The organism is Chitinophaga alhagiae (assembly GCF_003568665.1).
GTDB classification, from domain to species: Bacteria; Bacteroidota; Bacteroidia; order Chitinophagales; family Chitinophagaceae; genus Chitinophaga; species Chitinophaga alhagiae.
The window spans coordinates 576,715-807,400 of sequence record NZ_QXMH01000002.1; the positions used below are offsets into that span (position 1 = coordinate 576,715).

General features: G+C 54.3%; 185 protein-coding genes, 2 tRNA genes and 1 riboswitch (2 of these 188 running past the window's edge). Of the genes, 109 read left to right on the forward strand and 78 right to left on the reverse strand.

The features are described from left to right. On the forward strand, positions 1-849 hold the 3' portion of the coding sequence (locus D3A97_RS13295; RefSeq protein WP_119078976.1) for a hypothetical protein. It extends 66 nt beyond the left edge of the window; 849 of the gene's 915 nt are visible here — the last part of the coding sequence; the start codon falls outside the window, past its left edge; its stop codon occupies positions 847-849. Between the two features lie 97 nt (positions 850-946). Here D3A97_RS13295 and D3A97_RS13300 read toward each other — a convergent pair whose 3' ends face one another. Together D3A97_RS13300 and D3A97_RS13305 are read right to left on the reverse strand one after the other, a co-directional pair. Then, on the reverse strand, positions 947-2,629 hold the full coding sequence (locus D3A97_RS13300; RefSeq protein WP_119078977.1) for a T9SS type B sorting domain-containing protein: 1,683 nt from the start codon (positions 2,627-2,629) through the stop codon (positions 947-949). Between the two features lie 225 nt (positions 2,630-2,854). Further along, entirely contained in the window at positions 2,855-3,919 is a 1,065-nt protein-coding gene (locus tag D3A97_RS13305; protein ID WP_119078978.1) for an RluA family pseudouridine synthase, read from the reverse strand. Positions 3,920-3,977: 58 nt separating this feature from the next. Between D3A97_RS13305 and lipB the strand changes: the two genes are divergently transcribed. Next, entirely contained in the window at positions 3,978-4,712 is a 735-nt protein-coding gene (gene lipB, locus D3A97_RS13310; protein WP_119079560.1) for a lipoyl(octanoyl) transferase LipB, read from the forward strand. On the opposite strand, the gene D3A97_RS13315 is transcribed toward lipB, so the two are convergent. The 4 genes from D3A97_RS13315 to D3A97_RS13330 all read right to left on the reverse strand — a co-directional run bounded on the left by D3A97_RS13315 (position 4,687) and on the right by D3A97_RS13330 (position 10,065). Next, a complete protein-coding gene (locus D3A97_RS13315) occupies positions 4,687-5,397 on the reverse strand; it encodes a hypothetical protein (protein ID WP_119078979.1) in 711 nt (236 codons plus the stop codon). The two genes, lipB and D3A97_RS13315, sit on opposite strands and share 26 nt — an antisense overlap. A 72-nt stretch (positions 5,398-5,469) precedes the next feature. After that, the gene (locus tag D3A97_RS13320; protein WP_157986528.1) at positions 5,470-6,399 is read right to left on the reverse strand and encodes a 1-aminocyclopropane-1-carboxylate deaminase/D-cysteine desulfhydrase; all 930 of its coding nucleotides are present in this window, start codon (positions 6,397-6,399) and stop codon (positions 5,470-5,472) included. Positions 6,400-6,454: 55 nt separating this feature from the next. Further along, on the reverse strand, positions 6,455-8,704 hold the full coding sequence (locus tag D3A97_RS13325) for a family 20 glycosylhydrolase (protein ID WP_119078981.1): 2,250 nt from the start codon (positions 8,702-8,704) through the stop codon (positions 6,455-6,457). Positions 8,705-8,727: 23 nt separating this feature from the next. Continuing rightward, entirely contained in the window at positions 8,728-10,065 is a 1,338-nt protein-coding gene (locus tag D3A97_RS13330; protein WP_119078982.1) for an alpha-L-fucosidase, read from the reverse strand. A gap of 240 nt (positions 10,066-10,305) precedes the next feature. Between D3A97_RS13330 and D3A97_RS13335 the strand changes: the two genes are divergently transcribed. The 8 genes from D3A97_RS13335 (at position 10,306) to ilvA (ending at position 20,376) form a co-directional block, all read left to right on the forward strand. Continuing rightward, the gene (locus tag D3A97_RS13335; protein WP_119078983.1) at positions 10,306-11,205 is read left to right on the forward strand and encodes a nucleotidyltransferase family protein; all 900 of its coding nucleotides are present in this window, start codon (positions 10,306-10,308) and stop codon (positions 11,203-11,205) included. Next, on the forward strand, positions 11,205-12,269 hold the full coding sequence (locus tag D3A97_RS13340; RefSeq protein WP_119078984.1) for a phosphotransferase enzyme family protein: 1,065 nt from the start codon (positions 11,205-11,207) through the stop codon (positions 12,267-12,269). Before D3A97_RS13335 ends, D3A97_RS13340 begins: the two co-directional genes overlap by 1 nt. Before the next feature lie 485 nt (positions 12,270-12,754). After that, positions 12,755-13,657 carry a branched-chain amino acid transaminase gene (locus tag D3A97_RS13345; protein WP_119078985.1) on the forward strand — a complete coding sequence of 301 codons (903 nt, stop codon included), beginning with the start codon at positions 12,755-12,757 and terminating at the stop codon, positions 13,655-13,657. A 245-nt stretch (positions 13,658-13,902) separates the two neighbouring features. Further along, the gene (ilvD, locus tag D3A97_RS13350; RefSeq protein WP_119078986.1) at positions 13,903-15,582 is read left to right on the forward strand and encodes a dihydroxy-acid dehydratase; all 1,680 of its coding nucleotides are present in this window, start codon (positions 13,903-13,905) and stop codon (positions 15,580-15,582) included. Then, complete coding sequence (gene ilvB / locus D3A97_RS13355; RefSeq protein WP_317126380.1) at positions 15,548-17,299, forward strand: biosynthetic-type acetolactate synthase large subunit; 1,752 nt, start codon at positions 15,548-15,550, stop codon at positions 17,297-17,299. Before ilvD ends, ilvB begins: the two co-directional genes overlap by 35 nt. Before the next feature lie 31 nt (positions 17,300-17,330). Continuing rightward, on the forward strand, positions 17,331-17,873 hold the full coding sequence (gene ilvN, locus D3A97_RS13360) for an acetolactate synthase small subunit (RefSeq protein ID WP_119078988.1): 543 nt from the start codon (positions 17,331-17,333) through the stop codon (positions 17,871-17,873). A gap of 59 nt (positions 17,874-17,932) precedes the next feature. Next, on the forward strand, positions 17,933-18,976 hold the full coding sequence (gene ilvC / locus D3A97_RS13365) for a ketol-acid reductoisomerase (protein ID WP_119078989.1): 1,044 nt from the start codon (positions 17,933-17,935) through the stop codon (positions 18,974-18,976). 143 nt (positions 18,977-19,119) lie between these two features. Continuing rightward, complete coding sequence (ilvA, locus tag D3A97_RS13370; RefSeq protein ID WP_119078990.1) at positions 19,120-20,376, forward strand: threonine ammonia-lyase IlvA; 1,257 nt, start codon at positions 19,120-19,122, stop codon at positions 20,374-20,376. 357 nt (positions 20,377-20,733) lie between these two features. Here ilvA and D3A97_RS13375 read toward each other — a convergent pair whose 3' ends face one another. Next, the gene (locus D3A97_RS13375; RefSeq protein ID WP_119078991.1) at positions 20,734-21,075 is read right to left on the reverse strand and encodes a HigA family addiction module antitoxin; all 342 of its coding nucleotides are present in this window, start codon (positions 21,073-21,075) and stop codon (positions 20,734-20,736) included. 16 nt (positions 21,076-21,091) lie between these two features. Further along, entirely contained in the window at positions 21,092-21,376 is a 285-nt protein-coding gene (locus D3A97_RS13380; protein ID WP_157986529.1) for a type II toxin-antitoxin system RelE/ParE family toxin, read from the reverse strand. A 133-nt stretch (positions 21,377-21,509) separates the two neighbouring features. Here D3A97_RS13380 and D3A97_RS13385 point away from each other — a divergent pair, with 133 nt between their 5' ends. From D3A97_RS13385 to D3A97_RS13425, 9 genes are all read left to right on the forward strand, one after another. Then, positions 21,510-22,628 carry an NAD(P)/FAD-dependent oxidoreductase gene (locus D3A97_RS13385; protein ID WP_119078993.1) on the forward strand — a complete coding sequence of 373 codons (1,119 nt, stop codon included), beginning with the start codon at positions 21,510-21,512 and terminating at the stop codon, positions 22,626-22,628. A gap of 91 nt (positions 22,629-22,719) precedes the next feature. Then, on the forward strand, positions 22,720-25,107 hold the full coding sequence (locus tag D3A97_RS13390; RefSeq protein WP_157986530.1) for a glycoside hydrolase family 95 protein: 2,388 nt from the start codon (positions 22,720-22,722) through the stop codon (positions 25,105-25,107). Between the two features lie 15 nt (positions 25,108-25,122). Then, positions 25,123-26,589 carry an alpha-L-fucosidase gene (locus tag D3A97_RS13395; protein WP_119078995.1) on the forward strand — a complete coding sequence of 489 codons (1,467 nt, stop codon included), beginning with the start codon at positions 25,123-25,125 and terminating at the stop codon, positions 26,587-26,589. Between the two features lie 136 nt (positions 26,590-26,725). Next, positions 26,726-28,339, forward strand: coding sequence for a sodium/sugar symporter (locus tag D3A97_RS13400; RefSeq protein ID WP_119078996.1), 1,614 nt, complete (start codon positions 26,726-26,728; stop codon positions 28,337-28,339). Positions 28,340-28,360: 21 nt separating this feature from the next. Continuing rightward, positions 28,361-29,854 carry a xylulokinase gene (locus D3A97_RS13405; protein WP_119078997.1) on the forward strand — a complete coding sequence of 498 codons (1,494 nt, stop codon included), beginning with the start codon at positions 28,361-28,363 and terminating at the stop codon, positions 29,852-29,854. Between the two features lie 12 nt (positions 29,855-29,866). Continuing rightward, on the forward strand, positions 29,867-31,195 hold the full coding sequence (xylA, locus tag D3A97_RS13410) for a xylose isomerase (protein WP_119078998.1): 1,329 nt from the start codon (positions 29,867-29,869) through the stop codon (positions 31,193-31,195). Positions 31,196-31,357: 162 nt separating this feature from the next. Further along, complete coding sequence (locus D3A97_RS13415) at positions 31,358-32,290, forward strand: aldose 1-epimerase (RefSeq protein ID WP_157986531.1); 933 nt, start codon at positions 31,358-31,360, stop codon at positions 32,288-32,290. Between the two features lie 70 nt (positions 32,291-32,360). Further along, a complete protein-coding gene (locus tag D3A97_RS13420; protein ID WP_119079000.1) occupies positions 32,361-32,546 on the forward strand; it encodes a CsbD family protein in 186 nt (61 codons plus the stop codon). Positions 32,547-32,716: 170 nt separating this feature from the next. After that, positions 32,717-33,487 (forward strand): carboxypeptidase-like regulatory domain-containing protein, encoded by a 771-nt coding sequence (locus D3A97_RS13425; RefSeq protein ID WP_119079001.1) that lies wholly within the window; start codon positions 32,717-32,719, stop codon positions 33,485-33,487. 78 nt (positions 33,488-33,565) lie between these two features. Here the strand turns inward: D3A97_RS13425 and D3A97_RS13430 are convergent, their stop codons facing one another. The 3 genes from D3A97_RS13430 to D3A97_RS24840 are packed head-to-tail and all read right to left on the reverse strand — an operon-like array spanning position 33,566 to position 35,577. After that, positions 33,566-34,642, reverse strand: coding sequence for a trypsin-like peptidase domain-containing protein (locus tag D3A97_RS13430; protein WP_119079002.1), 1,077 nt, complete (start codon positions 34,640-34,642; stop codon positions 33,566-33,568). Between the two features lie 21 nt (positions 34,643-34,663). Beyond that, positions 34,664-35,218: an RNA polymerase sigma factor gene (locus tag D3A97_RS13435; protein ID WP_232825961.1), complete on the reverse strand. Its 555-nt coding sequence runs from the start codon at positions 35,216-35,218 to the stop codon at positions 34,664-34,666. A 35-nt stretch (positions 35,219-35,253) separates the two neighbouring features. Continuing rightward, on the reverse strand, positions 35,254-35,577 hold the full coding sequence (locus tag D3A97_RS24840; RefSeq protein WP_157986532.1) for a hypothetical protein: 324 nt from the start codon (positions 35,575-35,577) through the stop codon (positions 35,254-35,256). Positions 35,578-36,276: 699 nt separating this feature from the next. Here D3A97_RS24840 and D3A97_RS13445 point away from each other — a divergent pair. Genes D3A97_RS13445 through D3A97_RS13475 form a run of 7 tightly spaced genes read left to right on the forward strand, consistent with a single transcriptional unit; the run spans position 36,277 to position 43,591 of the window. Next, positions 36,277-37,107, forward strand: coding sequence for a prephenate dehydratase (locus D3A97_RS13445; RefSeq protein ID WP_119079005.1), 831 nt, complete (start codon positions 36,277-36,279; stop codon positions 37,105-37,107). Between the two features lie 10 nt (positions 37,108-37,117). Beyond that, the gene (locus tag D3A97_RS13450; protein WP_119079006.1) at positions 37,118-38,302 is read left to right on the forward strand and encodes a pyridoxal phosphate-dependent aminotransferase; all 1,185 of its coding nucleotides are present in this window, start codon (positions 37,118-37,120) and stop codon (positions 38,300-38,302) included. Then, positions 38,299-39,141, forward strand: coding sequence for a prephenate dehydrogenase (locus tag D3A97_RS13455; RefSeq protein WP_119079007.1), 843 nt, complete (start codon positions 38,299-38,301; stop codon positions 39,139-39,141). Before D3A97_RS13450 ends, D3A97_RS13455 begins: the two co-directional genes overlap by 4 nt. A 39-nt stretch (positions 39,142-39,180) precedes the next feature. Continuing rightward, positions 39,181-40,266 carry a chorismate mutase gene (locus tag D3A97_RS13460; protein WP_119079008.1) on the forward strand — a complete coding sequence of 362 codons (1,086 nt, stop codon included), beginning with the start codon at positions 39,181-39,183 and terminating at the stop codon, positions 40,264-40,266. A gap of 23 nt (positions 40,267-40,289) precedes the next feature. Further along, positions 40,290-41,315, forward strand: a complete 1,026-nt coding sequence (aroB, locus tag D3A97_RS13465) for a 3-dehydroquinate synthase (RefSeq protein ID WP_119079009.1) — start codon at positions 40,290-40,292, stop codon at positions 41,313-41,315. A gap of 9 nt (positions 41,316-41,324) precedes the next feature. Next, positions 41,325-42,599, forward strand: a complete 1,275-nt coding sequence (gene aroA, locus D3A97_RS13470) for a 3-phosphoshikimate 1-carboxyvinyltransferase (protein ID WP_119079010.1) — start codon at positions 41,325-41,327, stop codon at positions 42,597-42,599. Continuing rightward, positions 42,596-43,591, forward strand: a complete 996-nt coding sequence (locus D3A97_RS13475; protein ID WP_119079011.1) for a chorismate synthase — start codon at positions 42,596-42,598, stop codon at positions 43,589-43,591. Before aroA ends, D3A97_RS13475 begins: the two co-directional genes overlap by 4 nt. A 166-nt stretch (positions 43,592-43,757) precedes the next feature. On the opposite strand, the gene bamJ is transcribed toward D3A97_RS13475, so the two are convergent. Genes bamJ through D3A97_RS13490 form a run of 3 tightly spaced genes read right to left on the reverse strand, consistent with a single transcriptional unit; the run spans position 43,758 to position 47,149 of the window. Then, positions 43,758-44,483 (reverse strand): BamJ family beta-barrel-assembly machinery protein, encoded by a 726-nt coding sequence (gene bamJ / locus D3A97_RS13480; protein WP_119079012.1) that lies wholly within the window; start codon positions 44,481-44,483, stop codon positions 43,758-43,760. A gap of 38 nt (positions 44,484-44,521) precedes the next feature. Further along, complete coding sequence (locus D3A97_RS13485) at positions 44,522-45,223, reverse strand: membrane or secreted protein (protein WP_119079013.1); 702 nt, start codon at positions 45,221-45,223, stop codon at positions 44,522-44,524. Positions 45,224-45,250: 27 nt separating this feature from the next. Beyond that, on the reverse strand, positions 45,251-47,149 hold the full coding sequence (locus tag D3A97_RS13490) for a CocE/NonD family hydrolase (RefSeq protein WP_119079014.1): 1,899 nt from the start codon (positions 47,147-47,149) through the stop codon (positions 45,251-45,253). A 70-nt stretch (positions 47,150-47,219) separates the two neighbouring features. Here D3A97_RS13490 and D3A97_RS13495 point away from each other — a divergent pair, with 70 nt between their 5' ends. From D3A97_RS13495 to D3A97_RS13505, 3 genes are all read left to right on the forward strand, one after another. Then, positions 47,220-47,729: a DinB family protein gene (locus D3A97_RS13495; protein WP_119079015.1), complete on the forward strand. Its 510-nt coding sequence runs from the start codon at positions 47,220-47,222 to the stop codon at positions 47,727-47,729. A 223-nt stretch (positions 47,730-47,952) separates the two neighbouring features. Further along, positions 47,953-50,292 carry a TonB-dependent siderophore receptor gene (locus D3A97_RS13500; RefSeq protein ID WP_119079016.1) on the forward strand — a complete coding sequence of 780 codons (2,340 nt, stop codon included), beginning with the start codon at positions 47,953-47,955 and terminating at the stop codon, positions 50,290-50,292. Between the two features lie 57 nt (positions 50,293-50,349). Continuing rightward, a complete protein-coding gene (locus D3A97_RS13505; RefSeq protein ID WP_119079017.1) occupies positions 50,350-51,501 on the forward strand; it encodes a PepSY-associated TM helix domain-containing protein in 1,152 nt (383 codons plus the stop codon). A gap of 137 nt (positions 51,502-51,638) precedes the next feature. Here the strand turns inward: D3A97_RS13505 and D3A97_RS13510 are convergent, their stop codons facing one another. Continuing rightward, positions 51,639-54,449 (reverse strand): outer membrane beta-barrel protein, encoded by a 2,811-nt coding sequence (locus D3A97_RS13510; RefSeq protein WP_198673983.1) that lies wholly within the window; start codon positions 54,447-54,449, stop codon positions 51,639-51,641. A gap of 328 nt (positions 54,450-54,777) precedes the next feature. Next, entirely contained in the window at positions 54,778-57,654 is a 2,877-nt protein-coding gene (gene gcvP, locus D3A97_RS13515; RefSeq protein ID WP_119079019.1) for an aminomethyl-transferring glycine dehydrogenase, read from the reverse strand. A gap of 279 nt (positions 57,655-57,933) precedes the next feature. On the opposite strand from gcvP, the gene D3A97_RS13520 reads away from it, so the two are divergent. Continuing rightward, a complete protein-coding gene (locus tag D3A97_RS13520) occupies positions 57,934-58,428 on the forward strand; it encodes a YkgJ family cysteine cluster protein (RefSeq protein WP_119079020.1) in 495 nt (164 codons plus the stop codon). A gap of 192 nt (positions 58,429-58,620) precedes the next feature. Here D3A97_RS13520 and D3A97_RS13525 read toward each other — a convergent pair whose 3' ends face one another. After that, positions 58,621-59,877 carry an MFS transporter gene (locus D3A97_RS13525; protein ID WP_119079021.1) on the reverse strand — a complete coding sequence of 419 codons (1,257 nt, stop codon included), beginning with the start codon at positions 59,875-59,877 and terminating at the stop codon, positions 58,621-58,623. Positions 59,878-59,964: 87 nt separating this feature from the next. Between D3A97_RS13525 and D3A97_RS13530 the strand changes: the two genes are divergently transcribed. Together D3A97_RS13530 and D3A97_RS13535 are read left to right on the forward strand one after the other, a co-directional pair. Then, on the forward strand, positions 59,965-61,152 hold the full coding sequence (locus D3A97_RS13530) for a PQQ-dependent sugar dehydrogenase (RefSeq protein WP_119079022.1): 1,188 nt from the start codon (positions 59,965-59,967) through the stop codon (positions 61,150-61,152). 208 nt (positions 61,153-61,360) lie between these two features. Further along, positions 61,361-63,484, forward strand: a complete 2,124-nt coding sequence (locus D3A97_RS13535) for a carboxy terminal-processing peptidase (RefSeq protein ID WP_119079023.1) — start codon at positions 61,361-61,363, stop codon at positions 63,482-63,484. A 60-nt stretch (positions 63,485-63,544) separates the two neighbouring features. Here D3A97_RS13535 and D3A97_RS13540 read toward each other — a convergent pair whose 3' ends face one another. The 3 genes from D3A97_RS13540 to D3A97_RS13550 all read right to left on the reverse strand — a co-directional run bounded on the left by D3A97_RS13540 (position 63,545) and on the right by D3A97_RS13550 (position 66,179). Next, positions 63,545-64,498, reverse strand: coding sequence for a hydrogen peroxide-inducible genes activator (locus D3A97_RS13540; protein ID WP_119079024.1), 954 nt, complete (start codon positions 64,496-64,498; stop codon positions 63,545-63,547). 149 nt (positions 64,499-64,647) lie between these two features. Further along, positions 64,648-65,439: an O-methyltransferase gene (locus D3A97_RS13545; protein WP_232825962.1), complete on the reverse strand. Its 792-nt coding sequence runs from the start codon at positions 65,437-65,439 to the stop codon at positions 64,648-64,650. A gap of 2 nt (positions 65,440-65,441) precedes the next feature. Then, a complete protein-coding gene (locus D3A97_RS13550) occupies positions 65,442-66,179 on the reverse strand; it encodes a glycosyltransferase family 2 protein (RefSeq protein ID WP_119079026.1) in 738 nt (245 codons plus the stop codon). Between the two features lie 171 nt (positions 66,180-66,350). Here D3A97_RS13550 and D3A97_RS13555 point away from each other — a divergent pair, with 171 nt between their 5' ends. After that, positions 66,351-67,607: a hypothetical protein gene (locus D3A97_RS13555; protein WP_157986533.1), complete on the forward strand. Its 1,257-nt coding sequence runs from the start codon at positions 66,351-66,353 to the stop codon at positions 67,605-67,607. A gap of 67 nt (positions 67,608-67,674) precedes the next feature. Here the strand turns inward: D3A97_RS13555 and mnhG are convergent, their stop codons facing one another. From mnhG to D3A97_RS13590, 7 genes are read right to left on the reverse strand one after another with little or no spacing between them, the layout of a single operon-like run. Continuing rightward, positions 67,675-68,052: a monovalent cation/H(+) antiporter subunit G gene (mnhG, locus tag D3A97_RS13560; RefSeq protein WP_119079028.1), complete on the reverse strand. Its 378-nt coding sequence runs from the start codon at positions 68,050-68,052 to the stop codon at positions 67,675-67,677. After that, the gene (locus tag D3A97_RS13565; protein WP_119079029.1) at positions 68,049-68,321 is read right to left on the reverse strand and encodes a cation:proton antiporter; all 273 of its coding nucleotides are present in this window, start codon (positions 68,319-68,321) and stop codon (positions 68,049-68,051) included. Before D3A97_RS13565 ends, mnhG begins: the two co-directional genes overlap by 4 nt. Continuing rightward, positions 68,318-68,794, reverse strand: coding sequence for a Na+/H+ antiporter subunit E (locus D3A97_RS13570; RefSeq protein ID WP_119079030.1), 477 nt, complete (start codon positions 68,792-68,794; stop codon positions 68,318-68,320). The genes D3A97_RS13565 and D3A97_RS13570 overlap by 4 nt, the downstream gene beginning before the upstream one ends. 11 nt (positions 68,795-68,805) lie before the next feature. Next, positions 68,806-70,329, reverse strand: a complete 1,524-nt coding sequence (locus D3A97_RS13575; RefSeq protein WP_119079031.1) for a proton-conducting transporter transmembrane domain-containing protein — start codon at positions 70,327-70,329, stop codon at positions 68,806-68,808. Then, positions 70,326-70,679, reverse strand: a complete 354-nt coding sequence (locus tag D3A97_RS13580) for a Na+/H+ antiporter subunit C (protein WP_119079032.1) — start codon at positions 70,677-70,679, stop codon at positions 70,326-70,328. Before D3A97_RS13580 ends, D3A97_RS13575 begins: the two co-directional genes overlap by 4 nt. A gap of 2 nt (positions 70,680-70,681) precedes the next feature. Continuing rightward, entirely contained in the window at positions 70,682-71,095 is a 414-nt protein-coding gene (locus D3A97_RS13585; protein ID WP_119079033.1) for a Na+/H+ antiporter subunit B, read from the reverse strand. 2 nt (positions 71,096-71,097) lie between these two features. Continuing rightward, entirely contained in the window at positions 71,098-73,401 is a 2,304-nt protein-coding gene (locus tag D3A97_RS13590) for a putative monovalent cation/H+ antiporter subunit A (protein ID WP_119079034.1), read from the reverse strand. A gap of 267 nt (positions 73,402-73,668) precedes the next feature. On the opposite strand from D3A97_RS13590, the gene D3A97_RS13595 reads away from it, so the two are divergent. The 4 genes from D3A97_RS13595 (at position 73,669) to D3A97_RS13610 (ending at position 80,535) form a co-directional block, all read left to right on the forward strand. Next, entirely contained in the window at positions 73,669-74,229 is a 561-nt protein-coding gene (locus tag D3A97_RS13595) for an RNA polymerase sigma factor (RefSeq protein ID WP_157986534.1), read from the forward strand. Between the two features lie 195 nt (positions 74,230-74,424). Beyond that, the gene (locus D3A97_RS13600; protein ID WP_119079036.1) at positions 74,425-75,492 is read left to right on the forward strand and encodes a FecR family protein; all 1,068 of its coding nucleotides are present in this window, start codon (positions 74,425-74,427) and stop codon (positions 75,490-75,492) included. Between the two features lie 190 nt (positions 75,493-75,682). Continuing rightward, the gene (locus tag D3A97_RS13605; RefSeq protein ID WP_198673984.1) at positions 75,683-78,841 is read left to right on the forward strand and encodes a SusC/RagA family TonB-linked outer membrane protein; all 3,159 of its coding nucleotides are present in this window, start codon (positions 75,683-75,685) and stop codon (positions 78,839-78,841) included. Between the two features lie 11 nt (positions 78,842-78,852). Beyond that, positions 78,853-80,535 (forward strand): RagB/SusD family nutrient uptake outer membrane protein, encoded by a 1,683-nt coding sequence (locus D3A97_RS13610; protein WP_119079037.1) that lies wholly within the window; start codon positions 78,853-78,855, stop codon positions 80,533-80,535. A 77-nt stretch (positions 80,536-80,612) separates the two neighbouring features. Here the strand turns inward: D3A97_RS13610 and D3A97_RS13615 are convergent, their stop codons facing one another. Together D3A97_RS13615 and D3A97_RS13620 are read right to left on the reverse strand one after the other, a co-directional pair. Further along, entirely contained in the window at positions 80,613-81,617 is a 1,005-nt protein-coding gene (locus tag D3A97_RS13615) for a family 43 glycosylhydrolase (protein WP_119079038.1), read from the reverse strand. Between the two features lie 138 nt (positions 81,618-81,755). Further along, positions 81,756-81,848, reverse strand: a riboswitch (TPP riboswitch). An 8-nt stretch (positions 81,849-81,856) separates the two neighbouring features. Further along, entirely contained in the window at positions 81,857-82,453 is a 597-nt protein-coding gene (locus tag D3A97_RS13620; RefSeq protein WP_119079039.1) for a DUF4142 domain-containing protein, read from the reverse strand. 154 nt (positions 82,454-82,607) lie between these two features. Here D3A97_RS13620 and D3A97_RS13625 point away from each other — a divergent pair, with 154 nt between their 5' ends. The 3 genes from D3A97_RS13625 to D3A97_RS13635 all read left to right on the forward strand — a co-directional run bounded on the left by D3A97_RS13625 (position 82,608) and on the right by D3A97_RS13635 (position 87,133). Beyond that, positions 82,608-83,405, forward strand: coding sequence for a hypothetical protein (locus tag D3A97_RS13625; RefSeq protein ID WP_119079040.1), 798 nt, complete (start codon positions 82,608-82,610; stop codon positions 83,403-83,405). A gap of 77 nt (positions 83,406-83,482) precedes the next feature. Beyond that, the gene (locus D3A97_RS13630) at positions 83,483-84,262 is read left to right on the forward strand and encodes a carboxylesterase family protein (RefSeq protein WP_119079562.1); all 780 of its coding nucleotides are present in this window, start codon (positions 83,483-83,485) and stop codon (positions 84,260-84,262) included. Between the two features lie 75 nt (positions 84,263-84,337). Further along, entirely contained in the window at positions 84,338-87,133 is a 2,796-nt protein-coding gene (locus D3A97_RS13635) for a S9 family peptidase (RefSeq protein ID WP_119079041.1), read from the forward strand. Between the two features lie 116 nt (positions 87,134-87,249). On the opposite strand, the gene D3A97_RS13640 is transcribed toward D3A97_RS13635, so the two are convergent. The 9 genes from D3A97_RS13640 to hemA all read right to left on the reverse strand — a co-directional run bounded on the left by D3A97_RS13640 (position 87,250) and on the right by hemA (position 99,788). Then, positions 87,250-88,938 (reverse strand): RagB/SusD family nutrient uptake outer membrane protein, encoded by a 1,689-nt coding sequence (locus D3A97_RS13640; RefSeq protein WP_198673986.1) that lies wholly within the window; start codon positions 88,936-88,938, stop codon positions 87,250-87,252. 24 nt (positions 88,939-88,962) lie between these two features. Then, positions 88,963-91,959, reverse strand: coding sequence for a SusC/RagA family TonB-linked outer membrane protein (locus D3A97_RS13645; protein WP_119079042.1), 2,997 nt, complete (start codon positions 91,957-91,959; stop codon positions 88,963-88,965). Between the two features lie 648 nt (positions 91,960-92,607). Beyond that, positions 92,608-93,894 (reverse strand): glutamate-1-semialdehyde 2,1-aminomutase, encoded by a 1,287-nt coding sequence (hemL, locus tag D3A97_RS13650; RefSeq protein ID WP_119079043.1) that lies wholly within the window; start codon positions 93,892-93,894, stop codon positions 92,608-92,610. Between the two features lie 14 nt (positions 93,895-93,908). Next, positions 93,909-94,880, reverse strand: a complete 972-nt coding sequence (gene hemB, locus D3A97_RS13655; RefSeq protein ID WP_119079044.1) for a porphobilinogen synthase — start codon at positions 94,878-94,880, stop codon at positions 93,909-93,911. 27 nt (positions 94,881-94,907) lie between these two features. After that, positions 94,908-95,828 carry an oxygen-dependent coproporphyrinogen oxidase gene (hemF, locus tag D3A97_RS13660; protein ID WP_119079045.1) on the reverse strand — a complete coding sequence of 307 codons (921 nt, stop codon included), beginning with the start codon at positions 95,826-95,828 and terminating at the stop codon, positions 94,908-94,910. A 12-nt stretch (positions 95,829-95,840) separates the two neighbouring features. After that, complete coding sequence (hemE, locus tag D3A97_RS13665) at positions 95,841-96,869, reverse strand: uroporphyrinogen decarboxylase (RefSeq protein WP_119079046.1); 1,029 nt, start codon at positions 96,867-96,869, stop codon at positions 95,841-95,843. Then, a complete protein-coding gene (locus D3A97_RS13670) occupies positions 96,866-97,618 on the reverse strand; it encodes a uroporphyrinogen-III synthase (RefSeq protein WP_119079047.1) in 753 nt (250 codons plus the stop codon). Before D3A97_RS13670 ends, hemE begins: the two co-directional genes overlap by 4 nt. After that, entirely contained in the window at positions 97,605-98,528 is a 924-nt protein-coding gene (hemC, locus tag D3A97_RS13675) for a hydroxymethylbilane synthase (RefSeq protein WP_119079048.1), read from the reverse strand. Before hemC ends, D3A97_RS13670 begins: the two co-directional genes overlap by 14 nt. 3 nt (positions 98,529-98,531) lie before the next feature. Continuing rightward, complete coding sequence (gene hemA / locus D3A97_RS13680; protein WP_232825963.1) at positions 98,532-99,788, reverse strand: glutamyl-tRNA reductase; 1,257 nt, start codon at positions 99,786-99,788, stop codon at positions 98,532-98,534. 319 nt (positions 99,789-100,107) lie between these two features. Here hemA and hemH point away from each other — a divergent pair, with 319 nt between their 5' ends. From hemH to D3A97_RS13710, 6 genes are all read left to right on the forward strand, one after another. Beyond that, positions 100,108-101,151: a ferrochelatase gene (hemH, locus tag D3A97_RS13685; RefSeq protein WP_119079049.1), complete on the forward strand. Its 1,044-nt coding sequence runs from the start codon at positions 100,108-100,110 to the stop codon at positions 101,149-101,151. 213 nt (positions 101,152-101,364) lie between these two features. After that, positions 101,365-102,498 carry a Re/Si-specific NAD(P)(+) transhydrogenase subunit alpha gene (locus D3A97_RS13690; RefSeq protein ID WP_119079050.1) on the forward strand — a complete coding sequence of 378 codons (1,134 nt, stop codon included), beginning with the start codon at positions 101,365-101,367 and terminating at the stop codon, positions 102,496-102,498. Positions 102,499-102,527: 29 nt separating this feature from the next. Then, positions 102,528-102,836 carry an NAD(P) transhydrogenase subunit alpha part 2 gene (locus D3A97_RS13695; protein ID WP_119079051.1) on the forward strand — a complete coding sequence of 103 codons (309 nt, stop codon included), beginning with the start codon at positions 102,528-102,530 and terminating at the stop codon, positions 102,834-102,836. Then, positions 102,836-104,374 (forward strand): NAD(P)(+) transhydrogenase (Re/Si-specific) subunit beta, encoded by a 1,539-nt coding sequence (locus D3A97_RS13700; protein WP_119079052.1) that lies wholly within the window; start codon positions 102,836-102,838, stop codon positions 104,372-104,374. The genes D3A97_RS13695 and D3A97_RS13700 overlap by 1 nt, the downstream gene beginning before the upstream one ends. Before the next feature lie 45 nt (positions 104,375-104,419). After that, positions 104,420-105,805 carry a methyltransferase RsmF C-terminal domain-like protein gene (locus tag D3A97_RS13705; RefSeq protein WP_119079053.1) on the forward strand — a complete coding sequence of 462 codons (1,386 nt, stop codon included), beginning with the start codon at positions 104,420-104,422 and terminating at the stop codon, positions 105,803-105,805. 107 nt (positions 105,806-105,912) lie between these two features. Further along, on the forward strand, positions 105,913-106,983 hold the full coding sequence (locus tag D3A97_RS13710; protein ID WP_119079054.1) for a LysM peptidoglycan-binding domain-containing protein: 1,071 nt from the start codon (positions 105,913-105,915) through the stop codon (positions 106,981-106,983). A 29-nt stretch (positions 106,984-107,012) separates the two neighbouring features. Here the strand turns inward: D3A97_RS13710 and fmt are convergent, their stop codons facing one another. Together fmt and D3A97_RS13720 are read right to left on the reverse strand one after the other, a co-directional pair. Beyond that, positions 107,013-107,936, reverse strand: coding sequence for a methionyl-tRNA formyltransferase (gene fmt / locus D3A97_RS13715; RefSeq protein WP_119079055.1), 924 nt, complete (start codon positions 107,934-107,936; stop codon positions 107,013-107,015). Between the two features lie 96 nt (positions 107,937-108,032). Further along, positions 108,033-109,190, reverse strand: coding sequence for an exo-beta-N-acetylmuramidase NamZ family protein (locus tag D3A97_RS13720; RefSeq protein WP_119079056.1), 1,158 nt, complete (start codon positions 109,188-109,190; stop codon positions 108,033-108,035). 100 nt (positions 109,191-109,290) lie between these two features. On the opposite strand from D3A97_RS13720, the gene D3A97_RS13725 reads away from it, so the two are divergent. The 4 genes from D3A97_RS13725 to D3A97_RS13740 all read left to right on the forward strand — a co-directional run bounded on the left by D3A97_RS13725 (position 109,291) and on the right by D3A97_RS13740 (position 112,277). Continuing rightward, positions 109,291-109,725: an FKBP-type peptidyl-prolyl cis-trans isomerase gene (locus tag D3A97_RS13725; RefSeq protein WP_119079057.1), complete on the forward strand. Its 435-nt coding sequence runs from the start codon at positions 109,291-109,293 to the stop codon at positions 109,723-109,725. A 78-nt stretch (positions 109,726-109,803) separates the two neighbouring features. Then, on the forward strand, positions 109,804-111,039 hold the full coding sequence (gene pepT, locus D3A97_RS13730) for a peptidase T (protein WP_119079058.1): 1,236 nt from the start codon (positions 109,804-109,806) through the stop codon (positions 111,037-111,039). Between the two features lie 77 nt (positions 111,040-111,116). Next, positions 111,117-111,830, forward strand: coding sequence for a MotA/TolQ/ExbB proton channel family protein (locus D3A97_RS13735; protein WP_119079059.1), 714 nt, complete (start codon positions 111,117-111,119; stop codon positions 111,828-111,830). A 27-nt stretch (positions 111,831-111,857) separates the two neighbouring features. Next, positions 111,858-112,277 (forward strand): ExbD/TolR family protein, encoded by a 420-nt coding sequence (locus D3A97_RS13740; RefSeq protein ID WP_119079060.1) that lies wholly within the window; start codon positions 111,858-111,860, stop codon positions 112,275-112,277. 52 nt (positions 112,278-112,329) lie between these two features. Here D3A97_RS13740 and prmC read toward each other — a convergent pair whose 3' ends face one another. After that, positions 112,330-113,184, reverse strand: coding sequence for a peptide chain release factor N(5)-glutamine methyltransferase (prmC, locus tag D3A97_RS13745; protein WP_157986535.1), 855 nt, complete (start codon positions 113,182-113,184; stop codon positions 112,330-112,332). 73 nt (positions 113,185-113,257) lie between these two features. Between prmC and ribD the strand changes: the two genes are divergently transcribed. Continuing rightward, on the forward strand, positions 113,258-114,304 hold the full coding sequence (gene ribD, locus D3A97_RS13750; protein ID WP_119079062.1) for a bifunctional diaminohydroxyphosphoribosylaminopyrimidine deaminase/5-amino-6-(5-phosphoribosylamino)uracil reductase RibD: 1,047 nt from the start codon (positions 113,258-113,260) through the stop codon (positions 114,302-114,304). 3 nt (positions 114,305-114,307) lie between these two features. Further along, complete coding sequence (locus tag D3A97_RS13755; protein WP_119079063.1) at positions 114,308-114,907, forward strand: IMPACT family protein; 600 nt, start codon at positions 114,308-114,310, stop codon at positions 114,905-114,907. Here the strand turns inward: D3A97_RS13755 and D3A97_RS13760 are convergent. Further along, a complete protein-coding gene (locus D3A97_RS13760; protein ID WP_119079064.1) occupies positions 114,891-116,153 on the reverse strand; it encodes a DUF6786 family protein in 1,263 nt (420 codons plus the stop codon). The genes D3A97_RS13755 and D3A97_RS13760 overlap by 17 nt on opposite strands. Positions 116,154-116,317: 164 nt before the next feature. Between D3A97_RS13760 and D3A97_RS13765 the strand changes: the two genes are divergently transcribed. Next, positions 116,318-116,390, forward strand: a tRNA-Gly gene (locus D3A97_RS13765). A gap of 600 nt (positions 116,391-116,990) precedes the next feature. Here D3A97_RS13765 and D3A97_RS13770 read toward each other — a convergent pair. Continuing rightward, a complete protein-coding gene (locus D3A97_RS13770) occupies positions 116,991-117,185 on the reverse strand; it encodes a hypothetical protein (RefSeq protein ID WP_119079065.1) in 195 nt (64 codons plus the stop codon). Between the two features lie 59 nt (positions 117,186-117,244). Then, positions 117,245-118,285: a glycosyltransferase family 2 protein gene (locus D3A97_RS13775; RefSeq protein ID WP_119079066.1), complete on the reverse strand. Its 1,041-nt coding sequence runs from the start codon at positions 118,283-118,285 to the stop codon at positions 117,245-117,247. A gap of 131 nt (positions 118,286-118,416) precedes the next feature. On the opposite strand from D3A97_RS13775, the gene D3A97_RS13780 reads away from it, so the two are divergent. From D3A97_RS13780 to D3A97_RS13795, 4 genes are all read left to right on the forward strand, one after another. Continuing rightward, positions 118,417-119,559: a sensor histidine kinase gene (locus tag D3A97_RS13780; protein ID WP_119079067.1), complete on the forward strand. Its 1,143-nt coding sequence runs from the start codon at positions 118,417-118,419 to the stop codon at positions 119,557-119,559. A gap of 52 nt (positions 119,560-119,611) precedes the next feature. Continuing rightward, positions 119,612-119,695: transfer RNA gene (locus tag D3A97_RS13785), tRNA-Leu, on the forward strand. 233 nt (positions 119,696-119,928) lie between these two features. Then, entirely contained in the window at positions 119,929-121,242 is a 1,314-nt protein-coding gene (locus D3A97_RS13790) for a S41 family peptidase (RefSeq protein ID WP_157986536.1), read from the forward strand. Between the two features lie 123 nt (positions 121,243-121,365). After that, complete coding sequence (locus D3A97_RS13795; RefSeq protein ID WP_119079565.1) at positions 121,366-121,815, forward strand: OsmC family protein; 450 nt, start codon at positions 121,366-121,368, stop codon at positions 121,813-121,815. Between the two features lie 29 nt (positions 121,816-121,844). On the opposite strand, the gene D3A97_RS13800 is transcribed toward D3A97_RS13795, so the two are convergent. From D3A97_RS13800 to D3A97_RS13830, 7 genes are all read right to left on the reverse strand, one after another. Then, positions 121,845-122,507 (reverse strand): Crp/Fnr family transcriptional regulator, encoded by a 663-nt coding sequence (locus D3A97_RS13800; protein WP_198673987.1) that lies wholly within the window; start codon positions 122,505-122,507, stop codon positions 121,845-121,847. 112 nt (positions 122,508-122,619) lie between these two features. Beyond that, the gene (locus D3A97_RS13805; protein ID WP_198673988.1) at positions 122,620-123,276 is read right to left on the reverse strand and encodes a response regulator; all 657 of its coding nucleotides are present in this window, start codon (positions 123,274-123,276) and stop codon (positions 122,620-122,622) included. Next, a complete protein-coding gene (locus D3A97_RS13810) occupies positions 123,251-125,194 on the reverse strand; it encodes a tetratricopeptide repeat-containing sensor histidine kinase (RefSeq protein WP_198673989.1) in 1,944 nt (647 codons plus the stop codon). Before D3A97_RS13810 ends, D3A97_RS13805 begins: the two co-directional genes overlap by 26 nt. 65 nt (positions 125,195-125,259) lie before the next feature. Next, positions 125,260-126,210 carry a TolB family protein gene (locus D3A97_RS13815; RefSeq protein WP_157986537.1) on the reverse strand — a complete coding sequence of 317 codons (951 nt, stop codon included), beginning with the start codon at positions 126,208-126,210 and terminating at the stop codon, positions 125,260-125,262. Between the two features lie 72 nt (positions 126,211-126,282). Beyond that, positions 126,283-127,236: a TolB-like translocation protein gene (locus tag D3A97_RS13820; protein WP_119079073.1), complete on the reverse strand. Its 954-nt coding sequence runs from the start codon at positions 127,234-127,236 to the stop codon at positions 126,283-126,285. A gap of 171 nt (positions 127,237-127,407) precedes the next feature. Continuing rightward, positions 127,408-127,716, reverse strand: a complete 309-nt coding sequence (locus tag D3A97_RS13825) for a helix-turn-helix domain-containing protein (RefSeq protein WP_119079074.1) — start codon at positions 127,714-127,716, stop codon at positions 127,408-127,410. An 11-nt stretch (positions 127,717-127,727) separates the two neighbouring features. Continuing rightward, positions 127,728-128,204 (reverse strand): hypothetical protein, encoded by a 477-nt coding sequence (locus D3A97_RS13830; RefSeq protein WP_119079075.1) that lies wholly within the window; start codon positions 128,202-128,204, stop codon positions 127,728-127,730. Positions 128,205-128,705: 501 nt separating this feature from the next. On the opposite strand from D3A97_RS13830, the gene D3A97_RS13835 reads away from it, so the two are divergent. The 4 genes from D3A97_RS13835 (at position 128,706) to D3A97_RS13850 (ending at position 132,400) form a co-directional block, all read left to right on the forward strand. Beyond that, a complete protein-coding gene (locus D3A97_RS13835) occupies positions 128,706-130,022 on the forward strand; it encodes a DUF2130 domain-containing protein (RefSeq protein WP_119079076.1) in 1,317 nt (438 codons plus the stop codon). 65 nt (positions 130,023-130,087) lie between these two features. Continuing rightward, the gene (locus D3A97_RS13840; RefSeq protein ID WP_232825964.1) at positions 130,088-130,729 is read left to right on the forward strand and encodes an HAD family hydrolase; all 642 of its coding nucleotides are present in this window, start codon (positions 130,088-130,090) and stop codon (positions 130,727-130,729) included. A 372-nt stretch (positions 130,730-131,101) separates the two neighbouring features. Then, positions 131,102-131,743, forward strand: a complete 642-nt coding sequence (locus tag D3A97_RS13845; RefSeq protein ID WP_119079077.1) for a DUF4136 domain-containing protein — start codon at positions 131,102-131,104, stop codon at positions 131,741-131,743. 33 nt (positions 131,744-131,776) lie between these two features. Continuing rightward, positions 131,777-132,400: an outer membrane beta-barrel protein gene (locus D3A97_RS13850; protein WP_119079078.1), complete on the forward strand. Its 624-nt coding sequence runs from the start codon at positions 131,777-131,779 to the stop codon at positions 132,398-132,400. A gap of 66 nt (positions 132,401-132,466) precedes the next feature. Here D3A97_RS13850 and D3A97_RS13855 read toward each other — a convergent pair whose 3' ends face one another. Further along, positions 132,467-133,471 carry an FAD:protein FMN transferase gene (locus D3A97_RS13855; protein WP_119079079.1) on the reverse strand — a complete coding sequence of 335 codons (1,005 nt, stop codon included), beginning with the start codon at positions 133,469-133,471 and terminating at the stop codon, positions 132,467-132,469. A 20-nt stretch (positions 133,472-133,491) separates the two neighbouring features. Continuing rightward, a complete protein-coding gene (locus D3A97_RS13860) occupies positions 133,492-134,670 on the reverse strand; it encodes an acyl-CoA dehydrogenase family protein (RefSeq protein ID WP_119079080.1) in 1,179 nt (392 codons plus the stop codon). Positions 134,671-134,750: 80 nt separating this feature from the next. Between D3A97_RS13860 and D3A97_RS13865 the strand changes: the two genes are divergently transcribed. Beyond that, on the forward strand, positions 134,751-135,182 hold the full coding sequence (locus D3A97_RS13865; RefSeq protein WP_119079081.1) for a YciI family protein: 432 nt from the start codon (positions 134,751-134,753) through the stop codon (positions 135,180-135,182). Between the two features lie 171 nt (positions 135,183-135,353). On the opposite strand, the gene pyrF is transcribed toward D3A97_RS13865, so the two are convergent. Then, entirely contained in the window at positions 135,354-136,157 is an 804-nt protein-coding gene (gene pyrF / locus D3A97_RS13870; protein ID WP_119079082.1) for an orotidine-5'-phosphate decarboxylase, read from the reverse strand. A 167-nt stretch (positions 136,158-136,324) separates the two neighbouring features. On the opposite strand from pyrF, the gene D3A97_RS13875 reads away from it, so the two are divergent. Together D3A97_RS13875 and D3A97_RS13880 are read left to right on the forward strand one after the other, a co-directional pair. Beyond that, complete coding sequence (locus tag D3A97_RS13875; RefSeq protein ID WP_198673990.1) at positions 136,325-137,137, forward strand: sugar phosphate isomerase/epimerase family protein; 813 nt, start codon at positions 136,325-136,327, stop codon at positions 137,135-137,137. A 33-nt stretch (positions 137,138-137,170) separates the two neighbouring features. Continuing rightward, positions 137,171-138,541 (forward strand): Gfo/Idh/MocA family protein, encoded by a 1,371-nt coding sequence (locus D3A97_RS13880; RefSeq protein ID WP_119079084.1) that lies wholly within the window; start codon positions 137,171-137,173, stop codon positions 138,539-138,541. A 59-nt stretch (positions 138,542-138,600) separates the two neighbouring features. On the opposite strand, the gene D3A97_RS13885 is transcribed toward D3A97_RS13880, so the two are convergent. Together D3A97_RS13885 and D3A97_RS13890 are read right to left on the reverse strand one after the other, a co-directional pair. Next, on the reverse strand, positions 138,601-139,230 hold the full coding sequence (locus D3A97_RS13885; protein ID WP_119079085.1) for an FMN-binding negative transcriptional regulator: 630 nt from the start codon (positions 139,228-139,230) through the stop codon (positions 138,601-138,603). A 58-nt stretch (positions 139,231-139,288) separates the two neighbouring features. Further along, complete coding sequence (locus D3A97_RS13890) at positions 139,289-140,386, reverse strand: Mrp/NBP35 family ATP-binding protein (RefSeq protein WP_119079086.1); 1,098 nt, start codon at positions 140,384-140,386, stop codon at positions 139,289-139,291. 109 nt (positions 140,387-140,495) lie between these two features. On the opposite strand from D3A97_RS13890, the gene D3A97_RS13895 reads away from it, so the two are divergent. After that, positions 140,496-141,134: a carboxypeptidase-like regulatory domain-containing protein gene (locus D3A97_RS13895; RefSeq protein WP_119079087.1), complete on the forward strand. Its 639-nt coding sequence runs from the start codon at positions 140,496-140,498 to the stop codon at positions 141,132-141,134. A 74-nt stretch (positions 141,135-141,208) separates the two neighbouring features. Beyond that, complete coding sequence (locus tag D3A97_RS13900) at positions 141,209-142,096, forward strand: 3-hydroxyacyl-CoA dehydrogenase family protein (RefSeq protein WP_119079088.1); 888 nt, start codon at positions 141,209-141,211, stop codon at positions 142,094-142,096. Here D3A97_RS13900 and D3A97_RS13905 read toward each other — a convergent pair. The 4 genes from D3A97_RS13905 to D3A97_RS13920 form a co-directional block, all read right to left on the reverse strand. Beyond that, positions 142,093-143,058 carry a GlxA family transcriptional regulator gene (locus D3A97_RS13905; protein WP_119079089.1) on the reverse strand — a complete coding sequence of 322 codons (966 nt, stop codon included), beginning with the start codon at positions 143,056-143,058 and terminating at the stop codon, positions 142,093-142,095. The two genes, D3A97_RS13900 and D3A97_RS13905, sit on opposite strands and share 4 nt — an antisense overlap. A gap of 219 nt (positions 143,059-143,277) precedes the next feature. Further along, on the reverse strand, positions 143,278-143,472 hold the full coding sequence (locus D3A97_RS13910) for a hypothetical protein (protein WP_119079090.1): 195 nt from the start codon (positions 143,470-143,472) through the stop codon (positions 143,278-143,280). A gap of 75 nt (positions 143,473-143,547) precedes the next feature. Then, a complete protein-coding gene (locus D3A97_RS13915; protein ID WP_119079091.1) occupies positions 143,548-144,366 on the reverse strand; it encodes an SDR family NAD(P)-dependent oxidoreductase in 819 nt (272 codons plus the stop codon). Positions 144,367-144,393: 27 nt separating this feature from the next. Then, the gene (locus D3A97_RS13920) at positions 144,394-145,254 is read right to left on the reverse strand and encodes a phytanoyl-CoA dioxygenase family protein (protein ID WP_119079092.1); all 861 of its coding nucleotides are present in this window, start codon (positions 145,252-145,254) and stop codon (positions 144,394-144,396) included. Between the two features lie 322 nt (positions 145,255-145,576). Here D3A97_RS13920 and D3A97_RS13925 point away from each other — a divergent pair, with 322 nt between their 5' ends. From D3A97_RS13925 to D3A97_RS13935, 3 genes are all read left to right on the forward strand, one after another. Next, positions 145,577-146,488, forward strand: a complete 912-nt coding sequence (locus D3A97_RS13925) for an aldo/keto reductase (protein WP_232825965.1) — start codon at positions 145,577-145,579, stop codon at positions 146,486-146,488. A gap of 343 nt (positions 146,489-146,831) precedes the next feature. Further along, positions 146,832-149,243, forward strand: a complete 2,412-nt coding sequence (locus D3A97_RS13930; RefSeq protein WP_119079093.1) for an ABC transporter permease — start codon at positions 146,832-146,834, stop codon at positions 149,241-149,243. 52 nt (positions 149,244-149,295) lie between these two features. After that, positions 149,296-150,036: a sulfite exporter TauE/SafE family protein gene (locus tag D3A97_RS13935; RefSeq protein ID WP_119079094.1), complete on the forward strand. Its 741-nt coding sequence runs from the start codon at positions 149,296-149,298 to the stop codon at positions 150,034-150,036. An 80-nt stretch (positions 150,037-150,116) separates the two neighbouring features. On the opposite strand, the gene moaA is transcribed toward D3A97_RS13935, so the two are convergent. Next, on the reverse strand, positions 150,117-151,085 hold the full coding sequence (gene moaA / locus D3A97_RS13940) for a GTP 3',8-cyclase MoaA (RefSeq protein ID WP_119079095.1): 969 nt from the start codon (positions 151,083-151,085) through the stop codon (positions 150,117-150,119). After that, a complete protein-coding gene (locus D3A97_RS13945) occupies positions 151,079-151,453 on the reverse strand; it encodes a DUF7009 family protein (RefSeq protein WP_119079096.1) in 375 nt (124 codons plus the stop codon). The genes moaA and D3A97_RS13945 overlap by 7 nt, the downstream gene beginning before the upstream one ends. 56 nt (positions 151,454-151,509) lie before the next feature. On the opposite strand from D3A97_RS13945, the gene D3A97_RS13950 reads away from it, so the two are divergent. Next, positions 151,510-151,743 (forward strand): MoaD/ThiS family protein, encoded by a 234-nt coding sequence (locus D3A97_RS13950; RefSeq protein WP_119079097.1) that lies wholly within the window; start codon positions 151,510-151,512, stop codon positions 151,741-151,743. Positions 151,744-151,752: 9 nt separating this feature from the next. Beyond that, positions 151,753-152,169: a molybdopterin synthase catalytic subunit gene (locus D3A97_RS13955; protein WP_119079098.1), complete on the forward strand. Its 417-nt coding sequence runs from the start codon at positions 151,753-151,755 to the stop codon at positions 152,167-152,169. Positions 152,170-152,289: 120 nt separating this feature from the next. Here D3A97_RS13955 and mobA read toward each other — a convergent pair whose 3' ends face one another. Both mobA and moaC read right to left on the reverse strand, forming a co-directional pair. After that, entirely contained in the window at positions 152,290-152,871 is a 582-nt protein-coding gene (gene mobA / locus D3A97_RS13960) for a molybdenum cofactor guanylyltransferase (protein WP_119079099.1), read from the reverse strand. Then, entirely contained in the window at positions 152,855-153,334 is a 480-nt protein-coding gene (gene moaC, locus D3A97_RS13965) for a cyclic pyranopterin monophosphate synthase MoaC (RefSeq protein WP_119079100.1), read from the reverse strand. Before moaC ends, mobA begins: the two co-directional genes overlap by 17 nt. A 36-nt stretch (positions 153,335-153,370) precedes the next feature. On the opposite strand from moaC, the gene D3A97_RS13970 reads away from it, so the two are divergent. Further along, on the forward strand, positions 153,371-154,579 hold the full coding sequence (locus tag D3A97_RS13970) for a molybdopterin molybdotransferase MoeA (RefSeq protein WP_119079101.1): 1,209 nt from the start codon (positions 153,371-153,373) through the stop codon (positions 154,577-154,579). On the opposite strand, the gene D3A97_RS13975 is transcribed toward D3A97_RS13970, so the two are convergent. The 6 genes from D3A97_RS13975 to nirB form a co-directional block, all read right to left on the reverse strand. Then, positions 154,572-156,023 carry a rubredoxin gene (locus D3A97_RS13975; protein WP_119079102.1) on the reverse strand — a complete coding sequence of 484 codons (1,452 nt, stop codon included), beginning with the start codon at positions 156,021-156,023 and terminating at the stop codon, positions 154,572-154,574. The genes D3A97_RS13970 and D3A97_RS13975 overlap by 8 nt on opposite strands. Next, the gene (locus D3A97_RS13980) at positions 155,992-159,531 is read right to left on the reverse strand and encodes a nitrate reductase (protein ID WP_119079103.1); all 3,540 of its coding nucleotides are present in this window, start codon (positions 159,529-159,531) and stop codon (positions 155,992-155,994) included. The genes D3A97_RS13975 and D3A97_RS13980 overlap by 32 nt, the downstream gene beginning before the upstream one ends. A gap of 94 nt (positions 159,532-159,625) precedes the next feature. Beyond that, complete coding sequence (locus D3A97_RS13985) at positions 159,626-160,933, reverse strand: NarK family nitrate/nitrite MFS transporter (protein ID WP_119079104.1); 1,308 nt, start codon at positions 160,931-160,933, stop codon at positions 159,626-159,628. Between the two features lie 12 nt (positions 160,934-160,945). Further along, positions 160,946-162,214, reverse strand: a complete 1,269-nt coding sequence (locus D3A97_RS13990; RefSeq protein ID WP_119079568.1) for an alginate export family protein — start codon at positions 162,212-162,214, stop codon at positions 160,946-160,948. An 80-nt stretch (positions 162,215-162,294) separates the two neighbouring features. Then, positions 162,295-162,657, reverse strand: a complete 363-nt coding sequence (nirD, locus tag D3A97_RS13995; RefSeq protein ID WP_119079105.1) for a nitrite reductase small subunit NirD — start codon at positions 162,655-162,657, stop codon at positions 162,295-162,297. A gap of 27 nt (positions 162,658-162,684) precedes the next feature. After that, entirely contained in the window at positions 162,685-165,180 is a 2,496-nt protein-coding gene (gene nirB, locus D3A97_RS14000; RefSeq protein WP_119079106.1) for a nitrite reductase large subunit NirB, read from the reverse strand. Between the two features lie 177 nt (positions 165,181-165,357). Between nirB and cobA the strand changes: the two genes are divergently transcribed. The 4 genes from cobA to D3A97_RS14020 all read left to right on the forward strand — a co-directional run bounded on the left by cobA (position 165,358) and on the right by D3A97_RS14020 (position 168,784). Continuing rightward, entirely contained in the window at positions 165,358-166,134 is a 777-nt protein-coding gene (cobA, locus tag D3A97_RS14005) for a uroporphyrinogen-III C-methyltransferase (protein WP_119079107.1), read from the forward strand. Beyond that, positions 166,109-166,801 carry a Crp/Fnr family transcriptional regulator gene (locus D3A97_RS14010; protein WP_119079108.1) on the forward strand — a complete coding sequence of 231 codons (693 nt, stop codon included), beginning with the start codon at positions 166,109-166,111 and terminating at the stop codon, positions 166,799-166,801. Before cobA ends, D3A97_RS14010 begins: the two co-directional genes overlap by 26 nt. A gap of 86 nt (positions 166,802-166,887) precedes the next feature. Beyond that, on the forward strand, positions 166,888-168,051 hold the full coding sequence (gene uxuA, locus D3A97_RS14015; RefSeq protein WP_198673991.1) for a mannonate dehydratase: 1,164 nt from the start codon (positions 166,888-166,890) through the stop codon (positions 168,049-168,051). 64 nt (positions 168,052-168,115) lie between these two features. Next, positions 168,116-168,784, forward strand: a complete 669-nt coding sequence (locus D3A97_RS14020; RefSeq protein WP_119079110.1) for an NAD-dependent epimerase/dehydratase family protein — start codon at positions 168,116-168,118, stop codon at positions 168,782-168,784. A 171-nt stretch (positions 168,785-168,955) separates the two neighbouring features. Here D3A97_RS14020 and D3A97_RS14025 read toward each other — a convergent pair whose 3' ends face one another. Then, positions 168,956-169,873 (reverse strand): NAD(P)/FAD-dependent oxidoreductase, encoded by a 918-nt coding sequence (locus tag D3A97_RS14025; protein ID WP_119079111.1) that lies wholly within the window; start codon positions 169,871-169,873, stop codon positions 168,956-168,958. A gap of 166 nt (positions 169,874-170,039) precedes the next feature. Here D3A97_RS14025 and D3A97_RS14030 point away from each other — a divergent pair, with 166 nt between their 5' ends. Then, the gene (locus tag D3A97_RS14030) at positions 170,040-170,975 is read left to right on the forward strand and encodes a YihY/virulence factor BrkB family protein (protein WP_119079112.1); all 936 of its coding nucleotides are present in this window, start codon (positions 170,040-170,042) and stop codon (positions 170,973-170,975) included. 128 nt (positions 170,976-171,103) lie between these two features. On the opposite strand, the gene D3A97_RS25300 is transcribed toward D3A97_RS14030, so the two are convergent. Beyond that, the gene (locus tag D3A97_RS25300; RefSeq protein WP_119079113.1) at positions 171,104-172,768 is read right to left on the reverse strand and encodes an FAD-dependent oxidoreductase; all 1,665 of its coding nucleotides are present in this window, start codon (positions 172,766-172,768) and stop codon (positions 171,104-171,106) included. A 13-nt stretch (positions 172,769-172,781) separates the two neighbouring features. After that, entirely contained in the window at positions 172,782-174,182 is a 1,401-nt protein-coding gene (locus D3A97_RS14040) for a sensor histidine kinase (RefSeq protein ID WP_119079114.1), read from the reverse strand. Positions 174,183-174,272: 90 nt separating this feature from the next. Between D3A97_RS14040 and D3A97_RS14045 the strand changes: the two genes are divergently transcribed. From D3A97_RS14045 to D3A97_RS14080, 7 genes are all read left to right on the forward strand, one after another. Beyond that, on the forward strand, positions 174,273-174,905 hold the full coding sequence (locus tag D3A97_RS14045; protein WP_119079115.1) for a GntR family transcriptional regulator: 633 nt from the start codon (positions 174,273-174,275) through the stop codon (positions 174,903-174,905). Positions 174,906-175,348: 443 nt separating this feature from the next. Then, positions 175,349-176,614 (forward strand): glycosyl hydrolase family 28-related protein, encoded by a 1,266-nt coding sequence (locus tag D3A97_RS14055; RefSeq protein ID WP_119079117.1) that lies wholly within the window; start codon positions 175,349-175,351, stop codon positions 176,612-176,614. Then, positions 176,611-177,933: an aspartate aminotransferase family protein gene (locus D3A97_RS14060; protein ID WP_119079118.1), complete on the forward strand. Its 1,323-nt coding sequence runs from the start codon at positions 176,611-176,613 to the stop codon at positions 177,931-177,933. The genes D3A97_RS14055 and D3A97_RS14060 overlap by 4 nt, the downstream gene beginning before the upstream one ends. Next, entirely contained in the window at positions 177,930-179,108 is a 1,179-nt protein-coding gene (dgoD, locus tag D3A97_RS14065; protein WP_119079119.1) for a galactonate dehydratase, read from the forward strand. Before D3A97_RS14060 ends, dgoD begins: the two co-directional genes overlap by 4 nt. 39 nt (positions 179,109-179,147) lie before the next feature. Then, positions 179,148-179,879: an SDR family NAD(P)-dependent oxidoreductase gene (locus tag D3A97_RS14070; RefSeq protein ID WP_119079120.1), complete on the forward strand. Its 732-nt coding sequence runs from the start codon at positions 179,148-179,150 to the stop codon at positions 179,877-179,879. A 9-nt stretch (positions 179,880-179,888) separates the two neighbouring features. Continuing rightward, positions 179,889-181,244: a hypothetical protein gene (locus D3A97_RS14075; protein WP_119079121.1), complete on the forward strand. Its 1,356-nt coding sequence runs from the start codon at positions 179,889-179,891 to the stop codon at positions 181,242-181,244. Further along, the gene (locus tag D3A97_RS14080; RefSeq protein WP_119079122.1) at positions 181,241-182,812 is read left to right on the forward strand and encodes an SLC5 family protein; all 1,572 of its coding nucleotides are present in this window, start codon (positions 181,241-181,243) and stop codon (positions 182,810-182,812) included. Before D3A97_RS14075 ends, D3A97_RS14080 begins: the two co-directional genes overlap by 4 nt. A gap of 109 nt (positions 182,813-182,921) precedes the next feature. Here D3A97_RS14080 and D3A97_RS14085 read toward each other — a convergent pair whose 3' ends face one another. Then, positions 182,922-184,436, reverse strand: a complete 1,515-nt coding sequence (locus D3A97_RS14085) for a PQQ-dependent sugar dehydrogenase (RefSeq protein WP_119079123.1) — start codon at positions 184,434-184,436, stop codon at positions 182,922-182,924. A gap of 155 nt (positions 184,437-184,591) precedes the next feature. On the opposite strand from D3A97_RS14085, the gene D3A97_RS14090 reads away from it, so the two are divergent. The 22 genes from D3A97_RS14090 to D3A97_RS14195 all read left to right on the forward strand — a co-directional run bounded on the left by D3A97_RS14090 (position 184,592) and on the right by D3A97_RS14195 (position 219,220). Next, positions 184,592-185,425: an SMP-30/gluconolactonase/LRE family protein gene (locus tag D3A97_RS14090; protein WP_119079124.1), complete on the forward strand. Its 834-nt coding sequence runs from the start codon at positions 184,592-184,594 to the stop codon at positions 185,423-185,425. Between the two features lie 57 nt (positions 185,426-185,482). Then, positions 185,483-186,844, forward strand: a complete 1,362-nt coding sequence (locus D3A97_RS14095) for an acyl-CoA dehydrogenase family protein (protein ID WP_119079125.1) — start codon at positions 185,483-185,485, stop codon at positions 186,842-186,844. Positions 186,845-186,992: 148 nt separating this feature from the next. Beyond that, the gene (locus tag D3A97_RS25040) at positions 186,993-189,323 is read left to right on the forward strand and encodes a beta-1,2-mannosidase (RefSeq protein WP_198673992.1); all 2,331 of its coding nucleotides are present in this window, start codon (positions 186,993-186,995) and stop codon (positions 189,321-189,323) included. Positions 189,324-189,654: 331 nt separating this feature from the next. Then, positions 189,655-192,069, forward strand: coding sequence for an outer membrane beta-barrel family protein (locus tag D3A97_RS14105; RefSeq protein WP_198673993.1), 2,415 nt, complete (start codon positions 189,655-189,657; stop codon positions 192,067-192,069). 37 nt (positions 192,070-192,106) lie between these two features. Continuing rightward, on the forward strand, positions 192,107-194,335 hold the full coding sequence (locus D3A97_RS14110; protein WP_119079127.1) for a S41 family peptidase: 2,229 nt from the start codon (positions 192,107-192,109) through the stop codon (positions 194,333-194,335). Between the two features lie 73 nt (positions 194,336-194,408). Then, complete coding sequence (locus tag D3A97_RS14115) at positions 194,409-195,491, forward strand: amidohydrolase family protein (RefSeq protein WP_119079128.1); 1,083 nt, start codon at positions 194,409-194,411, stop codon at positions 195,489-195,491. Positions 195,492-195,586: 95 nt separating this feature from the next. Continuing rightward, positions 195,587-196,177, forward strand: coding sequence for an RNA polymerase sigma factor (locus tag D3A97_RS14120; protein WP_157986538.1), 591 nt, complete (start codon positions 195,587-195,589; stop codon positions 196,175-196,177). A 73-nt stretch (positions 196,178-196,250) separates the two neighbouring features. Further along, on the forward strand, positions 196,251-197,420 hold the full coding sequence (locus D3A97_RS14125; RefSeq protein WP_119079130.1) for a FecR family protein: 1,170 nt from the start codon (positions 196,251-196,253) through the stop codon (positions 197,418-197,420). Between the two features lie 257 nt (positions 197,421-197,677). Then, complete coding sequence (locus D3A97_RS14130) at positions 197,678-201,007, forward strand: TonB-dependent receptor (protein ID WP_198673994.1); 3,330 nt, start codon at positions 197,678-197,680, stop codon at positions 201,005-201,007. Between the two features lie 12 nt (positions 201,008-201,019). Then, the gene (locus tag D3A97_RS14135) at positions 201,020-202,711 is read left to right on the forward strand and encodes a RagB/SusD family nutrient uptake outer membrane protein (protein ID WP_119079132.1); all 1,692 of its coding nucleotides are present in this window, start codon (positions 201,020-201,022) and stop codon (positions 202,709-202,711) included. A 2-nt stretch (positions 202,712-202,713) separates the two neighbouring features. Further along, positions 202,714-205,179, forward strand: a complete 2,466-nt coding sequence (locus D3A97_RS14140) for a hypothetical protein (RefSeq protein ID WP_119079133.1) — start codon at positions 202,714-202,716, stop codon at positions 205,177-205,179. Between the two features lie 11 nt (positions 205,180-205,190). Next, the gene (locus D3A97_RS14145; protein ID WP_119079134.1) at positions 205,191-206,282 is read left to right on the forward strand and encodes a hypothetical protein; all 1,092 of its coding nucleotides are present in this window, start codon (positions 205,191-205,193) and stop codon (positions 206,280-206,282) included. Between the two features lies 1 nt (position 206,283). Continuing rightward, positions 206,284-208,122, forward strand: a complete 1,839-nt coding sequence (locus tag D3A97_RS14150; protein ID WP_119079135.1) for an FAD-dependent oxidoreductase — start codon at positions 206,284-206,286, stop codon at positions 208,120-208,122. Between the two features lie 2 nt (positions 208,123-208,124). Beyond that, complete coding sequence (locus D3A97_RS14155) at positions 208,125-209,159, forward strand: FAD:protein FMN transferase (protein ID WP_119079136.1); 1,035 nt, start codon at positions 208,125-208,127, stop codon at positions 209,157-209,159. Positions 209,160-209,270: 111 nt separating this feature from the next. After that, positions 209,271-209,576: a GNAT family N-acetyltransferase gene (locus tag D3A97_RS14160; RefSeq protein ID WP_119079137.1), complete on the forward strand. Its 306-nt coding sequence runs from the start codon at positions 209,271-209,273 to the stop codon at positions 209,574-209,576. Between the two features lie 17 nt (positions 209,577-209,593). Then, the gene (locus D3A97_RS14165; RefSeq protein ID WP_119079138.1) at positions 209,594-210,268 is read left to right on the forward strand and encodes a (4Fe-4S)-binding protein; all 675 of its coding nucleotides are present in this window, start codon (positions 209,594-209,596) and stop codon (positions 210,266-210,268) included. A gap of 165 nt (positions 210,269-210,433) precedes the next feature. Then, entirely contained in the window at positions 210,434-210,943 is a 510-nt protein-coding gene (locus D3A97_RS14170; RefSeq protein ID WP_119079139.1) for a hypothetical protein, read from the forward strand. Positions 210,944-211,018: 75 nt separating this feature from the next. Beyond that, positions 211,019-211,522 (forward strand): sigma-70 family RNA polymerase sigma factor, encoded by a 504-nt coding sequence (locus D3A97_RS14175; RefSeq protein ID WP_157986539.1) that lies wholly within the window; start codon positions 211,019-211,021, stop codon positions 211,520-211,522. A 14-nt stretch (positions 211,523-211,536) separates the two neighbouring features. After that, positions 211,537-212,577: a FecR family protein gene (locus tag D3A97_RS14180; RefSeq protein ID WP_119079141.1), complete on the forward strand. Its 1,041-nt coding sequence runs from the start codon at positions 211,537-211,539 to the stop codon at positions 212,575-212,577. A gap of 74 nt (positions 212,578-212,651) precedes the next feature. Beyond that, positions 212,652-216,107, forward strand: a complete 3,456-nt coding sequence (locus D3A97_RS14185) for a SusC/RagA family TonB-linked outer membrane protein (RefSeq protein ID WP_198673995.1) — start codon at positions 212,652-212,654, stop codon at positions 216,105-216,107. 11 nt (positions 216,108-216,118) lie between these two features. Further along, positions 216,119-217,834 (forward strand): SusD/RagB family nutrient-binding outer membrane lipoprotein, encoded by a 1,716-nt coding sequence (locus D3A97_RS14190; protein ID WP_119079571.1) that lies wholly within the window; start codon positions 216,119-216,121, stop codon positions 217,832-217,834. Between the two features lie 30 nt (positions 217,835-217,864). Further along, positions 217,865-219,220, forward strand: a complete 1,356-nt coding sequence (locus tag D3A97_RS14195) for a PhoPQ-activated pathogenicity-related family protein (RefSeq protein WP_119079142.1) — start codon at positions 217,865-217,867, stop codon at positions 219,218-219,220. Between the two features lie 135 nt (positions 219,221-219,355). Here the strand turns inward: D3A97_RS14195 and D3A97_RS14200 are convergent, their stop codons facing one another. Both D3A97_RS14200 and D3A97_RS14205 read right to left on the reverse strand, forming a co-directional pair. Further along, the gene (locus D3A97_RS14200; RefSeq protein ID WP_119079143.1) at positions 219,356-220,240 is read right to left on the reverse strand and encodes a LysR substrate-binding domain-containing protein; all 885 of its coding nucleotides are present in this window, start codon (positions 220,238-220,240) and stop codon (positions 219,356-219,358) included. 82 nt (positions 220,241-220,322) lie between these two features. Then, positions 220,323-222,827 carry a phosphocholine-specific phospholipase C gene (locus tag D3A97_RS14205; RefSeq protein ID WP_119079144.1) on the reverse strand — a complete coding sequence of 835 codons (2,505 nt, stop codon included), beginning with the start codon at positions 222,825-222,827 and terminating at the stop codon, positions 220,323-220,325. Between the two features lie 440 nt (positions 222,828-223,267). Between D3A97_RS14205 and D3A97_RS14210 the strand changes: the two genes are divergently transcribed. Both D3A97_RS14210 and D3A97_RS14215 read left to right on the forward strand, forming a co-directional pair. Continuing rightward, a complete protein-coding gene (locus D3A97_RS14210; protein ID WP_119079145.1) occupies positions 223,268-224,086 on the forward strand; it encodes a hypothetical protein in 819 nt (272 codons plus the stop codon). An 886-nt stretch (positions 224,087-224,972) separates the two neighbouring features. Further along, complete coding sequence (locus D3A97_RS14215; RefSeq protein WP_119079572.1) at positions 224,973-225,365, forward strand: DUF1428 domain-containing protein; 393 nt, start codon at positions 224,973-224,975, stop codon at positions 225,363-225,365. 182 nt (positions 225,366-225,547) lie between these two features. Here D3A97_RS14215 and D3A97_RS14220 read toward each other — a convergent pair whose 3' ends face one another. Beyond that, on the reverse strand, positions 225,548-227,926 hold the full coding sequence (locus tag D3A97_RS14220) for a TonB-dependent receptor (RefSeq protein WP_232825966.1): 2,379 nt from the start codon (positions 227,924-227,926) through the stop codon (positions 225,548-225,550). Between the two features lie 106 nt (positions 227,927-228,032). Then, positions 228,033-229,070 (reverse strand): adenylate/guanylate cyclase domain-containing protein, encoded by a 1,038-nt coding sequence (locus D3A97_RS14225; protein WP_119079147.1) that lies wholly within the window; start codon positions 229,068-229,070, stop codon positions 228,033-228,035. 245 nt (positions 229,071-229,315) lie between these two features. Here D3A97_RS14225 and D3A97_RS14230 point away from each other — a divergent pair, with 245 nt between their 5' ends. After that, positions 229,316-230,686, forward strand: partial view of an IlvD/Edd family dehydratase gene (locus D3A97_RS14230; RefSeq protein ID WP_119079148.1) — the 5' portion only. Its footprint extends 342 nt past the window's final position; 1,371 of the gene's 1,713 nt are visible here — the first part of the coding sequence; its start codon is at positions 229,316-229,318; its stop codon lies beyond the right edge, outside the window.

Genomic DNA, 230,686 nt, shown 5'->3' on the forward strand with positions numbered 1-230,686 from the left:
ATTTATAAAGGCATGACCATTAACCTGGACGAAGTGGTGATCAATGCAAAACGTATAGGCTTTGACGTGAACGGCTTTATCAAGCGGGTGGAAGAGGACACCACTTTTTACCGGGCGTTCAAGAACCTCCGCATCGTTGGTTTTACGGCAGATAATGATATCCGCATTACAGACAGGGCCGGGGGGAAGACCATCGCCTCCCTTACATCCCATACCCGGCAGATCATGAACGGCAACTGCCGTACAATGGAGGTGCTGGATGAAAAGACCACCGGGGATTTCTATACCCGCAAAGGGGATTACAACTATTACACGGCTGAATTGTACGCCAACCTCTTTTTCACAAAGGGCACCGTGTGCAATGAAGAAAGCGGGCATGCACGCGGCAGCCTGGCGCGGCACAAGTCACAACTGAAGCAGCTCATCTTCAACCCGGGCAAGCCCATTACGGGCGTACCGGTGGTAGGCAGCAAGGTAGCCGTGTTTGATCCCAACCTGATGCGGTACTACGATTTTTCCATTACGGCCACCAACTACGCCGGTGCGGAATGTTACGTGTTCAGCGCCGTGATGCGCAAAAACCTTGGCGCTATGGACAGGGCGGAAATTGTGTATGACGAACTGATCACCTACTTCAATAAAGAGACCATGGAAATTGTAGGACGCAGGTATTCCCTGTCTTACAAAACCTTCGTTTTTGACTTTAATGTGAAAATGAACGTGCAGATGACGAAGATGGGAGACCTGTTGCTGCCCGCGCTCATTACTTACAACGGCACCTGGAACGTGCCTTTCAAAAAGCGGGAAACTGCTGTGTTTACGGCCAGGTTCTCGGACTTTACAAAATAGGGGGCGTTATGTTCAGCATTTAGGCCGTGCCGCATCGCGTATCGACGCTGCCTTGCAGCGTGCTGAACAAAGCGTGTGCCGCCCGGCGCAGCACTTCCTACCGGATCAGGGTAATGGTACCCGTTTTAGAATATTTTTTCAGGTTCAGCTCATCAATGTACTCCAGCGTCCATACGTAAGTGGCCATGGCGGCGGGGGAGCCGTTGTACAGCCCGTTCCAGCCTACCCGCGGGTCTGTGGTATGGAAAATGAACTCTCCCCAGCGGTTATAGATACTGAGTTTGTATTGCCCTATCTGGCACCGGTACACGGGCCTGAAATAATCATTGCGCCCGTCCCCGTTCGGTGAAAAGGCGGTGGGCAGAAACACGGTACAGTCACAGTTCTGGTAATAGATGTTCACCGAGTCTGTGGCGCGGTTGCATACATTCTGCGCAACAATGGCGTAAATGCCGGGCTGCGTAACGAGGAACGTGGCGGTAGCCGTACTGTCCTGCCACTTGAAATTATTGCCGGCACCCCGCGGCACCAGCTGCAGCGTTTCGCCGGTACACAGCACGGAGTCTTCTCCCAGGGACACGCGGAGGCTGTCCTGGAAATCTACCCGTATGGTATCAGACTCCACGCACCGGCCTATTTGTACCCGTACGTAATAATATCCTGAACTGTCTACATGGTAAGTGGCCTGGTCAGACCCGTCTTGCCAGAGGTAGTTGCCCGTGCCGTGGTCTGCGCTGAGCACCAGGAAGTCCCCGTAACAAAGCGTGGTATCGTTGCCGAGGCTGAACGGCCCCAGGCGGCTGTACCGCACCTCCATGGTATCCACCACGTCGCAGTCGCCGTTGATGGTCACAAATACGGAGTAAGTGCCGCCGCGGTTCACGGAGATCTGCGGGTTGCGGGAGCCCCCGTTCCACTGGTAGGCCGTGGCTTCCGGCCGGTAGGCGTCAATGATCACGGTTTCCCCGGGGCACAGCAGCGTGTCTGCCCCCAGGTTAAAGGGGTAGGGCGTACCGCGGAAAGTGATGGTCACATCGTCTGTATAGACGCCGCAGCCGGCCACATCTACCGATACGCTGTAGGTTTGCGTGACGCCGGAGGCCACAATGGTAGGAGAGGTCTCTCCCGTGCTCCAGAGGTAGGTGGCGTTCTGGGCCGTGGCGTCCAGGGTCAGCAGCTCGTCTGTACACAAAATACGGTCGGGGCCCAGGTCTATGTCAGGGATGGGAGAATGGAAAATATTGATGGAATCCAGCTCCTTGCAGCCGTTGTAGGCCACGTAATAAGTGCCCGGTTCGGTAACGGTGTGGGTGTTGGTGCCAGTTACCGTGTCTTCCGCAAAGTACCAGGTATAGGTAGCGGCAGCATCGTAGGGCACGGTAAGGGTGTGGGTGGCATTTTCGCAGATGGTCAGGTTCACCGGCCCCAGGTCTACGCCCCGGCGGTCTACAATGGTAACAGGAACGGTGGTGATGTCTTCCACCCCGTTCCTGTAAACTTTAAGTGTAACAGTATAGGTGCCGGGAGCGGCATAGCGGTGGGTGGCGCCCGTGATAAGGTCAGATGAGTCTTCCGCCAGGGCCGGCGGGCTCACAAAGTACCATTTTACGGAGTCAATATCGTTAAGGGGGTCTGTAATGGTAAATTCTACCTCCTCGCCGGTGCAGGTAGTATTATAGATGAAATTGGTCAGCATGGGGCGGGAACCTGCGCGGGCGGTAACGGTCACCGCCAGCAGCATGCCCAGCATAATAGTAAGGAGGTTTTTCTTCGGAACCATGGCGCCTCTAAATTAGGAGAAATATTGATATGTAGAATGTTTTTAATAAAATAATTAACCGGGATTTAAAGGCACAGTAGGGCCAGGCGGGGGTTCGCCGGGCATGGGGTGATGCCTTTCAATGTTCAGAAACGGCGAAGGGGCGGAATTTATTACAGCGGCCCGGCAAATTCCGGCGCAGGTGTATGCAGGTCATGTACGCGGTTATTCCAGTTATGCAGGTCCTCATTCATCATCCTTCCGCCGGTACTTTCTCCATTTTTCCAGTACGCCGCTGAAGTCTGCCGGCAGCTCGCTCTCGAACAAGATGGGCTTGCGGGTGCGGGGGTGAATGAAGCCCAGGGTTTGGGCATGCAGGGCGTGGCGGGGCATTATTTCGAAACAGTTCTCCACAAACTGTTTGTATTTGGCAAAAATGGTACCCTTCACAATGCGGTTGCCGCCGTAGGTATCGTCATTGAACAGGGAGTGGCCGATGTGCTGCATATGCACGCGTATCTGGTGGGTGCGACCGGTTTCCAGCCTGCAGGCAATGAGGCTCACATAATTGAAACGTTCCAGCACTTCGTAATGGGTGATGGCTTCCTTGCCGTACTCCCCGTCAGGGTAGGCGTCCATGATCTTGCGGAAGCGCTGGTGGCGGCCTACGTGGGCCACTACCGTGCCGCTGTTTTCCTCAAAGTCTCCCCATACCAGCGCCAGGTAGCGGCGCTGCACGGTATGGTCAAAAAACTGTTTGGCCAGGTCTGTCATGGCCTTATCCGACTTGGCCACCACCAGCAGGCCGCTGGTGTTCTTGTCTATCCGGTGTACCAGGCCAAAGCGGGGAATGGCCGGTTCCGTGGGGTTTACCTTGTCATCTCCGAGGTACCAGGCCAGGGCGTTCACCAAAGTGCCGGTATAGTTGCCGCAGCCTGGGTGTACCACCATGCCGGGCGGTTTATTGATGATGAGGATGTCATCGTCCTCAAACACGATGTTGAGCGGGATGTTTTCCGGCTTTACCTCCGTGCTTTCCGGGTTTTTGGTGGAATATACTATCAGCCGGTCAAGCGGGCGCACCTTGTAATTGGATTTTACCGGTTTGTCGTTCACCAGCACCATGCCGGCCGTTATGGCCTGCTGCACCTTGTTGCGGGTAGCGCCTTCAATGCGGTTCTGGATGAACTTGTCAATGCGCAGGGGCTCCTGGCCCTTGTCTACCACAAGGTTCACGCGTTCATATATTTCCTCGCTGCCTTCCCCGTTCTCCAGCTCGTCTTCCGGCAGTTCCTGCAATTGATCGCTCATCGGTAAAAATTTTTGCAAAGATAGCTTATAGTTATCTTTGCAGGGCGAAATGGAACAAATGCAACAGCAAGTAAGTGTGCAAGACCTGGGGCAAATGCCCTACCAGGCCGCCTGGGACTACCAGGAGCGGCTATTGCAGGAGAACGTGCAGGCCAAGGCGGCGCGGCGCAACGGCGTTGACCCTTCGGCGGTTACGCGGCATTATTTATTGTTTTGCGAGCACCCGCCCGTGTATACGCTCGGCAAAAGCGGCCATATGGAGCACCTGCTCATCAGCAACAGCCAGTTGCAGGAGCAGGGGATCAGCTTTGTGCAGACCAACCGCGGGGGAGATATCACCTTTCATGGCGAAGGCCAGGTGGTAGGCTACCCTATCATAGACCTGGAGCGGTTTTTTACGGACATCGGCAAATACCTCCGTTTTCTGGAAGAAGTGATCATCCGCACCCTTGCGGACTATGGCCTGCAGGCCGGCCGCTCCAAGGGCGAGACCGGTGTATGGCTGGATGCCGCAATACCCGGCCGCGCGCGGAAAATATGCGCCATGGGTGTACGTTGCAGCCGGTGGGTGACCATGCACGGTTTTGCCGTCAACGTCAATACCGATCTCAATTATTTCAATAATATCATAGCCTGCGGCATTGCAGACAAGCAGGTAACCTCCCTGGAACGGGAAATTGGCCGCAAAGTGCCGATGGAAGAGGTGAAAACAAAGATCACCCGTTACTTTTCAGAAGTATTTGATGCGGAAATGCTGACGGAGGGCCTCAGTTCCTATAGTTCAGCGGTATGAACAGGCTCCATTTTTCCAGGAGCTTCCCTTCTTCATAGATCTCGAAGTTGAACCAGCCCGCATGCATAAAGGTGGCCTTTTCCAGTATCAGGAAGGGTTCTGTTACCTGCTCCACTTCAAACAGGAAAGTGCCTTCAGGCTCAAAAAATTTAATGCTGTATTTTTTTTGCGGCGCCTGCGGAAGGCGGATGTTCACATTACCGTCTGCCGTGGTGTAGATATAGGTGGAGGGTTTCCAGGGAACGGTTGTTTGCGTGCCCGTGGCGCCCTGAGTGGCTGTGCTCACATCTCCCGCGCCCAGCAGGGCATTGGCGGCAATGGTGGAGTCAGGCACGGCCAGCACCGTTTTGCTGTACATGTAACGGTTATCGTTAAAAAGAATGAAGAGGCGGTAGTAGTTCTTGCCCGGCAGGGGCTTATTGTCCAGGTAAGCGTTGCGGCTTTCTTTGGGGTAGCTGGCGTAACCAATGGTGGTGAAGTTCAGCACGCTGTCAAGCGAGCGTTGTACACCGATCTGTACCGCATTGGGGAAACCGGATATCCAGTCCAGCTGGATCTTGCCGGGCTTGATCAAAGCCTGGAAATCCGGCAGAACGGGAACGGTGGGGACTTGTTGTGCTTTGGCAGTGGTGATGGTACCTATAAAAATCACTACGGCAATAATACGTCTAACAGTCTGCTTCATACAGTACATCCAATATGCTTAAGTTGGCAAAAATACGATTCTGTTGTTCAAATATACGGCGCAGCTTTTTATTTAATAACATAGAACGCCGGGCGGCAGGGATCCATTGCCCTGCAGGCCGCCGGAGTGTACCAGCAGCAGGTTGCAGCCGGCGGGGAAATAACCTTGCTGCAGCAGTTGCTGTACGGCCAGCGTCATTTTTCCCGTATATACCCGGTCTAGCGGGATGTTGGTTTGCCGGTAAAAGTCGTTCATGGAACTGATCAGCCGGTTGCTGAGTTTGCCGTAACCGCCTTCGTGAAACTGGTGGAGTATTTCCCAGGGAGTGGCTATGCCCGGCCGCAGCAGGCTTTGCGTGGCGGCCTGCAAGGAAAGCGCGCCTTTCAGTACGGAAATGCCGGTTACCTGTTGGGTGGCGGCGGCGTTGATGAGGCCGGCCAGCGTAGTGCCCGTACCCACCGCGCAGATGATGTGCGTGTAACCGGCAATGTCCGCCAAAGAAAGGATCTCTTCGCACCCTTTTGCCCCCAACGCGTTGTGGCCGCCTTCGGGGATGAGGTATGGCGGCAACTGCGCGCGGTGTTCGTTTGCCGGCGGTATGGCCCTGCCTTCCCGTGCTGCCGGTGGCTGCAACGGGGAGCTGTCATGCCCGGAGGGAGGTGTTGTATCTTCCGGCCTGCCGCCCAGCGCGCGCCAAACAGCTTCTTCATTACCCTCCTGCGTCATCTGCCGGTATTCCTCCCGGCTCACAAATACCAGCTCCATGCCCATCTCCGCTGCATGCTTCAGTGTATGGCCCGGCGCTGCCGGCCGCTCTCCCCTGATAATACCGGTGCAGGCAATGCCTTGCATACGGCAGGCTGCCGCGGTGGCCGCAATGTGATTGGAATACGCGCCGCCAAAAGTGACAATGGGGCGCCCGGCGGCCGCCTCCAGGTTGTATTTCAGCTTGAACCACTTGTTGCCTGATACCAGCGGGTGCAGCCGGTCCAAACGCAACATGGCTGCCCGGGTGTTTGCGGGCAGCCATGTGGTATGAAAAGGTTGCAATATCTGGTCAGTAGAAAAGTGCATTCCGCAAGTTAACGCTTTGTTTGCCTTTCAGCCCGAAGCTCATCTGCAAAAGCTGGTCTCCCCCGGCATCGAAGTATTGCAGGCGTATTTTATGGAAGCCTTTGCGCAGCGGTACCAGGCCGGCTTTCTCAACGGGGCCGTGCTCGCCGTCGTTATCGGTTACCAGTTCATCGTCTACATACAGTACGGAGCCATCGTCTGAATGGGTCCTGAATTCATAAATGCCGTCTTCTTCCACTTTCACATATCCTTCGTACACCACGCCAAAGGTCACCTTGGTAATAAAAGGCCTGATGTCCGGCACGGGCAGCACGCCGGTGGTATCCGCCCTGCCGTGTACCTGTTTGGCCTGTGTAAATGTTTTGTAGAAGGCGCTGAAACGGATGCCTTTTTGAGACGGGTTTACCGGCTGGGCGCTTTTATAATTTTTCTGGATGTACGTTCTGGTATACACGGCGCTGCTGCGGCCGCCCGGCAATACCACTATGTATTGGAGCGTAAGCGGCCGGGTAATGGCAATGGGCCTGCTGTAGAGCGTGCTGCCGGTAGACGGTGTTTTGCCGTCAAGCGTGTAATACACTTTTGCGCCGGTCACCAGCGGGCGGAGGTCTGCCAGGGCCGTGCCGCCGGTGGTGAGGAGCATGGCCTCATCTCCCGGGGATTCCGGTATGCGGAAGTTGACGCCGCGCCCGTTCAGGGCCGCAAGGCGTTGCGGAAGGGCCGCGGTGAAGCGGTCATAGTTCTTTTTGTGGGCAGGGCTCCAGGCAATTTCCGCCAGCGCCAGCGCGCGGGGATAAGCATAGTAGTCTGCCGTTTTGCCGTCAGGGATGTATTCTGTCCATACGTTGCCCTGTACGCCTTTGATATATTGTTTTTCCGCCGCCGTCAGGGAGGAAGGGTAAGGTTCGTAGCTGTACACTTTTTCAAGCGGCAGGTAACCGCCAATGCCGAGCGGTTCTGTGGCGGGCGTGCCCTGCAGGTAATCCAGGTACAGGTAGGTGTTGGGAGACATGATCACATCATGCTTTTGTTTGGCGGCCGCCATGCCGCCGGTTTCGCCGCGCCAGCTCATCACGGTGGCGTCAGGCGCAAGGCCGCCTTCCAGTATTTCGTCCCAGCCAATGATCCTGCGGCCTTTGCTGTTCAGGAACTTTTCCATGCGCTGTATAAAATAGCTTTGCAGCTCATGTTCGTCTTTCAGCCCCAGCGCCTTGATGCGGGCCTGGCATTTGGGGCAGGCCTTCCAGCGGTCTTTGGGGCACTCGTCCCCGCCAATATGCACATACTTGCCGGGGAAGAGCGGCAGCACTTCAGTGAGCACATCTTCCAGGAAGGTAAACACCTGGTCGTTGCCCGCGCAGTACACTTCTTTATGCACGCCCCATTTGGTAGATACTTCATAGGGGCCTCCCGTGCAGCCCAGCTCGGGGTAAGCGGCCAGCGCGGCCTGTGCGTGGCCGGGCATTTCAATTTCCGGCACTACGGTAATATGCCGGTCTGCGGCGTACTGCACAATGTCTTTTACTTCTTCCTGCGTGTAGTAGCCGCCGTGCGGCTTGCCGTCAAACTTGCCTTCCCGCAGGTGGCCCTTGCTGGTCTCTTTCCGCTGCGAGGCAATGGTTTGCAGTTTGGGATATTTTTTGATCTCAATGCGCCAGCCCTGGTCTTCCGTGAGGTGCCAGTGAAAGCGGTTCAGCTTGTAATGGGCCATTACGTCAATGAACTGTTTTATGTAAGGCACCGGCAGGTAATAACGGCCAACGTCCAGCATCATGCCCCGGTAATCAAAACGGGGCTTGTCTCTGATGAGGAGGGAAGGCACGGCTATGCGGCCCTTTACAGCGAGCGGCAATATTTGCTGCAATGTTTGCACGCCGTAGAAAAGGCCGGCGGCGCGCCCCTGCAATACGATCTTGTTACGGGCTACGGTCAGCTGGTAGCCCTCATCGCCCAGCACGCCATCTTGCGAAAAAATGAAGGTGCTGTTTTGCATGGTGCCTTTTACGAGCGAAAAGCCGTAGCTGGCTTTTAAATAGAGGTTGAAGAGGTCTGCGGCCTTTTCAGCGCCGGGGCTGTTGGTGAAGTATTTCATCTGCGGGGTGATGTACACATGGCCTTGCAGCATTTCCACAGATTGCGGTTCAGGTATCAGGGACAGTAAGGGTTGCTTTTGCTGCGCCGAAGCAGTAAAAAAGATCAGCGCGGCAAAAGCGGAAAGAAGTGTTTTTTTCATATCTGGTGTTGTGCTTGTTGTCTTTATCCGTTCAGGCCTCCCTTGCCCCGGTAGAGCTTCACCGGCTTGTCCAGCTTCAGCTCCAGCACGGTCATGTACTCATCCTGCACGCTGGCGGGCACGGGAATGTATACCAGGCCGGGCACGGGGCTCCAGGATATTTTGCCTACTATTTTGTGGCTGAGCCTGGCGCCGTTCCCTAGTACGGTAATATCCTGTATTTTATTGTCCAGCCCCTTGATCATAATATCCCCGCTTACTTTGCCCGGTAAAAAGAGGAAGAGCGAAGTAGAGTCTTTGGAAAGGGTGGTGGGCCCGTAGAAGTGGCCTTGCGGCAGGCCGCCTACGGTGCTGAAGATAGCCTTTTCATGTTTTTTGTTCCATTTTCCCAGCTCTTTCAGCACATGCACCTGCTGCTCCGGAATGGTGCCGTCTTCTTTAGGGCCTATGTCCAGCAGCATATTGCCGCCGTTGCTGATGGCGTCCGCAAAAATGGTGATCACCTCATAGGGTGTTTTCCAGTTGGTATCTTGCGGCTGGTAGCCCCAGTTGTTATTGATGGTCATGCAAAGCTCCCACCAGTGAAAATGCGGGCGTTCTACAGGAAAGTTCTGTTCCGGCGTGTCATAATCCCCGTAGCCGGTGAGGCGGCCGTTGATGATGGTATTAGGGTTATGGTCCGTGAGCATCTTGCGCACTTTTACGGCCTGCCATTCTTCCGCGCTGTGTTCCCAGTCTCCGTCAAACCACCACAGGTCAGGGTTGTAGCGGGTCATCACTTCCGCCATCTGGCCCTGGTAGAACTGCTGGAATTTGGCCCAGCGCTGCGGCTGCTCGCTGATCTTGTAACGGCTGCTGTCTTTGAGAAAAGCCGGGTAGTCCGGGTAGCTCCAGTCCAGCAGGGAGAAGTAGGCGCCCGCTTTGATATTTTCCTTGCGCAGGGCGTCAAAAAAAGGCGTGAGCACATCTCTTTTGGCCGGTGTGGCGCGGGCGGTACTGAGCTTGTTGAATTTGGTGTCCCACAGGGCTACGCCGTCGTGGTGTTTGGTGGTGATCACAGCGTAACGCGCGCCGGATTCCTTTATCAGCGCGGCCCAGGCCTGCGGGTTGTACCGGGAGGCGGTGAAGCCTTTCAGCTGGGCCATGTAATCCGGGTACGAAATTTTCTTGTTATAAAAGCTCCAGCTTTCATCAACCCCCTTCACCGCGTAAATGCCCCAATGGATAAAAATACCCAGCTTGGCGTCTGCAAACCATTGCATTTTGTTTTGGATGGTTTCAGGGTCTGTTTTTTGCTGCGCCTGCACAGGCAAGGCCAAATGCAGTGCCATGGCTCCCGCCACTACAATTCTCTTGATCATCGTTATTAAATTTGTTATAATAAGGCGGCAAAAAATAAAGTACTGAAAGAAGTATTTTTTATGCCGGTCAAAACCGGCAACTTTACCGCTTCAGGCACCTGGTTTTTGCCTTTGTTCACTGTCTGTTTGGAATGGTCAGCCGCAACAATAACGAAAAAATAAAAACGCCGGGAAAAATTTAATCACTAAATTTAGCCCCCGATATTAATTCGAGTGAAAATTATAAACTAATATCAAGAAATGCAACCAACATTACTGATCCTTGCGGCTGGAATGGCCAGCCGGTACGGAAGTCTGAAACAGATCCAGCAGTTTGGCCCCAGCGGAGAAACGATTATTGATTATTCTATCTATGACGCTATCCGTGCGGGTTTCGGGAAAATTGTGTTTATTATAAGAGACAATTTCGCGGAAGAGTTCAAAGAAATATTCGAGCCCAAGCTCAAAGGCAAGGTAGAGACCGCTTATGTGTTCCAGAATATGGACGCATTTGTGAACGGGCATGCCGTACCGGCAGACCGCACCAAACCCTGGGGTACCGCTCACGCTGTGCTCTGCGCAAAAGACGCTATCAACGAGCCTTTTGCCGTGATCAACGCGGACGACTTTTATGGCCGTGACGCATTTGAAAAAATGGCGGCGTTCCTGAAAGAAGAATGTAAAGACAACAAGTACAGCGTGGTAGGGTACGAGCTGGGAAAGACCATCAGCGAGCACGGTTCCGTTAGCCGCGGGGTATGCGAAGTGAATGGCGGCGGTAACCTGGCCGGCATCACTGAAAGAACAAAGATCTACCTGGACGGTGGCAAGATCGTGTACGAAGACGGGGACAAGCAGGTAGAACTGGGCCCTAAAACCCCGGTGTCTATGAACTTCTGGGGCTTTGCGCCATCTGTGTTCCCGATCAGTGAAAAAATGTTTGACCAATTCCTCACAGATAATATTTCCAATCCCAAATCGGAGTTTTTCATCCCGATTGTGGTAGACCAGTTCATTGCCGGCGGCATGGGCGAAGTGAAGGTGATACCCACCAGTTCGCAATGGTTCGGCGTAACCTACAAGGAAGACGCGCCGGGCGTACAGGCCAGCCTTTCCGCCCTGGTAAAGAACGGCGAATACCCTGATAATCTCTGGAAGTAATGGTGAACGAAAGCATTGTCCGCGCTTTTGGACTGGAGCCCGGCGCCTTTGAAGTAAAGAAGTTCGGCAGCGGCCACATTAACAATACGTTTCTGCTGAGCGGGGAACAGGGGCAATACATCCTGCAAAAGATCAATACCTATGTGTTTAGGGAACCGGAGGTAATAGCCCGCAACCAGCGGCTGGCGGCAGATTACCTGGCCGCGCGCCATCCGGATTACCTTTTCATCAATCCCATTCCCACGGCAAGCGGGGAGGAGTTGTATGTACATGAAGGCGAATACTGGCGGATGATCCCTTTCATACCGGGCTCTACTTCGGTAGACCAGGCTGATACGCCCAAGCAGGCCTACGAGGCGGCGCGGCAATTCGGCAAAATGGCGCGGCTGCTGCATGGCATTGACCTGCATGGGTTCAGGGCCACTATTCCCAACTTCCATAACCTTACCCTGCGTTATTCCGCCTTCCAGGAAGCCATCCGGCTGGCCAAAGAGGAGCGGAAGCAGTATGCGGACGAGCTGATAAACCGTTTCCTCCGCCATTCTGATATTGCCGTTACCTTCGAAACGCTGAAAACAGACCCTGCCTTCAGTGACCGCCTCATGCATCACGATACCAAGATCAATAACGTACTGCTGAACAAGCACACGTTTGAGGGTATCTGTGTGTGCGACCTGGATACGCTGATGCCCGGCAAGATCATTTCCGACCTGGGAGATATGGTGCGCACCTATGTAAGCCCAGTATCTGAGGAGGAGCGTGATTTCAGCCGCATTGCGGTGCGGGACGAGTATTTTGAAGCGCTGATGAAAGGTTATCTCTCCGAGGTAGGCAGCACCCTTTCCAATGCGGAACGGGCGCACCTGTTCTATGCCGGCAAGTTCATGATCTACATGCAGGGCATCCGGTTTTTGACGGACTACCTCAACGGGGACGTGTATTACCCCATCAAGTACCCGGAGCATAACTATAACCGCGCCATGAACCAGCTTACGCTGCTGGAGCGGCTGATAGAAAAGGAAGACAAGCTGCAGCAGGTGATAGACGCCTGTTTAAAGAATTGATCCCCAGGGAGCAAGATACATTTTTACCGAAAGGGCGTGCCGGGCAGGCATGCCCTTTTTTTTACCGGGGAACGCCACTGAGGGGCCTGTCTTGGGCCTCCGGCCTTTAGACAGTATTCCCGGTAATAACAGCTTTTGTGGATTTTATTCAAAGAATGTCATTCTTTTTTCGATATTTTCAAAAAAGATGCGTTGGTTTAATTTTTCTCAAAATATTATTGCCTGTATTGTTTTTTATTCTAATCACTAATACATTTGTAGAGATAAACAAATCAACTGTACCTCCATGTGGGTAAATAAAGACAATAACAAGATCAGTCACATCGTGCCGCAGCTCAACTGGGCTATTACGCTCGTCGTGATCGTCGTTGTCATTATTACCCGCCAGCCGATTGGAGGATAGAAAAGCGCGTGTATAGTAACAACTGAAAATAAAACGCCTTCCTCCACAGGGAAGGCTTTTTTTATGTGCAAATTCCAAATATATGTATAGCTATTACAACGAAAACACAATTCTTTACTTTGACGGGGCTTTCCAGAAAGCCGCTGAAGCCAAAATTGACCTCTACGGTCAGTCGCTCCACTATGGATACGCAGTATTTGAAGGGATCCGCGCCTATAAAACGGCCAGCGGTGAGGTGAAGATCTTCAAACCCAAAGAGCACTTTGACCGTTTCAAACGCTCTTGCGAATTAATACACATACCTTATAAATATAACAACGACGAGCTGATCGCCGCCTGCTACAAAGTGCTGGAAATGAATAACATGGAAGAGGCTTACATCCGTCCGCTGGTATTCTGCCCTCCCAACATGACCCTCAAGGCCGCCCAGGATACCCACATCCTGATCTGCGCCTGGGAATGGGGAGCTTACCTGGGAGACAAGCTGCTGCGCGTAATGCTGTCTTCTTATCAGCGCCCGAACCCGAAAGCCTTCCAGATCGAGTCCAAATCTGCCGGCCTGTACGTAAACTCCATCCTGGCCTCCCAGGAAGCCAAAATGAAGGGATATGACGAGGCCCTGCTGCTGGATATCAACGGTTTTGTGGCGGAAGGCCCCGGCTCCAACCTCTTCTACGAAAAAGAAGGCAAGATCTACACCCCGTCTCTCGGCAACATTCTGCCCGGCATTACCCGCGCTACGGTGATCGATATCTGCGGCGAGCTGGGTATTCCCCTGATCGAGAAACAAATTACCGTGGAAGAGCTGAAACAGGCGGAATGCGTGTTCTACTGCGGTACCGCGGCTGAAATAGTCGGATGGGAGTCGCTGGACGGTCAGGGCTTCTCGAAACCCTGGGCATCGTCTCTCGGCAAGGTCATTCAGCAGGCCTACAAAGCAAAAGTGCTGGAGAAAGAATTTAAACGCGAAGCCATTCCGGCCTAGTGTAAACAAATAGCTGGGTGGCGGGCCGGGCTATCAGCGGGGCCGCCACCCTTTTTTTTACCTTTGAATGGCGTAACCGCTTTCCCCCCTAATCCACACCCATAGCGGATTTCGGCTACAAAGCCTACCTTTTGAAGACCGGGAACCGGCAGATTATAGGTTTGAATATGAAAACACCCGGCAATAACTTGTACCATAATTAGAAATTAAGCTCATCAGCACCCGGAACTAACTGATTGAATTATATGGAGTTAAATAAATACAGCAAAACGATCACCCAAGATCCCACACAGCCCGCCGCCCAGGCCCAGCTGTACGGGATAGGGTTAACGGAAGAAGATCTGAAAAAGGCGCAGGTAGGCATTGTAAGCATGGGATATGACGGGAACACCTGCAACATGCACCTCAATGATCTTGCAAAAGAAGTTAAGACAGGCGTGTGGGCCAACGATCTGGTAGGCCTCATGTTCCATACCATTGGTGTGAGCGATGGTATCAGCAACGGTACGGAAGGCATGCGGTATTCCCTCGTCAGCCGTGACCTGATAGCTGATTCCATTGAGACCGTTTGCGGTGCGCAGTATTATGATGCGCTCATCACCGTTCCGGGTTGCGACAAGAACATGCCCGGCTCCCTGATGGCCATGGGCCGGTTGAACCGTCCCGCCATTATGGTGTACGGCGGCAGCATTGCCCCGGGTAAGTATAAAGGACAAGACCTCAATATTATTTCCGCTTTTGAAGCGCTGGGCCAGAAAATGGCCGGCAACCTCGATGAGGCTGACTTCAAGGGCATTGTGCAGAACTCCTGCCCCGGCGCCGGCGCCTGCGGCGGCATGTATACCGCCAATACCATGAGCTCCGGCATAGAGGCCCTGGGTATGAGCCTGCCTTACAGCTCCTCCAACCCTGCACTGAGCAAGGAAAAGAAGGAAGAATGCCTGGCCGCGGGCAAAGCCATCCGCCTGCTGCTGGAAAAAGACATCAAGCCGAAGGATATCATGACCTTCAAGGCGTTTGAGAACGCCATTACCGTGGTAATGGCCCTGGGCGGCAGCACCAACGCCGTGCTGCACTTCACCGCCATTGCCAAATCAGTGGGCGTACCGTTCACCATGGCAGACTTTCAGCGCCTGAGCGATAAAACCCCGCTGATAGCTGACCTGAAGCCCAGCGGCAAGTACCTGATGGAAGACCTCCACCACATTGGCGGTGTGCCCCTGGTCATGAAATACCTGCTGAAAAAGGGCATGCTGCACGGAGATTGCCTCACCGTAACCGGCAAAACCCTGGCAGAGAACCTGGCCGGTGTACCCGATATCGACTTTACCGCACAAAAGATCATATTCCCGCTGGAGCAACCGCTTAAAACCACCGGCCACATCCAGATCCTGTACGGCAACCTGGCTGAACAAGGTGCTGTGGCCAAGATCACGGGCAAGGAAGGAGAGAAGTTCACCGGCCCCGCCCGCGTATTTGACGGCGAGTTTGAGCTGATTGCCGGCATACAGTCCGGGCGCGTAAAATCCGGTGACGTGGTGGTGATCCGCTACGTAGGCCCCAAAGGCGGCCCCGGCATGCCGGAAATGCTGAAACCTACCTCCGCCATCATGGGCGTGGGGCTCGGCAAAAGCGTGGCGCTGATCACAGACGGCCGTTTCTCCGGTGGTACCCACGGCTTTGTGGTGGGGCACATTACCCCGGAAGCGTACGAAGGCGGTACTATTGCGGTGGTGAAGGATGATGATGAGATCGAGATAGATGCCGTGAACAACATCATCAGGGTGAATATAAGCGAGGATGAACTGAAAGCCCGCAAAGCTGCCTGGAAACAGCCGGCTTTGAAGGCTGAGAAAGGAATATTATTCAAATACGCAAAACAAGTAAAAAATGCAACAGAAGGATGTGTTACCGATGAGGACTGAGTCTGACAAGCGGGCCACAGCACCCGCCACGGAGATCATTACCGGCGCGGAAGCCGTGATCCGGTCACTGATTGCAGAAGGCGTGGATACCATTTTCGGTTATCCCGGCGGCGCCATTATGCCTATTTATGATGCCCTGTACGATTTCCAGGATAAAGTCCATCATATATTGGTCCGTCACGAGCAGGGTGCCACGCATGCTGCTCAGGGCTACGCACGTGCAAACGGGCGGGTAGGCGTAGTGTTTGCCACCTCGGGCCCCGGCGCCACCAACCTGGTGACCGGCCTCGCCGACGCGCATATGGACTCTACCCCCATGGTCTGCATCACAGGCCAGGTAGCAGCAGCCCTGCTGGGTACCGATGCGTTCCAGGAAACAGATGTGATAGGCATCACCATGCCCATCACCAAATGGAACATACAGGTAACCCGGCCGGAAGACATCCCCGGCGCCATTGCCAAAGCATTTTACATTGCCCGCAGCGGCCGCCCCGGCCCGGTGCTGGTAGACATCACCAAAAATGCACAGGTGGCCAAGCTGGATTTCCAGTACAAGGCCTGTGAACATATCCGCAGCTATCACCCGCACCCGGCATTGAACGCCGATGCCGTGAAAGCCGCCGCGGAGCTGATCAACAACGCCAAAAGACCGTACATTCTGTGCGGCCACGGCGTACTGTTGGCCGGTGCTGAAAAAGAACTGATAGCGCTGGCGGAAAAGGCAGACATTGCCGTTGCCTCCACGCTCCTCGGCCTCTCCGCCGTACCGGTAGACCATCCCAACTACGTAGGGTATACCGGTATGCACGGCAACTATGGCCCCAATATCAATACCAATGAATGTGACGTGCTTCTTGCCGTGGGGATGCGCTTTGACGACCGTATTACCGGCGATGTGACCGCCTTTGCCCGCCAGGCCAAAATAATCCACATCGAGATAGATAAAGCGGAGATCAACAAGATCATTCCGGCAGATGTGGCCGTACATGCGGACGCCAAAGAAGCACTGGCCGCTTTGCTGCCCCTGGTAAACAAAGCCAGCCATCCGGAATGGCTGCAAATGTTCAAGGATGCGGACAAAAAAGAAGACGAGAAAGTAAGGAACCGCGAGCTGTACCCAACGGAAGGACAGCTGAAAATGGCCGAAGTGGTGCGCGTGATCTCCGAACAGACAGACGGCAGGGCCATCCTGGTAACTGACGTAGGCCAGCACCAGATGATCGCTTCCCGCTATTACCGCTTTAAAGACCCGAACACCAATATTACCAGCGGTGGCATGGGTACCATGGGCTTCTCCCTGCCCGCCGCCATGGGCGCCAAAGTAGGGGCCCCTGACAAAGAAGTGGTAGCCATCATCGGAGACGGTTGTTTCCAGATGACGCTGCAGGAGCTGGGCACCATCTACCAGTCTGAAATAGGTGTAAAGATCGTGATCCTGAACAATAACTTCCTGGGCATGGTGCGGCAGTGGCAACAGCTGTTCTTTGACAAACGCTACTCCTCTACCGAAATGATCAACCCTGATTTTGTACAGATCGCAAAAGGTTTTTTTGTACCCGGCCGCAAGATCACGGAGCGCTCCGAACTGGAAGGCGCCGTGAAGGAAATGCTGGCAACAAAAGGCGCCTACCTGCTGGAATGCGTGGTAGAGCAGGAAGACAATGTGTTCCCCATGGTACCGGCCGGCGCGCCTATTTCAAGCATCCGCCTCGAGTAGCAGTTGTTCATCTTTAATCAGAATTAACGTCATGCAAAAAGAATATACCGTAACGGTGTACACGGAAGACAGGATCGGCATCACCAACCGTATTTCCGTGATCTTCACCCGCAGGGGCATCAATATCACCAGCTTAACCACAGCTGAAACTGAAATACCCGGCGTATACAAATTCATCATCACCGTACTCTCCGAAAGGGACAGGCTGGAAAAAGTAGTGGGCCAGATAGAAAAGCTCATCGAGATCCACCGCGCCTTTGTACACGATGAGGATGAAGTGGTATACCAGGAGCTGGCCCTTTACAAGATCTCTACCAAGAGCCTGCACACAGGAGATATTGAGAAGATCATCCGGGATAACAACGCCCGCATCCTCACCATTACGCCTGATTATTTCGTGATCGAAAAAACAGGCCACCAGCAGGAGCTGATTGCCATGCTCCAGAAGCTGGAACCGTATGGCCTCATAGAATATTCCAAAAGCGGTCGCGTAGCGATTGTGAAATGGAGCCGCCGCTTCCACGAACATCTGAAAGATCTTTCGCTCATTGAAGCGGATAACCTGAAAGACTGATACGGCGCGTACATTAAAACCTAGACTTTTAACAACTTTTAAACAAACACTATCAAAACATGGCAACCATCAATTTTGGCGGAGTACTCGAAGAAGTAGTAACCAGAGAAGAATTCCCCATGGAAAAAGCAAGAGAAGTTCTGAAGAACGAAACTATTGCTATCATTGGTTATGGCGTTCAAGGTCCCGGCCAGGCGCTGAATCTGAAGGACAATGGCTTTAACGTGATCATCGGTCAGCGGAAAAATTCCAAAACCTGGGATAAAGCCGTAGCAGACGGCTGGGTTCCCGGCGAAACCCTGTTCGAGATCGAAGAAGCAGCCCAGAAAGGCACCATCATCCAGTACCTGCTGTCAGACGCAGGCCAGATTGCCCTGTGGCCCACACTGAAGCCTTACCTCACCAAAGGTAAAGCCCTGTACTTCTCTCATGGTTTTGGTATCACTTATAAAGATCAGACCAATATTATACCGCCCGCGGATGTAGACGTGATCCTCGTAGCCCCCAAAGGCTCCGGCACTTCCCTGCGCAGGCTGTTCCTGGCCGGCCAGGGGCTGAACTCCAGCTACGCCATCTTCCAGGATGCTACCGGCCGTGCAAAAGAAAGAGTAGTGGCGCTGGGTATCGGCGTAGGCTCCGGTTACCTGTTCGAAACAGACTTCAAAAAAGAAGTGTTCTCTGACCTCACCGGCGAACGTGGTTCCCTGATGGGTGCTATCCAGGGCATTTTTGCCGCCCAGTACCAAACCCTGCGCAGCAATGGCCACTCACCCTCCGAAGCATTCAACGAAACCGTTGAAGAGCTGACCCAATCCCTGATGCCGCTGGTAGCAGAGAACGGTATGGACTGGATGTACGCCAACTGCTCTACCACGGCTCAACGTGGCGCGCTGGACTGGTGGAAGAAATTCAAAGACGCTACCCAGCCCGTGTTTGACGAGCTGTACGCCAGCGTAGCCGCCGGTAAGGAAGCTGCCCGCTCTATCAACCTGAACAGCCAGGCAGACTACCGCGAAAAGCTGAACGCCGAGCTGGAAGAGCTGCGTAACAGCGAAATGTGGCAGGCAGGCGCCGCAGTAAGAAAACTGCGCCCCGGTAAATAACCAGTTTTTAAAGTAATAAAAAGAGGGAAATGATGAACAGGAACAGATGGAACGGTGTTGGATGCGGAGGAGTGTGTTACATTCCATGAAGGCGCCTGGATAGTCATTTCCCTTTTTGTTTTACTTTTTAACCGGTTACAACAATGTCTGAAGTTTTGAATACAATAGATACCCGGCGTATACGCGAAGCGGCCGAAAGGCTGCAGCCCATAGTGGTACGTACCCCCCTGATGTATAACGCCAACCTCTCCCGCCGCTATAACTGCGATGTTTACCTGAAAAGAGAAGATATGCAGGTGGTGCGCTCCTACAAATTGCGCGGCGCCTATAACATGATGAGCAGCCTGGATGCCGGGGTACTGTCCAAAGGGCTTACCTGCGCCAGCGCGGGTAACCATGCCCAGGGCTTTGCTTACTCCTGCAAGAAACTCAGCGCAAAAGGTGTGGTGTTCATGCCCATCATCACCCCCAAACAAAAGGTGAACCAGGTAAAGATGTTCGGGGGAGATAACATAGAGATCAGGCTGGTGGGCGATACGTTTGATGATTGTGCCGCCGAGGCCCAGGCCTACACCCGGGAACACAATATGACCTTCATCCCGCCGTTTGACGATGCGCGCATCATAGAAGGGCAGGGCACGGTAGGGGTGGAAATACTGGAAGAACTGCAGGAAGTGGATTACCTGTTTATGCCCGTAGGCGGCGGCGGCCTGGCCTCAGGCGTGGGCGCCTACTTCCGCACGTATAGCCCCGGTACTACCATTGTAGGCGTTGAGCCGGAAGGCGCGCCTTCCATGCTGCAGGCGCTGGACAAGGGCGGCCCGGTCACCCTGCCGGAAATTGACCGGTTTGTAGATGGGGCGGCGGTGAAACGGGTAGGAGACCTGACCTATGCCATCTGCAAGGACGTACTGGATAAAATGAGCCTGGTGCCGGAAGGCAGGATCTGCTCCACCATCCTGAAATTGTACAACGAAGACGCTATTGTGGTGGAGCCGGCCGGCGCCTTGTCCATTGCGGCGTTGGACGACTATAAGGAACAGATCAAAGGCAAGCGCGTGGTATGCGTGGTAAGCGGCAGCAATAACGATATTGACCGCATGCAGGAGATCAAGGAGCGCTCGTTATTGTACGAAGGCCTGAAACATTATTTTATTGTGCGTTTTGCACAGCGGCCGGGCGCCCTCCGCGATTTTGTGAACCATGTACTGGGCCCCGGAGATGATATTACCCGTTTCGAGTTCATCCAAAAACACAACAAGGAAACAGGCCCGGCCCTGGTGGGCATTGAGCTGAAGAACAGGGAAGACTATGATGTGCTGATCGCTAACATGCGCAAATTCAACGTGCATTATACGGAGCTGAATAAGGATGACAACCTGTTCGGGTACCTGGTGTAGTATCGGGCCAACCTATAGGAATGTTCAAAGCCGCTGTCGTGAAGACGGGGGCTTTTTTGTTGCCGGCCTGTCTCCAGGCGGTTTGGCCCGGTTGGATGGATGCAGGTGTCTTTATGCCTGTTGTGTTATACTTCTACGGGCCGCTCTGGTTGGATGGATGCAGGTGTCTCTGTGCCTGTTGTGTTATACTTCTACGGGCCGCTCTGGTTGGATGGATGCAGGTGTCTCTGTGCCTGTTGTGTTATACTTCTACGGGCCGCTCCGGTTGGATGGATGCAGGTGTCTTTATGCCTGTTGCGTTATACTTCTACCGGCCGCTCTGGTTGGATGGATGCAGGTGTCTCTGTGCCTGTTCCGTTATATCTCTACCGGCCGCCGCTCCGCTTTGTTGGCCGGCGCCTTCTTCGGCTTCGGCGGCTGCCAGCGCTTCAGCTTCAGCTTGTCAATTTTAGGTTTGGCTTCCTGCAGGTCATAGGCGGTCTGCAGGCGCTGCCAGATCTCCGCCGTGCCGCCAAATACCGCCGCTATCCGCAGGCTCATTTCTACTGAAATGGCTGCCTTGCCGTTGAGAACATTGGACAGCGCAGGCCGGGTTACCTTGAGCAGTTTGGCGGCTTCGGTAACGGTGAGGCCATGCGCGAGGATCACTTCCTCCCGAAGAATAGCGCCGGGATGAAAACGCGGTAATTTCCTTTCCATATAACATTGATTGATGTTAGTGATAATCTGTATACCCGACCCGGTGAACATGCCCATCCTCAAAGAGGAATATGATCCTGTAATTGCCTGACACTGTCAGGCTCCAGTAACCCTGCAAGTTCCCCTTCAACAGGTGAGGCCTCCAATGCGGATAAGGCTGCAGATCGTCCGGGAGTGTTTTTAACTGGTCCAGCACATCCAGCATCATGATTATTTTTGTTACTTGCTGTGCAGGCAACCGGCAGGCATCTTCGTTGTCCCAGAGCAATTTCAACGCCCTGCTTTTAAAACTCTTTATCATCTTATCTATGTCTTTAACCAATAAGATGAAACGCAAAGAACCACCGGGTGAAGAACTGATAAATTACCAGTTCTGTATAGCGTAAAGTTACACATTACACCTGAACCTCCCAAATTTTTCCTAAATTGCCTTTATGCTCAGCTTCTGGGAAAAACAAAGCCTGCTCCATTATGACTGTATCCTGCTGGGAAGCGGGATAGTAGGCCTCTCTGCCGCCATCAGCATCAAAGAGCGGTTTCCCCGCAAACGCGTCCTGGTGCTGGAACGGGGCCTGCTGCCCTCCGGCGCTTCCACCCGCAATGCCGGTTTTGCCTGCATCGGCAGCCTCACCGAGATCCTGGACGATCTCCGCCACATGCCGTCGCAAGATGTGGTGAAACTGGTGCAGATGCGCAAAAAAGGCCTGCAGCTGCTGCGCTCCCGCATTGGGGACGACCGTATGCAGTACCGGGAAAACGGCAGCTACGAGCTGATCAGCGAAGCGGAGCTGCCCGCTCTGCAGCAAATGGACGCCATCAATACCCTGTTGTTCGACATACTGCCCGGCCCCGCTTTTTCCATGGCGGATGACAGGATAGCGGCGTTCGGCTTCCCGCCCTCCCACGTACGCCACCTCGTCAAAAATAATTTTGAGGGAGAGCTGAACACCGGCATGATGATGCGCACCCTCATAGACCTGGCCTTTGAGCGCGGCATAGAGATCAAGACCGGCTGTGAAGTGACCTCCTTTGAGGAAGACGCCGCGCAGGTACGCGTAACCGTCAACAATTCACTGGTCTTCAGCGCCGGGCAACTGGCCATATGCACCAATGCCTTCACCACAGACTTTCTGCCGGAGCTGGACATTATCCCCGGCCGCGGGCAGGTACTGGTAACCGCCCCCGTCAAAGGGCTGCCCTTCAAAGGCATTTTTCATTTCGACGAAGGATATTATTATTTCAGGGAACTGAACGGCCGCGTACTCTTTGGCGGCGGCCGCAACCTCGATCTCAGCGGAGAGGCCACTACAGACATGAGCACCAGTGACCGCATTCAGCAACATCTGGAAGAAAAGCTCCGCACCCTCATCCTGCCCCATCATCCGTTTGTTATTGAAGACCGCTGGGCGGGCATTATGGCCTTCGGCCATAACAAGCAGCCCATTGTGCAGGCTTATTCAAAACGCATCTACCTGGCCGTACGCATGGGCGGAATGGGCATTGCCGTCGGATCTGAAGCAGGGCGCCTGCTGGCTGCGCTGATGCACGAATAAGGATATAATCGCATTTGCTGATATGGAATTAACAGTTGCTTGTATCCCACGCAACGAGTGTTTACTTTTATTTCATCATCGTCTTACAGTTATGAAAAAGATCCTTATCCTGTTTCTGCTGCTTGGCAATGTAGTGTACGGCCAGCAGCCCCTTTGTCTGTGGTACAAACAGCCCGCCCTCAGATGGGAAGAGGCATTGCCCGTTGGAAATGGCCGCATGGGCGCTATGGTGTTTGGAAGAACAGATAAAGAAATATTACAGATCAACGAAGAAAGCGTATGGGCGGGCAATAAGTTCAACGACGCCAATCCCAATGCCTTCAAGGTGCTGGATACCATCCGCCAACTGCTTTTTGCCAACAAAAATGAGGAGGCGCTGGCTATTGCGCAACCCAATTTTGTTGCGGTAGATGGAGAGAACTCCACGCAGATAGCCCGCAACTTCCGCTCCCACCAGACCCTCATGAACGTAAATATCGATTACGGGCTGCAGGGGTATACAGACTACCGGCGGGAGCTGAATATAAAGAACGGCATTGCTGCTACCACGTTTACCGTAAACGGGGTGGTATATAAGCAGGAGGTGCTGGCCTCCGCGCCGCATAACGTTATTGTGGTAAGGATTGCCGCCTCAAAACCGGCGTCCATTAATGCCTTTATTACGCTGGACAGGCCGGACCCGAAAGATACGGCCTCCCGTTTTACAGACTGCAAGGTTGCCGCCAGCGGCAGCCGGCTGCTGGTGCTTAGCGGCCAGATCAATGACAAGGAAGGAAAGGAAAAACGCGGCCCCGCCGGCCTGCATATGCGTTTTGCGGGCATGCTGCAGGCAGCGCCCACCGGCGGCACTATCAGGGCTTACCAAAATGGCCTGCAGGTGAAAAATGCCAACGCGGTTACCCTCTACATCCAGGGCGCCACCAACTACAATGCGGTAAAGCAGGATGTTGACCCCGGCGCCACCATTGCCATCAATAAATGCCGCAAGCTGCTGCAGCAGGCAACCCTGCGCAGCTATGCACAGCTCCATGCCGCGCATCTGAAAGACTTTGAGCCGGTAATGAAAAAAGTGAGGTTGCAGATCAATGAAGCGGTAACAGATGAAATACCCACAGATGAAAGGCTGCAGCAGGTGAGGCAGGGAAAGGAAGATGTACACCTGGAGGCCTTGTACTTCCAATACGGGCGTTACCTGCTGCTTTCCAGCTCCCGCCGCCCCGGTGTGTTGCCGGCCAACCTGCAAGGCATCTGGAACCGCCATATGGACGCGCCCTGGAACGCTGATTTCCATACCAACATCAACCTGCAAATGAACTACTGGCCGGCAGAAGTATGCAACCTTTCGCAAACCACCGCGCCGTTATTCGATTTTATGGACCACATCCGCCCGCAGGGCCGCATCACCGCCAAAAAGATGTATAACGCCCGCGGCTGGGTAGTGCATCACTGTACAGACGCCTTTGGCAAAACCGGTGTGCAGGCCAACGCGGCCTGGGGCACTTTTCCCATGGCGGCTAGCTGGATGTGCCTGCATTTCTGGGAACATTACGCCTTTACGCTGGATTATGGTTTCCTGAAAAACAAGGCATACCCCATCATGAAAGAGCATGCCATGTTTGTGGAAGACTTCCTGGTGAAAAGCCCGGAAGGGTTCCTGGTGTCTGCCCCCGCCAGCTCTCCGGAGAACCGGTTCATCCACCCTGTTACCGGCAAGCCCACCGGCCTTACCTACGGGCCTACAATGGACAGCCAGATACTCCGCGAGTTCCTCTCCAAATGCATTGCGGCGGCCAACCTGCTGAGAACGGATTCTGTGGATGTTGCCCGCTGGCAGGGTATCATAGCCCAGTTGCCGCCCACCAGAACGGGTAAAGACGGCCGCATCCTGGAGTGGATACAGGAGTATCAGGAAGCCGAGCCGGGCCACCGCCATATTTCCCATTTGTTTGGCCTGCACCCCGGTACGCAGATCACGGAGCAGTCTCCCTCCCTGTTTGACGGGGCGCTCAGAACGCTTACGGGCCGCCTGAGCAAAGGCGGGGGCCATACCGGGTGGAGCCGCGCATGGATCATCAATTTTTACGCCCGCCTGAAACAGGCAGACAGTGTGCGCAGCCACCTGCACGCATTGCTGGCCAAATCCACCTTGCCCAACCTGTTTGACAACCATCCGCCGTTCCAGATAGACGGTAACTTCGGCGGCACGGCGGGCATAGCGGAAGCCCTGCTGCAAAGCCATGGGGACTATGTGGAGGTATTGCCCGCCCTGCCGGCAGGCTGGGCCAGCGGCTCCATTACGGGACTTTGCGCAAGGGGCGGCTTTGAGCTGGACATTTCATGGAAAGACGGCGTGCTCTCCGGGCTGGTGCTGCGCTCCACCACCGGCCGCAATATTGTACTGAAATACCGCCAGCACCTGCTGCCGCTTTCCATAGAAAGAGGAAAAGAAGTAGTGGTGCCGGTCAATCAACTTTTATAAAAAAAACACGTGAGCATGAAATTTTACAAGCATTTCCTTTGGCTGTTGCTGCCATTGACGTTACAGGCACAACAATACAAGCCTACATGGGAATCATTAGACAGCCGCCCCGTTCCTGCCTGGTTCGAAAACGCAAAGTTCGGCATCTTCATCCATTGGGGCGTTTACTCCGTGCCCGCCTGGGCGCCCAAAGGCGTGTACTCGGAATGGTACCAGTACTGGCTGCAAAGCAAGACCGTAGCAGGCAACAACAGGCCTACGCCCACCGCCGTGGCGGACCATCACAACAAGGTATACGGCAAAGATTTTTCCTATTACCAGTTTGCGGACTATTTCAAGGCGGAAGATTATGACCCCGAAGCATGGGCAAAGCTGATCGAAAAATCAGGCGCCAAATACGTGGTGCTCACTTCCAAACATCACGACGGGTTTGCCCTCTGGCCCAGCAAAGAGGCCACCCAAGCCTTTGGCCGCCCCTGGAACGCGGTAGACGCCGCGGCCAAACGGGACCTGCTGGGAGACCTGACCGCCGCCGTAAAGAAAACGCCCGTGAAAATGGGCTTCTATTACTCGCTCTATGAATGGTACAACCCGCTTTACAAGGAAAAGAAGTACTCGCAGTACGTAAATGAACACATGCTGCCCCAGCTGAAAGACCTGGTGAACCGGTATGAGCCGGATATCATCTGGCCGGATGGAGAATGGGAGCAGAGCGATACGGTATGGCAATCCCGCGAGTTCCTGACGTGGTTGTTCAACGAATCTCCCGTGAAAGACAAGGTAGCGGTGAACGACCGCTGGGGCAAACGCCTCCGGAAAAAACACGGCGGGTACTATACCACGGAATATGAAGTGGGCGCCGCCTTTAGCCGCCCATGGGAAGAATGCCGGGGCATGGGCTTCTCTTTCGGCTACAACCGCAACGAAGACATTGAAGACTATAACAGCACGCAGTCGCTCATTTACCTGCTGGTGGACATTGTGAGCAGCGGCGGCAACCTGCTGCTTGACATCGGGCCTGACGCGCACGGTAAAATACCGCCCATCATGCAGGAGCGCATGCTGGAAATAGGCCGCTGGCTGGATGTGAACGGCGAGGCCATTTACAACACCCGCAGCTGGAAAACCAAAGTGCAGTGGTCTGCCGGCCGCCGTGACTGGAAACCGCCGCGCGGCATGGTTAGCGGTGAGGCCCTGCTGAAACAGACGGTAGCGCCGGAGCCGGGGTATGCGGTGAAAGAGGTCTTCTTCACGGCTAACGGCAATACGGTATACGCCATTGCGCCCAATCTGCCGGAAGGCCGCTTCCTTATCAGGGACGTGAACCCTTCCGCCGGCACCACGGTACAGATGCTGGGGCTTTCTCGCAACCTGCCGTTCAAAAAGGTGAAGGAAGGCATAGAGGTCACCGTACCCAAACTTTCCGTGAAGGAAGCGCCCTGCGCGCATGCCTACACTTTCAAGATAACGAAGGTGATCTGATTGAAACTGAACTATTAGCAGGAGCCTGCGCCAGGGCTCCTGTTTTTATACCATTTTTTTTAACTGTTAATTTTACAATTAAAAATTGTTTGCTATCTTGACGTGTTATAAGATTCTCACGTTATACTGATCAAATATGAACAACACGAGTTTACTGCCACTCGACTACCTGGTTTTCGCATTTTACTTTGTTATTGTAGCCGGTTACGGTTATTATATCTATCAAAAGAAAAGGAAAGCCTCAACAGATACAAAAGACTTTTTCCTGGCGGAGGGCTCCCTTACCTGGTGGGCCATTGGCGCGTCCTTGATCGCGTCCAATATTTCCGCGGAACAGTTCATCGGCATGTCTGGTTCCGGGTTTAAAATGGGCCTCGCCATTTCCACGTATGAGTGGATGGCCGCGGCCACATTGCTGGTAGTAGCCATATTTTTCCTGCCCATTTACCTGAAGAACAAGATATACACCATGCCGCAGTTCCTGCTGCAGCGGTACGACGGGCGGGTGAGCACGGCCATGGCGGTGTTCTGGCTGCTGTTGTACGTATTCGTGAACCTTACGTCTATCCTGTACCTGGGGGCGCTGGCCATTCAGACCATTTCCGGCATACCGTTCTGGACCTGCGTAATGGCGCTGTCTGTCTTCGCCATCTTTATTACGCTGGGCGGTATGAAGGTGATCGGTTATACGGATGTGATACAGGTGTTTTTCCTCATACTGGGCGGCCTGGCCACTACTTACCTGGCCCTCAACCTGGTGTCTGACCACTTTGGCGGCGGCGGTATGTGGGACGGGCTGGGGCTGCTGCGGCAAAAAGCGCCGGAGCATTTCCACATGATATTTGAACCTTCCAGCGAACATTATAAAGAGCTGCCGGGCCTGGCGGTGCTGATAGGCGGTATGTGGATCGTGAACCTGAACTATTGGGGCTGCAACCAGTACATCACGCAGCGCGCGCTGGGGGCAGACCTGAAAACCGCCCGCAACGGCCTGCTGTTTGCCGGTTTCCTGAAATTGCTGATGCCGGTGATCGTAGTGCTGCCGGGTATTGCGGCGTATGTGCTCTACAAGAACGGCATGTTCCAGCAGGAGATGATGGACGCTGCCGGTACCGTTAAGCCTGACCATGCGTACCCCGTGCTGCTCAACCTGCTGCCCGCGGGCCTGAAAGGCTTGTCTTTTGCGGCGCTCACGGCGGCCATTGTAGCTTCGCTGGCCGGTAAGGCCAACAGTATTGCCACCATCTTTACGCTGGATATCTACAAACATTTCTTCAACAAAGATGCCAGCGAGCAGGACCAGGTAAAAGTGGGCCGCTACACCATCATAGTGGCCATTATCATTGGCGCGCTGGTGGCGCCTGCGCTCAAGAGCCTGGACCAGGGTTTCCAGTTCATCCAGGAATATACCGGCTTTATTTCTCCCGGGGTATTCGCCATTTTCATTATGGGCTTCTTCTGGAAGCGCACCACGGCCAACGCCGCGCTGACGGGCGCCATACTGGCCATTCCGCTGTCTGTGGCCCTGAAGTTCGGTATGCCCGAGCTGCCCTTCATTAACCGGATGGGCTGGGTATTCATCATTATTGTGGTGATCATGGGCATTATCAGCCTGTTGGACCCCAAGAGCAAAAACAACCCGAAAGGCCTGGAAGTGGATGCTTCCATGTTCAGGCTGAACCCCGCGTTTACCGTAGGCGCCATTATCATCTGCGGCGTACTCGCGGCGTTATATACAGTATTTTGGTAACAGTGAATAATTATTTTTCCCATGTCTGCATACCTGATCGGCTACGATATTGGTTCCTCGTCTATTAAAGCCACCTTGCTGGATGCCGCCACGGGCCGCTGCCTGGCCGCCGCCACCGGCTCCGCGGAGGAGCTGGCCATCCGGGTGCCGCGCGCAGGTTGGGCGGAGCAAGACCCCGAAATGTGGTGGCAGGAAGTGGTGAAAGCCACGCACGCCCTGCAACGCCAACACCCTTTTGACGCCGCCGCGGTGAACGCCATCGGCATTGCTTACCAGATGCACGGCCTGGTATGCGTGGATGAACAGCAGCAGGTATTGCGGCCGTCCATCATCTGGTGCGACAGCCGGGCCGTAAGCATCGGAGAAGCCGCCGCCGCGGCGCTGGGCAACCGGTATACGCTGCCCCACCTCCTCAACTCGCCCGGTAATTTTACCGCGTCAAAACTGCGCTGGGTACAGCAGCATGAACCGGATGTATACGCAAAGATCAGGCACATTATGCTGCCTGGGGATTTTATAGCGATGCGCCTCACCGGGGAAGCCTGCACCACTTTATCCGGCCTGTCTGAAGGCATCTTCTGGGATTTTGCGGAACAGCAGGTATCTGCCCCTTTGCTGGAGCAGTACAACATAGATCCCGCCCTGCTATCCCGCGTGGTGCCCACTTTCGGTGAGCAGGGCCGGTTAACGGCCAAAGCTGCGGAGCTGCTGAAGCTGCGCGCCGGCATACCCGTTACCTACCGGGCGGGAGACCAGCCCAACAACGCATTTTCCCTCAACGTGCTGGAGCCGGGAGAAGCCGCTACCACCGCCGGTACCTCCGGGGTAGTGTACGCGGTGCACAACCAGGTGGCCTACGATGAACAAAGCAGGGTCAACACCTTTATACACGTGAACCACCGGCCGGAAGCCATCCGCAACGGGGTGCTGATGTGCCTCAACGGCACCGGCATCCTCAATAGCTGGCTGCGCTCCATTGCCGGCGGAATGGATTATAACACCATGAACGAACTGGCCGCCACTGCGCCCATAGGCGCGGAAGGCCTGCAGGTATTCCCTTTCGGCAACGGCGCGGAAAGGATACTGGCCAACCGCCTGCCCGGCGCCAGTATAGAAGGGCTGGCCTTCGGCGTACACCAGCAGGCGCACCTGCTGAGGGCAGGGCAGGAGGGCATTGTGAATGCGCTTACCTACGGCGTTAATATTATGCGGGATATGGGCCTGCAGATCAACCGCGTGCGCGCGGGCAAAGCCAATATGTTCCTCAGCCCGCTCTTCCGCGAAGCATTTGCTAATACCGCGGGCGTTACTATTGAACTTTATAACACAGACGGCGCGCTGGGCGCCGCGCGCGCCGCAGGGGTGGGCAGCGGCCGTTACGCCGCCATGCAGGACGCGTTCATCGGCATGGAATGCCTGGCCACCATTGCCCCGGAAAAAGAAAAGCAGCAGGCGTACAGTGAAGCCTACAGCAAATGGGACGCACGCCTGCAGCAGATTTTATCTACACTTTAAAAATCCGTTATTATGAATATCATCACCGGTAACAAAACTTATTTCCCTTCTGTTGGAAAGGTCCAGTATGAAGGCCCAAAGTCAGACAACCCGTTTGCCTACAAGTGGTACGATGAAACCAAACAGATCAACGGCAAATCCCTCCGGGAGCTGTTCAAGTTTGCCGTCAGCTACTGGCATACCTTCTGCGGTACGGGTGGAGATCCCTTCGGTCCCGGTACCAAGGCCTTTCCCTGGCTCACCGCGGCAGACCCCGTGCAGCAGGCCAAAGACAAGATGGACGCCGCATTTGAGTTTATCACCAAACTGGGCGTACCGTACTATTGTTTTCACGATATAGACCTGGTAGACGAAGGCAGCAGCCTGGCGCAGTATGAAAGCCATATGCAGCAGATAGTGGCATATGCAAAGGAAAAACAGCAGGCCAGCGGCGTGAAGCTGCTCTGGGGCACGGCCAACGTGTTCAGCAACCCGCGGTACATGCACGGGGCCTCCACCAATCCCGACTTTGCGGTGGTGGCTTACGCCGGCACGCAGGTAAAAAATGCGCTGGACGCTACCATTGCCCTGGGCGGCGAGAACTACGTGTTCTGGGGCGGCCGCGAAGGCTACATGAGCCTGCTCAACACCAATATGAAAAGGGAGCTGGACCACCTGGGCCGCTTCCTCGGCATGGCGCGTGATTATGCGCGCAAGCAGGGCTTCAAAGGCACCTTCTTCATTGAGCCTAAACCCTGTGAGCCCACCAAACACCAATATGACTATGACAGCGCCACGGTGATAGGCTTTCTCCGTGAATACGGGCTTGACAAGGATTTCAAATTGAACATTGAAGTGAACCATGCCACCCTGGCCGGCCACACCTTCCAGCATGAACTGCAGGTAGCCGCAGACGCCGGCATGCTGGGCAGCATAGACGCCAACCGCGGAGATTACCAGAACGGATGGGATACAGACCAGTTCCCCATGAACCTGAACGAGCTGACGGAAACCATGCTGGTGATACTGGAAGCCGGCGGTTTTGCAGGCGGCGGCGTTAACTTCGATGCCAAAACCCGCCGCAACTCTACAGACCTGGAAGACATTTTCCACGCCCACATTGGCGGTATGGACGCCTTTGCCCGCGCGGCCTTCATTGCAGACCGCATACTGCGCGAGTCTCCCTACAAAAAGTTCCGCACGGAACGGTATGCTTCTTTTGACGGCGGCAAAGGAAAAGAATTTGAGTCAGGCAAACTGACGCTGGAAGACCTGCGCAGCTTTGCCATGGCCAACGGAGAGCCGAAGCAGATCAGCGGCCGGCAGGAGTGGCTGGAGAACCTGGTGAACCAGTACATTTAGCCCGAACATAACTATCAACTGATACAAAAAAAGGGCCGGCTGCATGCAGCCGGCCCTTTTCATTTTGCGAAACCATGCTGGCGCCGGTGTACACAAATGTTGCCACAGCATTCATTTTACTTTCCCTCCTCCGTGCCTTTTTGTATTTTGCGCGGAAAAAACATGGCATTCTCCATACAACACCTTTCCCAAAACGGTTTTGACATTATTGAGCTGGCTGATGACGATGGCGCGCGTGTGCAGGTAATACCCTCGCTGGGCGCGCTTTTGCACGGCTTCATCATTCCGCGTGCAAAGGGCCCGCTCAACGTGATAGACAGCTATGGCAGCATGGATGACTATAACGGCCGTATACAGGACAGCTTCAAGAGCGCCAAGCTCAGCCCGTTTGCCTGCCGCATTAAAGACGCCGTTTACCAGTGGAACGGCGTGGAAAGGAAAATACAGAAATCGCCCATACACGGCCTGCTGTATGACCAGGCCTTTACGCTCATACTGGAAGAGGCCGGCAGCCAGGATGCGGTGATAGACCTGGAATACCATTACAATGGCTGGGACCCCGGCTATCCTTTCCCTTACACCTGTAACGTGCGTTACCGGCTGCTGGCGGAAAATACGCTGGAGATCTCCACCTCCGTGCTCAACCACCATACGGAAACCATTCCCGTTATGGACGGCTGGCATCCGTATTTCACTACCGGCGGCAGTGTAGACGAACTGGAATTGCAGTTCTGGTCAAAAGAAATGGTGGAATTTGACGAAAAACTGATACCCACCGGCAAAGTGCTGCCCTACACCACCTTTACAAAGGCTAAAAAGCTGGAGGGGGTGCAGCTGGACAATTCTTTCCTGCTGGATTTTACCCAGCCTTCCCCGTTATGCACCCTGCACGACCCGAGGGAGCAGGTAACCATAGAATTTCACCCTTCCACCGCCTACCCGGTATTGCAGGTGTATACGCCTCCCCACCGCAGAAGCATTGCCATAGAGAACCTTACCGGTGCGCCCAATGCCTTCAATAACGGCCTGGGACTGGTAAAGCTGGCCCCCGGCGAAAGCCTGCAATTCAGTACCACACTGCGTGTGCGGGGATAACAGCCGTTTTGGCACAAACTTTGGATTTCATACCGCAGACCCCTTATTATTCACAATTAAATCTGATGGTATGGACATCCTGATGATCAAGGACCGGTGGAACGAGATCAAAGAAAAGCTGAAAAGCATGTTTGAGGATTTGTCGGATTCCGATCTACGCTACGAACGCGGGAAAGACGACAGGCTGATAGGCCAGATCCAGATAAAGCTCGGCAAAAGCAGGGATGAGGTGATATCACTCATCCGGTCTTTGTAAAAAGCAAAAAAAGAACAACGCTATGGCCGTTTCCGGCGATACCTTGCAGGGTGCGCCGGAAACGCTATTTTAGGATACATTTAACAGGCGGCATTCACACATAACACGCTGGCTTAACTATTTTGAGGCATATTTGTTAATAGTTATATGAAGCCATTAAATATGAACGGATGAAAGCCATCAGACTGTTTCCCTTTCTCGCATTGACCTGCCTGCTGGCAGGAGGCATCACCCACAAGGCCCAGGCACAATTTGAGTCTCCCGTGCTGGTGCGTGGCCAGATCACAGACACATCAAAAAAGCTGGTGTTATACCCCGCTACCATCCGCAATAAAACAACGGGCGCCCGTGTGTTTTCGGATGTTGGCGGGTACTACCGCATCAATGCCAACAGGGGAGATGAGATATTGATCTCCTTTGTGGGGTATGAGCCGGACAGTTTCAAGGTACGCAGTGAAACAGGTACGGAGGTGCATGACATACGGCTCAAACTGCGGGAGAACTTTCTGCAGGAAGTGGAAATATCCGGTAAATGGAACCCTTACCAGCTGGATTCCCTGGCGCGGTATGAAGAGTTCAAGCCCTGGCTGGAAACACACAACCGTTCGCTGGTAGATACTTCCAAGAGAAGCACCGGGGGCTTTGGCCTGGTGTTCAGCCCCTTCACCCGCGGCTCCCGCAAGGAAAAAGACCTGCGCAAGTTCAAGAAGCTGTTTGCCGAGCACGAAAAGCAGGCGTATGTGGATTACCGGTATTCCAAAACGTTCGTTAGCCGGGTAACGGGGCTTTCAGGAGATTCCCTGCTCCGTTTCACGCAAAAGTATACGCCTACGTATGAAATGCTGCGGAACATGAACAATGAGACCCTGATCTTCTGGATATCCGAAAGGGCCAAACAGTGGAAGAAAGACCCGAATGTAACGCTGAAGCCTGACCAGTGAGGATATTAAATGGAAAAGCCGGATCATCTCCGGCTATCTCCTTTATTTTTCATTCTTAATTTCGATGTAAGCGGCGGCTTAGTTGTACACTTTCACCATGTACACAAAATCTTCCAGTTTCTTCAACTGATCTACCCGGTTCAGGCCCATGAGCTGGCTTTTCTGTTTCAGGTCGCGTTTGGCGTACTTGTCTTTCGGCAGCTCGTCCAGCAGGCGTTTCAGGTGGCCTGATTTTACCGCAAAGGCAATGCCGTCTGAAGAGGACTGTTTGCCGGTGATGATGCCTATCACTTCCCCGTCTGCATCCAGGAGAGGTGCGCCGCTGTTGCCGGGGTTGACGGGAATAGACACCTGGTAGGCCAGGGTATCTCCGTTAAAACCGGTTTGGGCGCTGATATAACCTTTACCGTATACAATTTCGTCTCTCGGGAAGCCCATGCTGAACACTTCCTCACCCGGGCGGATGGGTTGCTGCTTCAGGGCGTAGGGCAGGGGAGCGGAGCGGAAGGTGGAGTCTGCTATGCGCAGCACCGCCAGGTCGCTCGATACGTCTTCAAATATGCTGACGGCCTTGAAGGCTTCGCCTTTGTTGTTCTGGATATAGATAGAGTCCGCCCCTGCAATTACATGATAATTGGTAACCATGTAACCGTTCCGGGAAATGGCAAAGCAGGTGCCGCCATAGGTGCCGGGGTTGAGGGGGGCCTTGTTATTGCTTTTGATATCGCGGATGAGGGCGTTCTGGGAGCGCTGCATGTTGTTCAGCACCCTTCTCACGTCTTCATACTGGGCGGTAGAGGAGTTTTTGACCGCTTTCTGCATCACAGCCATGGTAGCCAGGGAGGTAACCAGGGCAATACAGGCGGCCGCGGCCAGGTTCAGCCAGGTACGCCGGCTGCGTATATTGATAACCGGGGCGGAGGGTTTGGCTGTTACCGGCACTTCCGCCCGGGTATGAATGGCGTCCATGCGGCGGAGCAGGTCTTTCCGCGCGGCGTTGGCCCGCATTTGCTGCAGCAGCAACCGGTGCTCGGTTACCTGCCTGTCAATAGCGGGATCGTTACGGCGGAGGGCGTCAAAAGCCTCCCGTTCCGGAACGCTCATGTCGCCATCAAGGTAGCGCTCTATTTCCTGTATCAAGTGTATATCGTTCATTTCACAGTGTCCTTCCGGGACTTATTTATATTGAGCAAAGAATAATTTTTTCAACCGCATCAGGCATTTGTACTTCTGGTTTTTGGCATTTTCCGCGTTGGTATAGCCAAAACGTTCCGCAATCTCCTGCATGGAACTGCCATGTACATAATAATCCTCCAGGATGGTTTTGCAGGGCTCCCCCATTTTGCCCAGCGCTTCTTCCATGAGGGCGAACTGCTGGTCTTTTTCCACCTGGGCTTCCAGGGCCTCTTCCGCCGCGGCCGTTTCCTCCAGCTCCTCGTAAATGGGCCCCTGGAAGGCGGACTGCTGCAGCTTTTTCAGCCAGATGCGCCGGCAAACCGCGTAAAGGAAGGTTTTTAGCCGGCTGGAAAGAATAAAATTGCCCTCCTGCACCTTTTCATATAACACGATCATGCTTTCCTGGAAAACGTCTCTCGCATCATCTTCAGACCCGTTATGCTGTAAGATCATCCTGGCAATGGCCGGGAAATTCTCTAAATAAATGGCTTCCAACGATTTGTCGTCATTGGCGGCCAGCCCGAGCAACAATTCCCTGTCCCGTTCTATTTGCAAAAGATTATTCACTTATTAATACGGTTAAACGTCTTTTAGTAACCCAAAGTAACCAAAATTTTTTTTTTGAAACGGCGGGTTACCTTTTTGCCCTGCCCGGTATAAAGTATAAATCTCATTTCAAAAACCTTAAAAACGATTAAAATGAAAAAAGTAGGTTTCCTGGCTCTCGCCCTCGGTCTTTTCGTAGCAGCTTGTAACAGTGCTTCTACCAGCAACACTAGCGATTCCGCTTCTATTGACAGCGCAGTAAACACTGCTGCTCCTGTTGATTCTGCTGTAGTTGACTCCGCTGCCGCTGCAGTTGATTCTGCTGTTATAGCTCCTGCTGACTCTGCTAAATAATTATAGGCAAGCAATCAAGGATATTTAATCCGGTCCCGGCCCAGTGCCGGGACTTTTTTATTTGGGTTAATTGTAATATGGCAAGAGCAGCCATGGGCCGTGGTTCAACCAGGGCCTGTATATAGCTGCCCATGACCTTGGCTATGGATGCTCCATAGCTGGTCCATGGTTGCCCTATAGATGGTCAATTATTCGGTAAGCAGGCCGCCAGCCAGGTATATAAATATTTGCTATAGCATGCAATCGGCCCTCCGGGTATTCATATTCGCGCGGAAAGGGGATGGTTGTTGAATAAAATCTATTGAAAGCCTCGTTTTATTCAATAAAATGTATTTTTTCACACTCCTGTTTGAATAATTGAAACCCTGCCTTACTTTTGTACCATCAAACAATAAAGCAAACGCATCATGCAACAACGTACCGTTGGTTACTTTTACGGATTTTACTTTTTCTGGTTCCAGGAATAGGAGGTTCGTTGTTGTTAAAATAGCTGAAAATATAACGGGCCTCCTGAAAAAGGGGGCCTTTCTTATTACAATGAATTACAATAAACTGAATATATGTCGCAAAAGAGCTTTAGCCTGTATTTCTTTTACTTTTTCTTTTACCAGGAAGAAAGCGGGACTCTCTTGTAACAACAGTTTATCATAACTAACAATTGAAGGGTCCCGGCTCGCGGGGCCCTTTTTTTATACAAATACGAACCAGTTTTTATGCACATCGCAATTCAGGGATTTGAAGGAAGTTTTCACCAGATAGCCGTACAGAAGTACTTCGGCAAGCAGCATACCATTGAAGCCTGCGCTTCCTTTCCGGAGCTGGTGCGCAAGGTGAAGAACGGTGAGGCCGGCGTGGATGGCGGCATGATGGCCATCGAGAACTCCATTGCGGGCAGCATCCTTCCCAATTACAGCCTGCTGAAAAACTCGGGGCTGCACATCATGGGAGAGCTGTACCTGCAAATTAACCAGCAGCTGATGGTACTGCCGGGGCAGGCCATTGAAGACATCCGGGAAGTACATTCCCACCCGATGGCCCTGCTGCAGTGCATGGACTTCCTGGCCCAATACCCGCAGATCAAGCTGGTGGAAACGGAAGACACGGCCCTCAGCGCCAAACATGTGCGCCAGAAGAAGCTGAAAGCCACCGCGGCCATAGCGGGGCAGCTGGCGGCGGAGCTTTTTGAACTGGATATCATTGCTCCCAACATCCATACGGCCAAAAACAATTATACCCGCTTCCTGGCCATTTCAAGGAACGGGGTGGAAGCGCCCGCGGATGCCAACAAATCTTCCGTATATTTCCAAACTTCCAATGAAAGGGGAAGCCTGGCCAAAGTGCTCACCAAAATTGCCGCCGAAGGCATCAACCTGAGCAAGATCCAGAGTTTTCCGATACCGGCCAGGGAATGGCATTATTATTTTCATGCGGACATGGAATTTGACACCCTTGCGCATTTCCAGCAGGCACTGAAAAAAATTACGCCGCTCACCGAGCACCTGACGGTACTGGGCATTTACAAAAAAGGCAAAACGCACAATTAATCATACGCACATGCAACCAACTGTAGCCAAAAGATTGCAACACACCGAAGAGTATTACTTTTCACGCAAGCTGCGCGAAATAGATGATATGAACAAAGCGGGTGCAAATGTGATCAACCTGGGTATCGGGAGTCCGGACCTTCCGCCGCATCCCTCCGTGGTAGCGGCATTGAATGAGCATGCCGCCAAACCCGGCACCCATGCTTACCAGGGCTACAAGGGCATACCGGCCCTGCGGCAGGCCATGGCCGCCTGGTACGGCCGCTTTTACGGTGTTACGCTTGACGCCGAGCGGGAAGTGCTGCCCCTCATCGGCTCCAAGGAAGGCATCATGCACATCTGCATGACCTTTCTGCAGGAAGGGGATGAGGCGCTGATCCCTGACCCCGGCTACCCCACCTACCGCTCCGCCGTGCAGCTGAGCGGCGCCACGCCAGTAACGTACTCTCTGAGCGCGGCCAACGGCTGGCAGCCGGACCTGGCGGCGCTGGAGAGAACGGACCTGAGCCGCGTGAAGCTCATGTGGGTGAACTACCCCCATATGCCCACCGGCGCGCAGCCGCTGGCCGGCACTTTTACGCAGCTGGTGGCTTTCGCCAAAAAACATCAGATATTGCTTTGCCACGATAACCCGTACAGCTTCATCCTGAACGATCAGCCGGCCAGCCTGCTGGCTACGCCGGGCGCTATGGAAGTAGCGCTGGAACTGAACTCCCTCAGCAAAAGCGGCAACATGGCCGGCTGGCGCGTGGGTATGCTGGCGGGCCGCGCGGAATTGCTGAACGATGTATTGCGTTTCAAAAGCAATATGGACTCCGGCATGTTCCAGCCCGTGCAAATGGCGGCAGTGGCCGCCCTTGAGCTGGGGCCGGAATGGTATGCGGAGCTGAACGCCATTTACGCCGCCCGCCGCAAAAAAGTATTTGAGCTGCTCAACCTGCTGGGTTGCCGGTACGATACCGCGCAAACCGGTATGTTCGTATGGGCGGAGATCCCGGCCGGTTATAAAGACGGGTTTGCCGTAAGTGACGAGGTGCTGCAGAAAGCCCATGTATTCATTACGCCCGGCGGCATTTTTGGCGCCAACGGCAACGGCTACATCCGTGTGAGCCTCTGCCGCAGCGAGCAGGTGTTTGAAGAGGCCATAGCCCGGGTGCAACAATCCATCCCCGTATCCCAAACTGTGAAAATATGATAGCAACCGTAGTAGGAGTAGGATTAATAGGCGGTTCGCTGGCCATCAGCCTCAAGGAAAAAGGCGTGGCCAACTGGGTGATCGGCGTAGACTTTAACGAAGAGAACGTGAAAAGGGCGCAGGAGCTGAACATCATTGATGAAGGCGCTACCCTGGAAGATGCCATGAACCGCAGCCAGCTGATCATACTGGCCATACCGGTAGACGCCCTGCTCCAGACCCTTACCTCTATTTTGGACAAGGTGGGCCCGCAACATGTGATCATGGACGTAGGCTCTACCAAACAAAAATTATTGCAGCTCGTTGCCGGTCATTCCAAACGGGGGCGTTTTGTGGCCGCCCACCCCATGGCCGGCACCGAGTACTCCGGGCCGGATGCGGCCGTACGCAACCTGTTTGCGCAAAAAACAATGGTGCTTTGCGATGTGAAGAACAGCGATGAAGATGCGGTGGAGCTGATAGAGGCCATGGTAGACAAGCTGAACATGCGCACGGTGTACATGAACGCGGAAGAGCATGACCTGCATACCGCTTACGTGTCTCACATCTCCCACATCACCTCCTTTGCCCTGGCGCTTACGGTGCTGAAGAAAGAAAAGGAGCAGGGCCGCATTTTTGAACTGGCCAGCGGCGGTTTTGAATCTACCGTGCGCCTCGCCAAAAGCTCGCCTGATACGTGGGTGCCCATCTTCAAGCACAACCGCAACAATGTGCTGGACGTGCTGGAAGAACACATCCACCAGCTGGAGCAAATGAAAAAACTGCTGCAGGAAGAAGACTACGATACCTTCTATAAACTGATACAAAAGAGTAACAAGATCAAAAAGATCCTGAAATAAAAAACAACATCCGGTCAATTATTAACACGTCATATTACAATGGAACAGATCTTAGCAAAAACAAAATTCGCCGATCCGGCTTCAGACAAAAAGCCGCTGATCATTTCCGGGCCTTGCTCCGCAGAAACAGAAGAGCAGGTGCTGGCCACGGCGCTGGCGCTGTCTAAAACAGGTAAAGTGGATGTGCTGCGCGCAGGCATCTGGAAACCCCGCACCCGCCCCGGTTCTTTTGAAGGCATCGGTCCCAAGGGTTTGCCCTGGCTGCAGAAAGCCAAAGAGCTGACCGGTATGCCGGTGGCCGTGGAAGTGGCTACCGCCAAGCAGGTGGAAGATGCGCTGCACTTCGGCGTGGACATTCTCTGGATAGGCGCCCGCACCACGGTAAACCCGTTCTCCGTGCAGGACGTGGCGGATGCGCTGAAAGGCGTGAAAGTGCCCGTGCTCATCAAGAACCCCATCAACCCTGACCTGGAACTGTGGATCGGCGCGGTAGAGCGTATCCAGAAAGCCGGTATCGAAAAGCTGGGCCTCATTCACCGCGGCTTCTCCAGCTACGGCAATACAGAATACAGGAACGCTCCCATGTGGCACCTGGCCATTGAGCTGAAACGCCGCCACCCCGAGCTGCCCATGATCTGCGACCCCAGCCACATCAGCGGCCGCCGCGATATTCTGCAGGCAGTAGCGCAGGAAGCCATTGACCTGGATTACGATGGCCTGATGCTGGAAACGCACGTAGACCCTGACAATGCATGGAGCGATGCCAAACAGCAGATCACGCCTGAAAAATTCGGTGAGATGCTGGACAATATCACCTGGAGGCACGAGCGTACAGACCAGAAAGAATTTAACACCGCCCTGGAAAAACTGCGTAACCAGATCAACGGTATTGATGATGAAATTCTGCTGCTGCTGGGCAACCGGATGAAAATTGCGGAAAAGATCGGCCTGTACAAGAAGGAGAACAACATCACCATCCTGCAGACCAACCGCTGGAACGAGATACTGGACCGCGGCATCCGCGCCGGCGAAAAGCTGGGCCTCACCAAAGATTTCGTACTGAAATACTTTGATGCGGTACACCTGGAATCCATCAACCGCCAGAACAAAGTGATGAACGACTAAGCCCAATTTTTTCAGTATAACATATGACAACGCAATCGCACCGCTTTCAACATTCCACCACAAAGTATTACCTCGGCGAAAGCCTGGCCAACCTGGCGGAATATGTGGATAAAGACCGTACCATTCTGCTGCTGGACGAGAATGTAGACCATCACTACGCGGAGGTGCTGCCCGGCTGGAAAAAGCTGGTAGTGCCGGACGGGGAAGAGAACAAGACCATGAACGTGGTGGAACAGATCATCAACGGCCTGATAGAACTGGAGGCAGACCGCAAAACCATGCTGGTAGGCATTGGCGGCGGCATGCTGACAGACATTACCGGCTTTGCGGCCAGCATTTACATGCGGGGCATCCCCTTCGGGTTTGTACCTTCCACGCTGCTGGCCCAGGTAGATGCTTCCATTGGCGGCAAGAACGGGGTGAGCCACGGCATGCACAAGAACATGCTGGGCACCATCAACCAGCCCGCCTTCATCCTGTTCGACTACAGCCTGCCGGCTACCATGCCCGAAACGGAATGGTGCAACGGCTTTGCAGAGATCATCAAATATGCCTGCATATATGATGCGGAGTTGTTTACCTACCTGGAAAACAACAAAGACAAGGCCCTGGAGCAGGATGTAAGCGTACTGCAATACCTGGTGGAAAAATCGGTAGCGACCAAAACCAAATTTGTACTGGAAGATGAGTTCGAAAGCGGTGTACGCCGCTGGCTGAATTTTGGTCATACCCTCGGGCATGCGGTTGAAAAGCTGGAGAATATTGCACACGGCCAGGCGGTGGCCATCGGGATGGTAGCAGCTGCTAAGATCTCCGAAAAAATAACCAAGCTGCCATCCGAACAAACCAACCGGCTCATCCGTTTGATCAATGATTACCGCCTGCCGGTAACCATGCAGTCTGACAAGGATGAGGTGTTCAATATTTTCAGGCTGGACAAAAAGCGCGAGAAAGACCATATTCACTTTGTACTGCTGGAAGAGATCGGGAAGGCCACCACGCACCCGATCCCTCTTGACGAGCTGAAACAAATATTAAAAGAACTGTAACAGTCAATTATGAGAGTTTCCATTTCACCTTCAACCATCAAAGGCACCGTTACCGCCAACCCCTCCAAAAGCGCCATGCAGCGCGCGGTGGCAGCGGCTTTGCTGGCGAAAGGGAGGACCATCATACACAACCCGGGGCTGAGCAACGATTGCCTGGCCGCGCTGGAAGTAGCGGAACACCTGGGCGCCATGGTGAAACGGGTAGACGAGTCTATCCACATCACCGGCAAAGGCGTGCAGCCCTTCTATGACGAGATCAACTGCGGGGAGTCCGGCCTGGGCATCCGCATGTTTACGCCCATTGCCGCGCTGGCAGACATGGCCATCACCATTAACGGCCACGGCAGCCTGGTTACCCGGCCCATGCACTTTTTTGAGGAAGTGCTGCCGCAGCTGGGCGTACAGATCAAAAGCAGGGAAGGCAAGCTGCCGCTGGAAATCAAAGGGCCGCTGCAGGCCAACAACATTACCATAGACGGTTCCCTTTCTTCCCAGTTCCTCACCGGCCTGCTGATGGCCTTCGGAGCGGTGGCAGACAAGGCGGCCATTACGGTAAAAGACCTGAAAAGCAAACCTTACATTGCCCTTACACTGCAGATCATGGAGCATTTTGGGGTAAAGGTGCGGCAGGAGAATTTTGAAGTGTTCCACTTTGACAGCAAACAGGCCTACCAGCCGGTGGAGTATACCGTGGAAGGAGACTGGAGCGGCGCGGCATTTTTGCTGGTGGCCGCCGCGGTGGCCGGCAAGGCGGAAGTGCATCACCTCAACACGCAAAGCGCGCAATCAGACAAGGCCATTATGGAAGCGCTCGAAAAAGCAGGCGCGGAAATACTGCCCGGCGTGTTCACCATGATCATTGTCAAAAAAGAGCTGAAGCCGTTTGAAATGGACGCAACAGACTGCCCGGACCTGTTTCCCCCGCTGGTAGCGCTGGCGGCCAACTGCAACGGTATTACGCGCATCAAGGGCGTAAGCCGCCTGGCCCACAAGGAAAGCGACCGCGGCCTCACCCTGCAGCAGGAGTTCGGGAAAATGGGCATTCAAATAGACCTGGAAGGAGACATCATGCTGGTACACGGCGGCACCGGTATCAAAGGCGCTTCCGTACATTCGCATAACGACCACCGTATTGCCATGGCCTGCGCCGTAGCGGCCCTCACGGCCAGCGGCCCGGTAACAATAGACAATGCGGAGGCCATCGATAAATCCTACCCGGAATTTTATGACCATATTGCCGCGCTGGGCGCCGCAGTAACCAAAGAAGAAAAAGTACAATCATGAACAGTTTCGGAAGAATTTTCAGGGTAAATGTTTTTGGCGAGTCTCACGGAGAAAGTGTGGGCGTCAACATAGACGGGGTGCCGGCGGGTATTCCTTTAAAGCAGGAAGATTTTCTGCCGGACCTGGAGCGGCGCAAAGCCGGCGCCAAAGGTACCACGCCCCGCAAGGAGGAAGACCTGCCTTTCCTGAAATCCGGTGTGTTCAACGATCATACCACGGGCGCGCCCGTTACCATCCTGTTCGAGAACAACAACACCCGCAGCGCGGACTATGCCAAGCTGCGCGAGTTTCCCCGCCCCGGCCATGCGGATTTTGTGGCTACGCAGAAGTATGGCGGGTTTGAAGACTACCGCGGCGGCGGCCACTTCAGCGGGCGCCTCACCCTCAACCTGGTAGCGGCCGGCGTTATTGCCAAAAAGATACTGGGTAGCAACATCCAGGTAAAGGCCGTGCTGAAAGAAGTAGGCGGCTACCCGGATGCGGAGCAGGGCCTGGAAGCGGCCATTGCCGCCAAAGATTCTGTGGGCGGTATTGTGGAATGTACGGTAGACGGGCTGCCCATTGGCCTTGGAGAGCCTTTCTTCGATTCTGTGGAGTCCAGCCTGGCGCATGCCGTATTTGCCATTCCCGCCATCAAGGGCATTGAATTTGGCGCGGGCTTTGCCGCCGCTAAAATGAAAGGCCTGGAACATAACGACGCCATTATTGACAAGAGCGGTAAAACCGCTACCAACAATGCCGGCGGCGTGGTGGGCGGTATCACCAACGGCAACCCGCTGGTGTTCCGCATAGCGGTGAAGCCCACCTCCAGCACCCCCAAAGTGCAGGAAACGCTCAACGTTGTGAGCGGCCAGGTGGAAGAGTTTTCCGTAAAAGGCCGCCACGATCTGTGTATTGCCCTGCGTGTGCCGGTAGTGCTGGAAGCCGTAACGGCCATGGTGCTGGCGGATTTTATGCTGCTGGAAATGCGCGCGCCGAGGGTGTGGAAGTAGGGAATAACGAACTGATGAAACGCAATAGCAGGCGGGCAGGAAATTACTTCCTGCCCGCTTTTGTTGTAATAGATTTTTTTACCGCAACATGCATGAACGGAAAAAGGGCTGGCAAGAAAGTGTTCACATCTTTCTGCCAGCCCTTTTTGTTTTCTATGATCTTCTTTTATTCCTTCACAGGCGGCGCCGGCGGTGCTTCCGCGGGAATAGCCGCTTCAATGTTCAGCAGTTCTATATCAAACACCAGCGCACTGTTGGGTTTGATCTTGGGGCCGGCGGACCTTTCGCCGTAGGCCAGTTGGGCGGGGATGAAGAGCTTCCACTTGCTGCCTACGGGCATCAGCAGCAGCGCCTCCGTCCAGCCGGGGATAACGCCCGTTACCGGCAGCGTCAGCGGCTCGCCGCGGTCAATGGAGCTGTCAAACGTAGTGCCGTCTATCAGCATGCCGTGGTAGTGTACCTTCACCTTGTCGTTCGTAGTAGGCTTGGGGCCTGTGCCGGCCTTGAGCACCTGGTATTGCAAACCGCTGGGCAATGTTACCACGCCTGCTTTCTTTTTATTGGCAGCCAGGTATTTTTCACCTTCCGCCTTGTTTTTGTTCAGGATGTAGTCCCTTACCAGCATGGTGCCCTGTTCCGCGGAAAGCATGGGCGCTTTGCCTTTGTAATGGTCTTCAATGGCTTTGAACAACAGTTTCAGGTTCAGGCTGTCAAGCCCCTGGCCTTTGAGCATCTGCCCCAGGTCGTTACCGATGGTGTAACTCACGGAGTCTAGTGTGCTGGCAAGCAAGGGTTTGGTGGCCGCCGCAGGTTTGGCGGCCGGTTTCTTCTGGCTGTAGGCCGCTTGTGCCGCCAGCATGCTTAGCGCGATAAACAGGCATTTTCTGGTCATACCGGGTCTGTAAAATTTGAAACGCAATATAGGGCACATTATTCAATCCTGCTCCATATTTCGCTGATAGGGTCGCCTTTTGAGCTTTTGCCGCTATGGTGCCATTGTTTGCCGTCTACCTTGCCGTTAAAACCGAGGCTCATGCCTACGCGGCTGTTGTCGCGGCTGAAGAAGGTAATGGTTTCCGTGTATTGGCCGTTCTCAAAAGTATAGGTGCCGCCCCCTGTGCCAAAAAACTCTTTGGTCTCGGCGTTGATGGCCGCCCATTGAAAGCGGGTGCCGGAGAGTATCTTCAGGGTTTTGCGCGGGCCGGGGCGCATGGGGTCCATTTTGCCGTTGTTTTCCCGCGCGGTAATGCGCCAGGTGCCGGCAAGAGGAGCTTTGCCCTCATCTATGCGCTGCCATACGGTGCTTTTGCCGGCGCAGTTCACGGTCAGCTGGCCGCCTTCCAGTTTGTAGGTGCAGGTATTGGTAGTGCCTACGTTCTCCTTGTCTGCCGTATTGAACTCAATCACTTCCGTAAGGTTGCCGCCGGAAGCGGTGAGGCGGCCGCCCAGGGTGCTCACGAACTGTTTGCCGGCCTGGTCAAACAGGGTCTGCATAAAATACCCGTCTTCAATAATGCGTACGGTTTGCGGTTCGCTGCCGGTGGGCGTTAATTGCCAGGCGCCTGTCAGCTCGCCCTGGGCAAAGGAAAGATGGGTAAGCAGCAGCAGTGCCGCCGAAAATAAGTGTTTCATATTGCGTACTTTTTAACGTGGTTAAAATCAATGCAGCACAGGCAGAACAATGCTGGATGGCCTGCTTGCATCGTGAAATATCCTGATGTTCGATTTGATAAAGTCTTTGTCTGCCGCTTTGTAAATGTTGGTGAACTGCTGCGGGTTGCGGTCTACCAGCGGGAACCAGCTGCTTTGTACCTGCACCATCAGCCGGTGGCCTTTTTTGAAAGTGTGCGCAATATCTGGCAGGGTGAATTTAACCGCTGTGGGTTTACCGGGTACAAAGGGCTCGGGCTTTTCAAAGCTGTTGCGGAATTTGCCGCGCATGGGCTCCCCGCGCACCAGCATCTGGTAACCGCCCATGGGGTAGCCGCCGGGCGTGTACCGGTAGTGGGAGGCGGGAGCGGGCGGGTCTCCATAGCTGAAATCGTCCGGGAATACATCTATCAGCTTCACTACAAAGTCCGCGTCCGTTGTGCTGATGCTTACCCGCAGGTCTGCCACCAGCGGGCCGCCCAGCGTAAGGTCTTCCTCCAGCGGGGCGGTCTGGAACACCAGCACGTCAGGCCGCCGGGATGCAAACCGCTGGTCGTCCGTCATGTAACTGATGGTACGCACAAAATGCACATCTTCCGTATATGGCACTGGTTTGGCGGGGTCGCTCAGGTATTCCGTGTAGGCGTTGGCGATGGTGGGCCTGCTGAAAGCTAGCCCGCCTTCCGGTTGCAGGTAGATGGCTTTTTCCTGCATGCCCGGCGCAGGCCAGGAAGGGAACTGTTTCCACTGGTTCTCACCGGTAAAGAAGATGGCCGCTTCCTGCATGTTGGGGCCTTGGCCCTTGCCTTTCAGGTAAAGATCAAAAAAAGGTATTTCTATGTTCTGCTGGTACCATTCAGACGTGTTGCTCCCGAAGCGTACGTTGCCCATGAAGGTGCCGTCTGCGGCGGCCCACTGGCCGTGGTACCACGGGCCCATCACCAGGCGGTTATTGGTTGTTGGGCTTTGCTTTTCAATGGTCTTGTAGGTTTCCCAGGCGCCGAAGCAATCTTCCGCGTCAAACGTGCCGCCCACTACTAACGATGCCGGCTGCACGTTTTTGATGAAGTTGCGGATATTGCGGGCTTTCCACCAGTTATCGTACGTAGGGTGGGCGTAGAGGTCTTTCCAGAACTGGATGCTGTCACCTATCATGGCCGCCAGGTTGTTGAGGGGGCCGGCTTCGAGGTAAAATTTGTAGTTGTCATGCACCTTGAAATCGTAGCCGGTGGGCGGCACAGTGGTTGGTTGCGGCCGCGGTTTGCCGAAGGCATTGTAAAAGGCAAAGGCGTCGTTAAGGAAGAAGGCGCCGTTGTGGTGAAAATCGTCCCCAACGAACCAGTCTGTTACCGGGGCCTGCGGGCTTACCGCCTTCAGGGCCGGGTGTCCGCTAAGGGCGGCCATGGTGGAGTAGAAGCCGGGGTAGGAAATGCCGAATACGCCCACGTTGCCGTTGTTGTGCGCCAGGTTCTTCACCAGCCAGTCTATGGTATCATATGTATCGCTGGCTTCGTCTATGTCCGTTTTGCCTTGTTTGCTGGGGTTGAAGGGCCTTACGTTCACAAATTCCCCTTCGCTCATCCATCTTCCCCTCACATCCTGCAGCACAATGATGTACCCTTCCCTGAAATAGTGCATGTAATATGGGGACCTGCTCAGGAAGGGCCTGAACGCTTTTTCCCCGTACGGCGCGCAGGAGTAGGGCGTTCTGGAAAGCAGCACGGGGTGTTGCTCTGCGTTGTTCCTGGGCGCGTAAATGGACGTGAACAGCTGTACGCCGTCCCGCATGGGTATCAGCACTTCTTTTTTGGTGTAGTTTTCCAGGAACCAGAGGGAATCTGCCGCGGTTTGCGCGGAAAGGGTTACCCGGGCGCAGAGGAATAGCAGCAGAACAAGGCTTTTCTTCATATCTCGGCTTATTGGTCAGTGATGTTAAATATAACCGATCTGCCGTAACTTAGGGCCAAAATTTTGATATATGGCAAGACCCCTGGCTTCAGAATACGGTGAATATTATCACGGTTATATCAGCAAGGTAAAGGAAGATGATCTGCTGACGGCCTTCCGCAATCAAACGGCCGTTTCCTTGCAGTTCTGGCGGGAAATTCCGGAAAACAAACTTGACCATGCCTATGCCACCGGCAAATGGACCGTCAGGCAGGTGCTGCAGCACCTTACAGACGCGGAGCGCATTTTTGCGTACCGGGCGCTGCGGTTTGCAAGAAAGGACATGACGCCGCTGGCCTCCTTTGACGAGAACAGCTATGCGGAAGAGGCGCGGGTAGACCACCGCAGCTGGACGGACATGGTGGAGGAATTTCAGATGGTGCGCATTGCCTCCGAGCACCTGTTCCGCTCGCTTGACGGCGAAGAAATGGAACGCAGCGGCATAGCCAGCAACGCGCTCATGAGCGTGCGCAGCCTGGGGTATGTGATCATTGGCCACGCCATTCATCACCAGGGCATTGTGAAGGAAAGATATTTGTAGCGCCGGATATGATTGCCCCATAAGAATGCGGCTGATGTTGCGGCTGCGTAAACAATAATGCTTTAAGGCGCCGTTTGCCGCGGCGCCTTTTTATTTTCCCGTTAGAGTAAATCAAATTCCCGATAGCGTAAACCCCATCCCTCTCCGCCGGGCTATTTTTGTGGTCTCAATTTGAGCATCCTGTTTGGTACGGCCCTCCTTAATCCAATAATCAAATCGCCAGATGAAATCATTTTTACTTCGCTGCATGGCCGTGCTATGCCTGCTGCCGTTCACTTTGGAATTATCCGCGCAATCCGGGAAGGGGAGCATACGCGGAACTGTGTATACATCAGACGGGGAAACGGCGGCGGCAGTGGGACTGCGGCTGGCAGGCACCAAAAAACAGGTCATCAGCCGGGAAGACGGCACCTTTCAGTTCCGCGATGTGGCGGCAGGCACCTATGAAATTGAAGTGTTCCTGCTGGGCCATGAAACACTGCGCCAAAGCATCACCGTAGCGGCGGGGCAGCAGGCGGAGGCAGCCCTCCGGCTGAACGCCTCCCAAAAAACATTGCAGGAGGTGATCATTGCCGGCGGCGCCAACCGGTTTGCCCGCAAAGAAAGCGAGTCCGCCACCCGCATGCCGCTCAAAAACCTGGAGAACCCGCAGGTGTACACCGTGGTGGGCGCCGAGCTGATGAAGGAGCAGGTAATTATTGATTATAAAGATGCCATTAAGAACGTACCCGGCGTCAACTCTACGGAAACGGTCAGCAATGGCCGCACGTCAACCATTATCAGGGGTTTCAGAACAGGCAGCTTCATCAGGAACGGGCTCACCGCCAACCAGCTGATAACGGTAGACCCCGCCAACCTGGAAAGCGTGGAAGTGCTCAAAGGCCCTTCCGGCACATTGTTCGGCACAGGTTCCGTATCCTATGGAGGGGTGGTGAACAGGGTTACCAAAAGACCTTTTGACGTGTTCCGCAGCGAGCTGTCCCTCACGGCAGGCAGCTTTGGCCTTAACAGGATCACGGCAGATATCAATACCCCGCTGAACGAAGATAAAACGGCCCTGCTGCGTGTCAATATCGGGCGCCATGCCTCCGGCAGCTTCCAGGAAAGCGGCTACCGCAAAAATTATTTCCTGGCCGCCGCCTTCAGCTACAAAGCCAATGAAAAGCTGTCTTTTATGGTAGACCTGGAGCTGTTCCGCAATGAAGGCACGCCGGCGGTGGCTTATATCAACCCTACCGCCAATGTGAAGAACTGGAAGGAAATGGAGCAGTACTATTTCCGCACGTATTATTCCAATGACCTGAGATCTGTTTTCCCCGGCTATAACCTGTACGCGCAAATGAACTACAAGCTCTCCGGCAAATGGACATCTACCACCCTGTTCTCTACAGGCGGCGTAAATGCCCGCCAGCAAACGCAGTTCACCGGCACTATCCTGAACGATTCCATGCTGAGCCGCCGCGTGCAGAGATACAGCCATAACTACCAGAGCATACAGGTGCAGCAGAACGTGAACGGCGAGTTCCAGACAGGCGGCATCCGCCACCGCGTGCTTATTGGCGCGGATTACCTCGCGGATATCACGCAGCCCACCTACATCATGAACTATATTCATGACTCCGTGAGGTACAAGGAAGCCGCGCTGCCCATTCTCACTACAGAAATGATGGAAGAACGGCTGAGCCAGCTGCAGCCCGGCTCTCACTACAGCAGCCATGCGGACAGGTACGGCATCTACGCTGCGGACGCCATCAATTTTACGGACCGCCTGCTGTTGCTGCTGAGCCTGCGGTGGGACAAGGTAGACAACCGCGGCACGTTCTCTTACATCACCGGCAAAACCACCGGCAGTTATAACAAATCTTCCTTTTCACCCAAAGCGGGCGTAGTGTACCAGCTGGTGAAGAACAGGCTGTCTGTTTTTGCGAACTACATGAACGGCTTCTCCTACAACACCGGGCAGGATTTCAATGGTGGACCTTTTAAACCCGAGCAGGCCAACCAGTGGGAAGGCGGCCTGAAAGCCGAGCTGGGCGGCAAGCTCACCGCTACCCTCAGCGCGTATGATATTACGGTAACGGATAAACTCAGAACAGACCCGGACCATGCGGGTTTTTCCATACAAGACGGCGTGCAGAACAGCAAGGGCGCCGAGCTGGAGCTGATCAGCAACCCTGTAGCCGGTTTGAACGTGATGGGCGGTTACGGGTTTAACGAAAGCGTTTTCAAGAAATCGAATAAAAATGTAGAAGGCAAACGGCCCGGCCGTTCCGGCGGCAAACATATGGCCAACGTATGGGCCAGCTACCGGCTTACCGGTGGCAAGGCCCGCGGCCTGGGCGTAGGAGCGGGCGTATATTACACCAGCGAAATACCTTTTGATGACGCCAATACCCTGTTCTTCCCGGCATATGCGCTGGTGAACGGAACGGTGTTCTATGACAGGCCCGGCTACCGCATTGGCCTTAAACTGGACAATATTTCCAATGTCAGGTATTGGGGCCCCTGGGGCGAGCCGCAGCCACCGAGGAACTATGCCGTTAACCTTATAGTGAAGTTGTAATAGTTGTTTCCATAGCGGGTGCCCGGCGCAGGCCGGGTACTCTTTTTTTTGTTATCTATGCGAAGTACGCGGTTCAAAAAAATTACGGGGTGGCTGCACCTATGGCTGGGCCTGGTGTCAGGTATTGTGGTGCTGGTCATTTCATTGACCGGCGCCTTGCTTTCCTGGCAGCCTGAAATACAGGAGTGGACGCAGCCCTACCAGTTTGTGGAACAGGAGCAAAAAACTTTTGTGCCGGTGTCTGTCATGCGCCGCAACGCGGAAGCCGCCATGCAGGGCAAAAAGGCCTTCAGGGTGCTGCTGGAAGGTAAGAACAAAGCTGCCGTGGTACAGTTTTACCAGCAGCAGCCGTACTATTATTTTAACGTGTATGTCAACCCCTACACCGGTATGGTGCAGAAGGTGCTTGACCGGGACGATGAGTTTTTCCGTATTATACTGAACGGGCATTTGTACCTGTGGCTGCCGCAGCGTATCGGGCACCAGGTGGTCATTTACGGCACGCTGGTGTTCCTGCTCATGCTGGTTTCCGGCATAGTGCTCTGGTGGCCGCGCAATGCCGCGCGCAGAAAGGTGAGCTTCAACGTAAAATGGAACGCTTCTCCCAAAAGGCTGAATTACGACCTGCACAATGTATTGGGCTTCTATGCCTGCTGGATCATTATTTTTGCCGCATTAACGGGGCTGGTTTGGGGGTTTGACTGGATGGCGAAGGCCGAGTTCTGGATTTTCAGCGGCGGCGGCAAGCGCCCGGAAGGGTTGAAATTAATATCCGCTCCTCCGGTGAAAAAAGACGCGCTGGCCATTGACCTGGTGCAGCACAAAATAACCGCCATGTACCCCGATGCGGCCGTGTATACCCTGTCTTTCCCGGCCAATGACTCCGCAGTGATACAGGCCAGGGCGTATCCCAGCAGCGGGCAGTATTACAATGGCAACTATCATTATTTTGACCAGTACACGGGCGGGGAAAAACCGGCGCCTTTTATGGGCCGCTACAGCCAGGCTACGCTGGCGGAGAAAGCCTCCCGGATGAACTATGATATTCATGTGGGCAGCATTTGGGGATGGCCGGGCCGCCTGCTGATGTTCCTGGCGGCGCTGGTAGCGGCTTCGCTGCCGGTAACCGGTTTCCTGGTATGGAAGGGGAGAAGGGGGAAGAAGCAGACCGCAAGGAAAATACCGCGGCCGGCGCGTAAAGCCGCTTGAAAAAAAGGGGCCGTCTTAAAAGTAATTTGTCCTGATTTTAGTCAGGCACCGGATGGAGAGAATTTTCGTTGATGCAATTCTCAAGCCGGTCAAACTACTTTTGAGACAGCCCCTTTCATATATTGGGGCAGCTATGCTTACCAGATAATAAACCCGCCCCCCTGGCCGCGGCGGTTGCTGCCTTTGGCCTTGGCGCCGAACACGCTGATGTTGTAGCTGAAGGTGAGCATAAAATATTGCTCTACGATCATGGTCTGGGAATCGTCAATGGCGTACTCTGTTACACTACGCCGAACGGAATTGCTCTGGCGCAGCAGGTCATACGCATAGAGCTTCACCTGTGCCTTTTTGTTTTTCAGGAAGTCGTACGCCAGCCCCATGTGCCACATGGCAATGCCTTTCTGGAAACCGGGGGTAATGCGGCTGTTATAGGTGTACACAATATCGTTCTCCCAGGAGAAATTGCCCGGCCAGTACAGCGTGTTGCCGAAGGTAACGCGGTGCGTGATGTAGTTGCCCTGCGTGGTAATGCCGGCGGGGTATTTGGTGAGGTTGATCACCGGCCGGTAGTTGAGCGTTAGGTCAAACAGCTCTTTGTAGGAGTAGGAGCCGTATGCGCCTGTATACACCCACCAGTTGAAGGTCTCGTTGCGGCGAACGGTGGTATCTCCTTTCACGTTGTTGATATTGGAGAAGTTAACGTTCTTGCCGCCGTTGCCGCCCAGGTTCACCATCACGCGCCACTGGTAGTCTTTCGTTTTTTTGTTTTTGCTCAGGCTCATGTTACCGCCAATGTTGTAGGTGCCGTCTACGTTCACGAACTGGGTTTGCTGGCTGCCGTCCGGCCGTGTTTTAACCATGGTGGTGATCCGGTTCATCACCGGGCTGAAATTGACATTGGAAAAAATGCCGATGCCGGTGGGAGAAAAACGGTTGAACCCGAAGTTGACCCTGTGGGAGAACGAAGGCTTCAGGTTGGGGTTGCCGATGCGCTCGCTCAAGGTGTTGGTATTGTCCCTGATGGGCTGCAACTGGTCCAGCGTAGGCTGTTGCATGTGGCCGCTGTAGCCCAGGCTCCAGTTAGCGTTCTTTTTTGTTCTGTAATAAACGCGCGAGCTGGGGGCGAGGTTGGTCTGGTGCTGGCGGAAGGTGGTATTGGTGGTATACGAATAATTGTCCAGCACGTTGAAATAGGCCATGCCGCCGATAATGGTGGTCCATTGTTTGTGTTTGAAGGAAAATGACAGCTCCGGGTTCTGGGAAATGAAAACGGTTTTGAACTTGTTGGTATAATTGCTGTCCAGTTCCGTGTATCCTTTCTCTATTTCATCAAAGTTATAGGTCTGGCGGTTGGAGCGGCTCTGGCTATATTGGAAACCGTAGCTGAGGGTCATTTGCCATTTTTTGGACAACGGCTCTGTGTATTTCAGCGTGGCCGTGTAGTTCTCCACGGTGTTAGACATGGTGCTGCGCTGGTCTGTGAGCGCGCTGGAGTCTATCACATCGTTCAGGAAGAAGTTGCGTTCTGAATAATTGAAGGCATACCCGTTCTGGTTGCTGTTGTTGTTGGAGAAGCTGAACCCGATGCTGCGGCCTTTCTTTTTCAGCTGGCGCGTAAGGTCCAGCCGGCTGGAAAAGTTAACGCGGTCGGTGGAGTTGCGGTTGCGGGTGGTGTTGTTGTTCAGCAGCGCGCCGTCCGTCCAGGTGGTGTCCAGGCTGCCCGCATTGGTGCTGATCTCCGTATAGTCAAAAGAAGGCGCAAAGGTCAGCTGCGTCATGCTGTCAAGCTCCGCTTCCAGTACAAAGTTGAAGCGGTGGTTGGCATTGCGGCCGTTGCCGTTGCGGTGGCTGCGGATCAGGCGCCCGTCGTTATACTGCGTGTTCCTTTGGGTAACAAAACGGGAGTCTGTATTATTGTAGAAATAGTTGTTGTTGACGCCGAGTTTTTTCGTCCACTGGTCGTTATAATTATAGCCCGCCATGGTAGCCGTGCGGATGCCATCCCCGCCGCTGCCGAAAGAGATGCCGTTCATGCTGAAGGCCCCGTTGTCTGAAAACGAAACAGACATGCCGCCGCCTTTCTTTTCCGAGGCGGAAGACATTTCGCTCTGCGTAAAGCTGATCTTGTTGAGGTTGTTGGAAGATGCCAGCACGCTCAACTGGCGCGGCCCGTCAAAACCGCTCACAATACCCGTCAGCTCAAAGCGCTCGTCTGTACCGCCGCCCGCGGCCAGGCGGCCAAATACGCCTTTTTTCTTATCCGCTTTCAGGGTCACGTTGATGGTTTTGTCTTCCCCGTCTTTCTCCACGCCCATACGCGCTTCCTGCTTTGTTTTGGTATCTACCACCTGCACTTTGTCCACAATGGCGGAAGGGAGGTTTTTGGTGGCCAGCTTGGGGTCGTTGCCAAAGAACTCGCGGCCGTCTACCAGCACGCGGGTCACTTTTTTACCGTTCACGGTAATGTTGCCGTCATCGTCTACATCCACGCCAGGCAGTTTTTTCAGCAGGTCTTCTATTACCGCGTTGGTACGGGTCTTGAACGCGGCGGCGTTAAACTCGATGGTGTCTTTCCGGATGGCAATGGGCGGCCGGTCTCCCTCGATCACCACCGTATTCAGCTCATGGGGCGCGGGCGCCAGCATAATGCGGCCCAGGTCTGCCGCATGGCCCGGCTGCAGCACCCTGATGTAGGAACGGTAACCGGTGTACGAAATAAGCAGGCGGATGGCCTTGTTGGCGGGCAGGCCGGTGAGCTTGAAGGCGCCTGTTTTGTCTGTAAGGGTATAGGTGATAAGGCTGCTGTCTTTAGCATCTTGCGCTGCCACGGTGGCCATTTCCAGCTGGTCTTTGCTGCTGGAGTCCGCCACGCTGCCGGTAAGGCTTTTTTGCGCAGTTGCGGCAAAAGAAAGCATACATAAAAGGGACAAGGATACAATTCGGATCATGAAACCTGGGTTTTGAGGCATCAATATACGAACAGTTCGTAGAAAAACGAAGGAAATAGTTAAAACTGTTATGAAAGGTGTGAAATATGATGTGAATGGCGATGGGGGTGGGATGGGGAGGTGGTGACAAGATAAGGTACCGAGGTAGCCCTGCCGGTAAGGAGGGGGCGTCAGGTTTGCCGGGAACGAAGAAGTAGCGGCTTGCGGCAGCGGGTTTTCCTGAACGAAAAGAAGCTGCACCGGATTGAAATGCCCCTAAAAGTGTCTAACCTTTAGGGGCATTTCATAATAGAAGCAACTTCTTGTTATGATCTTTTTACCAGCAGGATCAGGCTTCAGCGTATGCGCTGGCGGGCTCGCAGGTGCAGATCAGGTTCCTGTCTCCGTAGGTGTTGTTGATACGGCTTACAGAAGGCCAGAACTTGTTCTGTTTCACATATTCCAGCGGGAAAGCGGCCTGCTGGCGGGTGTAGGGGAGTGTCCACTCATCCGCCGTTACTACGGCCTGTGTGTGCGGCGCATGTTTCAGCACGTTGCTGGTTTTGTCCGCACGGCCTTCTTCAATAGCGCGGATCTCTTCGCGGATGGCCAGCAGCGCATCGCAGAAGCGGTCCAGTTCGGCCTTGTCCTCACTTTCCGTAGGTTCTATCATGATGGTACCGGGTACGGGGAAGCTCATGGTAGGCGCGTGGAAACCGTAGTCCATCAAACGTTTGGCCACGTCTTCCGCTTCTACGCCGGCGGTGTTCTTGAACGGCCGCAGGTCTACAATGAACTCGTGGGCGCAGGTGCCGCTTACGCCGGTATACAGTATTTCGAACGCATTTTCCAGCCGCGCCTTCATGTAGTTGGCGTTGAGGATGGCATATTCCGTAGCCAGGCGTACGCCCTTGCGGCCCAGCAGGCGGATGTAGGCGTAGGAAATGAGCAGGATGCTGGCGCTGCCGTAAGGCGCGGCAGACACGGCGTGCGCCTGTTTGCTGCCATTGCCGGAGGTTTGCAGGAACACGTGCGAGGGCAGGAAGGGCGCCAGGTGTTTGGCCACGCAGATGGGGCCCATGCCGGGGCCGCCGCCGCCATGCGGAATGGCAAAGGTCTTGTGCAGGTTCAGGTGGCAAACGTCTGCCCCGATGAGGCCGGGAGCGGTAAGGCCCACCTGCGCGTTCATGTTGGCGCCGTCCATGTATACCTGTCCGCCGTTTTCATGAACAATGCCGCAGATCTCCTTCACGCCTTCTTCATACACGCCGTAGGTGGAAGGGTAGGTGATCATCACGCCGGCCAGGTTGTCTTTATGCTGTGCTGCTTTTGCTTTCAGGTCGGCAATATCTATGTAACCGTTTTCCAGCGCTTTTACGATCACTACTTTATAACCTACCATTACCGCGCTGGCAGGGTTGGTGCCGTGTGCGGAAATGGGAATGAGCATGATGTTGCGGTGCGCTTCCCCGCGGCTCTCATGGTAGCCGCGTATGGTGAGCAGGCCGGCGTACTCGCCCTGGGCGCCGGAGTTGGGCTGCAGGCTGCAGGCGTCGAAAGCGGTGATCTTGCAGAGGTATTCGCCCAGCTCCTTCACGATCTGTTCATAACCGCCCACCTGCGCCAGCGGCGCAAAGGGATGTATTTTGCTCCAGTGGTTCCAGCTCAGCGGTATCATTTCAGAGGCCGCGTTCAGCTTCATGGTGCAGGAGCCGAGTGATATCATGGAGGTGTTGAGGGAAAGGTCTTTGTTTTCCAGCATCTTCAGGTAGCGCATCATCTCCGTTTCGCTGTGGTGGCTGTTAAACACAGGGTGCAGCAGGTAAGGGGAGGTGCGTTGCAGGGCGGCGGGAATGCCGCTGGCCGCTTTTTCCACCTCCGCTTCCGTGAGGTGGCCCGCGCCGAACACGGCAAGGATGGCGTTCACCTCTTCCACGTTGGTGGTCTCGTCCAGCGAAATACCCAGCAGCTGCGCGCTGATGTGGCGGAAGTTGATGCCGGCCGCTGCTGCTTTGGCGTGGATGGCGCCGGCATCGGCGGTTTCCAGCGTAAGGGTGTCAAAGTAGCTGCCATTGCGCAGCTGAATACCGGCGGCCTTCAGTTTGGCGGCCAGCGCGGCCGTTAGCAGCGTGGTTTTGAGGGCAATGTTCTTAAGCCCCTGCGGGCCGTGGTACACGGCGTACATGGCGGCCATGTTGGCCAGCAGCGCCTGGGCGGTACAGATATTGGAAGTGGCTTTTTCGCGTTTGATGTGCTGCTCGCGCGTTTGCAGCGCCATGCGCAGCGCGCGCTGGTTTTGCGCGTCTATGCTGATGCCTATGATACGGCCGGGAATGGCGCGTTTGAACTCGTCTTTTGTGGCAAAAAATGCGGCGTGCGGCCCGCCGAAGCCCAGGGGTACCCCAAAACGCTGCGCGCTGCCTACGGCGGCGTCCGCGCCCAGCTCGCCAGGAGGGGTCAGCAGGGTGAGCGCCAGCAGGTCTGTGGCCATGGCCACATAGGCGCCGGCGGCATGCGTTTTTTCTATGAAGGCGCGGTAGTCTGCCACGTTGCCGTCCGCATCGGGGTATTGCACCAGCGCGCCAAAGTATTCGGCCGTGATGCCTGCCGTTGCAAAATCGCCGAACACCAGTTCTATCTGCAGCGGGGTGGCGCGGGTGAGCAGCACGTCTTTGGTCTGGGGAAATATACGCTCGTCTACAAAGAACTTGCCGCGGGTAATATGGTCATGGTCCTTGTTAAGGGCGTTGAAGAACATGGTCATGGCCTCTGCCGCCGCGGTAGCCTCGTCCAGCAGGGAGGCGTTGGCAATGGGCAGGTCTGTAAGATCGCTCACCATGGTCTGGAAATTGAGCAGGCTTTCCAGGCGGCCTTGTGAAATTTCGGCCTGGTAGGGCGTGTACTGGGTGTACCATCCCGGGTTCTCGAATACGTTCCGCAATATCACGCTGGGCGTAATGGTATCGTAATACCCTTGCCCGATGTAGTTTTTGAATACTTTGTTTTTCAGGGAAATGTCTTTCAGCTGGCCCAGGTAGGTGTATTCGCTCACCGCTTCGGGAATGTCCAGCTCATTTTTCATGCGGATGGCCGCAGGTACCGTTTTGTCGATCAATTCCCCGAGTGTACCGATACCGATCTTGCCGAGCATTGCACGGCTTTCCGCTTCATTGGGCCCGATGTGCCGGCCAATGAACTCATTCTTGAAAGTATTCAAAAGATTCATGATATAAAGCAGGTATTTAAGAAAAGAATGCGCAAAGCTATGATGTTTTTCAGCAATAGCCAAACTGCCGGTGCAGGGCGGATACGGGGCTGATATTCCGGCTGTTGGAGAGATGTGGTTTGTCACGGTATTTTCATGAATAACGGGCGGAGGGCGGCCGTTGACATGTGCATCAGGTGAGTGTTTGCACCGGGCAAGCGGCAACAGCGGCAGAAAGAATGGCATACATGGCTTGCATGCCGCCATCTTTCCCCTACTTTTGCAAAAAATCACCGCCGCATGTCAGACTTACTCTCCGACTGGGAGAAAAAGGCCCGGGAGCAACAGAAACCGAACAAGCAGTTCCTGCAGAAAATGCAGACCAAAAAGGGGAAAGGAGCGGAGCGCCACCTGCCGGAGCTGCATGAGGAGGCCTTTTCGAAAATAGACTGCCTGCAGTGCGCCGGTTGCTGCAAAACCATCAGCCCGCGCTTCAAAACCCCCGATATCAAAAAAGTATCCCGCTTCCTGGGCCTGCGGGAGTCCGTTTTTATTGACACCTACCTTCGGCTGGACGAAGACGGGGATTATGTGGTGAAACGCAGCCCCTGCCCCTTCCTGGGGGCAGACAATTACTGCGGCATTTACGATGTGCGGCCGGGAGACTGCCGCAACTACCCCTATACAGACAGCGGCGAGTTCTTCAAACGCCCCAATACCACCTTGCTGAACGCTACCATCTGCCCGGCGGTGTACTACGTACTGGAACGCCTGAAACCGCTCATTGGGGGGTAAATGTGCCATGCCGGGGGAGGCCCGTCAATACAGGGGTTTAGCTGAAAAAATACCGGGAAACACAAGGTAGGCACAAGGATCGCTAAAGGGTACGTGGACTTGATGCGGAAATGACCCGGAAGAGGTGTGGCAATGAGGTGGGGTTGAGATGGTTTTGTATATAATCAGAACAATATATGTGCGCGGGAAAAATCACGCTTTTAACTCCAGTTTCCGCATGGCGGGCGAAATGACGTACGTAGTGATCACCACCCCCAGGGTCATGCAGCCGCCGAACACCACGGAGGCCACCGGCCCCATGATCTTGGCCGCCACCCCGCTTTCAAAAGAGCCCAGCTCATTGGAGGAACCTACAAATATGGAGCTGACGGAAGAGACCCGCCCGCGCATGTCATCCGGGGTTTTCAGCTGCAGGATGGTCTGCCGGATGATCACGCTCACCCCGTCAAAGATGCCGCTGAAGAACAGGGCGGCCAGCGAAAGCACAAAGTTTTTCGAGATGCCGAAAATGATGATGCACAGCCCGAAGCTGAATACGGCCGCCAGCAGCTTGATGCCCGGTTTGGTCACAATGGGCTTGTAGGCCAGCAAGAACAGGGTAATGAAAGAGCCTACCGCCGGCGCCGCGCGCATCATGCCAAAGCCGGTAGGGCCAACATGCAGGATGTCATTAGCGTAAATGGTCATCATGGCCACGGAGCCGCCGAACAGTACGGCAAACATGTCCAGCGCCATGGCGTTGAGCAGTACTTTGGTATCCCAGACAAATTGCAGGCCTTTCAGCAGCCGCTGCCGCACCGTTTCGCCTATTTCCTTGTAATGAACGGGTTTGACGGAGATCTGCAGGATGCAGAACAGGGCCACGAGTACAAAAAACAGCACCAGCAGCATAGACCAGTGTACACCTATCCAGGCCATGCAAAGCCCGCCCAGCGCGGGCCCCGCAATAGCGCCGATCTGCCAGGCAGACGTGCTCCAGGTAGTGGCATTGGCGTATAGCTGCCGGGGTACCAGCAAACCCAGCAGGGAAAAGTTGGAGGGACTGGTAAACGCGCGGATGATGCCGCCGCAGAATACCAGCAGGTAGATCATCAGCAGTACGCCGCCTTGGGGAACATGTACCATCAGCGCGTCCCAGGTGAGGAGAAACAACCCCGTTCCGGTGAATAGGTAACCGGCAATGCATTTCATCACCATGCCCCTTTTTTCCTTTTTGTCCACAATGTTGCCGGCAAACAGCGCCAGGCCAATAGCCGGCACAAATTCCGCCAGGCCGATCAGGCCCAGGTTCAGCGGGTTCTTTGTCAGCATGTACACCTTCCATTCAACTATGGAGAACTGCATGGACAATGCAAAGATCAGGGCAAACCGTATTACCAGGAAATATTTGAACTCTCTGTACCGGAGCGATGCATATGGATCATTAACGGGTAGAACGGTTTCTTCCAAGCGGGTAGTTTTTTATGCCCGTCAAAAATAAAATATATTGTATTGTCCAGATCATTATTTTTAAGCCTTTAAAATTCCAACACACGTATGAAGCTAGCGTATCTTGCATTGGCCGGTTCCCTGTTCGTATACAGCGGAAGCACGGCGCAGGCCCCTATAGTAAAATTGCAGCTGGTCACGGACCAGGTACGGTCTCCCGTATGCATGGCCGTGCCGGGAGACGGTTCTAACCGGCTGTTCATTGTGCAGAAAGAAGGCCGGGTATGGGTAGTGCAGAACGGAAAACTGTTGCCGGAACCGTTTATTGACGTGAGCGGCGAAATGGTGAAAGTAAACCCCGCCTACGATGAGCGCGGCCTGCTGGGCATGGCCTTTCACCCGCAGTTCAGGACCAACGGCCGGTTTTACCTGTATTACAGCGCCCCGGTGGCCAAACCCGCCAAAGGCCTCAACCACCAAAGCGTGCTGGCGGAGTTCAGGGTGAACAAGGCGGCAGACAACAAGGCGGAGCCCGGCTCCCGGAAGGTGCTGCTGCAGTTTGACCAGCCGGAGTCCAACCACAATGGCGGCGATATTGTTTTCGGGCCTGACGGTTACCTCTACATTGCCTCCGGAGACGGCGGCGGAGGGGGAGACAAACATGGCGCCGCCGGCAACGGCCAGGACCTGGGCACGCTGCTGGGCAAAATTTTACGTATAGACGTGAACGCGAGCCCCTACCGCATCCCGAAAGACAATCCTTTTGCCCGCACGGCCGGCGCCCGCGGGGAAATATGGGCCTACGGCCTGCGCAACCCCTGGCGCATTTCCTTTGACAAACGCACCGGCAGGCTGTTTGCCGGAGATGTAGGGCAAAACAAGTATGAGGAGGTAGACATCATCACCAAAGGCGGCAACTACGGCTGGCGCATCATGGAAGGCTATCACGATTTCAACGTACCTTCCGGCGCGGATAAAAGCAAACTGATAGCCCCCATCCATGAGTATGACCATGATGACGGCATCAGCATTACCGGCGGTTACGTGTACAGGGGCAGGGCCATTCCCGGCCTGCAGGGCCAGTACGTGTTCGGTGACTACAACGGCAAAACCTGGGCGCTGCAGCAGAAAGGCGGCAAATGGCAGCGGAACGAGCTGGCTTTTGACAATAAGCCGCAAGGCAACGTACAGTTGTTGAGCTGGGGGCAGGATGAAGCGGGAGAAATTTACATGCTGGTGACCATTCCCCAGGGCGGCGGTGTTGTAAAAGGCCTGGTATACAAGCTGGTGAAATAAAAAAACCGGGGAAATACGGTGACGAATGGCGGATGCAAAGGGCCAACGGCAGATGGTATTTGCAGCACGGTATTTGCCAGTAATATTTTGTTAAAACGCCCGTTGGGCCTTAGTAGCTGCCTGAATAGGCTTATATTTGACGAACGTTAGCGCGCGCTGGATGATCGTTTCAAAAAGCAGCGCATTTGGTAATTCGTAATTGATTGTTATGCGGATGAAACTGAAAGTGATAATACCGGTCATGCTGATCAGCATCTCTGCCGGTATATTTGCATTTGCAAAGATAGGCGGTAAAGAAGACCCCCCCGGCAGGTATGAGGCCATTATCACCCTGGTAGGGCAGATACTCAAAGAAGGGCACTACCAGCCCAAGCCGATAGATGACAAATTCTCGAAGGAAGTATTTGCCAAATATCTGCGCAGCCTGGACGGCGAAAAGAAATTTTTCCTGAAAAGCGATATTGAGGCCCTGCGGACGTACGAAACACATGTGGACGACGAGCTGAACGGCGCCCCGCTTGACCTGTTCAACAAGACCAATGAAGTGATCCGCAAACGGGTAGTGGAAGTGGCCGCTGTTTACCCCGTCATCCTGGAGAAGCCGTTCGATTTCAACCAGAAGGAAACGGTGGTGATAGATCCCGAGTCTATGGACTGGCCGGCAGACAATGCCGGCCGTACAGAGGCCTGGCGCAAATCTCTCAAGTTCCGTACCCTGGAAAAATACGCGGAGCTGATAGAGCAGCGCGAGAAGGAGAAGAACGGCAAAACAGACGCGGCGCTGGAAGCGGAAGCCCGGCAAAAGGTGAAAAAGATCTATGACAAGTACTTTGACCGCCTGAAAAACCGCATGAAAGACGATGACCGTTTCTCCATGTACGTCAATGCCATCACCACCACGATGGACCCCCATACGGACTATATGCCGCCCATCGAGAAACGCTCTTTCCAGGAGCAGATGAGCGGGCGTTTTTACGGCATCGGCGCCCAGCTGCGGGAAGATGAAGGGCGTATCAAGATCGTGAGCATCGTGACCGGCAGCCCCAGCTGGAAAAACGGCAAGCTGAAGGCGGACGATGTGATCCTGAAGGTAGATACCACAGACATTGGCGGCTACGCGGTAGATGAGGCCGTTACCCTTATCCGCGGCCAGAAAGGCACGGAAGTGAAGCTGACGGTGAAAAGCATAGACGGTACCACCAAAACCGTATCCCTCATCCGTGACGAGATCAAGCTGGACGATACCTTTGCCAAATCTGCCATTATCAGCGGAGAGCACCGCATCGGCTATATTTACCTGCCCGAGTTCTATGCTGACTTTAACGACCGCCAGGGCGCGTTCTCTTATGACGACGTGGCGGAAGAAATAAAGAAACTGAAAGCGGAAAAAGTGGAAGGCATTATCCTGGACCTCCGCTTCAACGGCGGCGGCTCGCTGCCTGACGTGATCAAGATGGCCGGGCTGTTTGTGCCGGAAGGCACCATGGTGCAGGTACGCTCCCGCGGGGGAGATACCCAGCAGCAGAAAGACCGGGATAAAAGCGTGCAGTACGACGGGCCGCTGGCCATTATGGTGAACGAGTTCAGCGCCTCCGCTTCCGAAATTCTGGCGGCGGCCATGCAGGACTACAAGCGTGCCGTAGTGATCGGCAGCCCCTCCACCTTCGGGAAAGGCACCGTACAGCGCCTGCTTGACCTGGACAATTTTGTGAGGGGTGACCTGGGCGGCAGCCTCGGCGCCATCAAACTCACTGTACAGAAGTTTTACCGCGCCAGCGGCGGCTCCACGCAGCTGAAAGGTGTAGAATCCGATGTGGTGCTGCCTTCTCCGTATTATGAAGTAGGAGAGAAGAAAGACAAGGACGCCCTCAAATGGGACGTGATCCCGAAAGCGGACTTCACGCCCTGGTCAGACCCTGTAGACGTAACCACCCTGAAGCAGAAGAGCGCCTCCCGCGTGGCCAATAACGAAGCGTTCAAGATCATCAATGAAAATATAGCCACCCTCAAGAAGCTGGACGCGCAGAAGAACTACCCGCTAGACCTGGCCTCTTACAAGGCGGACCAGAAGAAGAACGCCGCCGCCCTCAAACGGTACGATGCGGTGAACGACAAGGTGAAAGACATCAATATTGCCAGCCTGAAGGCAGACCTGACCAAAATGGCGGGAGATACGGTGAAACTGGCCCGCAACAAGGATTGGCTGAAGGCCCGCGTGAAAGACGCTTACCTGAGTGAAGCGGTGAACGTGATGAACGATCTTATTATGCAGTCTTTCCCGAAGCTGAAGAATAATTATACCGAGGCCAACAGGCCCAAAGAACCGCGCTGATCAACTGATCGCTCATGATAGAAAAGAAGCGGGGAAACAATGTTGTTTCCCCGCTTCTTTTTATTTCTTTTCCAGCAGAATGTCTACCACTTTCCTGGTTTTCTTCACTTTCATTTTCTCCGGCACGCTGGCCAGTATTTCTTTCTTGAACGCCTCTATCACGCCTTGTTTGATGAAGTAGCGGTGGGTTACCAGGCTGATCTCCCGCACGGGCTCCGGCGCCTTGAAAAAGCGCACCATGTTCAGCTGTTTGGCGGAAAGGTCCTGCAGGGAAAGCTCCGGCAAAATGGTGTACCCTTCATTCAGCTCCACCATGCGTTTGAGCGTTTCCACGCTGCCGGTATTGTATTCCAGGTTCTTGAACTCGCCGCCGAGGCCAAACTTGTCCTGGCAGATGTTAAGCACCTGGTTGCGCATGCAATGCCCCTCATTCAGCAGCCAGATGTCTTTGCTGTCAAGGTCTTCCGGCAAAATCACCTTTTTCTCCGCCAGCTTGTGGCTCTTGGCCGCAAAGATCACGAAGGTCTCATAAAAGAGCGGGTGCTCTTCCAGGTGCGGATTATGCAGGGGCGTGGCCAGCAGCCCGCAGTCCAGCTGCTCCTGCCGCAGCAGTTGAATGATCTGCTCCGTGGAGTACTCCCATACTTCCAGCTTCACCTTGGGGTATTTTTTCATGAAGGCCGTGAGCACGCGGGGCAGCAGGTAGGGCGCCAGCGTGGGTATGATGCCTACTTTGAGGGTGCCCTGTATCTCCTTTTTCTGGTCTGCGATGATCTCCCGGATGCGCGCATTTTCCTTGAGAATGATGCGGGCCTGCGTAATAACGGCGGTGCCTATTTCAGTAGGCACTACCGGCAGTTTGCTGCGGTCGAATATTTTTACGCCCAGCTCGTCTTCCAGCTTCTGGATCTGCATGCTGAGCGTGGGCTGCGTTACGAAACACTTATCTGCGGCGGTCACGAAGCTGCGGTAGGTGTCTACCGCCACTACGTATTCGAGTTGTACGGTGGTCATTATTCCGGATTACGAATTAAAGGAAGTACGAAATTAGGGGAAATGAAGGGATAAATGGTAACAGGCGGATGACTGGTCGGGGGCTATTCGGGTTTTTCTATCCCCGGCGCCGCAAGATCGTATGCCGGGGCACTTTAGGAGCGCCGGCCTCAGAACTTCAGGGTAAAGTGCTGCTTCACCTTGAAATCGGGGCTGATGAACACCAGGCCTATGAAAAAGAGGTCTATGGTCAGGGTCACCGCCGGGTGTGCCTGAATGGTGGCCCAGGCGTTTTCCATGCCTTCCGTCCAGTGAATGTCATCAAAAATAAGCAGGGAGGAATGTTTCATTTTCGGCAGGCAATCCAGGAAATATTGCACCGTGGGGCCTTCGCGGTGGTTGCCGTCTATATACACCATGTCAGGCGCGGGGATGGCGGCCAGCACTTTTGCCAGCTCCGTATCAAAATTGCCGATGTACTGGTGAACGTTTTGCAGCCCCAGGCTGTCAAAATTGGCCCTGGCCCGGGCGGCAATGTTGGGGCAGCCTTCAATGGTATGTACCGTGGCGCCCGCGGTGGCCATATAGGCGGTAGAAAGGCCCATGGAGGTGCCCAGTTCCAGCACCGTGCCCGCGTTCAGGTGTTTGACCAGCCGGTAGAAGAGCTGCCCGTATTTGGCCGGTTTGGCGGCATGGCGCACTATATCGCGTATTTTGCGGGTATTGGTGGCGCCCATGAGGGAACCGGCGCCCAGGTCTGTTACTTCGATCACGTCAGCGCTGGCCAGCAGGCGGGTACGCAGGGCTTCCACGGCATCATACGCCGGCAGGTGGCCCCGGTGGTTCAGCACCTCCTCCAACAGGGTGTACACAAAGGGAGAATGCACATCGTGCCGGTTGCCGGCCCTGAAATAATACCGGATGTATTTTTTTGCCAATGCCGCCTGGTGCCGTAAACTCACTGCTAATAGATTTTTGCCTTGATCAATCCCCATTTATGCAGCCGGTGCTGCAAAGACACCCGCAGCACGCCCAGCCCGTAAATGCTGCTCCGTTTGAAGTTGATGCTGGAGGCCTCTTCAAAATATTTGGTAGGGCAGGTCACTTCGGCAATTTCAAAGCCTTTCATGAACACCTGGGATACCATTTCGTTGTCGAAAATAAAATCATCGCTATTGGCCATAAAATCAATGCTCCGGAGCACTTCCGCTGAAAATGCCCGGTAACCGGTATGGTATTCGCTCAGTTTCTGGCCAATGAGAATATTCTGGGTGAGGGTCAGGAAACGGTTGAAAATATATTTATACAACGGCATGCCGCCTTTCAGCGCGCCTTTGCCCAGGATGCGGGAGCCGAATACGGCGGGGTACACGTCGTTGGCAATGATACTGCTCATGGCCACGATCAGTTTGGGGGTATATTGGTAATCCGGGTGTACCATAATGACAATGTCCGCTCCCAGCTCCAGCGCCTTGTTGTAGCAGGATTTCTGGTTGCCGCCGTAGCCCTTGTTGGCATCGTGCCGTATAATGTGCTGAATGCCAAGCTGCCTGGCCACGCCAATGGTATCATCTTTACTGGCATCGTCTACCAGCACCACTTCATCCACCACGTCCATCGGTATTTCAAGGAAGGTTTTTTCAAGTGTTAAAGCGGCGTTGTAGGCAGGCAGTACCACCACCACCTTTTTGTTGTTCAGCATGAAACAAGGGCAATTTAGGCTGCAAAGGTATAAAAAAGTATAATGCGTGAGTACCCTTTTACGATTCTTATGATTATGCAGTAGAATTAATCATTATCTTTGTTCCTTGGGAATTTTTTGGCATTATATTTTCTTAAGGTTTTCTTAACATAAAAAAAAGGACATTCAAGCATGCTCAAGCTAATCAGATGGATGATGCCATTGTGGATGACAGGATTTGTGACACTGACTGCCTTTGCGCAGGACCCGGAGACTAAACCCCCGCAGCAGCCCCCGCTGCCGCAGGACATGAAGCCCGGACAGGTACGCACGGCAGACACCACTATCAAGAAGATCCTGGACGAACTGCAGAAAGTGGCTGACAGTGACCGGCAGAACGCAAAGAACATTGAAGAGCTTTCCCGCGGCCGGGACCTGGACAATAGCGCGAAGTACGACCTCATTAAGAACAACCTGATTTACGCGTCAGAAACCTACTATCTGCTGAACAAAAAGATCATTGACCTTAAATCCCGGACCACTACCAGCAACCTGGACGTGTTCATTACCTCGCTCAACAACCCGGAAAGCAAGGAACTGGGCTTTTCCCTGAGTGACAGGGTGGTGGAGCTGGTGGAAAAGATCATCCTCAAAGGAAAATCAGACAAGAACGAAAGGAACTCCAAGCTGGTGGAATCTACCAAATCCATCATCAACAGCCCTATTTTCAAGAGCTTTACCTCGCTTACGCCGCCCCTGGCCATTGCCAGCTCTGTGATGAACTTCCTGCACAGCGTAAGCCAGAGCAATAAAGCCATTAACCACAAGCTGCTGCAGGAGTTTGAAAAGGAACTGAACAAATACGTGATCTATTATACCGCCCTGAACGATGCCAACCAGAAGTTCGAGTTCGGGCTGAACTTTAACAAAGACCAGCTTTCCCTGCTGCAGGACAATATGTACGATCACCTGGCCTTTACCGCCAACGTGCTCAAAATGCCGCTGCCGGCCCGGGGTAACAAAACCATTGCAGAGTCGCTGAACGAATACTTTTTTGATTTCAGGAAAGAAAAGGTGATAGACTTCTTCAGCAAAATGGAGGAGAAATACACCGCGGGTAAAAAGATAGATTATGAGAAGCTGCTGCGCGAGAACCCGAACCTGAAAGAGGCCAACAACCAGCTGGAAGACCTTATTCTGCAAACCAAACGCTTTGAGAACCTGTATAATGAGTATTTCAGCCTGCTGGACTCCTATTATACCAAGGTGAACCACTCCCTGCGGCTGGCACAGGATAACGCCCTGGCAGACAAAGGCATTGTAGAGGCCAAACAGGCGGAGTTCCGCCAGCTGAAAGATGAAGCGGTGAAAGAGATACAGGCTTCCATCAATATGCGGGAGCTGACCATGAACGTGGAAAAAGTGAAATACCGGTACAGGATATTTTAGTCCGTTAAATAAACTGGAAACAACGGGTTACGGGAAGGCAAAGGCCTGAGCGTAGCCCGTTTTTCGTTCAGGTCGCTTCTTCCTCTTTTTTATCCTCGCTGCCCAGGCTGTGCGTCTCTTTGTTATACTGCCCCTCCAGTTCGTCCAGCACGGAGCCTTTCCATAATTTGGTGCCGGTGAAATAGGAGGCCCTGCCGATCATGTGCCCTGCCACCGGCGCGGTGAGGAACAGGAAGAAGATGATGGCCAGCACTTTGGTGCTGATGGAAATATCCGCAAAGAACACGGCCGCGGCGGCCAGCAGCAGCCCTATGCCCAGGGTGGCGGCCTTGATGGTAACAGAGAGGCGGAGGTAAAAATCAGGCATGCGCACAATGCCAATGGCGGCTATCAGTACGGTAATGCAGCCCAGGGTGCAGAGTATCATGATGAGTATATCGCTCATTTTTCTTCTTTTTTTTCCAGGTAATAAGAAAAGGCCACTGTGCCCAGGAAGGCGATCAGCGCCAGTATCATGGCATCGTCCAGGAAGGTGGATTGTTTGGTCATAATGCTGTAAATGGTGATAATACCAATACCGATGGTGATCATCAGATCCAGCGCTATCACCCTGTCTACAATGCTCGGGCCTTTGAAAAAGCGGTAGGCCACCAGTAGAACAGCCAGGCAGAGCATTGGTAAGATCACGTAAAACAGGTAGTTATTCAGGCTCATCGTAAAATATCTAGCAATCGTTTTTCCAATCCGCCCTTGATCTGCCGAACAAAGGCGTCTTTATCCGTGAGGTACATCACATGGATGTACACTACTTTTTTATCGTCGCTCACGTCCAGTATCAGCGTGCCGGGCGTAAGGGAAATAAGGTTGGCGAGAAAGGTGATCTCCAGGTCCGTTTTTGCATCCATCGGGTATTGCACAATGCCCGGTTTCATGAAGAACCGGGGAGTGATCACATCGTATGCCACCTGGAAGTTGGCGCGCAGCATTTCGTACAGAAAAAAGAAAACAAAGCTGATCACCGCCGGTACCCGGCTGAAATAGCGTTTCTGCTCATTGTCTGCCGTTACCAGCCAGAGGGTTATGTAACTGAGCAGGAAGCCGAACACGAAGTTGGGGAATACCAGCTCCCCGGTAAGCATCACCCAGATGAAGGTGAGCATGATGTTCAGTAATAGTTGTTTGATCATGATCTTCGCTGTTACGGTTTAATAATTTCACGGCCCAGCACTGCTTTGATGTAGGGGGCCGTGTCTTTCAGGTCTGCCGCAATTCTTTGAGACAGGGTAGCAATGTGTTCCGCGCAGAAGCCGATGTACAGGGACGCAATGGCCAGCATCACCACGGGTATTATCAGCACGGCGCGGTGGTAGCGCTTCATGGGCGCAAAGTCGTCTTCCGTGGCGGCTTCTTCCGCCGGCCGGTCTTTCCAGAACACGTCCGCCCACATTTTGGCGATCACGTACAGCGTTACAAAGCTGGCAATGATCATGGCTACCACCAGGTACCAGGCGTTTGGCGTGGCCAGGCCCTCCTGGAAGAGGTATATTTTGGGCCAGAAGCCGGAAAGGGGCGGAATGCCCACCAGTGAAAAGAACACAATGGCCATGAGGAAAGACAGCTTCGGGTAGTCCGCGTACAGGCCTCCCAGCTTGTCCATGTTCATGGTGCCGCGTATTTTGTAAATGATGCCGCTTACCAGGAAGAGATTCGTTTTGACAATGATATCGTGTATCAGGTAAAATATCACCCCGGCCAGCGCGGCCTGCGTATACATGCCCAGCCCGCCGATGAGGTACCCGATGTGGCAAACGATCAGGTAGGAGAACATCATCCGCATGTTGCGTTTGATAACGGCCCCGAAGGCGCCGGTGAGCAGGGTAAGGGTGGCTACCGCCATCAGCATGGTGCTGGTAAATTCATCCGGTATAAAAATGAGCGTGAACACCCGCAGCAGCGCATACACACCTACTTTGGTGAGCAGGCCGCCAAATATGGCGGCTATGGCGGAGGGCGGCGTATGATAAGAGGAGGGCAGCCAGAAGTAAAGCGGGAACACGGCGGATTTGATGCCGAAGCCCAGGAAGAACAGCAGCCCTGTTACGTTCACGAGGCCACGGTTATCGATCTCCGCCATTTTCAGGGAGAGGTCTGCCATGTTGAGGCTGCCCGTAAGCCCGTACAGGATGGCCACGGCGGTGAGGAACATCACGGAAGCCAGCAGGTTGAGCGTTACGTATTTGATGCCCCCTTCTATCTGCGGCTTTTTGCCGCCCAGCGTCATCAGCACAAAGGAAGAAATAATGATCACTTCGAACCATACATAGAGGTTGAAGATGTCTCCCGTCAGGAAAGCGCCATTGAGGCCCAGCAGCAGGAAGTGGAAGATGGGGAAGTAGCCGTATTGTATACGGTGGCGGCTGATGCCTACGGAAGAGAAAATGCAGACGGCCAGGCCCGCCATGCCGGCCAGCAGTACCATGGTGCTGCTGAACACGTCAGATACGAAGGTGATGCCGAAGGGCGCCTGCCAGTTGCCCGCCTGCATGGTGAGGTAACCGGTGCGCCATGTTTTGATGAACAACCCGATGCTGAGGCCCAGCACCAGTAAACTTCCCAATACGCTGATGTACCGCTGTATCTGCACTTTTCTCCAGAAAAAGATCAGCAGCACGGCAATGGCCAGATGGGCAATGATCGGTAAAATGATGTAGTTATCTGTCATATGTCGGTATCGGGTGTATTAAGATCGTTCAGGTCGTCCGTTTGGATCAGCACGTATACTCTTTTCAACAGCACAATGGCAAAAGACTGCAGGCCGAAGCTGATCACAATGGCCGTCAGTATCAGGGATTGCGGGATAGGGTCTGCATACAGGCCGCTGAGTATTTTTTCACCTTCGCCGATAATGGGCGGTTTGCCTTTGGTGATGCCCCCCAGCAGGAAAATGAGCATGTTGGCGCCGTTGCCCAGCAGGATGAGCCCTATCAGCAACTTCACCATACTGCGGCGCAGCATCATGTAAATGCCGGTAGCGTACAGTATGCCTATCAATATAATCAGCAATAACTCCATACTTAAAGAATGTTTTCGGAAATGTTGAAAAGAATGGTGAGCGTAATGCCGATCACCACAAAATAAACCCCGATGTCAAAGAACAGGGGGGTGCCTACCAGGCCAATAATGGGCACGGGCGCGGAGAACCAGAGGGCCGTCATGAACGGCTGGCCGGCAAATACCGGCGCCAGCCCGCTGAGCAGGGATACGGCCAGGCCTACCGGAATGAGCGCGCCGGGCGGGTAGCGCAGCAGCTTGCGGGTATTTTCCAGCTGGTTCGCAAATGCGTGCAGCATAAAAGCAATGGACGCGATCAGTCCCCCTACGAAACCTCCGCCGGGGTTGTAGTGCCCCCGCAGCAGGATGAAAACAGAAAATAATAACAGCAACGGCAGCAGGTAATTGGATGCCGTTCTCAGGATAACGCTTTTCATACCTATTCTTTTTCGGATGAACTGATTCTTAGTTTAAGCAGGCTGTACACGCCCAGCGCGGCAATTACCAGTACGGTAATTTCTACCATGGTGTCAAACCCGCGGAAGTCTACCAGCATTACGTTGACCACATTTTTGCCTTTGGCCAGCAGGTATGCGTTCTCTGCATAGAAACGGCTGGTTTCCTTGTTGGTAGGCTCGTTCATCACTTCCAGCGCTATGATGGCAATGAGCACGCCGAACAGGCCGGATATGATGGAATCCCTGACAATCACCTTCCGGTCATTGATCCGCAAAAAGCGGGGCAGCCGGAACAGTACCAGTACAAACAGCACTACGGTGAGCGTGTCTATGGTGAACTGCGTCATGGCCAGGTCCGGCGCGGAATAGATCACGAACAGGATACAGATGCAATACCCTACCACGCTCATGCTGGCCACCGCGGTGATGCGAGAGGAGGTAGACACCGTTTTCCATATGGCGAACAGGATGATGCCGAATACCGTCAGGTCATATACCGTAATGGGCGCCACGTTGGTGCGGATGTCGAAGTAGAGGTGTACCCCTGTGATGAGCTTGTAGGCCAGCAATACGGTGATGAAAATAATGATGATGTGAACGTAGGAGCGCAGGTTGCCGTTGTGTAGCCGGTTGGTATACCAGGTGGAAAAACGGGAGAAGCCCCTGGCGCTCCGCACTACCAGCGTTTCCGGGCTGAGGCTGGCAAAACGGTCTACCGCCAGCTGGTGCCTGGCGGAAGGCATGCGTATAAAATACAAGGCGAAGCCCGCGGCCAGCGTAACCCCGCTCAGCAGCAGCACCACGTTGAACCCGTGCCATATTTTGAGGGGAGCGGGGGAGACTGCGCCCAGCGCCTGCACAACCGGCTGTACCAGCGAGGCGTCCGCAAGCGCGGGTATCATGCCGTACAGCAGGCCCAGCGTGGCCAGGATGAGCGGCGGCACCCACAGCCGGAGGTCCGGCAGGTGTACGGAGCGGAAGCCTTCCGGCAGCCGCCCCGCAAAAGGGCGGATGCCCGCCTGGAAACCGGCGTACAATACGAGTATGTTGGTCAGCACAGCAATGCCGGTGAGTATATAGCCATAGGCCGGCGCATGCAGGGTGGCTTCGTATATCAGGTCTTTGCCAATAAAACCGAAGGTGAGCGGCAGGCCCGCGCTGGAAAGGGCGGCCAGCATGCCGGCTGCGGCCACGGGCAGCATTACTTTGCGGAGGCCGCGCAGGATGGTCACGTCGCGGGTGCCGGTCTCATGGTCCAGTATGCCGGCCACCAGGAAGAGGGCGGCCTTGTACAGCGCATGCACCAGTATGAATACGGCCGCGGCCGCCATGGCTTCCGCCGTGCCCACGCCCAGCAGAAATACCAGCGTGCCCAGCGCGGCAATGGTGGAATAGGCCAGTATGCCCTTCAGGTCTGTACGCTGAATGGCGTGCCAGGCGCTGTACAGCATGGTGATGGCGCCTGCAATGAGCAGCGTGGTGTTCCAGTACGGATGCCCGCCCAATACCGGTGTGAACCGGGCCAGCAGGTACACGCCCGCTTTCACCATGGTGGCGGAATGCAGGTAGGCGGATACCGGCGTGGGCGCTTTCATGGCGCCGGGCAGCCAGAAGTGGAAAGGGAACTGCGCTGATTTGGTAAAGGCGCCGCCGAACAGGAAAAAAAGCACCCATCCATACCAGGCATGGCCTTTCAGCATCTCTGCGCTGGACAGCATGGCGGAAATGGAGTACCCGCCGGCCAGCGTGCCCAGCAACACAAAACCCGTCATCAGCAGAAAGCCGCCCCCGCCGGTAATGGCCAGGGCCATCAGCGAGTTACGGCGGGAGGCCGGGTCATCGTTATTAAAACCGATCAGGAAAAAAGAAGTGATGCTGGTCAGCTCCCAGAACACAAAGAGCAGCATGACATTGTCTGACAATACCAGCCCCAGCATGGACGCCATAAAGAGGCTGAGGTAACAATAGAACCGGTCCAGGTAACGGTGCCCCTTCAGGTAATAGGACGCATACGCGAACACCAGTGTGCCAATGCCCGTTATGAGCAGGCTGAACAGCAGGGAAAGCCCGTCTAGCTTGAAATTAAGGTCAATGCCCATAGAGGGTATCCACCGGTAGCTGAAGAGTAACGGCTGCGTTTGTACGGCCGGCAGCATGCCTAGGAAATAGGCAAAAAGACTTAAAGGTAACAGGGTGGTGAGCACCGCAGGCTTTCCCTTCACATACTTGCCAAAAAGCAGCACAAGCATCGCAAACAAAAACCCGGAAAGCACAGCAGATATCATTAACAACGGTTTTGGTGATGGTGCTAAATATAGCAAAAGAGCGGCAGAACGCGGCAGGATCGCAGAAAAAATGTGTGATTTTTTTTAAGAACGGGCGTGAAAATCAGCAGCGTGTTATTAAAAGAGATGGATGTGTATTAATATTATGTATCCTTTTGCACAGGGCACAAAAATGACCGGTTAAAATGTGGCGGCATGTCCCTTGCACAAGGAAATTTTATCCCAAATCAATTTTATTTCTTACTTTTTCGCCACTACGAGTTCAGTATGAGTGCCACCTTTTCACAACACGTCGATAACTGGTATGCATTGTTCCATGTTCACCTGGTGCGCCTGGCCTTACGCTGGGGCTATGGTGATGAAGAAAGCAGGGACCTGGTGCAGCAGTTTTTTCTTGACCTGTTGCAGAAAAACCTGGAGCCTGCCGCCATTCAGCACCCTAAAGCCTTTCTGACCAGCGCCTTCAGCCGCCGCCTCATAGACCACTACCGCAGCGCCCGCCACCGCAAAAAGCAGGAAGAGATGGCGCCTGTTGCCGGTTATGAACCTTCCGTGCTGGAAAGCCTGGTGCAGGTGCAGGCCAATGAAGAGCTGATGGCCGCCATCAGGGGCGCTTACAGCCGCCTGCCGGCCCGCTGCCGGAAGGTGATACAGCTCAAGTATTACGAAGGCCTTACTACAGAACAAATTGCGGAGCGCACCGGCCTGCACGCCAGAACGGTGTACAACAACCTCTACGAGGCCATCAAAGCCCTCCGCCAGGAACTGCACAAAACGCACCCCCGCCTGAAATTTGCCGCGGTTTTCTCCCTGCTGCCGCTGTTGTAGGGGCTGCCTGTTGCGCATGGTTTTTCCCGCCCGGCCGTTGCAAAGGCTTCTTTTTTCTTGCCACCTGCCCCGCAGCTTCACCAAAGCAACAAGCACCGCACCTGGTACCCCTCTTTTTCTCCTTCAGCAAAAAAAGTTCAAGAAAAGTTGGTAAACCGGCGGCCCCCATCCGTCTTTATATTAAAACAGGTACGTATGCCGGATCGTTTTGAGCTTGAGCAACTGGTTATTGACGATTCTTTCATCAGCTATTGTTTCCGGAGAAACGAAGCAGACATTCTTTTCTGGGAGAACTACCTCCGCCAGCATCCGGAGGAGGCCGCCACCATGGCGGAAGCGCGGGAACTGGTAATGGGCATCACCCTCATGCTGCAACAGGAGCCGGCAGAAGAAAACCCGGCCGCCCCGGTGGTGCCGCTGCGCGCCGGCAGCCTGAAAAAGATCATGGCCATAGCGGCGTCCGTAGTGCTGGTGGGAGCCGCCGCCTTTTTCCTGTTTAAACCCGGCACCACCACCGCCCCCGGTATTGCGCAGGCCGCGGAAGAGCAGCTGGTATACCTCACGGCCATGGCGGAAAAGAAAACTGTACGCCTGCCAGACAGTTCCACGGTGATCCTGAACGCCGGCTCCAAACTGACCGTAAACAAAGCTTTTGGCCGGGAAAACCGCAGCGTTTGCCTGAAGGGGGAAGCCCTCTTCCAGGTAGAGCCCAATGCCGGCCTGCCTTTTATTGTAAAGGTGGAAGGGTATGATGTGAAGGTGCTCGGTACCGTGTTCAACGTAAAAGCCTACCCCGAAGAGAAAAAAAGCGAAACATCGCTGATCAGCGGCAAAGTGGAAATTTACCTGCGCCACGGGGTTACGGCCTATAAAGTGCTGAAGCCCAGGGAAAAATTCGTGATCCGCAAAGACATCCGGCCGGTAGACGCCGCAGGGGAGGCCAAAAACAGCAAAAGTGCCCGCGTGGCGGACGTATTGCCCCTGTCCTACAACCGCAAGAACGTGAACCTGGAAACCGCCTGGTCAGAGAACCGGCTGGTGTTTGAAGATGAGGCCTTCGGGGAAATGCGGGTAAAACTGGAGCGCTGGTTTGATGTCAATATCGTGTTTGAAGACCAAATGATCGAACAATACCGCTTTACGGCCACTTTTGAAAAAGAAAACATAGTACAGGTTATGAAAGCGCTGCAGGCGTCCTATCCGTTTACCTGCCGCATAGAAGGAAAAACCGTTAAAATAAGTCATCAGCATTCACGTCGTTAGCAACGTTCCGACATAAAAAAGGGAAAGAACAACTGGTACTTGTTCTCTCCCGGTTAAAAACAGGAGCATGTTGTGCATAGGATACCTATGCCCGGTTGCTCCGTATTCCTAACATTAAAACGTACTCTAAGGTATGAAAAACACCCGTATTAAACTGCCCTCCAAAAGGACGTTTAAAAAGATTCTACTTATGAAACTGACAATTGTATTGTTGCTCTTCACTACATTGCAGGTTACCGCGTATGAAGGAAACTCGCAAGACAGGGTCAGCGTGGATTTCCGGAATACGAAACTTACCCGGGCGTTGAAAGAAGTGGAGCGGAAAACACAGTACCGCTTTGTGTTCAGCAACCAGGTGCTGGACGAGCACGTGAAAATAACGGTAGGTGCTACCGATATGCCTGTAATGGACCTGCTCAAAAAAATGCTGACGGGTACCGGGCTGGTATTTAACCAGATGGAGAACAACCTGGTGGTGATCAAGCGGGAAGAAGCGCCTGCCGGCACCATTGTGGTAAAAGGCCGCGTAACAGACCTCAAGGGAGAGCCCCTGCCCGGCGTAAGCATCATGAGCGGCCCCCGCAGCGGCACCGTTACCAACGAGAACGGAGAGTACCAGTTGCGGGTAGACGAAAAGGCCACGCTCACTTTCAGCTATATCGGCTATGCCCCGCAAACCATTGCTGTCAACGGGCAAACCACCATCAACGTTACGTTAAGCATCAGTGAAGACACGGAGCTGGGAGAAATTGTGGTGGTAGGCTACGGTACTGTTGCAAAAAGAGACCTCACCAGCGCCGTGAGCAAGCTGGGGCAGAAAGACCTCATTGCCGGCGCCGTATCCCCGCTGCTGGCCATCCAGGGCAAGGTACCCGGCCTGTCTGTTATTTCCAGCAACGGCACAGATCCCAACGCCGGCGTTTCCCTGCAGCTGCGCGGCGTGAACTCCATCAACGCCACCCAGGGCCCGCTGGTGGTCATTGACGGCATCCCCGGCGGCAGCATCAACTCCGTGGTAAAAGAAGACATTGAATCCATCAACGTGCTCAGAGATGCCTCCGCCGCGGCTATTTACGGTACCCGCGCCTCCGGCGGCGTTATTCTCATCACCACCAAAAAAGCAAAAGCAGGGCAGGTAAGCGTGGGCTTCACCAGTGAGCTTTTCCTCGAAACCATCCGCCGCCGCCCGGAGTCACTCAACGCCAACGAGTTCCTGGCCAATAAAATGGGCACGGACTTCGGCCATAAAACAGACTGGTACAACGAAGTCACCAACCAGTCTCCCATCAGCCAGCGTTACGTGCTCAACCTCAACGGCGGTACGGAGAACGCGCAGATCTATTCCTCCTTTATGGTGAGAGACGCAGTGGGCATGGCCGTAGAGTCCCGGAGAAAAGAGGTGGCCGGCCGCATCAACTCCAGTTTCCGCTTCCTCAACGGGCTGGCGGAATTGAGCACCAACATCAGCTACCTGCAGGCCAATGCCAGCTTCAGCAACAACGATATTTTCAACATGGCCCTGGTGATGAACCCCACAGAGTCTCCCTACAACGCCAGCGATGTAACGGGGTATAACGTGCTCACCGGCGGCTACGACTATTTCAACCCGCTGGCGGAAGTAAAGCTGCGGAAAGATGAAGGGCAGTACAAATACCTGCTGGCCAGCACTACGCTGAAGCTCAACATCACCAAAGACCTGTATGCTTCCGGTATGGTGGCCATCAAAAACAATACGGAACACAAGAACTTCTACCGCTCTTCCCAGCACCGCATTTCCCGCAACGACAAGGTAGACGGCAACGCCAGCCAGGAATACAAACGCTGGGACGACCGCACGCTGGAACTGACGCTGAACTATAACAAAGATTTTGGCCGCCACCGCATCAACGCCGTTGGCGGCTATACCTACCAGGATTTCAACGGCCAGGGTTTCAACGCCGGCAACTCCAACTTCCCGGTAGACGGGGTGGAAGACAACAGCATGGGCACCGGCACCTGGCTGGCAGACGGGCGCGCCACCATGGGCTCCTGGAGAGACCCTTCCGTGAAGCTCATCGCTTTCTTCGGCCGGTTGAATTATTCTTTTAAAGACCGGTATATGCTCACCGCCTCGCTCCGCCACGAAGGCTCCTCCAAATTCGCCAAAGGCAACCAGTGGGGCAACTTCCCCGGTATTTCCGCCGCATGGCGCATTTCAGAAGAATCTTTCCTGAAAAACTCCCGCTTTGTGAATGACCTCAAGCTGCGCGGCGGCTATGGCGCCACGGGCAACGAAGGCTTCAACGCCAACGTGGCCACGCGCATGTACGGTGCGGATACCTGGTGGCTGGTGAACGGTGTGTGGATGCGTACCTACGGCGTGCTGCACAACCAGAACCCCAACATCCGCTGGGAAGTGAAAAAAGAATACAACCTCGGCCTGGACTTCGCATTGTTCAATAACCGCCTTTCCGGCCGCTTTGATGTGTATAAACGCAAGGTGGAAGACATGATCTACGACGTAAGCGTTTCCCAGCCCCCGGCCATTCACGACAAAACGTCCGTGAACGTGGGCAACATGGAAAACAAGGGATACGAATTTGAACTGAACTGGAACGCCGTGCGCAACGATCAGTGGAACTATACCACCGGCATTGTGGCATCCAGCAACCGCAGCACGCTCACCACGCTCAACGGCGGGCAGACCTTTGCGGACCGCAAATCTTTTCCCGCGCCCGGCAGCCCCGGTACCGCCGTGCGCCTGTACCCTGGTGAAGACATCGGCCAGTTCTTCATCTGGCGCTTTGCGGGCTTTACCGAAGAAGGCAACTGGATGCTGTACGACAAAACCGGCAAACCCTTTGACGTAACCCAGCAGGCCAAGAAGATAGAAGACAAGGCATTTGTAGGCAACGCCATCCCCAAGATCATTCTTTCCTGGAACCACTCCCTCACCTGGAAAAACTTTGACGCGTCTGTTTACCTCCGCAGCTGGATAGGGCACGATGTGTTCAACATGATCAACATGTACTACAGCCTGCCTAAAATAAACGGGCAAAACGTACTGCGCGATGCTTTCGGGAAACACAAAGACGTGAAAGGGGAAAAAGAGCTGTCTGACTACTGGCTGGAGAAAGGCACCTTCGTAAAAATGGACGCCCTCAGCATCGGCTATACCTTCAACCAGCAGCGGCTCAAACCGCTGAAAGGCCTGCGCCTCTATGCCACCGTGAGAGACCTGTTCGTGATCACCAAATACAGCGGCCTTGACCCGGAAGTGAACATCAACGGGCTGGACCCCGGTTTTGAAGAACGGAACGTATATCCTGAAACCCGCACCTTCATGTTTGGCCTGCAGGCAAACTTCTAAAACTCGCAACTATGAAAAAGATAATAGGCATCAACATACTCACAGCCGCGCTGATACTGGGCGCCGGCTGCACCAAACTGGACCAGACCTTTTATGACAAGGTAACGCCGGAAACGTTCTTCAAGAGCGAAAAAGACATCAAGGCGGCGCTATACCGCCCCTTTACACATGCCCGCTGGTACATGGGCGCAGACCGCTGGAACCTGCAGGAGTACACGGCAGACCATTTTGCCATTACCACCAAAGGCCGCCACTGGTACAACGGAGGGGAAAACGAACGCTTCCACTACCACCGCTGGACGCCGGATGACAACTGGGTATGGGGCACCTGGCGCGGTACGCTCATGGGCGTGGCCCTCGCGCTGGACGCCAAGAGCGACCTGGAGAAGCTGGACTACACAAAGTTTGCGCTCACCCAGGCAGATAAAGACGATCATGTGAACCAGCTCAATACGCTCATTGCCTACTTCTACCTGCGCGGCCTGGACTATTTTGGCGGCCTGCCGGTATTTGAAACGCTGGAAGGCGAATCCCTGCCCCGCAACACAGACAAGGAAACGTTTGACCACATCGAAAAGCTGCTCAAAACCGCGGTGGAAAAACTGCCGAAGAAAAAAGCGGGCGATGCGGAGGAAGGAGCGCTGCGCCAGGCCGCGGCCGCTACGTTGCTGGCACAGTTGTACTTTAACGCGGAAGCATACATCAACAAACCGATGTTTGCCGAATGTAAAAAGCTCTGTGAGGACATACTGGCCAAACAGTACGGAGATTATAGCCTGGACCCCACCTGGTACGGGCCGCATTCTTTTACCAACAACAAATCGCCGGAAATTATCTGGTCTATCCCCTCTGAATTTAACAAGCTGCAGTACGACTGGTTTTATGCTACCTTTTATCATTATAACACCAATAAGTATTTTGACATGGACGGTGGCGCCAACAACGGCGCGCACCTGCAGCCTTCGCAAAAGCCAACAGGGGAGTCTTATACGGCAGATTTCAGGCTGGGTGCCCCCTACGGCAGGTTCAATGATCAGGACCTCCGCAAAAAGCCTTACAAATACCTGGGCAGCGGCCGGTACGAAGGCATGTTCATTATAGGCCCGCACGTTACGCCCGCGGGTGCGGCCATTACCGGCGGGGAAGAATACAAAGGCCTGCCGCTGGTGTTTGTAGACCAGGTGGCGCGCTTCTCGGAAGTGGGGCCTGACGAGCGGTACAAATCCATTGCGGAGCTGCCTTCCAAAATGTCTGAAGGCGAAGAGAATACCGGCGCGCGCCTCGTCAAAGTGCCGATGCCCAACAATGCGGACAAAAGCCTGCGCTGGGGGGCGGACAACCCCGCCATCCGTTTAACGGAAATACAGTACATGCTGGCGGAATGCCTGCTGCGCGACGGAGATAAAGGTACTGCGGCCACGCTCATCAACGCCGTCAGGAAACGCAACTTTACCAACGGCGCAGACCCTGACCCCGTAACCGTAGATAACCTGGACGAGTACCGTATGCTGGACGAGTGGGGTGTTGAGTTCCTGGGCGAAGGCCGCCGCAGAACAGACCTCATCCGCTGGAAGAAATTCACCACGGGCACCTGGTGGGACCATGCGCCCTCCGCGCCGCACTTCAACCGGTTCCCGGTGCCCACGCAGGCCATATCAGGGAACAATAACCTGCAACAGAACGAAGGATATTAAAACGAAGTGTTGATGACTTGGTAAGAAAAAAATAGCGGAAGCGTATCCACGCTTCCGCTTTTCTATGTTGCGTATTTTCAGAATACCGGCGCCGCCTGTGCTTCTAGGCTTGGCTGCGCATCCTTGATCTCCGGCCAGCCGTCTACCCACTCAATTTTATCCAGCAGCATCACGCGGCCCCGCTTGTCGTCTTCCCGCCTGAAGGCATGGTACAGCAGCCAGGTCTGGCCGGCCTTGTCAGTAATGATATCCCCGTTGTGGCCCGGGCCGGTAAAGCCCGCATCGCCCTTATTACCTTTCAGCAGCAAGGTGCCGCCGTTTTCCAGCAGGGGTTTGCCGGCTTTGTCTACATAAGGCCCTTTCAGGGAAGTGGAGCGGCCCACCAATACGCGGTACGTGCTTTTGGCGCCCTCGCAGCAGGTGCCCGCGGAGCCGAAATAATAATAGTACCCGTCTTTTTTATAGATGTAGCTGCCTTCAAAAGCGGTACCGGCAATGCGGAAGGTATCTCCCTTCAGCTGCAGCCCGTCTTTAGACAGCGCTATGCCATAGATACCATGAAAGCTGCCCCAGAAAAGGTAAGGCTTGTTTTTATCTTCATAGAAAAATGCGTCTATAGAATTTTTAACGCCCACTTCTTCACTGAGGAAGAGTTTGCCTTTGTCTTCAAAAGGGCCTTGTGGTTTGGAGCTCACCGCCACGCCAATGCCGGGGTTGGGATCTCCCCAGGTAGATACGGAATAGTAGAGGTAATATTTACCGCGGTACTGCACCGCGTCCGGCGCCCAGATGCCGCCTTCTTTTTTCCAGGTGGGGCGTTGAGACAGTGCTTGCCCCTGCGGTTCCCAGTGTACCAGGTCTTTGCTGCGCAGAATGGGAATAATATAAGGGCCGCCTGCATTGTAACGTTTCCAGTTGGCCTGCGTGGAGTAGGCGTAATAATACCCGTCTTTCCCCTTCAGCAGGTTAGGGTCGGGAAAATCCAGGTCAAATACCGGGTTGGTGTAAGTGGCCTGCGCAAGTGATGGCTGGGCAACGCCTATGCAGCAGAGGGCGGCCAGCAAGGATAAGATTCTTTTCATGTGGAATACAGCCGTGTTTGAGGCTAAAATAGTAAAAAATACATGGGGAAGTGTTTAAAATACGCTTGTGGTGAAATGAGGCAGGGGAGCGGCCGGGCAAAAAAAAGACTCCGGCCTTCTAAAAGGTCGGAGCCATTATTCCAGTTCTTCTCTTTTTCCTACGCCGGCATTATCCGGATCAGGTGCTAAGGTATGTTCTCAGGCTTCGAAAAGCCACCCTTGAAGAAAAGTTGAAATAATTATTTTTTCAGCTTGTCCTGTTCTTTCTTCGCCATGTCCAGGTGCATTCTTAACTCCGGCAGCGCTTTCGTGAATAAAGCCTTGATGTCCGGGTCTGTTGCATCGTTTGCTACTGTTTCAAACAGCTGGACCGCTTTTTCGTGTTTGTCTACCAGTTCGTCTACATAAGCTTTATCAAAATCGGTGCCTGATTTATCTGTGATCTGCTGTATGTCTTTCACCCTGGCGTCTTCCAGTGCTGTAGGAATGGTGATGCCCTTTTTAGCGGTGAGGTCTGCCAGGTCTTTGTTCAGCTTTTCGTGGGCTTTCAGCATGTGGCCAGACATTTTTTTGATGCCGGCGTTGGTGGTTTTGGCCTGCCCGTCCTGCAGCAGTTTTACCTCGTACATCCCGTCTTCCGCGGCTTTTGAAATGTTATCCGCCGCTGCGCGAACGGAATCGCCTTCCATGGTCTCCTTGTTGATATCCTGTGCCATGTCCTGCGTCATACCGGTGTCTTCTCCGGATAAAGTATCCTGCGCATTACGGCTGGCATTGTTGTTACAAGCAACAATGGCAAGGCATGCAATAGCAAATGGCAATAATATCCTTTTCATATAAACGTGTTTTCTGTTCACCTGCAGTAACGAAAAGATTATGCCACAGTAACGCTATGGCGGTGGCCGTCACAAATGTGGAATTACATGCCCGTATTGTCTATTAAATTAAATAAATATGCTATATTTATGAGGAAATTACGACCCTGTTCCTATGAAACTCAGCTGCCTGCTGCCCGTATTGCTGTTGGTACAATCAGCTTACGCGCAAAAAAACAACACTTTCCTGTCCGAAACATTCAACCGCCAGCTGGAAACGGCCCGCTGGATGGTGGCATATGATTCCACGGCGTGGCGCCTCTCCGAGCTGATAACCACCGTAAGCTGGGAAGAACTGGGCCGCATGGGCCGGGAATGGTTTTGTTATAAAAGCGAAGACAGCCTGTGGAACGGCATATTCGGCAAGTATAAAGACGGGGCGTACGATGTGGTGCTGCATTATAAAATATGGCCGGGAGACAGTATAGACGTTGTGTGCGACCCGCCAGACACGGCCATGCTGGGCGGCGTTTCCCGCGCCATCAACACGGCCTACCGCGAAGCAGGTTTTGTACTCGGCAGATCTTATGTAAAGTTCAACAAGTTTGTTCGTTACCATGCAGACAAAACCGTGTCTGTCTGGTTGCTGCCTGCCCTGCAACCCAATGAGATAGCCATGTACGGCGGCGAGTTCTACTACCTGTTTGATGCAACGGGCACCCGTATACTCGGGCGGCAGGAGTATTACCAGGGCAGCTTCAAAGGCTTCAGGCTGGGTAAATCAAGAGAAGTGCAGCTGCATTATGAAGACGCGGACGCGCCCACGCAGGGGGCCGTGTTCTTTGCCCTCCAATACGGCCGCCACTTTTCCGGGGTGTACATCAACACGCGCCGCAGCACCAGCCTGATGGCTTTCAGCCGGGAAAAGGGCTATTACTGGCGTCATGCGGACAAATTGAAAACAAGCCCCTGACCCTGTAAAGCCATTGCCTGAAAAGGTTGCGGGTAATTTGAAAGCGAATGCGTAAATTGATGTATGAATTGACCGTTATGCGTAAAATCCTTTTCCTGCTGCTCATGGCATCTTCCCTTCTGACGTACGGCCAGGGTTTTGAGGCCCGTACTTTCCAGCGCAATGCAGATACCCTGCCCTACCGCATACTGCTGCCTGAAAACTATGACCCCGGCCGGCAATACCCGCTTATTGTGTTCATGCACGGGGCGGGGGAGCGGGGAAATGACAATCAGAAGCAGCTTACGCATGGCAGCAAACTTTTCCTGAATGACACGGTGCGGAAAAACTTTCCGGCCATTGTGGTGTTCCCGCAGTGCGCCGCCAATGCTACCTGGGCCGTGATGGAGTTTGCCAGGGATTCCACCGGCAAGATCTCCGCGGTGAAATTTCCGGCGGATGTACCGCCTACCAAACCTTCCGCCCTGCTGTACCAGTTGCTGGACAGTCTCATAGCCTCCGGCACGGTAGACAGCCGGCGGGTATATGTGGGCGGCCTTTCCCTGGGCGGTATGGGTACCTTTGACATACTGGCCCGTTTCCCCAACCGCTTTGCCGCAGCCTTTCCCATTTGCGGGGCGGGCAACGAAGCGCTGAGCAGCCGCTACGCCAAAAACACCGCCGTCTGGATCTTCCATGGCGGCGCGGACCCCGTGGTGCCGCCCGTATCTTCCCGGCTTTTTTACAGCCAGCTGCAAAAGGCAGGGGCAGACGTAAAATACACGGAATACCCCGGCGTGGGCCACAATAGCTGGGATAATGCCTTTGCCGAACCGGAGTTGTTACCATGGCTCTTTTCCCATGCCCTGAAACAGTAAATGGCCCATTCATCACTTTTCCGGCCCTACTGCTGTTAGTTACACCTACATTCGCAACAAATCTAAACCACATCAATGCAACGTTTCTACACTGTGTTGCTGCTGCTGGCCGCGGGTATCACCGCCAGCGCGCAACAGAAAAAAGACCTGTCTCCCGAAGACTATGCCAAATGGCAATCCCTGGCCGGCACCGCCCTCTCTTACAACGGCAACTGGATCGGTTACCAGGTTGCCGTTCAGGAAGATAACGATACCCTTTACCTGGTGAACCACAGCAACGGCAAACGGTATGCGCTGGAGTTTGGCAGCGCGCCGGAATTTTCGAAAGATAACCAGTGGGTGGCCTACAAGATAGGCGTGTCTTACAAGGAAGGAGAGAAGCTGCGGGAACAGAAAACGCCCATTAAAACCAATATGGGCCTGCTGAACCTGCAAACCGGCAAAAAAGAGGTCATAACAGACGTCAGCAATTTCGGGTTCTCAAAGAACGGTAAATTCCTGGCCATACAACTGAACCCGCCCAAAGAAAATAAAGACAAAGGGGCCGTAGTGCTGCTGCGCAACCTGGCAGACAGCAGCACCCGCACCATTGGCAATGTTACGGCCTTTGAGTTCAATAAAAAGAGCGATCACCTGGCCTACGTAGTAGAATCAGCCAACCAGGCCGGCAACTCTGTAGAGCTGTTCAACCTCGCCAACTATTCCCTGAAGGTACTGGCCAGCGATACCTGCCGCTTTTCGAAGCCTGCCTGGTCTAAAGAAGGAGACGGGCTGGCGTTCTACAAAACGGTGAAGAACGATAAATATGAAGAAGAGAACGCCCAGGTATATGTATATGCTCCGCTCTACAAAAACCCTTCCCTCAAAATATTCGATCCGCAAAAACACAACGGCTTTCCGGACAGTATGCGCATTAACCCAAGCTCCGCGCTGCGCCTGAGCGATGACCTGGCGCTGGCGCACTTCAGCGTCAGAAGCTGGACAAAGAAAAAGGAAACGCCTAAAAAAGACACTACCAAAACCGCTGCCGGCGCAGACACGGCCAAGGCGCAGGTAGCCAAAGCGGATACAACTAAAAAAGCTCCCGCCGCCGCACCCAAGAAGGCAGACAAACTGGCCGCTGTAGACGTATGGCACTGGAAAGACAAAGAGATACAGCCCCGCCAGAAGATCACGTATATGATGGACAAGGAGCGCAGCTTCCAGGCCGTATGGGCCCCCGCCACCGGCAAATACTACCAACTGGCCAGTGACAGTACGCCCGGCACCCTGATGGGCGCCAACCAGCACTACGCGCTGCTGCCTACAGACAAGAAGTACAAACCTGCTTTCAAGGAAGACTATGCGGACTACTACATCATGAACGTGCGCAACGGGGAAAAGAAATTGTTCGGCGAAAAAATAGTACAGGCCTTCGGCCATGCACCGCAGCTCTCGCCGGAAGGGCGCTTTGTATTCTATTACAAAGACAAGAACTGGTTTACCTACAATACGGCCACCGGCGCCACCGTTAACCTTACGCAAAACCTTCCTGAAACCTTCGAGAACTATAAAGATGACCACCCTGCGGTGAAGCCGCCCTTCGGTTATGGCGGATGGATGAAGGGAGACAAGGAAGTATTGCTGTACGATGAGTTTGATGTGTACGCCGCCAGGCCAGACGGCAAAGGCATCCGCAAGCTCACAAACGGCCGTGGGGACGAAATTGTACACCGCCTTACCCGCGTTGAAATGGAAGACCCGTATTACGACGATGCCAAACCGCTGTTTGTGACCTTGTATGGAGACAAGAGCAAGTTTTTCGGGTACGGCAAAATTGAAAAGGGCAAGTTCAGCAGGCTGGTATATGAAGATAATATGTTCTACGGCCTTAACAAGGCAAAAGACGCAGACGTGTTCTCTTACGTGAAAATGAACTATGACCGTTCTCCCGAACTCTACGTTACCAACGGCTTCCAGGGAGAAGAGAAAATAGCGGCCACCAACCCGCAGCAGAAAGATTACAAGTGGGGCAGGAGCGAGCTGGTATCTTTCACCAACCGCAAAGGGAAAAAAATGCAGGGCGCGCTGTTTTACCCGGCAGATTACCAGCCCGGTAAAAAGTACCCCATGGTGGTATACATTTACGAAACCCTGTCTAACACGGTACACTTCTACACGCCCCCTTCCCGCAGGAGCGCATACAATACCACCAACTTCACCACCGGCGGGTATTTCATTTTCAGGCCTGATATTGTATATGACATCAATGACCCCGGCATGAGCGCGGTAGACTGTGTGGTGCCGGCGGTAGAAGAGGTGTTGAAAACAGGCATGATAGACCAGGACAAGGTGGGCCTCATGGGGCATAGCTGGGGCGCTTACCAGACCAGTTTCATCATTACGCAAACAGACGTTTTCAAAGCGGCCTGCGCCGGTGCGCCGCTGACCAACCTGATCAGCATGTCTCTTTCTATTTACTGGAACAGCGGCTTCCCTGACCAGAAGATATTCGAGACCAGCCAGGGCCGCTTTGACGGCCCCTGGTACGACCGTATGCAGGAGCACATGCGCAACTCGCCCATTTACCAGGCGGCCAACATCAAGGCGCCGCTGCTGGTAGCCTTCGGGGATAAAGACGGCGCGGTAGACTGGCACCAGGGCATTGAAATGTACGGTACCATGCGCCGTATGGAAAAGCCGCACGTAATGCTGGTGTACGCAGACGAGAACCATGGCCTTGCCAAAAAAGAGAACCAGATAGATTACCAGCAACGCCAGCGCGAGTGGTTTGACCACTACCTGTTAGGCAAGCCGGCCCCCAAATGGATCACGGAGGGGGTCAGCTACCTGGAGAAGATGCAGGCGCAGGAGAAGGAGCAGAAAAAATAAATAGCGGCCTGCTGCCGGCCTGAAATAAAACCGGACCGGTATCGGCGTATCTATACCGCACCAAACAAAAAAAGCTGCCTGGAAAGGCAGCTTTTTTACTGTTACAACTCTAGCAATCATTCGAAGCCGTTAGGCTTCAACAAGGGATTAGCGTTCAAAGCACGGGCGGGGATGGGGAACACGGACCTGTCTTTGCCGTCCACTCCTTTATCCCACCAGGCTTCGCCGAACCTGTTCCAGCGCACCAGGTCTGTTCTGCGGTGGCGCTCACCCAGGAACTCGCGGCCCAGTTCGGCTACAAATTCATCGTCGGTAAGGGCGCCCAGGTTTTGCGCATAGCTCACCCCAGGCCAGGCCGCATCAGCAAAGTTCCTTTTGCGCACGGCATCCAGCAATTGGGCCGCTCCGGGTTTATCTCCGGCGCGGTACTTACACTCCGCCAGGGCATAATAGATCTCCGCAAGGCGTATCTCCGGCGCGGAATTGAACTGGAAGAAACCCTGAGACATGGGCAGCCACGGGAACTTCAGCAGCCGCACCCCGGAGTTTTCTTCGCCCGTGATCACGTGAGAGCCTTCCGCCCAGCGCCCGCCGGGCTTTTCAGAGAAGCGGGCTACTTGGTCTACAAAACGCAGCGGCTTGCCGTTATACTCTTCCGTGCCGTTTACCGGCTTGGTGCTGTCAAAACCGAAACCCGCCGTTTTGTTCCAGGTGTATTGCTGCCCTATGAGGAAGAAACCTTCGTAGTCCGCATCTTTAGAGGTAGTACGGAAGGGCTGTTTGCGTTTGTCTGTTGCATGGAAGCGCTCGTAGGGCATGCCCAGTTTATAGGTGTACAGGTTGCCGTTCTCATCCCGGGAGGGGGTGAGGTGTACGCCGTTCCAGGAGCCCCAGTCGTTATCAAGCGAGAACTTGGCCTGGTAGTGCATGCCGGAATTATAGATCCAGCCGAACTCGTAGAAGTTCTTGGCGTGGGGGAACTCGAAAATGTTCTCCGGCGAGCGGTAGCCTTTGATGCCAGAGCGGAAAGGGCCGCGGTAGTCCGTGTCAATGGAATAGGTGCCGTAGGTGCCATTGATGATGTCCTGGGCGGTGGTGGCGCATTCCGTGTATTTGGCCGTGCCTGTCCATTTTTCTGCATTGAGGTACAGGCGTACCAGCAGCGCGGCCGCGCCGGCCTGGCCCCAGCGGCCCACTTTCGGGTCTTTGGGAAGGCCCGGCAATGATTCCTTGATCTCTTTTTCAATGTAGGCAAACACTTCCTGCGGGGTAGATTGCGGTTCCAGCTTTTGTACCTCCGTGTAGATGGGCACATCCCTGAAATAGTCTATCAGGAAGAGGTAGAACCAGGCCCGCAGCGTTCTCAGCTCCGCAACGTGCTGTTGCTGCTCCGGCTCGGTGAGGCCCAGGTCCGGATAGTCAAGCGTGGAAATGTCTTTGATAATGGCGTTACATTGGCCAATGCCCTGGTAGGGGCCTACCCATCCGCCGTTCACATGCCCGTCGTCCGGCGTCCAGGTGTGGCCGTGCAGGCGTACCCAGTCGCCACCGTCGTAGCCATGTTTACCTTTTTGCGTCCATACAAAATTATCGGCAGTCAGTTCGGAGAGCAGCCACCTGTCTCCATCCCATCCGCACCAGTGCGCGTGTTCATAAGGGCGCAGCACGGCGGCGATCACAGAACTTTTATTCTGGTAATAACCTTCGGCAGGCGCTACGTCAAACGGCTCTTCATCCAATTTGGTGCAGGATGTGGCGGTGACTATAGATAGCAGCAATAAGCCGGTCAGTTTCTTCATATTCATGTTGAACAAGTTTAATGGTGATGATTAAAGTGTAAGCTGGGCGCCGAAGGTGAACGTTCTTGTTACCGGGTACACACTCAGGCTGCCATAACCGGGAGTAAGGCCGGTAATGCCCACGGTGGTGGGGTCAAGCCCGGAGAAACCGGTGAACGTAAACACATTGCGCACGCTGCCGTAAAGGCGCAGGTTCTTGATGAAGTTGTTGTTGAACCTGGGAGACCAGCCCAGTGTAACATTGTCCAGCTTGAAATAATCCCCTTTCTCCAGGAAATAGTCGGTGATCACCTTGCCTGATTTGATGTGGCCGTTGCGGGCGTAGGCGTCTTTCAGCAGGTTGATGCCTGATTCTGCCTGCAGGCCGTAGTACATCTGGTAGAGGTTCAGGATGTCATAATCAAACCGGCCGCGGAAAAAAAGCGTGAGGTCAAAGTTTTTATAGGCCAGGCTGTTGCCCCATGCCAGCTCATACCGCGGAGCGCCGTGGCCAATGTACGTTCTGTCTTTTTCGCTGCCCTGGCTGGAGGCTATGATCTTTTCCTTGCCTACAACACCATCTTTCCAGATCAGTATTTCGCCGCCGTCATTCACGCCGGCATATTTATAACCGAAAAAGCTGCCCAGCTCGGTGCCCGGCTCAAGGCGGTAGGCTTTACCGGGGTTGCCGGGAGAGGGCAGGTCTTGCAGATCGCGGTAGTTGCCCTGGAACTCGTTGTTAGACCAGGTTACCAGTTTGGCCTTGATGTAGGAAGCGGTGAGGTTGGTGTTGTAGGAAAAGTCTTTGCCGTTGGCCACCTTCCAGTTGGCGGTCAGCTCTATGCCTTTGGAGCTGGTGGTGCCTACGTTCACGAACATTTCCGTATGCAGGTAAGCGCCCACGGGCACTTCATAGTTGGCCAGCATGTCTTTGCTGCGGCGGTCAAACACATCCAGGCTGCCGCTCAGCTTGTTGTCCAGCAGGGAGAAATCCAGCCCTATGTTGTAAGCCACGGCCCTTTCCCATTGCAGGTTGGGGTTGAAGTTGTTGCCGGGGCCGTATACCCTTATCCATTCGTTATTATCGTCCAGGTACATACCGTAGGGCGCATACTTGGCCAGCGAGGTGTAACGGTCAAAACCGGAGCGGCCCGTTACCCCGTAAGAGGCGCGCAGCTTCAGATCATTGATTACCCGGCTGCCGCTGAAGGCGGGCAGGTTGGAGATGCGCCATGCCGCTGATACGGCGGGGAACATGCCCCATTTATTGTTTCTGCCGAACTTGGTATTGCCTTCGTACCGGAAAGAAGCCGTCAGAAAATAGGTGTTGTCAAAATTGTAGTTGACGCGGCCGAGGAAGGCTATGAGTTTTTCCTTGCTTTTCCAGGAGTCCATGCCCAGGCGGCCGTCTTCCTTGTTCCAGGCGCCGGCATCCAGGTTGTTGTACCAGAAGGCGTCTGAAAGAAAATCCATGTTCTCCGCCCAGTTGCCCTGCGTGTTAAATTCCTGGTAGGAATAACCGCCCATTACGGCAATGTCGTGCTTATTGATGCGGGTATTGTAATTGTTGATCCACTCCAGCGTATAGTCATGCCATTTTTCGTTCTGCAGCCGTGCGCGGCCGGTACGGTTGTTCTGGATGGATTCCGCGGATTTGGAGGTATAATATTCCCTTCTCAGCATTTCATGCCCCTGGCGCGCCAGCTTCAGCTCAGAGGAGAGGTTGGGCAGAATGTTCAGTTTGGTAGTGATGTCGATGATGGAATAGGTCTGGTCTGCGCCGTTTTCGCGGGCCAGCAGGTCCTGCACGGGGTTCCAGGTATCATACCCCTGCAGGGTATTGTATTCCCGGGGATTGTTGGGGTCCATTACCGGCAGGGTAGGGTTGAGCTTGATGGCCTGTTTAAAGGCATCGTAGTTGGTATACTCTTCTTTGGCAATGCGTTGAGAGAGGTTGCCGGAAAACTCCAGCAGCCCGTTCAGTGCCTTTTGCGTAAAGTTGGCGCGGTAACCGTATTCCTTGCGCTCGGTGGCAATGTCTATGGCTGTTTTGGAGCGGTAGTTGCCGGAGAGGCGGAAAATGGTGTTCTCATTACCGCCAGATACGGTGAGGTACTGGTTATGGCCGAAGTTATCCTTGCGCAGCAACTCGTCATACCAGTTGGTACGCGCGCCCAGGTCCGCATCCCGCTGGTGGGAAAGAAATTCGTCGGCAGACAGTATGTCGGGTTTGGCCGCTACCGCATCGTGCTCAATATAACTGTCATACGTAACGGCCACGGCGCCTTTTTTCCCTGTTTTGGTTTGCACAAGCACTACGCCGTTGGCGCCGCGGGAACCATAAATGGCTGCGGCTGCGGCGTCTTTCAGCACGGAGATGGACTCAATGTCTTGCTGCGCAATGTTCCGGAGGTCTCCGCCGGGCATGCCGTCAATCACTATCAGCGGGCCGTTGCCGGCATCCAGCGAGCTGGCGCCGCGTATCTGCACGTCCGTTCCCCGGTTGGGGTCTGCGCTGGCCGGGTTGGAGATGGTAACGCCTGCTACCTTGCCTTCTATCTGTTGCAGGGGGCTGTTGAAACCACCTTGCAGAAAGTCTTTATTGTTCACTGTGGTCACCGCGTTGGTGAGGTTCTTTTTTTGCACGGTGCCATATCCTACTACCACTACGTCTGTTAGCTGGCTGACAGACTGCTGCAATACAATTTTCAGATCGGAAGCATCGCCTACGGGTACTTCCTTGTCGTGGTAGCCCACATAGGTTACCACCAGCACGGCGTCATTGCCGGTTACGTTGAGTTTGAACTTTCCGTCTGTTCCCGAGAAGGTGCCGCTGGTGGTGCCTTTGATCCGAAGGCTCACATTAGGGAGCACGGTGCCGGTGCTGTCTGTTACGCTACCGGTCACGGGCCTTCCCTGTCCGAACGCGAGTGTGCAGACCAACATGGAAAGGGAGGCGAGCAGTGCCGCTTTCTTTCCAAAGTGCTTACTAAATCGATTTAGCAAACAAAGGTGTTGCTGCACCTGATGGTAGATCAGATTTTTCATGATTATTAGTTTTGATTGATGAGAGAAGTGCTGTTTAAATGATTGCCCGACTCAAGAGTTGAACCATGATTGCTTTAAACGTTTAAGCCGGCTGAAACAGGCGTTGGGCGGCATTGGCGCTTTCAGTCCGGGCGATTGCCAGAAATAACGTGCGTGTGTCATCGTTAGCGGGTCCGTACGTGGATTTAATTAGTGGAACAATTTGTTTAGTCTCGATTCAGTTTTCAGTTTGGGCTACGCTGGCGGGGGCGTAGTTGCCCGGTTTTTCTTGTTTTTTGTGGGTGCCGCACTTACGCGGCCGCCCGGTTTCTTTCACTGTTTTTTAATAGGAGCCGGCGCCTGGCGTTGAACACCGTATCCAAGGTTTTCACTGTTTTGACAGGAGCTACGCTGGCGTTTACATAGCTTCCAGGTTTTTCAGATTCGAGTACAAGATAAATATTTAATTCGATTTTCAAATAAACTTTTCCTGATGCTCGGGAAGGGAATTGCTGTAAAACGTTACACAAACTGCGGTAAAACTGCTGTAAATAAATATGATCGATTAATATCCTGGCATTAAACACATCTTGATATTCCCAAATACAAAAAGCTGCCCGGAGGCAGCTTTTTTCACTCACACATAAACTGGATTGATCGTTAACGTCTTTATTTGATAGCCTGCATGGATGCTTTGGCGGCTTCAATGGTAAATTCGATGTCTTCCTGCCCCAGCGCATGGGAAATAAACCAGCTTTCGAAAGCGGAGGGCGGCAGGTACACGCCTCTTTCGAGCATGGCGTGGAAAAAGCGGCGGAACAGTTCGTTGTTGGCGCCGGAGGCAGCGGTAAAATCCACAATGGGGTACTCGGCAAAGTGTACGCTCATCATGGAACCGATGTGGTTGACCTGGTGCACAACACCTGCTGCGCCCAGCGCGCCGCGGAGGCCGGCTACCAGCTGGCCCGTTTTTTCTTCCAGCTGGGTGTAAATGGCAGGGCGTTCATTCAGCGTTTTCAGCAGGGTATAACCGGCAATCATGGCTATGGGGTTGCCGCTGAGGGTACCGGCCTGGTACACCTTGCCGGCGGGGGCCACATGTTCCATGATCTCGCGCCGGCCGGCAAATGCACCTACGGGCATGCCGCCGCCAATGATCTTGCCAAAGGTCACCAGGTCTGCCTTGATGTTGAACAGCTCCTGCGCGCCGCCTTTGGCGAGGCGGAAACCGGTCATCACTTCGTCCATAATAAACACAATGCCATGCTGGTCACACAGCGCGCGCAGGCCTTCCAGGAAGCCCGCCTGAGGCAGGATGCAGCCCATGTTGCCCGCTACCGGCTCTACAATAATGGCGGCCACCTGTTCAGGGTGTTCCGCTATCAATTGTTCAACAGCGGGCAGGTTGTTGTAGGGCGCGGTAAGCGTGTCTTCCGCTACGGTGGCCGTTACACCGGGCACCGCCTGTATGCCGAGCGTGGCCACGCCGCTGCCGGCGCTTACCAGGAAAGAGTCTGCGTGGCCATGGTAGTTGCCGTCAAATTTGATCACCTTGTTTCTGCCGGTGAAGCCGCGGGCCAGGCGCAGCGCGCTCATACAGGCCTCCGTACCGGAATTTACCATGCGCACCATGTCTATATTCGGCACCATGCTTATGATCAGTTCCGCCACTTCTACTTCCAGCTGCGTAGGCGCGCCAAAAGAAGTGGAGTAGGTGGCATATTCCTGTATGGCCTTTACCACGGGCTCGTACGCATGGCCCAATATCATAGGGCCCCAGGAGTTGATGTAGTCAACGTAGCGGTTGCCGTCTACATCATACATATAAGCGCCCTTGGCGTGCTGCATGAAAACAGGCGTGCCGCCTACGCTTTTGAATGCACGTACGGGAGAGTTCACACCGCCGGGTATTACTTTGCCGGCTTGTTCAAACAGGGCTTTGCTTTTTGTAAACATGCAGATGAAATTTTTTATTTGTTCAGTAAATGGACAGCGTCTTTGGCAAAATAGGTGGCAATCAGGTCTGCGCCGGCGCGTTTGATGCTGGTGAGGCTTTCCAATACCGCTTTTTCTTCGTTGAGCCATCCCATTTTGGCGGCCGCCTTGATCATGGCGTATTCCCCGCTTACATGGTAGGCGCTGACGGGAACGGTTACGCTGTCTTTGACCAGCCTGATAATGTCCAGGTAGGCCATGGCGGGTTTTACCATCACAATGTCCGCGCCTTCTTCCACGTCCATCAGGGTTTCTTTTAATGCTTCACGGGCATTGGCATAATCCATCTGATAGGTCTTCTTGTCCCCGAAACCGGGCGCAGAGTCCAGCGCATCGCGGAAGGGGCCGTAAAAACAGCTGGCATATTTGGCGCTGTAGGCCATAATGCCGGTTTTGGTAAAGTTATTGTCTTCCAGCGCTTCGCGTATGGCCAGTATGCGGCCGTCCATCATATCACTGGGGGCTACAATGTCCGCACCGGCCTGTGCGTGGCTCACGCTCATTTCCGCGAGCACGTTCACGGTGGCGTCGTTCACTATTTCTTCTCCCTCCACAATACCGTCGTGGCCAAAGGAAGAGTAAGGGTCCAGCGCTACGTCTGTCATTACCACCATGCCGGGCACGGCGTCTTTCACGGTTTTGACGGCGCGCTGCATCAGCCCGTCAGGGTTGAGGGCTTCGGTGCCTTTATTGTCTTTCAGCCCATCCGCACATTTGATGAACAGCAATACGCTTCTGATGCCCAATGCCCAAAGCTCTTTTGCTTCTTTGGCCGTGAGGTCCAGCGAATGGCGGTAGTAGCCCGGCATGGAGGAAATTTCTTCCTTCACGCCTTTGCCTTCCGTTACGAACAGCGGCGCAATGAAATTGGCCGGCGTCAGTATGGTCTCCGCTACCATGGCCCTGATGGCGGGTGTGTTGCGTAAAATCCTGTTTCTTCTGATCATCTTCTTCTGATTTATGTTCAACAAATTTTATGATTCCTTTACCCAGTCCCGCGGCTTCAGGTATTCCAGCAGTGTTGCTTCGGGGCTGCCGGGGGAGGGGTGATAATCATACTCCCAGCGTGCTTTTGCGGGCAGGCTCATCAGTATGGACTCTATGCGGCCGTTTGTTTTGAGGCCAAAGAGGGTGCCCCTGTCATGAATGAGGTTGAACTCCACGTAGCGGCCGCGGCGGTACTCCTGCCAGTGTACCTGCGCGTCTGTGTAGGGGAGGTCTTTCCGTTTTTCCACCAGCGGAAGGTACGAAGGAATGAACGCATTTCCGTTGGATACCTGGAACTGCAGCAGGTCTTCCGCCGTGCGCCCCGGCTGGGGACGGAGGTAGTCGTAAAAGATGCCGCCAATGCCGCGCGCCTCATTGTTCCGGTGCTTATTCACAAAATATTCGTCGCAATGTTTTTTGTACTGCGGGTACAGTGCTTTGCCGAAGGGATCGCAGGCTTCCTTGAAGGTGCGGTGAAAATGCGCGCCGTCTTCCTCGAATATATAATAGGGCGTAAGGTCTGCTCCGCCGCCAAACCAGCAATCCGCAACAGCGCCGTTTTCCCCGTACAGCTCAAAATACCGGAAGTTGGCGTGGACGGTGGGTACAAAAGGATTTTGCGGGTGTATCACCAGCGATATGCCGGCTGCCAGAAAGCGGCTGTTGTCTGCCACCTTGAACTGCTGCGCCATTACCGGCGGCAATTGGCCGTGTACCACGGAGGTATTAACGCCGCCTTTCTGGAACACGTTGCCGTCTGCAATTACACGGGTAATGCCGCCACCGCCGCCCTCGCGCTCCCACTTGTCTTCCCGGAAGGTTGCTTTCCCGTCTGCCGTTTCCAGCGCGGCGCAGATCTTGTTCTGCAACTGGTGGATATATGGAATGAATTGCTCTTTAATGCTCATGGCTACACTGGTTTATGCAAAACTCTTTACAGCTTCTACAAAGGCTTTGGCATGGTCTACCGGGATGTTGGGCAAAATGCCGTGGCCCAGGTTGGCAATGTAGCGCTGCGGGCCAAAAGCGGTGATCATTTCTTTTACGGCCTTCCGGATGTCAGGGATGGGTTTCATCAGTTGCGCCGGGTCAAAGTTGCCCTGCAGGGTAACGGCGGGACCGGCAAACTGGCGGGCCAGCTGCGGTTTGATGCACCAGTCCAGGCCCAGGCCCTGCGCCCCGGTGGCGGCCATTTCTTCCAGCGCAAACCAGGCGCCTTTGGCAAACACGATCACGGGGCAAACGCCCTGCAGTGCGGCTACAATGCGGCGGATGTATTGGAGGGAAAGCTCTTCAAAGTCCTGCGGGCCCAGCAGCCCGCCCCATGAGTCGAAGATCTGCACTACGTCCGCGCCTGCGGCCACCTGTGCCTTCAGGTAGAGGATGGTGGTTTCGGTAAGGCGGTGCAGCAGCTCGTGCGCTACTACAGGCTGGGTGTAGCAAAAGGCTTTGGCCTCATCAAAGGTTTTGGAGCCTTTGCCCTGTACCATGTAGCACAGCAGCGTCCACGGCGCACCGGCAAAACCGATGAGGGGCACGCGGCCGGCCAGGGTCTGTTTGGTGAGGCGCAGGGCGTCCATCACGTAATGGAGGCGGTCTTCTACATCGGGGATGACGATACGCTCCAGGTCTGCAGCGGATTTCACCGGCTGGGGCAGCAGGGGGCCTACTTTTTCCACCAGTTGCACCTCCATGCCCATAGCCTGCGGTACTACCAGGATGTCTGAAAAAATAATGGCGGCGTCTACGCCCACCTGGTCTACCGGCATTACGGTAATTTCGGTGGCCAGCTCAGGCGTCTGGCAGCGCTCGAAAAAGGAATATTTATCGCGCAGTTTGATATAATCAGGCAGAAAGCGCCCGGCCTGGCGCATCATCCATACCGGGGGGCGCGGTACGGGCGTGCCCGCCAGCGCTTTTAACAACAAGTCATTCTGTAATCCGCTCATTCGTAGCAATTGATATTGTCAAAGTAATAAATAGCTGTTCCAAGCAGGGCGTCTGCAGACGGTTCGTGACTGGTGATCACCCTGTTGTCCGTCACGTCCCGGAGGGCGGCGGCGGTGGTTTCCCCGATGGCGAAACAAACGGTGTGCCTGGGCGGTGTGTTCACGGAGAAAAAGCTCCGTACGCCGCTGGGGCTTGAAAAGAGGATGCCGTCGTATTCCTTTTCTACTACCGTGGGTGTTTCTGTAGTATTGTACACTACCATTTCCTCCACTGCTATGTTGTGTGCCCGCAGTGTGTCCGGCAGTTCGCCACGGCGGATGTTGCCGCAAAGGAACGTGACGGCGGGCACCTGGTCTTCCATGATCTTTTGGGCCAGTTCTGTGCCGTTGGCGGCGGTGCCGGCTATGAGTATGCCGGGCATGTTCTCTTCCACAGCCTGGCGGGTGGCGCCCTGGAGGCAGTATACACGCACGTCTGCCAATTGAGGGCCGTGGAAGGGCAACCGGTGCTCCCAAAGGAAGGAAGGCAATACGCTGCTTACAGCGCCTACCGCATGCCGGCTGGTGAACACCAGCACCCCGCTTTTCCAGCTGAGTGACATTATCCTGTGTTCAATCTCTTCCGTGGTCACTGCGGTAACGTCAATGAACATCCGGTCTTCCACCGCAATACCATGCCCCGCCGCTTCCTCTTTAAGTTCCGGCGGCAATGCTTTGGTGCTGAGTATGGCATATTTAGCGTTGAACATTTCTGATGGCTTCGATCACTGCGCGGCCGCCGTTTGCCAGCACTTCTTCCGCCGCGTTTGCCCCCATGCCCTGCGTGGCGCCGGGAGCGCCCTGGCGGGTAACGGTAAAAGAAGCATCTCCGGTGAGGCTGCAGAGGTTGCCCTCAAAGTGCAGTTGCCCTTCCCTGATCTGCGCGTAGGCGCTGATGGGGGTGGTGCAGCCGCCCAGCAGGGTGCGCAGGAACTCGCGTTCCACGCCGGTGCAAAGGGCGGTATCCGCATGGTGCAGGGGAGCCAGGGCCTCCCTGATGTAAGCGTCGTTTTCACGGCAGGCGGCCACTATGGCGCCTTGCGCGGGAGCGGGCAGCATCCAGTCCAGTATTACGGACTTTTCGGGGCGCACATTGATGCGTTCTACGCCCGCCGCCGCAAAAATGGCGGCGTCCCAGTTCTCGGCCGCCAGTTTCTCCAGCCGCCTGATCACATTGCCGCGCAGGTTGTGCAGCTGGTGGCGCGGGTAACGCCGCAGCCACTGCGCCTTGCGGCGTATGCTGCTGGTGCCGATGTGGGCGGTATATGCAGGATCATTTAAAAAATCAGTATCGTGTTTGTATACCAGCAGGTCTTTTACCGGGCCGCGCTCCAGCACGGCCGCATTGATGATGCCCTGCGGCAATTGGGTAGGCACGTCTTTAAAGGAGTGAACGGCGATGTCTATGCGGCTGTTCAGCAGGGCCAGGTCCAGGCTTTTGGTGAAGATGCCCTGTACGCCTATCTCGTAAAGGGGGGTGACTAGGTCTATATCGCCTTCGCTTTTGATCGGTACCAGTGCTACCGTATGCCCGTTATTGGTTAAAAGGTCCCTTACCAGGGTGGCCTGCCACATGGCGAGCTGGCTGTCCCGGGTGCCTATCCTGATAATTTTTTCCATCGTTTACTCGTGATTAACGCCGGTCTCGAAAATGTCGCTGATCATGGCAATGTAATCATCGCCTTTATCAGTTTCCCTGCGCACTTTACCGGCCATCAAATTGATCATTTTCTGGATGATGCGGGAAGAAACTTCCTCCAGGTCTTCCAGGTTGTATTGTGCGCCGTTCTTTTGTTCTTTGATTTCCCGTGCATGGATCTCCGTGAGCTTTTCCTTCACTGCTTTCAGCACTACGGCATGTTTGCGCATCTTGAACCAGTAAAGGAACTCTTCCATGTGCTCATCAATAATGGACATGGCCTTGGGCACTTCACTGAGGCGCATCTGCAGTGTTTCATCCTGCACTTTGCTCAGGTCGTCCACGTTGATCACTTCCACATGCTCCAGTTCCCGTACTTCAGGGGCTACGTTGAAGGGGATGGACAGGTCTATGATCAGTTTGCGGCCGGCGCCTTCCATGTGCGCGGGCAAAATGGTGGGTTGCGGGGCGTTGGTGGCTACCAGTATCACGTCTGCCTGCTGCAGCGTGGCGTCCATCTGCTCGTAGGGCGTGTACTGCAGGCCGTGCTGGCCGGCAAACTCTTCCGCTACGGCGGTGGTGCGGTTAATGAGCGTAATATTGCGTACGCCCAGGTATTCCATCATGTTCTTGCAGGTGTTGCGGCCTATTTTGCCGACGCCCAGCAGCACAATGTTCTTGTTATGGCAAATGTCCGGCACTTTCTTTTCCAGCATGCGTACGGCGGCAAAGGCCACGGATACGGTGCCGGAGCTGAGGCCGGTCTCGTTCTTGATGAGCTTGGATACCTGCAGCACGCTGTTCACCAGCCGCTCCAGGAAAGTGCCAATGGAGCCATGCGCCTTGGCAAACTTGGCGGCGCCTTTGATCTGGCCGATGATCTCGTAGTCTCCCAGTATCTGTGAATCCAGCCCGGTGCCTACCTGGTACAGGTGGCGCACGGCGTCTTCTCCTGATCGCTGATAGGCCAGCTCCGCAAACACCTGCGGGTTACCGCTGGCGGCGTTGCACAACAAATCCCGCAGCACGGCGGCCTCTGTGGCAAAACCATAAATTTCGGTACGGTTACAGGTGGAGAGTACGAACAAGTCTGTAAGGCCGGCCTCGCGGGCGGTTGCTAACAGTTGCTGGTATTGGTCCTGGTTAATGGCATATAGTCCCCGGATCGCAGCGTCAGTTTTCTTATAGTTGATTCCAACAATATGAAAATGTGATATGTCTTTGGGCTGATTGACCTGCATGTTTTTCTTAAAAGCTTCCGGGTGCAAAAATACTGGCATACGCTTCAAAACCGCGTCCTTAGCTGTCACTACTGTGTCATTTCTACCCCTGTTCACAGAGGCTTCCAAAAAATGATCTTCATCATGTTTTATCATATGCGGCATGTACATGCGTTTACAGGGATGTTCACCTGCAAGTTACAGATAAAATTGCGGATGATGATTGACCGGAATCATGCGCCGGCCAAAGCCTCCGGCCCTTTTATTCTAACAATTTAATGACAGAACATGCCTGATATAGCATGAAAAGCGCTTACTTTTGCAACAATTTTATAGGTTTATGGTCGCAAAATCTGATACAGCCATCGTATTGATGAACCTGGGCTCTCCGGATTCCACGGAAGTGCCTGATGTTAAGAAGTACCTGCTTGAATTTCTGATGGACAAACGGGTGATAGACTACCCCTGGCTGATGCGCAAGCTGCTGGTGGGCGGTGTTATTGTTCCCCGCCGGGCGGAGAAAAGCGCTGAAGCGTATAAAAGCATCTGGTGGCCGGAAGGTTCCCCGTTGATCGTACTCACCAAACAATTGCAGAAGGCGCTGCAGCATGACCTGGAAATGCCGGTGGAGATCACCATGCGTTACGGCAACCCTTCTCCCGCCGCTACGTTCGACAAACTGGCGAAAGAGCACCCGGGCCTGAAGGAAGTGGTGCTGGTGCCCCTGTACCCCCACTATGCCATGAGCAGCTACGAAACAGCGGCAGAATATGCCAAAGCGGTGTACCAGCGCAAACAATACCCTTTTGAACTGAAAATAGTACAACCCTGGTACCGCCGCGAAGAATACATCCATGCGCTGGCGGAAAGCATGCGGCCTTATGTGGAGCAGGACTTTGACTACCTGCTGTTCAGCTACCACGGCGTACCGGTCAGGCACATACGAAAGGGAGACATCACCGGTTCGCATTGCCTGAAGGTGAATGATTGCTGCCATGTAGATTCCAAAGCCCATACACAGTGCTACCGCCACCAGGTGATCATCACCTCGGAGCTGGTGGCGGAGAGGCTGGGCATTCCCAAACACAAGTGGGGCGTGTCTTTCCAGTCGAGGTTGGGCCGTGAGGAATGGATCAGGCCCTATACGGCGGAGCGTTTTGAGGCCCTGCCGAAAGAAGGGGTGAAGAAGTTGCTGGTGGCCTGCCCGGCCTTTGTGTCTGACTGCCTGGAAACGCTGGAAGAAATTGCGGTGGAAGGGAAACATACGTTCATCAACGCCGGGGGAGACAGTTTTACCATGATCCCCTGTTTAAACACGCACCCGCTGTGGGTGCAGGCCGTCAGTACGCTTTGCCGCGAGGTGATGGAGCCGGTGTCTGCCTGAGGGAGGGGGATCCGGCGGGCGTAACCGGCAAGATAAAGCGCAGCGTACCTCTACGCAAAAAAAGCGCGTTCCCAGAAGTAATTCAAAAAGCGCACCCGATACGTACATTTTCATGAAAAGGCACAACTGCAGAAAGTTGCGCCTTTTTTATGGACGGCCGCCCGTTTATTCCGCTTTTTTTCGGTAAATTCATTCAGCAAAATTCCATCGCTGATGATCTTGGCCGTTCTTAAAGAAAAAGCAGGAGAAAACAGGGTATCGCTCGTTCCGGAAGTCGTTAAACAGATTGTGCAGCAACAGGTAACGGTGTGGGTGGAAGCAGGCGCGGGCGCACAGGCATTTTACCCGGACGAAGCGTACCGGGAGGCCGGTGCGGAGATCAAAACCCGCGCAGAGCTGCTGCAGCAGGCGGACATGCTGCTGAGCATCCGCCCGCCCGCCACGGAAGAATGGAAAAACGTGCCTGCCGGCAAAATATGGCTGGGCATTTATCAACCCCTCTACAACCCCGCCCTGATGCAGCAATGGGCGGAAAAACAGTTTTCCGTATTCAGTCTTGACACCATTCCCCGCACCACCCGCGCGCAAAGCATGGACGTGCTCAGCTCCCAGGCCAATATAGCCGGTTACAAGGCCGTACTGCTGGCGGCGTATACCTATTCCCGGTATTTTCCCATGTTCATGACGGCCGCGGGCAGCATTCCGCCCGCCAAAGTGCTGATATTGGGCGCCGGGGTGGCCGGTTTGCAGGCCATTGCCACCGCCCGCAGGCTGGGCGCCGTGGTGGAAGTGTTCGATACCCGCCCTGCCGTGAAAGAAGAGGTGATGAGCCTGGGCGCAAAGTTCGTGGAAGTAGAAGGCGCGGCAGACGCTTCAAAGGCCGGTGGCTACGCGGTAGAACAGTCTGCCGACTATAAATTGAAGCAGGAACAGAAAATAGCGGAAAGCGCCGCGAGGGCAGACATTGTGATCACCACCGCGCAGATCCCCGGAAAACCCGCGCCCATCCTGATCACGAAAGAGATGGTGAGTAACATGAAAAACGGCTCCGTGATCATAGACCTGGCCGCCGCCACCGGGGGCAATACGGAGGTGACCAAAAATGAGGAGACCATTGTACACGGCGGTGTAACGGTGATAGGCAATTCAGACCTGGCCGGTACCGCGCCCGCGGATGCCAGCAAGCTGTATGCCCGCAATGTGCTCAATTTCCTGAAGCTCATCATCAGCAAAGAAGGCCAGGTACATCTCAATTTTGAGGACGACCTGGTGAAGGGCACCTGCATCACCCACCAGGGCGAAATTGTGAATGACCGGGTGAAACAGCTGCAGGCCGCTGCCGTATAGTATTTCAACAAAATTATAACTCCTTGCATATGAGCGCAGTACTGGACTTTTTACAACTGCATATCGAGATGGTGTACATCGTGATACTGTCTGTTTTCCTGGGTATAGAAGTGATCTCCCGTGTGCCTTCCGTGTTGCATACACCGCTCATGAGCGGCGCCAACGCCATTCATGGCGTGGTGATCATAGGCGCCATTATTGTAATGGGCAAGGCGGAAGCAGACAACTACCTGGCGCTGGTGCTGGGGTTTTTAGCGGTGATACTGGGCACGCTCAATGTGGTAGGCGGTTTTGTGGTGACAGACAGAATGCTGGAAATGTTTAAAAAGAAGAAATAATGGAAGCAAGTCTCTTATCCATCGCTTACCTGGTTGGCTCTGTTACATTTATTGTAGGGCTCAAAATGCTCAGCAATCCCGCCACTGCCCGCAAAGGCAACCTGGTGGCGGCGGCAGGCATGTTTGTGGCCATTGTGGGTACTATTTTCCTGTACGAAGAAGGCGGGCGGAAATTACATAATTACGGATGGATATTCGGCGGGCTGCTGATAGGCACGGTAGTTGGCGTGGTGGCGGCAAGGAGGGTGAAAATGACGGCCATGCCGGAGATGGTGAGCATGTTCAACGGCATGGGCGGGGCTTGCGCCATGCTGATATCTATTGTGGAGTTTAATCATTTATCTCATTCGTTGCCTTTGGGCGGTGGCTGGACAAGTTATCCTCCCGGTTACGATTTTGATAAATACCTGTTGGGGAACGTACAGGCAAGCGGCACATTGCTGATCATATTGCTGGGCCTCATCATAGGCACGGTATCTTTTGCAGGCAGCGTGATAGCCTGGGGCAAGCTCAACGGCAAAATAAAAGACTTCGCGTTCAAAGGCCAGCATATTGTGAACCTGGTAGTGCTGGCGGTGATAGTGATACTGGCAGCGTACCTGGTTGCTGTGATCAACAACAGTTATATAGTGCGTATAAATGACGGCAGGGATATAGGCAGCATCATCGCCAACGGTACGCTGTTCACCGTCAAACCCGCCATTACCATTGCTTTTTACGCCATCCTTGCACTATCCGTTACTTACGGCATTTTGTTCGTAATGCCCATTGGCGGCGCAGACATGCCGGTGGTCATTTCCCTGCTCAACTCTTTTACCGGCGTGGCCGCGGCCTGCGGCGGTTTCCTGTACAACAACCCCGTGATGCTCACCGGCGGCATACTGGTAGGTTCTGCCGGTACCATTCTCACCATCCTCATGTGCAAGGCCATGAACCGCTCGCTCAAAAACGTGCTGATCGGTTCCTTTGGCGGCACGCACGCAGGCGGGGCGGCCAAGGAGTACGGCAGCTACAAGGAGATCAGTTTGTCTGATGCGGCGGTAGTGCTGCGTTATGCCAGCAAGGTGATGATCGTTCCGGGGTATGGCCTGGCTGTGGCGCAGGCGCAGCACGTCTGTCACGAACTGGAAAAGCTGCTGGAAGAAAAAGGAGTGGAGGTGAACTATGCCATTCATCCCGTGGCCGGACGCATGCCGGGGCATATGAACGTGCTGCTGGCAGAAGCAGACGTGCCGTATGAAAAGCTGGAAGAAATGGAACAGGCCAACGGCGAAATGAATACTACTGATGCCGTGCTGGTGCTGGGCGCCAATGACGTGGTGAACCCCGCGGCCAAGAACGACCCCGCCAGCCCCATTTACGGCATGCCTATACTGGAAGTGGAGAACGCCAAAATGGTGATCGTGAATAAACGCAGCATGAAACCCGGCTACGCCGGCATTGAGAACGAATTGTTCTTTCAGCCTAAAACTTCCATGCTGTTCGGCGATGCAAAATCAGTGCTGCAGCAGCTGGTAGGAGAAGTAAAAATGTTGTAGGCGGCTCTCCGCGCGCAATTCACTAAATTTGCGGAAAAAGTACCATTGCCTTCTTTACCGTCAGCATTTACAGATACGTTGCAAGGCCTGCCGGGTTACCGCCCCGGGCCGTTCATGGAAGTGCATGCATCCGGCGAGCGCATCACATCGTTGCGGTTGCAACCGCTGAAAGCAACAGATGCGGCGGCGCTTTTTCCCCGGCTCACGGTAACGCCCGTGCCCTGGAGCCGTTATGGCTACTATCTTTCCAGCCGTCCCTCTTTTACGTTCGATCCTTCATTTCATGCCGGCGCATATTACGTGCAGGAAGCATCTTCCATGTTCCTGGAAGAAGCCCTGCGGCAAACGGCAGACCTGCAGCAGCCGTTGAAAGCGCTGGACCTCTGCGCCGCGCCCGGTGGCAAAAGTACGTTGATGCAGGGGGTACTCCACCCGCAGAGCCTGCTGGTGGCCAATGAAGTGATCAAGCCGCGCGCGTCGCTGCTGGCCGATAACATTGCCCGCTGGGGCGCTGAAAATGTGGTGGTCACCAATAATGATCCGCGTGATTTTGCCCGCCTTGAAGAATATTTTGATGTAATCGTAGCAGACGCACCCTGCTCCGGCTCCGGCCTCTTTCGCCGTGACCCTGAGGCCATCAACGAATGGTCACAGGAGAATGTGATGCTCTGCAGCCAGCGCCAGCAAAGGATTCTGGCGGATGTGCTGCCGGCGCTCAAACCGGGCGGCGTACTTGTTTATTCCACCTGCTCTTACGCGCGTGAAGAAGATGAAGCAGTGATGGACTGGCTGCTGGAGAATTTTGAACTGGAAAACTGTCCGCTGCAGCTGCTGCCGGAATGGCATATTGTAGAAACCGTTTCGCCGCGGCACCGCTTGCACGGTTATCGTTTTTACCCGGACCAGGTGAAAGGCGAAGGCTTTTTTATTGCCTGCTTCCGGAAAAAGGGGATGGCAGCATTACCCAAGAAAAACCGTGCGCACCTGAGCCTGTTGCCCCCGCGTGAGGCTGCCCGCATTATTCCCTGGCTGAAAAAGGATGGGGCGCATGTGATGATGCTGCACAACGGGGAAGTGATCATTCTCACGCCCGCCATGGCGGAAGAATTGCCCCTGTTGCAGAAAAACCTGTATATCCGCAAGGCCGGTGTGAAAGCAGGGCAGCTAACGGCAAAAGACCTGGTGCCTGACCATCAGCTGGCGGTGAGCACCTGCATAGGGGCAGACCTGCCGGCCATAGAACTGGGGCTGGAAGATGCGCTGCGTTACCTGCGCAAGGAAGATCTGCAGCTGAACGGTACACAAAAAGGCTGGGCGCTGATGAGATACAACGGGATGAACATGGGCTGGGCCAAGATCTTGCCGAACAGGACCAATAATTATTACCCGAAGGAAATGCGCATTCTGAAGGCCGGAACAGCGGAACCTTGAGCCTGCAACGGTTGTGGCGCAACAACAAATTTGGTTTTTTGTCGTTTCGATATAAATGAAAATTCGTTTTTAACACATATATTCGTTCCCTTAAAGTATTAGAAATTATGTTAAAGTCAGTTTTGTTAGGTGTAATGATGGCCAGTACAGTAGGAGCAGCCGCGCAGGACACGCTTCTTGTACAGGGCAATGCTCCTGATCTTTATTTGACGCATACGGTGAAGAAAGGGGAAACATGGTACAGCCTTGGCCGTTCCTATGGCCTGAGCCCCAAAGATATTGCGGCGAAGAACAGAATGCAGATGGATCAGGGGCTTAGTTTGGGCAAACAGATCACGATCCCTTTAAATAAGAACAATTTTGTACAGTCCAAAGACGCGCAGAACGGTTCGGGCCTCCGCCCGGTATACCACAAGGTAGCCGAGAAGGAAACGCTGTACCGCATTCACGTGCGTTATGCCAAAGTGCCGCTGGACAATGTGCGTCAATGGAACCATATTACCGGAGACGGGGTACAGAAAGACGCTTACCTGGTAGTGGGTTTTGTGAAAGGCAGCGGGCAATCTGCTGTGCTGGCTGCTGCCGCCCCCGTTGCGGAAACCGCTTCGCGCACGCCTGCTGCAGAGCCGGCGGCCAGCAAGCCGCAACCCGCGGAGCCGGTGGTTGCCAGGTCTCAACCCGCTGAACCTGAAACGCGCCCTGCGCCCCGGTCTCAGCCCGCGGAGCCGGAGTCTAAACCGGTGGCCTCTACAGTGCCCACATTGCCTGAAACGCGCCCCGCGCCCCGGTCACAAGCCGCGGAACCGGAAACCCGCCAGGAAACCAGCCTCGGCCGTACGCCTTCCATCCCGGAAGGAGGTTTTGAGCAGATCTACATGCAGCAGACCAACAACGGGCGAAGCACTGTTACGGAAAAAGGCCCTGGCACCTGGTTCAGGAGCAATGCCGTAGTAGGTTCCGGCAAATATTACGCGTTGCATAACAGCGCTCCGCGCGGCACCATCGTAAAAGTGACCAACCCTTTAACAGGCCGTTCCATTTATGCCAAGGTGCTGGACGCCATCCCCCAGTTAAAGGCGAATGCCAACCTCATCATCAAGCTGAGCGATGCGGCGCAGGATGCGCTGGGGATCACGGAAGGGCGGTTTTATTGTGAATTGCATTATGACGAGAAATAATAAAAAAGGCGCCGGTGACGGCGCCTTTTTTAATTCGTTTCAAACCTGAACCCCCGCAGAAATTCCACCACGCCCATCTTCTTTTTGCCCTCCAACTGCAACTCCTCTACGTGGATGTATCCCCCGTTTGCCGCAAATTTCAGGTACGTTTTATGATCTGAGTGTACACTGCCCGGCGTATGCGCATGCTGCACCGGTTCTTTTACGGCCTTGAAGACCTTCAGCGTTTTGCCCTGCAGGCTGGTGAATGCGGCAGGATAGGGACTGAGGCCGCGTATGAGATCATAAATATGGTTGACCGGCTGTTCCCAGTTGATCCGGCAATCTTCCTTGAATATTTTGGGTGCATGTTTCAGTTCCCCGGGGGGAATATTGTTTTGCACGGTGCCCTCAACACCGCCACGGGAGAGGGCTTCCACCGTTTTTATCAATACATCTGCACCGGCTTTCATCAGGTCGTCATGCAGTTCTCCGGCCGTTTCATCTTCGCGGATGGCCACCCGGGAAGCAAAGAGAATGTTGCCGGTATCAATTTCGTGCTGCAGTTTGAAGGTGGTAACGCCTGATTCTTTTTCGCCGTTGATGATAGCCCAGTTAATGGGCGCCGCGCCGCGGTATTGCGGCAGCAGCGAGGCATGTACGTTAATGGTGCCGAGGGGCGGCATATCCCACACCACCTCCGGCAGCATGCGGAAGGCTACTACCACTTGCAGGTCTGCCTGGTAGGAGCGCAGCTCTTCCAGGAAGGCGGGGTTTTTCAGTTTCTCAGGCTGCAGCACGGGTATCTGCTTGCTTGCGGCGTATTGTTTTACCGCGCTTTGCTGCAGTTGCAGCCCCCTGCCCGCCGGCTTGTCTGGCGCGGTAATAACGGCCACCACGTTGTAACCGTGCTGTACCAGCGCATCAAGAGACGCCACGGCAAAGTCTGGCGTGCCCATAAAAATGATCCTCATGGTGCAAATGTATTGAAATTAGGTTTCGGTATATATACAGGCGAATGCACCGTCGGTATTGCAGTGGTTTCCCGCAAGCAGTGCAACAGGCCGGAGCTATTGAAAGTCTTTATATAACAGGTACTTCTTCCTGATCTCCTTAAACGCTTGCAGCCCCGGCGCCCAGCTTTTGCGGATGGCGGCGGCAGATTGCCCGGCCCTGATCTGCGCCTGCAGCGTGCTGTTGCCGGCCAGTTTATTAAAAAAGGCATTAAAGAATTTGCTCTTGTCAGGGAACAGCTTGTAAGCGTTGATCACATAATCCAGGTCTATCTGGCGTACGGTTTTTTGGGCGGGAGCGCTCAGGTCATAACCATAGCAGGTCTGGTCCATCAGCACGGGCGTTTTGGCGCCGGGCATGCTGCGCGGGGTAAAGGAGAACAGGCGTTTGGGCAGCGATGGGTGGCCATATACCTGGAAAGGTTTGCTGGTGCCGCGCCCCAGGCTGAACGCCGTGCCTTCAAAGAGGCAGGTGGAAGGGTAAAGATAGATGGAGCGCATATTGGGCAGGTTGGGAGAGGGCTTTACCGGCAGGCTGTACAGGGTATTGTGGTCATAGTTCTCACAAGTGATCACCGTGAGCAGGCATTGCACGCCGCCTTTCAGCCATCCCTCACCGTTGAGCATTTGGGCATACTCGCCTACCGTCATGCCATGTACAGTGGGGATGGGCTGCATGCCTACAAAGGAGCGGAAGGCAGTGTCCAGCACCGGCCCGTCTACATAGTGCCCATTGGGGTTGGGGCGGTCCAGCACCAACAGCGGTTTGTTGAATGCCGCGGCAGATTCCATCAGTTCCTGCAGGGAGGATATATAGGTATAGAACCTGGTACCCACGTCCTGCAGGTCAAAAACGAGTATGTCCACATCCGCCAGGTCCGCGCTGTCTGCCTGGCGGTGTTTGCCGTAGAGAGACACAATGGGCAGGCCGGTGGCGGGGTCTGTGCTGTTGCCCAGTTTTTCGCCGGCGTCTGCCTGCCCGCGGAAACCATGTTCAGGGCTGAATATCTTCACAATGTTCACCCCGCTTTCCAGGAGGGAATCTACCAGGTGGGAAGGCCCCAATATGGAGGTCTGGTTCACCAGCATGCCCACCCGTTTGTCTTTCAGCAGCGGCAGGTATACGGCGGTACGTTCCGCGCCGGTAGTAACGGTTTGCTGGGAGAAAGCGGGAAAACAGCAGCATAGCAGCAATATGCTTACAAGTTGTTTCATATACCATTGAGTTGAACGCAACAAATTAACGAGCCATGGCCAGAAATCAAAAACAAAATCTGTACCTTCACCTTCTATTATCTCATTTTAAATTATTTATATGCAACAGGTAAAGACCGGAGATACTGTACGGGTACACTACCACGGCCGCTTGAACAACGGTAACACCTTTGATTCCTCAGAAGGCAGGGATCCGCTGGAATTCACTGTGGGCGCCGGTATGGTAATAAAGGGCTTTGACAATGGCGTGCTGGACATGAAGCCTGGAGACAAAAGGACACTGAACATTCCCGTAGAGGAGGCTTACGGTCCAAAAAATGACGAGCTGATCATGGAGTTCCCGAAAGCGAACATCCCGGCAGACCTGAACCCTACCGTTGGCATGGAGCTGCAGATGAGCAATCCGCAGGGCCAGGTGTTCCCCGTAAAAGTGGCCGCTATCGGCACGGAGTTCATCACCCTGGACGCGAACCATCCCCTTGCCGGTGAACCGCTGATTTTTGATATTGAACTGGTTGAGATCGTTTCAGCCTAAAAAATAGAAATATTAGTCAAGTGAAAAAGTAAAAATCGGGGCATCCTGCTTTTTACTTTTTCTTTTTTACGCAAGCCCATGGAATATACCGTTAAAGAACGCTTTCTGCGTTATGTGCAAATAGATACGCAGTCTGATCCGCAAAGCAGCACTTTCCCTTCCACCGAAAAGCAAAAAGACCTGGCGCGCCTGCTGGTGCAGGAATTGCAGGAGGCCGGCATTACGGATGCGGAAATGGACGAACACGGCTATGTATATGCCACCATCCCCGCTACTACCGCCAAACAGGTGCCCGTGATCTGTCTGTGCGCGCATATGGACACCGCGCCGGATTGCAGCGGTACCGGCGTAAAGCCCATTGTACACGAAAAATTTGACGGGAAAGACATTGTATTGCCGGATGATCCCTCGCAGGTGATCAGCGTGCAGCATCACCCTTACCTGGCCGGCAAAACCGGGCATGATATTATCACCGCCAGCGGCACCACGTTGCTGGGCGCAGACAATAAAGCCGGTGTGGCGGAGATCATGGACGCGGCCAGGTACCTGGTGCTGCACCCGGAAATAAAACATGGGGCCATCCGCCTGCTGTTCACGCCAGATGAGGAAGTGGGCCGCGGGGTGGAACATGTGAACATGGAACGCCTGGGCGCACAGTTCGGGTATACCATGGACGGCGGCGAGCTGGGCTCCCTGGAAGACGAGACCTTTGCTGCGGACGGGGTGCAGATCACTGTCCACGGCGTAAGCGTACACCCTGGCGCCGCAAAAGGGAAGCTGGTCAGCGCTATCAAGATAGCCGCGGCCATTGTGGACCAGTTGCCGAAAGACATCCTTTCCCCGGAAACCACCGAAGACCGCCAGGGCTTTATTCACCCCGTACGCATACAGGGCTCCGTGGAAAAAACCACCATCGATTTTATTATCCGTGACTTCACCGTGCCGGAGCTGCAGGGTCACGAGTTTTATCTCCGCAAGATCATGGAAACCGTGGTCAAACAGCACCCCGGCGCTACGGCCAGCTTTGAGATAACAGCGCAGTACCGCAATATGAAAGAGGTGCTTGACAAACACCCGCAGGTGACGGCGTATGCGGAAGAAGCCATCCGCCGAGCCGGTGTGGGACCGCTGAAAATGAGCATCAGGGGCGGTACGGACGGCTCCAGGCTTTCATTCATGGGCCTGCCCTGCCCCAATATCTTTACGGGAGAAATGGCGCTGCACAGCAAGCAGGAGTACATCAGCGTGCAGGACATGGAAAAGGCCGTAGATACCATTATTCACCTGGTGCAGGTGTGGGAGGAAAAGAGTTGATAATAATTTATACAGCATTGCGTTTTTATTATTACTTTGACCCCTTATATTTCATGAAAAAGGTTAAAATTTAATTCATGTTAGGACTCGTTACGTTTATGCAGGACTCGCTTTTACTGCCCAAGGCCGATACCGTGGCCGCCGGCGCGAGCGCTGCTGCTACCGCGGCACAGGAGATCAGGTTGTGGGACATGATCCTGAAAGGAGGCCCGCTGATGATACCGCTGGGCGTTCTCTCCGTTATTGCCGTGTATGTTTTCGTGGAAAGATATATCACCATTTCAAGGGCGGGCAAAATGGAAAGCAATTTCATGCCCATGATACGGGACCATATTACTTCCGGCAATATCAACGCCGCCCGTTCACTGTCCAAAAACACCAACAGCCCCATTGCGCGCATGATAGACAAAGGCATTCAGCGCATTGGCAAGCCTATAGACAACATTGAAAAATCTATGGAAAATGTGGGCAAGCTGGAGATATACAAAATGGAAAAGAACCTGGTCATACTGTCTATTATTGCCGGTATAGCCCCCATGTTCGGCTTCCTGGGCACCATTGCCGGTATGATCCAGACTTTCTTCAACATCTCCCAGACCTCGGATATTACCCTCAGCACCATTGCCGGCGGTATTTACGTGAAAATGGTGACCTCCGCGGCAGGCCTCATCATAGGCCTGGTGGCCTACATCGGCTACAGCTACCTGCAGGCGCAGATAGACAAGGTGATCAATAAAATGGAAGGTTCTTCAGCAGAGTTTATTGACGTGCTGCAGGAGCCTACCAGATGAAATTCCTAATTCGTAATAGATTTTTGTATGAATTTGAGGAGGCGAAAAAAAGGGCAGGCGGAAATGCATAACGGCGCGTTGAACGACATCCTGTTCATCCTGCTGTTATTCTTCCTGATCGTATCTTCCCTGGCCAATCCCAACGTGATCAAACTGATGTTGCCGAAGGCCAAGAGCAATACCAAGGCAAAACAGACCGTAGTGGTCAGCATAGATGCGGGCCAGCAGTTTTATGTAGGTACGCAGAAGGTCAGCTTTGAGCAGTTGCGTGCAGTGCTGGTACCCAAAATTCCCCTGGGCGAAGTAGATCCCACAATTGTGATCAACGCGGAGGAAACGGTGCCCATCAGCGCCGTGGTAAGCGTAATGCAGATAGCGCGGGAGCTGGGGGCCAAAACCGTGCTGGGCACGGCCAACCCGCAAAGCGCGGCCGGTAACAAGAAGTAACGCATCGTTACATACATGAAAGGGCTGTACCACAAGAAGGTACGGCCCTTTTTTATTTCTTCACGGCCCTTACCATCCTGTCTTTTCCAAACATATCCTGTTTCAGCCGTACGTCCGCAAAACCGTTCTCTTTCAGCATATTTACCACGTCCGCGCCGTAAGACTCATGTATCTCGAAATACAGCTTGCCGCCCGGCTCCAGCTTTTCCAGGGCCAGCAGGGCAATGGCGCGGTAAAAACGCAGCGGGTCCCTGTCCGGAACAAACAGGGCAATGGACGGCTCAAATGCTTCAACCTGTGTTTGCATACCCGCCCTTTCCTGCTCGGGAATGTAAGGGGGATTACTGACAATGATGTTGAGGGAAGGCAGTACCTTGAAGGCGTCCGGAGACAGCACGTCCTGGTGCAGGAAACGGATAGGCGTATGCTGCAGGCTCGCATTGCGGGTGGCCATGGAAATAGCGCAGGCGCTGATGTCCATGGCCCAGATATCCGCCATGGGCCATTGTTTTTTGAGGGCAATGGGAATGCTGCCGCTGCCGGTGCCTACGTCCAGCAGGCGCAGGGCGGGTTTGGAGGGATGGTCCAGCAAGATCCATTCTACCAGCTCTTCTGTTTCAGGGCGGGGTATCAGTACCTGGTCACTGACAATCAGCTCCAGGCCGTAGAACCAGCTCTTGCCGGTAATATGTTGTACGGGGCGGTGTTCCAGCAGCTGGGTGATGGCCTGCTGATATTGTGTTTCCTGCGCGGGAGACAGGTCGGCGTCCTTATGCACAACCCGGTCCAGCTTACCTAACCCGGTAATATGTTCCATCACCAGGTGCGCAACGTTTGCGGCTTCACGGGCATCGTAAATGGACCTGATGGCTGCTACGAGGCCGGCAAATGCAGATTGAATGGTCATGTTCTTCAGATGATCAGCGGAAAATAGCCGCCGAAACAATATTTTTGCAAACATAGCTATTTCAAACGCATTCATGGAGCACGCACAGCACGAATTTTTTATGCAACGTTGTTTGCAGCTGGCCCGCCTGGGAGACGGCCATGTGGCCCCTAACCCGATGGTGGGAGCCGTGCTGGTGCATGAAGGGCAGGTGATCGGGGAAGGGTACCACCGCGTGTACGGCCAGGCCCATGCGGAAGTGAACTGTGTGAACAGCGTGCCGGAAGGCCTGCGGGAGCTGGTCCCCAAAGCCACCATGTACGTTACGCTGGAGCCCTGTGCGCACCATGGTAAAACACCTCCCTGCGCGGACTTGCTGGTGGCGCAGAAAATACCGCGGGTAGTGATCGGCTGCGTAGATACTTTTTCCGCCGTTGCCGGCCGCGGCATTGCCAAACTGGAAGCGGCAGGCGTGGAAGTGACCACCGGGGTGCTGGAAGCAGATTGCCGCCAGATTAACCGGCGTTTTTTTACCTATCATGAAAAAAAACGCCCTTACATCGTACTGAAATGGGCCCAGTCCGCAGACGGGTATATAGCCCCTGAAAATGGCCAGCCCGTGCGTATCTCAAACCAGTATGCCAACCGGCTGGTACACCGCTGGCGTAGCGCTGAAATGGGCATTATGGTAGGCACACAAACGGCGCTGGCGGATAACCCCCGGCTTACTACACGCCTCTGGCCCGGTAAAAGCCCCGTACGCCTGGTGATAGACCGGGAGCTGAAAGTACCGCCGCATTACCACCTGTGGAACAATGAAGCGCCCACTTTTTTTATTACCGCGGTGAAAGGCCGTACGCAAACCATCGTGGTGGATTTTGAGAACGGCAACCTGTTGCCTTCACTGCTGGCGGAACTGCACAGCGCTGGTATCCAAAGCGTGATGGTAGAAGGCGGCGCCCGGCTGCTGGAAAGTTTTATCAGCAGCGGGCTGTGGGACGAGATGCGGGTGATCACCGGCTCCGTACTGCTGGGCGGTGGCCTGAAAGCGCCCGCTCCGGGGCATGTACAATTACAGGAAGAAGCGCATGTAATGGGTGACCGTATCGCCATTTACACGCCCCCTTCTTCATCAACCTAGACAATGGAAGTTTATTATACGATAGAAAAAAAGGCAGTAGCAGAGTTTAAGGACAGAGGCAGTAAATTCCTCGCATATGCATACCCCGTAAAAACCACCGATGAGGTAAAAGAATGTTTGCAGGAGGTAAAAAAAGAGCATCCCAAAGCCACGCACCACTGTTATGCATACCGCCTGGGCACAGACGGGCTGCAGTTCCGCGCGGTAGATGACGGGGAGCCTTCCGGCTCCGCCGGCAAGCCCATACTTGGACAAATAGACAGTAAACAACTCACGGACGCGCTGGTGGTAGTGGTGCGTTACTTTGGCGGCACCCTGCTGGGCGTACCAGGGCTTATCAACGCGTATAAAATGTCTTGCGCGCTGGTATTGCAGCTCATACCCGCCGTGCAAAAAAATGTGGAAGCGCGGTACAAACTGTCTTTTGACTATACCATCCTGAACGATGTGATGATGGTGGTGAAACAAAATAACTGCACGGTGTTGCAGCAAGACCTCCAGTTGTTCTGCAGTATGGAGATAGGTATTCCCAAAGCCAGCCTTGACCTGTGTTTGCTGCGTTTGAAAGACATCTATAACCTGGACGTTAGCCCTGCTTCATAATATCCGCCAGTGTAACGCCGAACAATTTTTTCACTACCGGCGCCAGGCGTTTTTCTTCTCCCTGCAAGTGAATGGTGCGGTGGTAATGCTCCAGCGCGGCGCCCGGTTTAAGGCCAGCGGCGGGAGAGGAGCTTTCCAGTTCAAAAAAGCGGCCTAATTGCGGCTGGCCTTCGGCGGGAGGCCCATCGTTATAGGCATTCAGTGCATCACCGCCAAAGGGGGCGGCAGCGGGGTCCCAAGCGGCATTTACATACCGTTGGGTACTGCGGGGCAGGGTAAACTGTACAATGGTGAGCACTTTGTGCTCCGCATCGTAACTGCCCAGGTAATTGTAACAGTCTGCTTGTTTCACGCCTATCTTACTGCGGTATTTGGCATCTGCCCTGAAATAGGCGATCTTGTTCCTGCTATTGATCACCAGCCGGTTGCCCGGCACCTTTCCGAAATAGGCATCGTTTACCGTGCGGTTATTGCGCAAGGGCACCATTACCGTGCTTTGGGCGCCTGCCGGGAACATGCCCAATATCCAGATGGACGGCATGCCATAGGCTGTGTCCCACTTCTGTTTACCGTTGTTGATGATAGTATTGGCCGAGTGGAAGGCCACGGCATGAATGCTTTTGTGGAGGTCAAGGCCCAGGTAGTTGCGGATGTCTCTGCGGGCAATCAGCGTAATGGTACGGCGTGTTTTAATGTTGAACACATGCCCCTTGTAGTTGGTGAGCTGCATGTCTTTTTCAAAGGAAACAGCCGCTTTGCTTTGCTGGATGATGTTGAAAGGTTCGGTGTCAATAGGGGCGGGCACTTGCCAGCGGCTGATGTCAAATGTATCTCCAGGAGCAAAATAAAAGCTGTTGCGGCTGCCTTCCGGGCCCAGCCAGAAGCGGTCTTCCCCGCCATAGGCATTGATATGCGGCTGCACCTTGCCGCCAGCTATCAGGCTATGGTTGAGCCAGCCCAGGCTCCGCCCTTCGTTGCCGGACACCGTACTGGTCATTACCCGGCCCTGCCATGCGGGCACAATGGCAATAGCCGACTGGCTCGTACTGTCTTTCAGTACAATGGTGCTCACATGCTCCTGCAAAAAGGCTACATCAGCACCAAAATTTTCCGGTATTGAAATAGATGGCTGTTGACCGGCCTGCGGTTGTTGCTGTTGCCGCTGGTGTTGGCCGGTGCCGCAGGCTGCCAGCAGCAGAACGCCGCAGGCCAGGTAATTTCTCATGATATGGCGGAATAGTTCCATGCTTGAATAATTTACAAGTATAAAACATTAATTCCTTTAACAAGCGTATAATTGCGGCTGCCAGCGCGGTTTTGCAGGATCGTTCCGGATTTTTTGCAGAGGGGTAAAAAATTATTTGCTGATTTGAATCTGTTTCCTATTTTTGCAATCCCAAAACGGCAAATGCGGAAGTAGCTCATTTGGTAGAGCACGACCTTGCCAAGGTCGGGGTGGCCGGTTCGAGCCCGGTCTTCCGCTCAGAAAATAAAAAAGCCTGGTTGTATCAACCGGGCTTTTTTGTTTTGGCGAAGCCCTGGATTCCTCTCAATGTGGCTCATCAGCAAACCGGCATCCTGCCTAAAAAATGGAAACCGCATCACAAATAAAATCTTAGCTTGCAATTGTAAAGCGATATTCGTGGTAATCCAGTTACCTGTAAAGCGAAAAACGTGTTTAACGACAATGCTGTCAAGCGAAACCTGTAACTAACACCTAACCCCTGTAAAGTTTTTTCAGTATAAGACAGTAATAAGACAGAAACAGGCTTATCGCCTTTTTGTCGCCTTGTTATCGGCTTGGATCCCCGGGCTTATCGGCTTCTTGTCGCCTTGTTATCGGCTTGGAACCCCCGGTTTCCTCTCATTGCAACGTACAAAGACCTAGATTGACCGAGGTTTGACCGAGTTTAGACCTAAGCTAGACCTTGTTCCTACCCAGACCTCCCTGGGGCACACCTAGATAGCACCTAGATCAGACCCCCATTCCCAACACTTCCAGGCCTCCTTTCCGGCCATGGGGGGCAAGAAAAAGCCGCACCTGGTCAGGTGCGGCTTCTTAATGTCGTATCAGGATAATTATTTATTTGTATTTCGGCTCATACAGGCTGCTTTCCGGAACGCTCACTTTCGGTTTTTTGTAACGATGTTCGTAAAGTTTATAACAGCCACCCAGGAAAAATGCCAGAACGCAGGCCAGCTTTAAATAAAAAAGGAAACGGGAGGAAGAGACCCAGTCGCGGGTAAAATCGTTCTTATTTTCAACTGTATGATCCATATTGATTTTTTTCGCTCCGCAAACTTACAAAGGAAATTTACAAAGTCCAAATATGAGATTTATTTCTTCTTTGGCCGCCACAGTTCGCGGAAAGTCTTTTTATGCAGGAAATAATAGCGCCAGATCATGATGCCGTGAAACACGCCCTGCAGGTCGTAGAGCCGTTTGCGGGGGAGGGTGTCCGGGAGTTTCTTTTCTTCCGTGCGCCGCCACCTGTAATAGTCGCGGTACGCCCTGAAAATGGCCATCATATCTTTCGGCTTGCCGGAAACCAGGCTTTTAACGGCCGCCAGGAGGTCCAGCACGAAGCGTTGCGATAAAATGATCCACTGCTCTTTGAAATGCAGGTTTTTGCGGAGCATGATGAGGTTGTTGCGGAAGTTGAGGTACAACTTGCGCGGGTTGCCCTGCGGCAGGCTGCCGCCGCCTACATGATACACTACGGAGCCGGGGCAGTAGGAAATACGGTAGCCGGCCCGCTGCAGCCGCCAGCAGAGGTCTACTTCCTCCATATGGGCAAAAAAGAAGGGATCAAAGCCGCCTGCTTCAAAAAAGCAGCGGGAACGGATGAAGAGGGCGGCCCCTGTGGCCCAGAAAATATCTTGTGCGTTGTCATACTGCCCCCGGTCCGTTTCCGTGGTATACAAGATGCGGCCGCGGCAGAAGGTGTAACCGAGAATGTCCATCCAGCCGCCCGCCGCCCCGGCATACTCAAACTCTTCCCTGTTATGGTACGCCCGCAGCTTTGGCTGGCAGGCCGCTATAGAGGGGTCTTGCTCCATCTGCTCAATAACCGGGGTGATCCAGCCGGGCTCTACCTCCACATCCTGGTTGAGCAGCACAAAAATGTCTGCCTCCACCTGCCGGAGGGCCTCGTTATAGCCCCCCGCAAAGCCAGCGTTGCTGGCGTTCCGGATAATGCGTACCTGGGGAAAGGCCGAGGCTACATAGGCCAGGCTATCATCAGTAGAAGCATTGTCTGCCACGTAAATGCTGAGGTTGCCGTAACGGGAGGCGCACACGGAGGGGAGAAAGCGTTCCAGAAAAGCTTTTCCGTTCCAGTTCAGAATAACCACCGCTACCGAAGGCAATACCGTCAAAAGACATTCGTTTAATCCGTGACAAAAATGTTTTTTAGCGTTGCAAATATGCAACAAAGCCTCCGAATATTATTAATTTAGTTGATAGTTAACAGCCGGGCGCTCCGGATGTGGCTTTATTAAAACAGCAGATGTTTAAACAGTATATTGGCTGGAGGTTTACACTGGTAGCGGTGGCCGTGGTAATCATTGTGGCCACCATCTGGTTCGTGAACAACCTGTCTGAGAAGATCCAGCACGAAGAAACCAAGAATGTGGCCACCTGGGTGGAAGCCAACCGGGAACTGCTGCAGGCCCCTGAAGATGCCAACCTGAACCTGGCAGTGTCTATCATTACCACCAATACCACCATTCCCCTCATATTGACGGACGATCATGGCAAGATCATTGACCATCGCAACCTGGACTCCGCGGAGGTGTCCAGGAGCCCCCAGTACCTCAACAAACAGCTGGCCAATTTCAAAAAGCAGCATCCGCCGTTCATTATGGCCATAGATGCCAAAACCAACAACTATATCTACTACGGGGATTCCCTCATCCTGAAGCAGGTGCGGTACTATCCTTACATCCAGCTGCTGGTGGTGGCCCTGTTCATTGGTGTGGTGCTGTTTGCCCTGTCTTCTACCAACCGGGCCACGCAAAATCAGGTGTGGGTGGGCCTGGCCAAGGAAACGGCCCACCAGTTGGGCACTCCGCTTTCTTCCATGGAGGCCTGGCTGGAAATATTGCGGGAAAACAATGAGAACCTGCCGCTGGTAACGGAGCTGGCCAAAGACGTAGACCGCCTGAAGCTCATCACGGACCGTTTCTCGAAAATAGGCAGCGTGCCCCACCTGGAAGAGCGTAACCTGGTGTCGCAGGTGGAAAATATGGTGGCCTACATCCGCAAGCGGGCCCCGCAAAAAGTATCCTTTTCCCTGCACAGTACCGAGCCGGAAGTGATGGCCATGATCTCGCCGCCGCTGTTTGACTGGGTGCTGGAAAACCTGCTGAAAAATGCCCTGGATGCTATGGAAGGCACCGGGGAGATCTCCGTGGTGATCGAAAATCATACCGCCCATATCGTAATTGATGTAACGGATACAGGAAAGGGGGTGCCCAAGGGGCTGCACGACAAGATATTTACCCCCGGTTTCAGCACCAAGAAACGGGGCTGGGGACTGGGGCTTTCGCTGGCCAAACGTATCATCCAGGATTACCATAAAGGCCGCCTGACGGTGAAATGGTCGGAGCCGAACAAGGGCACCACCTTCCGGATCTGGCTCCGTAAATAAAATATATTTGCTTGTTTGCAAAAAGGATTTATTTTTGCACACCTTATCACCCGCGGAGGTGGCGAAATTGGTAGACGCGCTACTTTGAGGTGGTAGTGCCTGAAAGGGCTTGGGAGTTCGAATCTCCTCCTCCGCACATACGAGACAAATGAGGAAAATCCTTGTTTGTCTCGTTTTCTTTTTAGCGGCGCTCCTTATCCTGGTGTATATCAGCCGAATGGCCCCATTCACGCTTTTAATTCGAAAATTTCGTCCGTCAAAAAGTCAACTTTTCGGGATAAGCCGGACTGAATTATTTAATCTGTTAATATAGTTATGAAGGCTAATAGTATGTTCAGACTTACCTGTTTAAAGAGATCCAGCAGCACAATGCCAGTATGGCTGTTTATATGTATCCTTTCTCAATTTAATTTTTCATGCAACACACATACGGGTCCGGAAAGTTCGCGGATCGCTCCTGAAGATCTGCTTCATGACTTTGCTATCATCACCAGGCTGATCGAGTCCAGTTCCCCTTATCCATTTTATATGACAGAACGTGGGGGGTATGACTCCCTTAAAGCGAGCATAAAGGAATGGTTTAAAGATTCATTGACCAAAGAAGAATTTTTTTATGCAGTATATCCATTGGTTAAGTCTTTAAAGAACCCACACTATAGTATTGCTCCTGTAATGACCCATACAGACTCTTTGGAGAGCAGGTATTTCCCATTTTCTGTATTTATAGAGAATGACAGCCTGTTTATCGATGAAAACTTTGGCAATGAGGCAGGCCAGGACCTGCACGGGAAATATGTTTCCAGTATCAATGGACAGAAAACATACGATATTCTTTCACAGTTGCATCAAGGTGTGTCTTATGCAGCCACTGAAATTTCTTATATAAATTATACACTGGAATCGTCGTTTGGAAAGCAATTACATACATTATTGGGGATGAGCGGGCAATTTAATATCGAAATTGAGGGACATATGCACACTTATGGCGGGGTCCGAATTAATTTACTGAAAAAAAAGGATGTCAGGAGTGCTATATATGATAGTATTATTCATGCTAATGAAAAGCAGATCGGATATCTGAAGATTCACAATTTGAATCCCAATAACGCTAAAGAATGGGATGTAAAGTTGCCTGCTTTTTTTCGAAAATTGAGCCTGTTAAAAGTCCGGAAGCTGGTCATTGACATGCGTGATAATTTTGGAGGAAGTTCGGCGCTCACCCGAAAGTTGATGAACTATATAGCTCCTGATAAATATTCATTAGGGGATGAAGCGAGGTATTCAAAAGATGCTGAAATTGCATACGAGCCGTCTCCGCTTAGTACTCCAAAGAATGTTCCGGACAAGTTCGCCGGGGAATGTATCCTGCTTGTAAATGCGGGTACATTTTCCAGCGCACATATGTTTTTCTGCGGGTTTAAACATTATAAAATGGGTGTTACAGCTGGTGAGCCTGGAATAGAGCGCTTCCTGATTTCCGGGGAACTTAAAGAAATGGAACTTGAACGAACTAAATGCAAGTTTTACTATCCAACAAGCAACTTCGTTCTTCCCGGATTTTCCGGGACAATAAAAGCGCCAGTTATGCCCGATATTGTTATTCCAAGATTATTGCATGATCGGATTAATCAGCGTGATGGACAATTGGATAGTATAATATCTCTTGTTGATTTAAAATGGTAAGCGGATTCGCTAAAGACTTCAGATCGCTGGCCGTTCCTATCGCTATGTGATCAATGTTACCAAATTTTAACTGCATGAAGGGGAATTTTGTGGAACATTATTCAATCTAAACCCAAGTACATCATGCATCACGAAATTATCTCCCAATGGATGGGCAAAATGCAATTCAACTCCCTGGTCAATGGTCATACGATTGTTCTGGACGGCCCGGAAAAAGTTGGCGGCGAAGATAATGGCCCCATTCCCAAACCGCTGGTATTGACAGCGCTATCTGGCTGCACTGGCATGGACGTAGTATCGCTGCTGCGCAAGGCCCAAAAAGAAGTTAACAGCTTTGACATAAAAGTGCAGGGGCAACTGTCACAGGGCCACCCCATGCAATATACGGCCGTTCACCTCAACTATCTGTTTGAAGGCCCGGAAGCGTGGCAGGACGCGGCGTTGACTGCCGTTACGCAATCACAGGAAAAATTCTGCGGCGTGAGCGATATGCTGAAGAAGGTTATACCCGTTACCTGGGATGTGACGTACAATGGTGTAACGATATTTTCCAACAAGAAAACGGGAATGTGAATATGATCAGTTAACCGGTATTGCCCGCATTACGGTCTCCGGACAATGCCGGTCTTTAATAGCAGGCTGTTACGGTTGATGGCCAGCAGCCCTTGCTGTTCCATATTTTTCAGCAGGCGGGATACTGCCTCCCTGGTGGAATGCAGATCGTCGGCAATTTGCTGGTGGGTGATCTGGAGTGTGCGGCTGCTGATTTTCGCAGACTGATCATGAAGGTAATTCAGTAGCCGTTCATCGAGCCTTTTGAAGACAACGCTGTCAAAAGCCTGCAGCAGATCATCGAACCGCGCGCGGTACGTATCCACAACAAACCGGCTCCAGTCATGGCTTTTCTGCATTAGCTGCTCCATCACCGGCCGGGGCAGCAAGATGACCAGGCTATCTTCGAGCGCGGTGATCATTACGCCGCTTACTTCAGTACGCTGCGCGCATACGAAAGACATGGCACAGGCATGCCCCGGTTCAAGGTAGTACATAAATATCTCTCCTTCCGGCCCTTCGCGGTATACCTTCATATATCCCGCTCCTACCAGGATGCCGTTTTTCAGCAACTGCCCCTGACGGGTGATGGTCTCTCCTTTTTTTGCCGGCATCAGTGCCGCTCTCTGGCTGATGATGTCTTTCACCGGCGCCGGCAGCAAAGGGTAACTCCGGTTGAGCAATGTGCTGATCTCCTGGTGCGCTGTATCCATGTTGGCCTTGGTTGTTGATGGAACACAAGTTGCAGTATCCATCATCCGCAGGAGATGACTTTATACGGGGATGGGGATGATTGCTATCAGGTTTTTGAAAGCGGGGGGCGATTTATGGCCTTGCGGCTTTCATCAGCCCCAGGGCTATTGCTTTTTTTACCAGCACCACCGCATTGGGCGCCTCAAATTTCTGCAGCAGGTTGTAGCGGTGGCTTTCCACCGTTTGTATGGTTATAAAGAGTTTGGATGCAATGGCGGAGGTGGTAAGTCCTTCGCCTATCCAGTGCAGCACTTCCTTCTCGCGGGCTGTAAGGCGTGGCGGGCGTAATGACCTGTCCGGCGCGGAGAAAACAATACCGCGGACTTCGTCACTCATCACACACTGCCCCAGCATTACCAGCTCAATGGCATTTTCCAGGTCCTGGAGAGACGCGTTCTTCAGCAGGTACCCGTTTGCCCCGCTGCCCAGCATGTCATTAATGATTTGCCTTTCCGTATGGTTGCTCAGGGCAATTACCTTTGTTTGTTTATAGAGACGGTGAATGGTACTGCATATTTCAATACCAGACATGCTGCCGGGCAGGCTGATGTCAAGAAAAACAATGTCTGCGTGGTGTTGTTCCAGGAAGTCCAGCGCTTCCTGTCCGGAATCGAAAGCACCGAGCACCTGCGTATTCCCGATCTTCCGCAGTACGCTCAGCAGCCCTTCTATAAAAATGCTGTGATCTTCTATCAATATGATGCTATAATGCTTTATCTCCTGTGACATTGATCTCAATATTAATGATAGTACCATTCCCGGGCCGGCTGTCCAGCTCCATTTTTCCCTGCAGGTAGCTCACCCTTGAACGGACGTTGGTGAGCCCCAGCCCTTCCTCGTTATGCCGGCCGGGGTCGGGCATTCCTTTCCCGTTGTCTTCAATAGTGATATAAAACCTTTCCCCGCGGCCGCTGCACTGCAAAAATATGTCCGTTGCGCCGGAGTGCCTTACAGCATTGGCCAGCAGTTCCTGCACGATCCTGTAAATATCCACTTTTTCCTGCTGGGGCATGTTTTCCGGCAGGTTCAGCAACTCATAGTCAATACGCATGTGTTGATTGTCCATTGACCTGCAAAGGTCTTCCAGCGCCCGCGTAAGGCCTGAACGCAGTAGGGCTTCCGGCATCATATTGCGGGCAATGCGCCTAAGCTCATGCACCGAATCGTCCAGTTGGCCGATGACCTTTTCCAGGTCTTGCTGCTGCCGTTCATTTTTGTGATGGCTTGCTGCGGACAAGTTCAGCTTTACGCCCGCCAGCATACCTCCAAGGCCATCATGAAGGTCCCTGGCCAGCCGCCGCCGTTCCCGTTCTTCCCCTTCCAACTGGGCGCGTGTGATCTGTATTTCCTGCTCCTGCCGCATGGTGTACAGGCGTTGTGCCTCCCGCTTTTTCCGCTGCCGGTAAACATAGATGAAAAAAGCCGCCAAAAAGGCCACCACCACCCCGCCAAAGTAAAGCAACAATTGCTGCAGTTGGCTCCGGTTTTGCAAGCGCAACAGCTTCCGCTCATTTTCCGCGATCCGGTACTTCGTTTCCAGGTCAGCTATTTCCTTACCTGTTTTCTGGGTGAAGAAACTGTCCGAAAGCTGTGTGTATTCCATCAGCCTGCTGAAAGCAGCGGGGTGGTTGCCCAGCGCTGCTTCTGTTTGGGCCAGTTCATACAATATCGTTCTGCCGTTCTGCGCAATGGGATACTCCCGGTAGCCGTTATACACTTCTTCAAGCGCCAGTTTGGCTTTATCAAACCTGTGCTGATGCTTATAGACCTCATATAATTCATATTGCAAACTGATCGCATCATAGGCCAGGCGCTGTTTTCTGGCAATAGATAAACCCGTGTTCAGGGCGGCCTGGGCTTCTTCCCATTGATGCATCCTGGTATGGGACATGCCCCTGACCAGGTAATAAACAGGCAGATAGGATGAATCGCCTGCCGATGTCAATATCCGGAAAGATTCCTGCAGCGGCGCATCGGCAGCATCGGGCCGCCCTTGCAGCACGTATGCCTTGGCCTGGTGGATATAACATTCTGCCAGCACCGGCCTGTTGTTATATTGTTTGTTATGGAGAATGGCAATGGCCTTCTGATAGTACTGCCCCGCTTTGACATAATCTTTATAATTCATAAAAACGGCCCCTATGTCCATATAGTTCCATGCTACCCGTTCTCCGTCTCCCGCGGCCTGTGCAAGGGGTATGGCTTTGGTCAGCAGGATGTTCACAAAGGCGCTGCTATTGTCCATCTGTTGTTCGAGCGCCCCGTAATTATGCCAGGCGCGTGAGCGGTATTGCAACGCCCCGGTTTCGGTGAACCGCGCCAGCAGTGTGTCTGCCGCCATATACTCCTGCTGGCTTTTAAGCCTGTCATAACTATAGTAGGCCCCGGCCAGGTAAAAGTGCGCCAGCCCCCGCAGCAGGGATTTATCTTCCGTATATTGAAATGAACGTTTGGCAAAATCTACCGCCTTTGCACTGTCCCTGTCTGCCCAAAGATCAGAAAGCATCCACAGGGTATGGGCCCTGGTACTGTCATGTTCACTTGTGTGAAGTATTTCCAGCAGGCTGTCTGTATGGCGGTCTTGCGCAGCTGCATGGTAACCTGTAAAGTTGAGTATCAGAAAAAATATGCTGACAGAAGTTCTCAAGGTACTTAGAACATGGTTAGCAATAAAAATACAAGTAAAATCGCTATTTGTTGCCATGACGGTGGCTACCGCCATACAAAGTCACCTACAATGGTCTTTCCCAGCCCTCTTGTATCTCCGGGAGCGCCTTTTACAACTGGGTGTATTACGCGGTTATCTTCACCGGGGTAGGTCTTGTATACATGGCCGTCTGCGGGGATAATGCACAAATGATAGGCATTGCCGCCCACATCGCCATCCATGGGCGCGCGTGGGTTGGCCTTCATGGCTATATACCTGCCATCCGGAGAAAAGCATGGCGCCAACTCGGAAAAAGTGCTTTCGGTTACCTGGTGAAAATCGCTGCCATCCGCATTCATCATCCAGATATGACCACCCAGGGACAGCGCGATCTTTTTCCCGTCGGGACTGGCGCTGGCGTGCCCTTTCCAGTCAGCAAAAGGAATGTCTCTCACTTTGCCGGCACGGTTGAGATCCGGCGAAGTACGCCACAGCCCGCCGTCTTTTTTGAACAGGATGGTACCGCCCGGCTCCCAGCTGATGGGGTCCAGGTATTCAAATTCGTGTGTGTTTCCATAACCGGTAATATTCCTGAGTACATTGCCGCTCATATCCAGTATTACCAGGCCATCCCTGAGGGTAGGCGCCAATGCCAGCCTGGCGCCGTCAGGGGAGATGCAGGGCAGGCCGCCATTGTTGTCGTTAGGTTCATAAAATATCTCTTTTACCGTTGAGCCGTCTGACGTGTTGAAGATGATATACCGGGTGTCATAACTGGCCCTGTTGATCTGTTTTACGCCCCTGGCCCCGTCCCAGCTGATGTCCCAGCCGTAACCCTGCCAATTCGGGACCACGCCTGATAACACGCCGGTAGACATGTCAAACCGGCTGATGCCCTCTGTTCCCTGCTTGATATAGACCGCGCCGGGGCCATAGTTATAATTATGGCCGTTATCCGGGCCAGGGCCGTTCCCTTTCTTGCAGGAACCCAGTGTTGCAACTAACAGGAGAACCATTGACAGGAGCGGGGTTTGAACTTTTGTACGCATATTTACAATTGATTGGTGGTCTTGTTGTGTTGGGGATGTTCAGCGCCACAGCAACCCTCCGTCATTGGCTTCAGGCACGGTTTCTCCTTTCCTGACCAGGGGAATAACATTCCTGTCCGCCCCCTCGTCAACATTATACAGCTTGCCGTCTGCGGGGATGGCAACAAGCCGCCATATATACCCGAAAGGCCCGGTAGTATGATAGTCGGTCCCTATCAGCAACCAATTTCCGTCAGGTGAGAACACGGGAGACACTTCAACCTGGCCGCTGGCGGATACCTGAACCAGGTTGCTGCCGTCCGCGTTCATCATCCAGATATGGTTGCCGGCGGCAAAGGCCACTTTGGTACCGTTGCGGCTTACCGCCAGGTCTTTCCAATCAGCAAAGTTTAATTCTTTGATTACCCAGGCCTGGGTGAAGCCCGGGTTGGTCCGGCAGATCTTATTGCCTGTTCTGAAGAGCAGGGAATTATCCGGCATCCAGTTTATATCGCCTTTGGCAATACTTTCCCCCTGGAACGCTGTAAGGTGATGCAATACCCTGCCTTGCAGGTCCAGGACCAGGAGCCCGTCGTCATACGTTGGCGGAACGGCGATCAGCTTCACATCATGAGACAATTTTGGGAAGGTATGATTGGCATAGCCTGATACTTTTTCAAAGCGGCTGATGACCGTTCCGTTGGCCAGGTCTGTCAGCGTGTAGATCTCGGTGTCATAACCGCCGCCGCTTTTATCTTCCGCCTGCAGGTACTTTGTGCCGTCTATGCTAATGTCCCATCCGTTGCGGCCTACATCGCTTTGCTGTGCAACAGATACGGTGGCTGTAGCCAGGTTGAATGTAAGGATACCGTCATTTGCCCAGTCATAATAGATCGTGCCCGGCCCCAGCTGCGCGGGTGTTCCGCCATTACCCGGCCCCGGCTCATTTTTGCTTTTGCCGCAGGCAGCCAGGAGGATGGTGACGGCCAGGATATTTAATGCGTGTTTCTTCATGTGCGTGGGTTAGCTTTAGCAAAATAAAGCTTTTACCGGGGGGAGGTCAATCGGAGAAAACCTTGCTTTTTTTCTAAGGGTTTTCCCTGAGAGCGGGGATGGGTAGAGCGATGCAGTATGAAAGTTTGGGGTTAATATCTGCAGGAGGCACGCAGTGTATGCGAAGGTATGTTAGCTTTTTTTGTGGTATTTGTTTCCTTTCCCTTTTGAAGCAGGCGGCCGCTTGCTTGTATCCAACACCGTTTCACCCAACGCCAGTTCTATTTTGGCAATGGTTTCCAGGGTGAAATTATGGGTGCCCTTCATCCACCGGCTAATTTCCGATTCTTTTTTTGACAGCTTCTCTGCCAGGTCTTTTTGCGTCCAGCCCCGCGCGTCGAGAAGGTCGAGGATCCTTTCGGTGATGTCAAATGATTTGGACACCATTAACCGGGTATGTTCCGGAACCCGTTCGTAAATGACATCGAGTTTAGTAGCCATATTTTTAAAGTTTAAGATCTTCCAAATTCAAAGTGCATGTCTCCCGTTAGTTCAAGATAGTCTGCCTGCCGGTCTGCCCGTACCTGCCAGCGTATGCTTTTGTCCTGCATGCGGTCTCTCAGTTCCTTGTCAAGCGCTACCATGAGTTCCCATGCGTTCCTGCATTCCGGGACCTCTTGTAACCGCCTTTCATCCTTGAAACATCCATTGCCTACGATCAATGCGTTCCTGGAGCAGGGGATGACATATAACCGCAATTGCCCCGGGCCGGCCAGTAATGCATCTACCGGGCCTTCGCCTCCCGGCCGGAACCTTCTTTTGTCAATACCCCGCTGTGCAAATTCCCGGAGGGCCGCGGCAATGCTGTTGATATTGTCAGCATGCTCCGCAGTGTCAAACCTTGACAGAAAATCATCGAACTCGCATTCAGGATGCCCTGCCCGGTGAAAACTGTACAATGTGAACTTTTTAATGCGTTGATACAGCATGAGTCTTCCTGTTGTGTAATTCACTTTTAAGTTAATTTCAAAGTTATAGAATTTTCGATGATAAAAGCCAAAAACAAACAATTTTTTTTCCGCTCATCCTCACAAAAGCAGGACCCGCCAAAACTGGCGGGTCCGGATTAAAGCATGTGTAGCAGTCCGTTTCCGGATGCGTATAATTAACCCCAAAATGCCGGCGGTAAGAAGCACCGCCGTAGAAGAATATAATCCGCCAGGAGTAACGGACCCTTTTTAGATAACCATTCGATATGCTAGCAGTAAGTTATGTTTGCTACCCGCTATCCTCATTGCGTCCCTTCAAAATTATTACACTTGTCTTCCTAAACCTGAAAATAAATGCTATAATATTTTGGACAAATCCTAGAATATATCAGCTTTTCCGAGTTTTTTGAGCTGGAATCAAAATCGACTAACTTTGTAGCACGCAAATACACTGCGCAGCATGGCCGGTATTTAGTTTTTGCGTATAATTCATGTTGAACTATGGGAACTTCAATCACCTGTCCGAACTGTAAGCACCTTTTTGTAATGGAAGACGCCATTGCAGCGGACATAGAAAAAGAAATGCGGGCAAAGATGGCGGTAGAATGGCGCAAACAGCAGGATGGCCTCCAGGTACAAAAGCAGGAGGTGGAGCAGCTGCGCCAGCAAATTGCCGTGGAAAAGCAAAAAGTGCAGGAAGATCGCCGCCTGCAGGAAGAAGAGCTGAACAAACGCCTTCAGGCGGAAAAGATAAAACTGCAGGAATCCCTGTCTGACAACATCCGTAAAAGCCTGTCCGCGGACTATGAAAACCAGCTCCGCGTTATGCGCGAAGCGCAGCATGAAAACGAGGAAAAGCTCAAAGAGGCCAGGCTGGCCCAGCTGGAGTTCATGCGTAAAACGCAGGAGCTGCAGAACAAGGAAGAAGAGCTGGAAATAAAGCTGCAGAAGCAGATGATGGAAGAGCGCACCAAACTGATGGAGCAGATCCGCCGCGAAGAATCGGAACGCAGCAGCCTCAAGGATACGGAGTACCAGATGAAACTGAAAGAAATGGAAAAGCAGCTGGAAGACCAGCGCCGCCTGGCGGAAGAAATGCGGCGCAAGGCGGAGCAGGGCTCCATGCAATTGCAAGGCGAGGTGCAGGAGCTGGCGCTGGAGGAAATGCTGCGCAGCACTTTTCCCTTTGATGCCGTGTCTGAAGTAGGCAAAGGCGTGCGTGGCGCGGACTGTATCCAGACGGTGCGCAACCAGTTTGGCCAGGAATGCGGCAAGATCATCTACGAAAGCAAGCGTACCAAGGGCTTCGAAAAGGAATGGATAGAAAAGCTCAAGTCTGACATGCGCAGCCAGGGGGCAGACGTGGCGGTGCTGGTAACGCAGACCATGCCCAGGGAAATGGACCGCTTTGGGGAAAAAGACGGGGTCTGGATCTGCTCTTTCCATGAAGTGAAAAGCCTGATCTATGTACTGCGGGATGCCATCCTGAAAGTATACAACGTGGCCAAGTCGCAAGACAATAAAGGCGATAAAATGCAGCTGCTCTACCACTACCTTACCAGTGGCGAGTTTGCGGAGCAGTGGAGCGCCATCCGGGAGGGCTTCCGCTCCATGAAATTGTCTATCCAGAAAGAGCGGGAAGCCATGGAAAAACTCTGGAAAGCCCGGGAAAAACAGCTGGAAAAAGTGCTGCTGAACGCCGCCCATATCAAAGGTTCCATTGAAGGCATCGCAGGCAGCGATTCTGTAGACCTTCAGCTGCTGGACGATGCGGCTGAAGCACTGCTCGGCGGCCCCAACGGAGGCGGCGATGAATAACATTTTATAAAATATTTCTATATAAATGCTTGGATACTACGCTGCGGCACCCTACATTTATGTTTATGAAGAACCACGCATATCAATCCGTTATATTCGACCTGGGCGCCGTGCTGGTAGACTGGAATCCGCGTTATCTCTACAAAAAGATATTTGCTACGCCGGAAGAGGCTGAGCATTTCCTGGAGCATATCTGCACGGCTGACTGGAACGAAGAGCAGGATGCGGGCCGCAGCCTGCAAGACGGAACGGAGATGCTGGTAGCCCGCCATCCGGAATTTGAAGCGCAGATACACGCTTATTACGGCCGCTGGCGTGAAATGCTGGCCGGCCCAATTGCAGGCACGGTAGACATATTGCGGCGGCTGAAAAACAGCGGGCACTTCAAACTTTACGCGCTCACCAACTGGTCTAACGAAACATTCCCCATTGCGCTGATGGAATATGAATGGCTGCAGTGGTTTGATGGTATCGTCGTATCCGGAAAAGAAAAGATCCGTAAACCGCAACCTGATTTTTATCAGCTTTTGCTGGACCGTTACGATGTCAATAAAAATACCACCGTTTTTATTGACGACAATATCCGCAACGTAAAAGCGGCGGAAAAATTTGGCATTGAAAGCATTCTCTTCGAATCTCCGGAACAATTGCAGGCCGCCCTGGAACAACGCGGCATCCTCAAAGGACAACAGCAACTTTCTGCGTAACAGCAAATAATATTATACTCTCGCCTTATATATTTAAAATGCCCCATGTACCGCAACCGGTGCGGTTTTTGATTTAACATTTCGTTAAGTTGATTTTAACTTTTCTGCTGTAAACGAAGCGTAACATTCTGCTGTCTATACCGTTCCATAAAGGAAGGTCGGAAGTGAGACGGAGTAATGTGAGATTGACAATGTGTTGAGATGCGGTTTTTGTGAAGCAGTGAAGAGGGAAAATGTGCAATTGAACAGTGATGGATGGAGAGAATGTTGATGCAGGTCCGTTGTGCAGGTTAGTTAGTAATGCAGTGACAGTGGATAAACGGACCGCATCTTCCGACCAGCAATTAACCACCGGGTAAAAAATTAACACATATGAAAAGAACAGGAATGATTTTAAGTGCAATTGCCGTTGGCGCCCTGTTGTTCAGCAGTTGCAGGAAGGAACCGCTCAATGACATGACCGAAGAGGAATCTCGGATCTATGTTACCAACTACGATGAGCAGGCCGATTTCACCACTTACAACACTTTCAGCATAGTGGATTCAGTTGCCGTTATCAGCAACAGGGATTCTAAAAAGGAACTGACGGATTACGACATCAAACTGCTGGGCAACCTCAAAAGCTCCCTGCAGGCACGGGGTTATACCCTGGTAGACAAAAGTGCCAAACCTGACCTGGCAGTGAACGTAACCCGCATAGACAATGCCTACAACTCCATCGGGTACAACCCCGGCTGGTGGACCGGCTGGCCTGGCTACTGGGATACCGGTTACTGGGGCTACCCCGGATGGAACTACTGGTTCCCGGGTTACTACACAGTGTTCCGTTACAATGAAAGGTCCGTTGCCATAGACCTGGTTGACCTGAAGAACGCGCCGAAAGAGAATAACCAGCTCACAGCTATATGGAACGCCATGCTGAGAGGTACCGGCGTGTGGAACAGCAGCAACCTGGATTCCATGACTACGGCAATATTTGACCAGAGCCCTTATCTCAAGGCCTCCGGTAATTGATCGGTCAAGCTAAACGAATAAAAAACTACAACAATGAAAAGTATTAAAACCATCATATTGATCCTGATAGGCTCGCTGGGCGTGAGCAGCGCTTTTGCGCAGAGCAGCCGCCCGCCTTTTTCCTTCAATTTGAATTATTCTGTGGCGCAGCCGCTGGGCTCCCTGAGCGATTATGCCAGTAAAACGAGTTTCCGAGGGTGGCAGGCTGGTTTCCAGTATGCGTTGAACGACCGGTTGAGCCTCGGCGCCAAAGCAGGGTTTTCCGATTTCTATGAAAGATTTCCCCGCGCGGTGTACCCCGGTAAAGGAGAAGATGTGTCTGCCGTACAAACGCATACATTGCAGACCATCCCCATCCTGGCTACTGTACAGTACAATTTTGCCGGCCCTGAAGCAAGGGTGATCCCTTACGGCGGCCTGGGTATTGGTACGGCCAATATGAATTACGAAAAATTCTGGGGCGAGTTTGTGGAAAGAGAGAACAAATGGGCCTTCCAGGTGAGCCCTGAGCTGGGTATCAATGTGCCTTTCGGCAAATACTCACCAGTGATGCTGAATGCCAATGTGCAATATAACTATGCACCGTATAAAGTGCAGGAGATCAGCAATTTTAACTCAATACAAGCAAATATTGGATTGAAGTTCCATATCCAGTAGGCCACATATTAACAACGGAACATGTGAGAAAGGAAGGGGCTGCCCACAGGGGCGGCCCCCGTTTTTTTATTCCGTGGCAAAGAAGCCGGGAGAATATTTTTCCTTGACCTGGCCATCATCGTCTTTATACACATAATACGCGCCGAGCTGCAGTTTGGGGTTGCGGGCAATAAAAGCCAGCCCCTGGTCTACGCCCAGCAGTATCATGGCATTGTCATACGCGTCTGCCGTAATAGCGTCTGGCGCGGTAACCGTAACGGTAATGATGTTGTTATGCACGGCCTGGCCGGTACGGGGGTGGATGGTGTGGGCAAAGCGGGTACCGCCTTCGTCAAAAAAGCGGCGGTAATTGCCACTGGTGGCTACCGCCCTGTTCTTCAGCCTGAGTATGGCCTGCATGGGGCCTTGTTGCAGGCTGTCCTTTCCGGAAGAGGGCCGCTCTATACCTACGCTCCAGGGCTGGCCCTGTGCGTTTACGCCGGAAGCTACCAGTTCTCCGCCCACATCTACCAAAAAGTTACGGATGCCTCTTGACAGCAGGAAGCTACCTACCACATCAGATGTAAAGCCCTGCGCAATGCCATTGCAGTCTATTTCGACACCGGCCTTTTTTTTGATCAGGTAGCGGGAGCGCACGGTCAGCAGCCGGTAGCCTACCAGTTGCAGCGTTTTGCGGATGTTTGCGGCGGAAGGCTGCCCTTTGCTGTGGCGCACTACTCCAAATCCCCACAGGTCTACCAGCGGTTTTACGGTAATATCAAACAGGCCGTTGGTGAGGCGGCTCACTTCCTGCGCCTTTTTTACCACGGTACGCATATAATCGTCCATCACCACCTGCTGGCCTTTGTTGAAGCGGTTGATCAGCGAACTGGGAAGGTAAAGCGACAGGGAGCGGTCTATTTCCCGGAAAATGCTTTCCACATCAGGCTGCAGCGATGTGGAGTCTTCTCCCAGGTATTTGACGATGTAGTAGGTACCCTGTGCCTTTCCCTGGAAAGTGACGAGGCGCTGGGCCGCGGCGCTAACGGTAAGGCATACACTGAACAGGAGGAGCAAGGCTTTTGCTTTCATGCGCACAAAATAGTAAAAGCTCAGGAAAATGCGTTGAAACCGGTGATGTCCATGCCGGTGATCAGCAGGTGTACTTCGTGGGTGCCTTCGTAGGTGATCACGCTTTCAAGGTTCATCATGTGCCGCATGATGGGATATTCTCCGGAGATACCCATGGCGCCTAATATCTGCCGCGCTTCGCGGGCTATGTGCATGGCGGTTTCGCAGGCATTGCGCTTGGCCATGGAGATCTGCTCGGGTGTGGCTTTCCCTTCGTTGCGGAGCACGCCCAGCCGCCAGTTCATGAGCTGCGCCTTGGTGATCTCCGTGATCATCTCCGCCAGTTTTTTCTGTATCAGCTGGAAACCGGCAATAGGCCGGTCAAACTGAACACGTTCTTTGGCGTAACGCAGGGCGGTGTCATAGCAGTCCATGGCCGCGCCAATGGCGCCCCAGGCAATACCGTAGCGGGCAGAAGAAAGGCAGGAGAGGGGCGCCTTCAGCCCGCGCGCCTCAGGCAATATGCTGGTTTTGGGCACCCGCACGTTGTCAAGCACCAACTCTCCGGTGGCGCTGGCGCGCAGGCTCCACTTGCCTTTTGTTTCGGGAGTGGAAAAACCTTCCATGCCGCGTTCCACTATCAGCCCGCGTATTTTACCCCCGGGGTCTTTAGCCCATACCAGGGCAATGTCTGCAAAGGGAGCGTTGGATATCCACATTTTGGCGCCGTTCAGCCGCACATGGTCCCCGTCATCATCAAAATAGGTGAGCATGCCGGCAGGGTTGGAACCAAAGTCCGGCTCCGTAAGGCCGAAGCAGCCCATCAGCTCCCCGGTGGCCAGGCGGGGCAGCCAGCGTTTTTTCTGCTCTTCGCTGCCAAAGGTGTGAATGGGGTGCATAACCAGGGAGCCCTGTACGGAGGCGGTGGAGCGTACACCGCTGTCTCCCCGCTCCAGCTCCTGCATCATCAGGCCATAGGCAATGTAGTCCAGCCCGCCGCCACCGTAAGCCGCCGGTATGGTGGGGCCAAAGCAGCCCAGGCGGCCCAGGCCGGGAATGATCTGGGAAGGGAATGCCGCACGCTGGCAATAGTCATCAATAACAGGAGAAACTTCCTGCTTTACCCATTGCCGCACGGCTTCACGCACCAGTTTGTGCTCTTCGGTCAACAAGTCGTCTATGAGAAAATAGTCGGGCGATTGAAACATGTCCTGCTGCATGGCTGATATTTTTAGAGGATGTTCCAAATTTACGGAATTACGGAGATTTACTACCTTAGGGGCAGCAAATCCGAGCATGTATGTCCAAACTGTTGCCTGTATTTTTATTGGCAGTATTCCTGATCATTTTTATAGCTACCTATTTACCTGAAAGAACCGGCCGCCCTACCGCCGCCATTATCGACCAACAAGATTCCGTTCAGCATATGCAGGTGAAAAAGTACTGGATGGTATTCCTGAAAAAGGGCGCTGCCCAACAGCAGGATGCTGTAACGGAAGCGCTGGTGCAGGAAAAACACATGAGCCACATACGCCGCCTGGCAGACGCGGGCAAGTTGCTGGTGGCCGGCCCTTTTGGAGATACCGGCATCCTGCGGGGCATATACATCATGGATTGTAAAGACAGCCTGGAAGTAGTGTCCCTGATAGCGCCGGATACGGCCGTGGTAACGGGGCGGCTGCAATATGAGATCAAACCCTGGTGGACGGTGGAGAACTGCCTGTTCAAATAGGAAAAGGGAATGCCTTCTTGCAAAAGCATTCCCTTTCATCAGCATATATTTGCCGGTTCCGGTAAGTTCTTCTAACCCTTGTTGCCGGCGGTGCTCTCACGGCATGCTCTTTTCACTTTGTTATCCGGAGTGCTGCGCGGTTTCCCGATAAACAGCCGGCTGCAATGGTCATCACACGATGTACCCCGCCATTTCCTGCTGGTAGGCCAGCGCCGCGGCCCGGGCATCTTCCGCAAACTGCTCCCCGTTGCCGGCGTATATCACAGCGCGGCTGGCATTCACCAGCAGGCCGATATCTTTATTCATCCCTTTTTCGGAGATATCTTTCAGGCTGCCGCCTTGCGCGCCCACGCCCGGTACCAGGAAGAAGTGGTCTGGCAGCAGCTTCCTGATGTCTGCCACTGCGGCGGCCTGCGTGGCGCCCACCACAAACATGATATTGTCTGCGCTGCCCCATGAGGCGGTAGTGGTCATCACTTTTTCGTACAACCGGGCATTGCCGGCCGGGAGCTGCTGAAAATCTGCGCTGCCGGCATTGGAAGTGAGGCCCAGCACAATGGCCCATTTGCCGGGAAAGGCCAGGAAAGGCTCCACACTGTCCCGCCCCATGTAGGGCGCTACCGTTACGGAATCAAAGCCGTAGGTCTCAAAAAAGGTCTTTGCGTAATAGGTGGAAGTATTGCCGATGTCCCCGCGTTTGGCGTCCGCAATGGTAAAAATATTTTCCGGGATGTACTCCACCGTACGTTGCAGGCTTTCCCAGCCGCGGATGCCCTGGCATTCGTAAAACGCCGTATTGATCTTGTAGGCCACACAAAGGTCTTTGGTGGCGTCAATAATGGCCTTGTTGAAGGCAAAGATGGGGTCTGCGTGGGATAACAGGTGTTTGGGAATCTTTTGAATGTCTGTATCCAGTCCAATACAAAGGTAAGATTTCCGGTCCCTGATAAGCTGCACCAAGTCCTGTCTGTTCATAATGTAAATTGCAATTAGCCGCGAATTTCATGCATTTTTACCAAAACCCGATTTTGATTTCCGGATTTTAGTTCTTAATTTTTGGCCATCCACAGTTATCGAAAAGCAACAATTCCATGAAACGGTCCTTATTTCTAACTCTTTTTCTTCTTTCCGCCGCACTCTTTTTGCAATCGAATGCACAGCGGGTGCAGCTGCCCCGCATAGGCGTAGCTACTTCCATGGGAAATGACAGCCTGCTGAAAGCAGCGGGATTTGATTACATAGAAGAAGGCGCCCGCAAGCTGTTTGGCCCGGCGGTGCCCGATACGGCCTGGCAGCGTACAATGGCCCGCATGGAAAAAATGCAGCTGAAAATACCCAGCTGCAACCTGTTTTTGCCCGGTACGGTGCGCCTGATAGGCCCCACCGCCAATGAGCAGGTAATATTGGGGTATGTAGACACGCTGATGCAGCGCGCCCGCGATGCAGGGGTGCGCATCATTGTGTTCGGCAGCGCCGGCTCCCGGCAACTGGAAAACGGCCAGGACCCCGCGGAAGCCAGGCTCCAGCTGATCGCCATTTCTCGCAAAATGGCGGCGGTGGCGGCCAAATACGACCGTATTATTGCCATCGAGAACCTGAACCGCACGGAAGATAATTTTATCAATACGCTGGCCAAGGTCGTAGACATTGTGAAAGCGGTAGACCATCCCAATTTCAGGATCACGGCAGACATTTACCATATGAAGAAGGAAGATGAGGCGCCCTCCGTTATTGCGGCCGCCGCACCTTACCTGGTGCACTGCCATATTGCGGAAAAAGAGGGCCGCCGCGCCCCGGGCTCGCAGCCGGATGATTTTGTGCCGTACCTGGCCGAACTGAAAAAAGCGGGCTACCAGGGCAATATCACCATTGAATGCCGCTGGGAAAACATGAAAGAGGAGTGCCGCGCCGCCCTCGCCTTCCTGCGCAACCAGTTGCAGCTGGCTTACCGGTAAACAATCAACATCACTATAAAAACAGTTAAAAAAATGACAGAGACCAATAAGAGCCGCCGAGAATTCCTGAAGCTCTCCATGATGGGAGGGGCAGGCGTAGCCCTGAGCGCCATGGGCATGCCTGCCAGCAGTTACGCCCGCATACTGGGCGCTAACGACCGTGTAAATGTAGGTGTGGTGGGTTTTTCAGACCGTTTCCGCCAGGCGCTCATGCCCAGCTTCCTGAAACATTACAAAGCGCTGAATTTTGACATAGTGGCTGTTTCAGACATCTGGAACCGCCGCCGGGAGGAGGGCAAAAGCATTCTTTCAGAAAAACTGGGCCATTCCGTTCAGGCCTGCGTGAACAATGATGAGCTGTATCGTATAAAAGACCTCGATGCCGTGATGATTGCCACGGCAGACTTCCAGCATGCTTTCCATACCATTGAGGCGGTACGGAACAAAAAAGACGTGTATTGCGAAAAACCTTTTGCTGAAACCATGGAAGATGCCCGCAACGCGCTGAAGGCCGTGAAGGAAAGCAAAAAGGTGTTTCAGGTGGGTACGCAGCGCCGCAGCGGCCCTTCTTACCACGCTGCCGCCAATTTTATCCAGGAAGGCAAATTTGGCCCCATCACCATGGTGGAAATGACCTGGAACGTAAACCAGCCGGGGCGTTGGCGCCGGCCGGAACTGACCCGGCTGATCAAGGAATCTGACGTTGACTGGAACCGTTTTCTCTGCAGCCGCCCCAAAGATGCATGGGACCCGCGCAAATACCTGGAGTACCGCCTGTTCTGGCCCTATTCATCCGGTATCTTCGGTCAGTGGATGACGCACCAGATAGACACGGTACACTGGTTCAGCGGCCTGAAACACCCGCGCAGCGCAGTGGCCAACGGAGGCATTTACCAGTGGAAAGACGGGCGTTCCAATGCAGACACGCTGACGGCCGTGTTCGACTACGGCCCGCAAAACGATCCGTCTACCGGCTTCCAGGTGGTATACAGCTCCCGCTTTCACAACTCCGCAGGCGGCACCAAGGAACTGTATTTCTCCAATGGCGGCATGATAGACATGAGCACCAACAAAATAAGCCCCACCGGCGGCCTGCGCGAAAGAGAAGCGAAAGAAATGGGCATGAAGGCCAACCTGCTGCCGAGCATGGACCTCTCCTCCGTTGCCGCTTCCGTGGAAACCAGCGCCAATACCGGCGGTGACGATACCACGGTGGCCCACGTGCGCAACTGGATGGAATGTGTGCGCAAGCAGGACGTGCATACGCATGCGCCTATTGAAGCGGCTTATTCCCACTCCATTGCGCTCATTATGGGCACGGCGGCCTACCGCACGGGCATGAAAGCCACTTTTGATGAAGCGAAACAGGACGTAATGGTGGGTGGAAAAGTGTTTACACTGTAATAAATTTTTCCCGGACTATACAGCCTGGCCGTTACAGCACGGTCAGGCTTTTTTTTAGGTCATTTTCTGGCTCTCCGTTTTTCCATCTCCCCGGCAATCCGTCGGGAATGGTCGTCTCCAGACGCGTGGAGGTGGTCGGCCACGCTGAAATAATCCTGGTCATTGCGGTTCTGGCTGAGCTTGAAGCGGGTGTCTACCCGGTCTATGCTCAATTCGAAGCCCGTAATGGCCTTCAGGTTATTGTGCAGTTCCTTTTCCCCGATGTCGGTTATTTTAACGGGCTGTGCGGAAGCCGCTTCATAGCGCTCCATGAGGCGGGTAAGGGATTGCAGCAGTTCGGCCTCGTCCAGTATGCGCAGTTGCCCGTATACGTGTACGGCAATATAATTCCAGGTGGGTATTTTTTCTTTGGCGTACCAGGAAGAAGAAATGTAGGCGTGCGGGTCCATGAACACGGCCATAAAGGTCTGGCCCGATGTAAAGGAGCGGGATTGGGGATTCACGTTCGCAATGTGGCCGCGCAGCACAAAGTCTCCCCGGCCCGGTGTTTTTTCTTCCAGCTCAACAGGCAGGTGCGTGCCTTCCGGCAAGCCGTTCTGCACGCTTACCAGCAGGGCAAAGCTGTTTTGGCGGATGAAACCGGCAATGGTATCCCAGTCTTTTTCCTGGTTGTATTTGGGGGAGTACATAATGTTGGCTTATATATAGGCCCGGCGCCGTCTGAAAAGGCGCCGGGCCGTGAATGATCTATACAACGATTTCCACCACCTTGGTAGGCTCTATGTTGGCGTTGCGCATGGCTATGCTGCGGGCAGCGGTGCCGGCAAAGTCCGCAAAAGCCTGCTGGGTAACAGCGTCGCCACCGGCCACGGCGGGCACGCCTTCATCTCCTCCCTCGCGGATGCTCTGTACCAGCGGTATCTGGCCCAGGAAGGGGATTTCCAGCTCCTCGGCCAGGCGTTTGCCGCCCTCCTTGCCAAAGATGTAATATTTATTGTTGGGCAGCTCTGCCGGTGTGAAATAGGCCATGTTTTCCACCAGGCCGATGATGGGCACCCGTATCTGCGGGCTGTTGAACATACTGATGCCTTTTTTGGCGTCTGCCAGGGCCACATCTTGCGGGGTGGTGACAATAATAGCGCCGGTTACGGGCACGGTCTGCACCAGGGTCAGGTGAATATCGCCGGTGCCGGGCGGCATGTCTATGATGAGGTAATCCAGGTCATCCCAGTACACGTCCGTTACAAACTGCTTCAGTGCGCTGCTGGCCATGGGGCCGCGCCACACAATGGCCTGCTTTTCGTCTACCAGCAAGCCGATAGACATGAATTTGATGCCGAACTTTTCCATGGGCGCTATCATGCCCTTGCCTTCAATGTTCACCATCATAGGCCTTTCTCCGCGTACGCCGAACATAATGGGAACGGACGGGCCGTAAATGTCCGCATCCATCAGTCCCACTTTGGCGCCGTCTTTGGCCAGCGCCAGCGCCAGGTTGGCAGCCACGGTAGATTTTCCTACGCCTCCTTTGCCGGAGGCTACCATGATGATATTTTTAACGTTGGGCAGCAGGGCCTTCCCGTCTTTACGATTAGTGCTGACATTGGCTGTCATTTTTACATCCACCTCCGCATCTTTGCTTACCAGGTGCACGATTGCGTTCACACAGGCATTTTTGATCATTTCTTTCAACGGACAGGCGGGCGTGGTCAGCACCACCGTGAATTTAACTTTATTACCATCGATCTCGATGTCCTTTACCATGTTAAGGGTCACCAGATCCTTGCCCAGATCGGGTTCCTCCACATTTGACAGGGCCTCCAGTACCTTCTCTTTTGTGATCATAAATTGTTGTTAAAATTGTTTCCGATCAGCAAAGTTAACCTAAAATGAGGTTTAATTTGTTGGTTTTATATTCGGGTTTCCGGGTGGAACGTTTTATCTTAGTAGTTGCATGCACAAAAGACTGATCATACTTTTTTCCCTGCTGTTTCTGCCGTTTTTGTTAAAAGCGCAGCTCAAGGCGTTCAAAGACAGTATTATACAACTTTCCGGTATTACGATGACGGCAGACAGCCTGCGGGCCATTCCCGCGGTGAGTATATTGGTGAAAGGGCAGCACCGTGGTACCATTTCCAACAGCCAGGGGGTGTTCTCCATTGTGGCTTTCAAGGGAGATACCCTTACTTTCAGCGCCATCGGCTTCAGAAGGAAGGATTACAAGATCCCCACAGACCTTATCGGCAACAGCTTTTCCATGATACAACTGATGACGGAAGACACAGTGTACCTGTCTGAGACCATCATCAAACCATACCCTTCCCGGCGCGAGTTTGAGAAATTGTTTGTGAGCATGGACATCCCGAACGATATGTACGAGATTGCCCGCAAAAACAACGAATCCGCCAAACTCAGAGCACTGGCCAAGTCCATGCCCATAGACGCCGGGGGCGCTTATAACGTGTTCATGCAAAAACAACAGCAATCCCTCTACTACGCCGGGCAAACGCCCCCGCAGAATATCTTCAATCCCATAGCCTGGGCACAATTCATAGAGTCCTGGAAGCGGGGGGACTTCAAGCGGAAAGATTAGCGGCGCGCCTTGTGAATGGTTTTTCCTTAAATTGCCGCTTTATTCTATTCAACCATTCACCAAAATAATTCCTTATGCAGAAAATAGCTGTGATCGGCGCAGGCACCATGGGCAACGGTATTGCACATGTATTTGCGCAGCATGGTTTTTCCGTTCACCTCGTTGATGTTTCGCAACCCGCGCTGGACAAAGCGCTGGCTACCATCGGGAAAAACCTTGACAGGCAGATCGCCAGGGAAGTGATGACCGCGGAAAAGAAACAGCAAACCCTTTCCAACCTGCAAACCTTTACCAGCCTTTCTTCCGGCGTGCAAGACGTGCAGCTGGTAGTAGAAGCCGCTACGGAGAATACAGACCTCAAACTGAAAATATTCCGGGAACTGGATGAGCATACCGGGCCAGCCACGGTGCTGGCCACCAATACGTCATCTATTTCCATCACCAAAATAGCCGCCGCTACCAGCAAACCGGGCAAGGTAATAGGCATGCATTTCATGAACCCCGTGCCGGTGATGAAACTGGTAGAGATCATTAATGGTTACGCCACAGAGAAAACGGTTACACAACAGATCACTGATCTGTCCGTACAACTCGGCAAGGTGCCCTGTGTAGTGAACGACTACCCCGGTTTTATTGCCAACCGCATCCTGATGCCGATGATCAACGAAGCTATTTATTCTTTGTACGAAGGTGTGGCGGGCGTTACGGAAATAGATACGGTGATGAAGCTGGGTATGGCGCACCCCATGGGGCCGCTGCAGCTGGCCGATTTTATCGGGCTGGATGTGTGCCTTTCCATTCTGCATGTGTTATACACCGGTTTTGGCAATCAAAAATATGCTCCCTGCCCGCTGCTGGTGAACATGGTAACGGCCGGGCACCTGGGCGTGAAGAGCGGCGCAGGTTTTTATAGCTACACTACCGGCAGCAAGGAGCTGACGGTGAGCGAACGTTTTTCCTAGCCTGCGTATTTGGCCCGGTACTCTTTGGGGGAAAGGCCCACTATTTTGCGGAATACCTGCCGGAATGCCTTGGCATCTTCGTACCCGGCATGCATCATTACACCTGTAATATTTTCCTGCTTCTGTTCCAGCAGCTTTTTAGCCGCTTCAATGCGTATGCGCTGCAGGTATTCAATGGGTGTAATACCGGTGGCTATTTTGAAGCGGCGGATGAAGTTGCGGCGGCTCACCGGCAGGTCACGTATCACTTCTTCTACCGTTACCCTGTCACGAAACCGGTTCTCCATACGCATTTGCGCTTCAGACACCAACTCGTCCTGGTGGCGGTGGGAGGGAGACCATACCGCAAAGTAGGATTGCTGCTCGCGGTCCATGTCTATGGCAAACAATTTGGCCACATAGATCGCCACCTTCCGGCCGCAGTATTTCTCCAGGATGTGCAGCAGCAGGTGAAAAGTGGAAGTAGCGCCGCCGCTGGTGTACACGCCGTCATCGTCTGTTACTACGGCCTTGGGCTGCACCTTTATTTCCGGGAACCTGTGCGCCAGCTCCCCGGCAGCGGCTACATGAGTGGTGGCGCATCTGTTCCGCAGCAGGCCGCTGGCGGCCAGCATAAATACGCCGGTGCAAAAGCTGGCTACTTCCGCGCCGCCTTTGAACTGCTGCTGCAGCCAGGGCAGAAAATGCGCATTCTCTTCCAGATGAGCGGCCGCGTCTCCCGGCTGAAAAGCGGGTACCAGCACCAGGTCTGCCTGCGGTGCTTTGTGCAGGGGCACCGGCTGGTAGAGGTCGTACAGCAACTGCGGGTCCGGTTCTGTTTCGGGGCTGATGAGGGTGATATCGAAGAAAGCCTCTCCTGTATTGTCCCGGTAAAAGGCATTGACGGTCTGGAATACGTCAAGAATGGCCGCAATACTGATATGGCGGTATTTTCGGCTGAGTAGAACAGATATTTTTTTCATAATTCTTGGGGAATAGCTGCTACTAAGATACAGCATTTTTTGGCACAAATGCCCCGCTTATTGACTTAATCACCATCTGTGCGGGTGGCCGCTTCCTGTTAATTTTGTATAAAAGGCTGACTTTCGCCGTTCGATAATTGACAACACAAAAAGGTATCTGCCGGGCGCGGATACCTTTTTTTTACAGGAAGTATAAAGGCCGGCATGGTAGCCGGCCTTTTAGGTGTTGTTGCTGGAATTTTTAAATTCGTACCCGCAGTAGGCACAGTGGGTAAGCCCCGCCTGTTTGGCGCTGTGCGCGCCGCAGGCCGGACAGTCTTTTGCTTTCAGGTGCTGCAGTTTGTCACCCTCTCCGGGCGGGTTTAACTTCAGCTTGTCAATAATGCTCAGCGGCTTGTTGGTTTCTTCGTTCATAGCACTAATGTTTCCTTGTTCTGTTTGGTCCGTCGCTGAGTTAAATATAATAAATTAATTTAAATTAAAAAGCATTTATACGCCTCCGGGAAGAGGATCTAAGAGTTTTTTTTCCGGTTGGGGGCGGTAAATGCCGGCGGCGATCCTCTCCACAAAAGATTTCGGGAAAAACCTGGGCAGCACGGCGTTGAGCCGGTTGGTGAAACCCGGTACAATTTCCGCCTTGCCGGCAAAAAGGCCTTCCACGGCTGTTTTTCCAACGCTTTCGGCCGTCATGTTAAAACGCTGCGCAATTTTAAGCGTACTAACACCCATGCCTGCACGATTAACAAAATCCGTATCCGTGCTGCCGGGTATGAGGCAGCTTACCGACACGGGAGATTGTTTCAGCTCCTGGCGGAGGCCACGGGTGAAGGAGAGCACAAAGGCCTTGGTAGCAGCGTACACATTGAGGTAGGGTACGGACTGGAAGGCAGTGGTACTGCCCACGTTCAGCAGGTAAGACTGCGGGAAGTTCCTCAGCACCGGAATAAAAGCGTGAGAAATGGCTACCTGTGCGCGGATGTTGAGGTCAATAACATTGAGCTGTGCTTCCAGCGGCAATGCCTCAAACCGGCCGTTGAGCCCGTAACCGGCATTGTTCACCACTACGTTCAGCAAATGATGGTAGCCGCCCGTCCAGAGTTTCAACTGGTCTGCCGCGCCGGGTCGGGAAAGATCTATCTGCAGGTGCTGTACGTCTACATGGTACTGTGCCACCAAGTCTGCCGCGGTACGCTGCAGCGCCGGGCCGTCAAGGTCAGCCAGCAACAGGCGGTATTTCTTTTCTGCGAGTGATGCCGCAATGGCCCTGCCAATTCCTTTGGCTGCGCCGGTAACAAGAGCATATGACATGTTGTTCTTTTTTTGATGGGTGATGGATCAGGCGCGCGCGTTCAACTCCGGCACCACGGTTGCCGCCGGCGTAGGCCGCTGGCGTATCTGCGCCAGCCGGTGGTAAAAAGGAGTGGGGCTGCCGGCGTGTTTGGGTTGGTACGCCCCGGTAATTACCGGGATATACATCACCCTGCGCCGGCTTTTTTCTCCTGTGAACGGCGACTGCTGTACACGGTGCCACAACCGCCCGTCGTGGATCGTGAGGTCGCCTGCTTCAATGTTGAAACCCACTTCCCTTTTATCTGGTTGATGATCAATGAAATATTTTTTCCGGAAGAGCAGGCGGAACAAGCCCTGCCGGTGTGTACCGGGCAGTACCCGAAGGCCCCCGTGCGCATGAGGGCAATCGTCCAGGTGAAGTCCCACGTTCAGCATTGGCATAATACGGCTACCCAGGAAGAGGTCTCGCGGGCTGTCTGTATGCCAGCCCAGCTGTTTGAACTGGCTGTTTTCGGTGTTGAGATAATGGTTCACCACAAGGCCGTCTTTCTCATTTTCGCTGATGCGCCCGTTGTATGGTTGCAGCAGTACTTTCAGCGCGTCCAGCCGTTTGTCTTTGAGGAAATTACTGAGCACACTGCTGTATTGTGATGCAAATGCAATGCGCTGGATGAAAGGCCGGCCTTCATCATCGTGGCCGAACTTCAGGGGGATGCCGTTCACTTTCCGGATACCATAGCGCAGCAACTGGTCCTGCACCTGCTCCGTTTCCCGCAGAAAACGCGCTACGGTAGCTTTGTCTACAAAATTTCTGAACTGGATGATCCCGTACTTGCGGAAATATTGCAATTGAGACGGGGTAATGGTGCCCTCAAAATGGAACACAGGTTGGTCTGCCTTTTTCATGAAAAAAAGTTTGGTTGGTTTTTGAATACGATAACGGGCCTGCCCGCTGTGCAGGAGAAAATAATGGCTGGTGCAAATGTTCTGAAACGGTAATTAGCGGCAACAACAACATGCACCGGGGTGCATGACGGTTATGGCCTGCAGGTAGCGTGCGGAGGGCGATGTGTAATGTAGTGTCATGGTTGGAATTTTATTAGTCTACCAATTTTGTAGACAAATGTAGCAGGGAAAAACAAGATCACAAAATTTTTTTTTGGTCAAAGGTATTTTTGCTGAAAAGTTTTATCTGCCGGGCCTGATACCGGCGCAAATGGTGTTACATTTGAAATACAATACGATCATTATGAACTACCAGGTATTAGGACGATCTGATCTGAAGATCAGCGAAGTGTCTTTCGGCTGCATGTCTCTCGGCATGGACGATGCGGAGAACGAGAAACTGCTTCACCGCGCCATTGCGCTGGGCATCAACTATTTTGACACGGCAGACCTTTATGACAAGGGCTTCAACGAAAGTTCCGTGGGCAAAGCGTTGCGGGGCAAACGAAAGGATGTGGTAATAGCTACCAAGGCGGGCAACCAGTGGCGGGCAGACGGCAGCGGCTGGGATTGGAACCCGCGCAAAGACTATATTCTGGCCTGCGCGGAGGCCAGCCTGAAAAGGCTGGGTACGGATTATATTGACCTGTACCAGCTGCATGGCGGCACTATAGATGACCCTATAGACGAAACCATTTCAGCCTTTGAACAACTGAAAGAACAGGGAAAGATCCGTTACTACGGCATCTCGTCTATCCGCCCTAATGTAATACGCGAGTACGTAAAACGTTCCAATATCGTAAGCGTGATGATGCAGTACAGCTTGCTGGACAGGCGGCCGGAAGTGAGCTGCCTGCCCCTGTTGCAGCAGCACGGCATCAGCGTGCTGGCACGCGGCAGCGTGGCTAAGGGCCTGCTGATCAACAAACCTGCGGAACCATATCTTTCTTACAGCGAGGAAGAAGTGCAGCGGGCTAAAGACGCCGTGGCGGCAATTTCCGGCCAGCAACGTTCCATGGCGCAAACGGCGCTGAAGTATGTGCTGATGCATCCCGTTGTTGCCTCGGCCGTGTTGGGCATCCGCACTATGGAGCAGCTGGAAGAGGCGGCCGCCGAGGCGCCGCGGCTGAATGAAGCGGAGTATGAGCAGCTCACCGCGGCGGTCCCTATCCAGGATTATGAGCTGCACAGATAGCACCGCTTTTTTTTATTTCAGCAGCCCTTGCGCCGTCAGCTCATGCACAATGGCCCTGGTGTAACTTTTTGAAAAGTCATCTACGCCGCTGGGGTTGAACGTGGCGGACTGCACGGAAAAGAGCAGCGCTTCAGATGAGCAACAGCAGCTTGGTGATGTTCTTCATGAGTGGTAGGTTTTACATACAGCATTCATCCCGCCGCGATTGTTGCCGGATGTTCATTTCCGGACAACAGCTGTTCCGAAACCGGACATGGAAAGAAGGTTGTGTATTGATTATCAATATGTTCAGGCATGGTATTCTGTTTGTTGCATCCAGGTAACCACGCTCAAAAACCGTACTATGTTCCGTAACTACCTCAAAACCGCCTGGCGCAATCTGTGGAAGAACAAAACCTATTCCACCATTAACATCCTGGGATTGGCCATCGGTATGGCCGCCTGCATCGTGATCCTGCTGTTCGTGCTATACGAGAGAAGGTTTGACGGCATGCATGGCAAAAATATTTACCGGCTTTGTGAAGTGCAGAAATTTGAAGGCATGGTAGCGCCGCAAAATGTGGCCCTCAGTATGTACCCGATGGGCAACACCCTGAAAGAGGAATTTCCGGAAGTGAAAGATTTTGTACGGGTAAGCGGCAACGGGAACGTAGACCTGAATTACAATGGCAAGCGGATCTTTGCGGAGCGCCTTGCTATTGTGGATTCCACGTTCCTGAAAATTTTTGATTTCAGGGTTACCGCCGGCCAGCGGGAAAGCGCGCTGATGAAACCGAACAGTATTGTGCTGACGGAAAAAACGGCCAAAAACCTGTTCGGGAACGAAGATCCGGTAGGCAAAACCGTGATGCGCTATATTGGCGATACTACGGCGCTGATGGTAACAGGTGTTGTCATTGTGCCGGAAAATTCGCATTTGCAGTTTGACGGGCTGGTTTCATTCAGCACCATATACAACCCCCGCATGTCGCAAAACTGGGGCGGCAACTGGCTCACCACCTACCTGGTGCTGGAGAAGAACACCAACGTGGCGGCCCTGGAGCAAAAGTTTCCCGCCTACCTGAAAAGGCATATGGCGGAAGACGACCGGTGGAAGAACTATGAACTGTTCCTGCAACCTTTATCTGCCGTACATGCGGGTTCTACAGATATCACGCATGATTATCTGAATGCGAAGAAATTTGACCAGCGGTACACCTATATTTTTTCCATCATCGCCATTATCATACTGGTGATTGCCTGCATCAATTTCATGAACCTTTCCACCGCGCGGTCTTCAGAACGGGCCAGGGAGGTGGGCGTGCGCAAGGCTATTGGGGCGCGGCGCGGGCAACTGAGCTGGCAGTTTATGGGAGAATCCGTTCTGCTATCCCTGATGGCGCTGGCAGTGGCTTTGCTGGTGGTGAAACTGGTATTGCCCTGGGTGGCCGATTTCAGTGACCGGCGTATTGAATTGCCGCTTTTTACCAGCCCTCTTGCATTGCCTGTTGCCATTGCGGCCACCGTGCTGGTGGGCATGCTGGCGGGGTTATACCCCGCCGGGTACCTGGCTTCCTTTGAACCGGTAAAGGTGCTGAAAGGTTCTCCCCAAACCGGGCGTAACCGCGGTACACTGCGCAACATACTGGTGGTAGGGCAATTCACCGCCGCCGTATTTCTCATCATAGCCACCATTTTTGCGCTCAAACAGCTGCGTTTTATGCAAACGCGGGACCGTGGTTTCAACGGAGAGCAGGTAATGCTCGTTGGCCTGGACCGTGACACCAACCGGAAGTATGATGTGATCAAACAGGAGCTGCTGGGCAACAGCCTGGTGAACGGCGTTACCGCATCACAACAGCGGCTGGGCGGCAACATTCACCAGGGCGGCGTGGTGTACCATAGCGGTAACGGGCCGCGGCGGGAGCTTACCTCTTCCGGCGTTGTGGTAGACAAAGATTATTTGCGGGTATATAAAATTCCCATCATTGCCGGCAGGGACTTTTCAACAGACGTAGGCAACAACGGGAGGGAGTACGTGATCAACGAAACACTGGCCCGGGAGCTACTGAAAGAAGACAAGAAAGGAGCTACCATGGAATCCCTTATCGGCAAAATGTTCGGGTACATGGGCATTGATTCAAGCGGCCGTATTGTGGGGGTGGCAAAGGATTTCAACTTCAACTCCCTGCATCACAAGATAGAGACGCTCATGATGTTCAACCAGAAAGATTTCGGGTACAGCGAAATTAGCGTACGGATTGACGGCAAACGCGCCAAAGAAGCGGTGGCCTTCGTAGAAGGCATCTGGAACCAGCAGGCGCCTGGTCATCCCTTCAAATACAGTTTTCTTGACCAGCAGTTTGAACAGATCTATAAAGCAGATCAGCAGGTGAGCACGGTAGTGGCCGTACTGGCGGGGCTGGCCATCATTATTTCCTGCCTTGGCCTGTTTGGCCTGGCTTCTTTTGCCGCAGAGCGCCGCGTGAAGGAGATCGGTATCCGCAAGGTGCTGGGCGCCAGTGTACAGAACATAGTGACCATGCTGAGCCGCGATTTTGTGAAGCTGGTGATCATTGCCAACCTGATAGCCTGGCCCGCGGCCTGGCTGGGCGTTAATACCTGGCTGAAAGACTTTGCCTACCGCATAGACGTGAGTGTGTGGGTATTTATCATAGCGGGCATCATAGCGGTGGCCATTGCCCTGTTCACCGTCAGCTTCCAGGCCATCAGGGCCGGCAGAATGAACCCCGTGCAGAGCCTGAAGTCAGATTGAAGCACTTGCCGGGCAGATGCAAATATGCGCATGATTTTGTATCATTGTTTTCATGTTGATCGAACTCTGCCTGCTCTTTTTTGCCATTGCTTTACTGTATTCATCCGCCGGCTTCGGCGGCGGTTCCAGCTACCTTGCGCTCATGGCGCTGTGGGGCGTGGGTTTTCTGCTCATGAAATCTACCGCGCTGTTCTGCAACATTGCCGTGGTAACCGGCGGTGTTTATCACTTTGCCAGAAACGGCCACCTGCCGGTAAAGAAGGCGCTGCAGCTCAGTATCATCAGCGTGCCCGCTGCATTCCTGGGCAGTTATTTCCCTCTTCGCCAACAGACCTTTTTCCTTTTGCTCGGCATTGCGCTAACGTCTGCCGCGCTGCTGATGGGCTACCGCATGTTCTTTGAACGGCAGACCCATATTAAGACCAAGGGCAGTTTTGCCTATAGCCTGGTGGGTGGCGGCATAGGCCTGCTGTCTGGCATGACGGGCATAGGCGGTGGTATTTACCTGGCGCCGGTGCTGCGCCTGGGGCGGTATGATACGGCCAAGAACATTGCAGGCCTGAGCAGTTTTTTCATCCTCGTCAATTCCATAGCCGGCCTGGCCGGGCAGGCGGCAAAAGGCGCCATGATCTTCCAGTGGAACTTTACACTGCCATTGCTGGCGGTTGTGATAGTGGGAGGGCAGGTAGGCTCCCGGGTGAGTGCGGGCTGGCTGAAGCCCCGGTGGGTAGAAGGCTTTACGGCTTTGCTGATCTTGTACGCAGGCGTGAGGTTGCTGATCACGAAGGTGTAGGCGAGGCTTGAATGTCCGGTTTGCGAAAAATACAGCCTTCACCGCTAACGTACGGAAGCACTTGCCTGCAGCGGGGGCTATTACCCGCCTATCACAGACATACTTTCATGTTGGGAACGCCGGTTGGCGGCGGCCGCTTCAAACCCGTCTTTCTTTTTATGCCATACGGCTGTTTGCAGCGCTTCCAGCAGCTCGCTGTCAGCAGCCCCGCTGCGCAGGCTGTCCCGGATATTCATCACATCATCGCCATACAGGCATGTTTTAACCCCGCCCGTGGGCGTAATGCGGAGGCGGTTGCAGGTACCGCAGAACGTTCTGCTGTAGGCCGGTATAACGCCTACTGTGCCGCAATGCCCGGAAATGCTGTAGTTGAGTGAGGTACTGGCGGTTTCGTCCGGCAGTTTTTCCAGTATATACTTTTCGTTGAGGGTATCCAGTATTTTGCGGTAATGCCAGTTGATACCGGAAAACCCCTTGCCCTGGCCATTGAACGGCATTTCTTCTATAAATCTTATGGAGAGCGGGTTCTCGCGGGTGAGGGCCGCAAAGTTGTGCAGCTCGCCGGTATTGATGCCGTCCATCACCACCATGTTTATTTTTACGTTCATCTGGTGGGCCAGCAGGCTTTCCAGCGTGGCCATCACCTGCGGAAAACGGTTGCGCCGCGTGATCTGGAGAAAACGGTCTGCCTGCAGGGTGTCAAGACTAAGGTTGATGTTACGGATGCCCAGCGCTTTGAGCGCCGGGATGTAAGGCGCCGTAAGCACGCCGTTGGTAGTAATGGAAATATCCATCAGCGGCGTCAGTTTCTCCAGCAGGCGCAGGAGGTCTTTCCGCAAAAAAGGCTCACCGCCGGTGATGCGCAGCTTGGTCACGCCTGCTGACGCCAGCACCCGCATGCTGCGTTCAATTTCTTCGTAAGAAAGTAATTCGCTCCGCTCCAGGAACTGCATATGTTCCGGCATGCAATAGGTGCAGCGCAGGTTGCACCGGTCCGTTACGGAAAGGCGTACGTATTGAATGGTGCGGTGATGTGCGTCTCTTAACATGTATGGCTGCTCAGCGGGTTGTCAAATGCCTGGCTTTCATCTTCGCCCCGCTCTGTAAGGCATTTAAAATCTTTTTCTACCAGTATTTTCAGTTCCGAACCGTCAGGGTTGATGATCACGGCATCAAAACCGGTGAGGTCAGTGCCCGTCCAGGCCTGTATCTGCGTTGCCGGCACCGCCAGGTGAACGGCGGGGCCTTCCAACTGGATAGCGGGCGCCTGAAGGCCTTCCTTTGAGCGTACGCAGAAGTGAAGGGAATGGGCGCCTATACGGGTATGCTCTTCTACTTTTCCCCTGGCTTCCAGTACGGCTATGTCTGCCTTGTCCAGCCGGTACCTGATGCTATTGCCCCTGATCCTTATTTTCATGTGATTTAATTTTAAATGAGCCACACTAAAGTTAAGAAATTATGTAGCTTTATTGCATGAGAGTTTTGTTGTTCGGCATCATGAAGGAAATTGCGGCGGCGGGCACGCTGGATATTGCGGAGCCTTTGCCAGACGTGGGGCAGCTGCGGGCCTGGCTGCTGCAGCAATACCCCGCCATGAAACACCTGCGGTCTGTGATGGTAGCCGTGAACAGGGCCTATGCGCCGGACGGGCAACCCCTGGCCCCCGGAGATGAAATTGCCATTATTCCCCCTCTGAGCGGCGGTTAATTTTTATAGATGGAACACTGGACGAGGATAGACCACAGCATTACGGTGCAGGAGGCGGTAGATTTTGTACAGTCGCCCGCCAGCGGCGGCATTGTTACTTTTACCGGCACTGTTCGTAACCAGACGCAGCAGCGGCCCGTGCTGAAGTTGTTTTTTGAATGTTATGAGCCTATGGCCCTGCTGGAAATGGAAAAAATTGTGCGGGCCGCCAAAGAGAAATGGCCGGTGCAGCGCATGGCCATACTGCATGTAAAGGGAGAGAAACTGCCCGGCGAGGTGGTGGTGGTGATTGCGGTAGCGGCGGCTCACAGGGCGGCGGCATTTGAGGCCTGCCAGTTTGCGATTGATACCCTCAAGGAAACGGTACCCATCTGGAAAAAAGAGTTTTTTGAAGACGGGGAAGTATGGGTAGCGGCGCATCCGTGAAGGTTGCGGTCAGTGCCTTCCCGGGGGCGTTCATGCTCCGGCTGCAAGCATCTTTTACACCGCGTTCCTCCCCAGGAGGCTTTCATTCTCCGGCTGCAGGCTTTTACACCGCGTTCCTCTTCAGCGCAATTGCTGCAGCGCTTCATGCATTTCTTCCGGCGTATTGGCGTTGAACTGTTCATCCGCAAAAGGGTTGTGAAGAACAGCCGTATTGGTGTTGAGCAGGGTTTTACGCGGACAGGTTTTCCCTTCCCCGAAATCTTTTTCCAGCTGCGTCAGCCCTTCCGGCTCCCAAATGGCGATCAGCGGTTCCGGCATATTATTGAAAGGGCTGATAAAAGCCGTGGCGGCCTTTTCTGGCTGGCGGTGCCGCAGCAGGTGCTCAATGCTGCGGGGGCCTATGAGCGGCAGGTCGCAAGCCAGCACCAGCCACGATGTTGCGGGGGCAACGGCACGTGCGCTCAGCAGGCCGGCAGAGGGGCCGGCGCCTTCCACACTGTCTGTGATCACCCTGTTCCAACCGGGGTAAGACTGGCCCGCGCGGCAGGAAAGATATACTTCAGGCAGAAAGTGTTGCAACAGCTCCGCCAGGTATTGCCACTGCGGCATGCCGTGGTAAGTGATGGTGCTTTTGTCCTGCTGCATGCGCGTACTGCGGCCGCCGCATAGCACAAGCCCTTTAAGGTTACCGGTGGATGTCATGTTTACCTCCTGTTTTACTGATCAGTTTTGTTTCGCGGATCACCATTTCCTGCGAGAGCGCCTTGCACATGTCATAAACAGTAAGCGCGGCCACACTGGCGCCGGTGAGCGCTTCCATTTCCACGCCGGTTTTGCCGGTGGTTTTAACCGTGCAGCGTACCACGGCTTCGTTGTTTTCCATGGTGATCTGTACGTCACATTTATCCAGCAGCAGGGTATGGCAGAGCGGTATCAGCTCCGGCGTTTTTTTGGCGGCCATAATGCCGGCTATTACGGCCGTCTGGAACACGGCGCCCTTTTTGGTCAGCAGCTCCTGCCCGCTGAGTTGTTGCAGTACGGGCGGCGGTAACAGCACGCGGCTTTCCGCTACGGCGGTGCGCACGGTGGCGGTTTTGTCACCCACGTCTACCATCTGCGGTTTTCCTGCTTCATTGAGGTGCGTGAATCTTGATGCATTGGCCATAATTGAATAAATTTATCCCAGGCAAAAATAGTTAAAATGATGATGCGCGTTTCAGAAGCATTTGCTGCGGTAATGGCTACGGTGCGTGACTTTGGCACGGAAACCGTGGTTTTTGATGCGGCCTGCGGCCGGGTGCTGCGGGAAAATATTGCGGCAGACCGCCCTTTTCCGCCGTTTGACCGGGTGATGATGGACGGTATTGCCATCCATTTTGACAGCTATGAGCGCGGACAACGCATTTTTGGGCTGGAAGACGTGGCCGCCGCCGGCATGCCCACCCTGCAGCTGGCCAACTTTGCAGACTGCATGGAGGTGATGACGGGCGCCGTATTGCCAGAAAACACAGACACGGTTATCCCTTACGAACATCTTGAGATCACGGAGCATGAAGGCTTTCGCCGTTTCACCATCCTGAAAGATGTTATAAAAGGCCAGCACATCCACCGCCAGGCCTCGGATGTGCCCCAGGGCCATACCTTGCTGCAGCCCGGTGCCCTCATTGGGGCGGCGGAAGCGGGCGTACTGGCCACCGTGGGCAAAACGCAGGTAGCGGTGAGCCGGTTGCCGCGTATTGTACTGGTGGCCACAGGGAATGAACTGGTACCGGTAGAACAGACGCCGGAACCTCACCAGCTACGTATTTCCAACGTTTACAGCCTGCGCGCCGCCCTGCAGCAGGCAGGCTTGCCGGCTGAATATGTACACCTTACGGACGATGTAGCGCACCTGCAGGAAGCGCTGGGGGCCATTGTAAAAGAAGCGGACGTGCTCATTTGCACGGGCGCCGTATCCGCAGGCCGCTTTGACCATTTGCCGGAGGTGTTGCGCGGCCTGGGCGCGCAGCAGGTATTCCACACTGTGCAGCAGCGGCCGGGAAAACCCTTCCTTTTCTGCACGTTCCCGGGCGGGCCCGCTGTGTTTGGCCTGCCGGGCAACCCCGTGTCCGGCTTCATGTGTTTTTACCGGTACGTACTGCCCTGGCTCAGGGCATGCCTGCAATACCCGGCTGCCGCGCAGGAGTACGCGGTGCTGGAAGAAGAAGTGCTGTTTGATAAACCGCTGGAATATTACCTGCCCGTTCAACTTGCTATGCACAACAATGGCCAGCTCACCGCAAAGCCCGCTCCCTATCACGGCTCCGGGGACCTGGCCAGCCTGCTGCATGCGGATGCTTTTATGGCGCTGCCGGCGGAACAGCAGGTGTTCCCGCGGGGGCATAGCTTCCCGGTGTGGCGCTTCAGGTAGCCGGGTGCCGCAGGGATGCGGCCGCAATGCTTACAAACGCTTCTTTCCCCGCCCCGCAAATGTAACAATCATAGGTATCAGGCAATGCCGCAAAAGGGGTGCCTTCTTCAATGTGGCGCAAAGGGTCTCCGGCGGTTTCGTCATATACGGTGAAACAATGCGGGCACTGATGCAGCGGCTTCTCCGCTGCCGTGGCGGGCGGCAGTTGTTGTTGCGTGTATTGCTGCCATACCGGCTGCTCGCTGCCTTTTTCGTAATAATGTTTGCAGAGCGAAACAATGTAGGGCCCCAGGTGCTCTTTCAATACATTGCTCCGGTACACCGTTAACCCGGCCGCGTTGGGATTGAAATCAGCCTTGTACAATATCTCGAACCGCTGCATGTATTTCAGCCGCGTAGGGTACTTGTCTTCCTGCTTGCGTACCAGTATGGAGCCAAAGTGGCCGCCCGCGGCATGCAGGCGTATGCTGAAGCAAAGGCCGTAGGTGCGCACGTCTGCCGTGTCGAAGTGGCGGATGATGTGCCTTTTCAGGATGAGGCTGTCTTCACAATTGTCTGCCACCTGCCAGTTCAGCTCGTTGGCGGCATGCCTTACGTTGATGTTGTATTTGCCGAGCACATAATCCCACAGCTTGCGGTGCGCGGGCTCTATGTTTTTGATGATCACAGATTTCCAGGGGGTGGCGTACAACTGGCCAATACCTGTTTCGAGGCATACCGCGCAGAGATCTTCCAGGAAATGAAGGGGGAAGAACTCGTTGCGCCGGTAAATGCCGAGCCAGTAGTTATGGCCCTGCCGGTTAAAACCTTCATAATACGGCAGGTGGAAAGCCGGCAGTTCCAGCGCCTTGTCAAGCGGCCGGGAAATGCTTTCCGGCGGGCGCTGTGCAATGGCTTCCGGTGTTTCTGCGGCCAGCCGTGTTTCCAGCTCGCGGCTGAGTGCGGCAATGCTGTTGGTATACACCAGCGCGGGCCAGCAGAAGGTATGTTCTTCACCGGGGCGCCGTATGTAGAGGTACCAGTAATTGAGGTATGGGGAAGATATCCAGTTGAGGTGGCCGGTGAAAAAGGGACTGAATGTTTGCTGGCTGTCACAGATATTGATCTTGAGCGAAGGCGGGTAATTGAAGAGGTCGAAAATATCTTTATAGATGCCTTCGGTCACCCAGCCGTCTCCCGTAAAAATGTCTGCGCCGGGGTAGGAGCTGGTGATGTTGGGATGCTGGCGGGAGGCCGTATGCCAGGTGATGCCGGCCGCTTCGCAGGCGGCGGTGAATGATCGCAGCTGCGCCTGCGCTACTTCCAGGAACAGCTCCTGCCGCAGCCCGAAGCGCAGCTCTTTCACTTTTGCTTCGCCTGCTATGCGCAGCAGTTGCTGCAGGTACCCCGGGGAAATAATGCCGCCCCTGAAGTTAATGCGGATGAGTTGTGATTGCCGGGCCATGAGTACGCATTTGTGTTTTGATTTTCGGTTTGCAGGCGTTCAGGAGGTTTTGCACCTCCGGGCGGCAGCTGCCGCAGCCAAGACCAGCGCCGGAAGCGCGGCACAGCCCTTCGAGCGTGGTATGCCCTTCCCTGATCTTTTCCTGTAAGTTGCCTTCTCCCACATTGCCGCAGGAGCAGACCAGTTTGCCCAGCACCGCCGCTCCCTTTCCGCCGGAGCGCAGCAACTGCAGCCGCTTTTCAGACAGCTCCGTTTTCTGGCGGATGAGGTCGCAGAACTCCATGAACTCTGATTTGTCCCCGATGAGGATGGCGCCCACCAGCCTGTCTTGGTGAATGATACATTTTTTATAGTACCGGTGTGTTTTGTCAATGAACACCACTTCTTCGTACGCCGGGTCTGGCGGGGTTTCTACCATGCCCATGGAACAAAGTTCCATGCCCTGCATTTTGAGGATGTTCATCAGCAGGGAGCCTTCGTAGTACCCGGAAATGTCTCCGCCCAGGTGCCGCGCCACTACGCCTGCCTGCTGCTCTGCCGCGGCCGTGATGCCGTACAGCATGTTGTTGCAGGAGGCAATTTCGCCGATGGCGTAGATGGAGGGGTCGCTGGTCTGAAGGTATTCGTTCACCACCACCCCGCGGTTGCACGCCAGTTGCGCGGCCTGTGCCAGCTCTATGTTCGGCACTGTGCCGATAGACATTACAACGGCCTGGCAGGCAATGCTGCGGCCGCTTTTCAGGCGTATGCCTTCCACCTTCCGGGCTCCCGCAAACTGTTCTATTTCATCATTAAAAAAAATATCGATACCCCTGTCTTTCAGCTCCTCATGCAGCAGTTGCGCGCCCAGTGCGTCCAGTTGCCGGTCCATCAGGCGGGAGGTACGTTGTATCACCGCTACTTCCATGTTCATTTCGCGGAGGGAGGCGGCCAGTTCAATACCCAGCAGGCCGCCGCCGGCAATCACGATCTTTCCGCCGCCGGGGTGGATGTGCCGGAGAAAGGCATCGGCGTCCATCCTGCTGCGCATGGTGAAAATGCCCTCCAGGGGCGGCGTGTCCCGCAACCTGGCTGCGCGGCTGCCGGTAGCCAGTATCAGTATGTCATAATGATGGGTGTTGCCTTTGCTGTCTGTAAGCAGGCGTTGTTCACGGTCTATTTTTTCAACGCTGAGGCCGCGGTGCAGGGTGATATTGAAACCCGTTTCTTCCGGTGTGGTCATCTTCACCAGCTGCGCCCATTGTTTGGTACCGCTGATGTAGTCTGGCAGCATTACGCGGTTGTAGAACGGCAGGTCTTCCTTGCTGAACACCGTGATCTCGTCCCGCTGGTTGAGGGCGCGGTATGCCTTTACAAAACCGTAGGCGCCCGCGCCTGCTCCTATGATCGCTATTTTTTGTACCGGTTTTTCATACCGTGCCACTTCTACGGCGGTATATTTCAGGTCAGGTTGTTTGGATATGGCGTCTACCAGGTTGTTTGTAAGGTTGTTGGCCCTGTTCAGGTCATTGTTGAGTATTTTGCCCCAGTGCATGGGGAGGAACACTACGCCCGGCTTGATGGTATTGCACAGCTTCGCTTTTACGCGCACCATGCCGTTGCCGCTATGCACGTCCACTATATCATTTTCCTGTATGCTGCGGGCAAGCGCATCCGTTGGGTGTATCTCCAGGAAAGCGCTGTCTATATGTTGCCGGAGCTTGCTCACCTTGCCGGTTTTGCTCATGGTATGCCACTGGTCACGGATGCGGCCGGTGGTGAGAATGAGGGGGTAGCGCTGGTCAGGCGGCGTGGACCGGTTTTCGTCCCCGAAGCTGTGTATCACCGCTTTGCGGTGCGGGGTATAAAAATGATGGTCTGTAAACAGGCGCGGCGTGCCATGGCCTGCGGCGCCCTGCGGGTAGGGCCATTGCACGCTGCGTTGCCGGCGTAATACATCGTAATTGAGGCCGGTAATGTCTATGTTGGTGCCGGCCGTTAGCCTGCTGTGCTCGGCGTATATCTCTGAAACATGCCCGTAGTCAAAACCATGGTATCCCATTTTTTGGGCAAAGCGGCAGATGATCTCCGCGTCTGGCAACGCTTCTCCCGGGGCGTCCGTGATGCGGGCAAGGTAGCTGATGCGGCGCTCCGCGTTGGTCATGGTGCCTTCTTTTTCCGCCCATGCGGCGGCGGGTAATACCACGTCTGCAAAGCGGAGCGTTTCCGGCTTGCCGGATATTTCCTGCACCACCACAAAGGCGGCCTTTTGCAGTGCCGCTTCCATAAAGCGCGCGTCCGGCAGGCTCACCAGCGGGTTGGAACACATGATCCAGATGGCTTTGAGCTGACCGCTGTGCAGGGCCTCAAACATTTGCGTGGCGGTGAGGCCGGGTTTGGGGGACAGTGTGGCGCCGCCCCAGAACGCCTCTACTTCTTTACGGTGTTGCGGATTGTCCAGCACACGGTGGGCCGGCAGCAGATTGGCCAGCCCGCCCACTTCGCGGCCGCCCATGGCATTGGGCTGCCCGGTGAGGGAAAAAGGCCCGCTGCCGGGTTTGCCGATGTGGCCGGTGATGAGGTGGAGGTTGATGAGGCTGAGGTTTTTGTGTACGCCCACCACGCTCTGGTTCAGCCCCATGGTCCACATGGTCATAAAACCTTTGGCGTCCGCAATGCAGCCTGCCGCGCGGTACAGGTCTTCTTCCGCAATGCCGCAAATGGCCGCGGCCTCTTCAATGCTGCGCTGCATCACCGCTTCGCGGTAGGCGTTGAAGCCCTCGGTATGTTGTGTAATAAAAGCGTTGTCCGTTCTTTCTTTTTCTATCAGTATGCGGCCAACGGCGTGGTGCAGTACAATGTCCGTGCCCGGGTTCAGTTGCAGGTGTACGTCCGCTATGGCGCAGCTCTGTGTAATGCGCGGGTCGCTCATAATGATCTTCATGCGGGGATTGGCCGTGCGCGCGGCTTCTATTCTCCGCCATAAAATAGGATGGCACCAGGCGGGGTTGGCGCCGGCTACCCAGATGCAGTCTGCCTGTTCAATGTCTTCATAACTGCCGGGCACCGCATCTTCCCCCAATGCCATTTTATAGGCGGCCACGGCGCTGCTCATGCAGAGGCGGGAGTTGGTGTCTATATTGTTGCTGCCAATAAAACCCTTTATCAGTTTGTTGACCACGTAATATTCTTCCGTGAGGCACTGGCCGGAGGCATAGAAGGCCACGGCGTCCGGCCCGTGGCGGCGGATGATCTGGGTGAACACGGCGGCCGTTCTTTCCAGCGCCTGCTCCCACGAAACGCGTTGGCGCGGCATGGCGCGGCTGTAACGCATCTCCGGGTACAGCAGCCTGTCTGACGTGTCCATTACGGTGTAATGCAGGTTCATGCCTTTGGAGCACAGCATGCCCTTGTTCACCGGGTGGTCTTTATCTCCTTCTACCGTCAGCTTTCCCAACCTGTCTTTCCGCACAATGATGCCGCAGCCAACACCGCAGTAGCAACAGGTTGTTTTAAATGAGTCCGGCATGATGTGTTATTTATTTTTTCTGTCAGCGAAACGGTTGTTATGCACCCGTACCCTGGCGGTTTTCTGTTGTTCCGGCAGGGATGCGGGTTGTTTGCTATTTCTTTTCCGTCACAAACACCGGTTGCGGCTGTGCTGCCGGCGCCCTGCCGGGTTGTTTGCCAAAACGGGTGAGCAATACCAGTATACCGGTGCCGATCACCGCGTAGCCAATGTACGTGAAGGCCTGCTCGTAGCTGATGTTTTCCGACTTGAACAGGAAACCGAACAGCATGCCGCCCAGGTTGCCGCCCGCGCCTACAATGCCGCTAACGAGGCCTACGTTCTTTTCATTGACGAACGGCACTATGCCGTACGTGGCGCCGTTGGCCATTTTGAGGAACAGCGCAAAACCCAGCATGGCAATGATGGCCAGGGTGAGCGATGCGGCTTGCGCAAAGAGCAGCAGCCCGCCGCCTTCCGCCAGCAGCACAAAAGCCAGCAGGGTGCCCTTTCCCTTCATGCCCTGTTTTTCGCCCACTTTGTCTGACACAAAGCCGCCCAATGCACGGGCAAAAATGTTCATCAGCCCGAAAATACCGGCCCAGAAGCCGGCGCTGGCCTGCGAAAGCCCGAAGGTGTCCACAAAATGAAGAGAGGCTACGTTGTCAAAAGTGATCTCCATGCCAAAGCACATGGCGTAGGCCAATGTGAGCGCCCAGATGCGCCAGTCCGCCAGTACCGTCCAGTCTGTTTTTGTTTTTACGGCGTTGCGGTTTACTTCGCTGTAGTTGCCGTCTGGCGTGTCTTTGGTATACCGTGCATAGAGAAAGGCCACGCCCAGCATCATGCAGCCAGGTAATATCATGGCCAGCCGCCAGGCTTCGTGGCCGGTATAGCCGAAACCTACAATAGCGGCAAATATCAGGGGCATTACCATGTTGGTTACGCCGCCGCCCAGGTTGCCCCAGCCGCCGGCCACCGCGTTGGCAGTGCCTTTGATGCGGGGCGCGAACATGATGGAAGTATGGAACTGGGTGATCACAAAAGATGCGCCTATTACGCTGATGGCTAAACGGAACAGCAGAAAAGTGGCATAATCATTTGCCAGCCCTACCAGGAACACGGGAATGGAGCCAAACAGCAGCAGGCGCACGGCGGTTTTGCGCGGGCCCCAGGTATCGCAGAGGCGGCCTATGATAAGGCGGGCAATGATGGTACCGGATACGGACACGATGATGATATTGCCTACTTGTGATTTGGTCAGCCCCAGGTCTTCACGGATGGTAGGCATCAGCGGGGCCAGGCCGAACCAGCCGAAGAAACACACAAAGAACATCAGCCAGGTGATGTGGAACGTGCGCATCTGCACGGTTTTCAGGCTGAAGAGGGCAATTTTTTCAAGCGGTTTATTTTGAAAGGTCATGTTGCAATGTTTTTATCTGGAGAAAAGTTCCGGTTTGATGTTGAGGGAGAGCCACGCCCAATGGTGGCTGTTTTGGGCATCCGCCACGTTTTTAGCGGCGGCCAGGTGGCTGGTGCTGCGGAAGTGGCTGTAACCGCCTTCCACCGCCACAAACTTTGACAACTGGCAGGTGGCGGAAACGTCTGCTTCCATGCCGAAGTTGTAGGAGGCGGCACTGAAAAACTGGTGTACGTCCACGCCTATCATCCATTTGGAGGAGGGCTTATATTGGCCACGGAGGTAGTAGTCCTGCAAACCTTTGTTCCCGAAACCGCTGGCTACATAGAAATAGTCCATAGCGCCCCAGAACTTGTGCGGCGTGCCGTACAGCGGGTCAAAGGCATTGCCGGCGTTGCCGCCGGTGGTATAGTCAATACCGGCTTCGGCGCTGAAACGGTCATGGAAGGGATGGCGGTAGGCGGCAGACAGCAGGGCGGCGCCGAGGCTTTCTCCCAGCGGCGTATGACCAAACTGGTAATACGCGGCCAGCGTCAGTCTTTTTTTCCAGGTGTAGAAAAGGCCGGTGGTCATGCGGTTGTGAGCGGAGGGTTGCCATTGTTTGGCGCCTGTGCTGTCTGTGGTGTATCTTGAGAATTGGTCTGCGAGGAAGAGGAAAGAAAGGCCCATCTTCTGTACGTACAAAAACTCCATGCTCTTGTACTGCTGCCCGCCGTTGGTGTTGGCGGGGTAGTTGCCGGGCGGCGTTGGGTTGTACACGGTGCCGGCGGCATTTTCCTTATTCTGGTTGAAAGCGCCGCCCAGGTGCATCACCCAGCCGCTGTGCCTGAACTTCAATAGCGCCGCATCGTGCCGGCGGCCCTGCTGCAGCCAGTCCAGGTTGCCCAGCAACCGGCTGTCATCATACACCAGCTCCTGCCGGCCTATTTTCAATTGCAGGCTGTCTGCCAGGTTCACTTCGGCCCAGGCCTCATGCAGCATAAAGCCGTTGTTGTCCGCGGTGGTGGTGCGGTGAATGGTAGACGCATCCTGCCCCCATACCCGCACGTCCTGTAGGGCAAGGCCCAGCTTCAGGCTGGGTATGGCGTAGGCGGCGGAAAGGCGGCTGCGCTGGGAGGTGAATACGGCGGGTTTTGCGCCGGCGGGGAGCGGGCCGCCCTGGCCATCGCGCAGTTCTGTACGGGTGCGGAGCTGCGCGGAGAGGGAGAACTGGGCTTTAACGTTCTGCCAGCAAAGGGCGCTGAAGAAAATGGAAGATGCCCCGGAAAGGAACCATTTTTTCATGTAAATTTGGTAAATTTTAAATGAGCCAATCATATTAAAATCCAGAAGCCCGGTTAGTCTGCCAACTGCCGGGTTTCGTTTTAATATGCATTACTAACGCCAATGTACACACGGTCATCTTCCAGCCTTACCGGGTAAGTGGTCAGCGAACATTCATGCTCATCATTCAGGCAACGCCCGTCTGCCAGCGAAAAGGTCTTTTTATGAAAGGGACAGGCCACTTTCGGCTCTCCCTGCTGCGTACCGGTGAGCCCGCGGCTCAGCGCCATCTGGCGGCGGTGCGGACAAAGGTTCTGTGTGGCGTACCAGCGGTTGGTACGGGTGAAGTGGAACAGGGCTATCTGTTCGTCTTTATACTTCACGCAAACGCCTCCGTTGGGCGGAACGTCTGTTGTTTTGCAGGCAAAGAACCAGGTGATGTCTGTTGTGGTAATGGCTGACATAATTAACAAAGGTTTGGTAAGCAATATTTATTTCCATTCTGCGGCCCTTTTCTGGGCGCGCATGGTCTCGAATTTTACGGTAGGGTCTTTTTCTTCCGGCGCGTTCACAAAGTGGGAGAAGCGTTTGCGCAGCTCGGGGTTCTCCACTACTTCGCGCCATTCACATTTATAGGCGTCTACCAGCTGCTGCATTTCTTTTTCCAGTTCCGCGGCAATGCCCAGGCTGTCATTCACCACTACGTTGCGCAGGTAGTCCATGCCGCCTTCCAGCTTGTTGAGCCAGGTGGCGGTGCGGGTGAGCGGGTCTGCGGTTTTGATGTAGAACATGAGGAAACGGTCTATGTAGCGGATGCAGGTTGCACTGTCCAGGTCTGCCGCCAGCAGTTTGGCGTGCTGCGGTTTGGAGCCGCCGTTGCCGCCTACGTACAGGTTCCATCCTTTTTCGGTGGCTATGATGCCGAAGTCTTTGGACTGGGCCTCCGCGCACTCGCGGATGCAGCCGGATACGGCAGACTTTATTTTATGCGGTGCGCGCAGCCCGCGGTAACGTTCTTCTATCTGTATGGCAAAGCTCACGCTGTCATGCAGGCCAAAGCGGCACCAGGTAGAGCCCACGCAGCTTTTCACCGTACGCAGGGCCTTGCCGTAGGCGTGGCCGCTTTCAAAGCCGGCATTGATAAGCGCCTCCCATATGTCCGGCAGGTCGCTGAGGTGCGCGCCAAAGAGGTCAATGCGCTGGCCGCCGGTGATCTTGGTGTAGAGGTGGTATTGCGCGGCGATCTGGCCTATCACGATCAGCTTTTCCGGCGTGATCTCCCCGCCGGGGATGCGGGGCACTATGGAGTAAGTGCCGCCTTTTTGGATGTTGGCCAGGTAACGGTCGTTGGAGTCTTGCGCGGTATCATTGCCTTTGGCCAGTATCATGTCATTCCAGAGGCTGGCCAGTATGGAGCTGACCACCGGCTTGCAGATCTCGCAGCCGTCTCCGTGGCCGTAGTGGTCCAGCACTTCGTCAAAGGAGCGGAGGCTTTTTACCTTCACCAGGTCCAGCAGTTCCTGCCGGGAGTAGTTAAAGTGTTCGCATACCACGTTGCGGATGTATTTTCCCTGCGCTTTCATGGTGGCGGTGATGATGTCTTTCACCATGGGCGCGCAGCCGCCGCAGCAGGTGGCCGCTTTGGTGCATTTTTTTACCGCGTCAAAGGTTTCATGGCCGCCTTCTACCGCTTTGCAGATGGCGGCTTTGCTGATGTTCTCGCAGGAGCAGATCACCGCGTCGTCTGGCAGCTCCATGTTGGCGGGCTGTGCGCTGCGGCCGCCCAGCAGGAGGTCTGCCGGTTCCGCCGGGAGGGCCAGTTTGTTTTTGCAGGTTTGCAGCAGCAGGTTATAGGCCGATGCGTCCCCGATCAGGATGCCGCCCAGCAGCAGTTGCCCGTCCTTAGACACGTTGATGCGCTTGTAGATGCCTTTGGTGGCGTCTTCCAGCACAATGCTGTCCCCTTCGTCAGGGGTGGTGAAGGGATTGCCGAAGCTGGCCACATCTACCCCTATCAGCTTCAGCTTGGTGCTCATGTCAAAACCGGTGAAGGCTTTGGCCGGCTCGGCCGCCGCCGTTAGCCGGGAGGCCACCACTTCGGCCATTTCATAGCCGGGGGCTACCAGGCCATAGATCATACCATTATATAAGGCGCATTCACCGATGGCAAAAATGTGCGGGTCCGAGGTCTGCAGCTGGCCGTTCACCACAATGCCGCCGCGCGGGCCGGTTTGCAGGCCGCATTGTTTGGCCAGCTCGTCACGGGGCGCAATGCCGGCGGAGATCACCAGCATGTCTGCCGGGAGGGTGCTGCCGTCCGCAAAGCTGAGGCCGGTAATGGCGTTGGCGCCGAGGATGGATTGTGTGCTTTTGGACGTATGTACCTGCAGGCCCATGCGCTGGAGGCGGGTTTGCAAGATGTCTGAGCCTTTGTCATCTATTTGCCGCGGCATGAGGCGGGGGGCAAATTCGATCACGTGGGTTTCCGGTATGCCCAGGTCCATGAGCGCCTTGGCGGCTTCCAGGCCCAGGAGCCCGCCGCCTATTACGGCGCCGCAGGTGGCCTGGGGGGCATAGGCCGTCATCAGGGCCAGGTCTTCCAGGGTGCGGTAGAGGAATACGCCTTTTTTGTCTGTGCCGGGGATGGGGGGCACAAAGGCGGCGGAGCCGGTGGCAAAAATGAGGTAGTCGTAAGATTCAGTGAGGCCGCGGTGGGAATGCACCGTTTTCTGTTCACGGTCAATATGTTGCACGGGGTCTCCCAGGTGGAGGGTGATGTTTTGCCCGCGGTACCAGTCAAGCGGGGCCAGGCTCAGTTCTTCTCCTGTTTTCCCCGAAAAATACGCGCTGAGGTGTACCCTGTCATACGCCTGTACCGGTTCTTCGCCAAAAACCACCAGCTGGATAGCGGAACTTCCGGATTTATCGACTATTTTCTCGCAAAATTTATGGCCCACCATGCCATTCCCGATAACTACGATTTTCATCTGACGACTGTTTTAATTAAATTATGATAATTTATATATTATCATTCTAAGCGAAAACAAACTGAAAATCGTATTAGGTGTATGATTTATGTCATAAAAATAAGCCAAAATGTTTTAATTTTATGCTTGTTGATGCTTAAAATAGTTATATAATTTATTTAATAATGTATTCCTAGTATGCCAGAACCGCATTTATCTTTAGTAGGCGCAGGGCCAGGAGACCCGGAAATGATCACTTTAAAAGCCATCCGTACCCTGCAGCGGGCAGACGCGGTGCTGTATGACGCCCTGGTAAACCCGGCGTTGCTGGAATACGTGCCTGAAACGGCCTTTGTGCAGTTTGTAGGCAAGCGCTATGGCTGCCATGCCCTTTCCCAGCAGGAAATCAACCAGTTAATGGTGAGCTGCGCGCGGCAGTACGGCCATGTGGTACGCCTGAAGGGAGGAGATCCCTTTGTCTTCGGCCGGGCCGTGGAAGAGATCACCGCCGCCAGGGAAGCGGGTATTCCCGTGAGCGTGGTGCCGGGCATATCCAGCGCGCTGGCCGTGGCCGCCTCCAGCATGATCCCGCTTACGGCCCGCGGCACCACGGAGAGCTTCTGGGTGACCACCGGCACCACCCATAGCGGGGATATATCCGGAGATGTATACCTGGCCGCCCGGTCTACCGCCACCGTGGTGATACTCATGGCCATGAGCCGGCTGGAAGCCATTATGGACATTTTCCGCAACAACGGCCGGTCAGCCATGCCGGTGGCCATTATCCAGCACGGCACCACCCCGCAGGAAAAAATGCTGACAGGCACTGTGGCGGATATTGCCGCCCGGGCGCAGGCGGCGGGCATGGGCAACCCGGCCATTATTATTGCAGGAGAAGTGGTGAGCCTCCGGGACGCCATGGAAAATATTGTTCATACCGCCGTAGCATATGAAGAAAAACAAGCAGGGATGTGACCGGCAAACGTGCCTGGTATGCAGGCTGTGCCTGAAAGAATGGCTGCCTGCCGTGCAGGCGCAGAAAAAACACTTTGACTGTAAAAAGGGGGACGTGCTGTTCCGCGAAGGAGACCCGGTAACGGGCATCTATTTCCTGTACAGGGGAAAAGTAAAAGTGCATAAACACTGGGACGAAGGCAAGGAACTGATCGTACGTTTTGCCAGGGAGGGAGACATTGTAGGGCACCGCGGCATAGGGGCGGACATGGTATACCCCGTAACCGCCACCGCCCTGGAGCCGGCTACGGTCTGCTATTTTGAGCTGGACTTTTTTAACGCTTCCCTCAAAGTGAACCACGAGCTGTTGTACGAGCTGATGCTGTTCTATGCATGGGAATTGCAGGAGTCTGAAAAGCGGATGCGCAACCTGGCGCATATGCCGGTAAAAGGGCGGCTGGCCAATGCGCTTATTACCCTGAAAGAAAAATTCGGGTACGATAAAGATGGCTTCATTGCTTTCCCGCTCAGCCGGCAAGACCTTGCCTCCTACATCGGCGCTACGTATGAAACCACCTTCCGCATGCTCACTGCCATGATAGAAGAAAACCTGGTGGCCGTTTCCGGCAGGTACATCACCCTTACCAACGAAGAAAAACTGCACCGGCTGCGCGAGGGACCTTTCTGAAAACAGGCGCTTCAATTTACATCGTTGTAATCCCCGCCGGCTCATACAACTATCAAATTTTTTTACATCTTAGCAGCATGTATCTAATGCAGCAAACAATGCGCTGGTTCGGGCCCAATGATCCCGTCAGCCTGGAACATATCCGGCAAGCCGGTTGCAGCGGGGTGGTAACCGCCCTGCATCATATTCCCGTAGGGGAGGTGTGGAGCGTGGAGGAGATCCGGCAACGCATTGCCACCATCACGGAAGCAGGAATGCAATGGGCCGTGGTGGAGAGCCTGCCGGTACATGAAGACATCAAGCAGCAAAGGCCGGGTTTTGAAAAGTACATAGAGAATTACCGGCAAAGCCTGCGCAACCTGGCGCAGTGCGGCGTACGGGTCATTACCTACAATTTTATGCCGGTGCTTGACTGGATGCGTACAGACATTTCCTACACCATGCCTGACGGCAGCAAGGCGCTTTATTTTGAACGGGCGGCCTTTGTGGCTTTTGATCTTTATCTCTTGCAAAGGCCCGGCGCGGAGAAAGACTATACGGCAGCGGAAATAGCCGCCGCAGATGCCCGCCTGCAGTCCATGACGGAAGAGCAGCGGACCACGCTGTACCACAATGCGCTGCTGGGCCTGCCGGGCAGCAACGAGCGGTTCACGAAAGAAGTGATACTGGCTGCCCTGCGGCAATATGCAGATATAGATGCCGCCAGGCTGAAACAGCATCTCTTTTATTTCCTGCGGCAGGTGGTGCCGGTGGCGGAAGAGCTGGGCCTGCAACTGGCCATTCATCCTGACGATCCTCCGTACCCCTTGCTGGGCCTGCCCCGCATTGTAAGCACGGAACAAGACCTGCTGGAAATACTGCAGGCCGCTCCCTCACCGGCCAACGGGCTTTGCTTCTGCACCGGCTCTCTTAGTGTAGACCGCGGTAACGACCTGCCGGGCATTGTACAGCGTTACGGGGATAACATTCACTTTGTACACCTGCGCAACACCAGGCAGGACGCGGCCGGCAACTTTTATGAAGCAGACCACCTGGATGGGGATGTGAACATGTTTGCCGTGGTGAAGGAACTGGTGAAACTGATGGAAAGAAGGAAAGTATCTGTTCCCATGCGGCCAGATCATGGCCACCAGATGCTGGACGACCTGCAAAAGACCACCTACCCCGGCTACAGCGCCATTGGGCGGCTGCGGGGACTGGCGGAGCTGCGCGGGCTTGAAATGGGCATTGCATTGTCTCCGCACCAATAAACCTGCCGGCCTGTTCATTTTACCGGCAGGCGGGGAATGCTTACATTTATGAAAATGTTTCCCTATGAGCGTTCCCTTGCATGTAATCATTACCGGGGCCACCGGCATGGTGGGAGAAGGCGTGCTGCTGGAGTGCCTGAACAGCGCTGAGGTGGCCAGCGTGCTCATTATAAACCGGAAGCCCGCCGGTATCAGCCACCCAAAGCTGAAAGAGATCATTCACGCGGATTTTTTTGATATCAGCCCCCTTCGTGAGCAACTGAAAGGCTACAATGCCTGTTTCTTTTGCCTCGGCGTATCGTCTGTTGGCATGAACGAGGAGGCGTACCGCCACGTTACCTATACGCTTACGCTTTCTTTTGCCGGCACGCTGGCGGAGCTGAACCCGGACATGGTGTTCTGTTATGTTTCCGGCTCTGGTACAGACGGTTCGGAAAAAGGCAGGGTAATGTGGGCCAGGATAAAAGGAAAAACCGAGAACGATCTGATGAAGCTGCCTTTCCGCCAGGTGTACGCTTTCCGCCCCGGTTTCATGAAACCGGTGGCAGGGCAGCAAAACGTCAAATCCCTCTACTGGGTCATTGGGTGGATGTACCCCGCGCTCCGCGCGTTGTTCCCCGGCTTTGCCAGTACGCTGGCGGAAGTGGGGCAGGCCATGATACGGGTGTCAACCGCCGGGTATGCCAAGCGGGTGCTGGAGGTGAAAGATATTGTGGCGCTGGCACGGGAGTAGCGGCATCCGCCGCGCATGTTCCCCGGTTCGCATCCATGCGGGTTATCCCGGGTGCGCCGGGTGTAACAGTATATCCTCCGGGTTCACACCTTTGCAGGTCATGTCCGGGGCGTAAGTAGCGGAATATGCCGCGCATGCTCTTCTGGCCCCTACCCATCCTGCCCGGCCGGCTCACTGTTCCTCAAAGGCCTCTTTTGCCAGCCCGTTGTTACACATGGCCCCGGCCATATGCCCGCTGGCGGCTGCGGCAGACACCTGGTGCGGCGTGCTGCCGGATACATCTCCCGCCGCCAGCACACCGGCAACGGAGGTCTCGTATAACCCGTTCACTTTGATGCTGCCCTGCTCCGTTAACTCGCACCCCAGTTGTACAGCCAGCTCCGTATGGTAAACAAGGCTCGTTTTAACGTATGCCGCACTTTTGTGCAACACCGTTCCATCACTGAAGGTGATCTGTATGCCCCCGGGCGCGTCTTCTACTTTTGCTACCTTTTCCTCCAATACTTTGATATGACGCCGGGCCAGGCTTTGCAATTGTTCTTTGGTGAAGGCGGCCGGCCCGTTGGTGCAGATCACCAGGTCTTTGTTGAGCTGATAAAGCAGGCGGGTAAATTCATAGGCCATTTCTCCACTGCCAAAAAGCGCTACGGGCAGGTCTTTCACTTCCCAGCCATGGCAATACGGGCAATGGAACAATTTGCTGCCCCAAAGTTCCGCCACGCCGGGAATAGCGGGCAAATCATCTTTCACGCCGGTGGCTATCACCACCCGTTGCGCGCGGTAGGTGTGCCCATTGTCAGCCTGCAGTATAAAGCGGCCGTTTTCCGCGGCGGCGCTCAAAATGGCCGCCTGCTCCACCTGTACGCTGGGGTACAGCACCAGTTGCTCCCGTGCTATGCGCAGCAGCTCGGAAGGCGGCGTACCGTCTCTCGTAAAAAAATTATGCGCGTGGGCGGCCGGTTTGTTACGCGGGCTGCCGGTATCAAATACAATGGCGTTCCTCATGCAGCGGCCCAGGGTGAGCGCCGCGGCCAGTCCTGCTGTAGCGCCGCCTATAACGGCTACTTCTATTTCAATTGTTTTCTGCATACGGCAAATCTACAGATAAATTATGCAACTTAGTTGCAATTATTAAGGGTATTCCTGTACAAATCGCCGGCAATGCCTGCCGGAAATATGGCCAACAGGGGGCACATGGCCGGTTTTTTGCCTTACTTTCGCTGCGGCATTGGCAATACAGATTAACTGATCATTCATGACAACAGGCAAAAGGGAGCATGTAAAGCGCTGGCAGGTTTTTTTGCTGTCTTTCAAAGACGCGTTCAAAGAGCTGAATGCGAACGATCCCCTGCGCATGGCGGGCGCCACGGCCTTTTTCACCACTTTTGCGCTGCCGGCCATATTGGTGATCATTATCCAGACGCTGCGCCTCATTTTTGAGCCGCGCAACATCAGCCGCCAGCTCTTTGCCCAACTGGGTGAGATCATTGGCCCCGAAGCCACGGCGGAAGTGATCAAGACCCTGCGTGCTTTCCGCGGCATTGCGGAAAACTGGCTGGTAGCCATCGGGGGGTTTATATTCCTCCTGTTTGTAGCCACTACTTTGTTCAAGGTGATCAAAAGCTCTATGAACCAGCTCTGGAGCATCCGCATCAGCAAACGGCAAACTTTCGGGCAGATCATGCGCTCGCGCCTGCGCGGCGTGCTGGTCATATTGCTGACGGCGGTGCTGTTTATGGCGGGCATACTGGCGGATTCCGTACAGGCCTTCCTGGGCCAGTATATAGACCGGTATATCCCTGCGGTGTTTACGTATTATGACAGCGGGCTGCGTTACATCATTTCCATACTCACGGTTACCCTGTGGTTTGCGCTGGTCTTCTATCTTTTGCCAGACGGGCGCCCGCGCTGGAAGATCATTTTCACGAGCGCTTTTGTGACCAGCATATTGTTCAACATCGGCAAGCTGGTGTTGCGGTGGATGCTGTCTTACAGCAACATCAACAGCATCTACGGCGCTTCCGCGGCCACGGTGCTGCTGCTGCTTTTTGTGTTCTATGTGTCCCTGATATTTTATTACGGCGCGTCTTTCGCCAATGTATGGGCCAATGCCAATAACAAGCCCATCCAGCCGCTTCACCATGCTATCAAATACCAGTTGAAAAATGTGGAGGAAGAAGAAGAGAGCTGATCGCTGACGGGCGGGAGAAGGCTGCCCGCGCCCGGGGCTGTTGCGCGTGGCATGGTATTTACCCTTGCCGGAAGACGAAGAGAACAATCCCTACAGCCTGGGCGACAATGACTAGCGCCGCCGCCGCCTTACTTCACCTCCGCCAGGTATTTATGCACAAAACTGATGGCCATGGAGCCTTCTCCCACGGCCGCGGCCACGCGGTTCATGGCGTGGGCGCGCACGTCTCCGGCGGCAAACACGCCCGGGCAGCTGGTTTCAAGCAGGTAAGGGTCTCGCGGCTGTTTCCATACCTTGCCAAAATCGGGGTAGTTCTTCAGCTCGCCGCCGGTTTCAATAAACCCCTTTTCGTCTTTGATAATATTCAGGGCAATCCAGTCCGTAAAGGGTTTGGCGCCAATAAAAATGTACAGCGCATCGGCATCTTCCGTGGTTTTTTCCCCGGTGGAGAGGTCATGGACCACCAGTTGCTGCAGGCGCTCCGTACCGCGGGCCTCTTCCACTTCGGTAAAGGGGCGCACGGTAATATTGGCGGCGCTTCTGATCTGGTCTATGAGGTAGGCGGACATGGTACTGGTCAGGTCTTCGCGGCGGATGAGGATGTACACGTTGCGTGCAAACTTGGAGAGGTACATGGCCGCCTGGCCGGCTGAGTTGCCGCCGCCTACCACAAACACCTGCTTGTCACGGCAGGCGGTGGCTTCCGTCATGGCGGCGCCGTAGTAGATGCCCGCGCCGGTAAAGTCCGCAATGCCTTTTTTGTCAAGCGTGCGGTAGTCTACGCCGGTGGTAATGATCACGCTGCGCGTGTTGATCTCCGTACCATCTTCCAGGATGATCTTGTTATAACCGTCTTTCTGCCGGATGTCTTTTACAGACTGTGGCGCCAGGAACTCCGTGCCCAGGCGGGTGGCCTGTGTAATGGCGCGGCGCGTCAGCTCGGCGCCGGTGAGGCCGCTGGGGAACCCCAGGTAATTCTCGATGCGGGAGCTGGTGCCGGCCTGCCCGCCGGGGGCGCGCCTTTCTACCAGCAAGGTTTTCAGGCCTTCAGACGCGCCGTATACGCCCGCGGCAAGACCGGCGGGCCCCGCGCCTATGATCACCACATCATACACATCATGCTTGATCTGCGGGGTAAGCCCGGCTTTGCGCGCAATGTCCGCAATGGATGGCTGAACAAGATAGCTGCCGTCTTCAAAAAATACCACCGGCAGGTCTTGCGTGCCGATATTGTTCAGTTGCAGCAGGTGCTGCGCTTCCGTGGATGTTTGAACGTCCAGCCAGTGATAGGGAATGAGGTTGCCCGCCAGAAAATCCTTGATGGCGTGAGACTGCTGGGAGAACTGGTAACCGGTTACCTTGATGCCCCTGAACTCCGGCCGGTACTCATGGCGCCAGTCGTCCAGCAGCTCATCAATAACCGGGTAGAGTTTTTCTTCCGGCGGGTCCCAGGGTTTTACGAGGTAATAGTCCAGCTGTACCTTGTTGATGGCCTTGATGGCGGCGTCTGTGTCTGAATAGGCAGTAAGCAGCACACGTTTGGCATCGGGGTAAAACTGCCGGGCCTTTTCCAGGAAACCCACGCCGTCCAGCTGCGGCATGCGCTGGTCTGATACGAACATGGCCATGGTCTCGCCTTTGTTCTTCAGCTCGCGCAGGCTGTCCAGCGCTTCGGTAACGGAGCTGGTGGCCAGCACCCTGTACTCGCCGCGGTATTTGTTCTTCAGGTCGCGCGTAATAGCGCGCAGTACCTGCTCGTCATCATCTATGCAAAATATGATCGGTAGTTCCATTGTCCGGAGGGTTTTAAGCATTAACGGGAAGGGATACACTGAATTGTGTGCGGCCGGGCACGGACTGTACTTTCACCGCGCCTTTGTGTTGCCGTACTATTTGTGATACGATGTCCAGGCCAAGCCCGGTGCCTTTCCCGATTTCCTTGGTGGTAAAGAACGGGTCAAAGATCCGGGGCTGTATGTCTGCCGGTATGCCCGGCCCATTGTCTATGATGGACACTTTTATACAATCGCCGTCCTTTTCCGTGGTGATGTCAAGAACGCCCTGGCCGTTGGCGGCCATGGCATCCAGCGCGTTGTCTATGATGTTGGTCCATACCTGGTTCAGTTCGCCTATGAAGGCTTTAATGGGCGGCAGGCCGGTGTTGAAATGCTGTTGTACGCTGATATTGTTCTTTCTGACCTTGTGCTGCAGCATGGTGAGGGTGTTGATGATGCCTTCATGAATATCGGCCGTTTGCTGATCGTGCCCCTGGTCCATGTGCGTGAATACTTTGACGGAGCTGATCAGCGTGGCAATTCTGCGGGAGGCCTCATCTATGTCCGCCACCATTTTTTCCGTTACCAGGTTGTTGTTGATCCAGTTGATCACAGGGGAGAAGTGCGCTTCGGGAATGTGCCGGCGAAAGGCTTCCAGGTCTTCCGCCGTACCGCCGAAGTCTGTCAGGTTTTCCGCTATTTCCGCGGCGTTCTCTACCTGGTACTGTTCCAGCAGGTCTGTCAGCTCATCTTCCCTTTCCGTGCGCTGCATCAGGCTGAGGGGCGCCTTGCGCGGGCGGCGGAGCAGGTCGAACATCATGCCGGTTACCTGGTCTACTTTTTCAGCGGGCATTTGTATGGTGCTGATCTTTTTGAAATATTCCGGTATGAGGTGGAGGTGTTCCCGCAGGGAAGTAGCGCCGCGCACTACGGCGGCGGCGGGGTTGTTCAGCTCATGGGCCAGGCCGGCAGACAGTTTGCCGAGGGCCACCATTTTTTCGTTCTGCAGCTGGTTGGAGGTAAATTCCCGCACCCGGTTGGTCATCTGGTGTACCAGTGCCTGGGTCAGTTCAAAATGATGCCGGATCAGCTCGCCGGATTTTTCCCGTGGAAATCGGAGTACTTCCGTATCTTCCAGCGCCTGCCCGGTGGCAATGGCCAGGTTTCCCCTTGAATAGGGCAGGTAACCGGTAATGTTTTTCGGCTCGAATACCGCTATTTCGCGGGCTTCGTGGTTTTGCAGGATGAAGGCCCTTACCCTGCCGGAAATAATGAATATGGTGCTGGTGATGGGATCATTGACCCTGAAGAGGTACTCCCCGGCGGGAATGGTTTCCTGTACGCTGTTGTCTGCCAGCCATTGCAGCTGGTCAACAGGTACATCTTTCAATGCTTCAATGGATTGCAGCCAGCCGGCAGATATTTTGTTCATGGGTTTCACGGTTCTTGATTTGAAGGTAACGGATTTTGTGCTTGGGTAAAAATGTTTACTTTTGATTAAATATTTCGTTTACAAACTGATATGAAAACAGATTCACTGGCCAATAAAGTATATGTTGAACTTCGCCGCAAGATCCTATCCAGCCAGGTAGTGCCCGGCATGCGCCTGAAGGAAGACGTATGGGCAAAGAAGGCCGAAGTAAGCCGCATGGCGGTACGGGAAGCGTTGAACCGGCTGCTGGGTGAGAACCTGGTGGTATTTGGCGAAAAGGGGGGCTACTTTGTAAAGTCCATGACGGCCGATGACATCCGGGAGATACGCCAGCTCCGGGAGATGCTGGAGCTGGGGGCGCTGCGCATGGCTGCCCGGCAAAAAGACCAGGGTTTTATCACCGCCCTGGAAGAGATCTGTGAGGATTTTACGGAAATGGTGGAGAAGGGCTACATTGGCGGGGCCTGCGAAGCGGACATCAAATTCCATGAGACCCTGGTAGCCAGTTCCGGCAACAGCAAGCTGGTAGAGCTGTACCAGGTGAGCAATATTCCCCTGTTCCATATGAAGCTGGGCAAGATGCAGATGGACGATTACGGGCAAACGGATACGGAACACCGGCAGATCGTGCGGGCGCTGAAGGAGAAAGACCTTGCCCTGGCGGAGGCTACGCTGATCAAACACCTGGCGCGGGGCGAAGCCACGGCGTTGCAGGTGGAGTAGGAAAGGGGCGGCAGTGTGATGGTTATTTTAATTGATTTTCAATCCATTACGCTCCGCCCAACCAAATGTCAACCAAATCCCCGCCCCGCATCATCCCCACTTCATCCCCACACCCCGTCCGTATCATGTCCGCATCAAGTCCACGTACCGTTCGCTGACCGTTCGCTGATCCTCCTGTTACACCTCGCTTTTCCTCCAACCCCGAAACGTCAACCCTAGTACTCATCACCATCCCCGCCTGTTTTCCGGTAGAGGGCCCCCTGCAGGCAAGGGTTTGCGCCGTCCCGAGAGGATTTGCCCGTAAAATCTTCCAGAATTATTATTTTGTTTACAAAATACTACTATATTTGTAAACATAATCATGAATTGCCGGCCAGAACGCTTTGATAGCGGGGCAGCCCGGCTTTACGCTGCCACAATTTGGCAACATTCTCTTGCATCATATGGAAAATGCGCTTGTGCCGGCTGCCGGAAATAGCAGCTCACCCGTTAAGGAACTGTTGGCCGCCATGTGGCTGTGCTGCCTGTTGCTGGGTACCGCGGGCGCCATTGCCCAGCCGGGGCCTGTAACCGTACGCCTCAACGGCGCCACGGCCGATGCGGCTATCCACACCGCCATTCAGCTGGCCAAAAAGAACGGCAGCCGCGAAATATACCTCCCGGCCGGCCATTACCTGGTCTCGAAACCGGTACGCCTGCCGTCTGATTTTACGCTGAGGGCCAGCCAGGAAGCGTATATAGAACTGGAGAAAGGCTGCAACCAGTACCTGCTGCAAAATGAAGACCTCGTGAACGGCAACCGCAACATCACGGTTACCGGCGGCAAGTGGAACGGCAACGGCTGGTCACAGACCCGCACCATCCGCAACCGGGTGGACAATTCGGCGTTCTGCTTCGGCATGTTCTTCTACAAGGTACAGCGGCTGGAGGTGGCCTCCCTGCAAATAGACAGTACCCGCAGCTGGGGCATTGCCTATATGGAATGCGATACGGTGCATATTCATGATATCCACTTCCAGCAAAACCCTTTCCGCGATGCGCGGCATACCAGCGCATTGAACCAGAACGGGGACGGGGTGACCGGCGGCGGCAACCACGTGCTGATCGAAAATATTTCCGGTTTCACGAACGATGACCTGGTGGCCTTTGCTTCTGGCGGCGCCTGTTTCCAGGGAAAAATGGCGCCTTTCCCGGCGTATGATTATACCGGCGTAACGGTGCGGAACATCTACCCGCAAAATATCTACGATTCCATACCCGCGCTGAAAGCCGTGGCTTTTTACACGTTTGAGCATACCGCGGTGTCCAACATTACCATAGAGAACGTACACGGCAATACCGCCGCCGCATCGGTGCTGTTTTACAGCCTGTTCAACAAGGTGGGGCATTTCAGGAACGTAAGGGTGTCCGGCATATCGGGGGCCAACGTGTATTCCCGCTCTACAGACCCCGGCCAGCCGCGGGTGTACGGCATCATCAGCGTAAAAAATTCGGTGATGGACAGCGTGTTGTTCGAAAACATCAGCCGGGTGGAAACACAATATCCCAACCCGCAGTTTTTGTTTGACAGCACAACGGAGATAGACCGCCTGACCATCCGCCACGTAAACATCCGGCACAGCGGCCTTCCCGGCAACCTGCTGCTGCACGCGCCGCAGGCCGTTATCCGGAACAGTAGTATCACCGCAATCAAAATATCACCTTTATGAACGTATGGCCCAAATCGTCGGCGCAGTTAAAGACGAACGAACAGTGGATCCCCGGCGGCGTTGTATCGCTGAACCGGAAATCAGACCCCAACATATGCTTTGAAAAAGGGCGCGGCAGCCGCGTGTGGGACCTGGAAGGCAATGAGTACATAGACTACCAGGCCGGTTTTGCCGCTACCTTCCTCGGGCATAACGACCCTGATGTGAACGCCGCTGTAAAGGCCACGCTGAACGCGGATACCCTCCTCATGAGCGCAGGGCCTACCAACCTGGAAGGCGAGTTTGCCAAAGTGTTTTGCGAGGCAGTGCCCAATGCGGACAGCATGCAGATCACCACTACCGGTTCCGAGGCCACCTATCACGCCATCCGCATTGCCCGCGCCGTTACCGGGCGTGACCATATCATTGTCATGCAGGGCGGCTACAATGGCTGGCATAACGATGTGGCCTGCAACGTGATCAGCCGCCTCAGCGATGTTGGCGAGCGGGTGAGCCCCGGGGAGTACCCGTACGACGGGCTTTCCGCCGGCATACCCGCACAACACCAGGCCCTGGTACACATCGTGAACTATAACGACCTGGCCTCCGTGCAGTACGTGATGAAACGCTACCCCGTTGCCTGCATCCTGCTGGAGCCCATCCTGCAAAACATCGGCATCGTAAAACCCCTGCCCGGTTACCTGGAAGGCCTGCGCGGGCTGTGTGACGCCAACGGTTCCCTGCTGATCTTTGACGAGGTGAAAACCGGCTTCCGCCATGCGCTGGGCGGCTACCAGCAGCTTTGCGGCGTTGTGCCGGATTTAAGTACATTTGGCAAGGCGGTGGCCAATGGTTTTCCCATGGGCGTGATTGCGGGCAGGAAGCAGTACATGGACTATTTTATTCATCCTGATAAAGAAAAAAGGGTGCTGATAGCCGGCACCTTCAACGCCCACCCGCTTACCACGGCGGCCGCCATAGCCACGGTGCGCAAGCTGGCCTCCGCGGAGCACAACGTATACGGCTATGTGGACAAGCTGGGCCGGCAACTGGAAGAAGGGCTGCATGGCATCTTTTCGAAAAAAGGCCGACCCTTCCATATTGCCCGCCAGGGCTCCGCGTTCTGTGTGTATTTTATGGCGCATGCGCCGGTAGACTTTCATGACGTACTGGCACATCATGATTTCGGATTTGATAAATTATACCGCCTGAAACTGATCGAGCAGGGCATATTCAATTTCCCGCTGCCTGTGAAGCAAGGGAGCATTTCATTTGCACATACTGAACAGGACATTGCAGAAACACTGGAAAAAACGCAAACCATCGTAGCCGCTTTATGAAAATTACAGCCATAGAAACCCAGGTTTGCCATGCCCGCATGCGCAACTGGATCTTTATCAAGATAGTGACAGACCAGCCGGGCCTGTGGGGCTGGGGAGAAGCCACGCTGGAATGGCATACCCGCGCCGTTACCGGGGCGGTGGAAGACATTTCGCAATTGCTCATTGGCGAAGACCCGCGCCGCATAGAGCACCTCTGGCAAATGATGTACCGCCAGCATTTCTGGCACGGCAACGGCATTGTGCGCGGCACGGCCATCAGCGGTATTGACATTGCGCTGTGGGACATCCTCGGCAAAATTCACGGCGTACCCTGCCATGAGCTGTGGGGCGGCCGCGTGCGGGATCACATCCGGCTGTATTGCCACCTGGGCGGCGGTAAAATGGAAGACTTTTACCAAACGCGGCCGGATGATGCCAACCGTTTTGGCGAGCTGGCGCAACAGGCGGTGGCAGACGGTTTTACGGCGTTCAAATCTATGGCCGTACCGGAAACCATGCCGCTGGAAGGGCTGCGCCCCATCCGTTACGCGGAGGCCTGTGTGCGCGCCATGCGCGATGCGGTGGGAGAAGAAATTGATATAATGGTAGACTGCCATGCCCGCCCCAGCCCGTTAATGGGCCTGCAATTTGCCAAAGCCCTGGAACCGTTCGGCCTCTACTTTTTTGAAGAGCCCTGCTGGCCGGAAACCATAGAAGATATTGCCATTATACAGCGCGCCGTTAAAACGCCTATTGCCAGCGGAGAACGCCTCACCGGCGTGCATGCCTTCCGCGATATGCTGGAGAAGCGCGCGGTGAGCGTGATACAACCTGATATTACCCACTGCGGCGGCCTCAGCGAAGTACGGCGCATTGCCGCCCTGGCGGAAGCATACCGCGTGGCCGTAGCGCCGCATAACCCGCAGGGGCCCGTGAGCACGGCGGCTTCCATAGAATTTGGTTTTGCCACGCCCTCGTACGCTATCTGTGAAAGCGTGCACAACGACGTGCCCTGGCGGGAAGAAGTAGTGAGCGAAGGGTTTACGGTGGAGAAAAAGGGGCGCATTGTAAAACCCAATGCCCGCCCGGGTTTAGGGATAGAGATCAATGAAGCGGCGGTAAAGAAACATCCGTTCCAACAGGAAGTATTGCAACGTACTTTTTATAAAGACGGCAGTGTGGGGGATTGGTGAGCATGGCATGATGCCGCGGTTTGAAGTAAAACGAATTGTATGAAGTTCAAAGGAAAAACGCTGCTCATCAGCGGCGGGCTGGGAGATATTGGCCGCGCCGCGGTAGCCGCCTTTTTGCAGGAGGGCGCGGCCGTGGCGGTGGGTGACGTGTTGCCGCCCGCGGCGGCAAACCTGCCTGCCGGTGTTCATTATACCCGGGTAGACGTGGCCGATGCGGCCGCGGTAACAGCCTGGGTGGCCGCGGCGGAAGCGGCCCTTGGCCCGGTTGATATGGTGATTGCCAATGCGGCCACGGTAACGGTGGCCGGTCTCTATACCATTACGCCGGAGCAATGGGCCAATGAATTGCGGGTGAACCTGGACGGCGCTTTTTATCTCGCCCGCGCCGCTACCGCCCGCATGCTGGAACGGAAACAAACCGGCAGCGTGGTGTTTGTAGGCAGCTGGGCGGCAGAAAAAGTGCATGCGCAGATACCGGCCTACGCCGTATCCAAAGCGGGCATGCGCATGCTGTGCAAAACCATGGCGCTGGAGCTGGCGCCGCATGGCATTATGGTGAACGAACTGGCGCCGGGTTATGTAGACGCCGGCGTAAGCCGCAAGGTATGGGAGCAGGCTCCCGCGCTGCGGGAAGAGGCCCGGCAGAAAACGCCCGTGCGCGCGCTGATCACGCCGGAAGAAATTGCGCAGCAGCTGGTATGGCTCTGCAGCCCGCAAAACAAACACATGACCGGCAGTACCTTGTTGATGGACGGCGGTTTGTCCCTTTAAAATCTGACTATGCGTTCTCCTTCCTTTTCCGGGTTAGCAGGCATTGCCCGTAAAGATATTACACCGCCTGTGGGCATATTTGCCCGCAACTGGGGCGCCGCCACGCATGAAACGGCGGAAGGCGTTCACCTGCCGCTTACCCTTACCTGCATCACTTTTCAGACAGACGCCGCCGCCGCGCCGCTGGTGCTGATATCCGCGGACCTGGGCTGGTGGAAGAGCGCGGAAGATGAACGGCAGCTGCGGCAAGGGATATTGCAGGCCACCGGCCTGGACGCGGCGCGGCTGATGTGCTGCCTCACGCATACGCACGCCGGCCCCAGCACCTTCAGCGAGGATGCGCACAAACCCGGCGGCCACCTCATTCAGCCTTACCTGCGGCAGGTGCGGGAGAGCGCCATTGCCGCGGTGCGCGAAGCGCTCGCCGGCGCCGCGCCCGCTACGCTTACCTGGCAATACGGGCAATGCGACCTGGCGGTGAACCGGGACCTGCCGCATGAAGACCGCTACGTGGTAGCCTTCAACCCCAATACACCGGCAGACCAGACCTTGCTGGTAGGCCGCATCACCGGCCGGTACGGCATCCTGGGCACCATTGTGAATTACGCCTGCCATCCCACCACCCTGGCGTGGAACAACAAACTGCTGTCCCCGGACTATGTTGGCGCCATGCGCGAAGTGGTGGAAGCCGCAACCAGCGCACCCTGCCTGTTTCTGCAAGGCGCTTCGGGAGATCTTTCGCCGCGTGAACAATACAGCGGAGACACCGCGCTGGCAGACGCTCACGGCAGGCAGCTGGCTTTTTCCGTACTGTCTGTACTGGAAGGCATGCTGCCCGCCGGGCAGGAGCTGGCCTTTACCGGCATCGTAGCATCCGGCGCGCCGCTGGGCATCTGGGAAAAAAAGCCCTTTGCCGCCGCTACCACCTTGCAGGCGGAGATGGCCCTGGTCAGCCTGCCGCTGAAAGACCTGCCCCCGCTGGAAGAAATAGAGCGGGCCTGGGCCGCCTGTGAAGATCATGTGCTGAAAGAAAGGCTCTGGCGGCAGCGGGGCATCCGCAAAACGGTGGGAGACGGAGCGGAGGCCGCCATGCCGCTCTGGGTGTGGCGCCTGGGCAACAGCCTGCTGCTGGGCCAGCCCAATGAAACGTATTCCATCTTCCAGCAAACCCTCCGGGAAAGCTGCGCGCCTTTTGCCGTGGCCGTGATGAACATTGTGAACGGCTACGCCGGTTACCTGCCGCCCGCCGAATCGTATAATCATCACAGTTATGCTGTGTGGCAAACGCCGTTTAAACAGGGCGCCCTGGAAATACTGACCGGGACCGCACAAGCTATTTCGCAACGATTGATGACTACCGCATGAACCTGGACCTTACCGCACTGGACGCAGCTATCTTCGGCATTTACATATTGGGTGTAATAGCCCTCGGCATTTATGCCTCCCGCAAAGGCCAGCAAACCAAGCGGGACTATTTTCTGGCGGGAGACAAGCTGCCCTGGTGGATGATAGGCGGCAGCATTATTGCGGCCAACATCAGCAGCCACCACCTGGTGGGGGCCATGGGCGTAGCGTACAGCCGCGGGTTTGTGGCCATTGCCATGGAGTGGGGCGCTATTCTCATGGGCTTCAACGCCCTGCTCTGGATCTTCCTTCCCTTTTACATCCGCAACGGGTTCTACACCGTGCCGGAGTTCCTGGAAAAAAGGTACGGCACCGCGGCCAGAACTACCTACGCCACGCTCATACTGCTCACCTACATACTGGTGGAAATAAGCGCCGTGCTCTACCTGGGCGCACTTTCGCTGCACTCGCTGCTGGGCATTTCCGTGATGACGAGCGTGGTGATACTGGCCGTGCTCACCGGTGTATACACCATTGCCGGCGGGCTGCGCGCCGTGATCTGGACGGAAATGCTGCAGCTGGTGGTGCTGGTGATGGGCGGCATAGCGCTCACCATAGCCACCGTTACCGCCGCCGGCGGCATTGGCGCCGTGCTGGAAACCTCCAAAGACTGGGACCTCATACTCCCCGCCAACGATCCGGATTTTCCCTGGACCATGTACCTTGGCGGCGTACTGTGCATCAGTGTTTTTTACTGCGCCACCAACCAGTTCATTGTACAACGGGTGCTGGCCGCCAAAAACGAATGGCATGCGCGCATGGGCGTGGTGTTCGGGGATTACCTCAAGTTCCTGGTGCCCATTATCATTACCGTACCCGCGCTGGTAGCGCCCAAACTTTTTCCTGACCTGGAAAAGCCAGACCTGCTGTTTCCCACGCTGGTGGAAAAGCTGCTGCCTTCAGGGCTGGTGGGGCTGGTGATGGCGGGGCTGATAGCGGCGGTAATGTCTCACCTTTCCGGCGCCATCAACTCCTGCACTACCATTCTCACGGTAGATATTTACCTGCCTTATTTCAGGAAAAAAGCCACGGAAGCGCAGGCGGTACGTTTTGGCAGAATAGCCGGGGCCGTCATTATCGTGATCGGTATCTTGTGTACAGGCCTTTTTCTCACGCATTCCAACAAACCGATCTTTTTGTACCTCATGAACGCTTACGGGCTGTTTACGCCCGGTATTGCGGCCATGTTCCTGCTGGGCATCTTATGGAAGCGCACTACGCATGCCGGCGCGCTGGCGGCGGGCATACTCACCATTCCGCTGTCTGTTGCCATGGAAATATTGTTCCCCGCCATGCCGTTCTTTAACAGAACAGGCATTGTGTTCTGGGCCTGCATGATCGTATGCGTGCTGGTAAGCCTGGCCACCAAACCCAGGCCGGCCGCGGAGCTGGAAGGGTTGATCTGGAACAGGGGCAGCCTGTCCCTGCCGGAAGATCAGCGCCAATACCAGCGCGGCATCCGCAACCCCGCTGTTTGGTGGGCCATCATTACGGCCGTGGTGCTCTTCTTCTACATCCGTTATGCATAAGGTGGCGCATTGCCGGTACGCCGGTTTTGACAGAAAACGCTTCCAGTATAAACAAACAGCGCGAAGGAAAATTCCTCCGCGCTGTTTGTTTTAAACCATTGTTGTTATGCTATTTTATTTTCTTTCTGAACCGTTCTACATCTTCAAAAGATATTTCATACACCTGGTTGCCCCAGCTATTCCTGATATAGTTGGTGATGGAGGTCACGTCCGCATCACTGAGAAAGCTGAACGCGGGCATTTGTTCACCTGATTTCAGCGTGCCGCTTTTGCCTTTCAGGATAACGGCCACCAGCGCCTGCGGTTTGCCGTTCACGATCTTGTTCCCGTCAAGCGCGGGGAAGGAGCCTTCCACGCCTTTGCCGTCTGCCTTGTGGCAGGCTTCGCAGTAGCTTTTATAAAGCGCCTGCCCTTTGGAAAGGCTTACGGTCAGCGTATCAGGGCCTAATGGTTTCACCGGGTCGGCGGTTCTGGCAATAGGGGAGAGGCGCAGGATGCGGTCATCTTCCGCAATGGGGAAACCTTTGCCGGGGTTCCAGTCCCGGTTGCTGGTAGCCATGTACACATCCCCGGCGGGCGATACGCAGATGGCGCGCAGGCGGCCGTATATACCGGTCAGGTAGGTAGTTTCCCCGATAATGGAATCTTGCGCGGCGTTCAGCTGCAGCACGCGCAGGCTGGCTGTTTTGAGCGTGCCCAGCAACAGCGTGTTCTGCCATTCCGGTATAGCGGCGGCATGATAATATGTAATGCCGGCGGGCGCAATAGTGGGCGTCCAGGCTTTGGCGGGATGAATGAAAGGGAAAGTGTCCGCGTAGCGCTTTTCATCATCGCGGTCTGCGTACCCTTCAATACCCGGCCAGCCATAGAAGCCCCCTTTCCGGATGTAGTTCACTTCATCGTCCATGGCATCGCCGTGTTCGGAAGCAAACAGATGCCCCTTGTCCGTATACGCAAGGCCCTGTATGTTGCGGTGCCCGCGAGACCATAAGGGGTTGCCGGGGTATGGATTGTCTGCCGGAATGGAACCGTCAATATTGAGCCGCAGCACCTTGCCGTTGGGAGATGCCGTGTCTGGCGCATTGGCGCCGCGCGTGGCGTCGCCGGTAGACCAGATCACTTTCCCGTCTGGCGAAATGGCCACCCTGGAGCCGTTGTGGCCCGTGGCGCCCGGTACTTCCAGCATCACCAGCGGGTCTTTCAGCGTATCTGCCGTGTAGGTGTAACGCACCAGCCTGGATATTACAGAAGAATCCGGCCTGCGCGTTGTATAATCAACGAACACAAAAGGCGCTGTTGGGTGAATGGCCATGCCCAGGATGCCAAGGGTGCGTTTGAGGTATACTTCAGGTTCCAGCAGCAGCAGCTTCTTTTTGCCCGTAACCGGGTCTATTTTGCTGATAGTACCGCGCTGTTCCGTGAACCAGATCTGGTTGTCCGGCCCCCAGCATATTTCCCAGGGTACATGCAGCCCGGTGGCAACAGTGGTGATGCCCAGCGAGCTTGATTTCAGCATCAGCGTAGCCTCTACCGGCAGCTGGCGGCCCTTCGGCCGTAAAAAATAAAAAATGGCGGCTATGGCCACGCATAATACGAGGAGTAGCGGTACAGCGATTCGTTTCATTTTTTCCAGATGTTGGCTGTTTTCGTGGATGCATCCCGTATAACCTGCAGCGATACTGATTTGGCGGATACAGTTACATGTTTTCCGGGTACGTTACCGAAGATATACATATTCTGCTGGAAATATAGATATTTGAGCTATAAATTTTTTAAACGATGGACGGGAAATTATGGTATGAAGCCGGCTGTCAGCTGGGAGAAAGTCCTTTGTGGCATGCCGGGAGGAACAGTTTTTTCTGGGTGGATATTGAAGGGAAGGCCCTGTACGAAAGGGATATGCGCGGCCAGGTACACCAATACGCATTTGAACAAAGAGTATCTGCGGTAGTGCCGGGCAGGGGAGCGGAAGTGATACTCGGCCTGCAGGGCGGCGTAGCGCGGTACCATCTTGCAACGCGCGCGCTGGAGTGGATCACCACGTTCAACATGGCATGGGATACCATCCGTTGTAACGACGGGCGGGCAGACCACCAGGGCCGCCTCTGGATAGGCACCATGCCCATGCAGGGCCACCAGGGCGCCGGCAGCCTGTATTGCGTGGAAGCGGGCGGGCAATGCAGCGTACAGGAAACGGGACTGGCCATTTCCAACGGCATGGCCTGGACGGCAGACAACCGTTTTTTTTATTTTACAGACAGCGCCACGCGCGAAGTATGGCGTTATACCTGTCACAACGGCCGCATCAGCCAGCGGCAAACGGTGATTACGATTCCGCCGCACCTCGGCCTGCCTGACGGTATGGCCATTGACGCTGCCGGCATGTTGTGGATTGCCCTGTACGGCGGCGCCGGCGTTGGCCGCTGGGACCCGCACACCGGAAAAATGACGGACTTCATTGCACTGCCCGTACCCAACGTTACGGCCTGCGCCTTTGGCGGTGAAGCGCTTGACCAGCTGGTGATCACCACGGCCGCGGGAGACGGCGGCGGCCACCTGTACACGGCCGTTCCCGGCGTGAAGGGCGTGTTGCCGCACGTTTGTTTGCTGTAATAAGTCAGGTTCCCATCGCTTTTTTCGATAAATTTGGTATTCAACAATTGATATGATATGGCAGGAACATTCTCAAAAATCAAGGGCGCAATACAGTTGCTGAAAACAATAGATTTTGACAAACTCGGCAAACTGTCTGAAAAAGTAGATCTCCAGAAAGTGATGGACGGCTTTTCCAAACTGGATGACAACCAGCTGAAAGGCCTGATGAAAATGCTGAACAGCGGCGGCGGAAAAAAGAAAGAGCTGCCGCAGATCAATGGGGACTTCTACGAGCTGCACCTGCGCCTGAGTGAAGAAGAGCGTGCCATACAATTGAAAGTGCGCGAGTTTATGGAGCGCGAAGTGCAGCCCATTGTGAACCACTACTGGCTGCGCGATGAATTTCCCTTTGAGCTGGTACCCAAATTTGCGGAACTGGGCCTTTGCGGCGTAACGTATAAAGGCTATGGCTGCCCCGGCCTGCCGTTTCTCATGGAAGGCATTATTGCCATGGAAATAGCGCGGGTAGACAGTTCCATTGCTACTTTCTTTGGTGTGCAGAGCGGCCTGGCCATGGGCTCCATTTATATGTGCGGCTCTGAAGCGCAAAAGGAAGAATGGCTGCCGCAAATGCATACGTTCAGCAAGATCGGGGCCTTTGGGCTCACAGAGCCGGAGGTAGGTTCCGGCGCGGCCGGCGGCCTCACTACCACGGCCAAACGAACAGCAGGCGGCTGGGTGCTCAACGGCCAGAAAAAATGGATCGGCAACGCACCCTTTGCGGACGTTACCATCATATGGGCCAGAGACCTGGACGATGGGGAAGTGAAAGGTTTCCTGGTGCGGAAAGACACGCCGGGCTTTGAAGTGGAAAAAATAAAAGGCAAGATGGCGCTGCGGATCGTACAGAACGGCCTCATTACCATGAAAGATTGCGTGGTGCCGGAAAGTGACCGCCTTGAACATGCCAACTCATTTAAAGACACCGCCAGGGTGCTGCAGATGACCCGCGCCGGCGTGGCATGGATGGCCGTAGGCTGCGCCCGTGGCGCGTATGAGAACGCGCTGGACTATACCCGCAAACGCAAGCAGTTCGGCAAGCCCATTGCGGCCTTTCAATTGATACAGAACCACCTGGTGGAAATGTTGTCTAACCTCACCGCCATGCAGTCTATGGTATACCGGCTTTCCGAGCTGCAAGACCAGGGTTTGCTGAAAGACGAGCACGCCTCCCTGGCCAAAGTGTTCTGCAGCCTGCGCACGCGTGACATTGTGAGCAAATCGCGCGAAGTGATGGGCGGCAACGGCATTTTGCTGGACCACAATGTGGCGCGTTTTGTAGCCGATGCGGAAGCCATCTATTCTTACGAAGGCACCAAGGAGATCAATTCCCTCATTGTAGGCAGGGCCATTACAGGCTTCAGCGCATTTGTGTAAGATGCTAAAAAGTTATTCCGGAAAGGCCGCCACGCGCGGCCTTTTTCAATTGTACAGGTAAAAGGAAATGACCTGCCCCTTCGCTTTTGTTTTCCGCGGGGAAACTTTACATTTACAGTATATTCATTCACCACATCAGTATCCACGCATGAAAGCTCCACGTTTCATTTTCATTGCATACCTCTTATTATGTTCCGTTGCCGCGTTCCCGCAACACCAGTTGCCGGGCTGGGCTTTGGGCGGCTTTGTCAGGCCCGCGGGCCTCAACCCGGTGTTGCTGCCGGACAGTACCAGCTATTTCTATTGCCCCATGCAGCAGGCCAATGTGGCATGGGAGTCTAATGATACGTTCAACCCCGCCGCCGCGGTCAAAAATAATAAAGTGGTGGTGCTGTACCGCGCGGAAGACAAGTCAGGCATTGGCATTGGCAAGCGCACTTCCCGCATAGGGTATGCGGAAAGCACGGACGGCCTGCATTTTACCCGGAACAAAAAGCCGGTGCTCTACCCCGGCAATGACAGCCAGCGGGCCTATGAATACCCCGGCGGTTGTGAAGACCCCCGGGTGGCCGTTACCCCGGATGGCACCTATGTGATGTTCTACACCCAGTGGAACCGGGATGTAGCGCGCATTGGCGTGGCCACTTCCAAAGACCTGGTGCGCTGGCAAAAGCATGGCCCCGTGTTCGCAAAGGCCTACGGCGGAAAATTCCTCAACAAGTGGAGCAAGTCCGCTTCCATTGTTACCAAAATAGAGAACGGCCGGCAGGTGATCACCAAGGTGAACGGCCGGTATTTTATGTATTGGGGAGAAGAAAGCGTGTTCGGGGCCGTATCTGACGACCTTCGGAACTGGCAGCCAGTACTGAATGATACCGGCGGCCTGAAACCTTTCATCACGCCCCGCCGCGGTTTTTTTGACAGTGACCTCACAGAGTGCGGCCCGCCCGCAGTGATGACAGACAAAGGCATCCTGCTGCTGTACAACGGCAAAAACAAACCCGGAGAGGGAGGAGACCGCCGCTTCAACGGCAATGCCTACTGCGCCGGCCAGGTGTTGTTTGACCGGCAAGACCCCACCAGGCCCATTGCCCGGCTGGATGAGCCTTTCCTGCGGCCCATGGAACCGTTCGAGAAAAGCGGGCAGTACAGAGATGGCACGGTATTCATAGAAGGCCTGGTATACTTCAAAAAGAAGTGGTTCCTGTATTACGGCTGCGCAGACTCCCGGGTAGCCGTAGCAGTATATGATCCTGCCGCAAGAACAGCGGCAGACCCTATTCCGCCGCCGCAGGAGCGGAAAGAGAAAGAGCCGTTCAATTATGATGAATCCAGGGCAGGCCGCTACCGGTTGCCGGACGTATTGCAACCCGCCAGCGGCAGCAGGGTGAGCAGCCGCGCGGCATGGGAGAACGGCCGGCGGCAGGAAGTGCTGCAGCTTTTCCGGGAACATGTGTACGGCGCCTTTCCCGGCGCCCCGGCCGGCATGCATTACAGCACGCTGTCTGTAGACCCGGCCGCGCTGGGCGGCCGCGCCATTGCCCGGCAGATCAGGATATTTTTCGGCGCCGGCAACCAGGCGCCGTTTATGGATATGCTGCTCTACGTTCCCCGCAGCGCCACCGGGCCGGTACCTGTTTTTATAGGCCTGAACTTCAAAGCCAACCATAGCGTGAACGCAGATACGGCCATTGCCATGACCCGCAGCTGGATGTCAAAGCCCTCCGCCCGCGGGGAGCAGGCCAGCCGATGGGAAGCTGAAAAAATAATAGACAAGGGTTATGCGCTGGCTACCGCTTATTATGGAGACCTGGAGCCAGACCATGCGGACGGCTGGAAAACCGGCATCCGCACCACCCTGCAGGAAAGCCTGCGCACGCCGGCCGCCAGTTGGGGCGCCATAGGGGCATGGGCCTGGGGGCTTTGCAGAATGGCGGATTGCCTGCAGGCAGACCCGGCTATCAAACGCAACGGCATCATTGTGACCGGCCACTCCCGCCTGGGCAAGGCCGCGCTCTGGGCCGCCGCTAATGACCAGCGTTTTGCCATGGTCGTTTCCAACAACTCCGGGGAGGGCGGCGCAGCCCTGAGCCGCCGCTGGTTCGGAGAAACCATTGAAAGGATCAACACCTCGTTCCCCCACTGGTTCATTGCCAGGTATAAAACCTACAACGGCCGCCCTGACGCCATGCCCACAGACCAGCATATGCTGCTGGCGCTGGCGGCGCCCCGCCCGCTGTATGTGGCCAGCGCTACGGAAGACCCTTGGGCTGACCCGAAGGGGGAATTTCTGTCCGCCCAATATGCCAGCGCCGTATACGGCCTCTATGGCTTCAAAGGCCTCAAATCAGTGTCCATGCCCGGGCCAGACAGCCCCGTAGGGGAAATTGTTCATTACCACCTCCGCACCGGCAAGCATGACATTACCTGGTACGACTGGCAACAGTACGTCCGGCTGGCAGACCAGTATGTGAAATAATCTTTACCGCCTTTTTGCGATGCACATCTTTACTCCTGAAAATAATATTACAGGAGTAAGGATGCGCATGCCTTTTTGTAAACCGCCCGCGCAACACCACCTGCCGCGGCAGGCACCTTCATCTTTTCATGTGACCGGCTAAATCGATTTTTAACCGGATAACCGTTTTGCCTTCAATATTTAACCTGCGCCCTGCAACCTTTTTTTTAACCGGCCGTCTTTATTGAATAGGGGCGAACAAAAGGAATAACCTAGCTTTAATATGCCGGCGGTCTATTGCCCCAAAAGCCGGTATACATTCAAGCCTTGCTATATGAATAAACTTGTCTTATTGAGTGTATTGTTGTTTGCGGCATCCCTCAAATTGTTAGCCCAGGAAGCGCAAACAGGCAGGATAGCCATCAGGATAACAGATGCGTCCGGCAAGCCCCTCCCATATGCCAGCGTGGCCGTACGCGCCACGGCAGATTCAGCTTTGGTAAAAGGCCAGATGAGTGATGAGGAAGGCAAATGCCTGTTTGAAAAAATGAAGACGGGTCAATATTATATAGAGGCGTCCCAAATGGGGTATACCACGCAGCGCAGTGCCGCATTCCGGTTAACGGATGCCGGTAAGACCGTGAACCTTTCTCCGCTAGCCCTGCCCGCCGCACCCAAAAACCTGAAAGGCGTGGAAGTGACCGCGCAAAAACCGTACGTTGAAAGAGCGGAAGGCAAAACGATCCTGAACGTGGAAAGCAGTGTGACCGCGGCGGGCAACACTGTGCTGGACCTGTTGCGCCGGGCGCCAGGGGTAACGGTAGATAAAGATGATAACCTGATATTGAAGGGCAAGCAGGGTGTTACGGTCATGATAGACGGCAAGCTCACTTACCTCTCCAACGAAGCGCTGGCGGAACTGTTGAAAAGCATGACGGCCGAATCTGTAGCGCAGATCGAGATCATTACCAGCCCCGGCGCCAAGTATGATGCCGCCGGCACGTCCGGTATCATTAACATCAAAACCAAAAAAGGGCAGGTTACCGGCTTTAACGGCAGCATCAATGCCAGCATAGGCGCGGGTAAATACGTGTTCGGGAACGGCGGCGCCAGCCTCAACTGGCGCACCAAAAAGTTCAACTGGTTCGCCAACCTGAACGCGGGCGAATGGAACGGTTTCAATACCCGCCTGCTGATCAGGAAAACAGGCGGCGCCACACCGCTGCAGTTTCAGCAGGATGTGTACCAGACCAGCCGTTTCCTGAACCGGTCCATGAAAACCGGCTTCGATTATTTTATCACGCCCAAACACACCGTAGGCATTATGGTCACCGGTTATACCAATGCCTTCTGGCGCAATGCCCCCAGCGCCACGCAGGTGGCCAACCAGGGCGGCGTTACGGACTCCATCCTGTACACCGGGCTGCAGGGGAACAACCGTTTCCGCAATATTTCCTATAACCTCAACTACAAGTGGAAGATAGATACCAGCGGTTCTGAATTGACCATGGACGCGGACTACGCAAAGTTCTACAACCGTATGAACTCCTTCCTGGCAGACAGTATGGTGAACGCGCACAGCGGCGTCACCATGAAACGCAGCGGCATCCGCACGTTGCCGTACACGAACATTTCCATCAAAAGCATCAAGGCAGACCTGGTACGCGTACTGGACAAAACGTCCAAAATAGAGGCCGGGGCCAAAACCAGTTTTGTCAGCACAGAGAACAACATGCGTTTTGACTCGCTGGAAAACGGGGCGTTTATTCCGGTGGCCTCGCAATACGACCAGTTCGTGTACAAGGAAAATGTACTGGCGGCTTACCTGACCTATAGAAAGCAGATCAGGAATACAGACTTTGTGCTGGGGCTGCGGCTTGAGCAGACCATGTCAGACGGTCACTCCATTTCCCTGAAAAGCCGCATCAAAAGAACGTACCTGGATTATTTCCCGAACGTTTCCATAGACCACAAGTTTTCAGACAACCACAAACTGGGTCTCGCCTTCAGCCGCCGGATCAACCGCCCGGGTTACGGGCAACTGAACCCCTTTATGTTTTTCCTGGACAAGTTCACGTATTTCAGGGGGAACTCTTTCCTCACGCCCGCCTATACGCAGAATACGGAGCTGACGTACATGTTCAAACAGAAGTATATTGCCGTGCTGGGCTACAGCAGAAGTACGGACGTGATCAATGAGTTCCTGATTGTGGATAACGAAACGAAGGTAACCATCAGCACCAATAAGAACATTGGGGAACAGATCATGTACTCCCTCAATCTTACGCTTCCGTTTGACCCGGTAAAGTGGTGGAACTCCAATAACAACGTGTCTTTGTATTACAACCAGTACCGCATCAGGGATTCCGCGCTGGCGTTCAACAACGAGCAGTTTACCAGCAACTTCAACTCCACCAACACCTTCACCCTGCCGAAAGATTACAAGCTGGAGCTGAGCGGCTGGTTCGAGTCTCCCAACGTGTACGGCATTTTCCGCGGCCGGTGGATGTGGGGCGTAAGCGCCGGCGCCCAGAAGCAGATACTGAAAAAGAAAGGTACCATCAAGGTGAACGTGAACGATATATTTGCGTCTAACCGCTTCAGGGGCCAGGCGGAGTACGGGGATGTGTTCCTGTACGTCAACAACCGCTGGCAGAACCGTACTGTGAACGTATCCTTCAGTTACCGTTTTGGCAATAACAAGATAGAAGGGGCCAGGGAGCGCCAAACCGGGTCCGCGGATGAATCGCGCAGGGCGGGGAACTGACGGATACTAAAAAACGGCCGTTTGCGTTTTTAGGGATATGCGTAACCTCCTGTTCCTTATCCCCATGCTATGGGCTGCTATTGCCTGTTCCCAAAAAACCGTATCCGTTTTCGATGGCAGCTTTGAGCATATGAGAACGGATACCAGCCTGCCGGAAGGCTGGAAAACCTGGGGCCATCACTACACCTTCCGCGCAGATACTTCTGAAAAATTTGAAGGACGGTATTCCCTGCTGATGGAGCCTGTTGCCAACAAGCCCTTTGGCGGTTTTTTTAGCCCGGTAGGTACCGTGCCGGTCACTTTTACCGGCAGGGAGGTAACACTGACAGGGTATGTAAAAATGGAAAATGTAACGGGCGGCTACGCCGGGCTGCTGCTGCGCATCGATGATGCTGCGGGCAATTCACTGCAGTTCGATAACATGCACCGCGAAGCCCCGCGGGGTACCGCCGGCTGGACGAAGTACAGCATTACGCTGCCGTTGCCGCCGGATGGCGTTACAATTTATGCCGGCGCTATATACAGCGGTTCCGGCAGGGCGTGGATAGACCAGCTGGAGCTGCTGGCAGACGGAAAAGACGTTGCCCTGGCGCCGCGTGCAAAGATCAATCCCGCGGATGTGGTAACGAAAGGGAATGAGTTCAACAAAGGATCAAAAATTACGCTCACACAACCCCGGCCCGCACAGGTAAAAGACCTGGCGCTGCTCTGCAAGATCTGGGGCTTCGTGAAATACCATCACCCGGCCGTTACGAAAGGGGAAGATAACTGGGATTATGAATTGTTCCGCATCATGCCGGCCGTGCTGGGCAACAAAACAGCAGCGGAACGGAATGCGCATATCAGCAAATGGATAGCCGCCCTGGGTAAGGTAGAGCAGGTGGCGGCAAAGCCTTACCCCGGCTTTGCCAGGTTATTGCCTGACCTGGACTGGATTACAGACAGCGGGGAGCTGGGCGCCGTATTAAGCGGCCAGCTAAACGAAATAAAAAATTCGGCCCGGCCCGTTCAGCAGCACTATGTGAAGCTGAATGGGCTCAAGCCGGTGTTTGTCAATGAAAAGGATTATTGGCAGCAGTCATCCCCCGATGCAGGTTACCGCCTGCTGTCCCTTTTCCGCTACTGGAACATTGTGCAATATTTTTCCCCTTACCGCAAGCATATGGATGAAAGCTGGGATACCGTGCTGCACGCCATGATACCGGTGTTTGCCGCTGCGCAGGGGCAAACCGCTTATCAGGTGGCATTATTGCAGCTGACCGCCAGCATGCAGGATTGCCATGCCATATTGCTGGGCAGGAACGAGGGCGTCAATGAATTTTTGGGTAACAGGTTTGCGCCGTTGGAGATCAGGTTTATGGAAGGAAAAGCGGTGGTGACGGCGGTACACCGGGACTCACTGGCCATCCGGAAAGGAGATATATTGCTCGGTATTAACCGGGAGCCGGTGAAAAAGGCGCTGGAGCGCCTGAAGCCATACGTGGCCGCTTCCAACCCGCATACCTTCCTCCGCAACGCCGCCTCCCTGCTGCTCCGCGGTAACGACTCGCTGCTGCTGCTGGAGTTTGAGCGTAATGGTGTAAAAAAGCAGGCCGCCGTACCGGCGTTGTCTGCGGCGGAGCGGTATGCCTACCGGCAGCCCGTGCAAGACACCGCCTGGAAGTTCCTCTCGCCGGAGATAGGGTACGTTTACCCGGGTACGCTGCGCGCCCAGCAAATACCTGACATGATGAAAGCCTTTCAGCATACCAAAGGCATGGTGATAGACATGCGGTGCTACCCCCGTGACTATATCCCCTATGTACTCGGAGAGTACCTGATGAAGGAGCCCGCAACGTTCGTCAAATTGACGCATGGCAGTACCGGTACGCCGGGCCTGTTCACAATGGTGGCTTCCCCGCCAACCGGCAAGCAGGGCGCGGACTATTACAAAGGGCAAATAGTGGTGCTGATGAACGAAGTAACCCAAAGCCGCGCAGAATACACCATTATGGCCATTCAGCAGGCGCCGAACGTGACAACGCTGGGCAGTCCTACTGCCGGGGCGGATGGAGATGTGGTGGAAGTGATGCTGCCCGGCAATATCAAAACATGGATCACCAGCCTGGGCGTATATTATCCGGACGGCCGTGAAACCCAGCGTACCGGACTTACCCCTGATATTACCATGTACCCGACCATCAAGGGTTTCAGGGAGGGCAGGGATGAGCTGCTCGAAAAAGCGGCAGGCATCATCAATAACGCAAGTTCCATCAAGCAACATTAATGGATCGCAATATCCCGCCACGCCACTCATCACTTGCCCCCAAAAAGTACCGGATATTTTTTTAGCTTTAAGTATGCTGAAACCGTATATCCTTGTATGCCCGCTGCTGCTATGCGCAGCCTTGCTGAAAGCCCAGGTGATGGACTTTGAAAAGTATGATCCCGTATCTACCCTGGTAGTGCCCGGGCACCCGCTGAAAAAAGCGAAATTCCCTTTTATAGACGTACACAACCACCAGCGCGGCCTGGGCAATGGCAACCTGAACGGTGTGCTCAAAGACATGGACGCCCTCAACATGAAAGTGATGGTGAACCTCAGCGGGGGCAACGGGCAGGGCCTGAAGAACATGACGGACAATATTAAGACCCATGCGCCCAAACGTTTCATCGTGTTCGCCAACGTTGATTTTAACGGCATAGGGGAGCCGGGCTGGACGGAAAAGGCCGCGCAGCGGCTGGCGGAAGATGTGAAGAACGGCGCCAACGGCCTGAAGGTGTTCAAAAACCTGGGCCTCAGCGTGAGAGACAATGCCGGCAAACGGGTGCCTATAGATGATCCGCGGCTGGATGCCATCTGGGCCAAATGCGGGGAGCTGAAAATACCCGTGCTCATACACGCGGCAGACCCCCAGCCTTTCTGGGGCCCGGAAGATAATACCAACGAACGCTGGCTGGAGCTGAAAACCCACCCCGGCCGTAAACGCGGAGATGCCAATCCCGTTCCCTGGCAGCAGATCATAGACGAAGAGCACCGCATGTTCAAAAAACATCCCCGCACCATCTTCATCAATGCCCACTTTGGCTGGTATGCCAACAACCTCGGCCACCTCGGCCGGCTGATGGACCAGATGCCGAACATGTACGTGGAGTTCGGGGCCGTTATTGCGGAACTGGGCCGGCAGCCCAAAATGGCGCGGCAGTTCTTTGAGAAGTACCAGGACAGGATACTGTTTGGCAAAGACTCCTGGCAGCCTGACGAGTACGCTACCTACTTCCGCGTGCTGGAAACGGCAGACGAATATTTCCCCTACCATAAAAAATACCATGCCTTCTGGCGCATGTACGGCATGGACCTGCCGGATGATATCCTGAAGAAGGTATATTATAAAAATGCACTGAAAATCATACCCCATATAGATAAAAGCCTCTTCGAGTAGCCCGTTGGGGAAAAAGGGATTTGGATTTCAAAGTAATTTGCTAATTTTAATGTGGTCTACGTTATGTATTGAAATTCCACTATTCCTGTTCTTCCATGGAGTCTGCTAACAATGAAAAAGAGCTGATATGCTGTTCCGCAGAAGGAGATGAAGCCGCGTTCGCCTCCCTGTTCAGGATATACCGCCACAAGCTGTACGGTTTTTTGCTCCGTGCCACCGGCTCGCCTGAAACAGCGGAAGACGTGATCCAGGATGTGTTCCTCAAGCTCTGGAAAGACCGGCAAAACCTTGTTCATATCGAACAGTTTGGCGGGTACGTATACCGCATGGCCCAGAACCGGGTGATCAACTCCCTCAAAAGAATGGCAAAGGAAACGCTCATCCTCGAAGAGCTGCGGAAGGCACAGCCTGTTGCTGCTGCCGATGCGGAAGAGCAATTGTCCAGCAAGGAGGTGCAAAACAACCTGCTTTCCGCCCTCAACACGCTGACGCCCAAGCAAAAGCTGGTATTCACCCTCAGCCGGGAGCAGGGGCTGAAGCACGAGGAAATTGCCGCTTTCCTCAAAATATCCCCTTCTACCGTCAATAACCATATGATAGAGGCCCTGCGCCAGTTGCGCCGGCAAATGAGCGTATCGCCCGAAACCTGCAGCCTGCTGCTGATAGCGCTGCTTTTCCTGCCCTGAAATTTTTTTTACGGAAAACTAGGTATCTCTTCTTTCCCGCTTGTCTATTTAGCAGGAAGATAAATCACTCACCATGTTGAGAGAACGCTTACAATACCTGGTAAACAGGTATTTCAACGGTACCTGTACGGAAGATGAGCAAAAGGAACTGGCCCGCTGGATAGATACAGCGGGTAATGACAGCGCTTTGAAGGAACTGCTGGAAGAGGCCTGGAGCGGCTATCAGCCGGATGTGTCCATGCCGGAAGACATGTCTGGCAGGATATTGTCTGCCGTTTTTGTGCAGGAAAAACCCGTTGCCGCGCCGCTGCGCCGCCTGCAACGCTGGTGGCCCGCCGCGGCCGCCGCGGTAATGCTGCTGCTGGCCGGCGCCGGTTATCTCCTCAGGGGGAAAGACGCAGTCAGCCCCGTAGCGGAGCTGCCCCGCTACCGCAACGAGGTGCCGGCGGGCGGCAACAAAGCCGTGCTCACATTGGGAGATGGTACGGTCATTACGCTGGATAGCGCGGCCAATGGCGTGCTGGCGCGGCAGGGTAATATAAATGTGGTGAAAACCGCCAACGGCCAGCTGAGCTACCAGGGCCATAACAGTTTCGGGAATGTGAACGAGTTCAATACCATGCGTACGCCAAGGGGCGGGGAGTACCGCCTCACCCTGCCAGACGGTACCCTGGTATGGCTCAATGCCGCCTCTTCCATCACCTTTCCGGTAGCTTTTGCAAGCAGCGAAAGGGCGGTAAAGGTAACAGGCGAAGTGTACTTTGAGGTGGCGCATAACCCCGCCAAACCCTTCCGCGTTACCGCCGGCAACACTACGGTAGAAGTGCTGGGCACGCATTTTAATATCAACGCGTACCAGGAGGAAGAGGCCGTGAGGACCACCCTGCTGGAAGGCGCCGTGAAAATAAGCACCCGTTATGAGCGTACGGTGCTTGACCCCGGCCAGCAGGCCCGGGTAACCAGCGCCGGCCGTATGAGCGTGGCGGACAATGTAGACCTGGACGAAGTGATGGCCTGGAAGAACGGTTACTTCCAGTTTAATGATGCGGACATGGCCAGCGTAATGCGGCAGCTGGCAAACTGGTACGATATTACCGTTACCTATGAAGACGGATGGGTGCCGGAAAGGAGCTTCGGCGGCGGCATGCAGCGCTCCCTGCCACTCACCAAAGTATTGAAGATACTGGAAGAGAACAATGTGAGGTTCAAAATTGAAGGAAGGAACATCACGGTACTGAAATAGAAAAACTGATCAATAACAGCCCGGTCAAAAAAAAGCCAGAAATGCTGCGAACATCTCTGGCGGACGTTTGGCAGGGAACGAACAAAAACAATCGGCTAGAACTGCCTATTCATTCAACCAAACAATGCAAATGTATGCAATTTAAATTTATCGCTCTTTGCAAGCGGACAGCTGCCGCTATTCCGCTGCCTGTATCATCCGCAGGTGCTGTTTACCACAAATTCCATCCGCGACACTCAACCAAAATGTTGTTAGCGATGAAGTTAACATTAGTGCTAATTATGCTGGCTATGCTCAATGCAAGCGCTGCAGTGTACTCTCAGACAGTGAGCTTTACCGGGAAAAATGTGAAACTCAAAACGATCTTTTCGGCCATCAGGAAGCAGACCGGTTATGTGGTATTTTACGATAACCAACTGGTAAAGGCTGCCCGGCCGGTTACCATATCCATGCAGCACGCGTCTATAGATGCGCTGCTTTCCGCCGCGCTGGAAGGGCAGGGGCTTACCTATTCCATTACAGACAAAACCATTGCCATCCGCAAGCAAACGCTTAACGTCAGGAAAATACCCGACCTGGTGTTTTTCCCGCCGCCACCGGTAGTGATCACCGGTAAGGTAACGGACGATACCGGAGACCCCCTGCCCGGCGTTACCATTATGGTGCAGGGCACTACCAGGGGTACCACCACCGATGAAAAGGGTGAGTTCAAACTCAGCAATATTGACGATAACGCCACGCTGGTATTTACCTATATCGGTTTTGAAAAATACAGCGTTGTTCTCAACGGGCAGAAGAACCTGCAGGTGAAACTGACCAAAGCGCTTGATACCGCGCTGGAAGGCGTGGTAGTAGTGGGGTACGGCTCCATGAAAAAGGCGGACCTCACCGGCGCGGTATCTGCCGTACAGGGAGAGGCCATTACCGAACGTAAAACGGCACAGATATCCACCGCCCTGCAGGGCGCCATGCCGGGCGTAATGGTAACCCGCAGCAGCAGCGCGCCGGGTGCTACCGCCAATATCCGCATCAGGGGCATTACCACCATTGGTGAGGCCAACCCGCTCATTATCCTGGACGGCGTACCTATTGATGATATTAACTCCATCAACCCGAATGATGTGGAAAGCATCTCCGTATTGAAAGATGCGGCCTCCGCTTCCATCTACGGTTCCCGGGCAGCGGCCGGCGTTATTGTAGTAACGTCCAAACGTGCCACGGGCAACCAGCTGAGCATGGACTACTCTTATGAATACGGTATTGAAAAGGCCACCAAACTGCCAGACTATGTGGATGTGGTACGGTACATGCAGCTCACCAACGAGCTGCGCTGGAATGATAACGGCAACAATGCCAACGAGTACCCTACCTACCCGAAGGCCACGGTAGATAATTATTTTCAGCTCCATGCAGAAAACCCAGATGAATACCCGAATACAGACTGGCGCGGACTGATGCTGAAAAGCTACGCCCCGCGTCAAAGCCACATACTGGGCATCAACGCGGCCGGCAAGAACGTACGTTCCAAGGTATCTTTCGGGTACGATGACCTGGGCGCGTTGTATGAAGGCCGTACCTACAAGCGCCTCACCGTCCGCATGAACAACGATATCACCATCAACAAATACCTCACCTCCAGCGTAGACCTGAACTTCCGGCGTACCAACATAGACCAGCCGGTAGTAGTGCCGTTCTATAAAATGAGCATTATGCCGCCGCTGTACGCCGCCGAATGGTCAGACGGGCGCATTGGCGCGGGGAAGGACGGCGCCAATATCTACGCCCAAATGAAGCACGGCGGTTTCAGCAAGGAATGGTATAACCAGCTGGGCGGTAAACTGGGACTGGATTTTACGCCCATTGAAGGGCTGAAGCTCTCCGGCGTGGTATCTCCTTTCCTGAACTTCAACAAAACAAAAACCTTTAAACGCAAGATAGAATATACCAGCTGGAGCAATCCCAATTCTCCCGCCGGCTACATCCAGGACGCGCCGGAAACCAAACTGAACGAAGAGCGCAATGACAGTTACCGGTACACCGTCCAGTTCCTGGCCAACTATACCAAACAGCTGGGTGGCCATAACATCAACCTGCTGGGCGGTTATGAGTACTTCAAGGCATTCAACGAGAGCCTGAGCGCCTACCGCGGGCAGTATGTGCTCACATCTTACCCCTACCTCAACCTGGGGCCGCTGGAGTTCAGGGACAATAGCGGCGCCGCCAGCGAGAACGCTTACCGCTCCTGGTTTGGGCGGGTAATGTACAACTACCGGGATAAATACCTGCTGCAGGCCAACGTCCGGTACGACGCTTCTTCCCGCTTTGCCCGGGGGTACCGCTGGGGAGCTTTCCCCTCTGTGTCCGCCGGCTGGGTAGTATCAGAAGAGCAGTTTATGAAAAGGCTGGCGCCGTGGATGTCTTTCTTCAAGGTACGCGCCTCCTGGGGCACGCTGGGCAACGAACGCATCGGCAACTACCCCTACCAGGCCATTCTTAACTTTGAGAACAACTCCCTGTTCTACCAGGGCAACACCGTGGTGTCTGCCCAGTCAGCCGCGCAATGGCAATATGTGATCCGCGATATTTCCTGGGAAACAACGGCTTCCACAGACATCGGTATTGACCTGAACGTGCTGGACAACCGCCTGCGGTTTACCGGTGACTATTTCAAAAAGACCACCAGTGATATGCTGTTGCCGCTGGAGATCCCGGATTTTATCGGCTTCGACAATCCTGACCAGAACACGGGTAAAATGTTCACCACAGGCTGGGAGTTTATGGTAAGCTGGAGCGACAAGGTGAATGATTTCAGCTACAGCGTGTCTGCCAACCTCTCTGACTTCCGCTCCCGCATGGGAGACCTGGGCGGTACGGAGTTCCTGGGAGACCAGATCAAGAAACAGGGCAGTGAATTTAATGAATGGTACGGTTACATTTCAGACGGGCTTTTCCAGACGCAGGAAGACGTGGACAAATACCCCAAGAACAACGCCAATGTGCGGCCGGGCGATGTGCGTTACCGCGATATCAGCGGCCCCAACGGTGTGCCGGACGGTAAAATTTCACCGGAGTATGACCGCGTATTGCTGGGCGGCTCGCTGCCCCGCTATATGTACGGCGCTACCCTGCAGGCCGGTTACAAAAACTGGAGCCTGGGCGTGGTGCTGCAGGGCGTAGGCAAACAAAACTCCCGCCTGTCTGCAGACATTGTGCGCCCGCTGATGGAAAACTACGGCGGCTTCCCCGTGATCATAGACGGCAACAGCTGGAGCAAATACAATACGCCGGAACAGAACCTGCAGGTGCGGTACCCCCGGTACAGCAATACATCCGCCGGCAGCAACTATCTGCTGTCTGACTACTGGCTGATCAACGGGGGGTACTTCCGCCTCAAGAACATCAACCTGGCCTACAACCTGCCCAAGAGCCTGGTGCAGAGGGCCAAGGTGCAGGGTATACGTTTATACGCTACTGCTACAGACCTGCTCTCCGTTCACAAGTTCCCGAAAGGCTGGGACCCTGAGCAGAATGCCCTGGGTTATCCTATTACCGTTACGTACCTGGTGGGCGCATCTGTTAAATTCTAAAACCGCAACATCATGAAACAAAGAATAATTATCGCTTTTGTCAGCTTTCTCTTTTTTATGTCGTCCTGCGGTAGCCTGGACCTGAACCCGCTGTCAGATGGTTCCGGTGAAACCTGGAACTCCACGCCCGAAGAAATTGTGATGTCGCTGAACGGCCTGTACAAAGATGCGTTCTGGATGGTAGACAGTGATGAATGGACGGACGATTTTGTGTACCGCGATGCCACCACGCCCATTACCGGCGCTACTATCAACGGCGAAACGGATTTTGTCAGAAGCTGGTGGGTCAATACCTATAAAGCCATTGCCCGCGCAAATGCCATTGTACTGAGCGTAGACAGGGCGTCAGATGCCCTGTCTGCCGCGCAGATCAGCCGCTACTCCGCGGAGGCCCGCTTTGTACGAGCCTGCCAGTACTCCCGCCTGTTATCTCACTACGGCAACATCATCTACACGGAAGAAGAGCTGGATATTGAACAGGCTTTGCAGCTCAAGCAGATGGACAAAGCGGAGGTGCTGAAAAAGATATACACAGACTTTGACTCCGCCATCGCCAACCTGCCTAAAACATACGCCGGCACGGAGCTGAAGCGCGCGTCTTCCGGGGCGGCCATGGCCATGAAAGCACGCATAGCCCTGCACATGGGAGACTATGCCACCGCCCGCGATGCCGCCAAGGCTTGCATAGACCTCAACCAGTACAAGCTCCATGCGGATTTTGGCAACCTCTTCCTGTCCAAAACCAAAAACTCCCTTGAAACTGTTTTCGGCCTGCCGCGTTCCATCGCCTTGAAGGTAACGCTGGGAGATTGCCAGAACTATGTAACCCGCAATGCCGGCGGGTGGGGCGCCAAAAACCCTTCCTGGGACCTGTTGTGCGCTTTTCTCTGTGACGACGGGCTGCCCATAGATGAATCGCCTCGGTTCAACCCCCGCCAGCCGTTCCTCAACCGCGATCCCCGTTGTGCCGCTACCATCACGGAGTTCCAGACTACCCATCTCGGCTATGTATACCAGCCGCACCCGGATTCGCTGAAGGTGTTCAAGGTGTCTGACGGCAAGTATGTGGAGAATAAAGATACCCGCTCGGTAGCCATCTTTGCCTCCTACAACGGCCTTGTACGGAAGAAAGGCGTTGATGCCGACTGGACGCAGAACTCCTGGACGGTTGAGCCGGACAAGATCATTGTACGCTATGCAGACGTGCTGCTGATGTATGCTGAAGCAAAGATCGAACTGAATGAAATAGACCAGTCTGTGCTGGACGCCATCAACATAGTACGCGCCCGCGCGTACGGCGTAAGCTATACCGCTACCGGCGCTTATCCCGCCGTAACCGTTACGGACCAGGCGGCGCTGCGTAAAATATTGCGGGTGGAAAGAAGGATGGAATTTGCGCTGGAAGGCATCCGCTACATGGACATCATCCGCTGGCGGCTGGCCGGCAAGGTGTTGAACAGGCAAAACTTTGGCCTGCTGGACCCCGCAGACCTGCGCAGCAAGATCACCGGCCCCGGCCTCTGGTTCTTCCCCGAAACACCGCAGATAGATGAAGACGGTGTGCCTGATTTCTCGAACATGTACGATGCGGGATTGATCAAACAGATCGCGCTGCGTAAATTTGATGAAACACGCCAGTACCTCTGGCCCATTCCTTCTACAGAAGTATTGATCAGCAACCTGACACAGAACCCGAACTATTGAGCATGAACATAAGAACATATTGCACCGTTTACAGTTTATTATTGATGATGCCGCTGCTGGGTAAAGCCCAGCAGCCTTCTTACAGCGGGGTGTACCCGCACCTGGCCATGTACAACAATGAAGGAGAATGCGGTACCGGCGCCGTGGTGCCCTGGGCAGGCAAGCTGTGGGTGATCACCTACGGCCCGCATTTGCCGCAAGGTTCTTCAGACAAGCTGTACGAAATATCGCCTTCCCTGCAACAGACCATCCGCAGCGAAAGCATTGGCGGCACGCCGGCCAACCGCATGATACACCGGGAAAGCAACCAGCTCTTCATAGGCCCGTACGCTATAGACGGCAGCGGCAAGGTGCGTACCATACCTTACAGCGCCATGCCCGGCCGCCACACCGGCAATGCCCGCCATCTTACAGACCCCGCGGGCAAGATCTACTACGGTACCATGGAAGAAGGTTTTTACGAAGTAGACGTGAAAACGCTGCAACCAGTGATGCTGTATGAAGACGGTAACATGAAAAAGAAAAAAGGGAGCGATGCGTCTGCCAACCAGGCTACAGACCTGTTGCCCGGCGCGCACGGCAAGGGCCTGTACGCAGGCCAGGGCGTAATGGTGTATTCCAATAACGGGGAGCCCGGCCCGCAGGCGCTCAAACAGTTTGACATAGAGGCCGGCTCGCTGAGCGAATGGGACGGCAAAAAATGGACGGTGGTACGCCGCAACCAGTTTGTGGAGATCACCGGTCCCGGCGGCATCTACGGCAATGCCCACCCGGCCACGGACCCCATTTGGGCAACCGGCTGGGACCATAAATCAGTATTGCTGGGCGTGCGCGATGGCGGCAGCTGGCATTTTTACCGCCTGCCCAAAGCCAGTCACAGCTACGACGGCGCGCACGGCTGGAATACCGAGTGGCCCCGCATCAGGGACATTGGCACGCCGGAGCGGCCTGATTACCTGATGACCATGCACGGCATGTTCTGGCGCTTCCCCGGCAATTTTTCCGCGTCGCAAACAGCAGGCATCCGGCCGCGCACGGCGTACCTGAAAGTAATAGGGGACTTTACCCGCTGGAACAACCAGCTCGTATTTGGCTGCGATGATTCCGCGCAGCGGGAGTTCCTGAACAAACGCAAGGCAAAGGGCGGCATTGAAGGGCCGGGCCAGTCCAATTCCAACCTCTGGTTCACCTCCGCCCAATTGCCTGACCAGTTGGGGCCCAACACCGCGGAAGGCGCCGTGTGGCTGAACGAAAGCGTGCGGGCGGGCGAGGCCTCGGAGCCTTTTCTTTTTGCCGGCTGGCCGCACCGCACCGCCTGGGTACAAAACAACGGCGCCGCCCCCGTTACCTTTACGTTTGAAACGGACAAAACCGGCAAAGGCAACTGGACGGCGCTTGAAACCCTGTCTCTCGCCGGCGGCGAAGCCAAACCACTTGTATTCGGCACAGGCGCGCAGGGCGAGTGGATCAGGGTGAGAACGGACGCCGCCGCCACAGCTACCGTGTACTTCTCCTACACCGGCAAAGACACGCGCGGCAACCTCCCCGCCACTGTTTTTAACGGCCTGGCGAAGGTGGGAACGGTTGCAAATACCAGTGGTGGATTAATCTACGGCCTTGGGGATAATAAACGTACTTTAGGCATCAACGCCATGCAGTTCAAAGGAGCTGCGCCCACATCGCTCGGCTACTATGAGCTGAACGAAAAAATGGAGCTGGTGAAAAAAGAGGATACCGCAACGGCGCGCTTCATCCGCGAAAAATTTGCCATCCCGGAAAAGGCGGTGACCATAGACGATGCTTCCGTGCTGGTGGTAGATGATAAAGGCCGCCGCTGGCGCCTGCCCCTGGGCGCAGACGCATTTACCGGCCTTACGGACAAAGCGGTGCTGCGGGTATGCAGGGAGGTGGCCACGGAAAGGGACCTGTTCAATTGCCACGGCACTTTTTATGAACTGCCCGCGGAAAATGCGGACGGCTACGCCAAGATCAGGCCTGTGGCCTCACATCCCTTCCGTATTCACGACTACGCCTCTTACCGCGGCCTGCTGGTGATGACGGGCATAGCGCCCGGCGCCGTCAACAAAGCGCACATCATCCGCTCCGCAGACGGCAAGGCCGCTGTTTGGGCCGGCGTTATAGACGACCTCTGGAAGCTGGGCAAGCCCACCGGCCGCGGAGGCCCCTGGAAAAACAGCGAGGTGAAAGCCGGGGAGCCTTCAGATCCTTACCTGATAGGTTTCTATGACAAGCGCAGCCTGCAGTTGCGGCATACCGCCCAAACGCCGGTTACCTTCACCATAGAAGCAGACCCCGCCGGCAACGGCGTATGGATGCCATACCGCACAGTAACGGTAGCGCCCGGGCAAACGTTTACGTACACCTTCCCCGCCGCCATACAGGCGCGCTGGGTCAGGTTTACGGCCAACAAAGATTGCAAGGCCACAGCGTGGCTGGAATATAAATAGAAGAAAACCCTATGCGGTTGATATGGCTGATCATATGGATGCTGCCTGCCATGGCGGCGGCTGCGGTACCGGGGGAGCAAATTCGCACGTTTGAAATAAAAGACAGCAGCGGCTCCACCTACACCCTGAAACTGGCGCTGGACAACAGCGGGCGGCCGCAGTACTTTTTCAGGAACATCTTCACCCCGGTATGCAACACCGGGGAGTGCAAGCCCGTGTACATCAACTTTTACTGGGACCTGCTCGGCAACTATACCCGCTTTGACATGCCGGCCGGTGAAGTGCTGACCAAAACGGACCACCGCGAGTTCAGGGAAGAAGATTACCGCAAGCTGCAGGAAATAATCTCCCGCGAAACATCCATCTTCTCCGAACTGAAAATGGAAGACCTGGTGGTGAAAGGCACGGAGAAGATCTCCGACTCGGCAGATGTAAAAACCGGCGCCACGCTTAAAACCATCAAGAACGAAGTAATTGAAGGCGCCGTGTACACCTGCTATACCCTCTGGCACCTGGCCCACGGCAGCGCGGTAGAAGAAATGCGGAAGATCATGGAAACATATACCAGCACGGCGCTGCTGCACCGCTTTATGCAAAGCGGCAACCACCACTACCAGTACTGGGCCATGGAAAAGGTGATGGACGCGGAAGGGCACGTGCGGAAAGGGTTCGGGGATGATGTGGCCGGCATTATCAGCGGCAGCAACATATTTACCGCGCGCTTTGCGCTGCAAAAGGCGGCGCCCGCGTATTTCACGCCCGCGCGGCAGCTTTGGCTGTGGGAAGCATATGCTGCGGCGCCTTATCCGCTGCAAATGGCCATACTCAAAAAAATGACGGGGCTGCGGCTGGGGGAGCCGGTGATGCTGAAAATAGCGGATGCCGTAACAGCAGGCAACCGGCAGCAGTTTACCGCAAAAATGGCCCTGCTGGCAAGTGCCGGCCCCAAAGTGCAGCGGCGGCTGGCCGCGCAGCTGGATGAAGCTGAGCCTTCCCTGGCGGCGGACATGTACGCCGCCCTGCAACAAATGAATATTACAGACAAAACCGTACGGCAAAAAATGATGCAGTACGAAAAGAAAACTAAACAAACCCAAAACTGATATGAAAGCAAGATGGAACTGCCTGGTAACGGGCCTGCTTTTGATGATCTTTTCCACGTCTGCCGCATACGCGCAAAGGCATGTGTATGTAGAAGCGGAATCATTTGAGAACAAGGGCGGCTGGGTAACAGACCAGCAGTCTTTTGTGGTGATAGGCTCTTCCTACCTGATGGCCCACGGCATGGGCCGCCCCGTGAAAGACGCTGCTACCACAGTGCAGTTCCCCGGGCCGGGCAAATACCGGGTATGGGTGCGTACCAAAGACTGGGCGCCTTATCCCAAAGGCCCGGGCAAATTTACCTTGCACCTGGGCGGGCAGCAGCTGGGCAACGTGTTCGGAGAAAGCGGCTCGGACGAGTGGAAATGGTACGACGCCGGCGTGATAGATGTGAAAGAGACCTCCGCCAAACTGGTGATGAAAGACCTCACCGGCTTTAACGGCCGTTGCGATGCCATTCTTTTCACGGACGCGCTCAAATTCACGCCGCCCAACACGCTGGCGGCCCTGACGGCGTTCCGCAACAATGTGCTGCATACTTCTTCTACCCCGGCAGAGGGCGGCCACTTTGACCTGGTAGTGATCGGGGGCGGCATTGCCGGCACCTGCGCGGCCATCAACGCCTCCCGCCTGGGATTGAAAACCGCCCTCATACAAGACCGGCCGGTACTGGGCGGCAATAACAGCTCCGAGGTAAGGGTACACCTGAAAGGGGATATTGACAAGAACCACTATCCCAAGCTGGGCCGTATTGTACGCGAAATGGACAATGGGGACCCCGGCAACGGCAACCCCGATGCCAGCGAGTATGGCGATGCGCGCAAAATAGCCATTGTAAAGGCGGAAAGGAACCTCACGCTTTTCCTCAATACGCACGTGCATAAAGTAGAAAGAGAAAAAGACCGCATTACCGCTGTAATTGGCCGTAATATCAACACCAATGAGGAAACGCGTTTCACCGGCACCTATTTCTCCGATTGTACGGGAGATGGTACCGTAGGCTACCTGGCCGGCGCGGACTTCCGCATGGGCCGCGAAAGCAAAGCGGAAACAGGAGAGTCGCTGGCCGCTGAAAAGGCAGACAGCTTCACCCTCGGCACCTCCAACCTCTGGGCCTCCCTTGAAAAAGACACCGTGTCTTCTTTCCCGGAAACGCCCTGGGCATTGCAGTTTTCTGACGAGTACCATATTGACCAGGACAGGTCAGACTGGGAATGGGAAACAGGCTTCGGCAACTTCAACACCATTACAGACGCGGAAAAGATCCGTGACCATAACCTGCGCGCCATTTACGGCAACTGGTCTTACCTGAAAAAAAGCAAACCCGAAAAATACGCTAAGCGCGAGCTGGCCTGGGTGGCCTACATTGGCGGCAAACGGGAGTCTCGCCGCATCATGGGAGATCACGTGCTCACACAAATGGACATACAGGAAGGCAAACGCTATCCTGACGGTTCGGTAACCGCTACCTGGACCATTGACCTGCACTTCCCCAATGAAAAGAACAGCAAATATTTTGAAGGGCAGGAGTTTTTTGCCAGCACCAAACACATCAGGGTGGCGCCTTACACCATTCCTTACCGTTGCCTCTACTCCCGGAACATTTCCAACCTGTTCATGGCGGGCCGCAACATCAGCACCACCCACGTGGCCTTTGGCAGTACGCGTGTAATGCGCACCTGCGGCATGATGGGAGAGGTGGTAGGTTTTGCCGCGTACCTGGGCAAGAAATATAAAACAACGCCCCGCGGCGTATACCAGCAGCACCTGCGCGAATTGATGGGTATCCTGAACGATGACGCAACGCCGCAGGGAGTGAGTAACGAAGCCGGCCGGCAATAAAAATGATGGCCGCGCTAGCCATATGGCTCATGGGCCTTATTTACACAGGCCCTGATGTTCCGCCGGGGTGCGGCATGTGCGGCAGCGGCCTGAATCCTGCCACCCAAACCGTTCCGCCGGAGATCAGCATCGAAGGCGCAGCGCAGGGCACTACCTGGCATATTGTATATACAGACGCGGCCGGAAGGCATTTTAAAACGCAGGTAGATTCCATACTGCTTGCCATTGATCTGTGTTTGTCAACCTACCGGACTGATTCCGAAGTGTCTGCTTTTAACCAGTTTGACGACTTCCGGTATCAGTCCGGTCATTTTTACCCGGTGCTGCAGCGCTCCCTTGAAATATACCGCGCCACCAACGGCGCATTTGACCCTACCGTAATGCCCGTTACCGAGGCCTACCGGAAAGGTAAAAGCACCGGCCGGCCATGGCTGCAGCAGCTGGACTCGCTGCTGCAGTATGTAGGTTTCCAGTACATCGTTTTTGACCGGGAAACGGTGCATAAAACAAAAGAGCATGTACGGCTCGACTTTGACGCCATTGCCCAGGGGTATACGGTAGATGTGATAGCCGTATGGCTGGAGGCGCAGGGCGTTGCGGACTACATGGTGGAGGTAGGCGGGGAAGTGCGTTGCAAAGGCCTGCGGCAGGGCGCCCGCCCCTGGACGGTAGGCATCGAAAATCCCCTCCGCCCCGGAGAAGAACTGCTGCGCCTTAACATCGGCCACCGCGCTATTGCCACCGCCGGCAACTACCGCAATTTTTACGTGCGCAACGGGCAAACCTATCGCCACATCATCCACCCTAAAACCGGCCTGGCAAAACAAGACCCGCTCCTGAGCGCTACCGTGGTAGCGGCAGACGCCATTACCGCGGATGGTTTTGATACGGCGCTGCTGGTCATGGGCCTGGAAGAAAGCAAACAATTGCTGCAACGGGAAAAAGACCTGGACGCCTGCCTCGTTTACCAGCAGCCGGACGGCAGCGTGGCCGTTTTTCTCACAGAACGGCTGAAAGGCATGCTGATACCACAGTAACCCCTCCCGCCTGTTTGTAACCATTTTCTCCCGCCGCTGTTATAATGATGAAGCACCCCCGTTTGGCGCAATGCGGAAAAGGGGATAAATTACCATTCCAATAGTCATCATATGCATGCAGATTACGAAGCCCTCCAACTCGTCAACAACACCGTGGGCCACCGCTTTGAACTGACCATAGCCGGCCATACCGCCTTCATCCTTTACCGGCATGTGCCGGGCAAAACCACGCTCATACACACGGAAGTGCCGCCCGAACTGGAAGGCAAGGGGGCGGGCAATGCCATTGTAGAAAAGACCTTGCAATACATTGAAGCGCAGGGAGACAAGCTGGTACCGCTGTGCCCCTTCGTAAGGGCCTTCATCAAACGGCATCCCGAGTGGAAACGCATTGTCAGCGATGATGTGAATATCTGAACCATCAAACCGACCACATGAAATACAAGCTGGAAAAACCCGTACACGGTACCATCGGTACAGAGCAATACAAGATCACCATTGAATGGCGCAACGGTACCTTTATTGCAGACGAGCCGGCAACTACCGGCGGCAAAGACCTTGGGCCTGACCCGTACACGCAGCTGATGTCTTCCCTGGCCTCCTGCACCCTGGCCACTTTGCGGATGTACATAGACCGCAAGGGGTGGAACATTCCGCAGATAGCCGTCAACGTGAATTTTTACCAGGAAAAGGAGAACGGGAAAACCGTTACCATCATAGACCGGGATATTTCTTTCATCAGTCATGTGGAAGAAGAAAAACGCGCGCGCCTGCTGGAAATAGCCAGGGCCTGCCCTGTTTCCCGCATACTGGAAGGAGAACTGCAGCTGCGTACCTTTTTGCTGCGCGATGAAGACGTGGAGAAAAAAGTGCATTATAGCAACGGGGAAGTGACCGTAGTCTGGAAGCCGGAGTTCTGCAAACACGCCGCCCGCTGCGTGGGCCAGCTGCCCGAAGTGTTCAACGTCAACGCCAAACCCTGGATCAACGCACAGGGCGCTGCCACGGAACGTATTGTGGAGCAGGTGAAAAGGTGCCCCTCCGGCGCGCTCACCTATTTTTATAATAAAGACGCAGAAAAAGGGCCTCAGGGCATCACCGGGGGCTGAGGCCCCCGTTCCCGCACCGTTTCCCCAAAAGTCAGCCAGGTTGTCAAAAGCCCCCCTCCCCAGGGGGCGTATTATCGAATTGTTAACCAGTGAGGGGTTTGTTCCCGGCAAACGAATATTATAAAAAGCACGGTTTTATTCCTTAAATTACTATTCATAATCGTTATGAAATTCGCGGTTCCCCTTATCGCTTTCAGCGTATTATCGGTTTTTTGCTGCGTTGGCTGCAAAAAGAACAAGGACACTGCAAAAGCAGGGTCCGGTAAATATGAAATGGTAGCCGGCAGCTGGAGCCAGAAAGACCTGGTGCTGGCCGTGTCCGTAAAGCTCGGCGGGCAAAACATTCCCGAAGGCACCAGCATCATTGCGCTGGCGCCGCTGTTGGGCCCCGCGGGCGCGTATTTTACCTGTACCAAAAACAATGTGTACAATTTCAACAAAGACAGTACCATGCAGGTAGAAGGCTGTACAGACCTGATCCTGCCTGTTACCGGGAAAGAGGGTACCTGGCGGCTGGATATCTATGATGCGGTGCTGCTGCTCAAATCCAACGCCGGAGAGCCGGACCCCCACTGGATCAACGAGGTGACGGACAATACCATGAAGATCTCTATAACCGCCGCTATTCCCAATGTTGCCTCTGTGCCACTGACGCTGATACTCGAGAAAAAATAACCTGCGGCACTTTTATGATGGTTTATGCAATGTACTGTACAGGATATTAAAAATGGAAATGTAGCTGCCTTCAAAATGGTATATCACCAATACCATAACAAGCTCTATTTCTACATACTCAAGCATACCCAGTCTGTTTACCTGGCGGAAGAGACCGTGCAGCTCACTTTTATCAAGCTCTGGGAAAAGAAGGAAACGCTTTCATTTGATTATGAGCTGTCTTTCCAGGTCTTCCGCATTGCCAAAAGCATTATGATAGACCTGCTGCGCAAACAAAGCGTGCAGCACCGCCATATGGGCCAGTTTACGGAAGAGGCGGCCGTGCTGCACATGGAATTTGATCTTTCCAAAAAGGAAGAATTGCAGCGCGTGTACCATTGCATTGAGCAACTCTCCCCGGTACGCCGGCATGTATTTAAAATGAGCCGTTTTGAAGGGCTTTCCCATAAAAAGATAGCGGAACAATTGTCTATATCACCCAGAACGGTAGAGAACCATATTCTCCGTGCCGTGCACCAGTTGCGAAAAGCATTGCTGATGCTGATGGCTGTGGCGGCAGTGAGGGATTTGTTGTTCTAAAACGAATATCTAGTATGCGTGTTTCAGAAGAAATCATTAACAGGTTTTTGAGCGGTTACGCCAGCGAAGCAGAGAAAGCGGCCGTTCGTGCATACTTCCTGGCGCACCCGCAGGAGCTGGAGAAGTACCTCACGGAAGAAAGCTGGAGCGGCTTCCAGGCTACGGAGCACCTGGCCGAGGCCGACTCGGAAAAAATGTTGCAGGTGATCGAAAACCTGACCTACCGCCGCCGCAAAGGCGGAGCCATGCTTTTTTTTCGTGTGGCGGCGGCGGTGGTGATGTTGCTGGTAGCAGGCGCCGGCGTCTTCTGGCTGGGCCGCCAGCCAGATAGAGAAGTGATAACGGCCGCCGCGGCGCCAACCCCCATGAAAGAACTGGTGAACAATACGCCAGGCATAATGCAGGCCGCTTTGCCAGACGGCTCCGTGGCAGACATTTACCCCGGCAGCAGTATCCGCTACCGGCAACCGTTTGGTGAGCAAGACAGGGAAGTATACCTCGAAGGCCAGGCGCGGTTTTCCGTAAAAAGCAATGCTGGCAAACCATTTACCGTATTTGCCGGCAACCTGGGCACCACCGCGCTGGGCACTGTTTTTCGCATTGATGCGCGCCAGGGCAAAGTACTGGTGCAGCTGGTGAGCGGCAAGGTGCGGGTAAGCCCTTTCGTGCAAAATACCGGCAACACCATGGCCCCGGTGTACCTGCAGCCCGGCGAAAAGCTGTACTACGACGAAGCCAGACACACCGTGTCTGTTGAGCCGGCGCCGGTAAAGCCCGTAAAACCCTTGCCGGTAGCCGATGCGCCGGCGCCCAAAGAACCGCCGGCCGTGGTGATGCTGCAGTTTGAGAACGAACCGCTGGCCGCCCTTTTCAAGACCATCGAAACACAATACGGCATGCAGGTGAAATATGAGCCGGGCACGCTTGACAATATGTATTTCACCGGCGGGTACAACAGTGAGAAGGAATCCCTGCCGGACTTTTTAAACACCATTGCATTACTGAACAACGTCACTATCCGTATCAACAAGCATATTATTTACATAACACCATAACAAGCCGGTACCTGATTCTATACCTGTACCCTGAAAAGGGTGCCGGGGTTGATATGCCCAAAAAAAAGTAAAAAATGCACTCAGTATTCCGAGAATCCAACAACCGGCATGCCCCCTGGGCCTTATGGCTGCTGTTGATGCTGCCACTTGTGCCGGGCCGCGCCGGCGCCCAGGCCGTTGCGCCTTCTGCTGCGGGCATTGTAAGGAACGAAGCCATGCAGGCGCTGGAAGGCGTGGCCGTGGAGCTGTTCAATGAATCCGGGAAAGTGATGGCCAGCGCCGTTACGAATGACAAGGGCGTGTTCACCCTGTCAAGGATCCCCGCTGGCGGCCCCTTCTATTTTGTGTTTTCCCATGTTGGCTATATGAAAGACACGCTCAGCAACTACATGGTGAACGAAACCACCCGCCTTTCCTTGTCTGTGGTGCTGAAAGACAAAACGAGAGAACTGGGGCCCGTTACCATCACGGCGCTGGGCATCAGGCGCGCTACCAAATCTCTCGGCTATTCAGTGGAGGAGCTGGGCGCAAAGGAATTTAACCGCGTTACACAGGAGAACTTCCTCAACGCCATGTCCGGCAAGCTGGCCGGCGTTACCATCAATTCTACCGGCGCGCCGGGCTCTTCCGTAAGCATGGTTATCCGCGGCGCTACTTCGCTGAGCAGCGATAACCAGCCCCTCTTTGTGATAGACGGGGTGCCACTGGTCAATACGCTCAACAACATCAGCGAAATAGGCAGCAACAACAAAGTGGATTACGGCAATGCCATTTCCGATATCAACATGGACAACATTGAGAGCGTAACCGTGCTGAAAGGCCCCAGCGCCGCGGCCCTTTACGGCTCCCGCGCGGGCAACGGGGTGGTGCTCATCACTACCAAAACCGGTAAAAAGGTAGACCGGCTTACGGTCAGCGCATCACAGAACGTGGTGTTCGACATACCGTACAAGTTCCTGCAATGGCAAACCAAATTCGGGCCGGGACAGTTTTCCGCTATTCCCGTATCAAGAAGCGGCAACCTGCTCAGCAATCCATTCGGCTCCCTCATACAGGAAAATATTGATGCCACCTACGGCGCGGAGCTGGATATGGGGTATGAGGAAGTGCAGTGGAACAGCCCGCTTGACGCTAACGGCAAGCCCATTCCCATGCCATTGGTATCTCATAAGAACAATGCAAAAAACTTCGTCAATACCGGTATTACTTCTACTTCAGCTATTTCACTGGCCAATAATAACAACCTGCTGGCCTACAGGATGTCTTACGCCAACATGACCCACAAGGGCATACTGCCTAATACGGACCTCTACAGGAACGCGCTCAACCTCAACTCCACGCTCAAGGTCACTTCCCGCATCAGCCTCAGCGCCAATGTGGATTTCAGCCGGAGCAATTCCAACAACCGCCCGGCGGGAGACAGGGGCACCAATCCCCTGCAATGGGTATACAGCGTATCCCCGCATATAGACATCAGAGACCTCCGCAATTACTGGATGCCGGGGCAGGAGGGCCTGCAGCAGCGAACGCAGTACAACGGCGTGTTCAACAATCCCTACTTCCTGGCTTATGAAGTGAACAACGGTTTTGTGAGAGACCGTGTTTTCGGCAACATCCGCGCAGACTGGAACATCACCCCCAAGCTGAACCTGATGGTACGGTATGCCATTGACAACTACAAGGAAGACCGGGAAACAAAAATTGCCAACAGCTACCTGGACTCGCGGAACGGCGCGTTCGGCATTATCAATATCAGCAACTTTGAGCGCAACACGGATGCGCTGTTGACATATAAAGACCAGGTGGGCGACTTTGACTTTTCTCTCTCCGCCGGCGGCAACCTGCGCTACCAGACGGGCAAAAACGTGACCAATGCCAGCAAACCCGGTACAGGACTGGTTGTGCCGGGTGTTTATACCCTGCAGAACATTTTGCCGGAAAACCTCAACTTTTTCAGCAACAGTTTCAGGAAGGGCGTGCAAAGCGTGTACGGCATGATCAACCTGGGCTATAAAAGCATGGTATACCTGGATGTAACGGGCCGTACAGACTGGTCCAGCACGCTGCCCAACGCAGACCCGTATTTTTATCCCTCGGCCTCGCTCAGCCTGCTGGTGAACGAAATGGCCGGCATTACCGGCAAGAACATCAATATGATCAAACTGCGGGCCGGCGTGGCCCGGGTAGGTAATGACGCCAGCCCGTACCAGCTGGCGGCCGTACTGGGCAACGCCGGCGCCTGGGGCGGCATTCCGCGCCTGTCTACTTCCGGCACCCTGCTCAATCCCTACCTGAAGCCGGAAACGGCCACGTCTTACGAAGGCGGCATAGACGTTACCCTGCTGAATGACAAGCTGCGCTTCAGCGGTACTTATTATGTAGTGGAGAACGAGAACCAGATCTTCAACACCAAGATCCCGCCATCTTCCGGTTACTCCTCAAAGAACATTAACGCGGGGCTGCTGCGGAGCCGCGGCATAGAGCTGACGCTGGGCGGTACGCCGGTGCAAACCCGCAACTGGCGCTGGGAAGTGAATGCCAACCTCACGCGCAACCGCACCAAGATAGTAAGCCTCACCAACGACATGCCGTATTACACCCTCTGGGAAGAAGCGCGCGGCGGGGCATGGACGTACGTTGGAGAAGACATTGGGGACATTTATGATGCGGAGCTGGTAACGGTAAAAGACGAAAAATCCCCATACTATGGTTACCCCCTGCTGGACGCTACCGGCAAATGGCAGGCCATAGACGCGCAGAATACGCGCAACAAGATCGGCAACTTCAACCCTGACTTTATCCTGGGCGCGCAAACCACGCTCAGCTACAAGAACTTCACGCTGAGCATGACGTTTGACTGGCGCAACGGCGGGGATTTTGTGTCGCAGACCTACCGCTATGGAGAGGAGCACGGCAACTCGCAGCGTTTCCTTGACAAGCTCATCAACCCCGGCAACCTGCGCGGGCAGGAGCTGGCGGATTACCTGCAGCAGCATGCCAACTCCATGATCTATGTCAACGGCAATTCTTTTCCGCTGGTAGGCGGGCCTACTCCTGAATACAATGGTTATCCCTTTACCTATGGGCCTTATACATTGCCGTACGGCGGCGTGTTCATTCCCGGCGTACGGGCTACGGGATATGACCCGCAGGGCAACCCCACCGGTTATATCGAGAACCTCGGCGGAGACGGTACGCTCACGCTGCCCTATGCCGGCAGCACCGCATGGTCGTTTACCAGGGCTTTCCTCTTTCCGGCCTCTTACCTGAAGCTGCGGGAGGTTTCCCTGGCCTATGAGCTGCCCGGCAACATTGCCAGGATGGTGCGGGCGCGCAATGCCAGTTTCTCCGTTTACAGCCGCAATATTATACTGTGGACGGCCGCCAAAATAGGCATAGACCCTGAGAACGCCTACCAGCCCGCCGCCGCGGTGCAGGGCTCCGGCATACAGTTCAAACAGGGCATAGAGAGATACAATGTAACGCCGTGGAGCATACCCGTCGGCATGAAACTGAACCTGACTTTTTAAATGAAGGAATGATGCAAAGCAGAACAATATATCAATACGCCGTGCTCGCCTGTTTGCTGACAGCGGCGGTCTTTGCGGTATCCTGCAAAAAGCACCTGGTATCGCTCAACGAAAATCCCAACGGGGCCAACCCCTCCACCACCAACCCTTCTTTTGTATTGTCTACCGTGCTCACAGAAACCGGCCGCGCTTATGTAGACCTGGGCTTTAACGACCTTGCGGGCGTTATGCAGCACACGCAGAAAGATGGTTGGGTAGGATCGCATAACGAGTATGACTGGGGCGGCTCCAACAGCTGGTCCGGCTACTACGATATTTTGCGCAACAACCAGCTGGTATACGAGAAGGCGGTGGAATCAGGCTTTGAGCTGCACCAGGGCGTGTCCCTGGTGATGAAGAGCATGCTCTTCGGCCTGATCACAGACCTTTGGGGCGATGCGCCTTACACGCATGCCCTGAAAGGGGACAAGGAGGGCGATGAGAACGCCCGCCCGCCGCTGGACCCGCAGGAAACCATTTACATGGGCATTCTGGCAGACCTTGAAAAGGCCAACGAGCTGCTGTCCAAACCCAAAAATGAATACACCAGTCCCATAGACGCGGTAGATGTATATTACCAGGGCGAGCCTTCCAAATGGCGGAAAATGGCCAACTCCCTCGCCCTGCGCTATTACATGCGCCTGGCGGAAAAGTTGCCGGCAGTGGCAAAAGCCGGCATAGAAAAAATAGTGGCCGGCCCTGATCAATATCCCATCATCACCAGCGCCGCGGAAGATGCCGCCATGCCTTTCATAGGTACCAGCGATGCGGATTCCTGGCCTACCAACAGTACGTATGACCGGGATAACGGCAGCCGTTACCGCCGCATCAAAATGTGCAATACGCTCGTTAACTCCCTGCAGGCCCTCAACGATCCGCGCCTGAGCGTTTGGGCCAGGAAGGTGGAATGTTTCCTGCTGGTAGACCCTTCCAAGCCTACCGGCACCGGCACCATCTATAAGGCCGTAGATACCATTGTAGCCGGCGAACCGCGGAAGGTGCGGTATATTTCGCCGGACGTGCTGGCCTCAAAAGGGTTAACTTTGGCAGACATCAACCAGGATGAGAACTATGTAGGCATTCCCCCCGCGCTGGTAGGCCCGGCGGTGTACAACCTGAGCAACGACGCGGCGCAGGCCTCCACCAATACCCATGTATCCTGGCTGAGCAGCATCTATGCGGAGCCGAAAGGCCCCTTGCTGAAAGCGCGCCTCATCTCCGCGGCGGAAGTGCATTTCATACTGGCGGAAGCAGCGGGCATAAAAGGCTGGGCCGCCGGCAACGCAGAGGCCCATTACAAAGCAGGCATACAGGCCAGCTTTGCCGCATGGGGCGTTTCAGACAAATACAACGCATATATCAACAGCCCGGCGGTGGCCTTCCAGAATACGCAGCAGCAGATCATTGAGCAGAAGTGGATCGCTGCGTGGAGCGCCGCAACGGAGGCCTGGTTCGATTATAAAAGAACAGGCTTTCCTGTGCTGACGGCCGGCCCCAATGCCAAAGGGCCCGCGGTGCCGGTACGGTTCTACTACATGCTGGATGAGCGGAACCTGAACAAGGCGAATATAGATGCGGCGGCCGCAAAGCTGGAAACCACCGGGTTTTCCGCTTACGGCGCCAACGGCCCGCAAAACAGCCCCTGGTCAAAACCCTGGGTGCTGCAGGGCACCGGCAAACCCTGGTAAATCCGAATTGTATATCATAATAGCTTAGCAATGAGAAAACCATTTGTAAAAAAGAGCGTACTGTTCCTTATTCCCGTTTTTTTTGTGCTGCAGGCACTTGCCCAGCAACAGGTAACACCCGCCAATGCCCTGCAAAGCTACCTGCACAATGGAGATAAGACCTTCAGCTGGGTAGTAAAGGATTCTTTTACCGTAAAGGACGTAAAAGCATACAGCCTGCTGTTCACCTCCCAGCAGTGGCGAGAGCATGTGTGGAAGCACCAGCTGACCGTTTTTATTCCCGCTGAAATTCAGCACGACGGGGCTTTGCTGTTCATCACGGGCGGCGCGCTGAAAGACGGCGAGCCCAAGTGGAACGGCGAAAAAGACAAACTGTTCCAGGGCGTAGGAAAAATAGCGGCAGACCGCAAGGCGGTAACCGCAGTGCTGCGCCAAACGCCCAACCAGCCGCTGTACAACAACCTGACGGAAGATGCCCTCATCTCCTTCACGCTGCATAATTTCAAAAAAGACAATGACTATACCTGGCCGCTGCTGTTCCCCATGGTGAAAAGCGCCGTGCGCGCCATGGATGCTGTACAGGCGTTCACCGCGGAAAAGGCCACCCCGCCGGTGAACAAATTTGTGGTGGCCGGCGCTTCCAAACGCGGGTGGACCACCTGGCTCACCGGCGCTAATGACAACCGCGTGGCCGGCATTGCCCCCATGGTAATAGATATTCTCAATATGCCCGTCAGCCTGGACTACCAGATACAGACCTGGAAAGAATACAGCATCCAGATAGAGGACTATGTGAAGCTGGGCATTCCGCAGGCCGCCCATACGCCCAGCGGGGAAGCCATCAACACCATGGTAGACCCTTATTCGTACCGGAAAACCCTCACCATGCCCAAAATGCTGTTCATGGGCACCAATGATGAATATTGGGTGGTAGACAATGTGAAGAACTACATCAACGACATTCCCGGCAAATACCTCCTGAACTACGTGCCCAATGAAGGCCACAGCATGGGAGACGGCCAGCAGGTGTTCAACGGCCTCAGTTCCTTTTTCGGGATGACCATCAACGGCGGCAACTATCCGCAATGCAGTTACACCACCAAAACGGGCAGAAAAGGCGTGAACGTTACGGCCAGGGCGTCTGCAGACCGCCTGCAGGACGTGATCGTATGGACGGCCACTTCTTCAGACCTGGATTTCCGGAATGACAAATGGTCATCCAAAAGCCTGGGCATTGCGCAAAAGTCAAAGGTGAAAGTAACGCAGCCTTTCCCGGCCAGCGGGTACGGCGCTTTTTATGTAGACTTCAAGTACCGGGACGAGAATGGGGGCAGTTACACCGTGAGCACACGGGTGTTCCTGACGGATACCCAAAAGGTCTTGTAAACGAAAAGATGCCTTAGACAGACGGGGCTGACCAAAAGTATTGGTCAGCCCCGTCTGTATTTGTATGGCATAAAAACCTGCGTACGTTTATGCAATGCTATGGGCCTTTATTTTATTTTTTGTTTAGCTCCTTGTTTATGCGTACTGTTTGGCGAACTTCATGAACAATTGCGCCAGCTTGTCTTGCTGGCCCTGCGGGTACACAAACTGGTACTTCCGCAGCAGCCTGAAATCCTTCACCGGTATGATCCTGAAATCTCCAGACTCCAGCTCGTGCTGCACTGCCTGCAGGGAAACAAAAGCCGCACAGGGCGCGTGGTGCAGGTAAGACTTGATGCTCTCCGTACTGCCCATGTACATGAGCACGTTCAGGTCAGACAGTTTCAGTTTTATTTTTTTCAGTTCGTCCGTGATCACTTCCAGCGTACCGGAGCCATGCTCCCGTACCAGCAGGGGAATTTTTTTCAGCTCTTCCGGGGAGATGCCCTGTTTATACTGTTTGAAATCAGCGTTGCTGATCAGCGCTATTTCATCTTTCGCAAATTCCACGTACTTCAGCATGGGGTCTTTGGAATGCCCCTCCGTGATGCCAAGCTGTATGCTTTTGTTTAGCAGCGCTTGTTGTATCTGCTCCGTGTTGCCGTAGGTGAGCGAGGTGCGGATGTCTGGGTACTGCTGGTTGAAGCGGGCCAGCAGGGGCGGGATGAAGTATTGCGCAATGGTGGTGCTGGCGCCGATGTTGAGCACGCCGCCCTGCTCATGCTTTAACTGGTTGATGTCAAACTCCAGGTTGCGGTAGCAGGCAAAAATGTTGCCCGTATGGTGCAGCAGTATTTTGCCCGCCTGGGTAACCTGTATTTTGTTGCCGATGCGTTCAAACAACGCAATGCCCAGTTGCTGCTCCAGCTCATGGATGTGTTTGGTAACCGCCGGTTGCGAAATAAAAAGCTCTTCCGCCGCCCGCGTAAAGCTGAGGCGCTTTGCAACCGTATAAAAAACTTTCAGCCTGAAATCGAACATGCACTAAAGGTACAATTTATGAAGGAGAAGGCCGGTACACAAATACCGGCCTTCTCTATACGTTGCTGAAAGTTGCGCGGGCTCAGCTTGCAATGGCAGGGTCGCTCATGCCGTCGCGGCCGTTCTCCGCGCGGCCGGCATAACGCTGCTCGAAACTTGCATCACCTTGTATGGTTACGCTGAAGTCATACCAGTGGTGGCTTTTTTGCAAGGGCAAATGCACGGTTTCCGTACCGCCCTTTGCCAGCTTGCGGGTGATCTCTTTATTGCCGTAGGCATTGTCCCGAACCACTACCGTAATGGGTGCGTCCTGTACGTTCTCCAGCTTCAGTTCCAGCGAGCCGGTGGGCTTTTTCAGTTTGGGATCAAGCTGGTCCTGGCAGGCTACCTGCAGCGCGGGCTGTTTTCCCTTAAATTCACGGAAGAAACCGTTGGGGCCATGCAGGCGCAGGTGGTATTGCCCGTTGCTGAAGGCGCTGGCGGGCCAGCTGTAATTGAGCTTGTCCCCGCGCTTCACGGCAAAATACCAGTTGCGGCATACGTCTTCGCCTGTCTTGTCTTTGTAGGCGCCCGGCGCGTACACGGTAAACGGCGAGCCGGCGCCTTCTTCTCCAAGATAAAGACCCGCGGACATTTCAATGTCAAAGCTCCTGGTGGCCGCGTTCCACTTGCCATCTGCCGCCAGTTGGTATGGCAGCGCCGTGGAGGGCCGCTGCCCCGGTTCCTGGTGGGTGGCGGGTTTCAGCGTAAGCCGGGCCGCTTCTTCGCGGGAGAGTTTTGTATAGCCGGAAGGCGCCTGTTTGAATTTGGCGTTGTAGATGTTCTTTACCATCTGGTCACGGTCAAGGAACGGGATGGCCGGCGGTTTGGCGCTGTCAAATGGAGTGAAGGCAGCCGTAAGGTCGCCGCAGATGGTGCGGCGCCATTCGCTGATATTGGCGGAACGGACGTTCTTGTTGAACTTCCGGTTCACGAACGTTTCCAGGAACTGCAGGGTGGACGTGTGGTCAAACACCTGGGAGCAGACTTTACCGCCGCGGCTCCAGGGAGACGCTATCAGCAATGGCACCCTGAACCCGAGGCCCACAGCGCCTTCGCGCGCACCTTTTTTAGGCACGCCCTGTTGCAGCTCGTTAGCCAGCCGTACATGTTCTATTTCAGTGTCTATACCGGCAGAAACCTTGCCGGTACCGGGTTTGGACAGGTCGGGAATGGAGAAAGGGGGCACGTGGTCAAAGTAACCGTCATTCTCATCGTAGGTAACGATGAAGATGGTCTTTTTCCATACCTCCGGTTTTTGCGTGAGGATGTCAAGCACTTCTGATACGTACCAGGCGCCGTACCACGGGGCGCTGGGGTGGTCTGAAAAGTTCTGCGGGCTGGCCAGCCAGGATACGGTGGGCAGCTTGCCCTCGTTCACGTCTTTCCTGAACTGGTGAAACAGGTCGCCGGCCGGCACCGTTACTTCGCGGGCTTCCTGCCCGTCTTCATACTTCAGCGTAGTAACCGTGCGGAAATCGGGGTCTCCGAAGTTGCGTACAAAGGCGCGCTCGTGCAGGCTTTTTTCTTTCGCTGACAGTTTTTCAAAGTTCACTTTGCTCCACATGGCCAGCTCAGCGCGGGCGCTATCTAGTGCTTCCTGTTTTTTGGCAATGTCTGTCCTGATCTTTTTGGCCGCCGCTTCGTCAGACGGCGTAGCTTCTTCCAGCTTGTTGATCTCATCAGGCAGGGTATCCGCCAGTATCTGCAGGTTCTTTACGTACCGGTCTGTGAACTTCACGTGGTAAGGCTCAAAAAACTCCAGCAGGTTGCAGCCAAAGTTGGCCAGCCACGACCTTTCTTCACCTTTGAACCCGCCGCCGCAGCTTACATCGTTCTGGTAGAACTTCCAGGCTATGCCGTTCTCTTCCAGCAGCTCCGGAAAGGTGCCCCAGTTCAGTTTGCCATAGCTGTAGTTGTCGTTGCGGATGTGCGCTTTTTGCAGGCCGTTTTCTTCCTGCATGATCCTGCCTGTCCAGAAAAAAGACCGGTTGGGCGTGGTGCTGGTCATGGCGGAGCAGAAATTCTGGTCGCACACCGTGAAAGCGTCTGCCATGGCATAGTTGAAGGGCAGGTCTTCCCGCGTGTAGTAGCCCATGGTCAGGGGCATGTCCGCATATTGTTTGTTGCCCGGCTTTTTGGCGGGCAGCCATTTATCGTATTTGCCCAGGTTGTTGGCATCTACCTGGCTGGCGCGGGAGTGAGGCAGGGCGCCCATCCAGGTTACCTTGGTGTCTTTGATGTCCAGGCGGAAAGGGCCGTAGGTTTCCCCCTTCTCGTTGGTTTGCAGGTACACGGAGTTTTTGTTGGGCAGGGTAATGGCGCGGGGATCGTTCCAGCCGCGCACGCCGCGCAGCGTGCCGAAGCAGTGGTCAAAAGAGCGGTTCTCCTGCATGAGTATCACCACATGCTCCGCATCCAGGAAAGTGCTGCCGGGCTGCGGGTCAATGGCCAGCGCACGCTGAATAGAGGTGGGGAGGACCGTAGCAACACCGGCGGCGCCGGAAAGCAGGATCGACTTCCTGAGAAATTCCCGTCTGGTATCCATATATTTTAAATGGTTTTAAATATTATGAAACATTTTGAAGGTTGGACAAAATAATAAAATAACTAAGTGTAAGTAAAAAAAAGTGATTAACGGTTTGTTACCATTTGATGGGCCCTACTTTATAGTTACTGATCTTGTCGGGAAAATGGGCCCTGACCTTTTCAGGTACTGCGTCTTGGTACCCTATCAATCTTACATAGCTGGTTAGACGTAACCGCAAACAGCAGCTCTAAAATGAGCACAGTCCCGATTTCTGTCTTTCAAAACGCCATTTTTAGATAACTTCCACCCCGGCACGCTCTCCGCTTCGTTAATTTCTAACCTCAGTCGAAGCGCTCTTGGAAAATTGCTAACGCCAATCGTTGGCATTTTAGAATCTATTGAATCCCCCTTGCCGCCCTGCCCCGCCAAATGCCTTACATTCAATAAAAAAACATGTTATGGCAACGCAAACAAGTTTATTAAAATTCACCGGGAAGGTGGGTAACCTCATCGGCTACCGGGTGGGCAAAAAGTACTACCTGCGTAGCGCGCCGGAGCAAGTACGGCAAAGCCCGCACAGCAAGGTGAGCAGCCGCCACTTCGGCAAGGCCAGCCGCCTGGGCGCTACCATGCGCCACGCCCTGCACGGCCTCTTGCACGTAAAGCAGGACAATACGCTCATCAACAGGTTGAACAAAAGCCTGCTGCACGTATTGCGGCAAGATGACCTGCACCGGCAGAAACGTTTTATACCGCGGTACTTCCGTGACCTGGAGCGCTTCTGTTTCACTACGCATGCAGACCTTTCCAGGGTATTGCCTGTAGAGGTGTCTGCCGTGCGCAATACAGACGGCAGCATTGCGGTAACCGTTCCCGCCATCCGGCAGCATTTGTGCAACCCCAGGGCCACGCATGTGGGCTTCAGGGCGGTGGCCGTATGCCTGGAGCGCGGTTTCGCCACGGCAAAGGCTGCCGCGTCGGATATGGTGATGCTGAAGGCGGATGAGCCATCGGCGGCGTTTTCGCTGACGGTACCGGCTGACGGCAACACGGTCACCTGTGTGATACTGGAAGTGACCAGCTGGCAGGTGGAACATGGCCGCCCGTACCTGCTGGGTAACCGGAAATTTATGGCGGCGGAGGTGATTGCTGTGCTGCAGCCGGAGGCAGCGATTGTTGTGCGGGAGGAACCCGTTCCGCATGGTACGCAGCGGCAGCCGCGGGTGCAGCCGCCGGTTGTGCCGGGTTTGGTCATTCATCATCCGCAACGGGAATAGCGTACACAACGCCTGGAGTGCCGGGATCGGTCATTCACCATCCGCAACGGGAATAGCGTACACAACGCCTGGAGTGCCGGGATCGGTCATTCACCATCCGCAACGGGAATAGCATACACTACGCCTGGAGGGCCGAAATCGGTGATCCATCATCCGCAACGGGAATAACCTCCGCTTCGCAGATCTTTTTATATCCTTTACCGCCTCCCCAGCCTTGCTGAACACCCCTTCATGCCCAAACCTCACTTTTTCTTCCTTAAAACACCCTGAAAACACTGTTCCCCCGCTGCTTTTTGCCTTGCGCGTGATATCCTGAACGTATTTCAGCACCCTTTTTTAGCCGGTGTTAGCTCAAAACGGCACCGCCAGATCATCCCTACACCAATTGCAGGGCATTTCCGCATCAAGTCCACCTATCGTTCGCTTTCCCTTCGCTGACCCTATAGTGTTCCTATTATGTTGACCCGGTGATGTAATTGTCTAGTCTTTATACGATAGGCCTCCGATCTAGGTATTTGTGATCATACTTGCTGTCTAGTAAATTTTTCGCCTTCGTCATCGGGTATGAGCCGCCTATGTTGCCAAGGATTGTGTAGAAATGGTTGACAAAATCTGAATAACAACCTGAACCGGCTCCTGACTACTAAACTAAACAATGTACTGCAGCAGGAATTGACCTATGATAATTCAGGCGGACTGTAGAGGTATAATCGTTATGCTTATTGTGTCAATAATCCGATTGCCTTTAAAACAAAAAGCTGTAAAATGATAAACAACCACGCCCATCCAACCTACACTTGAGATATTTGCGTAATTTTATCGCGCGTATAAATGAGTTGTGTGCAAGCTGAAAACTAACACAGAATTGAATAGAATAAATGACAATATGGAAACTTACATAGACGGATTTGTACTTCCCGTTCCACGAATTTACCTGAACGAATACAAGAACGTGGCTGAAAAAGTAGCTGAAATTTGGAAAGAATATGGAGCACTTGCATACTTTGAGTATGTCGGAGATGATTTAAAATTGGAAGGTACACGTTCTTTCATCGAATTAGTGGATTTGAAAGAAGATGAAATAATTGTATTTGGATGGGTTGTTTTCCCTTCAAAAGAGATTCGTGATAGGGCTAATAATCAAGTTCCCACAGATTCAAGAATGACGGAATTAGTTGCTCCATTAACCGACCCGAAAAGATTGATTTTTGATGCTAAAAGAATGGTATATGGAGGATTTCAATCACTCGTTCAGTCGAATACCAGTGAAGTTGGATAGACTACAAGTTATAACCTATAAAAGACAAAAAGGCAGCCACTAACAAGGGTTTGCAAAATGGCGGTACAGCTTCAGCAATACGGATAATATGGAAATACTAAGAAAACCCTTCGTCAAAGTTGGACAAAAAAAGCCCGCTCCTCTACAGCAGCGGGCTTTTATATGGCAGTTGTGTTAAGCAGCTAGAATTTATACCCCAAACTCACCCGCAGGTTCCTGCCCGGCTCCGCCTGCCAGTAGTAAAAGGTGGCATAGGCCGCCCCGCTGTAGAGGTAGGCATCCAGCAGGTTGAGCATATTGGCGTTGATGCTCAGCCGGTCTCGCTCCCAGGAAAGGCCGCCATCCAGCCGGAAATAGTCGGGGAGGTCTTTTTGGGTCACGGCACCCCAGGTCCAGGTGCTTCTGTCTCCCATGAAAGAAAAACCGGCGGAAACGCCCAGCCCTTTCAGGGCGCCCTGTTGCAGCCGGTAGTTGAGCCATGCGTTGGCAGTGTGTTTGGCAAAGCCCGGTACGGCAGCGCCTTCCGCCATGCCCTTGGTGGCTTTGGAAATTTTGGAGTCGGTAAAAGCGTAGTTGGCTATCAGCCCCAGGCCGGGCACTATCTGCCCGCGCAGGTCAAATTCCACGCCTTCCGTTTTTGTTTGCCCCAGTTGCAGGGAAAAGTTTTCGCCGGGCTGGTTGTCGGGGTCGTTGGAGAGCTGGTTATTTTTCAGGATGCGGTATACGGAAGCGGTGGTGTTCCACCGGCCGCCCATCCAGTCTCGCTTCACGCCAAACTCAATGTTATTGCCGGTGATGGGTTTCACCTTTTCCCCGCTTCTGAGCAGGCCTGTTTGCGGCACAAAGCTCTGGTCATACAAAGCGTAAACGGACGTGTGCGCGTCAATAGAACCGCTGATGCCCACGCGGGGCGTGAATTTCTTTTCAGACACTTTGGTGCCGTAAGAAGATTCTTCTACATAGGTGAAGCGGCCCGCCAGGGTAAGGCGTATCCTGTTCTGCCAGAAGCCCAGCTCATCCTGCAGGTATACGCCGGTATAAGACTGGTTAATGATATTGCTGCCGGCGCGCTCGCGCAGGCTTTTGCTGCGGTCAAAAGAGGGCAGGCCGTTGGCAGGCCGGCCGTATACGGGCTGGTAGATATTGAAATAGGCGCCGGCTGAATCCAGGTCGTGGCCCTGGTTCCAGTCTGCCATGTATTCTTTGTTGCCCAGGTCAAGCCCGCCGAGTATGCGGTGGCGGATGGCGCCGGTGGCCACGTTGCCGTTCAGGAAGAGCTGGCCGTATTTGGCTTCATTGGAAGCGTCCCAGATGCTGACGTTGCGGATCATGGTGCCGTCTGCGTTCACTTCTGTGGGCCACATGGAGCTGCCGGTTTGCCGGTAGGAAAAATAGGCGGCCTGCGCCGTCAGTTTCCACTGGTCTGAGAAGTTGTGCTGCATGTTCACCATCACGCTATGGTCGTCTATCACGGTGGGGTCGAGGTTGGGCTCCGCGGTGGTGAAATCCCGCGGGCGTACGGCGTAATCATCCGCCGCAAATACGTAGTAGGTGCCTACGTTAGACATTTTTGCGTGCTGCAGCGTATACTCCAGCGTAAGCGTGGTCTTGTCATCTACTTTATAGCTCAGTACAGGCGCAATGCTGTAGCGGTTGGTGTACTCATAGTCCCGGAAAGAATTTTTGGTCTGGCCCATCAGGTTGAGGCGGTAGAGGAGGCGGCCGGTCTTTTCCAGTTTGCCGTCCAGGTCAAGCGTGGCGCGGTAAAAGTCGTAGCTGCCCAGTGTAATGCCGGCTTCGCCGCGGGTAACGCCGGTAGGTTTTTTGGTCACCACGTTGTAAATACCGCTGGGCTCGCCGTTAGACATCATGAACCCGGCGGGGCCTTTTACAAATTCCACGCGTTCCACAAAGCTCATGTCTTCGGTGAGCGGCCCCCAGGAGGAGGTTACGTTCATGCCGTTGCGGAAGGCGGAAGCGCGGGAGCCGCGCATGTTCACGCGGGCATACATGTCTCCCCAGTGTTCCAGCCTGGTGGCGCCGCTAACGTTGCGGATGAGGCCGTCGCTCATGCTGGTTACCTGCTGGTCTGCCAGCACCTTGCTGGTTACCACCTGTATGTTTTGCGGGGTCTCTATCAGGGGCGCCGCCAGGCGCAGGGTAGGGGAGTTCAGCAGGTCTTTGTAGGAGCCGCGGTGCTGGGTAACCGTGAACTCCTGCAGGGTTACACTGGAAATGTTCAGCACCACCGTTACCCGTACCGTTCTGTTGGCCACTACGGTAACGGGTTGTGCGGCGTTTTCCTGCCCCAGGTAAGACACGGCAATGTCATAGTTGCCGGGCTTGATCTCACGGAGCAGGAAACTGCCGTCTTCCTGAGTGATGGCCATTTTGGCGGTACCCTTCAGTATAATTGAAACGGCGGGGGCCGGGTGCCCGTCAGAAGTGGTCACCTTTCCCCGTATATGGCCGTTGCCTTTTTCTTCAGTAGCGTAAAGCGGGTGCGAAAGCACCATAGCTGCCAGCAGGCAGTATAAATAGTGTAGCGTTGTACGGAACATGTAGTGTAAACTTTATTCGCAGCGCAAATTACACGCACGGGGAGCCACACCATTTATACATTCCGTAAATTGATTTACGAGATCGGGAAAAAGTTTTGGGGAGCGCCTAGCTGTTCACAGATGGCCTGAGCGCTATCAGCCGCATCTCTTTTTCTTTTCCCCGCAGCCTGATAACGCCCAGCGCGGCCGTGCTGTACTGGCTGGTGAGGCGCAGGTTGGCGGCCAGGTCTGCGGACATGATCACTTCTTCATTAAATTCCTTGCACAGGCTTTGTATGCGGGAAGTGGTATTCAGCACGTCCCCGGAATAGGTGATGTCACGCTTGATCACGCCTATTTCTCCGGCAATAACATGCCCGCAATGGATGCCTGCTTTGAAGGAGGGCAATACGCCGTATTGCTGCAGGTATTTTTCTTCTTTCTTTTGCAGGTAACGCTTGATGTCAAAAAAACACTGTACGCACTGGCTGTTCTCAATGCCGTTCTCATATTGCCATGCTATCACCACCTCGTCCCCGACATATTGATAGATCTCTCCTTTACAGTCCAGCACCGGGTTGGTGATGTCCATAAAAAAGTCTTTCAGCAGTTCGTGGTATTTTTTATCGCCCAGCCTTTCAGCAATGGAGGTGGAGGAGTTGATGTCCAGGAACATGAAGATCCTGCGTTCTTCGCGCGGCGTATTATACTTGCCGCTGATGATGTTCCAGAACGTACCGGGGCCAAACTTGCTGTTGATCTGCAACAGCAGTTGCGTGGTGGCTACCACTACGGCCCATACCAGCCCGTTCTTGGCCATGCGGATGCTGTCTGGCAGGGAGAAGGCGCGCAGTATGAGGTTGATGGTGAGGATGATGAGGATGAAAGAAATGGTCACTACCAGGATGGTCTGCCCGTATGGTTTATCCTGGTACTTCACGTTTACAAAGAAAATGAGGGAACCGCCGCCCAGCAGCGCGCCAAAGAGGCCAATCCCCATATTGAGCGCAATAGAGGCGGCCAGTGTATATTGTGCGGAAGGGCCGGCGGCGTTATGGGTGTGCAATACAAGATGGTCATATATGGCGATCAGCAGGCCGATGACCAGCCAGGTGATCACCACCACGCCCAGTTGCCGGAATTTGAACTGAGTTGTACCGTTCATGGGGTGCAGTTTTAAGGCTCCAATTACCCTCCGAAAGTAACCAGATAAATCCATTTGCCCAATGAAGGCCCTGATCTTTTTTAAGCCGGGAAACGGTGTGCTGTAGCGACGGCGGCCGCTTGCGGCAAGTATTTTTACCACAGGCCAGGGAATTTCTCCATTGAACTGTAATATGGAACGGGGGGGCTGTTACCAGATACTTATATAAAATTGTATTTTGTACGTACACGTAAACAGCACAACACATGCAAGAATCGCTCAGAAGCCGGCAGTGGTTTGGAAGAAAGGGGAAAGACGGGTTTATTTACCGCGCCTGGATGAAGAACCAGGGCATTCCGCCGGATGAGTTCAACGGCAAGCCTGTGATAGGCATCTGCAACACATGGTCTGAACTGACGCCCTGCAACGCGCATTTCAGGGAGCTGGCGGAGTCCGTAAAGCGCGGCATCCTGGAAGCCGGTGGTTTCCCGGTAGAGTTCCCGGTAATGTCTCTCGGGGAAACATTGATGAAGCCTACGGCCATGCTATACCGCAACCTGGTGAGCATGGACGTGGAAGAATCTGTGCGCGCCAACCCGGTAGACGGGGTGGTGCTGCTCTGCGGGTGCGACAAAACCACGCCTTCCCTGGTAATGGGCGCCTGCAGTGTAGACCTGCCGGCCATTGTTGTATCCGGCGGCGCCATGCTCACCGGCAAATACAATGGTCGGGATATTGGTACCAGCGATATCTGGCGGTTCACGGACGAAGTACGTTCCGGCGCCATGTCTGAAGAAGCGCTGAACCTGGCGGAAGCCGGTATGTGCCGCAGCCGCGGCCATTGCGCCGTAATGGGCACCGCTTCTTCCATGGCCTGCATGGTGGAGGCCCTTGGCCTCTCCCTGCCCGGCAACGCCGCTATTCCCGCCGCAGACGCAAGCCGCAAGGTACTGGCGCAGCTCTCCGGCCGCCGCATTACAGACATGGTGCGCAGCAATATAAAGTTGTCTGACATTCTCACACGGCAGGCGTTTGAAAATGCCATACGGGTAAACGCGGCCGTTGGCGGCTCCACCAATTTTGTGATACACCTGCTGGCCATAGCCGGCAGAATTGGCGTGGAGCTGGGCATGGACGATTTTGACCGCCTTTCCGCCAACATCCCCCTCATTGCAAACCTGCAGCCTTCCGGTAAATATTTTATGGAAGACCTGTACTATGCCGGCGGACTGCCCGCCGTGATGCGGGAGCTGCTGCCCTGGCTGCATGCAGACGCGGTAACGGCCAACGGCAACACTGTACGGCAGAATGTGGAGAACGCCGTTTCCAATAACAGAGACGTGATAGCGCCGGTGGATGCGCCCTTCAACCCGCTCTCCGGCGTGGTGGTGCTGCGCGGCAACCTTTGCGAGGCGGGCGCGGTATTGAAGCCTTCCGCCGCCAGCCCGCGGCTGTTGCAGCATACCGGCAAGGCGGTAGTGTTCGAGAACATTGAAGATTATAAAGCGCGTATAGACGATCCGGCCCTGCCCGTAGACGAGAACAGCATACTGGTGCTCAAGAACGTAGGCCCCAAAGGGTACCCCGGCATGCCGGAAGTGGGCAACATGAGCCTGCCCAAAAAACTGCTGGCAAAG

Excerpts from the sequence above, each read along its gene's own strand:
- D3A97_RS13450 (WP_119079006.1), top strand. The coding sequence starts at position 37,118 with ATGCAACCAACTGTAGCCAAAAGATTGCAACACACCGAAGAGTATTAC.
- D3A97_RS13300 (WP_119078977.1), bottom strand. The coding sequence starts at position 2,629 with ATGGTTCCGAAGAAAAACCTCCTTACTATTATGCTGGGCATGCTGCTG.
- D3A97_RS13855 (WP_119079079.1), bottom strand. The coding sequence starts at position 133,471 with ATGAAAGCAAAAGCCTTGCTCCTCCTGTTCAGTGTATGCCTTACCGTT.
- D3A97_RS13600 (WP_119079036.1), top strand. The coding sequence starts at position 74,425 with ATGCCGGATCGTTTTGAGCTTGAGCAACTGGTTATTGACGATTCTTTC.
- D3A97_RS13980 (WP_119079103.1), bottom strand. The coding sequence starts at position 159,531 with ATGCCGGACTCATTTAAAACAACCTGTTGCTACTGCGGTGTTGGCTGC.
- D3A97_RS13485 (WP_119079013.1), bottom strand. The coding sequence starts at position 45,223 with ATGAAACACTTATTTTCGGCGGCACTGCTGCTGCTTACCCATCTTTCC.
- D3A97_RS14090 (WP_119079124.1), top strand. The coding sequence starts at position 184,592 with ATGGACGGGAAATTATGGTATGAAGCCGGCTGTCAGCTGGGAGAAAGT.
- D3A97_RS14165 (WP_119079138.1), top strand. The coding sequence starts at position 209,594 with ATGAAATACAAGCTGGAAAAACCCGTACACGGTACCATCGGTACAGAG.
- D3A97_RS14010 (WP_119079108.1), top strand. The coding sequence starts at position 166,109 with ATGAAGAAAAACAAGCAGGGATGTGACCGGCAAACGTGCCTGGTATGC.
- ilvC (WP_119078989.1), top strand. The coding sequence starts at position 17,933 with ATGGCAACCATCAATTTTGGCGGAGTACTCGAAGAAGTAGTAACCAGA.
- cobA (WP_119079107.1), top strand. The coding sequence starts at position 165,358 with ATGCCAGAACCGCATTTATCTTTAGTAGGCGCAGGGCCAGGAGACCCG.
- ilvD (WP_119078986.1), top strand. The coding sequence starts at position 13,903 with ATGGAGTTAAATAAATACAGCAAAACGATCACCCAAGATCCCACACAG.
- hemE (WP_119079046.1), bottom strand. The coding sequence starts at position 96,869 with ATGAGCGGATTACAGAATGACTTGTTGTTAAAAGCGCTGGCGGGCACG.
- D3A97_RS14190 (WP_119079571.1), top strand. The coding sequence starts at position 216,119 with ATGCAAAGCAGAACAATATATCAATACGCCGTGCTCGCCTGTTTGCTG.
- D3A97_RS14085 (WP_119079123.1), bottom strand. The coding sequence starts at position 184,436 with ATGAAACGAATCGCTGTACCGCTACTCCTCGTATTATGCGTGGCCATA.
- D3A97_RS13805 (WP_198673988.1), bottom strand. The coding sequence starts at position 123,276 with ATGTCACAGGAGATAAAGCATTATAGCATCATATTGATAGAAGATCAC.
- D3A97_RS13625 (WP_119079040.1), top strand. The coding sequence starts at position 82,608 with ATGAAACTCAGCTGCCTGCTGCCCGTATTGCTGTTGGTACAATCAGCT.
- D3A97_RS13320 (WP_157986528.1), bottom strand. The coding sequence starts at position 6,399 with ATGTTGCGTTTGGACCGGCTGCACCCGCTGGTATCAGGCAACAAGTGG.
- D3A97_RS14125 (WP_119079130.1), top strand. The coding sequence starts at position 196,251 with ATGTTGAGAGAACGCTTACAATACCTGGTAAACAGGTATTTCAACGGT.
- D3A97_RS14075 (WP_119079121.1), top strand. The coding sequence starts at position 179,889 with ATGCGTTCTCCTTCCTTTTCCGGGTTAGCAGGCATTGCCCGTAAAGAT.
- D3A97_RS13910 (WP_119079090.1), bottom strand. The coding sequence starts at position 143,472 with ATGAACGAAGAAACCAACAAGCCGCTGAGCATTATTGACAAGCTGAAG.
- D3A97_RS13475 (WP_119079011.1), top strand. The coding sequence starts at position 42,596 with ATGAACAGTTTCGGAAGAATTTTCAGGGTAAATGTTTTTGGCGAGTCT.
- D3A97_RS13760 (WP_119079064.1), bottom strand. The coding sequence starts at position 116,153 with ATGGAACTATTCCGCCATATCATGAGAAATTACCTGGCCTGCGGCGTT.
- D3A97_RS13380 (WP_157986529.1), bottom strand. The coding sequence starts at position 21,376 with ATGATAAAGAGTTTTAAAAGCAGGGCGTTGAAATTGCTCTGGGACAAC.
- D3A97_RS13700 (WP_119079052.1), top strand. The coding sequence starts at position 102,836 with ATGGAAGCAAGTCTCTTATCCATCGCTTACCTGGTTGGCTCTGTTACA.
- D3A97_RS14180 (WP_119079141.1), top strand. The coding sequence starts at position 211,537 with ATGCGTGTTTCAGAAGAAATCATTAACAGGTTTTTGAGCGGTTACGCC.
- D3A97_RS13635 (WP_119079041.1), top strand. The coding sequence starts at position 84,338 with ATGCAACGTTTCTACACTGTGTTGCTGCTGCTGGCCGCGGGTATCACC.
- D3A97_RS14150 (WP_119079135.1), top strand. The coding sequence starts at position 206,284 with ATGAAAGCAAGATGGAACTGCCTGGTAACGGGCCTGCTTTTGATGATC.
- D3A97_RS13575 (WP_119079031.1), bottom strand. The coding sequence starts at position 70,329 with ATGACAGATAACTACATCATTTTACCGATCATTGCCCATCTGGCCATT.
- D3A97_RS13645 (WP_119079042.1), bottom strand. The coding sequence starts at position 91,959 with ATGAAAAATCTGATCTACCATCAGGTGCAGCAACACCTTTGTTTGCTA.
- D3A97_RS13615 (WP_119079038.1), bottom strand. The coding sequence starts at position 81,617 with ATGAAAAGAATCTTATCCTTGCTGGCCGCCCTCTGCTGCATAGGCGTT.
- D3A97_RS13375 (WP_119078991.1), bottom strand. The coding sequence starts at position 21,075 with ATGGAAAGGAAATTACCGCGTTTTCATCCCGGCGCTATTCTTCGGGAG.
- D3A97_RS13945 (WP_119079096.1), bottom strand. The coding sequence starts at position 151,453 with ATGAAAATAAGGATCAGGGGCAATAGCATCAGGTACCGGCTGGACAAG.
- D3A97_RS13850 (WP_119079078.1), top strand. The coding sequence starts at position 131,777 with ATGAAAAGTATTAAAACCATCATATTGATCCTGATAGGCTCGCTGGGC.
- D3A97_RS14160 (WP_119079137.1), top strand. The coding sequence starts at position 209,271 with ATGCATGCAGATTACGAAGCCCTCCAACTCGTCAACAACACCGTGGGC.
- fmt (WP_119079055.1), bottom strand. The coding sequence starts at position 107,936 with ATGAGGATCATTTTTATGGGCACGCCAGACTTTGCCGTGGCGTCTCTT.
- xylA (WP_119078998.1), top strand. The coding sequence starts at position 29,867 with ATGAATATCATCACCGGTAACAAAACTTATTTCCCTTCTGTTGGAAAG.
- D3A97_RS13555 (WP_157986533.1), top strand. The coding sequence starts at position 66,351 with ATGCTCAAGCTAATCAGATGGATGATGCCATTGTGGATGACAGGATTT.
- D3A97_RS13835 (WP_119079076.1), top strand. The coding sequence starts at position 128,706 with ATGGGAACTTCAATCACCTGTCCGAACTGTAAGCACCTTTTTGTAATG.
- D3A97_RS13390 (WP_157986530.1), top strand. The coding sequence starts at position 22,720 with ATGAAAAAGATCCTTATCCTGTTTCTGCTGCTTGGCAATGTAGTGTAC.
- D3A97_RS14030 (WP_119079112.1), top strand. The coding sequence starts at position 170,040 with ATGACAACAGGCAAAAGGGAGCATGTAAAGCGCTGGCAGGTTTTTTTG.
- moaC (WP_119079100.1), bottom strand. The coding sequence starts at position 153,334 with ATGGCCAATGCATCAAGATTCACGCACCTCAATGAAGCAGGAAAACCG.
- D3A97_RS13770 (WP_119079065.1), bottom strand. The coding sequence starts at position 117,185 with ATGGATCATACAGTTGAAAATAAGAACGATTTTACCCGCGACTGGGTC.
- D3A97_RS13395 (WP_119078995.1), top strand. The coding sequence starts at position 25,123 with ATGAAATTTTACAAGCATTTCCTTTGGCTGTTGCTGCCATTGACGTTA.
- D3A97_RS14140 (WP_119079133.1), top strand. The coding sequence starts at position 202,714 with ATGAACATAAGAACATATTGCACCGTTTACAGTTTATTATTGATGATG.
- D3A97_RS13720 (WP_119079056.1), bottom strand. The coding sequence starts at position 109,190 with ATGAAACAACTTGTAAGCATATTGCTGCTATGCTGCTGTTTTCCCGCT.
- D3A97_RS13725 (WP_119079057.1), top strand. The coding sequence starts at position 109,291 with ATGCAACAGGTAAAGACCGGAGATACTGTACGGGTACACTACCACGGC.
- D3A97_RS14195 (WP_119079142.1), top strand. The coding sequence starts at position 217,865 with ATGAGAAAACCATTTGTAAAAAAGAGCGTACTGTTCCTTATTCCCGTT.
- hemH (WP_119079049.1), top strand. The coding sequence starts at position 100,108 with ATGGTCGCAAAATCTGATACAGCCATCGTATTGATGAACCTGGGCTCT.
- D3A97_RS13830 (WP_119079075.1), bottom strand. The coding sequence starts at position 128,204 with ATGCTGTATCAACGCATTAAAAAGTTCACATTGTACAGTTTTCACCGG.
- D3A97_RS13950 (WP_119079097.1), top strand. The coding sequence starts at position 151,510 with ATGAGAGTTTTGTTGTTCGGCATCATGAAGGAAATTGCGGCGGCGGGC.
- D3A97_RS13975 (WP_119079102.1), bottom strand. The coding sequence starts at position 156,023 with ATGGCCCGGCAATCACAACTCATCCGCATTAACTTCAGGGGCGGCATT.
- D3A97_RS13670 (WP_119079047.1), bottom strand. The coding sequence starts at position 97,618 with ATGTTCAACGCTAAATATGCCATACTCAGCACCAAAGCATTGCCGCCG.
- nirD (WP_119079105.1), bottom strand. The coding sequence starts at position 162,657 with ATGTCAGCCATTACCACAACAGACATCACCTGGTTCTTTGCCTGCAAA.
- D3A97_RS25300 (WP_119079113.1), bottom strand. The coding sequence starts at position 172,768 with ATGGAACTACCGATCATATTTTGCATAGATGATGACGAGCAGGTACTG.
- D3A97_RS13895 (WP_119079087.1), top strand. The coding sequence starts at position 140,496 with ATGCACAAAAGACTGATCATACTTTTTTCCCTGCTGTTTCTGCCGTTT.
- ilvA (WP_119078990.1), top strand. The coding sequence starts at position 19,120 with ATGTCTGAAGTTTTGAATACAATAGATACCCGGCGTATACGCGAAGCG.
- D3A97_RS14055 (WP_119079117.1), top strand. The coding sequence starts at position 175,349 with ATGGAAAATGCGCTTGTGCCGGCTGCCGGAAATAGCAGCTCACCCGTT.
- hemF (WP_119079045.1), bottom strand. The coding sequence starts at position 95,828 with ATGAGCATTAAAGAGCAATTCATTCCATATATCCACCAGTTGCAGAAC.
- D3A97_RS14025 (WP_119079111.1), bottom strand. The coding sequence starts at position 169,873 with ATGCAGAAAACAATTGAAATAGAAGTAGCCGTTATAGGCGGCGCTACA.
- D3A97_RS13510 (WP_198673983.1), bottom strand. The coding sequence starts at position 54,449 with ATGATCCGAATTGTATCCTTGTCCCTTTTATGTATGCTTTCTTTTGCC.
- D3A97_RS13540 (WP_119079024.1), bottom strand. The coding sequence starts at position 64,498 with ATGACCACCGTACAACTCGAATACGTAGTGGCGGTAGACACCTACCGC.
- D3A97_RS14210 (WP_119079145.1), top strand. The coding sequence starts at position 223,268 with ATGGCAACGCAAACAAGTTTATTAAAATTCACCGGGAAGGTGGGTAAC.
- D3A97_RS14135 (WP_119079132.1), top strand. The coding sequence starts at position 201,020 with ATGAAACAAAGAATAATTATCGCTTTTGTCAGCTTTCTCTTTTTTATG.
- D3A97_RS14205 (WP_119079144.1), bottom strand. The coding sequence starts at position 222,827 with ATGGATACCAGACGGGAATTTCTCAGGAAGTCGATCCTGCTTTCCGGC.
- D3A97_RS14040 (WP_119079114.1), bottom strand. The coding sequence starts at position 174,182 with ATGAACAAAATATCTGCCGGCTGGCTGCAATCCATTGAAGCATTGAAA.
- D3A97_RS13930 (WP_119079093.1), top strand. The coding sequence starts at position 146,832 with ATGTTCCGTAACTACCTCAAAACCGCCTGGCGCAATCTGTGGAAGAAC.
- D3A97_RS14070 (WP_119079120.1), top strand. The coding sequence starts at position 179,148 with ATGAAGTTCAAAGGAAAAACGCTGCTCATCAGCGGCGGGCTGGGAGAT.
- D3A97_RS13920 (WP_119079092.1), bottom strand. The coding sequence starts at position 145,254 with ATGAAAAAGGCAGACCAACCTGTGTTCCATTTTGAGGGCACCATTACC.
- D3A97_RS13405 (WP_119078997.1), top strand. The coding sequence starts at position 28,361 with ATGTCTGCATACCTGATCGGCTACGATATTGGTTCCTCGTCTATTAAA.
- D3A97_RS13900 (WP_119079088.1), top strand. The coding sequence starts at position 141,209 with ATGCAGAAAATAGCTGTGATCGGCGCAGGCACCATGGGCAACGGTATT.
- D3A97_RS13535 (WP_119079023.1), top strand. The coding sequence starts at position 61,361 with ATGCGGATGAAACTGAAAGTGATAATACCGGTCATGCTGATCAGCATC.
- lipB (WP_119079560.1), top strand. The coding sequence starts at position 3,978 with ATGCAACAGCAAGTAAGTGTGCAAGACCTGGGGCAAATGCCCTACCAG.
- ribD (WP_119079062.1), top strand. The coding sequence starts at position 113,258 with ATGGAGCACGCACAGCACGAATTTTTTATGCAACGTTGTTTGCAGCTG.
- D3A97_RS13610 (WP_119079037.1), top strand. The coding sequence starts at position 78,853 with ATGAAAAAGATAATAGGCATCAACATACTCACAGCCGCGCTGATACTG.
- mnhG (WP_119079028.1), bottom strand. The coding sequence starts at position 68,052 with ATGAGCGATATACTCATCATGATACTCTGCACCCTGGGCTGCATTACC.
- D3A97_RS13400 (WP_119078996.1), top strand. The coding sequence starts at position 26,726 with ATGAACAACACGAGTTTACTGCCACTCGACTACCTGGTTTTCGCATTT.
- D3A97_RS14215 (WP_119079572.1), top strand. The coding sequence starts at position 224,973 with ATGGAAACTTACATAGACGGATTTGTACTTCCCGTTCCACGAATTTAC.
- D3A97_RS13630 (WP_119079562.1), top strand. The coding sequence starts at position 83,483 with ATGCGTAAAATCCTTTTCCTGCTGCTCATGGCATCTTCCCTTCTGACG.
- D3A97_RS14115 (WP_119079128.1), top strand. The coding sequence starts at position 194,409 with ATGCTGAAACCGTATATCCTTGTATGCCCGCTGCTGCTATGCGCAGCC.
- D3A97_RS13415 (WP_157986531.1), top strand. The coding sequence starts at position 31,358 with ATGGCATTCTCCATACAACACCTTTCCCAAAACGGTTTTGACATTATT.
- D3A97_RS13905 (WP_119079089.1), bottom strand. The coding sequence starts at position 143,058 with ATGAAAAAAATATCTGTTCTACTCAGCCGAAAATACCGCCATATCAGT.
- D3A97_RS13690 (WP_119079050.1), top strand. The coding sequence starts at position 101,365 with ATGATCTTGGCCGTTCTTAAAGAAAAAGCAGGAGAAAACAGGGTATCG.
- gcvP (WP_119079019.1), bottom strand. The coding sequence starts at position 57,654 with ATGAATCTTTTGAATACTTTCAAGAATGAGTTCATTGGCCGGCACATC.
- D3A97_RS13985 (WP_119079104.1), bottom strand. The coding sequence starts at position 160,933 with ATGACCTTTCAAAATAAACCGCTTGAAAAAATTGCCCTCTTCAGCCTG.
- D3A97_RS13335 (WP_119078983.1), top strand. The coding sequence starts at position 10,306 with ATGCAACCAACATTACTGATCCTTGCGGCTGGAATGGCCAGCCGGTAC.
- D3A97_RS14110 (WP_119079127.1), top strand. The coding sequence starts at position 192,107 with ATGCGTAACCTCCTGTTCCTTATCCCCATGCTATGGGCTGCTATTGCC.
- dgoD (WP_119079119.1), top strand. The coding sequence starts at position 177,930 with ATGAAAATTACAGCCATAGAAACCCAGGTTTGCCATGCCCGCATGCGC.
- D3A97_RS13595 (WP_157986534.1), top strand. The coding sequence starts at position 73,669 with ATGAGTGCCACCTTTTCACAACACGTCGATAACTGGTATGCATTGTTC.
- hemC (WP_119079048.1), bottom strand. The coding sequence starts at position 98,528 with ATGGAAAAAATTATCAGGATAGGCACCCGGGACAGCCAGCTCGCCATG.
- D3A97_RS13550 (WP_119079026.1), bottom strand. The coding sequence starts at position 66,179 with ATGCTGAACAACAAAAAGGTGGTGGTGGTACTGCCTGCCTACAACGCC.
- D3A97_RS13345 (WP_119078985.1), top strand. The coding sequence starts at position 12,755 with ATGTATAGCTATTACAACGAAAACACAATTCTTTACTTTGACGGGGCT.
- D3A97_RS14185 (WP_198673995.1), top strand. The coding sequence starts at position 212,652 with ATGCACTCAGTATTCCGAGAATCCAACAACCGGCATGCCCCCTGGGCC.
- aroA (WP_119079010.1), top strand. The coding sequence starts at position 41,325 with ATGAGAGTTTCCATTTCACCTTCAACCATCAAAGGCACCGTTACCGCC.
- D3A97_RS13330 (WP_119078982.1), bottom strand. The coding sequence starts at position 10,065 with ATGATCAAGAGAATTGTAGTGGCGGGAGCCATGGCACTGCATTTGGCC.
- D3A97_RS13430 (WP_119079002.1), bottom strand. The coding sequence starts at position 34,642 with ATGAACGATATACACTTGATACAGGAAATAGAGCGCTACCTTGATGGC.
- D3A97_RS13445 (WP_119079005.1), top strand. The coding sequence starts at position 36,277 with ATGCACATCGCAATTCAGGGATTTGAAGGAAGTTTTCACCAGATAGCC.
- D3A97_RS13885 (WP_119079085.1), bottom strand. The coding sequence starts at position 139,230 with ATGTACTCCCCCAAATACAACCAGGAAAAAGACTGGGATACCATTGCC.
- D3A97_RS13880 (WP_119079084.1), top strand. The coding sequence starts at position 137,171 with ATGACAGAGACCAATAAGAGCCGCCGAGAATTCCTGAAGCTCTCCATG.
- D3A97_RS13955 (WP_119079098.1), top strand. The coding sequence starts at position 151,753 with ATGGAACACTGGACGAGGATAGACCACAGCATTACGGTGCAGGAGGCG.
- D3A97_RS13860 (WP_119079080.1), bottom strand. The coding sequence starts at position 134,670 with ATGCAGCAGGACATGTTTCAATCGCCCGACTATTTTCTCATAGACGAC.
- D3A97_RS13490 (WP_119079014.1), bottom strand. The coding sequence starts at position 47,149 with ATGAAGAAAAGCCTTGTTCTGCTGCTATTCCTCTGCGCCCGGGTAACC.
- D3A97_RS13735 (WP_119079059.1), top strand. The coding sequence starts at position 111,117 with ATGTTAGGACTCGTTACGTTTATGCAGGACTCGCTTTTACTGCCCAAG.
- D3A97_RS13565 (WP_119079029.1), bottom strand. The coding sequence starts at position 68,321 with ATGAGCCTGAATAACTACCTGTTTTACGTGATCTTACCAATGCTCTGC.
- D3A97_RS13505 (WP_119079017.1), top strand. The coding sequence starts at position 50,350 with ATGCGAAGTACGCGGTTCAAAAAAATTACGGGGTGGCTGCACCTATGG.
- D3A97_RS13420 (WP_119079000.1), top strand. The coding sequence starts at position 32,361 with ATGGACATCCTGATGATCAAGGACCGGTGGAACGAGATCAAAGAAAAG.
- D3A97_RS14060 (WP_119079118.1), top strand. The coding sequence starts at position 176,611 with ATGAACGTATGGCCCAAATCGTCGGCGCAGTTAAAGACGAACGAACAG.
- D3A97_RS13710 (WP_119079054.1), top strand. The coding sequence starts at position 105,913 with ATGTTAAAGTCAGTTTTGTTAGGTGTAATGATGGCCAGTACAGTAGGA.
- D3A97_RS13990 (WP_119079568.1), bottom strand. The coding sequence starts at position 162,214 with ATGAAAAAATGGTTCCTTTCCGGGGCATCTTCCATTTTCTTCAGCGCC.
- D3A97_RS14120 (WP_157986538.1), top strand. The coding sequence starts at position 195,587 with ATGGAGTCTGCTAACAATGAAAAAGAGCTGATATGCTGTTCCGCAGAA.
- moaA (WP_119079095.1), bottom strand. The coding sequence starts at position 151,085 with ATGTTAAGAGACGCACATCACCGCACCATTCAATACGTACGCCTTTCC.
- D3A97_RS13455 (WP_119079007.1), top strand. The coding sequence starts at position 38,299 with ATGATAGCAACCGTAGTAGGAGTAGGATTAATAGGCGGTTCGCTGGCC.
- D3A97_RS13825 (WP_119079074.1), bottom strand. The coding sequence starts at position 127,716 with ATGGCTACTAAACTCGATGTCATTTACGAACGGGTTCCGGAACATACC.
- hemB (WP_119079044.1), bottom strand. The coding sequence starts at position 94,880 with ATGATCAGAAGAAACAGGATTTTACGCAACACACCCGCCATCAGGGCC.
- pyrF (WP_119079082.1), bottom strand. The coding sequence starts at position 136,157 with ATGAACAGACAGGACTTGGTGCAGCTTATCAGGGACCGGAAATCTTAC.
- uxuA (WP_198673991.1), top strand. The coding sequence starts at position 166,888 with ATGCAGCAAACAATGCGCTGGTTCGGGCCCAATGATCCCGTCAGCCTG.
- D3A97_RS13500 (WP_119079016.1), top strand. The coding sequence starts at position 47,953 with ATGAAATCATTTTTACTTCGCTGCATGGCCGTGCTATGCCTGCTGCCG.
- D3A97_RS14145 (WP_119079134.1), top strand. The coding sequence starts at position 205,191 with ATGCGGTTGATATGGCTGATCATATGGATGCTGCCTGCCATGGCGGCG.
- D3A97_RS13840 (WP_232825964.1), top strand. The coding sequence starts at position 130,088 with ATGAAGAACCACGCATATCAATCCGTTATATTCGACCTGGGCGCCGTG.
- D3A97_RS13590 (WP_119079034.1), bottom strand. The coding sequence starts at position 73,401 with ATGATATCTGCTGTGCTTTCCGGGTTTTTGTTTGCGATGCTTGTGCTG.
- bamJ (WP_119079012.1), bottom strand. The coding sequence starts at position 44,483 with ATGACCAGAAAATGCCTGTTTATCGCGCTAAGCATGCTGGCGGCACAA.
- D3A97_RS13845 (WP_119079077.1), top strand. The coding sequence starts at position 131,102 with ATGAAAAGAACAGGAATGATTTTAAGTGCAATTGCCGTTGGCGCCCTG.
- D3A97_RS13605 (WP_198673984.1), top strand. The coding sequence starts at position 75,683 with ATGAAACTGACAATTGTATTGTTGCTCTTCACTACATTGCAGGTTACC.
- D3A97_RS14045 (WP_119079115.1), top strand. The coding sequence starts at position 174,273 with ATGAAAACAGATTCACTGGCCAATAAAGTATATGTTGAACTTCGCCGC.
- D3A97_RS13890 (WP_119079086.1), bottom strand. The coding sequence starts at position 140,386 with ATGATCACAAAAGAGAAGGTACTGGAGGCCCTGTCAAATGTGGAGGAA.
- D3A97_RS13970 (WP_119079101.1), top strand. The coding sequence starts at position 153,371 with ATGATGATGCGCGTTTCAGAAGCATTTGCTGCGGTAATGGCTACGGTG.
- D3A97_RS13740 (WP_119079060.1), top strand. The coding sequence starts at position 111,858 with ATGAATTTGAGGAGGCGAAAAAAAGGGCAGGCGGAAATGCATAACGGC.
- D3A97_RS13800 (WP_198673987.1), bottom strand. The coding sequence starts at position 122,507 with ATGGATACAGCGCACCAGGAGATCAGCACATTGCTCAACCGGAGTTAC.
- D3A97_RS13820 (WP_119079073.1), bottom strand. The coding sequence starts at position 127,236 with ATGAAGAAACACGCATTAAATATCCTGGCCGTCACCATCCTCCTGGCT.
- pepT (WP_119079058.1), top strand. The coding sequence starts at position 109,804 with ATGGAATATACCGTTAAAGAACGCTTTCTGCGTTATGTGCAAATAGAT.
- D3A97_RS13640 (WP_198673986.1), bottom strand. The coding sequence starts at position 88,938 with ATGAATATGAAGAAACTGACCGGCTTATTGCTGCTATCTATAGTCACC.
- D3A97_RS13340 (WP_119078984.1), top strand. The coding sequence starts at position 11,205 with ATGGTGAACGAAAGCATTGTCCGCGCTTTTGGACTGGAGCCCGGCGCC.
- aroB (WP_119079009.1), top strand. The coding sequence starts at position 40,290 with ATGACAACGCAATCGCACCGCTTTCAACATTCCACCACAAAGTATTAC.
- D3A97_RS13570 (WP_119079030.1), bottom strand. The coding sequence starts at position 68,794 with ATGATCAAACAACTATTACTGAACATCATGCTCACCTTCATCTGGGTG.
- D3A97_RS13695 (WP_119079051.1), top strand. The coding sequence starts at position 102,528 with ATGAGCGCAGTACTGGACTTTTTACAACTGCATATCGAGATGGTGTAC.
- D3A97_RS14220 (WP_232825966.1), bottom strand. The coding sequence starts at position 227,926 with ATGTTCCGTACAACGCTACACTATTTATACTGCCTGCTGGCAGCTATG.
- prmC (WP_157986535.1), bottom strand. The coding sequence starts at position 113,184 with ATGACCATTCAATCTGCATTTGCCGGCCTCGTAGCAGCCATCAGGTCC.
- D3A97_RS14080 (WP_119079122.1), top strand. The coding sequence starts at position 181,241 with ATGAACCTGGACCTTACCGCACTGGACGCAGCTATCTTCGGCATTTAC.
- D3A97_RS13780 (WP_119079067.1), top strand. The coding sequence starts at position 118,417 with ATGTTTAAACAGTATATTGGCTGGAGGTTTACACTGGTAGCGGTGGCC.
- D3A97_RS14200 (WP_119079143.1), bottom strand. The coding sequence starts at position 220,240 with ATGTTCGATTTCAGGCTGAAAGTTTTTTATACGGTTGCAAAGCGCCTC.
- D3A97_RS25040 (WP_198673992.1), top strand. The coding sequence starts at position 186,993 with ATGAAAGCTCCACGTTTCATTTTCATTGCATACCTCTTATTATGTTCC.
- D3A97_RS13585 (WP_119079033.1), bottom strand. The coding sequence starts at position 71,095 with ATGAAAAGCGTTATCCTGAGAACGGCATCCAATTACCTGCTGCCGTTG.
- D3A97_RS13315 (WP_119078979.1), bottom strand. The coding sequence starts at position 5,397 with ATGAAGCAGACTGTTAGACGTATTATTGCCGTAGTGATTTTTATAGGT.
- D3A97_RS13495 (WP_119079015.1), top strand. The coding sequence starts at position 47,220 with ATGGCAAGACCCCTGGCTTCAGAATACGGTGAATATTATCACGGTTAT.
- D3A97_RS13325 (WP_119078981.1), bottom strand. The coding sequence starts at position 8,704 with ATGAAAAAAACACTTCTTTCCGCTTTTGCCGCGCTGATCTTTTTTACT.
- hemL (WP_119079043.1), bottom strand. The coding sequence starts at position 93,894 with ATGTTTACAAAAAGCAAAGCCCTGTTTGAACAAGCCGGCAAAGTAATA.
- D3A97_RS13425 (WP_119079001.1), top strand. The coding sequence starts at position 32,717 with ATGAAAGCCATCAGACTGTTTCCCTTTCTCGCATTGACCTGCCTGCTG.
- D3A97_RS13755 (WP_119079063.1), top strand. The coding sequence starts at position 114,308 with ATGGAAGTTTATTATACGATAGAAAAAAAGGCAGTAGCAGAGTTTAAG.
- D3A97_RS13790 (WP_157986536.1), top strand. The coding sequence starts at position 119,929 with ATGCCAGTATGGCTGTTTATATGTATCCTTTCTCAATTTAATTTTTCA.
- D3A97_RS13620 (WP_119079039.1), bottom strand. The coding sequence starts at position 82,453 with ATGAAAAGGATATTATTGCCATTTGCTATTGCATGCCTTGCCATTGTT.
- D3A97_RS13815 (WP_157986537.1), bottom strand. The coding sequence starts at position 126,210 with ATGGTTCTCCTGTTAGTTGCAACACTGGGTTCCTGCAAGAAAGGGAAC.
- mobA (WP_119079099.1), bottom strand. The coding sequence starts at position 152,871 with ATGACATCCACCGGTAACCTTAAAGGGCTTGTGCTATGCGGCGGCCGC.
- D3A97_RS13935 (WP_119079094.1), top strand. The coding sequence starts at position 149,296 with ATGTTGATCGAACTCTGCCTGCTCTTTTTTGCCATTGCTTTACTGTAT.
- D3A97_RS14155 (WP_119079136.1), top strand. The coding sequence starts at position 208,125 with ATGATGGCCGCGCTAGCCATATGGCTCATGGGCCTTATTTACACAGGC.
- D3A97_RS13865 (WP_119079081.1), top strand. The coding sequence starts at position 134,751 with ATGTCCAAACTGTTGCCTGTATTTTTATTGGCAGTATTCCTGATCATT.
- D3A97_RS13530 (WP_119079022.1), top strand. The coding sequence starts at position 59,965 with ATGAAGCTAGCGTATCTTGCATTGGCCGGTTCCCTGTTCGTATACAGC.
- D3A97_RS13305 (WP_119078978.1), bottom strand. The coding sequence starts at position 3,919 with ATGAGCGATCAATTGCAGGAACTGCCGGAAGACGAGCTGGAGAACGGG.
- D3A97_RS14225 (WP_119079147.1), bottom strand. The coding sequence starts at position 229,070 with ATGAACGGTACAACTCAGTTCAAATTCCGGCAACTGGGCGTGGTGGTG.
- ilvB (WP_317126380.1), top strand. The coding sequence starts at position 15,548 with ATGCAACAGAAGGATGTGTTACCGATGAGGACTGAGTCTGACAAGCGG.
- D3A97_RS13385 (WP_119078993.1), top strand. The coding sequence starts at position 21,510 with ATGCTCAGCTTCTGGGAAAAACAAAGCCTGCTCCATTATGACTGTATC.
- D3A97_RS13520 (WP_119079020.1), top strand. The coding sequence starts at position 57,934 with ATGTCAGACTTACTCTCCGACTGGGAGAAAAAGGCCCGGGAGCAACAG.
- hemA (WP_232825963.1), bottom strand. The coding sequence starts at position 99,788 with ATGCAGGTCAATCAGCCCAAAGACATATCACATTTTCATATTGTTGGA.
- D3A97_RS14130 (WP_198673994.1), top strand. The coding sequence starts at position 197,678 with ATGAAGTTAACATTAGTGCTAATTATGCTGGCTATGCTCAATGCAAGC.
- nirB (WP_119079106.1), bottom strand. The coding sequence starts at position 165,180 with ATGAAAATCGTAGTTATCGGGAATGGCATGGTGGGCCATAAATTTTGC.
- D3A97_RS14095 (WP_119079125.1), top strand. The coding sequence starts at position 185,483 with ATGGCAGGAACATTCTCAAAAATCAAGGGCGCAATACAGTTGCTGAAA.
- D3A97_RS13915 (WP_119079091.1), bottom strand. The coding sequence starts at position 144,366 with ATGTCATATGCTCTTGTTACCGGCGCAGCCAAAGGAATTGGCAGGGCC.
- D3A97_RS14170 (WP_119079139.1), top strand. The coding sequence starts at position 210,434 with ATGAAATTCGCGGTTCCCCTTATCGCTTTCAGCGTATTATCGGTTTTT.
- D3A97_RS14175 (WP_157986539.1), top strand. The coding sequence starts at position 211,019 with ATGGTATATCACCAATACCATAACAAGCTCTATTTCTACATACTCAAG.
- D3A97_RS13580 (WP_119079032.1), bottom strand. The coding sequence starts at position 70,679 with ATGGAGTTATTGCTGATTATATTGATAGGCATACTGTACGCTACCGGC.
- ilvN (WP_119078988.1), top strand. The coding sequence starts at position 17,331 with ATGCAAAAAGAATATACCGTAACGGTGTACACGGAAGACAGGATCGGC.
- D3A97_RS14020 (WP_119079110.1), top strand. The coding sequence starts at position 168,116 with ATGAGCGTTCCCTTGCATGTAATCATTACCGGGGCCACCGGCATGGTG.
- D3A97_RS13460 (WP_119079008.1), top strand. The coding sequence starts at position 39,181 with ATGGAACAGATCTTAGCAAAAACAAAATTCGCCGATCCGGCTTCAGAC.
- D3A97_RS13795 (WP_119079565.1), top strand. The coding sequence starts at position 121,366 with ATGCATCACGAAATTATCTCCCAATGGATGGGCAAAATGCAATTCAAC.